The sequence below is a fragment of the Mycobacteroides sp. H003 genome (genome assembly GCF_001440135.1).
Classification (GTDB): Bacteria; Actinomycetota; Actinomycetes; order Mycobacteriales; family Mycobacteriaceae; genus Mycobacterium; species Mycobacterium gwanakae.
In genome coordinates, this window is record NZ_LJYL01000034.1 from 57,672 (window position 1) to 286,756 (window position 229,085).

General features: G+C 64.4%; 222 protein-coding genes, 2 pseudogenes and 1 riboswitch (2 of these 225 cut by a window edge). Of the genes and pseudogenes, 98 read left to right on the forward strand and 126 right to left on the reverse strand.

The window, feature by feature from the left end:
- From AOT87_RS20370 to AOT87_RS20380, 3 genes are all read right to left on the reverse strand, one after another.
- On the reverse strand, window positions 1-184 hold the 5' end (the start) of the coding sequence (locus tag AOT87_RS20370; protein WP_030096948.1) for a TIGR02569 family protein. Its footprint begins 671 nt before the window's first position; 184 of the gene's 855 nt are visible here — the first part of the coding sequence; its start codon is at window positions 182-184; the stop codon falls past the left edge of the window.
- Between the two features lie 110 nt (window positions 185-294).
- The gene (gene moeZ, locus AOT87_RS20375) at window positions 295-1,461 is read right to left on the reverse strand and encodes an adenylyltransferase/sulfurtransferase MoeZ (RefSeq protein ID WP_196325715.1); all 1,167 of its coding nucleotides are present in this window, start codon (window positions 1,459-1,461) and stop codon (window positions 295-297) included.
- Window positions 1,462-1,568: 107 nt separating this feature from the next.
- Entirely contained in the window at window positions 1,569-2,588 is a 1,020-nt protein-coding gene (locus AOT87_RS20380; protein ID WP_044105209.1) for a DUF3152 domain-containing protein, read from the reverse strand.
- A gap of 198 nt (window positions 2,589-2,786) precedes the next feature.
- Here AOT87_RS20380 and AOT87_RS20385 point away from each other — a divergent pair, with 198 nt between their 5' ends.
- Complete coding sequence (locus AOT87_RS20385) at window positions 2,787-3,473, forward strand: TetR/AcrR family transcriptional regulator (protein WP_046255945.1); 687 nt, start codon at window positions 2,787-2,789, stop codon at window positions 3,471-3,473.
- Here AOT87_RS20385 and AOT87_RS20390 read toward each other — a convergent pair.
- Window positions 3,470-3,694, reverse strand: coding sequence for a DUF3107 domain-containing protein (locus AOT87_RS20390; RefSeq protein ID WP_030096944.1), 225 nt, complete (start codon window positions 3,692-3,694; stop codon window positions 3,470-3,472). The genes AOT87_RS20385 and AOT87_RS20390 overlap by 4 nt on opposite strands.
- A 168-nt stretch (window positions 3,695-3,862) precedes the next feature.
- Between AOT87_RS20390 and AOT87_RS20395 the strand changes: the two genes are divergently transcribed.
- A complete protein-coding gene (locus AOT87_RS20395; protein ID WP_030096943.1) occupies window positions 3,863-4,591 on the forward strand; it encodes an MmpS family transport accessory protein in 729 nt (242 codons plus the stop codon).
- Between the two features lie 9 nt (window positions 4,592-4,600).
- Here the strand turns inward: AOT87_RS20395 and AOT87_RS20400 are convergent, their stop codons facing one another.
- The gene (locus tag AOT87_RS20400; RefSeq protein WP_030096942.1) at window positions 4,601-5,251 is read right to left on the reverse strand and encodes a ferritin-like fold-containing protein; all 651 of its coding nucleotides are present in this window, start codon (window positions 5,249-5,251) and stop codon (window positions 4,601-4,603) included.
- A gap of 263 nt (window positions 5,252-5,514) precedes the next feature.
- Here AOT87_RS20400 and AOT87_RS20405 point away from each other — a divergent pair, with 263 nt between their 5' ends.
- Complete coding sequence (locus tag AOT87_RS20405; protein WP_057966893.1) at window positions 5,515-6,984, forward strand: DEAD/DEAH box helicase; 1,470 nt, start codon at window positions 5,515-5,517, stop codon at window positions 6,982-6,984.
- Window positions 6,981-8,201, forward strand: coding sequence for a hypothetical protein (locus tag AOT87_RS20410; protein WP_057966892.1), 1,221 nt, complete (start codon window positions 6,981-6,983; stop codon window positions 8,199-8,201). The genes AOT87_RS20405 and AOT87_RS20410 overlap by 4 nt, the downstream gene beginning before the upstream one ends.
- Window positions 8,202-8,223: 22 nt before the next feature.
- Here AOT87_RS20410 and AOT87_RS20415 read toward each other — a convergent pair whose 3' ends face one another.
- A complete protein-coding gene (locus AOT87_RS20415; protein WP_030096939.1) occupies window positions 8,224-9,021 on the reverse strand; it encodes an AAA family ATPase in 798 nt (265 codons plus the stop codon).
- 61 nt (window positions 9,022-9,082) lie between these two features.
- On the opposite strand from AOT87_RS20415, the gene AOT87_RS20420 reads away from it, so the two are divergent.
- From AOT87_RS20420 to AOT87_RS20430, 3 genes are read left to right on the forward strand one after another with little or no spacing between them, the layout of a single operon-like run.
- Window positions 9,083-9,694: an acid phosphatase gene (locus tag AOT87_RS20420; RefSeq protein WP_046255946.1), complete on the forward strand. Its 612-nt coding sequence runs from the start codon at window positions 9,083-9,085 to the stop codon at window positions 9,692-9,694.
- A 2-nt stretch (window positions 9,695-9,696) separates the two neighbouring features.
- Entirely contained in the window at window positions 9,697-10,806 is a 1,110-nt protein-coding gene (locus AOT87_RS20425; RefSeq protein ID WP_057966890.1) for an isochorismate synthase, read from the forward strand.
- Complete coding sequence (locus AOT87_RS20430; protein WP_057966889.1) at window positions 10,799-11,284, forward strand: GNAT family N-acetyltransferase; 486 nt, start codon at window positions 10,799-10,801, stop codon at window positions 11,282-11,284. The genes AOT87_RS20425 and AOT87_RS20430 overlap by 8 nt, the downstream gene beginning before the upstream one ends.
- Here the strand turns inward: AOT87_RS20430 and AOT87_RS20435 are convergent.
- Window positions 11,281-11,688, reverse strand: coding sequence for a hypothetical protein (locus AOT87_RS20435; protein ID WP_030096935.1), 408 nt, complete (start codon window positions 11,686-11,688; stop codon window positions 11,281-11,283). The two genes, AOT87_RS20430 and AOT87_RS20435, sit on opposite strands and share 4 nt — an antisense overlap.
- A gap of 76 nt (window positions 11,689-11,764) precedes the next feature.
- On the opposite strand from AOT87_RS20435, the gene AOT87_RS20440 reads away from it, so the two are divergent.
- Together AOT87_RS20440 and AOT87_RS20445 are read left to right on the forward strand one after the other, a co-directional pair.
- The gene (locus AOT87_RS20440) at window positions 11,765-12,742 is read left to right on the forward strand and encodes a diacylglycerol kinase family protein (protein ID WP_057966888.1); all 978 of its coding nucleotides are present in this window, start codon (window positions 11,765-11,767) and stop codon (window positions 12,740-12,742) included.
- Window positions 12,743-13,158: 416 nt separating this feature from the next.
- Window positions 13,159-13,413, forward strand: coding sequence for a WhiB family transcriptional regulator (locus AOT87_RS20445; protein WP_005056343.1), 255 nt, complete (start codon window positions 13,159-13,161; stop codon window positions 13,411-13,413).
- A gap of 83 nt (window positions 13,414-13,496) precedes the next feature.
- On the opposite strand, the gene AOT87_RS20450 is transcribed toward AOT87_RS20445, so the two are convergent.
- Together AOT87_RS20450 and AOT87_RS20455 are read right to left on the reverse strand one after the other, a co-directional pair.
- Window positions 13,497-14,987, reverse strand: coding sequence for a sensor histidine kinase (locus AOT87_RS20450; protein ID WP_030096933.1), 1,491 nt, complete (start codon window positions 14,985-14,987; stop codon window positions 13,497-13,499).
- Window positions 14,988-14,998: 11 nt separating this feature from the next.
- Window positions 14,999-15,217 (reverse strand): biotin/lipoyl-binding carrier protein, encoded by a 219-nt coding sequence (locus AOT87_RS20455; protein WP_005056341.1) that lies wholly within the window; start codon window positions 15,215-15,217, stop codon window positions 14,999-15,001.
- Between AOT87_RS20455 and AOT87_RS29620 the strand changes: the two genes are divergently transcribed.
- Window positions 15,200-15,391 (forward strand): hypothetical protein, encoded by a 192-nt coding sequence (locus AOT87_RS29620; protein ID WP_078321276.1) that lies wholly within the window; start codon window positions 15,200-15,202, stop codon window positions 15,389-15,391. The two genes, AOT87_RS20455 and AOT87_RS29620, sit on opposite strands and share 18 nt — an antisense overlap.
- The gene (locus tag AOT87_RS29520; RefSeq protein ID WP_256364553.1) at window positions 15,358-15,483 is read left to right on the forward strand and encodes a hypothetical protein; all 126 of its coding nucleotides are present in this window, start codon (window positions 15,358-15,360) and stop codon (window positions 15,481-15,483) included. Before AOT87_RS29620 ends, AOT87_RS29520 begins: the two co-directional genes overlap by 34 nt.
- A 2-nt stretch (window positions 15,484-15,485) precedes the next feature.
- Here AOT87_RS29520 and rsrA read toward each other — a convergent pair whose 3' ends face one another.
- Window positions 15,486-15,794, reverse strand: coding sequence for a mycothiol system anti-sigma-R factor (rsrA, locus tag AOT87_RS20460; protein WP_030096932.1), 309 nt, complete (start codon window positions 15,792-15,794; stop codon window positions 15,486-15,488).
- Entirely contained in the window at window positions 15,791-16,504 is a 714-nt protein-coding gene (locus tag AOT87_RS20465; protein WP_030096931.1) for a sigma-70 family RNA polymerase sigma factor, read from the reverse strand. Before AOT87_RS20465 ends, rsrA begins: the two co-directional genes overlap by 4 nt.
- A 149-nt stretch (window positions 16,505-16,653) precedes the next feature.
- Here AOT87_RS20465 and AOT87_RS20470 point away from each other — a divergent pair, with 149 nt between their 5' ends.
- On the forward strand, window positions 16,654-17,160 hold the full coding sequence (locus tag AOT87_RS20470) for an aminoacyl-tRNA deacylase (RefSeq protein WP_057966887.1): 507 nt from the start codon (window positions 16,654-16,656) through the stop codon (window positions 17,158-17,160).
- Here the strand turns inward: AOT87_RS20470 and AOT87_RS20475 are convergent.
- A complete protein-coding gene (locus AOT87_RS20475) occupies window positions 17,147-17,932 on the reverse strand; it encodes an SOS response-associated peptidase (protein ID WP_057966909.1) in 786 nt (261 codons plus the stop codon). The two genes, AOT87_RS20470 and AOT87_RS20475, sit on opposite strands and share 14 nt — an antisense overlap.
- A gap of 58 nt (window positions 17,933-17,990) precedes the next feature.
- Here AOT87_RS20475 and aroA point away from each other — a divergent pair, with 58 nt between their 5' ends.
- Window positions 17,991-19,289: a 3-phosphoshikimate 1-carboxyvinyltransferase gene (gene aroA / locus AOT87_RS20480; protein ID WP_057966886.1), complete on the forward strand. Its 1,299-nt coding sequence runs from the start codon at window positions 17,991-17,993 to the stop codon at window positions 19,287-19,289.
- Window positions 19,286-20,266, forward strand: coding sequence for a ribosome small subunit-dependent GTPase A (gene rsgA, locus AOT87_RS20485; protein ID WP_057969881.1), 981 nt, complete (start codon window positions 19,286-19,288; stop codon window positions 20,264-20,266). The genes aroA and rsgA overlap by 4 nt, the downstream gene beginning before the upstream one ends.
- Before the next feature lie 275 nt (window positions 20,267-20,541).
- Here rsgA and AOT87_RS20490 read toward each other — a convergent pair whose 3' ends face one another.
- From AOT87_RS20490 to AOT87_RS20505, 4 genes are all read right to left on the reverse strand, one after another.
- Entirely contained in the window at window positions 20,542-21,771 is a 1,230-nt protein-coding gene (locus tag AOT87_RS20490; RefSeq protein ID WP_057966884.1) for a fatty acid desaturase, read from the reverse strand.
- A gap of 74 nt (window positions 21,772-21,845) precedes the next feature.
- The gene (locus AOT87_RS20495) at window positions 21,846-23,021 is read right to left on the reverse strand and encodes a ferredoxin reductase (RefSeq protein WP_324613200.1); all 1,176 of its coding nucleotides are present in this window, start codon (window positions 23,019-23,021) and stop codon (window positions 21,846-21,848) included.
- Between the two features lie 66 nt (window positions 23,022-23,087).
- Window positions 23,088-23,588, reverse strand: coding sequence for a hypothetical protein (locus AOT87_RS20500; protein ID WP_030096924.1), 501 nt, complete (start codon window positions 23,586-23,588; stop codon window positions 23,088-23,090).
- The gene (locus AOT87_RS20505; protein ID WP_057964507.1) at window positions 23,588-24,997 is read right to left on the reverse strand and encodes a wax ester/triacylglycerol synthase family O-acyltransferase; all 1,410 of its coding nucleotides are present in this window, start codon (window positions 24,995-24,997) and stop codon (window positions 23,588-23,590) included. Before AOT87_RS20505 ends, AOT87_RS20500 begins: the two co-directional genes overlap by 1 nt.
- A gap of 174 nt (window positions 24,998-25,171) precedes the next feature.
- On the opposite strand from AOT87_RS20505, the gene AOT87_RS20510 reads away from it, so the two are divergent.
- On the forward strand, window positions 25,172-25,642 hold the full coding sequence (locus AOT87_RS20510) for an Rv3235 family protein (RefSeq protein ID WP_030096922.1): 471 nt from the start codon (window positions 25,172-25,174) through the stop codon (window positions 25,640-25,642).
- 12 nt (window positions 25,643-25,654) lie between these two features.
- On the opposite strand, the gene secA is transcribed toward AOT87_RS20510, so the two are convergent.
- The 6 genes from secA to AOT87_RS20540 all read right to left on the reverse strand — a co-directional run bounded on the left by secA (window position 25,655) and on the right by AOT87_RS20540 (window position 31,745).
- Window positions 25,655-28,444: a preprotein translocase subunit SecA gene (gene secA / locus AOT87_RS20515; protein WP_057966882.1), complete on the reverse strand. Its 2,790-nt coding sequence runs from the start codon at window positions 28,442-28,444 to the stop codon at window positions 25,655-25,657.
- Window positions 28,445-28,529: 85 nt separating this feature from the next.
- Complete coding sequence (locus tag AOT87_RS20520; RefSeq protein WP_057966881.1) at window positions 28,530-28,889, reverse strand: DUF2834 domain-containing protein; 360 nt, start codon at window positions 28,887-28,889, stop codon at window positions 28,530-28,532.
- An 81-nt stretch (window positions 28,890-28,970) separates the two neighbouring features.
- Window positions 28,971-29,642: a ribosome-associated translation inhibitor RaiA gene (gene raiA, locus AOT87_RS20525; protein WP_030096919.1), complete on the reverse strand. Its 672-nt coding sequence runs from the start codon at window positions 29,640-29,642 to the stop codon at window positions 28,971-28,973.
- 305 nt (window positions 29,643-29,947) lie between these two features.
- On the reverse strand, window positions 29,948-30,571 hold the full coding sequence (locus AOT87_RS20530) for a ComF family protein (protein ID WP_057966880.1): 624 nt from the start codon (window positions 30,569-30,571) through the stop codon (window positions 29,948-29,950).
- A gap of 55 nt (window positions 30,572-30,626) precedes the next feature.
- Window positions 30,627-31,319, reverse strand: coding sequence for a TetR/AcrR family transcriptional regulator (locus tag AOT87_RS20535; RefSeq protein ID WP_057966879.1), 693 nt, complete (start codon window positions 31,317-31,319; stop codon window positions 30,627-30,629).
- Between the two features lie 3 nt (window positions 31,320-31,322).
- Window positions 31,323-31,745, reverse strand: coding sequence for a hypothetical protein (locus AOT87_RS20540; RefSeq protein ID WP_057966878.1), 423 nt, complete (start codon window positions 31,743-31,745; stop codon window positions 31,323-31,325).
- A 126-nt stretch (window positions 31,746-31,871) separates the two neighbouring features.
- Between AOT87_RS20540 and AOT87_RS20545 the strand changes: the two genes are divergently transcribed.
- Window positions 31,872-33,821, forward strand: coding sequence for an acyl-CoA dehydrogenase (locus AOT87_RS20545; protein WP_057966877.1), 1,950 nt, complete (start codon window positions 31,872-31,874; stop codon window positions 33,819-33,821).
- Here AOT87_RS20545 and lpqB read toward each other — a convergent pair.
- The 4 genes from lpqB to AOT87_RS20565 are packed head-to-tail and all read right to left on the reverse strand — an operon-like array spanning window position 33,818 to window position 39,569.
- Window positions 33,818-35,569 (reverse strand): MtrAB system accessory lipoprotein LpqB, encoded by a 1,752-nt coding sequence (gene lpqB, locus AOT87_RS20550; RefSeq protein ID WP_057966876.1) that lies wholly within the window; start codon window positions 35,567-35,569, stop codon window positions 33,818-33,820. The two genes, AOT87_RS20545 and lpqB, sit on opposite strands and share 4 nt — an antisense overlap.
- Window positions 35,569-37,296, reverse strand: a complete 1,728-nt coding sequence (gene mtrB, locus AOT87_RS20555; RefSeq protein WP_030096913.1) for an MtrAB system histidine kinase MtrB — start codon at window positions 37,294-37,296, stop codon at window positions 35,569-35,571. Before mtrB ends, lpqB begins: the two co-directional genes overlap by 1 nt.
- Window positions 37,293-37,979, reverse strand: a complete 687-nt coding sequence (gene mtrA, locus AOT87_RS20560; RefSeq protein WP_014850711.1) for a two-component system response regulator MtrA — start codon at window positions 37,977-37,979, stop codon at window positions 37,293-37,295. The genes mtrB and mtrA overlap by 4 nt, the downstream gene beginning before the upstream one ends.
- 57 nt (window positions 37,980-38,036) lie before the next feature.
- The gene (locus AOT87_RS20565; RefSeq protein ID WP_057966908.1) at window positions 38,037-39,569 is read right to left on the reverse strand and encodes an AMP-binding protein; all 1,533 of its coding nucleotides are present in this window, start codon (window positions 39,567-39,569) and stop codon (window positions 38,037-38,039) included.
- A gap of 286 nt (window positions 39,570-39,855) precedes the next feature.
- On the opposite strand from AOT87_RS20565, the gene AOT87_RS20570 reads away from it, so the two are divergent.
- Entirely contained in the window at window positions 39,856-40,578 is a 723-nt protein-coding gene (locus tag AOT87_RS20570) for an MgtC/SapB family protein (RefSeq protein WP_030096911.1), read from the forward strand.
- Between the two features lie 67 nt (window positions 40,579-40,645).
- Here AOT87_RS20570 and AOT87_RS20575 read toward each other — a convergent pair whose 3' ends face one another.
- The 12 genes from AOT87_RS20575 to AOT87_RS20630 all read right to left on the reverse strand — a co-directional run bounded on the left by AOT87_RS20575 (window position 40,646) and on the right by AOT87_RS20630 (window position 52,097).
- Window positions 40,646-41,284, reverse strand: a complete 639-nt coding sequence (locus AOT87_RS20575; RefSeq protein WP_057966875.1) for a dTMP kinase — start codon at window positions 41,282-41,284, stop codon at window positions 40,646-40,648.
- Window positions 41,285-41,352: 68 nt separating this feature from the next.
- The gene (ahcY, locus tag AOT87_RS20580; RefSeq protein WP_057966907.1) at window positions 41,353-42,813 is read right to left on the reverse strand and encodes an adenosylhomocysteinase; all 1,461 of its coding nucleotides are present in this window, start codon (window positions 42,811-42,813) and stop codon (window positions 41,353-41,355) included.
- A gap of 131 nt (window positions 42,814-42,944) precedes the next feature.
- The gene (locus tag AOT87_RS20585; protein ID WP_057979881.1) at window positions 42,945-43,565 is read right to left on the reverse strand and encodes a TetR family transcriptional regulator; all 621 of its coding nucleotides are present in this window, start codon (window positions 43,563-43,565) and stop codon (window positions 42,945-42,947) included.
- 50 nt (window positions 43,566-43,615) lie between these two features.
- The gene (locus AOT87_RS20590; RefSeq protein WP_030096907.1) at window positions 43,616-43,804 is read right to left on the reverse strand and encodes a rubredoxin; all 189 of its coding nucleotides are present in this window, start codon (window positions 43,802-43,804) and stop codon (window positions 43,616-43,618) included.
- On the reverse strand, window positions 43,801-43,977 hold the full coding sequence (locus tag AOT87_RS20595; protein WP_030096906.1) for a rubredoxin: 177 nt from the start codon (window positions 43,975-43,977) through the stop codon (window positions 43,801-43,803). Before AOT87_RS20595 ends, AOT87_RS20590 begins: the two co-directional genes overlap by 4 nt.
- Before the next feature lies 1 nt (window position 43,978).
- A complete protein-coding gene (locus tag AOT87_RS20600; protein WP_030096905.1) occupies window positions 43,979-45,208 on the reverse strand; it encodes an alkane 1-monooxygenase in 1,230 nt (409 codons plus the stop codon).
- A gap of 159 nt (window positions 45,209-45,367) precedes the next feature.
- Window positions 45,368-46,843, reverse strand: coding sequence for an amino acid permease (locus AOT87_RS20605; protein WP_057966873.1), 1,476 nt, complete (start codon window positions 46,841-46,843; stop codon window positions 45,368-45,370).
- A gap of 53 nt (window positions 46,844-46,896) precedes the next feature.
- Complete coding sequence (locus AOT87_RS20610) at window positions 46,897-47,820, reverse strand: cation diffusion facilitator family transporter (protein ID WP_030096903.1); 924 nt, start codon at window positions 47,818-47,820, stop codon at window positions 46,897-46,899.
- 42 nt (window positions 47,821-47,862) lie between these two features.
- Window positions 47,863-49,080 (reverse strand): mannose-6-phosphate isomerase, class I, encoded by a 1,218-nt coding sequence (manA, locus tag AOT87_RS20615; RefSeq protein WP_057966872.1) that lies wholly within the window; start codon window positions 49,078-49,080, stop codon window positions 47,863-47,865.
- Complete coding sequence (locus AOT87_RS20620) at window positions 49,077-50,144, reverse strand: hypothetical protein (protein ID WP_057966871.1); 1,068 nt, start codon at window positions 50,142-50,144, stop codon at window positions 49,077-49,079. The genes manA and AOT87_RS20620 overlap by 4 nt, the downstream gene beginning before the upstream one ends.
- Window positions 50,144-51,544 (reverse strand): phosphomannomutase/phosphoglucomutase, encoded by a 1,401-nt coding sequence (locus AOT87_RS20625; RefSeq protein WP_057964440.1) that lies wholly within the window; start codon window positions 51,542-51,544, stop codon window positions 50,144-50,146. The genes AOT87_RS20620 and AOT87_RS20625 overlap by 1 nt, the downstream gene beginning before the upstream one ends.
- A gap of 142 nt (window positions 51,545-51,686) precedes the next feature.
- Complete coding sequence (locus tag AOT87_RS20630; RefSeq protein ID WP_075908115.1) at window positions 51,687-52,097, reverse strand: DUF3499 domain-containing protein; 411 nt, start codon at window positions 52,095-52,097, stop codon at window positions 51,687-51,689.
- A 152-nt stretch (window positions 52,098-52,249) separates the two neighbouring features.
- Between AOT87_RS20630 and AOT87_RS20635 the strand changes: the two genes are divergently transcribed.
- Window positions 52,250-52,750 (forward strand): metallopeptidase family protein, encoded by a 501-nt coding sequence (locus AOT87_RS20635; protein ID WP_064409395.1) that lies wholly within the window; start codon window positions 52,250-52,252, stop codon window positions 52,748-52,750.
- A gap of 20 nt (window positions 52,751-52,770) precedes the next feature.
- Here the strand turns inward: AOT87_RS20635 and AOT87_RS20640 are convergent, their stop codons facing one another.
- The gene (locus AOT87_RS20640) at window positions 52,771-53,025 is read right to left on the reverse strand and encodes a WhiB family transcriptional regulator (RefSeq protein WP_030096897.1); all 255 of its coding nucleotides are present in this window, start codon (window positions 53,023-53,025) and stop codon (window positions 52,771-52,773) included.
- Between the two features lie 378 nt (window positions 53,026-53,403).
- Between AOT87_RS20640 and cofD the strand changes: the two genes are divergently transcribed.
- The 4 genes from cofD to AOT87_RS20660 all read left to right on the forward strand — a co-directional run bounded on the left by cofD (window position 53,404) and on the right by AOT87_RS20660 (window position 57,737).
- Entirely contained in the window at window positions 53,404-54,372 is a 969-nt protein-coding gene (gene cofD / locus AOT87_RS20645) for a 2-phospho-L-lactate transferase (protein WP_057966906.1), read from the forward strand.
- Window positions 54,369-55,745, forward strand: a complete 1,377-nt coding sequence (locus AOT87_RS20650; RefSeq protein ID WP_057966870.1) for a coenzyme F420-0:L-glutamate ligase — start codon at window positions 54,369-54,371, stop codon at window positions 55,743-55,745. The genes cofD and AOT87_RS20650 overlap by 4 nt, the downstream gene beginning before the upstream one ends.
- The gene (locus AOT87_RS20655; protein WP_057966869.1) at window positions 55,745-56,296 is read left to right on the forward strand and encodes an NUDIX hydrolase; all 552 of its coding nucleotides are present in this window, start codon (window positions 55,745-55,747) and stop codon (window positions 56,294-56,296) included. Before AOT87_RS20650 ends, AOT87_RS20655 begins: the two co-directional genes overlap by 1 nt.
- Window positions 56,297-56,381: 85 nt before the next feature.
- Complete coding sequence (locus AOT87_RS20660) at window positions 56,382-57,737, forward strand: hypothetical protein (RefSeq protein ID WP_057966868.1); 1,356 nt, start codon at window positions 56,382-56,384, stop codon at window positions 57,735-57,737.
- Here the strand turns inward: AOT87_RS20660 and AOT87_RS20665 are convergent.
- From AOT87_RS20665 to rfbD, 3 genes are all read right to left on the reverse strand, one after another.
- On the reverse strand, window positions 57,734-58,813 hold the full coding sequence (locus AOT87_RS20665; protein ID WP_057966867.1) for an NDP-sugar synthase: 1,080 nt from the start codon (window positions 58,811-58,813) through the stop codon (window positions 57,734-57,736). The two genes, AOT87_RS20660 and AOT87_RS20665, sit on opposite strands and share 4 nt — an antisense overlap.
- A gap of 1 nt (window position 58,814) precedes the next feature.
- Entirely contained in the window at window positions 58,815-59,678 is an 864-nt protein-coding gene (locus AOT87_RS20670; RefSeq protein WP_057966905.1) for a glycosyltransferase family 2 protein, read from the reverse strand.
- Window positions 59,679-59,747: 69 nt separating this feature from the next.
- Window positions 59,748-60,602, reverse strand: a complete 855-nt coding sequence (gene rfbD, locus AOT87_RS20675; protein ID WP_057966866.1) for a dTDP-4-dehydrorhamnose reductase — start codon at window positions 60,600-60,602, stop codon at window positions 59,748-59,750.
- Between the two features lie 120 nt (window positions 60,603-60,722).
- Here rfbD and AOT87_RS20680 point away from each other — a divergent pair, with 120 nt between their 5' ends.
- Complete coding sequence (locus AOT87_RS20680) at window positions 60,723-62,231, forward strand: LCP family protein (RefSeq protein WP_057966865.1); 1,509 nt, start codon at window positions 60,723-60,725, stop codon at window positions 62,229-62,231.
- Window positions 62,228-62,914 (forward strand): TIGR03089 family protein, encoded by a 687-nt coding sequence (locus tag AOT87_RS20685; RefSeq protein ID WP_109398798.1) that lies wholly within the window; start codon window positions 62,228-62,230, stop codon window positions 62,912-62,914. Before AOT87_RS20680 ends, AOT87_RS20685 begins: the two co-directional genes overlap by 4 nt.
- 6 nt (window positions 62,915-62,920) lie before the next feature.
- Here AOT87_RS20685 and AOT87_RS20690 read toward each other — a convergent pair whose 3' ends face one another.
- From AOT87_RS20690 to AOT87_RS20700, 3 genes are all read right to left on the reverse strand, one after another.
- Window positions 62,921-64,084: an acyl-CoA dehydrogenase gene (locus AOT87_RS20690; protein WP_030096887.1), complete on the reverse strand. Its 1,164-nt coding sequence runs from the start codon at window positions 64,082-64,084 to the stop codon at window positions 62,921-62,923.
- Window positions 64,085-64,138: 54 nt separating this feature from the next.
- Window positions 64,139-64,639 carry a 5-(carboxyamino)imidazole ribonucleotide mutase gene (purE, locus tag AOT87_RS20695; RefSeq protein ID WP_030096886.1) on the reverse strand — a complete coding sequence of 167 codons (501 nt, stop codon included), beginning with the start codon at window positions 64,637-64,639 and terminating at the stop codon, window positions 64,139-64,141.
- A 97-nt stretch (window positions 64,640-64,736) separates the two neighbouring features.
- Window positions 64,737-65,945, reverse strand: a complete 1,209-nt coding sequence (locus tag AOT87_RS20700) for a 5-(carboxyamino)imidazole ribonucleotide synthase (protein WP_109398797.1) — start codon at window positions 65,943-65,945, stop codon at window positions 64,737-64,739.
- 158 nt (window positions 65,946-66,103) lie between these two features.
- On the opposite strand from AOT87_RS20700, the gene AOT87_RS20705 reads away from it, so the two are divergent.
- Window positions 66,104-66,841 carry a GtrA family protein gene (locus AOT87_RS20705; RefSeq protein ID WP_030096884.1) on the forward strand — a complete coding sequence of 246 codons (738 nt, stop codon included), beginning with the start codon at window positions 66,104-66,106 and terminating at the stop codon, window positions 66,839-66,841.
- Here the strand turns inward: AOT87_RS20705 and AOT87_RS20710 are convergent.
- The 5 genes and pseudogenes from AOT87_RS20710 to AOT87_RS20730 all read right to left on the reverse strand — a co-directional run.
- Entirely contained in the window at window positions 66,757-67,314 is a 558-nt protein-coding gene (locus tag AOT87_RS20710; protein ID WP_057964444.1) for a PH domain-containing protein, read from the reverse strand. The two genes, AOT87_RS20705 and AOT87_RS20710, sit on opposite strands and share 85 nt — an antisense overlap.
- Window positions 67,315-67,325: 11 nt before the next feature.
- Window positions 67,326-68,120, reverse strand: coding sequence for a biotin--[acetyl-CoA-carboxylase] ligase (locus AOT87_RS20715; RefSeq protein WP_030096881.1), 795 nt, complete (start codon window positions 68,118-68,120; stop codon window positions 67,326-67,328).
- 18 nt (window positions 68,121-68,138) lie between these two features.
- On the reverse strand, window positions 68,139-69,278 hold the full coding sequence (locus AOT87_RS20720; protein ID WP_057966862.1) for a Rieske 2Fe-2S domain-containing protein: 1,140 nt from the start codon (window positions 69,276-69,278) through the stop codon (window positions 68,139-68,141).
- A gap of 41 nt (window positions 69,279-69,319) precedes the next feature.
- The gene (locus tag AOT87_RS20725) at window positions 69,320-70,987 is read right to left on the reverse strand and encodes an AMP-binding protein (RefSeq protein WP_057966861.1); all 1,668 of its coding nucleotides are present in this window, start codon (window positions 70,985-70,987) and stop codon (window positions 69,320-69,322) included.
- Window position 70,988: 1 nt separating this feature from the next.
- A pseudogene (locus AOT87_RS20730) lies at window positions 70,989-71,213 on the reverse strand (PucR family transcriptional regulator); the annotation flags it as partial.
- A gap of 107 nt (window positions 71,214-71,320) precedes the next feature.
- Between AOT87_RS20730 and AOT87_RS20735 the strand changes: the two are divergent.
- From AOT87_RS20735 to AOT87_RS20745, 3 genes are read left to right on the forward strand one after another with little or no spacing between them, the layout of a single operon-like run.
- On the forward strand, window positions 71,321-72,931 hold the full coding sequence (locus AOT87_RS20735; protein WP_057966860.1) for an acyl-CoA carboxylase subunit beta: 1,611 nt from the start codon (window positions 71,321-71,323) through the stop codon (window positions 72,929-72,931).
- Window positions 72,928-73,230 carry an acyl-CoA carboxylase epsilon subunit gene (locus tag AOT87_RS20740; protein WP_030096876.1) on the forward strand — a complete coding sequence of 101 codons (303 nt, stop codon included), beginning with the start codon at window positions 72,928-72,930 and terminating at the stop codon, window positions 73,228-73,230. Before AOT87_RS20735 ends, AOT87_RS20740 begins: the two co-directional genes overlap by 4 nt.
- 18 nt (window positions 73,231-73,248) lie before the next feature.
- Window positions 73,249-74,946, forward strand: coding sequence for a nucleoside triphosphate pyrophosphatase (locus AOT87_RS20745; protein WP_057966859.1), 1,698 nt, complete (start codon window positions 73,249-73,251; stop codon window positions 74,944-74,946).
- A gap of 2 nt (window positions 74,947-74,948) precedes the next feature.
- Here the strand turns inward: AOT87_RS20745 and AOT87_RS20750 are convergent, their stop codons facing one another.
- Window positions 74,949-75,608, reverse strand: a complete 660-nt coding sequence (locus tag AOT87_RS20750; protein ID WP_057966858.1) for a TetR/AcrR family transcriptional regulator — start codon at window positions 75,606-75,608, stop codon at window positions 74,949-74,951.
- Window positions 75,609-75,682: 74 nt separating this feature from the next.
- Between AOT87_RS20750 and AOT87_RS20755 the strand changes: the two genes are divergently transcribed.
- Both AOT87_RS20755 and AOT87_RS20760 read left to right on the forward strand, forming a co-directional pair.
- Window positions 75,683-76,393 carry a dienelactone hydrolase family protein gene (locus tag AOT87_RS20755; protein WP_057966857.1) on the forward strand — a complete coding sequence of 237 codons (711 nt, stop codon included), beginning with the start codon at window positions 75,683-75,685 and terminating at the stop codon, window positions 76,391-76,393.
- Window positions 76,390-77,142, forward strand: coding sequence for a class I SAM-dependent methyltransferase (locus AOT87_RS20760; RefSeq protein WP_057966856.1), 753 nt, complete (start codon window positions 76,390-76,392; stop codon window positions 77,140-77,142). Before AOT87_RS20755 ends, AOT87_RS20760 begins: the two co-directional genes overlap by 4 nt.
- A gap of 5 nt (window positions 77,143-77,147) precedes the next feature.
- Here the strand turns inward: AOT87_RS20760 and AOT87_RS20765 are convergent, their stop codons facing one another.
- The 5 genes from AOT87_RS20765 to AOT87_RS20785 are packed head-to-tail and all read right to left on the reverse strand — an operon-like array spanning window position 77,148 to window position 81,556.
- The gene (locus tag AOT87_RS20765; protein WP_057966855.1) at window positions 77,148-78,536 is read right to left on the reverse strand and encodes a gluconate:H+ symporter; all 1,389 of its coding nucleotides are present in this window, start codon (window positions 78,534-78,536) and stop codon (window positions 77,148-77,150) included.
- Window positions 78,533-79,045: a gluconokinase gene (locus AOT87_RS20770; protein ID WP_057966854.1), complete on the reverse strand. Its 513-nt coding sequence runs from the start codon at window positions 79,043-79,045 to the stop codon at window positions 78,533-78,535. Before AOT87_RS20770 ends, AOT87_RS20765 begins: the two co-directional genes overlap by 4 nt.
- Window positions 79,045-80,307: an acyl-CoA dehydrogenase family protein gene (locus AOT87_RS20775; protein WP_057966853.1), complete on the reverse strand. Its 1,263-nt coding sequence runs from the start codon at window positions 80,305-80,307 to the stop codon at window positions 79,045-79,047. The genes AOT87_RS20770 and AOT87_RS20775 overlap by 1 nt, the downstream gene beginning before the upstream one ends.
- The gene (locus AOT87_RS20780; RefSeq protein ID WP_057966852.1) at window positions 80,307-81,305 is read right to left on the reverse strand and encodes a phosphotransferase family protein; all 999 of its coding nucleotides are present in this window, start codon (window positions 81,303-81,305) and stop codon (window positions 80,307-80,309) included. The genes AOT87_RS20775 and AOT87_RS20780 overlap by 1 nt, the downstream gene beginning before the upstream one ends.
- Window positions 81,302-81,556 carry a hypothetical protein gene (locus AOT87_RS20785; RefSeq protein ID WP_057966904.1) on the reverse strand — a complete coding sequence of 85 codons (255 nt, stop codon included), beginning with the start codon at window positions 81,554-81,556 and terminating at the stop codon, window positions 81,302-81,304. Before AOT87_RS20785 ends, AOT87_RS20780 begins: the two co-directional genes overlap by 4 nt.
- A 71-nt stretch (window positions 81,557-81,627) precedes the next feature.
- Between AOT87_RS20785 and AOT87_RS20790 the strand changes: the two genes are divergently transcribed.
- Window positions 81,628-82,626, forward strand: a complete 999-nt coding sequence (locus AOT87_RS20790) for an LLM class flavin-dependent oxidoreductase (RefSeq protein ID WP_057966851.1) — start codon at window positions 81,628-81,630, stop codon at window positions 82,624-82,626.
- 77 nt (window positions 82,627-82,703) lie between these two features.
- On the opposite strand, the gene AOT87_RS28045 is transcribed toward AOT87_RS20790, so the two are convergent.
- Window positions 82,704-83,057 (reverse strand): PAS domain-containing protein, encoded by a 354-nt coding sequence (locus AOT87_RS28045; protein ID WP_131727326.1) that lies wholly within the window; start codon window positions 83,055-83,057, stop codon window positions 82,704-82,706.
- 533 nt (window positions 83,058-83,590) lie between these two features.
- A pseudogene (locus tag AOT87_RS29430) lies at window positions 83,591-83,780 on the reverse strand (FAD-dependent oxidoreductase); the annotation flags it as partial.
- Window positions 83,781-84,246: 466 nt separating this feature from the next.
- Here AOT87_RS29430 and AOT87_RS20795 point away from each other — a divergent pair.
- Window positions 84,247-85,077 (forward strand): SDR family oxidoreductase, encoded by an 831-nt coding sequence (locus tag AOT87_RS20795; RefSeq protein ID WP_057969880.1) that lies wholly within the window; start codon window positions 84,247-84,249, stop codon window positions 85,075-85,077.
- A 4-nt stretch (window positions 85,078-85,081) separates the two neighbouring features.
- Here the strand turns inward: AOT87_RS20795 and AOT87_RS20800 are convergent, their stop codons facing one another.
- Window positions 85,082-86,110: an AraC family transcriptional regulator gene (locus AOT87_RS20800; protein ID WP_057969879.1), complete on the reverse strand. Its 1,029-nt coding sequence runs from the start codon at window positions 86,108-86,110 to the stop codon at window positions 85,082-85,084.
- A 201-nt stretch (window positions 86,111-86,311) separates the two neighbouring features.
- Between AOT87_RS20800 and AOT87_RS20805 the strand changes: the two genes are divergently transcribed.
- From AOT87_RS20805 to AOT87_RS20885, 16 genes are all read left to right on the forward strand, one after another.
- Window positions 86,312-87,187, forward strand: coding sequence for a MaoC/PaaZ C-terminal domain-containing protein (locus tag AOT87_RS20805; RefSeq protein WP_057969878.1), 876 nt, complete (start codon window positions 86,312-86,314; stop codon window positions 87,185-87,187).
- A 60-nt stretch (window positions 87,188-87,247) separates the two neighbouring features.
- The gene (locus tag AOT87_RS20810) at window positions 87,248-88,462 is read left to right on the forward strand and encodes a lipid-transfer protein (RefSeq protein WP_057969877.1); all 1,215 of its coding nucleotides are present in this window, start codon (window positions 87,248-87,250) and stop codon (window positions 88,460-88,462) included.
- 40 nt (window positions 88,463-88,502) lie between these two features.
- Window positions 88,503-88,934 carry an SRPBCC family protein gene (locus tag AOT87_RS20815; protein ID WP_057969876.1) on the forward strand — a complete coding sequence of 144 codons (432 nt, stop codon included), beginning with the start codon at window positions 88,503-88,505 and terminating at the stop codon, window positions 88,932-88,934.
- A 160-nt stretch (window positions 88,935-89,094) separates the two neighbouring features.
- Window positions 89,095-89,973, forward strand: a complete 879-nt coding sequence (locus AOT87_RS20820; RefSeq protein WP_081343352.1) for an alpha/beta hydrolase — start codon at window positions 89,095-89,097, stop codon at window positions 89,971-89,973.
- Between the two features lie 55 nt (window positions 89,974-90,028).
- Window positions 90,029-92,251 (forward strand): acyl-CoA dehydrogenase, encoded by a 2,223-nt coding sequence (locus AOT87_RS20825; protein ID WP_057969874.1) that lies wholly within the window; start codon window positions 90,029-90,031, stop codon window positions 92,249-92,251.
- 483 nt (window positions 92,252-92,734) lie between these two features.
- Window positions 92,735-93,832 (forward strand): CaiB/BaiF CoA-transferase family protein, encoded by a 1,098-nt coding sequence (locus AOT87_RS20830; protein ID WP_081343350.1) that lies wholly within the window; start codon window positions 92,735-92,737, stop codon window positions 93,830-93,832.
- 59 nt (window positions 93,833-93,891) lie between these two features.
- Entirely contained in the window at window positions 93,892-95,130 is a 1,239-nt protein-coding gene (locus AOT87_RS20835) for an AarF/UbiB family protein (RefSeq protein ID WP_157859027.1), read from the forward strand.
- A 107-nt stretch (window positions 95,131-95,237) separates the two neighbouring features.
- On the forward strand, window positions 95,238-96,143 hold the full coding sequence (locus AOT87_RS20840) for an SDR family NAD(P)-dependent oxidoreductase (RefSeq protein WP_157859028.1): 906 nt from the start codon (window positions 95,238-95,240) through the stop codon (window positions 96,141-96,143).
- The gene (locus AOT87_RS20845; RefSeq protein ID WP_157859029.1) at window positions 96,143-97,570 is read left to right on the forward strand and encodes an aldehyde dehydrogenase family protein; all 1,428 of its coding nucleotides are present in this window, start codon (window positions 96,143-96,145) and stop codon (window positions 97,568-97,570) included. The genes AOT87_RS20840 and AOT87_RS20845 overlap by 1 nt, the downstream gene beginning before the upstream one ends.
- Before the next feature lie 19 nt (window positions 97,571-97,589).
- The gene (locus tag AOT87_RS28055; protein WP_256379948.1) at window positions 97,590-99,962 is read left to right on the forward strand and encodes an SDR family NAD(P)-dependent oxidoreductase; all 2,373 of its coding nucleotides are present in this window, start codon (window positions 97,590-97,592) and stop codon (window positions 99,960-99,962) included.
- 210 nt (window positions 99,963-100,172) lie between these two features.
- Window positions 100,173-101,072, forward strand: a complete 900-nt coding sequence (locus tag AOT87_RS20855) for a metal-dependent hydrolase (protein WP_057969885.1) — start codon at window positions 100,173-100,175, stop codon at window positions 101,070-101,072.
- A gap of 745 nt (window positions 101,073-101,817) precedes the next feature.
- A complete protein-coding gene (locus AOT87_RS20865; RefSeq protein ID WP_030096863.1) occupies window positions 101,818-102,714 on the forward strand; it encodes a sulfurtransferase in 897 nt (298 codons plus the stop codon).
- The gene (locus AOT87_RS20870; RefSeq protein ID WP_057968609.1) at window positions 102,711-103,121 is read left to right on the forward strand and encodes a SufE family protein; all 411 of its coding nucleotides are present in this window, start codon (window positions 102,711-102,713) and stop codon (window positions 103,119-103,121) included. Before AOT87_RS20865 ends, AOT87_RS20870 begins: the two co-directional genes overlap by 4 nt.
- Window positions 103,122-103,288: 167 nt before the next feature.
- Window positions 103,289-105,088: an acetyl/propionyl/methylcrotonyl-CoA carboxylase subunit alpha gene (locus AOT87_RS20875; RefSeq protein WP_057964461.1), complete on the forward strand. Its 1,800-nt coding sequence runs from the start codon at window positions 103,289-103,291 to the stop codon at window positions 105,086-105,088.
- Between the two features lie 84 nt (window positions 105,089-105,172).
- Window positions 105,173-105,499 carry a hypothetical protein gene (locus AOT87_RS20880; protein WP_057964462.1) on the forward strand — a complete coding sequence of 109 codons (327 nt, stop codon included), beginning with the start codon at window positions 105,173-105,175 and terminating at the stop codon, window positions 105,497-105,499.
- Window positions 105,500-105,550: 51 nt separating this feature from the next.
- Window positions 105,551-106,141: an NAD(P)H-dependent oxidoreductase gene (locus tag AOT87_RS20885; protein ID WP_057964463.1), complete on the forward strand. Its 591-nt coding sequence runs from the start codon at window positions 105,551-105,553 to the stop codon at window positions 106,139-106,141.
- A gap of 1 nt (window position 106,142) precedes the next feature.
- Here the strand turns inward: AOT87_RS20885 and lat are convergent, their stop codons facing one another.
- Window positions 106,143-107,447 carry an L-lysine 6-transaminase gene (gene lat, locus AOT87_RS20890; protein WP_234795826.1) on the reverse strand — a complete coding sequence of 435 codons (1,305 nt, stop codon included), beginning with the start codon at window positions 107,445-107,447 and terminating at the stop codon, window positions 106,143-106,145.
- Window positions 107,448-107,572: 125 nt separating this feature from the next.
- Window positions 107,573-108,049 (reverse strand): Lrp/AsnC family transcriptional regulator, encoded by a 477-nt coding sequence (locus tag AOT87_RS20895; protein ID WP_057968607.1) that lies wholly within the window; start codon window positions 108,047-108,049, stop codon window positions 107,573-107,575.
- 90 nt (window positions 108,050-108,139) lie between these two features.
- Between AOT87_RS20895 and AOT87_RS20900 the strand changes: the two genes are divergently transcribed.
- Window positions 108,140-109,447 (forward strand): VOC family protein, encoded by a 1,308-nt coding sequence (locus tag AOT87_RS20900; protein ID WP_057968606.1) that lies wholly within the window; start codon window positions 108,140-108,142, stop codon window positions 109,445-109,447.
- Entirely contained in the window at window positions 109,444-111,003 is a 1,560-nt protein-coding gene (locus tag AOT87_RS20905) for an aldehyde dehydrogenase family protein (RefSeq protein ID WP_057968605.1), read from the forward strand. The genes AOT87_RS20900 and AOT87_RS20905 overlap by 4 nt, the downstream gene beginning before the upstream one ends.
- A 35-nt stretch (window positions 111,004-111,038) precedes the next feature.
- Here the strand turns inward: AOT87_RS20905 and AOT87_RS20910 are convergent, their stop codons facing one another.
- Window positions 111,039-112,430 (reverse strand): SDR family oxidoreductase, encoded by a 1,392-nt coding sequence (locus AOT87_RS20910; RefSeq protein ID WP_057968604.1) that lies wholly within the window; start codon window positions 112,428-112,430, stop codon window positions 111,039-111,041.
- A 151-nt stretch (window positions 112,431-112,581) separates the two neighbouring features.
- On the opposite strand from AOT87_RS20910, the gene AOT87_RS20915 reads away from it, so the two are divergent.
- The 5 genes from AOT87_RS20915 (at window position 112,582) to AOT87_RS20935 (ending at window position 119,567) form a co-directional block, all read left to right on the forward strand.
- On the forward strand, window positions 112,582-113,262 hold the full coding sequence (locus AOT87_RS20915; RefSeq protein WP_030096853.1) for a TetR/AcrR family transcriptional regulator: 681 nt from the start codon (window positions 112,582-112,584) through the stop codon (window positions 113,260-113,262).
- Window positions 113,263-113,352: 90 nt separating this feature from the next.
- On the forward strand, window positions 113,353-117,900 hold the full coding sequence (locus tag AOT87_RS20920) for an ATP-dependent helicase (RefSeq protein WP_057968603.1): 4,548 nt from the start codon (window positions 113,353-113,355) through the stop codon (window positions 117,898-117,900).
- 10 nt (window positions 117,901-117,910) lie between these two features.
- Complete coding sequence (locus tag AOT87_RS20925; protein WP_030096851.1) at window positions 117,911-118,300, forward strand: VOC family protein; 390 nt, start codon at window positions 117,911-117,913, stop codon at window positions 118,298-118,300.
- Window positions 118,297-118,899: a pyridoxamine 5'-phosphate oxidase family protein gene (locus AOT87_RS20930; protein WP_057968602.1), complete on the forward strand. Its 603-nt coding sequence runs from the start codon at window positions 118,297-118,299 to the stop codon at window positions 118,897-118,899. The genes AOT87_RS20925 and AOT87_RS20930 overlap by 4 nt, the downstream gene beginning before the upstream one ends.
- Window positions 118,896-119,567 carry a hypothetical protein gene (locus AOT87_RS20935; RefSeq protein WP_057968601.1) on the forward strand — a complete coding sequence of 224 codons (672 nt, stop codon included), beginning with the start codon at window positions 118,896-118,898 and terminating at the stop codon, window positions 119,565-119,567. The genes AOT87_RS20930 and AOT87_RS20935 overlap by 4 nt, the downstream gene beginning before the upstream one ends.
- Here AOT87_RS20935 and AOT87_RS20940 read toward each other — a convergent pair.
- From AOT87_RS20940 to AOT87_RS20950, 3 genes are all read right to left on the reverse strand, one after another.
- Entirely contained in the window at window positions 119,556-120,410 is an 855-nt protein-coding gene (locus tag AOT87_RS20940; protein ID WP_193601904.1) for a pseudouridine synthase, read from the reverse strand. The genes AOT87_RS20935 and AOT87_RS20940 overlap by 12 nt on opposite strands.
- 60 nt (window positions 120,411-120,470) lie before the next feature.
- Window positions 120,471-122,237 (reverse strand): glycerol-3-phosphate dehydrogenase/oxidase, encoded by a 1,767-nt coding sequence (locus AOT87_RS20945; protein ID WP_030096847.1) that lies wholly within the window; start codon window positions 122,235-122,237, stop codon window positions 120,471-120,473.
- A 115-nt stretch (window positions 122,238-122,352) separates the two neighbouring features.
- Complete coding sequence (locus tag AOT87_RS20950; protein ID WP_044105177.1) at window positions 122,353-123,768, reverse strand: NAD(P)H-quinone dehydrogenase; 1,416 nt, start codon at window positions 123,766-123,768, stop codon at window positions 122,353-122,355.
- Window positions 123,769-123,871: 103 nt separating this feature from the next.
- Between AOT87_RS20950 and AOT87_RS20955 the strand changes: the two genes are divergently transcribed.
- Entirely contained in the window at window positions 123,872-124,348 is a 477-nt protein-coding gene (locus tag AOT87_RS20955; RefSeq protein WP_057964475.1) for a gamma-glutamylcyclotransferase, read from the forward strand.
- On the opposite strand, the gene AOT87_RS20960 is transcribed toward AOT87_RS20955, so the two are convergent.
- Window positions 124,345-125,529: a M20 family metallopeptidase gene (locus AOT87_RS20960; protein ID WP_030096844.1), complete on the reverse strand. Its 1,185-nt coding sequence runs from the start codon at window positions 125,527-125,529 to the stop codon at window positions 124,345-124,347. The two genes, AOT87_RS20955 and AOT87_RS20960, sit on opposite strands and share 4 nt — an antisense overlap.
- Window positions 125,526-126,731 (reverse strand): M20 family metallopeptidase, encoded by a 1,206-nt coding sequence (locus AOT87_RS20965; RefSeq protein WP_030096843.1) that lies wholly within the window; start codon window positions 126,729-126,731, stop codon window positions 125,526-125,528. The genes AOT87_RS20960 and AOT87_RS20965 overlap by 4 nt, the downstream gene beginning before the upstream one ends.
- 3 nt (window positions 126,732-126,734) lie before the next feature.
- On the opposite strand from AOT87_RS20965, the gene AOT87_RS20970 reads away from it, so the two are divergent.
- Complete coding sequence (locus AOT87_RS20970; protein ID WP_081346467.1) at window positions 126,735-127,607, forward strand: purine-nucleoside phosphorylase; 873 nt, start codon at window positions 126,735-126,737, stop codon at window positions 127,605-127,607.
- A complete protein-coding gene (locus AOT87_RS20975; RefSeq protein WP_057968598.1) occupies window positions 127,604-129,217 on the forward strand; it encodes a phospho-sugar mutase in 1,614 nt (537 codons plus the stop codon). The genes AOT87_RS20970 and AOT87_RS20975 overlap by 4 nt, the downstream gene beginning before the upstream one ends.
- Window positions 129,218-129,228: 11 nt before the next feature.
- On the opposite strand, the gene upp is transcribed toward AOT87_RS20975, so the two are convergent.
- A complete protein-coding gene (gene upp / locus AOT87_RS20980) occupies window positions 129,229-129,870 on the reverse strand; it encodes a uracil phosphoribosyltransferase (RefSeq protein WP_030096840.1) in 642 nt (213 codons plus the stop codon).
- A 292-nt stretch (window positions 129,871-130,162) separates the two neighbouring features.
- Here upp and AOT87_RS20985 point away from each other — a divergent pair, with 292 nt between their 5' ends.
- Genes AOT87_RS20985 through AOT87_RS21000 form a run of 4 tightly spaced genes read left to right on the forward strand, consistent with a single transcriptional unit; the run spans window position 130,163 to window position 132,507 of the window.
- Window positions 130,163-130,489, forward strand: a complete 327-nt coding sequence (locus AOT87_RS20985; protein ID WP_030096839.1) for a hypothetical protein — start codon at window positions 130,163-130,165, stop codon at window positions 130,487-130,489.
- Between the two features lie 2 nt (window positions 130,490-130,491).
- Window positions 130,492-131,838: a C40 family peptidase gene (locus AOT87_RS20990; RefSeq protein WP_030096838.1), complete on the forward strand. Its 1,347-nt coding sequence runs from the start codon at window positions 130,492-130,494 to the stop codon at window positions 131,836-131,838.
- Window positions 131,813-132,166: a hypothetical protein gene (locus AOT87_RS20995; RefSeq protein ID WP_193606327.1), complete on the forward strand. Its 354-nt coding sequence runs from the start codon at window positions 131,813-131,815 to the stop codon at window positions 132,164-132,166. The genes AOT87_RS20990 and AOT87_RS20995 overlap by 26 nt, the downstream gene beginning before the upstream one ends.
- Complete coding sequence (locus AOT87_RS21000; protein ID WP_030096836.1) at window positions 132,166-132,507, forward strand: YbaB/EbfC family nucleoid-associated protein; 342 nt, start codon at window positions 132,166-132,168, stop codon at window positions 132,505-132,507. Before AOT87_RS20995 ends, AOT87_RS21000 begins: the two co-directional genes overlap by 1 nt.
- Before the next feature lie 11 nt (window positions 132,508-132,518).
- On the opposite strand, the gene AOT87_RS21005 is transcribed toward AOT87_RS21000, so the two are convergent.
- On the reverse strand, window positions 132,519-133,262 hold the full coding sequence (locus tag AOT87_RS21005) for an FkbM family methyltransferase (RefSeq protein ID WP_057968597.1): 744 nt from the start codon (window positions 133,260-133,262) through the stop codon (window positions 132,519-132,521).
- Between the two features lie 367 nt (window positions 133,263-133,629).
- On the opposite strand from AOT87_RS21005, the gene AOT87_RS21010 reads away from it, so the two are divergent.
- From AOT87_RS21010 to AOT87_RS21020, 3 genes are all read left to right on the forward strand, one after another.
- Window positions 133,630-134,604 carry a GAF domain-containing protein gene (locus AOT87_RS21010; protein WP_030096834.1) on the forward strand — a complete coding sequence of 325 codons (975 nt, stop codon included), beginning with the start codon at window positions 133,630-133,632 and terminating at the stop codon, window positions 134,602-134,604.
- A gap of 53 nt (window positions 134,605-134,657) precedes the next feature.
- Complete coding sequence (locus tag AOT87_RS21015; protein ID WP_057968596.1) at window positions 134,658-135,656, forward strand: GAF domain-containing protein; 999 nt, start codon at window positions 134,658-134,660, stop codon at window positions 135,654-135,656.
- Window positions 135,657-135,751: 95 nt separating this feature from the next.
- Window positions 135,752-137,080, forward strand: coding sequence for a hypothetical protein (locus tag AOT87_RS21020; protein WP_057968595.1), 1,329 nt, complete (start codon window positions 135,752-135,754; stop codon window positions 137,078-137,080).
- Between the two features lie 16 nt (window positions 137,081-137,096).
- On the opposite strand, the gene AOT87_RS21025 is transcribed toward AOT87_RS21020, so the two are convergent.
- From AOT87_RS21025 to AOT87_RS21035, 3 genes are read right to left on the reverse strand one after another with little or no spacing between them, the layout of a single operon-like run.
- Complete coding sequence (locus AOT87_RS21025) at window positions 137,097-138,185, reverse strand: adenosine deaminase (protein WP_030096831.1); 1,089 nt, start codon at window positions 138,183-138,185, stop codon at window positions 137,097-137,099.
- A complete protein-coding gene (locus tag AOT87_RS21030) occupies window positions 138,182-139,471 on the reverse strand; it encodes a thymidine phosphorylase (RefSeq protein ID WP_030096830.1) in 1,290 nt (429 codons plus the stop codon). Before AOT87_RS21030 ends, AOT87_RS21025 begins: the two co-directional genes overlap by 4 nt.
- A complete protein-coding gene (locus tag AOT87_RS21035; RefSeq protein WP_057968594.1) occupies window positions 139,471-139,869 on the reverse strand; it encodes a cytidine deaminase in 399 nt (132 codons plus the stop codon). The genes AOT87_RS21030 and AOT87_RS21035 overlap by 1 nt, the downstream gene beginning before the upstream one ends.
- 259 nt (window positions 139,870-140,128) lie before the next feature.
- On the opposite strand from AOT87_RS21035, the gene sdhC reads away from it, so the two are divergent.
- The 5 genes from sdhC to AOT87_RS21060 all read left to right on the forward strand — a co-directional run bounded on the left by sdhC (window position 140,129) and on the right by AOT87_RS21060 (window position 144,305).
- Window positions 140,129-140,551, forward strand: a complete 423-nt coding sequence (gene sdhC / locus AOT87_RS21040; RefSeq protein WP_075874154.1) for a succinate dehydrogenase, cytochrome b556 subunit — start codon at window positions 140,129-140,131, stop codon at window positions 140,549-140,551.
- Window positions 140,548-141,030 (forward strand): succinate dehydrogenase hydrophobic membrane anchor subunit, encoded by a 483-nt coding sequence (locus AOT87_RS21045; RefSeq protein WP_044105172.1) that lies wholly within the window; start codon window positions 140,548-140,550, stop codon window positions 141,028-141,030. The genes sdhC and AOT87_RS21045 overlap by 4 nt, the downstream gene beginning before the upstream one ends.
- 14 nt (window positions 141,031-141,044) lie before the next feature.
- On the forward strand, window positions 141,045-142,799 hold the full coding sequence (gene sdhA, locus AOT87_RS21050) for a succinate dehydrogenase flavoprotein subunit (protein ID WP_030096826.1): 1,755 nt from the start codon (window positions 141,045-141,047) through the stop codon (window positions 142,797-142,799).
- A 1-nt stretch (window position 142,800) separates the two neighbouring features.
- Window positions 142,801-143,583, forward strand: a complete 783-nt coding sequence (locus tag AOT87_RS21055) for a succinate dehydrogenase iron-sulfur subunit (RefSeq protein WP_030096825.1) — start codon at window positions 142,801-142,803, stop codon at window positions 143,581-143,583.
- Between the two features lie 113 nt (window positions 143,584-143,696).
- The gene (locus tag AOT87_RS21060; protein WP_057968593.1) at window positions 143,697-144,305 is read left to right on the forward strand and encodes a carboxymuconolactone decarboxylase family protein; all 609 of its coding nucleotides are present in this window, start codon (window positions 143,697-143,699) and stop codon (window positions 144,303-144,305) included.
- On the opposite strand, the gene AOT87_RS21065 is transcribed toward AOT87_RS21060, so the two are convergent.
- Window positions 144,302-145,210, reverse strand: coding sequence for a sigma-70 family RNA polymerase sigma factor (locus tag AOT87_RS21065; RefSeq protein ID WP_030096823.1), 909 nt, complete (start codon window positions 145,208-145,210; stop codon window positions 144,302-144,304). The genes AOT87_RS21060 and AOT87_RS21065 overlap by 4 nt on opposite strands.
- A 33-nt stretch (window positions 145,211-145,243) precedes the next feature.
- Between AOT87_RS21065 and AOT87_RS21070 the strand changes: the two genes are divergently transcribed.
- Window positions 145,244-146,254, forward strand: a complete 1,011-nt coding sequence (locus AOT87_RS21070) for an SMP-30/gluconolactonase/LRE family protein (RefSeq protein ID WP_030096822.1) — start codon at window positions 145,244-145,246, stop codon at window positions 146,252-146,254.
- A gap of 76 nt (window positions 146,255-146,330) precedes the next feature.
- Window positions 146,331-147,617 carry a D-alanyl-D-alanine carboxypeptidase family protein gene (locus AOT87_RS21075; RefSeq protein ID WP_057968611.1) on the forward strand — a complete coding sequence of 429 codons (1,287 nt, stop codon included), beginning with the start codon at window positions 146,331-146,333 and terminating at the stop codon, window positions 147,615-147,617.
- A 4-nt stretch (window positions 147,618-147,621) separates the two neighbouring features.
- Here AOT87_RS21075 and yhjD read toward each other — a convergent pair whose 3' ends face one another.
- The 3 genes from yhjD to AOT87_RS21090 all read right to left on the reverse strand — a co-directional run bounded on the left by yhjD (window position 147,622) and on the right by AOT87_RS21090 (window position 150,594).
- A complete protein-coding gene (gene yhjD / locus AOT87_RS21080; RefSeq protein WP_030096820.1) occupies window positions 147,622-148,650 on the reverse strand; it encodes an inner membrane protein YhjD in 1,029 nt (342 codons plus the stop codon).
- A 19-nt stretch (window positions 148,651-148,669) separates the two neighbouring features.
- Complete coding sequence (gene trpS, locus AOT87_RS21085) at window positions 148,670-149,704, reverse strand: tryptophan--tRNA ligase (RefSeq protein WP_030096819.1); 1,035 nt, start codon at window positions 149,702-149,704, stop codon at window positions 148,670-148,672.
- A gap of 62 nt (window positions 149,705-149,766) precedes the next feature.
- Window positions 149,767-150,594, reverse strand: a complete 828-nt coding sequence (locus tag AOT87_RS21090) for an exodeoxyribonuclease III (RefSeq protein ID WP_057968592.1) — start codon at window positions 150,592-150,594, stop codon at window positions 149,767-149,769.
- A 145-nt stretch (window positions 150,595-150,739) separates the two neighbouring features.
- On the opposite strand from AOT87_RS21090, the gene AOT87_RS21095 reads away from it, so the two are divergent.
- Window positions 150,740-151,618 carry an alpha/beta hydrolase gene (locus AOT87_RS21095; RefSeq protein ID WP_030096817.1) on the forward strand — a complete coding sequence of 293 codons (879 nt, stop codon included), beginning with the start codon at window positions 150,740-150,742 and terminating at the stop codon, window positions 151,616-151,618.
- A gap of 75 nt (window positions 151,619-151,693) precedes the next feature.
- Here AOT87_RS21095 and AOT87_RS21100 read toward each other — a convergent pair whose 3' ends face one another.
- On the reverse strand, window positions 151,694-153,931 hold the full coding sequence (locus AOT87_RS21100) for an NADP-dependent isocitrate dehydrogenase (protein ID WP_030096816.1): 2,238 nt from the start codon (window positions 153,929-153,931) through the stop codon (window positions 151,694-151,696).
- A 215-nt stretch (window positions 153,932-154,146) separates the two neighbouring features.
- Window positions 154,147-154,283: riboswitch (SAM riboswitch) on the forward strand.
- Window positions 154,284-154,424: 141 nt separating this feature from the next.
- Between AOT87_RS21100 and AOT87_RS21105 the strand changes: the two genes are divergently transcribed.
- The 4 genes from AOT87_RS21105 to AOT87_RS21120 all read left to right on the forward strand — a co-directional run bounded on the left by AOT87_RS21105 (window position 154,425) and on the right by AOT87_RS21120 (window position 158,433).
- On the forward strand, window positions 154,425-155,753 hold the full coding sequence (locus AOT87_RS21105) for a bifunctional o-acetylhomoserine/o-acetylserine sulfhydrylase (RefSeq protein WP_057968591.1): 1,329 nt from the start codon (window positions 154,425-154,427) through the stop codon (window positions 155,751-155,753).
- A complete protein-coding gene (locus AOT87_RS21110) occupies window positions 155,750-156,934 on the forward strand; it encodes a homoserine O-acetyltransferase (RefSeq protein WP_109398791.1) in 1,185 nt (394 codons plus the stop codon). The genes AOT87_RS21105 and AOT87_RS21110 overlap by 4 nt, the downstream gene beginning before the upstream one ends.
- A 20-nt stretch (window positions 156,935-156,954) precedes the next feature.
- Window positions 156,955-157,689 carry a class I SAM-dependent methyltransferase gene (locus tag AOT87_RS21115; protein ID WP_057968590.1) on the forward strand — a complete coding sequence of 245 codons (735 nt, stop codon included), beginning with the start codon at window positions 156,955-156,957 and terminating at the stop codon, window positions 157,687-157,689.
- 66 nt (window positions 157,690-157,755) lie between these two features.
- A complete protein-coding gene (locus AOT87_RS21120; RefSeq protein ID WP_030096812.1) occupies window positions 157,756-158,433 on the forward strand; it encodes a hypothetical protein in 678 nt (225 codons plus the stop codon).
- Window positions 158,434-158,435: 2 nt separating this feature from the next.
- On the opposite strand, the gene AOT87_RS21125 is transcribed toward AOT87_RS21120, so the two are convergent.
- Genes AOT87_RS21125 through AOT87_RS21135 form a run of 3 tightly spaced genes read right to left on the reverse strand, consistent with a single transcriptional unit; the run spans window position 158,436 to window position 160,265 of the window.
- On the reverse strand, window positions 158,436-158,735 hold the full coding sequence (locus AOT87_RS21125; RefSeq protein ID WP_030096811.1) for a DUF3017 domain-containing protein: 300 nt from the start codon (window positions 158,733-158,735) through the stop codon (window positions 158,436-158,438).
- 14 nt (window positions 158,736-158,749) lie between these two features.
- Entirely contained in the window at window positions 158,750-159,595 is an 846-nt protein-coding gene (locus AOT87_RS21130) for a bifunctional methylenetetrahydrofolate dehydrogenase/methenyltetrahydrofolate cyclohydrolase (RefSeq protein ID WP_030096810.1), read from the reverse strand.
- 19 nt (window positions 159,596-159,614) lie between these two features.
- A complete protein-coding gene (locus AOT87_RS21135; protein ID WP_057968589.1) occupies window positions 159,615-160,265 on the reverse strand; it encodes a nitroreductase family protein in 651 nt (216 codons plus the stop codon).
- A gap of 89 nt (window positions 160,266-160,354) precedes the next feature.
- Between AOT87_RS21135 and AOT87_RS21140 the strand changes: the two genes are divergently transcribed.
- Both AOT87_RS21140 and AOT87_RS21145 read left to right on the forward strand, forming a co-directional pair.
- The gene (locus AOT87_RS21140; protein ID WP_030096808.1) at window positions 160,355-161,533 is read left to right on the forward strand and encodes an NADH:flavin oxidoreductase; all 1,179 of its coding nucleotides are present in this window, start codon (window positions 160,355-160,357) and stop codon (window positions 161,531-161,533) included.
- Window positions 161,534-161,543: 10 nt separating this feature from the next.
- Entirely contained in the window at window positions 161,544-161,861 is a 318-nt protein-coding gene (locus AOT87_RS21145; protein ID WP_057968588.1) for a hypothetical protein, read from the forward strand.
- Window positions 161,862-161,918: 57 nt separating this feature from the next.
- Here the strand turns inward: AOT87_RS21145 and AOT87_RS21150 are convergent, their stop codons facing one another.
- The gene (locus tag AOT87_RS21150) at window positions 161,919-162,326 is read right to left on the reverse strand and encodes a helix-turn-helix domain-containing protein (protein WP_057970197.1); all 408 of its coding nucleotides are present in this window, start codon (window positions 162,324-162,326) and stop codon (window positions 161,919-161,921) included.
- Window positions 162,327-162,413: 87 nt separating this feature from the next.
- Between AOT87_RS21150 and AOT87_RS21155 the strand changes: the two genes are divergently transcribed.
- Together AOT87_RS21155 and AOT87_RS21160 are read left to right on the forward strand one after the other, a co-directional pair.
- Window positions 162,414-163,007, forward strand: coding sequence for an NAD(P)H-binding protein (locus AOT87_RS21155; RefSeq protein WP_057970196.1), 594 nt, complete (start codon window positions 162,414-162,416; stop codon window positions 163,005-163,007).
- Between the two features lie 128 nt (window positions 163,008-163,135).
- Window positions 163,136-165,682: an ATP-binding cassette domain-containing protein gene (locus AOT87_RS21160; protein ID WP_057980222.1), complete on the forward strand. Its 2,547-nt coding sequence runs from the start codon at window positions 163,136-163,138 to the stop codon at window positions 165,680-165,682.
- Between the two features lie 25 nt (window positions 165,683-165,707).
- Here AOT87_RS21160 and AOT87_RS21165 read toward each other — a convergent pair whose 3' ends face one another.
- The 3 genes from AOT87_RS21165 to AOT87_RS21175 form a co-directional block, all read right to left on the reverse strand.
- A complete protein-coding gene (locus tag AOT87_RS21165) occupies window positions 165,708-166,262 on the reverse strand; it encodes a pentapeptide repeat-containing protein (protein WP_057967285.1) in 555 nt (184 codons plus the stop codon).
- Window positions 166,263-166,339: 77 nt separating this feature from the next.
- The gene (locus AOT87_RS21170; RefSeq protein ID WP_198528410.1) at window positions 166,340-167,323 is read right to left on the reverse strand and encodes a zinc-binding alcohol dehydrogenase family protein; all 984 of its coding nucleotides are present in this window, start codon (window positions 167,321-167,323) and stop codon (window positions 166,340-166,342) included.
- Entirely contained in the window at window positions 167,320-167,775 is a 456-nt protein-coding gene (locus AOT87_RS21175; protein ID WP_057969769.1) for a MarR family winged helix-turn-helix transcriptional regulator, read from the reverse strand. The genes AOT87_RS21170 and AOT87_RS21175 overlap by 4 nt, the downstream gene beginning before the upstream one ends.
- A gap of 109 nt (window positions 167,776-167,884) precedes the next feature.
- Here AOT87_RS21175 and AOT87_RS21180 point away from each other — a divergent pair, with 109 nt between their 5' ends.
- The 3 genes from AOT87_RS21180 to AOT87_RS28745 all read left to right on the forward strand — a co-directional run bounded on the left by AOT87_RS21180 (window position 167,885) and on the right by AOT87_RS28745 (window position 169,129).
- Window positions 167,885-168,265 carry an SgcJ/EcaC family oxidoreductase gene (locus AOT87_RS21180; protein ID WP_057969770.1) on the forward strand — a complete coding sequence of 127 codons (381 nt, stop codon included), beginning with the start codon at window positions 167,885-167,887 and terminating at the stop codon, window positions 168,263-168,265.
- A gap of 130 nt (window positions 168,266-168,395) precedes the next feature.
- Window positions 168,396-168,632: a hypothetical protein gene (locus AOT87_RS21185; RefSeq protein WP_057968685.1), complete on the forward strand. Its 237-nt coding sequence runs from the start codon at window positions 168,396-168,398 to the stop codon at window positions 168,630-168,632.
- 110 nt (window positions 168,633-168,742) lie between these two features.
- Entirely contained in the window at window positions 168,743-169,129 is a 387-nt protein-coding gene (locus AOT87_RS28745) for a hypothetical protein (RefSeq protein ID WP_070922907.1), read from the forward strand.
- Here the strand turns inward: AOT87_RS28745 and AOT87_RS21190 are convergent.
- From AOT87_RS21190 to AOT87_RS21200, 3 genes are read right to left on the reverse strand one after another with little or no spacing between them, the layout of a single operon-like run.
- Complete coding sequence (locus AOT87_RS21190) at window positions 169,126-169,599, reverse strand: GNAT family N-acetyltransferase (protein ID WP_057967701.1); 474 nt, start codon at window positions 169,597-169,599, stop codon at window positions 169,126-169,128. The two genes, AOT87_RS28745 and AOT87_RS21190, sit on opposite strands and share 4 nt — an antisense overlap.
- A 43-nt stretch (window positions 169,600-169,642) precedes the next feature.
- A complete protein-coding gene (locus tag AOT87_RS21195) occupies window positions 169,643-169,993 on the reverse strand; it encodes a VOC family protein (protein ID WP_057969771.1) in 351 nt (116 codons plus the stop codon).
- 24 nt (window positions 169,994-170,017) lie between these two features.
- Complete coding sequence (locus tag AOT87_RS21200; RefSeq protein WP_057969772.1) at window positions 170,018-170,938, reverse strand: helix-turn-helix domain-containing protein; 921 nt, start codon at window positions 170,936-170,938, stop codon at window positions 170,018-170,020.
- A 51-nt stretch (window positions 170,939-170,989) separates the two neighbouring features.
- Between AOT87_RS21200 and AOT87_RS21205 the strand changes: the two genes are divergently transcribed.
- Window positions 170,990-171,451: a tRNA (cytidine(34)-2'-O)-methyltransferase gene (locus AOT87_RS21205; RefSeq protein ID WP_057969773.1), complete on the forward strand. Its 462-nt coding sequence runs from the start codon at window positions 170,990-170,992 to the stop codon at window positions 171,449-171,451.
- On the opposite strand, the gene AOT87_RS21210 is transcribed toward AOT87_RS21205, so the two are convergent.
- Window positions 171,448-174,729, reverse strand: coding sequence for an error-prone DNA polymerase (locus AOT87_RS21210; protein WP_057969287.1), 3,282 nt, complete (start codon window positions 174,727-174,729; stop codon window positions 171,448-171,450). The two genes, AOT87_RS21205 and AOT87_RS21210, sit on opposite strands and share 4 nt — an antisense overlap.
- A 151-nt stretch (window positions 174,730-174,880) precedes the next feature.
- Here AOT87_RS21210 and AOT87_RS21215 point away from each other — a divergent pair, with 151 nt between their 5' ends.
- The 3 genes from AOT87_RS21215 (at window position 174,881) to AOT87_RS21225 (ending at window position 177,689) form a co-directional block, all read left to right on the forward strand.
- On the forward strand, window positions 174,881-175,858 hold the full coding sequence (locus AOT87_RS21215; RefSeq protein ID WP_030096798.1) for a CocE/NonD family hydrolase: 978 nt from the start codon (window positions 174,881-174,883) through the stop codon (window positions 175,856-175,858).
- A 93-nt stretch (window positions 175,859-175,951) separates the two neighbouring features.
- Window positions 175,952-176,521, forward strand: coding sequence for a TetR family transcriptional regulator (locus AOT87_RS21220; RefSeq protein WP_057969774.1), 570 nt, complete (start codon window positions 175,952-175,954; stop codon window positions 176,519-176,521).
- A 190-nt stretch (window positions 176,522-176,711) separates the two neighbouring features.
- Complete coding sequence (locus AOT87_RS21225) at window positions 176,712-177,689, forward strand: CocE/NonD family hydrolase (RefSeq protein ID WP_057969775.1); 978 nt, start codon at window positions 176,712-176,714, stop codon at window positions 177,687-177,689.
- Window positions 177,690-177,789: 100 nt separating this feature from the next.
- On the opposite strand, the gene AOT87_RS29525 is transcribed toward AOT87_RS21225, so the two are convergent.
- From AOT87_RS29525 to AOT87_RS21235, 3 genes are read right to left on the reverse strand one after another with little or no spacing between them, the layout of a single operon-like run.
- On the reverse strand, window positions 177,790-177,915 hold the full coding sequence (locus tag AOT87_RS29525) for a hypothetical protein (RefSeq protein ID WP_256364540.1): 126 nt from the start codon (window positions 177,913-177,915) through the stop codon (window positions 177,790-177,792).
- A 12-nt stretch (window positions 177,916-177,927) separates the two neighbouring features.
- Window positions 177,928-178,419 carry a PH domain-containing protein gene (locus AOT87_RS21230; RefSeq protein ID WP_057967998.1) on the reverse strand — a complete coding sequence of 164 codons (492 nt, stop codon included), beginning with the start codon at window positions 178,417-178,419 and terminating at the stop codon, window positions 177,928-177,930.
- A 32-nt stretch (window positions 178,420-178,451) separates the two neighbouring features.
- Window positions 178,452-178,907 (reverse strand): hypothetical protein, encoded by a 456-nt coding sequence (locus AOT87_RS21235; protein WP_057967999.1) that lies wholly within the window; start codon window positions 178,905-178,907, stop codon window positions 178,452-178,454.
- 129 nt (window positions 178,908-179,036) lie between these two features.
- Here AOT87_RS21235 and AOT87_RS21240 point away from each other — a divergent pair, with 129 nt between their 5' ends.
- Window positions 179,037-181,049 (forward strand): SDR family oxidoreductase, encoded by a 2,013-nt coding sequence (locus AOT87_RS21240; RefSeq protein ID WP_057968000.1) that lies wholly within the window; start codon window positions 179,037-179,039, stop codon window positions 181,047-181,049.
- On the opposite strand, the gene AOT87_RS21245 is transcribed toward AOT87_RS21240, so the two are convergent.
- Window positions 181,027-182,364 (reverse strand): FAD-dependent oxidoreductase, encoded by a 1,338-nt coding sequence (locus tag AOT87_RS21245; RefSeq protein WP_324615853.1) that lies wholly within the window; start codon window positions 182,362-182,364, stop codon window positions 181,027-181,029. The two genes, AOT87_RS21240 and AOT87_RS21245, sit on opposite strands and share 23 nt — an antisense overlap.
- Before the next feature lie 124 nt (window positions 182,365-182,488).
- On the opposite strand from AOT87_RS21245, the gene AOT87_RS21250 reads away from it, so the two are divergent.
- Window positions 182,489-183,520 carry a nucleoside hydrolase gene (locus AOT87_RS21250; RefSeq protein WP_057968002.1) on the forward strand — a complete coding sequence of 344 codons (1,032 nt, stop codon included), beginning with the start codon at window positions 182,489-182,491 and terminating at the stop codon, window positions 183,518-183,520.
- Window positions 183,521-183,534: 14 nt separating this feature from the next.
- On the opposite strand, the gene AOT87_RS21255 is transcribed toward AOT87_RS21250, so the two are convergent.
- The 4 genes from AOT87_RS21255 to AOT87_RS21270 form a co-directional block, all read right to left on the reverse strand.
- On the reverse strand, window positions 183,535-185,103 hold the full coding sequence (locus tag AOT87_RS21255) for a DNA polymerase Y family protein (protein WP_198528411.1): 1,569 nt from the start codon (window positions 185,101-185,103) through the stop codon (window positions 183,535-183,537).
- 22 nt (window positions 185,104-185,125) lie between these two features.
- Window positions 185,126-185,860, reverse strand: a complete 735-nt coding sequence (locus AOT87_RS21260) for a hypothetical protein (protein WP_057968010.1) — start codon at window positions 185,858-185,860, stop codon at window positions 185,126-185,128.
- Between the two features lie 173 nt (window positions 185,861-186,033).
- Window positions 186,034-186,672, reverse strand: a complete 639-nt coding sequence (locus AOT87_RS21265; RefSeq protein WP_191985278.1) for a response regulator transcription factor — start codon at window positions 186,670-186,672, stop codon at window positions 186,034-186,036.
- Window positions 186,673-186,674: 2 nt separating this feature from the next.
- The gene (locus AOT87_RS21270; RefSeq protein ID WP_225421949.1) at window positions 186,675-187,946 is read right to left on the reverse strand and encodes an ATP-binding protein; all 1,272 of its coding nucleotides are present in this window, start codon (window positions 187,944-187,946) and stop codon (window positions 186,675-186,677) included.
- Window positions 187,947-188,038: 92 nt separating this feature from the next.
- On the opposite strand from AOT87_RS21270, the gene AOT87_RS21275 reads away from it, so the two are divergent.
- Together AOT87_RS21275 and AOT87_RS21280 are read left to right on the forward strand one after the other, a co-directional pair.
- Window positions 188,039-189,181, forward strand: a complete 1,143-nt coding sequence (locus tag AOT87_RS21275; protein ID WP_046254591.1) for a PspC domain-containing protein — start codon at window positions 188,039-188,041, stop codon at window positions 189,179-189,181.
- The gene (locus tag AOT87_RS21280) at window positions 189,174-189,458 is read left to right on the forward strand and encodes a hypothetical protein (protein ID WP_057968003.1); all 285 of its coding nucleotides are present in this window, start codon (window positions 189,174-189,176) and stop codon (window positions 189,456-189,458) included. Before AOT87_RS21275 ends, AOT87_RS21280 begins: the two co-directional genes overlap by 8 nt.
- Window positions 189,459-189,463: 5 nt before the next feature.
- Here the strand turns inward: AOT87_RS21280 and guaA are convergent, their stop codons facing one another.
- From guaA to guaB, 4 genes are all read right to left on the reverse strand, one after another.
- Entirely contained in the window at window positions 189,464-191,032 is a 1,569-nt protein-coding gene (guaA, locus tag AOT87_RS21285; protein ID WP_057968004.1) for a glutamine-hydrolyzing GMP synthase, read from the reverse strand.
- A gap of 45 nt (window positions 191,033-191,077) precedes the next feature.
- Entirely contained in the window at window positions 191,078-192,835 is a 1,758-nt protein-coding gene (locus AOT87_RS21290) for a GMC family oxidoreductase (RefSeq protein WP_057968005.1), read from the reverse strand.
- 92 nt (window positions 192,836-192,927) lie between these two features.
- Window positions 192,928-194,064 carry a GuaB3 family IMP dehydrogenase-related protein gene (locus AOT87_RS21295; protein WP_057968006.1) on the reverse strand — a complete coding sequence of 379 codons (1,137 nt, stop codon included), beginning with the start codon at window positions 194,062-194,064 and terminating at the stop codon, window positions 192,928-192,930.
- A gap of 26 nt (window positions 194,065-194,090) precedes the next feature.
- Window positions 194,091-195,626 (reverse strand): IMP dehydrogenase, encoded by a 1,536-nt coding sequence (gene guaB / locus AOT87_RS21300; protein ID WP_057968007.1) that lies wholly within the window; start codon window positions 195,624-195,626, stop codon window positions 194,091-194,093.
- A 163-nt stretch (window positions 195,627-195,789) separates the two neighbouring features.
- On the opposite strand from guaB, the gene AOT87_RS21305 reads away from it, so the two are divergent.
- Window positions 195,790-196,194 carry a DUF5319 domain-containing protein gene (locus AOT87_RS21305; RefSeq protein WP_005056069.1) on the forward strand — a complete coding sequence of 135 codons (405 nt, stop codon included), beginning with the start codon at window positions 195,790-195,792 and terminating at the stop codon, window positions 196,192-196,194.
- Window positions 196,195-196,210: 16 nt separating this feature from the next.
- Here AOT87_RS21305 and AOT87_RS21310 read toward each other — a convergent pair whose 3' ends face one another.
- The 3 genes from AOT87_RS21310 to AOT87_RS21320 all read right to left on the reverse strand — a co-directional run bounded on the left by AOT87_RS21310 (window position 196,211) and on the right by AOT87_RS21320 (window position 199,135).
- The gene (locus AOT87_RS21310) at window positions 196,211-197,644 is read right to left on the reverse strand and encodes an anti-sigma-D factor RsdA (RefSeq protein ID WP_057968011.1); all 1,434 of its coding nucleotides are present in this window, start codon (window positions 197,642-197,644) and stop codon (window positions 196,211-196,213) included.
- The gene (locus tag AOT87_RS21315) at window positions 197,637-198,218 is read right to left on the reverse strand and encodes a sigma-70 family RNA polymerase sigma factor (protein WP_046254595.1); all 582 of its coding nucleotides are present in this window, start codon (window positions 198,216-198,218) and stop codon (window positions 197,637-197,639) included. Before AOT87_RS21315 ends, AOT87_RS21310 begins: the two co-directional genes overlap by 8 nt.
- An 89-nt stretch (window positions 198,219-198,307) precedes the next feature.
- Window positions 198,308-199,135 (reverse strand): hypothetical protein, encoded by an 828-nt coding sequence (locus AOT87_RS21320; protein WP_057968012.1) that lies wholly within the window; start codon window positions 199,133-199,135, stop codon window positions 198,308-198,310.
- A 361-nt stretch (window positions 199,136-199,496) separates the two neighbouring features.
- On the opposite strand from AOT87_RS21320, the gene AOT87_RS21325 reads away from it, so the two are divergent.
- A complete protein-coding gene (locus tag AOT87_RS21325) occupies window positions 199,497-199,787 on the forward strand; it encodes a WhiB family transcriptional regulator (protein ID WP_030096777.1) in 291 nt (96 codons plus the stop codon).
- 69 nt (window positions 199,788-199,856) lie between these two features.
- Here the strand turns inward: AOT87_RS21325 and AOT87_RS21330 are convergent, their stop codons facing one another.
- Window positions 199,857-200,186, reverse strand: a complete 330-nt coding sequence (locus tag AOT87_RS21330) for a DUF4333 domain-containing protein (protein ID WP_057968008.1) — start codon at window positions 200,184-200,186, stop codon at window positions 199,857-199,859.
- Between the two features lie 343 nt (window positions 200,187-200,529).
- On the opposite strand from AOT87_RS21330, the gene AOT87_RS21335 reads away from it, so the two are divergent.
- A complete protein-coding gene (locus AOT87_RS21335) occupies window positions 200,530-202,692 on the forward strand; it encodes a PE-PPE domain-containing protein (RefSeq protein ID WP_234796478.1) in 2,163 nt (720 codons plus the stop codon).
- 67 nt (window positions 202,693-202,759) lie between these two features.
- Here the strand turns inward: AOT87_RS21335 and groL are convergent, their stop codons facing one another.
- The 12 genes from groL to glmS form a co-directional block, all read right to left on the reverse strand.
- Window positions 202,760-204,379 (reverse strand): chaperonin GroEL, encoded by a 1,620-nt coding sequence (groL, locus tag AOT87_RS21340; RefSeq protein ID WP_057967504.1) that lies wholly within the window; start codon window positions 204,377-204,379, stop codon window positions 202,760-202,762.
- A gap of 106 nt (window positions 204,380-204,485) precedes the next feature.
- Window positions 204,486-204,785 carry a co-chaperone GroES gene (gene groES / locus AOT87_RS21345; RefSeq protein ID WP_005056050.1) on the reverse strand — a complete coding sequence of 100 codons (300 nt, stop codon included), beginning with the start codon at window positions 204,783-204,785 and terminating at the stop codon, window positions 204,486-204,488.
- 182 nt (window positions 204,786-204,967) lie between these two features.
- Window positions 204,968-205,438 (reverse strand): nuclear transport factor 2 family protein, encoded by a 471-nt coding sequence (locus AOT87_RS21350; RefSeq protein ID WP_081346470.1) that lies wholly within the window; start codon window positions 205,436-205,438, stop codon window positions 204,968-204,970.
- Window positions 205,435-206,469, reverse strand: a complete 1,035-nt coding sequence (gene tsaD, locus AOT87_RS21355; RefSeq protein ID WP_057967503.1) for a tRNA (adenosine(37)-N6)-threonylcarbamoyltransferase complex transferase subunit TsaD — start codon at window positions 206,467-206,469, stop codon at window positions 205,435-205,437. The genes AOT87_RS21350 and tsaD overlap by 4 nt, the downstream gene beginning before the upstream one ends.
- A gap of 12 nt (window positions 206,470-206,481) precedes the next feature.
- Window positions 206,482-206,949, reverse strand: coding sequence for a ribosomal protein S18-alanine N-acetyltransferase (rimI, locus tag AOT87_RS21360; RefSeq protein ID WP_057967502.1), 468 nt, complete (start codon window positions 206,947-206,949; stop codon window positions 206,482-206,484).
- Window positions 206,946-207,569, reverse strand: coding sequence for a tRNA (adenosine(37)-N6)-threonylcarbamoyltransferase complex dimerization subunit type 1 TsaB (tsaB, locus tag AOT87_RS21365; protein WP_057967501.1), 624 nt, complete (start codon window positions 207,567-207,569; stop codon window positions 206,946-206,948). The genes rimI and tsaB overlap by 4 nt, the downstream gene beginning before the upstream one ends.
- A complete protein-coding gene (gene tsaE, locus AOT87_RS21370) occupies window positions 207,566-208,033 on the reverse strand; it encodes a tRNA (adenosine(37)-N6)-threonylcarbamoyltransferase complex ATPase subunit type 1 TsaE (protein WP_057967500.1) in 468 nt (155 codons plus the stop codon). Before tsaE ends, tsaB begins: the two co-directional genes overlap by 4 nt.
- Window positions 208,030-209,121, reverse strand: coding sequence for an alpha/beta hydrolase (locus tag AOT87_RS21375; protein ID WP_046254613.1), 1,092 nt, complete (start codon window positions 209,119-209,121; stop codon window positions 208,030-208,032). Before AOT87_RS21375 ends, tsaE begins: the two co-directional genes overlap by 4 nt.
- Window positions 209,111-210,304 (reverse strand): alanine racemase, encoded by a 1,194-nt coding sequence (gene alr / locus AOT87_RS21380; RefSeq protein ID WP_081346471.1) that lies wholly within the window; start codon window positions 210,302-210,304, stop codon window positions 209,111-209,113. The genes AOT87_RS21375 and alr overlap by 11 nt, the downstream gene beginning before the upstream one ends.
- Before the next feature lie 49 nt (window positions 210,305-210,353).
- Window positions 210,354-211,772, reverse strand: a complete 1,419-nt coding sequence (locus tag AOT87_RS21385) for a glutamate decarboxylase (RefSeq protein WP_057967498.1) — start codon at window positions 211,770-211,772, stop codon at window positions 210,354-210,356.
- Window positions 211,773-211,782: 10 nt separating this feature from the next.
- Window positions 211,783-213,216, reverse strand: coding sequence for a bifunctional ADP-dependent NAD(P)H-hydrate dehydratase/NAD(P)H-hydrate epimerase (locus AOT87_RS21390; RefSeq protein ID WP_057967497.1), 1,434 nt, complete (start codon window positions 213,214-213,216; stop codon window positions 211,783-211,785).
- Window positions 213,217-213,334: 118 nt separating this feature from the next.
- A complete protein-coding gene (gene glmS, locus AOT87_RS21395) occupies window positions 213,335-215,200 on the reverse strand; it encodes a glutamine--fructose-6-phosphate transaminase (isomerizing) (protein WP_057967496.1) in 1,866 nt (621 codons plus the stop codon).
- Between the two features lie 65 nt (window positions 215,201-215,265).
- Between glmS and AOT87_RS21400 the strand changes: the two genes are divergently transcribed.
- Window positions 215,266-216,132 carry an alpha/beta hydrolase gene (locus tag AOT87_RS21400; protein ID WP_057967495.1) on the forward strand — a complete coding sequence of 289 codons (867 nt, stop codon included), beginning with the start codon at window positions 215,266-215,268 and terminating at the stop codon, window positions 216,130-216,132.
- On the opposite strand, the gene AOT87_RS21405 is transcribed toward AOT87_RS21400, so the two are convergent.
- From AOT87_RS21405 to AOT87_RS21415, 3 genes are read right to left on the reverse strand one after another with little or no spacing between them, the layout of a single operon-like run.
- Window positions 216,133-216,345 carry a hypothetical protein gene (locus AOT87_RS21405; RefSeq protein ID WP_057967494.1) on the reverse strand — a complete coding sequence of 71 codons (213 nt, stop codon included), beginning with the start codon at window positions 216,343-216,345 and terminating at the stop codon, window positions 216,133-216,135.
- Window positions 216,342-217,970, reverse strand: a complete 1,629-nt coding sequence (locus AOT87_RS21410; protein WP_057967493.1) for a hypothetical protein — start codon at window positions 217,968-217,970, stop codon at window positions 216,342-216,344. Before AOT87_RS21410 ends, AOT87_RS21405 begins: the two co-directional genes overlap by 4 nt.
- Window positions 217,960-218,268, reverse strand: a complete 309-nt coding sequence (locus AOT87_RS21415; protein WP_057967526.1) for a type VII secretion target — start codon at window positions 218,266-218,268, stop codon at window positions 217,960-217,962. Before AOT87_RS21415 ends, AOT87_RS21410 begins: the two co-directional genes overlap by 11 nt.
- A 103-nt stretch (window positions 218,269-218,371) precedes the next feature.
- Here AOT87_RS21415 and AOT87_RS21420 point away from each other — a divergent pair, with 103 nt between their 5' ends.
- On the forward strand, window positions 218,372-219,409 hold the full coding sequence (locus AOT87_RS21420) for an LLM class F420-dependent oxidoreductase (protein ID WP_030096760.1): 1,038 nt from the start codon (window positions 218,372-218,374) through the stop codon (window positions 219,407-219,409).
- Between the two features lie 60 nt (window positions 219,410-219,469).
- Window positions 219,470-220,984: an alkaline phosphatase D family protein gene (locus tag AOT87_RS21425; RefSeq protein ID WP_057967492.1), complete on the forward strand. Its 1,515-nt coding sequence runs from the start codon at window positions 219,470-219,472 to the stop codon at window positions 220,982-220,984.
- Here the strand turns inward: AOT87_RS21425 and glmM are convergent.
- From glmM to eccCa, 7 genes are all read right to left on the reverse strand, one after another.
- Complete coding sequence (gene glmM, locus AOT87_RS21430) at window positions 220,981-222,300, reverse strand: phosphoglucosamine mutase (protein ID WP_030096758.1); 1,320 nt, start codon at window positions 222,298-222,300, stop codon at window positions 220,981-220,983. The two genes, AOT87_RS21425 and glmM, sit on opposite strands and share 4 nt — an antisense overlap.
- A 103-nt stretch (window positions 222,301-222,403) precedes the next feature.
- On the reverse strand, window positions 222,404-222,937 hold the full coding sequence (rpsI, locus tag AOT87_RS21435) for a 30S ribosomal protein S9 (protein ID WP_030096757.1): 534 nt from the start codon (window positions 222,935-222,937) through the stop codon (window positions 222,404-222,406).
- Complete coding sequence (gene rplM / locus AOT87_RS21440; protein ID WP_030096756.1) at window positions 222,934-223,377, reverse strand: 50S ribosomal protein L13; 444 nt, start codon at window positions 223,375-223,377, stop codon at window positions 222,934-222,936. The genes rpsI and rplM overlap by 4 nt, the downstream gene beginning before the upstream one ends.
- 288 nt (window positions 223,378-223,665) lie before the next feature.
- Entirely contained in the window at window positions 223,666-223,953 is a 288-nt protein-coding gene (locus AOT87_RS21445; RefSeq protein ID WP_030096755.1) for a WXG100 family type VII secretion target, read from the reverse strand.
- A gap of 48 nt (window positions 223,954-224,001) precedes the next feature.
- A complete protein-coding gene (locus tag AOT87_RS21450; protein WP_030096754.1) occupies window positions 224,002-224,280 on the reverse strand; it encodes a WXG100 family type VII secretion target in 279 nt (92 codons plus the stop codon).
- A gap of 142 nt (window positions 224,281-224,422) precedes the next feature.
- Entirely contained in the window at window positions 224,423-225,802 is a 1,380-nt protein-coding gene (locus AOT87_RS21455) for a type VII secretion-associated protein (protein ID WP_057967491.1), read from the reverse strand.
- On the reverse strand, window positions 225,799-229,085 hold the 3' portion of the coding sequence (gene eccCa, locus AOT87_RS21460; protein WP_057967490.1) for a type VII secretion protein EccCa. The gene runs 700 nt beyond the window's last position; 3,287 of the gene's 3,987 nt are visible here — the last part of the coding sequence; its start codon lies off the right edge, out of view; the stop codon is at window positions 225,799-225,801. The genes AOT87_RS21455 and eccCa overlap by 4 nt, the downstream gene beginning before the upstream one ends.

The window sequence follows — 229,085 nt, forward strand, 5'->3', positions numbered from 1 at the left end:
CGTCGATGAACAGGGTGTCGCGCACCTTGGCGGACCATGCGGCACGCGCATGATCCGCTACCAGTGACAACACCACTTCACCGCAGCGCCAGCCACCCTCCCATGTCGGGCCTAGCTGGACTGGTTTGACGCCGCTGAGCCCGTAAGTCGCGAGCACGTGCTCGGGTGGGCGGTCCACAGTCACGCGGGATACGTTACCGCCTGCGATGAACTGGATTGTGTTCGCTCGGAGTTCGTGTCGGCAGTCACAGATGGGAAGTCCCGCAATACGTGGCTGTTGCTGGTTTCCATCGATCAGTACATGACCATGTCGGGGTCCACCTGTTTGGCCCAGGCCGCAATGCCGCCCTGGAGGTGTACCGCGTCCGCGAAACCCGCCTTCTTGACGGCCACAAGCGCCTCTGCCGACCGAATCCCCGTCTTGCAGTACAGCACCGCCTGACGGTCCTGCGGCAGCTTGGCAAGGCCGGCACCGGACTCCAGGGTCGACTTGGGCACCAGTTCGGCACCGTCGATGTGGACGATGTCCCACTCGACCGGCTCGCGCACGTCGATCAGCGCCACCTTCTTGTCAGCGTCGAGCAATTCGCGCAGTTCACGGGGGGTAATTGTGGAATCTGCCACCGCAGCCGAGGCCTCGTCGCTGATCACGCCGCAGAACGCGTCATAGTCGATGAGCTCGGTGATCTTCGGCGTGGCCGGATCCTTACGGATCTTGATGGTGCGGTAAGTCATGTCGAGCGCGTCGTACACCATGAGCCGGCCGAGCAAGGAGTCACCGATCCCGGTGATCAGCTTGATGGCCTCGGTACCCATCACCGAGGCGATGGATGCGCACAGGATGCCCAGCACGCCGCCCTCCGCGCAGGACGGCACCATGCCCGGAGGCGGCGGCTCGGGGTACAAGTCGCGATAGTTCAAGCCGAGCCCGTCGGGCGCGTCCTCCCAGAAGACCGATACCTGCCCCTCGAAACGGTAGATCGAGCCCCACACGTAGGGCTTGTGTGCGAGCACCGCGGCGTCGTTCACCAGGTAGCGCGTCGCGAAGTTGTCGGTGCCATCCAGGATCAGGTCGTACTGCGAGAACAGGTTCACCGCGTTATCGGGTTCCAGACGCAGCTCATGCAACCGCACCTCGACCAGCGGATTGATCTCCAGCACCGAGTCACGCGCACTCTGCGCCTTGGACCGGCCGATATCGGACTGGCCGTGGATGATTTGGCGCTGCAGGTTGGACTCGTCGACAACGTCGAACTCGACGATGCCGATGGTGCCGACACCCGCGGCGGCCAGGTACAAGAGTGTCGGAGATCCGAGGCCGCCCGCACCGATGACGAGCACCTTGGCATTCTTGAGTCGCTTCTGCCCATCGACGCCCAGGTCAGGGATGATCAGATGCCGGCTGTACCGCGCGACTTCCTCGCGGGTCAGATCGGCGGCGGGACTTACCAACGGCGGCAATGTGGGCACCGTGACTCCTGTAACTCGAATTCCTCAGGGCTGTCTGAAAGGGCTACAGCTGCATCAACAGTATCGGGATGCCAACCCTTCCCGAGCCGGGACTGCCGCTACGGAATCGGATACGGCCAGGGATTCGTGCGGCAGCTCTTACCGTCGGGCTTGATCGAATCCGCGTCGAACTTCGCCGCGTCATTGTTGTTGGTGCTGAATGTCTGCTGCATCATCACCGGCGCCAGCTGCTGGTCCTGCTCGCACGGTTCGTGAACCCGATAACCGATGGCATGTCCGACTTCGTGGTTGATGACGTACTGGCGGTACGAGGTGATGTCGCCCTGGAACGGCACCGCACCGCGTACCCACCGCGCTTCGTTGATGAACACGCGCCGGTCACCGTTTTCGCCGTATCGCGGGTTGTAGCACGACGCCTCGAGCTGGATCTCATAGCCGCAGCCCTCGCGCACCGTCGCCGGCGAGGTCAGTGAGATCCGGAAATCAGGTGTGCCGGAGTCGATCCGGACGAACCCGAACTGCGGGTTATGCGTCCAGCTCTTCTGGCTGGCCAGTGTCTCGGTCACCATCCGCGCGAAGAGATCGTCACCACCGAATCCCATGGTGTCGATGCCGTCTTCGACCTCGATGGTGTACGCGAACACCTTCGCCGCACCCGTCCCGATCTGGGGTGTCGTACCCGGTACGACGTGCCAGGACTTGGCGCCGGCCTCGGTGAACGACTCCCCCTCCGGCAGCACGCCGGTGGGCAGGGTCGCGTCGAACTGGGTGAGGCCCTTGGGCGGAGCGCCAATGATCGCGTCACCCAGCGCGCCAATGGATGGCGGATCGGCGACGGGCTCGTTGGGGCCGGTACCCGCATGTGAGGGTTCACGCTGCGTGACGGTTTGGTAGCCGACGAAGACGGTCAACCCGACCAGCAACGGGATGGCGTACGCGCGCCACCCATAGGTGGAGATGAAACGACCGAGCCAGGTCTGCTTGCGCCAGCGGTCGCGATCGCGCCGATCGGAACGGATGCGTCCGCTTCCCTCGGCGAGCGGATCGCGCTGGGCGCGCAGTGGCTCGTAGCGTTCGGAGGACTCCTGCACGGGGAGTCGACTCATGGTTTCTGGCATGGACCTACGATTATGCGCCCATTGGTGCCGGTCGTAGGTCACCGGGCAAGGATGGCATAGCGACAGGCCATCCCGCCTCGGGCACGCCGCCGGATGCCAGGAGTACTGTCTGTAGTTCGGGTTCAGGCGGATTGAATAGCCGGCTGAGTGAGGTGGCGTGCGCGACCATCAAGTCGTGTGTGCGCAGAGGATAAGGACATGCGTGATCTTGCGAATCTGGCCGGGCGTCGAGGCACGGTGAACTCGACGGTGGCGACGCAAGATTCGACTCAGGGAAATGCGCGGCGTGGTGGACGGCTGCCACGCGACGAGCGCCGCGGCCAACTGGTGGGCTCTGCCAGCGAGATATTCGTCGACCGCGGTTACCACGCGGCCGGAATGGATGAGATCGCAGAACGCGCGGGCGTAAGCAAACCTGTTCTGTACCAACACTTTCCGAGCAAGCTGGAGCTGTACCTCGAGGTGCTGCACAAGCATGCCGACAATCTGGTTTCCAGTGTGCGACAGGCGTTGCGCACCACCACCGACAACCGCCAGCGGCTGCGCGCCGCCGTGATGGCGTTCTTTGACTTCGTCGAGCACGACAGCCAGGGGTACCGGCTGATCTTCGAAAACGATCTGGTGGGCGTCCCACAGGTCACCGAGCGCGTCGAGGGCGCCATCAGCGCCTGCACCGACGCGGTCTTCGACCTGGTCAGCCACGATTCCGGACTGGACCCCCACCATGCCCGCATGGTGGCCGTGGGCCTGGTCGGGATCAGTCAGGTGAGCGCCCGCTACTGGCTGGACAACGAGAAGCCCATCTCCAAGGACGACGCGGTCAACGCCACCGTCGGGTTTGCCTGGGGCGGGCTCTCACACGTTCCGCTGCAGCCGCTGGACTAGCCGCTGAAGCCGACGCGTCGCGCGTCGGCAACGCCGATTTCCACGTAGGCGATCCGGGCCGCCGAGATCAGGTACTTGCGACCCTTCTGGTCGGTGAGGTTCAGCACATCCGATTCCTTGGCCAGCGCCGCGGATACGACCTTTTCGACGTCAGCCGGGGTCTGATCGCTCGAAATGACCAGCTCGCGCGGGCTATCTGTGACACCGATCTTGATCTCCACGGGGACACCTTTCCAAGTTGTTGAGCCGCCATTGAGCTCGTATCGACGAGGTTAGCCGACGCGCTTCACGCCGACACACCTCGCATGATCGTGCCAGTCCTTAAGTCACAGCAGTAACATCAGCATCAGATTTCACATTTGATATGGGGCTGAGAGGAAGCGCTGATCATGGTCGGTTATCGCGGAGATTCTCGGTACTCGAGCGACTACGAGCCCTACGACGACCCGTACGACTCCCAGACGACCCCGCAGTACCGCGAGTACTCGGGTCTCGATGAGGACTTCGAGTACCGGCCCCCGGGTTCCAACGAGAACTGGAAATGGGTCGCGTCCATCGCCGGAGCCGTGCTGGCAATCGCCGTCATCGCGACGGCGGTCGTGCTCAGTGGCGGCGAGGACAAGCCGCCGGCCGCCGCCATCACCACACCCGTGCCCTCGCTGACTCCGGTGACCACCACCGCGCCCCCACCGCCGCCCTCGGCGACATCGACGCCACCGTCGACGACAACCGTGACGAGCACGCCTGTGCAGGAGACGCCGTCCACCGCGCCGTCCACCGAGGCGCCGCCGCCCGAGCCTCCCCCGTCGAACCCGATGCTTCCGCCGGAAGGCCAGCGGCCGATCACCCCCGCGGCATTCGCGTACTACGTGACGGGTAACCAGACGCCGGGCGATCTGCTCACCATCACCTACACCGACGGCAATGGCACAACACGCACCGTGCTGGGCGCCTCGCTGCCCTGGACGATGATCGTGACCCCGAGCCCCGGTATCACCGGCGGCTCGATCACCGCGACGAGCTTCGCGAGCCAGGTCAACTGCTCGATTACCAATAGCGAGAGTCAGATACTGGCGGTGCAGAGCAGCAACAGCATCATCGCGCGCTGCGCCAAGTAGCTCTCGTCGCTACGCCAGCCCGAGGACGGCCATCCGCTCGGTGTGCGCCTTCTGCAGCCGCTCGAAGAACTCGTTGAGGTTGCCCAAACCGGCATCACCGGACATCACCAGCTCGGCCAGCTCATCGTGCCCAGCCAGCACGTGCTGCGCCTGCGTCACCGCCTCACCCAGCAGCCGCCGCCCCCACAGGGTGAGCCGGTTGCGCTGCTGCGGGTTGTCCTTGACGGCCTCACGCACCTGAGCGATAACGAATTCCGAGTGCCCCGTGGTACCCAGCACCGACTTGAGAACCGCCGCCGATTCACCCGGTAACGAGGCCACGACCTCGCCATAGAAGTCGGCTGCCAGCGAGTCGCCGATGTACGCCTTCACCATGGCCTCCAGCCAGGTCCGCGGCAGCGTCAGCGAGTGGTAGTTCTCCAGGGTCTTGACGTACGGCTCCATGGCCGCCAGCACGTCAACTCCGTTGGCCTCCATCGCATCCCGCAGTACCTCGTAGTGACGCATCTGCGAGGCCGCCATGCTGGCGATGGCGATCTTGCTGGCCAGATCGGGCGCCATCTTGGACTCGTCGGTCAACCGGTAGAACGCCGCGATCTCGCCGTACGCGATCACCGCGAACAGCTGATTGACGCCGGGAGGATCGAGGTCCGTACTCATGCCTGGAACTCTAGTCGGGGGCCCGCGGCAGAACACCGATCTGCGCGGCAAAGCACGGCGAATCGGAAAAACGCAGCTCACCCGCTACCATGGTCGCAGGACGAACGCCCTGACCACGAAGCACCCAGGGATTTCTCCCACAGGAAATGTGCGTGCACGTGCTGCCCTCGCCGATAGACGCGAGCCCGGCCCCTTGGAATCCTAGGAATCCGACCTACCGATCGTGCGCGCTGAGCGAAAACACGAAAGGTACGTACACCCCCATGAGTCACATCGAACACACCTTTGCCCAGCTCGGGGTCCGCGACGAGATTGTTCGCGCCCTACGTGAGGTCGGAATCGAGCATCCGTTCGCCATCCAGGAGCTCACCCTTCCCCTCGCCCTCGGCGGCTCCGACCTCATCGGCCAGGCCCGCACCGGTATGGGCAAGACCTACGCATTCGGCGTCCCGCTGCTGCACCGCATCGCCACCGGCGTCGAGGACCGGCCGCTCAACGGCACCCCGCGCGCCCTGGTCGTGGTGCCGACCCGCGAGCTGTGCATCCAGGTCTACGAAGACCTCATCAAGGCATCCAAGTACCTGTCGGCCGGCGACCGCGACTTCAGCGTCGTTTCCATCTATGGCGGACGCCCGTACGAGGCGCAGATCGAGTCGCTGCGCGCCGGCGCCGATGTCGTTGTCGGGACGCCCGGACGCCTGCTCGACCTGGCACAGCAGGGTCACCTGCAGCTGGGTGGCCTGGCGATGCTGGTGCTCGACGAGGCCGACGAGATGCTGGATCTGGGCTTCCTGCCCGATATCGAGCGCATTCTGGCGCTGGCGCCGTCCGCCGAGTCGGGGCGGCAGTCGATGCTGTTCTCGGCCACCATGCCCGATGCCATCATCACCCTGGCCCGCACGTTCATGAATCGTCCGACCCATATCCGGGCCGAGGCGCCCCACTCGTCGTCGGTGCACGACTCGACCGAGCAGTTCGTGTACCGCGCACACGCGCTGGACAAGATCGAGTTGGTCAGCCGCATCCTGCAGGCCGAGGGCCGCGGCGCCACCATGATCTTCACCCGCACCAAGCGCACCGCCCAGAAGGTCTCCGACGAGCTGGCCGAGCGCGGTTTCGTCGTCGGCGCGGTACATGGTGACCTCGGTCAGATCGCGCGCGAAAAGGCGCTGTCCGCGTTCCGCTCCGGTGAGATCACCGTGCTGGTCGCAACCGACGTGGCCGCCCGCGGCATCGACATCGACGATGTCACCCACGTCATCAACTACCAGTGCCCCGAGGACGACAAGACCTATGTGCACCGCATCGGACGCACCGGTCGTGCCGGGCGCACCGGCATCGCGGTCACCCTCGTCGACTGGGATGACATCGCACGCTGGCAGCTGATCGACAAGGCACTCGGCCTCGGCGTGCCCGACCCCGACGAAACCTATTCCACCTCACCGCATTTGTTCACCGAGCTGAACATCCCCGCCGATGTGACCGGTTCGGTCGGTCCCAAGTTCGCCGGCGGACCGAAGCGCCGTGAGCCCCGGGCCGAGCGCACCGAAGGCGACAAGCCCAAGCGGACCCGCACCCGTCGGCGTACCCGCGCGGGCGAGCCCGCCGACGGTGTGGTGGCCGAAGCGCCCGCGGCAGTGGCTACCGCCGAAGGCGACCAGCCTGCTGCTGCGCGCCGTCGCCGCCGCCGTCGGCGTCCGAACGCGGCCGCTGCCACCACCGCCACGGCGTGATCGCACCGGAGCGGCGCACACGGGCCGACATCATTGCTGCGGCGGTGATCGCCGTGGTGGTCGCCGTTACCGGTGTCACGATCTGGTGGACCAGCGACGCCCGCGCCACCGTCAGCCATCCCGCAGCCGGGGACATCAAACGCCCGATGAGTGCTACCCGGGTTCCCGACTCAGTGCGCGAACTATGGTCCGCCTCCAGTGGAGCCACGAAGGGGCCGGTCATCGCCAGCGGTGCGGTCGTCAGCGCCGACGGACACGAAGTAGTGGCCCATGACCCGGTAACCGGGGCCCAACTGTGGTCTTACGCGCGCCGCAATCTCGATCTGTGCGGCGCGATCGGCTTCATCGACGACGCGGTAGCCGTCTACCGAGACGCACGCGGATGCGGCCAGGTCACGATGATCGACGGACAGACCGGCCGCCGGGGCCCGCTGCGCAGCAGCCCCAATGACCCGAAGGTGTCGTTGTCGACCGACGGCACCTACGTGCTGGCGCTCGGCAGTTCCCGGCTGGAACTGTGGCGTTCGGACATGGTGCGCACCCTGGAGTACGGGCGAGTCGTCGCTCCCCTGAACCCCAATAGCCAGCCCCGCGTGGACTGCACCCTGAAATCGGGTGCCGTCGGGTCCAGCGTGCTCGCGGTGCTGGAAACCTGCCCACAGGACTCCACCCTGCGGCTGACGCTGCAAAAGCCCACACCAAAAGACAACGACAAGCCCGAGGAGCTCTACTCGGCGGCGCTGCCCGGAGTCGAGCGCGGCTCCGCGGCGAAGGTGCTCGCGGTCGCGGACACCCGGTCGGCCGTGTATCTGCCCGGCACGCACAATGAGCTGGTGGTCTTCGACGACCACGGCATGCGCGTCGGCGCGACAGCCCTGCCAGGCGAGGTGGTCCAGTCCAACACCGCCGCCCAGGCCGGCGACGTCGTCACCTGGTGGACGGGCAATCAGGTGCTGGTGCTGGGCGGCTTCGATCTCTCCTACCGGTTCGTCCTGCCCACCACCAAGAAGCCACTGGGGCCAGGTACGGCCATGGCCGGTGAGTTACTGATCCCCGTCGAGGGCGGGATCGACGTCTTCAACATGGCGACCGGAGAATTCCGGAAATCCATTGCCGTACACCGTGATCCGGCCGACGAAAAGGGTCCTGTCATCAGCGCCGTGGTCGGCAACACATTGGTGGAGCAGCGCGGGTCACGCGTCTTCGCGCTGGGATAACCCACCGCGCGGAGTGCCCGACTCAGTCCACCGGCGGGGTGAAGGTCGGCATGGCCTTGCCGCTCTTCCAGTGCTTCACCAGGCTCTGCGCCAGCTCGCGATAGGCCAGCGCGCCCTTGTTCTTGCGGCCCGCGAGCACTGAGGCACCCGAAGCACTCGCCTCGGCGAAGCGCACCGTTCGGGGAATCGGCGGCGCGAGCACCGGCAGCTCGTAACGGTCCGCCACGTCCAACAGCACATCGCGACTGTGCGTGGTCCGCGAGTCGTACAAGGTGGGCAGCGCACCCAACAGCGTCAGCCCCGGGTTGGTGATCTGCTGTACGTCGGTCACCGTCCGCAGGAACTGTCCGACACCTCGATGCGCCAGGGTCTCGCACTGCAGCGGCACCATCACCGAATCGGCCGCCGTCAAACCATTCAGTGTCAGCACCCCCAGGGAGGGCGGGCAGTCGATGATCACCACATCGAAGTCGTCCCCCAGCGATTCGAGCGCCCGCTTCAGCGCGTACTCGCGTCCCGCCCGCATCAGCAGCATCGCCTCGGCGCCGGCCAGGTCAATGTTCGCAGGTAGCAGCGTCAGATCCTCGGCGGTGGTGAGCAGCGCCTCCTTGATATCGGCCTGCCCCAGCAGCACCTCGTGCACCGAGACCCCCAGGCGGTCCGGATCCTGCCCCAACGAGAACGTCAGACAGCCCTGTGGGTCGAGGTCAACCAGCAGCACCTTCTTGCCAGCCTGGGCCAATGCCGCGCCGAGGGACGCGACCGTCGTGGTTTTGGCCACCCCACCCTTTTGATTGGCTACCGCCAGCACCCGAGTCACGTCCACATACTGGCATGCCGAACACGATCACGACGGAAGTCGGTACGGCACAATCAAGTGCGTGTCTGCCCCTCAGAACCGAATGTTGTTGCTACGTCATGGCGAAACGGAGTGGTCAAAGATCGGCAGGCATACCGGTCGCACCGATCTGGATCTCACGGAAATCGGTCGCGCCCAGGCTGTGGCGGCGCGCGAGGTGCTGGCCAATCTCGATCTGAATGATCCGGTTGTGGTCAGCAGTCCGCGCCGACGGGCAATCCAGACCGCCGAACTGGCGGGACTGACGATCGACGCAACCGACGAGGAGCTCGCCGAATGGGACTACGGCGACTACGAGGGCCTGACCACACCGCAGATCCGCGAGAACGACCCGGGTTGGCTGGTATGGACGCACGGCTGCCCCGGCGGCGAGTCTGTGGCACAGGTGCAGGCCCGGGCCGACCGGGTGATCGCCAAGATCGCCGCCGAGCTCACCCGACGCGATGTGCTGTTGGTCGGTCATGGCCACTTCTCGCGCGCTCTCATGACCAGGTGGATCGACCTGCCGCTGGAAGAGGGCACCCGGCTGGGCATGGCCACGGCCTCGATCGCGGTGGGCGGGCATGAGCACGGCCAGCGTCAGGTGGCCGCACTTGGGCTGACCGGGTACAGGCACCCGGTACCGTCTAGCTGACCATGACGGCCACCGACTCGCCCGCGTACCCGCATTTCGTGATGTCGCGGGCGGCCGACGCGTTGTACGCGTATGGCCGCGAGAGGGCCTACGACGATGTCGCGAGTGCCGCCGAAGCCCTGCGCGCAGGGCGGCACCGCATGCTGGTGGGTGCGCTACCTTTTGACACCTCCAGGCCCGCAGCACTGACGGTTCCGGCGACAGTTGAGCGCGGGCAGCCCCACGAGTTCTACGGCACCATGCCGAATATTCATGTGACACAACAAGTACCGGAGCCCTCTGAGCATCTGCGGCGTGTCACCGAGGCCGTCGAGGTGCTGCGTGACACCGCCGGGGGCCTGTCCAAGGTGGTCCTTGCGCGGGTGCTGCAGTTACAGGCCGATGCCCCGGTGGACGCCTTGGTGCTGACCCATCGGCTGATCCGAAACGACCCCGACGCCAACAGTTTCTGCGTGGACCTCTCCCCCGCAGGTGAGCGGTTCCGTGGACACACCATGGTGGGCTGCAGCCCGGAGCTATTGGTAGAGCGCCACGGAGACATGGTGATCTGTCACCCGTTCGCCGGTTCGGCCCCTCGGTCCAGTGATCCATCGCAAGACCGGCGCACGGGCGAAGACCTCGCGGGCTCGCACAAGAACCGCCACGAACACTCCGTGGTGATCGATCAGCTGCGCGAGGATCTGTCCTCGTTGTGCGTGGATGTCCAGGTTCCGCCGGAGCCGACGCTGAGTCGTACCGCAGCACTCTGGCATCTGAGCACCTCCATCAGCGCTCGGTTACGCCAAAGTTCTACCACTGCACTTGATTTGGCAATGGCATTGCACCCCACTCCGGCGGTGTGCGGAACCCCCACCGAGGCGGCGGCCGATCTGATCGCACGCATCGAGGGTGATCGCGGGTTCTATGCGGGCGCGGTCGGCTGGTGCGACAGCAGCGGCGACGGCCGTTGGGCCGTCTCGATTCGCTGCGCCGAGCTGTCGGCGGACGGCACGGCGATCCGCGCCTACGCGGGCGGCGGCCTGGTCGCCGAGTCGGATCCCCAGGACGAACTGTCGGAGACCACCGTCAAATTCCGGACCATATTGGCAGGGTTAGGAGCCCACAGTGAGTAACACCCAGATTCGCCGCGCGACCGAAGCGGATGTCCCGGCCATCGTCGGCCTGATCGAGGATCTGGCGGAGTACGAGAAGGCGCGCGATGAATGCCACATCAGCCCGGAGCAACTTCATAAGGCGCTATTCGGTTCGGCTCCGGCGCTTTTCGCACATGTCGCAGAAGCGGGCGGGGTGGTCTGCGGCACCGCCGTGTGGTTCCTGAACTTCTCCACCTGGACCGGTCAACACGGCATCTATCTGGAGGACCTGTATGTCAAGCCCGAACAGCGCGGCACCGGCCTGGGGAAGGCCCTGCTGTCGGCGCTGGCCGCCGAATGTGTGGCCAACGGCTATACCCGGCTGGATTGGGCTGTGCTGGACTGGAATACACCGTCCATCAAGTTCTACGACTCGATAGGCGCAAATCCGCAATCGGATTGGATCACTTACCGGCTGCAAGGCCCGGCTTTGGCGCAGCTGGCCTCGGACCGCTAGTCGGATTCGTCGGGGCCGGATTCGTCGCCGGTGGCCCATATCTGAGCGGTGGGACTGAACAGCAGCGCCAGCGCCACCACGGCGACGATGGCGATCGGTACGCCCAGCGCAAGCTGATGCGATCCCACAGCCGCGTACCACGCGACGGGCAGGAGCAGCAGCTGCATCATCACCGCGATCCCTCTGCCCCAACGTTTCCCCGTGGCGAGGGCCAGACCCGCCGCAAGGACAGCGGTGCCGAATACCGCGAACCACGCGGCGGTGCCGTACCCGTTCACCAGATGCTGGTCGGCGCCACCGGCCGCCCGCACCACCAGGACCACCGCGATGACCAGCCCCACGGCACCTTCACCGGCAACGATCGTCCCGGCGCGGCGAACGGTATTCGGAACGGCTGTGGTCACCCGACAAGCCTAGGTGGACGCGTCGCCGCGGCGATGGGCAGCTTGCGTGAAGAAGGCCCCGCTAGGCTCATGCCCCGTGCGTGCGGTCCTCATCGTGAATCCCAATGCCACCTCGACAACGGCGGCCGGGCGTGACCTGCTGGCTCACGCGCTCGAGAGTCGAGTGCATCTTCAGGTTCTGCACACAGACCACCGGGGCCACGCCAGCGAGCTGGCCCGGCGCGCAGCCGACGAGGGGGCGGCGGTCATCGTCGTACACGGCGGCGATGGCACGGTCAGCGAGGTGGTGAACGGCCTGCTCGGCCAGCCGGGACATCCCGCGCCCGGGCCGCTGCCCGCCATCGCGGTGGTACCCGGCGGCTCGGCCAATGTGTTCGCCCGAACGCTGGGGATATCGGCCGACCCTGTGCAAGCCACCAATCAGGTGGTCGATCTGCTCGATGCACACCGCCGTGACCAGCGACGGTGGCGCCGGATCGGCCTCGGGCACTGCGGAGAGCGCTGGTTCATCTTCAACGCCGGAATGGGCCTGGACGGCGAGGTGGTCGCCGCCATGGAGGCTCACCGCAACAAGGGCAAGCAGGTCACGGCCGGACGGTATGTGACACGCGCGGTGCTGAGCTTCTTCCGCGCCGCGCGCCACCAACCAACCCTCACCGTCGAGCTGCCCGGCCAGGAGCCGCAGCAGGGCATCCACTTCGCGTTCATCTGCAATTCCAACCCGTGGACGTACGCCAACGAGCGCGCCATCTGGACAAACCCGAGCACCGGTTTCGAGAGCGGTTTGGGCGTATTCGCATCGAAGAGCATGAACGTGATGGCCAACCTTCGCCTGGTCCGTCAGATGGTGGGCGCACCCCGCCCGGACCGTCCCGCGGCCAGCCACCTGCTGCGCGAAGATGACGTCGCATGGGTACGGATACGCGCGTCAGCACCTATCGCCACCCAGGTCGACGGCGATTTCCTCGGCTTCCGCAGCGAGCTGACCTTCACCGCCGAACCCGACGTTCTCGACGTAGTGGCCCCGGCAAAACCCGCAGACGCCCTCTCCTGAGACCGGCCGGGAAGGCAATAGTGTTGGGCGACAGCCCGTTCCGGACACAGCCGACTCACAGCAGCGACGCGGTCTACGTCACACCTGGGGCAGATCGGATGTACTACTTGACGTAGTCGGGCCCCGGCGGGCCGTGATGTTACTCACCGGTAGCACTAAGCCACCTGGGAAAATGGGCGAATCTCGCCAGATTCAAGGCGCAGATCGGATCAGTGTAGTACAAACGAATGTGGAGTCCGCAGACACCACCCCCGAGTGAGATTGACCACGTGTTAACTCACGCTATTGACTTCTGCTGAGCTTGTGAAACGATCGGAAGCAACAGTGCAGAAACATTTGGTACGCACGCGTTAACAGCCGAAAAACATTGATCTCGTGCGCTTGTGGCGCGCGCGATGAAAAAGGAGTGCACAACTATGGATTGGCGCCATAAGGCGGTCTGTCGCGACGAGGATCCGGAACTGTTCTTCCCCGTAGGGAACAGCGGACCGGCCCTTGCCCAGATCGCTGACGCAAAGCTCGTCTGTAACCGCTGTCCGGTGACGACCGAGTGCCTTACCTGGGCGCTGGAGTCGGGCCAGGACGCCGGTGTGTGGGGTGGCCTCAGCGAGGATGAGCGCCGCGCCCTCAAGCGTCGCAACGCCCGCGCTCGCGCCCGCAGCGCCGTCTAACGCCGCAGCATCGCAGAACCCGGCACAATTTGGTGCCGGGTTCTTTGCTGCTCTGGGCCGGATTGATTGCCGCGCAGAAGCTTTCAGGCCATCAGGCGGGCACGTCGGCCCAGTGGCACCCGAAGCACCGCATTTGTCCCACCCTCGGCGTCGCTGCGCATGTCCAGTGAGCCGTCGATCTCGGCCGACACCAACGTCCTGACGATCTGCAATCCCAGCCGGTCGGACGTCTCCACACTGAATCCCTCGGGTAATCCCCGCCCGTCGTCATGCACGACGACATCGAGCCAGCGGGCCGAGCGCTCCGCCCTGATAACCACCTGACCCTGCGCACCCTCCTCGAAGGCGTGCTCAATGGCGTTCTGCACCAGCTCGGTGATCACCATGATCAGTGGTGTCGCGCGGTCGGAGTCAAGCACCCCGAGGGCACCTTCGCGCGAGACTCGCACCTTGGTGTCGACGGTGGCCACATCGGTCATGATCGGCATGATCCGGTCGATCACCTCATCGAGGTTGACTTCCTCGTCCACGGACATCGACAGGGCGTCGTGGACCAGGGCGATGGACGACACCCGGCGTACCGACTCGAAAAGCGCCTCGCGAGCTTCCTCGTTCTGTGTGCGCCGGGCCTGCAGCCGCAGCAGCGCGGCCACGGTCTGCAGATTGTTCTTCACCCGATGGTGGATCTCGCGGATGGTGGCGTCTTTGGACAGCAGTGCCCGGTCGCGGCGCTTGACCTCGGTCACGTCACGGGTCAGCAGCAGCGCCCCCACCGACGCGCCGCGCACGATGAGCGGCAAGGTGCGGATGAGCACCGCGGCACCACGTGCGTCGACCTCCATGCGCATACTCGGCCCCCCGGCCAGCACATCACGGACGTGCGCCGCGAGCTCTTGACCTTCAAAGGGATCCGAGATGAGCGGCTTGGTGACCTCCATGAGGTCATGTCCCTGCAGATCGCTGGCCAAGCCCATGCGGTGATACGCCGACAAGGCATTGGGGCTGGCGTATCGGACCTCACCGGATACGTCGAGCCGGATGAATCCGTCACCCACCCGGGGGCTGGAGCGCGACATCGCCTGGTCGGCCACGTTGGGGAAGGTGCCCTCGGTGAGCATCAGCAGCAGATCGCCCGCGCACTCCAGATACGCGCGCTCCAGCACGCCCTTCTTGAGTCGGGAGGCCAGTGCGGTCTGGTGGGTCAGTACGGCCACGGTCCGGTCCCCACAGCGCACAGGGACCGCCTCCACGTTCAGCTCGGAGGCGTGCTCGGTCAGATCCGAATCACTTTCCCGCTCGATGGTCCCCGAAGCGAACGCCGCCTCCACCAACGGAACATCCGCGATCTTCGCGACGGTGCCGACGGCGTCGCTGTCGATGATCGTCGGGGCGGTGTTGGGCCGGCACTGAGCGACGCAGACAAAGGAGTCGTCGTCGCGATGCACCCACATCAGATAGTCGGCGAAAGAGAGGTCAGCCAGCAGCTGCCATTCGGCCACCACGGCATGCAGATGATCAACCGCTTCACCGGGAAGCATGGTGTGCTCGGCAAGCAGATCACCGAGAGTTGACATGCGGTGGCGATCTAGTCGTCGATGACGGCGATCAAGTCGCCGGCCTGGATGACGTCGCCCACCGAAACGCTCACGTCGCCGATGGTTCCCGCCACCTCAGCCAGCACCGGGATCTCCATCTTCATGGATTCCAGGAGGACGATCGTGTCGCCTTCGGCGATCGCGTCACCCTTCTTGACGAGCACTTCCAGCACGCTGGCCACGATCTCGGCGTGTACTTCCTCGGCCACCTGCGCGCCACCTCGCTCTCGTCGACATCCGGTTACCGGTCCTCAGTATCGAACCACACCTACGGGATCCACGCTTTCAACCACCCGCCCCGGCATGAGAGACTGGATACACACACCGGCGCGCACCACGCGCAGCTGGCATGTCAGCCGGGCTCGCACCCGGAACCCATTTGATCGGTAAGGAGATTCCCATGGCCAAGCGTGGTCGCAAGAAGCGCAGCCGTAAGCACAACGCCGCCAACCACGGCAAGCGTCCCAACAGCTAGCGCTAGGAGTTCTCGGCCCGCTGCTCGATGAGCGTGGTCTGAGTGATCTTCAACTTAAGACGCTCACGTAGCCCGTCAGGTGCCTTTTCTCCACCGCACTTGCGGGCTACGAGTGTTTTGATCTGCTCTTCGATGCCGTAGTGCTGCAGGCAGCCCGGGCACTCTTCGAGATGATGCCGCAGTCGCGCACTGTTCTCTGCGCTGCATTCACCGTCGAGGAGCGTCCAGACCTCCGCGATCACCTCGGCGCAACCCGATACCTCGCAGTTGCCACCCTTATCGACACTGTTCTTCAGTTCACCGTCGGTCATGCCCGGCCCTCCGCCAACTCATTGTTGCGCAGGAACCCACGGTCCTTGGCCACTTCGGCCAGCAATTCGCGAAGCTGGCGACGGCCACGGTGCAACCGCGACATCACCGTGCCGATCGGCGTATCCATGATCTCGGCGATCTCCTTGTACGGGAAGCCTTCGACGTCCGCGTAGTACACGGCCATCCGAAATTCTTCCGGCAGCTTATTCAACGCTTCCTTGATTTCGTCATCAGGCAGTCCGTCAAGTGCCTCGATCTCCGCCGACCGCAGCCCCGTAGACGTGTGCTCGGCGTTCGCCGCAAGCTGCCAGTCAGTGATCTCCTCGGTCGGATACTCCGCCGGCTGGCGCTGCTTCTTGCGATAAATATTGATGTAGGTATTCGTGAGAATCCGGTACAGCCAGGCCTTGAGGTTGGTGCCCTCTTTGAAGGTCCCGAACCCGGCGTACGCCTTGACCATCGTCTCCTGCACCAGGTCCTCCGCATCGGCGGGGTTCCGTGTCATCCGCAGCGCAGCACCGTAGAGCTGATCCAGCAGCGGGAGCGCGTCACGCTGAAAGCGTGCGGCCCGCTCGGCCTCAGTTTCCGCCTTGGTATCCACCTGAATCGGCTGATCAACGGGATCTGCAGTGTCTGTCACGGCGGTCCTTTCGGTAGCGACACCGACCATACGGATCGGCACCGACATCGGACGTTCGAGGCACGCCATTGTCACCTGCAATACCCCTTCCGTGTTGAGGACCATAGTCCGCTCTCTGCGGACACACTGCTCAACACCGACGCATGCCGGGGTATTTCCCAAAGTATCTCGACTGTCAACTCCAAATTCACTGGCCCCGGAGCGCTACTGTCCAGATCGTGGGTTCCAAGGCCGCCAAAGCTGCCACTCCGGCCGTCGCCACGTTGATCGCGGCCGGAGTCGACTATGAACTATTGCCGTATGAACACCGGTCCGGAGAAAACGCGTTCGGCGATGAGGCGGTGCGCGCGTTGGCTGGTTCCGGATTGGTTCCCGAACAGATCTTCAAGACACTGCTGATCTCGCTGGATCGCGGGGCGGATCTGGCGGTCGCGGTCATCCCGGTACCCGCGACGCTCTCACTCAAGGCTGCCGCCGCCGCACTCGGCCGGGCCAAGGCCACCATGGCTGATCCGGCGGCGGCCGAACGCAGTTCCGGTTACGTGGTGGGCGGAATCTCTCCGCTCGGGCAGCGCAAACCATTACCCACCGTCATCGATTCGTCCGCCCTGACCTGGGAACGCATTCTGTGTAGCGCGGGCAAGCGCGGGCTGCAGATGGCACTGGCACCCGATGATCTGGTCCGGCTTACCAACGCGGTGACCGCATCCGTCACAGCAGGGTGATCTGCTCCCCCACCCGCTGGGATCCGTCGTCGGGCGCGAGTAATTCCGGACCGTTGTTCGCGACACTGTTGACCAATGGGGAGACCTGCCGGACGTCGATTCCAGTTGCGTCCCCTGTCCCCTGCAGAAGGCTCTGGTCCAGATCGCGGTCGGGGTCCAGCCAGCGATCCCACGATTGAGCACCCAGCATCAACGGCATCCGGTCATGAATTTCCTGGAGCGGACCGACCGCATCGGTGGTGACGATCGTGCAGCTCAGCAGCGGCGCCGCGTCCTGTCCCTGCAGACCGGCGGGCTTCCACACCGACCACAAGCCCGCGGCGAACAACCGCTTTCCGTCGCCGGCATTCATATAGAACGCCGTCTTGGTGCCCTCCTGCTTACGCCACTCGTACCAGCCGTCCATCGGAACGAGACACCGCTTGGATTGCGCGGCCACGCGGAAGGTGGCGGCCGTGGTGAGGGTCTCCGCCCGGGCGTTGATCAGGGGCGCACCCTTGGCCTGCGGCCGACCGTCTTCGCGCGCCTTGGCCCATGTCGGCACCAACCCCCAGCGCATGGCGCGAATACGACGAGTGGGAACGTCGCCGGGTTCGCGATGCCGCGCCACCACCGTGAGCACCGGATCGGTAGGGGCGACGTTGTAGTTCGGGATGACGGGAAGCTGCTGCGCAGATTCCGACGCCTGACTCGCTGTGCTTATCTCGTCGATTGCGTCGATCTCCGCGGCAAGCAGCGCCGGGTCGATCGTTACCGCATACCGTCCGCACATATCGCCATCGTGCCACCCGGGGCAGACACCACAGGTATGCGTCCGGGACAATAGGGCGGTGACAAGCGGACTCTGGCAGGCACCGACGATCGACGGTTCCGTCAACGCGACCATCACCATGCCCGGCTCGAAATCTCAGACCAATCGAGCGTTCGTGCTCGCGGCCCTGGCGGCGCGTGAGGGCGGCACCTCCACCGTGTCCGGCGCGTTGCGCAGCCGCGACACCGATCTGATGATCGGAGCGCTACAAGCCCTCGGGTTTGCCGTCACCGGCGACGGTACCGATCTGACGATCTCCCCCGGGATCGGCGACGGAGACACCTCGAGGGTCGACTGCGGGCTTGCCGGAACAGTCCTTCGGTTCCTGCCACCGCTGGCAGCACTTCGTCACGCCCCCACCATTTTTGACGGCGACGATCAGGCACGCGCCCGTCCCATTGCTCCGCTGCTGGACGCGCTGCGCGCCATCGGAGTCGGCATCGACGGGCAGCACCTGCCGTTCACAGTGGCCGGCGCGGGACAGGTCCGCGGCGGCCAGGTCGGTGTCGATGCCTCCGGATCGTCCCAATTCGTTTCCGGTCTCCTGCTTTCCGGCGCCGCGTTCGCCGAAGGTTTGACAGCGGTGAATACCGCGGACGTGCTGCCGTCGGGTCCACACGTGGTCATGACGGTGACGATGCTGCGTGAGGCGGGTATCGCGGTCGACGATTCCACCCCCGGGCGCTGGCATATCGATCCGCAGCCAATTCCCGCACACCACTGGGTGATCGAGCCTGACCTGTCGAACGCGCTGGCGTTCATCGCGCCGGCGTTGGCCACCGGCGGAAGTGTGCGCATCAGTGGCTGGCCGCGAGAATCCACTCAGCCCGCCCGCCAGATCGAGAATGTGGTGTGCCAGTTCGCCCAGACAGTGTCACTGACGGATTCCCATCTGGAGGTCATCGGCCAGACCGGTTATGGCGGTGTCGATCTGGACCTTGGCGAGGTTGGCGAGCTGACCCCGACGGTGGCGGCACTGGCTGCCCTCGCCGCACCCGGGAGCGTCTCCACACTGCGTGGGATCGCGCATCTGCGCGGGCACGAAACCGACCGGCTCAAGGCGCTTGCCCATGAGATCAACGCTCTGGGTGGGCAATGCGAGGAGACCGAAGACGGGCTGCGGATCGTCGCCACCGATCTGCACGGCGGCATCTGGGGCTCGTACGCCGATCACCGAATGGCTACTGCCGGGGCCCTCGTCGGCCTGAAGGTGCCCAGCGTTTCCGTCGACGACATCGCCACCACCGGCAAGACACTGCCCGACTTCCCCGGAATGTGGGCCGACATGCTGGCCCAATCTGGCGGTCGCGCCTCTTGAGCCCACGCGAGTACGACGAGTCTGACGCCCGCATCCGGCCGGGCCGGCGCTCGCGGCCTCGCACCAAGAATCGTCCCGATCACGCCGACGCGGTGCCCGCGATGGTGGTCACCGTGGACCGCGGCCGCTGGGGGTGCGTGCTCAACAACGACCCCACCGAACAGGTGACCGCGATGCGTGCCCGTGAGCTCGGCCGCACTCCGATCGTGGTGGGCGATACCGTCAGCCTGGTGGGCGACCTGTCCGGCCGACGCGACTCGCTGGCACGCATCGTACGGCTGGAGGAACGGCGAACGGTGTTGCGCCGCACAGCCGATGACACTGATCCGTTTGAACGGGTCTTTGTGGCCAACGCCGATCAGTTGCTCATCGTGGTGGCGGTAGCCGATCCCCCGCCGCGCACCGGACTGGTGGAGCGTGCGCTCATCGCGGCGTACGCGGGGGGCCTCATTCCCATCCTTGCTCTCACCAAAACCGATCTCACAGATCCAGATTCGTTCGCAGCACAGTTCGCAGATCTCGATATTCAGGTCATCGTCGCGGGACGCGACGCGCCCCTGGAGCCCATCATGGATGTGCTGACCGGCCGTCTCACCGCGCTACTCGGCCACTCCGGGGTGGGTAAGTCAACTTTAGTCAATCGGCTTGTGCCCGAAGCCGACCGCGCGACGGGTGAGGTGACCGGCGTCGGCAAGGGCCGGCACACATCCACCCAATCGGTGGCCTTGCCGCTGCATCCGTCGGGCTGGGTCATCGATACCCCGGGCATCAGGTCGTTCGGTTTGGCCCACATCAAGCCCGCAGACGTGTTCGCCGCATTCAGCGACCTGTCCGAGGCCATCGAAGACTGCCCGCGCGGCTGCCAGCATCTTGGCCCACCCGCAGACCCCGAGTGCGTCCTCGACGAGCTCACCGGCGCGTCCGCGAAACGAGTGATCGCGGTGCGACAGCTGCTTTCTGTGTTAACAACGGCCTAACTCTTGGTTGCGGGGGCCTTCTCGGATCGCGCGAACAGCACATGGCGATTAGCGTTTCCATCAGTGGCTGCGACGGAAACAGCCAACTAGGGTCAGGGGTTAAGAGATGACGAGCTACGTTCGTAGAATCGCCAATGTGGCAGCTATTTTCGCCTGCGGCGTCGCCGCCTGGGCCACCATGTGGCTGTCCGTATCCGGCCTGGGGTAGTTCCCTGCCACCACCAACCTAAAAGCCCCCGACGCATTGCGCGTTCGGGGGCTTTTAGGTTTTATCGTCAGGTGTTGGCGCCGCGACGCGCCCTTCTGCGTTCACGTACCGCCGCGAACGCCGACTTCAGACCGCGCCGCTCGCGCGGCTCCAGCTCGTCGAACATCTTGACGCTGCGTGTTTCCGGCGCATTGTCCGCGGTGTACTTCAGGTACTTGTCCGGCAGTGACAGCTTGGCGATGGTGCGCCAGGCCTTGCCGTACTGCAGCAGGAACGGCCCGGAGGTGTACGGCAGGTCGTACTTGTCGCACAGCTCGCGCACTCGTACCGCCACCGCGGAGAGCCGGTTGCTCGGCAGATCCGGGAACAGATGGTGCTCGATCTGGTGGCACAGGTTGCCACTCATGAAGGCCATCGCCGGACCGGCGTCAAAGTTGGCGCTGCCCAACATCTGTCGCAGATACCACTGGCCCTGTGTCTCGTTCTCCAGGTCTTGTTTGGTGAACTTCTCGGCACCGTCCGGGAAGTGGCCGCAGAAGATGACCGCGTTGGACCAGATGTTGCGGATCACGTTGGCCAGCAGGTTGGCGGTCACCGTCTTGCGATAGCTTCCCGCGGGCGAGAGCGCGCTCAGCGCCGGGAAGGCCACGTAGTCCTTGGCGACCTGCTTGCCCATCTTGGCCAGCGCCTCATCACGCTTGGCACGGAACTCCGCCTTGTCGGCGCGCCCCTGGGCTACCTTGCCGAGCTCCAAATGCTGTGTGCCAACACCCCATTCGAAGAGGAGCATCAACAGCGTGTTGTAGACGAGGTTGCCCAGGTTGAACGGTGTCCACTTCTTGTCGCGGGTGATGCGCAGCAGACCGTAGCCCACATCGTCATCCATGCCCAGCACATTGGTGTACTTGTGGTGGATGTAGTTGTGGGTCTGCTTCCAGTGCGAGGCCGGGTCCACCATGTCCCACTCCCAGCTGGAGGAGTGGATCTCGGGATCGTTCATCCAATCCCACTGGCCGTGCATGACGTTGTGGCCGATCTCCATGTTCTCGACGATCTTGGCCACCCCGAGCGTCACCGCTCCAGCCCACCAGGCAGACCGCTTCTTGCTCGCGGCCAGCAGCACACGCCCACTCAGTTCCAGGGCACGCTGGGCGGCGATGGTGCGACGGATATACCGTGCATCGGCGGCTCCGAGCGATTCCTCGACATCCCGACGGATCGCGTCCAGCTCATTGCCGAGGGCCTCGACATCAGCCTCGGTGAGGTGCGCGAATTCCTGGATATCCGAAATCGCCATCCGTGAGCTCCCTTCGCCGGTTCGTGCCTACGATAGCGTAACCTACGGCACCGTAGGTTACTAGACCGTTAACCTCATACGTCGAGCACGCAATCCCCCGAGGCTGCGGAAACGCAGGTCTGAATGCGCGATCCCGGCTCGTGTTCGGCACCATTTCGCAGGTCGCGCGCGTGCCCTTCCAACAGGGACACCACACAGGTCTGACAGATCCCCATGCGGCACCCGAAGGGCATCTGCACCCCGGCTTCCTCCCCGGCCTCCATCAGCGAGGTCGCCGCGTCGGCCGCGCGCTGCTTACCGCTGCGCGCGAAGGTGACCAGACCACCCTGCCCGTGGGGCGCGGCCCGCGACACCGCGAATCGCTCCAGGTGCAGCAGATCGGCAAGATCGGCGTCGGCCCATACCCGCTGCGCGTCGTCGAGCATGCCTTCCGGACCGCACGCCCACGTCTGGCGCTGCGCCCAGTCCGGCACCTCCGAGGCCAGTGTTGAAAGGTCCAGACGTCCCTGTGTTCTCGTCGTCCGCAGGCGGTAGTGGTACGACGGATGCGCCTCGGAGAACGCGGCGAGCTCACCGGCGAACATCACGTCGGCCTCGGTGGGCGCCGAGTGCAGGTGCACTACATCCGGCAGGGGTAACTCAGCCGCCGCCGACCGGCGTACCAACGTACGCAGCATCGACATGATCGGGGTAATGCCGCTGCCCGCGGTGAGGAACAAGATCGCCGGTGGCGCGGGGTCGTCCAGCACGAAGTTCCCCTGAGGGGCCGCCAGACGCACGATCGTGCCGGGCTCGAGGCCGTTGACCAGGTGTGTCGAGAGAAATCCCTCGGGCATCGCCTTGACGGTGATGGTGATGGTGCGCCCCGAACCACCGGCGTGCACGGGCGCCGATGTCAGCGAATACGACCGCCAACGCCACCGTCCGTCGATCAGCACGCCGATCCCGACGTATTGACCCGGGTGATAGTCGAAGTGGAAGCCCCAGCCCGGCTTGATCTCCAGGGTCGCCGAATCGCTCGTCTCCTTGTGCACGCTGACCACGCGGCCGCGCAGTTCCCGGGCTGACCACAGCGGATTGGCCAGACTCAGATAGTCGTCCGGCAGCAGCGGGGTGGTGATGCGAGAAGCCAAGCCACGCAAGACGTTTACCGCGGCATGGCGCGACTTGGGCGCACCCGAGGCGGACGCGTCGAGCCAGGAAGACAATTTCACAGCCAATGACCTTCCGGTGATGAAGGAGATGCCCAGCCAGGCGTAACCTACGCTACCGTAGGTTACTGGCCAGAAACAGGCCAATCGGCCACGTCATGCCGCCTACAGCAGGTCGAGCAGGAACGGTAGTTCTTGAGTCGCGTACCAGGCTAGATCGTGGTCTTGAGCGTCCCCGACCACCAGCTCGGCATCCTCATCGCCCAGATCTGCGGCATCGATCACCTCGGCCGCGCGCACCACATCGGACTCGGCCTGCGCCAGGTCTACGTGCGCGGCCACCACCGCGGACATCGGTACCGCGCCCGCCAGCCGCACCACCGCGTCGTCCAGGTCGGGACGCAGCTTGGCATCGTCGGCGTCGGCCACCAGCACCGCCCGCCGGGCCGGCAATTGATCCTCGCCATCATGGTTGGCCAGCAGCCGCAGCGAGGCCATCGCCGCCTCACGCATCGCCACCTCGGACAGCTCCTCCTCATCACCTGCGGAGTAGGCCTCCCGCAGCGCCGGTGTCACCGCGAAAGCGGTGCCGTTCACCGGCCAGAGCTCGCCATCGGCCACCAGTTCACGCAGCATCGCGAGTGTCACCGGGATATAAACCTGCATTACTGCGCCGCCTCCAGCAGTTCATCGAGCGCCTCGGTGATCAACACCGGGAGCATGTCGGCATCGGGCATCGCGTCGCGATCAGCATTGATCCCGTAGTACACAACGCCGTTGTAAGAAGTCAGCCCGATCGACAACACCTGATTGCGCAACAACGGAGGTACCGGGTAGATCTCCGCCAAGCGCGCACCGCCGAGGTACATCGGCGCTTGCGGCCCAGGAACATTCGTGACCAACAGATTGAACAACCGATTGGGCAGGGTGGTCGCGACGCGGGCCGCCAGTGCATGCAGGGTCGGCGGCACGAATCCCGAGAGCGCGGCCATGTTCGGCACGTCCACCAAACTGAATGCGGCAGAGTGCGATTCGGTGGCATGCGCGATCTGAGACAGCCGCACCACGGCGTTGCCCTCCCCGACCGGGAGATCCACGAGAAATGGCGACACCTCGGTGGTGGCGGCCCCCTCGGCGAGGACATCCAGATCCCCGTCCCGGTACACCGACATCGGCACTATCGCGCGAATCGTGGAGGCGGTGGTGACCGGCTCCCCCCTGCTCATCAGCCAATTACGCAGCGCCCCCGCGATTACCGCCAAGACCACATCGTTGACATCGCAATCGTATTTGGCGCGCACCCGCCGATAGTCGGCCAGTTTGGTAGTCACCACGCTGAACCGTCTGCTGCGCGACACGCGCTGGTTGAGCGGGCCGCGCGGTGCGGTACCGCGAGCCGCGGTGCGCACCACCTTGACCATCCGCTCCCCCAGCTCACCGATCTCGCCCGTCAGTGATGCGGCATCGGCGACCGCGGTGCGCACCGCCTCCAGACGGGCACCGGGACGCGCCAACCATTCCGAAACAGCGCCGGCGATCAGCTCGTTCGTACTCGGTTCATGCCCGGGAACCCAGATGTCCTCCCCGAAGTCCGGCGTGCGGGCCGTCCGGTCGAACATGACCTGTCCGAGTTCCAGTGCGGATTGTCCATCCACCAGGGCCTGATGTGTCTTGGTGTAGATGGCCAGGCGGTTTTTGGACAACCCCTCCACCAGGTACATCTCCCACAATGGCCGCGATCGATCCAGTGGGCGAGATGTCAAGCGCGCCACCAGGTCTTGCAACTGACCATCACTTCCCGGCGACGGTAGTGCCGAGCGCCGGATGTGGTAGGTGACGTCGAAATCGACATCGTCGAGCCAGACCGGCCGAGCCAGCCCGAACCCGATCTCCTTGACCTTCTGCCGATAGCGCGGAACTTGCGGCAATCGGCTCTCCACCAGCGCGAGAAGCTCCTCATACGTGAAGCCGCCGCGGGGCTTGCGGATGATCGCCAACGAGCCAACATGCATCGGGGTAGAGCTGTCCTCGCGGGAGTAGAACGATGCGTCGAGCGCGGACAACCGGGTCACCACAATCCGCGCCGCCTTCCCCTCAAACTCACCACTTGTACCCAACGGCGCCGCTGTGCCGAACGTCTTGCTCACCGTACCCTGGCGCCCTGACCACCGGCTGTGCGATCATGATCGCAACAATCTGCATCTCTCCAGCAGAGCAAATGAGGGGGCTCATTTCACTGGAGGGGGAAAATGTCTCATCGCTATGTCACTCGGGTGGCCGACTACGAACCGGCGCCGGTGCTGGCCAGCCTGCCGCCGGCCTGTCAGACACCACGTCCGGCGAGGTTGCACCAATCACGGACTCGGCCAGCGGGTATCGAGCGTCAAACACATCTGCGCGAACAGTCTCCGCCGCCCCAGGCGATTGCGTTCGCCGATGCCGCAATGCGCCGCGTGCTGGAAGTCATGGACCGGCGCCGTCCGGTCACTCAGCTGCGCCCGCTGCTGGGTGACGGGCCACTGTCCGCGGTGATGGCACGTTCATCGCGGACCCCGGTCACCGCCACTGCCCGGTTGTCGAAGATTCGGGTGCGCCGCTGCGCGGACGACGCCGCAGAGATATTCGGGACATTCGAGCGCGGCGGACGCATCAGGGCGTTCGCCGGCCGCATCCAGTCCGTACGGGGCAGCTGGCTGGTGGTCGCGTTGCAGCTCGGCTGACGCTGACGGCCGCTACCGCTTGCGGCGCGACTTCGCCGGCTTAGAGGTGCGTCCCGCGTTGCGCGCCGCTTCCCTGCGCTCGCGCCGCGTGCCGCCGCCCGAGGCCGAGGCGCCGCCGCCTTCGTGCCGGGACTGCGCCGAGCCGTCTTCTGCCGGACCCGAGTACGTCAGCTCTGGCGTCGACTCATCAAGCCCCTTGGCACGCAACTCCCCTTGCGCTGCTTGCGCTGCGGCGGAAGCGAACTCGGCTAGCCCTTCCGGCGCCGGCTGCGGAGCGACCGTTCCGTCGGCCGGCTGCTGGACCTCGACGTTGATGTTGAACAGGAAGCCAACCGACTCCTCCTTGAGGCCGTCGAGCATGGCGGTGAACATGTCGTAGCCCTCACGCTGGTACTCCACCAGCGGATCACGCTGCGCCATCGCCCGCAGGCCGATGCCCTCCTTGAGGTAATCCATCTCGTAGAGATGCTCACGCCACTTGCGGTCGATCACGCTGAGCAAGATGTTGCGCTCCAGCTGACGCATCGATCCCTCGCCGGCCAGCCCGTCGATCTCGGCTTCCCTTGCCTTGTAAGCCTTTTTGGCGTCATCGAGCAATGCCGCTTTGAGGTCCGCGGGACTCAACTCGTCGGCTTCCCCATACGTATCGGACGCGATGAGTTCTTCGGGCTTGATGCTTACCGGGTACAGCGTCTTGAGCGCGGTCCACAGCGCTTCGAAGTCCCAGTCCTCGTGATAGCCGTCGGCCGTGGCGCCGTCGACGTAGGCGGCGATGGTGTCGGTGATCATCTCCTCGATCTGCGGCTGCAGGTCCTCACCCTCCAGGATGCGGCGACGCTCGGCATAGATGACCTTGCGCTGCTGGTTCATCACCTCGTCGTACTTGAGGACGTTCTTGCGGACCTCGAAGTTCTGTTGCTCGACCTGGGTCTGCGCACTCTTGATGGCGCTGGTCACCATCTTGGCTTCGATCGGCACATCATCGGGAACGTTCATGCGCGTCAGAATCGTTTCCAGCGCAGCACCATTGAAGCGCCGCATCAATTCATCACCCAGCGAGAGGTAGAAGCGGGACTCGCCCGGATCGCCCTGACGTCCGGAACGTCCGCGCAGCTGGTTGTCGATACGCCGTGACTCGTGGCGCTCGGTACCCAGCACGTACAGGCCGCCGGCCTCCTGCACCTCCTTGGCCTCGGTCTCGGCGGCGTCCTTGAACTTCTGCAACGTCGCGTCCCAGGCGTCCTGGTACTCGTCCGGGGTCTCCACCGGGTCCAGGCCCTGTTCGCGAAGATGCGTATCCGCCAAGAAGTCCGGGTTACCACCCAGCACGATGTCGGTGCCGCGACCGGCCATGTTGGTGGCCACCGTGATGGCTCCACGGCGCCCAGCCTCGGCGATAATGCGGGCTTCCTGCTCGTGGTACTTGGCGTTGAGGACGTTGTGCGGAATCCGACGCTTGGTGAACTGCCGTGAAAGGTACTCGGAGCGCTCAACACTCGTGGTACCGATCAGGACGGGCTGGCCGGCCTCGTACCGCTCCACCACGTCGTCGACGACAGCGATGTACTTGGCTTCCTCGGTCTTGTAGATGAGGTCGGACTGGTCCTTGCGGACCATCGGCCGGTTCGTGGGGATCGACACCACACCGAGCTTGTAGATCTCGTGCAGCTCGGCCGCCTCGGTCTGCGCGGTTCCGGTCATGCCGGCGAGCTTGTCGTAGAGGCGGAAGTAGTTCTGCAGGGTGATCGTGGCCAGCGTCTGGTTCTCGGCCTTGATCTCTACCCGCTCCTTGGCCTCGATGGCCTGGTGCATGCCCTCGTTGTAACGCCGGCCCAGCAGCACGCGACCGGTGAACTCGTCGACGATCAGCACCTCGCCGTCGCGGACGATGTAGTCCTTGTCCCGGTTGAACAGTTCCTTGGCCTTGATGGCGTTGTTGAGGTAGCTCACCAACGGCGAGTTGGCGGCCTCATACAGGTTGTCGATGCCCAGCTGGTCCTCGACGAATTCCACACCCAGCTCGTGCACACCGATGGTGCGCTTGCGGATGTCCACTTCGTAGTGGGTGTCCTTGTCCATCAGCGGCACGATCCGCGCGAACTCGGTGTACCAGTTGGAGGCGCCGTCTGCCGGACCCGAGATGATCAGCGGGGTGCGGGCTTCGTCGATGAGGATCGAGTCGACCTCGTCGACGATGGCGAAGGCGTGTCCGCGCTGCACCAGCTCGTCGAGCGAGTGGGTCATATTGTCGCGCAGGTAGTCGAAGCCGAACTCGTTGTTGGTGCCGTAGGTGATGTCGGCGTTGTAGGCCTCGCGGCGTTCCGGCGGCGTCATCTGAGACAGGATCACGCCCACCTCCAGCCCCAGGAAGCGGTGCACGCGGCCCATCCACTCCGAGTCACGTTTGGCCAGGTAGTCGTTGACGGTCACGACGTGCGTGCCCTTACCGGCCAGCGCGTTCAGGTACGCGGGCAGCACACAGGTGAGGGTCTTGCCTTCACCGGTCTTCATCTCGGCGATGTTTCCGGCGTGCAGCGCGGCACCACCCATGACCTGCACATCAAAGTGCCGCTGGCTCAGCACGCGCCAGGACGCCTCGCGCGCGACCGCGAATGCCTCGGGCATCAGGTCGTCGAGGGTCTCGCCCTTTTCCAGGCGAGCCTTGAACTCGCCGGTCTTGGCCTGCAGTTCGGCATCGGAGAGCTTCTCGACGTCGTCGGACAGGGTGTTGACGTAATCGGCCACGCCCTTGAGACGCTTGACCATGCGACCTTCACCAAGGCGCAGCAACTTCGACAGCACGTCAATAACCCCTGTACTCGTTAGGACTAGTCAGACTTCAGCGAGTCCCATCGTAGGCGTCGCCCGCACCAGCTTCCCCGAGCAGTCACTGTTGGGTGCCGGTCGCGCCATCCGCCAGCGCCGCCAGGCGCCGCTCGCGGGCGATGAGGAACAACGGGAACGCGACACTGATCGCGATAAGGAAGCAGAGCGCGATATACACCCAGATGTGTTTGATACCCAACCGTCGGGTCTCGACAACCATAAGGACGAGGGCGGCGATCGTGAGCAGCATCAAGTCGTTGGTCAGTGAGCCAGTGACGTGATTTGCATACGCACTGGTCACGACGTCGACCAGCTTCCCCCCGGATGAGATGTACGCAACGTTGTGCCACCAGGTGGCAACCAAGGCGATCAGTGCTATCAGGCCGTACAAAGCACAGAGATTTCGGCGAGCGGTACTCACCACCGAAGTATGCGACGTAACAGGGCCCCCACACCAGATCTGGGTGCGGAGGCCCTGTGCGCGGGTGCACCGCGCGCCCTACTACTCCCCGAGGCGTATCAGGCCGTAGTCGTACGCGTGCCTGCGGTACACCACCGACGGGCGGCCCGAGGACTCATCGTGGAACAGGAAGAAGTCATGGCCGACCAATTCCATCTCGTAGAGCGCGTCGTCGACCGTCATCGGTTTGGCCGGGTGATCTTTGGTCCGCACAATCTGTCCCGGACCGTGACCGTCATCGACCTCGGCTCCGTTGTGACTGTGTGCGCCATTGAGCTCGGCGGGTGGCGTGAAGGCATCGGCGGGCAGAACCTTGGTGGCCTCGGCAAGCGATACCGGCGTCTTGTCTCCGTAGTGAACCTTGCGGCGGTCACGGCCTCGCCGCAGCCGGCTTTCCAGCTTGGCGGCGGCCGCTTCAAGGGCACTGTGGAACGTGTCGGCACATGCCTCGCCCCGGACGACCGGCCCCCGGCCCCGCGCGGTGATCTCCACGCGCTGACAGCTCTTTTTCTGGCGCCGGTTGCGTTCGTGTTCGAGTTCTACATCAAAGAGGTAAACGGTTTTGTCGTAACGTTCCAGACGGGACAGTTTGTCGTTCACAAAGATTCGAAAGTGATCGGGGATTTCCACGTTTCGGCCCTTGACCACGATATCGGCTTGGGCTGTCCGCTCCCCGTCCTCGAGTGCAACGGATGCCTTTGATGTGCTTGACAACTCATACCTCCGGTACTGAGAGTGCGCTTGCGCTCAACCCTTCCGCTAGGGACTAAAGATGTTGGCGACGCGCATGTTTGATGTTTGAAGTACGCCGGAGTCGCCTGAAACGCTGAGACGGCAGCCCGCCGGCGTTGGGGTTGGTGACCACCTCCTCCGCCAAACCGGACGCAGGCGCCCGTGTCGGTAGGCGGTTCGACCGCCCAAGCGCGGAACGTTCATAGCTTGTTGGCCCCGACGGTAGTCCGTGTTCACTCGCCTTGCCACCGATTCGTCAGAGTCGTTTCGAGATCGTCATACGATCTTTAGGAGTACGTCAGCGTGAGCACGGCGGCGACTCGAAATCCCGCCGATTTCAACACTCTGACCGATTCGGTAGCGGTGGCGCCGGTGGTTACGACATCGTCCACCAGCACCAATTCCGTATCCGGTGTCCGGGCCCGGCGCAGCGCGACGCGTCCGGACACATTGCGCTGCCGGGCCGAAATGGACAGTCCGACCGAATCACGCGCCCCCACCCTCATGCGCAGCAGGGACGCAAGACGCACACCCGGAATCCGGGTAGCGACCGCGGCCACGGCGGTCACCGGATCACCGCCTCGCCCGCGTGCCGACGTCCATCGCGTGGGAGCGGGAACCAATGTCACCGGCTGCTCGACGAGGTGCCAGCACAGCAGCTGCGCCACCCCGCGTGCCAATGCCGCACCCAGCGGAGCGGTGAGATCGCGGCGACCGCGCTCCTTCATCGTCACAATCGCCTGCCGACGAGCGCCCGCGTACCGCCCGAGCGAAAGAACGGGCACACCCGGATCGACCCGCGGCGTGACCACCACGGGCTCGGCGGTGAACGCACACGCACACGCCGAACACCACCGGGTGGCGGGTGCCCCACATCCGCCACAGGTCAGTGGCAGCACCAGATCAAGCATGGGGTCACTGTGCCCGCGGGGTCCGACAGACTGACCGGATAGCATTCACCCCGGCCTAGAGTGCCGCGACCAGCCTCTCGATCTGACGGCGGTCCAGCACGTCGACCGTCCCGTCGGGTAGCCCGAGAATGCGGTCGGTGGCGATGCCGTAGAGCCGCTGACGCTGGACCGCCGCATCGATAGCCTCCGCGCGCGCCTGGGCATCCGGCGCGGCCACGATCCTCTGCACGGTAGAGCCCATGTTGGCCGCGAAGCCCTGAATCATGTCGCCGACGCCCTCGGGATCGAATGTCTGGAACACCCCCTCGGCGACTCCGTGAGTGATCAGCTCGGTAAGCACGGGACGGAACTTGTCCTCCCAGATCGCCGAGATCCGGCGCAGCAGCGGCTGATTCTCTGGGCGGAATATCGACACCATCGCCGCGATGCTCTCCGGTGCACCAAGCGCCATTTTGACCTCGTAGCTAGCGCGCAGTCCGGCGTTCAGCCGCTCCAACGCCCCCATGCCCGGCTCGGTGAACACCGGACTCAGCACCTCGAAGGCCTGGCCGGCGCTACGCTCCGCCAGCGTGGCCACCAGGGCCTCTTTCGAAGAAAAGTAATGGTAGAAAGCACCTTTCGACATGCCAGAGGTGGCGATGAGATCGTTGAGGCTCACCTTCTCGTAGCCGCGTTCCAGGAACAGAGCCATCGCCAGATCGAGCAACTCGGCCCGACGCACCTCCGGATGCTTCACCACACGCGGCATACGTCAGCGCTTCCTGATCCAGCCGACGTAGGTCAGGTACACACCGACGACCGTCAGAAACAGGAAGAAGAAACGGACCGGGCCGACTGCGGGCACCGAGGCGTCGACTCCCTTCTGCATAAGCTGAGGAAACGCCAGCAGAACGAATCCGCGCAGAGCCAGGAACCATCCGAACAGCGAGATGATCACCGGCGCAAGTCCTCGCCAAAACTGATGGAAGGCGATGATCATCAGCCCACAAAACAGCAGCAGGGCACCGAACAGCCACGACCACATCGGCTCTGTGAAGAAGCTGTCGCCCAGGAAGCGCAGATCTGCCGCGCGCACGGCGATGATCGCGGTGACCGTCGCGACAAAGGGGCCGATGACCCGCGCAAATGCGCGGGTACGCAGGGCCGGATCGACCGTGGTGGACGCAGTACTCATGTCCCGATCTCCTTTCACACAGCCTGGATAGACCACTGGTCGGTATGTTAGACCACTGGTCGGTATAAGCAAATGGTTTGCCCTAGAACGCCAAGCCGACGGATCGACCTGACTAGGCTCGGGCATATGGAGACCCGGACAGCACCTGCCGATCCCGAAGTCCTCACCTCGAATCTGCGCGTTGCGCTCGACGGCCGATTCGGCCCGATACGTGATGCCGCTCGTGAGTACCTGAACCGCGCCGATCTGCTACCCGACCCCTCACTGACACTCGAGGAGGCGCGGACGCGATCGCTGCGCATCATGCGCGAGCTAGTTCCACATGGCTTGCCACACGCGGGATTCCGCAAGGAACACGGCGGCACCGGCGACGTCGGAGCCGCGATCGTCGGCATCGAGATGCTCGGCTATGCCGATCTGTCCCTCATGGTCAAGGCCGGCGTGCAATGGGGCCTGTTCGGCGGTGCCATCGAAAACCTCGGCACCGCAACCCATCACAAGCAATACGTGGTCCCGCTGATCAATCTGGACGTACTCGGATGTTTCGGCATGACCGAGACCGGCCATGGTTCCAATGTTCAGGCCCTGCAGACCGTCGCCACCTACGACAGCCAGACCGGCGACTTCGTTCTGAGCTCGGAGGGCTCACTGGCACGTAAGGACTACATTGGCGGCGCTGCGGAGCACGCCACTGTGGCAGCGGTTTTCGCTCAGCTCGTCACCGGCGGGCCCGGCGAGGAGGCATCCGGCCGGGGAGTGCATTGCTTCGTGGTACCCATCCGGGATGAGGCGGGCAATGATCTACCCGGCATCACCACCAGCGACTGCGGATACAAGGGCGGCCTCGCCGGGGTCGACAACGGGCGCATTGTGTTCGACAACGTGCGGGTGCCTCGCGCCAACCTGCTCAACAAATATGCGGACGTCGGCGCCGACGGCTCCTACACCTCGCCCATCGAGAATGAGAACAAGCGATTCTTCACCATGCTGGGCACACTCATCCGCGGACGAGTCAGCGTCGCCGCGACCTCCGGTGCGGCGGCGCGCAAGGCGCTGACCATCGCCTCGCGATATGCCCTGGTACGCAAGCAGTTTGACACGCCGGACAGCGACGACGAGGTGATCATCGCCGACTATCTGGTGCATCAGCGCAAGCTATTGCCCCTGATCGCCCGGTCGTACGCACTGGCGTTCGCGCAGAACGAGCTCACCGAGGAACTGCACGAGGTGCAGACCGCCGACGAGGTGGACGCGGATCGGCAGCGCCAGCTGGAAAGTGCCGCAGCGGGTTTGAAGGCGATGACCAGCTGGCACGCCCAGAACACCATCACCGTGTGCCGCGAGGCGTGCGGTGGGGCCGGCTATCTCGATGCCAACCAGCTCACCATTCTGCGCCGCGATATCGACGTGTTCACCACCTTCGAAGGCGATAACACCGTGCTCACCCAGCTGGTGGCCAAGGAACTCCTATCGGCCTACGCCGAGGATGTGCGTGGTCTCAATGCTGTGGGCTGGACCCGGTTCATCGCAGGAATGGCCCGCGACGTGATCCTGGAACGCTCCGCGGCCCGGCAGGTTATCCAGACCATCCTGGACTCTTCCGACGAGGACGTCGAGGAATCCGATTTGAGCAATAGGGGCACCCAGCTGCGGCTGCTGCGCAATCGCGAAGATCACCTGCTGCGCACCGCGGCCACCCGGATGCAGCGCGCCCAGTCCGATGATGAGGACCCCTTCGAGGTCTTCAACTCCGCACAGGACCACATCCTCAAGGTGGGCTCGGCCCACACCGAACGGGTGGTGCTGGAAGCCTTCATCGAGGCGATCGACAGCTGCGACAGCAAGTCAGCGCAGGAACTGCTGGAGAAGCTGTGCGATCTGTTTGTCTACAGCACACTCGAGGCGGACCTGTCATGGTTCCTGATGCACCGGCATGTCTCGACCGAACGGGCGAAGGCCATCAGGCGCGGTGTCAATCAACTGTGCGAGGAGCTGCGCCCGCATCTGAGCACCCTGGTGGATGCTTTCGGAATTCCCGAGGCGCTGCTCGCCACGGAGATGATCCCCGACAACTAGCCCGTCAGCACCGGAATCGCTTGCGGCAGCATGAGCGGACGTACCTCGATCCATCGCACTTCGGGGGTGCCCAGTCCCGTCAGCTGCAGCACGCCCCGCGCATCGGCGAGGTAGATCGCCGCCGGCGAGGCGGCGATCGTCGAGACCGGTGTCAGGAGATTCTGGTCGTTCAGATCCGAGTTCACTCCGTCGAGGTTCACATTCGCCACCGGATGTGAACCGTCGTTGCGCGCCACCGCAATGTCGTCGCCGGTGCGCCAGGCCAGCGACACCGCGGAGTTCCCGAGTCCGTAGCCCAACCGGCGCGGATGGGCCAGGGCGTAGTCGCCGCTGTCGGTCTGTATCACCGTCGCCAGGATCACCTGGCCATCGATGATCATCGCGGCGCGCGTGCCATCGCGGGATAGGGCCAACTCGCTGATGGGGCCCTTGTACTTCTCCGCCACCGCGGATGATTCGACGGGCAGCACCGCCACCATCGACGTGGTGGCTTCCTGGATTATCCGGACCACTCGGCCGCCGTCGATCACCGTCCACACCGCGTCGTCGAGCGCCCAGGTCGGGCGGGTCAGCGTCTTACCGCCGACCGCCTCGCTGCCGTTGGCGCCATTGGCACCCACCCAGAGCGACATCTGCGGATCATCTCCGCCCTGCACCCGGATAACCGAGGCAATCTGACGCCCACTGCGTGAGAGCGCAGCCGAAACCTGGTTTCCCACTTGGCCAAACGATCCGCGCACGGGCACCGCGGCATCACGGTCGACCGTCACCATGGACCCGTTCAACAATCCGTAGAGACCCACCCCCGCACCCTCCGATGCGCCGGGGTCGGTCGAGGCGACGTTCTGGGTGCTCCAGCCTTCCGCGAACTGCTCGTCGAGGGGAGCACCGTTGACCTGCAAGACGTACGGCCCGGCGATACCGGCCCGCGAGAGCGTCCAAATCACCTGCGCGGCAAGGAACTGGCGGGTCCGCTGATCGGGCGTGAGGTTGCCCTCCAGCTCCACGCGCACGCCGCCGTATCCGCGCCCCACGTCCACCCTGCTGCCGTCGACGCGGGTCAGCGGGCCGCGCAACCGCAGACCGCTCAGGTGGTTGCGCACCGCCCCAACCAGTTCCGGGCGCGGGCCGGACAGCAGCTTGTACACGAGCTCGGTGGCCAGTAGATCGGGATCGTTGACCGCCACATAGCGCGGATCGGGCACGACCGTGCGACCCGCCGGGTCGGCGAAGTACACCGTGTACCGGCGATAGGTGGACTGAAACTGCCCCCAGTCAAGGAACACCCCATTGGGCAACGAATCGATCCGCCATTCGCCATTGGCCTTCACCAGCGTGAACTGGGGATCCTGAACATCACCCTGGTGCATCTCGAAGACCCCGATGTCGGACAGCGTGCCCAACTTGTTGGCGCGCACATTGATCGTCCATCGATCGACGCCGCGCTGGTCGGCGAATGACGGCGACTCGATCAGCACCGCATCGCCGGCGTCATCCCACGTCCGCGAACTGGATTCGGTGAGGAACTGGCGCGCCGCACGGTGCCTGTTCGAGGGGTCCGCGGTCGCCTTCAAGAATTCGCGCAGCACCGTCTCGGGTTCCATCCCCGGGGTGGGTGCCGGCATCCCTGGCGGTAATGGCCGTTGCACCGTGCCGATGGCCTGTGGCGAGGACGAGGTCGGCACTCCGGCACAGCCGGTGATACCGAGTGCCACCGCGGTCAGTACCGCGGCCACCCGGCGGCGCATCAGGACGACTCCCGCACGTGGTCGGCCTTGGCACCCGAGGTACGCATTGGTGTGGTCTCCTGCTCCCCCGGCTGGATTCCCCGTTCCCCTGGCTGAGTTCCCCGCGAAACCGGCCGGCGCGCACCAGCGCTCGGACGGCTGGTCGGATTCAACGGAAGCGGGCTCGTGGTCACTTTATGCCCACGAACCAACGGCACCGTCAATCGGAAAAGCGCCCCGTTGCCCGGTTCTCCCCACGCCTCCAGGCGACCCTGATGCAACCGGGCGTCCTCGACGCTGATCGCCAACCCCAGCCCGGTGCCGCCCGAGTGACGCTTGCGCGATGGGTCGGCACGCCAGAACCGGTTGAACACCAGCTTTTCCTCACCGGGACGCAGTCCAACTCCGCGATCGCGCACGGTGACGGCGACGCTGTCGATATCGGCGGCCATCCGGATGGTGACGGGCTTGTGCTCGCTGTGGTCGATCGCGTTGGCGACAAGGTTGCGCAAAATCCGCTCCACCCGGCGGGGATCCACCTCGGCGATGATCTCGCTGTCGGGCATGTCGAGCTCTACTTCGGTGTCCAGCTCGTCCGCCAGGTGCTTGACCGAAGCCACCACGGTCTTGACGGTGTCGCGCAGATCCACCTGCTCCACGGCGAGCTCGGCCACGCCGGCGTCGTGCCGCGAGATTTCCAGCAGGTCACTCAGCAGCGTCTCGAACCGGTCGAGCTCGTTGACCATCAGTTCGGCGGAACGCTGCAGCGCCGGGTCGAGTTCCTCACGGTTGTCGTAGATGAGATCGGCCGCCATGCGCACTGTGGTCAACGGTGTACGCAGTTCGTGGCTGACGTCAGAGGTGAAGCGGCGCTGCAGGTTTCCGAACTCTTCCAGCTGGGTGATCTCCCGCGAGAGGCTTTCGGCCATGTCGTTGAAAGACACCGCGAGCCGTGCCATGTCGTCGACACCGCGCACCGGCATGCGTTCGGACAGATGTCCTTCGGCGAATCGCTCGGCAATGCGCGAGGCCGACCGCACCGGCAACACCACCTGGCGCGCGACCAGCAGTGCGGCGGCCGCCAGCAGCACCAGCAGCACCACACCGCCGGTGACGATGGTGCCGCGCACCAGCGAAATCGTGCTTTCCTCGTTCGACAGCGGGAAGACCAGGTACAGCTCGAGCGCGGTGACTTTCGACGTGGTCGGCGAGCCGATGACCAGAGCTTTCCCGGAGAAGCTCTCGGTGTGGACTGTCGAATACTGGTAACTGACCTGACCGGCCTTGACGAATTCGCGCAGCGGGCCGGGGATCTGGGTGGCGGGGCCAGCCGACGTCGCCTCGCGGGGACCGTCCCCGGGCACCAGCAGGACAGCGTCAAACGCTCCGGCGCCACCGCCTTCGGATCCCTTGCTGCCGTTCAGCAGCTGGTTACGGGCCAGCTCCAGGCTGCTCTGCAGCGACCTCGTCTCCTCGCCACCGACGTCATCGCTGACGATGACGCGAGCGCGTTCCATCTCTTCGGTCGCGACACGAATCTTCGACTCCAGAATGCGGTCGGTCACCTGGCTGGTGAGCACGAATCCCAGAATCAGGATGACCAGGGAGGACAGCGCCAAATTCGACACCACCACCCGCACCTGCAGGGAACGGCGCCAGGTGAACCCGACCGCTCGACTCAGTGCCTTCAGTCCGCGTACCAGTGGTGCCGATCGCCGCTGAATGCGCCGCTTCGAGCTGAAGATCACGGGGGTCCGGCCTTATATCCCACTCCTCGAACGGTCAACACCACGGTCGGATTCTCGGGATCCTTCTCGACCTTCGCCCGCAGCCGCTGCACGTGGACATTCACCAGCCGGGTATCGGCCGGGTGACGGTAGCCCCACACCTGTTCGAGCAGCACATCACGAGTAAACACCTGGCGCGGTTTGCGTGCCAGCGCCACCAGCAGGTCGAACTCCAGCGGGGTCAGGGAGATCTGCTCGCCCTCGCGCGTCACCTTGTGCGCGGGAACATCGATGTCGATGCCCGCGATGTTCAGCAGCTCGGCGGGTTCGTCGTCGTTGCGCCGCAACCGGGCACGAATACGTGCGACGAGCTCCTTGGGCTTGAACGGCTTCATGATGTAGTCGTCGGCACCCGACTCCAGGCCGAGCACCACATCGACGGTGTCGGTCTTGGCGGTCAGCATGACGATCGGCACACCGGAATCGGAACGCAGCACCCGGCATACGTCGATGCCATTCATCCCGGGCAGCATGAGATCCAACAGAACCAGATCGGGACGCAGCTCGCGGACTGCGGTGAGCGCCTGGGTACCGTCGCTCACCACGGCCGTCTCGAAGCCCTCCCCGCGCAACACGATGGTGAGCATCTCTGCCAATGACGCGTCATCGTCGACAACAAGGATCCTTTGCCTCATAGAGCCCATCGTGTCACTAGATCGTGACAAAACCGGGGTACCAAAGGGGCGAGTTGCGAACTAGTCTCACGCGAGCTGCTGGCGGATCCTGAACTTCTGAATCTTCCCGGTCGCGGTTCTGGGTAAGGAATCGACGAACTCGACGCGTTTGGGGCACTTGTATCCGGCCAGATGCTCCCGGCAGTGCGCGATGAGATCCGGCCCGGTCGGCGGATCCGTCCCCGGATCTGTCACCGAGATCACCACGACAGCGGTAACCACTTCGCCCCACTTGTCATCGGGCACTCCGACGACAGCCGCCTCACGGACCCCGGGATGAGATATCAGCGCGTCTTCCACTTCGATGGACGACACGTTCTCGCCGCCGGTAATGATGATGTCTTTCTTGCGGTCCGAGATGCTCAGGTACCCGTCGGACATCGATCCGCGATCACCGGTATGAAACCAATTGCCCGCCAACGCTTCCGTGGTCGCTTCCGGCTGATCCCAGTAGCCGTCAAGATTCGTGTTCGACTGGGTGAGTACCTCACCGTCCTCGGCGATCGATACCCGCACACCTATCGCCGGGGCTCCCGCGCGGCCCAGCATGCGAGCCTGCTGGTGGTCGTCGAGATCGGCCCACTCGGACCGAAAGCGATTCATCGTGATCAGCGGTGCAGTCTCGGTGAGCCCGTATATCTGGATGAACTCCCAGCCGAGTTCGGCACGCACGCGCTCGATGGTTCGCGTCGGGGGCGGCGCACCCGCGACGATGATCCGGACCCGGTCCCGGCCGGGGATGGGCCCCTGCCAACGGGCCGCCGCGTCCAGCACAGAATCGACGACCGTTGGCGCCGCGCACATCACGGTGACTCCATGCACTGCGATACGCCGCAAGATCTCGTCACCGTCGACCTTGCGCAGCACGATGTGCCGGCCACCCATTCCGGTCGCCGCATACGGCCACCCCCACCCGTTGCAGTGGAACATCGGCAACGTGTGCAGCAGCACATCGTCGTCACGCAGCGTGGCATGCAACCCGAAAACGACTGCGTTGATCCAGATGTTGCGGTGAGTGAGTTGCACACCTTTGGGCCGGCTCGTGGTTCCTGAGGTGTAATTCAAAGTGGCGGTGTCTGATTCGGTGCACGACCAGGGTCTCGGATCGGCGCGCTGCGGTGTACCGATTTCACCGAATATCGCGGCGTCATCCTCTCCCAGCACGAAATTATGAGTGGCGCGCACGGTGTCGAGCAGCCCACGCACCTCCGGGTCCACTATCAGTACCGAAGCCCGTGAGTGCTCGACGATGTACTCGATCTCAGCGGGAGCCAACCGAAAGTTGACGGGCACCAGGATGCGTCCCCACCCGGAAACCCCGAAGAACGAGGTGAGCAGTCGCGCACTGTTCTGCGAGACAATCGCGACCCGCTCCCCCGGTCCGACGCCCAGACCGTCGAGTGCCGCGGCCTGCCCGCGCGCCCGCTCGGCAAGCTGCCGGTAGGTCACCGCTCCCCAGGAGGGCGCCGGTTGCACCGGCTCGTCGACAACCCCCACGCGGTCGGGATACACCAGCTCCGCGCGGTCCAGGAAATCTCGCACACTCAGATCGAAGAACACGCACCAATCCTGCCGTCCCGCCCCCAATGTGGCGTGGATATCCACGAAGCACGCGGACGCCTTGCCGGTCACCGGCAGACGGGTGTTTAATGATGGCGCTTTGTTCAGCAGTGGTTCATGCGCGCTTTGCGCACACGCTTAGGAGGTGACGCGACTATGTCCGATAGTCAACCTCCGAGTATCCACAGCGCCTTCTAACGCACATCAGGGTCGCGCTCGAAGGCGCTCTTGTTGCACCACACCGTTGTGTGCACCTGGAAGCCACTGCAAGAGAACAGGACCCATCATGAGTCATTGGGATGTCATCATCCGCGTAGCCCTGGGATTTGGCCTGGGTTGCGTCATCGGGATCGAACGGCAGTGGCGCGCCAAAAATGCCGGCCTGCGCACCAACGCGCTGGTGTGCCTGGGTGCGACACTCTTCGTCATCATGGGCGGCTACAGCTTCCACGGCCCCGGCGCCGACCCGACTCGCGTTGCAGCACAGATTGTTTCGGGCATCGGTTTCCTCGGCGCCGGCGTGATCATGAAGCAGGGCGCAACCATCACCGGACTGAACACCGCCGCCACCATGTGGGCCACCGCCGCCGTGGGGGCACTGGCCGGCGGCGGGATGTACGACGTCGCGATAGTCGGCACCGCCGCCATCGTGCTGGCCAACGTGCTGTTGCGGCCGCTCGGACATCTGCTGGATCGCCAGCCTGCCATCGGCCGCGAAGCCCGGCCGGCCGCGTACCTGTTCGAGGTCACCACCACCGACGAAACCGAGGCGCACATCCGCGCACTCACCGTGCAGGCCGTCAGCAGGCCCGAATTCGCGCTGCAGTCGGTGCGGTCCTATGACGTCGAAGACGGCAAGCACGTGCGCGTGGTGGCGAAGCTGAGCGCCGAAGAGCGCAACGACTCACTGCTGGAGTCCGCGGTGAGCCGCCTGTCCATGGAACCAGCCGTCTCCTCGGTGCGCTGGCATGTCGACCGCGAGGAAGAGGCCGAAGCCAGTGAATGGTGAGCCTCTACGGTCACACCCGTCGAGTGTGAAGCCACGGCGGTAATTCGGCGAAATACCCGCCGAATCTTCACACTCGGCGCAGGAGCCTCTCGGCCAATGCATCCGGGTCGGCGCCGTCGGTGATCACCCATGGGCCACCCCAATTCCGTTGCGCCAAATCGGCATAGGCCGCGGAGACCCGCGACTGCAGATCCGCATCACGCTCATAGGTATCGCGGGTGCGCGCGCTCTCCTGCTCCTCGCGGTGCCGCGCCCGCTGCTGGGCAAGCTCCGGGGAAACGTTCAAGAACACCTGCCGGTCGGGATGCGGCAGGCCAAAGCGTTGGTACTCAAGCTCATAGACCCAGCGCGCCATGTCGCCGCCGCCGTCCTGATGCAGCCGCGCCGCGCCATAGGCAGCGTTGGACGCAACCCAGCGATCCAGTATCACCAGATCGTTCGCGGCGATCAGCTCGGCTATCTCACCGAGCGCACTGCGGCGGTCGAGGGCGAACAGCAGTCCCATCGCGTACGCGGAGGACACCACATCGCCGTGCCCGCCCTTGAGCGACTCGGCCGCGAGATCGGCGTGCACCGAGCGTCCGTAGCGCGGAAAATCCAGCGTCGCAACGGATAACCCCTGCAATCCGCAGCGCTTCGTCAGCGCGGCGGTAAGCGTGCGCTTGCCCGCGCCGTCGACACCCTCGATCGCAATCAGCTGGCCCACGGCTGGTCAGCCTACGCAAAGGCCCCCGGCACCGGAGTGCCGAGGGCCTTGTACGAGTTTCTAGACAATCAGTAGCGGTAGTGCTCCGGCTTGTACGGGCCTTCCACGTCGACGCCGATGTACTCGGCCTGATCCTTGGTGAGCTTGGTCAGCGTGCCGCCGAGAGCCTCGACGTGAATGCGCGCCACCTTCTCGTCCAGGTGCTTGGCCAGTCGGTAGACCTCGTTGTCGTACTCGTCGTTCTTGGTCCACAGCTCGATCTGCGCGATCACCTGGTTGGAGAAGCTGTTGCTCATCACGAACGACGGGTGTCCGGTGGCGTTACCCAGGTTGAGCAGACGCCCCTCGGACAGCACGATGATCGACTTGCCCGAGTCCCCGAAGGTCCACAGGTCGACCTGAGGCTTGATGTTGAGCCGCGTGGCGCCGGACTTCTCGAGGGCCGCCATGTCGATCTCGTTGTCGAAGTGGCCGATGTTGCCCAGGATCGCCTGGTCCTTCATGGCCTTCATGTGGTCCAGCAGGATGATGTCGTAGTTACCGGTCGCGGTCACCACGATGTCGGCATTGCCGATGGCCTGCTCGACGGTGACGACATCGAACCCGTCCATGAGCGCCTGCAGCGCGTTGATCGGGTCGATCTCGGTGACCTGCACACGAGCGCCCTGCCCCGCGAGGGACTCGGCGCAGCCCTTGCCGACGTCGCCGTAGCCACAGATCAGCACCTTCTTGCCACCGATGAGCACGTCGGTGCCGCGGTTGATGCCGTCGACCAGCGAGTGCCGGGTGCCGTACTTGTTGTCGAACTTGCTCTTGGTCACCGAGTCGTTGACGTTGATGGCCGGGAACGCCAGCTCGCCGGCAGCGGCGAACTGGTACAGGCGCAGCACGCCGGTGGTGGTCTCCTCGGTGACACCCTGGACCGACTCGGCAATCTTGGTCCACTTGTCCTTGTCGGTCTCGAACCGCTCACGCAGCAGGTTCAGGAAGACCTTGTACTCGGCCGAGTCGTTGTCGTCCGCCGGGGGCACCACGCCGGCCTGCTCGAACTGCGCGCCGCGCAGCACCAGCATGGTGGCGTCGCCGCCGTCGTCGAGGATCATGTTGGCCGGCTCGTTCGGCCAGGTGAGCATCTGCTCGGCGGCCCACCAGTACTCCTCCAGCGTCTCGCCCTTCCAGGCGAAGACCGGGGTGCCCTGAGGCTCATCCGGGGTGCCGTGCGGGCCGACGACGATCGCCGCCGCCGCATGGTCCTGGGTGGAGAAGATGTTGCAAGAAGCCCAGCGCACCTCGGCACCCAGGGCCGTCAACGTCTCGATCAGCACCGCAGTCTGGATCGTCATGTGCAGCGAGCCCGAAATGCGAGCGCCCTTGAGCGGCAATACATCCGCGTACTCGCGACGCAGCGCCATGAGGCCGGGCATCTCATGCTCGGCGAGACGGATCTCCTTGCGGCCGAACTCGGCCTCGGAAAGATCGGCCACCTTGTAATCAATGCCGTTGCGTACGTCGGCCACCAGCTCGGTCATCGCCACCTCAATCGCGTCGCTTGAATAATTCCTGCATGTCAATTCAACTGACACACACGGGTCCGTCACCAGGTTAGCGCGTGTAAGCAACGGATAGTTAGATCAGGTAGCGAGATTTATGGATGCGCAGGTCACTGGGGGCCCGTCCCGCTTGCGGGGGCCTTGCCGGTGAGCGCGTTGGCCTCCACGAACGGGGACAGCAGGCGCGCCATGTCGAGCGCCACATCATGATCCGATTCCGGCGGCATCGACACGTAACTCATCGCCAGCCGCACAATCGACCTCGCGAGGATGGCCGCGTCTTCCTCACTGGCGGCCACCCAGCTGTTCGCAAACGACTCGGTGAGCCGCGCCGACGCCGGCAGCACGATCAACGCGCTGTCGACCGTCACGAGGCGCATGAGTTCGGGCTTGGCCTCGCCTGTCAACAACGAGATGACCATGGGATCTGCGGCACTCTCGGCGAAGAAGGCCGCGAATCCCTGGTGCAACGCGCCATGGATATCACCGACGTTGGCGTAGATCGCGTCGTTGACGGAGTCGGCCAGACGCAAGGCCAGCCGCAGGGCGTATCCCTGAGCCAGCCCCTGCCGCGAACCGAATTCGTTGTACAGCGTCTGACGGCTGACTCCTGCCCGGCGGGCGACCGCCGACATGGTCACTGCCGACCAATCCTGATGACGCAGAAGGTCTCCGAGCGCATCAAGCACCGATTCGCGAAGCAGCGCCCGCGCGGCCTCTGCATACGGCACTCGTGACGTCACACCGTGGAGCCTGGCAGGCGCGGTGTACTCGGTCAATGTCATGGCCGCGCGATCTCCACCATCACGAAGTCGGCCTTGGCGGCCCCGCAGTCCGGGCAGCTCCAATCCTCGGGGATGTCATCCCAGCGAGTGCCCGGCTCGATACCGTCCTCCGGCCAGCCCAGCGCCTCGTCGTACTGAAATCCGCACTGCATGCATTCGAACAACTTGTAGTCGTCGTCGCTCATGATTCCGCTCCTTGCAGGGCTTCAAAATCCACCTTCTCGCGCACTCCGCAGTCGGGGCAGCACCAGTCGTCGGGAACCTCCGACCACGCCGTCCCGGCCGGGAACCCCTCGCGAGGGGCGCCCGTGCTCTCGTCGTACACGTACTGACATATGGGGCAACGGTACTGGGACATGTCAGGCCGCCTGTTCGGTTACGCCGTACTTGGCCAGAATCTTGGCGCGCTTACTGGGCTGGATGTTGACCTTGGTGATGTCACCGTCGTAGTGATCCAGCACCCGCTGATCCATCACCTTGCGCCACAGCGGCGGGAAGTAGGCCAGCGTCAGCATCGTGGCGTAGCCACTGGGCAGGTTCGGAGCACCGTCCATGCTGCGCAGAGTCTGGTAGCGCCGGGTGGGGTTGGCGTGGTGATCGCTGTGCCGCTGCAGGTGGTACAGGAAGATGTTGGTCACCAGGTGATCGGAGTTCCAGCTGTGCTTGGGGGTGCAGCGCTCGTACCGCCCGCCGGCGACCTTCTGCCGCAGCAGCCCGTAGTGCTCCAGGTAGTTCACCGTCTCCAGGAAGGTGAAGCCGTAGATGGCCTGAATGATCAGGTACGGGATGACCGCGGTGCCGAAGATGGCGATGGTGACCCCGAACAACACCACCGTCATCAGCCAGGCGTTCACCACATCGTTGCTGGGGTGCAGCACGAAGCGGTTCAGCCGCTTCATGCGGGTGGCCTCAAGATTCCACGAAGACTTCAGGCTGCCCCAGACGCTGCGCGGCCAGAAGCCCCAGAACGTCTCGCCGAATCGCGAGCTGGCCGGATCCTCAGGTGTCGCGACGCGCACATGGTGTCCGCGGTTGTGCTCGATATAGAAGTGGCCGTAGAACGTCTGCGCCAGGGTGATCTTCGAGAGCCAGCGCTCCAGCTCGTCTTTCTTGTGCCCCATCTCGTGGGCCGTGTTGATACCGACTCCGCCGAGCACGCCGATGGATAGCGCGATGCCCAGCTTGGAGATCCAGCTGATGCCGTTATCGAACCCGATCCAACTCAGGTCGGTGGCGGTGAAGTAGTAGGCCCCCAGGAAGAAGCTCGCGTACTGGAACGGAATGAAGATGTAGGTGCAGTACCGGTAGTACTTGTCGTTCTCCAGCGCCTCCATCACCTCATCGGGTGCGTTCTCGCCGTCGGCGCCAAAGCGCAGATCCAGCAGCGGCAGGATCACGTACACCAGCAGTGGGCCGATCCAGAAAAAGAATGGCGAGAACTGCTGCCATCCGAGCTGGTTCATCGCATAGACCAGCGCCGTCGCGATGAAGATCGCGGTGGGCGGGATCATGCCGTACAGCCACATGTGGCGCTTGCGGTCGCGCCACTGGACGGGCAGGTCGTGGGCTGCATCAAGGTTTGACGTCATCGTCACTTCTCCTCGGTCTATATCTGCGTGAGGTACGTCACCGAACAGATTTGACGATAGGACATGATTCGTCGCTTGTCTAGACAAACAACTATGTTTTGTAAAGCGCCTGGTGGTGTGCGTCACCCACAGCGGACCTACGGAGAGATAGGGAGCGCGCTACTTCTCGACGGCTACCCGCAACCCCAGCACCGAGTGCCTGCGGCTATAAGCGAAGTAGACGACCACGCCGATGACCATCCAGGCCAACGCGAACATCCAGGTACGCACGGCGAGATTGAGCATCAACCACCCGCACGCCAGGATCGCGACCACGGGCAGCCACGGCACACCCGGTGTGCGGAAGCTCCGGGGCAAGTCGGGCCGAGAGCGCCGCAGCACGATGACGCCGGCCGACACCAGCACAAAGGCGAACAATGTCCCGACGTTGACGATCTCTTCCAGCCCCTCTATCGGGGTGAGGGACGCCGCTATCGCGACAAGAAAGCCCACGATGAGGGTGATGCGTATGGGTGTGCCATGCGATCCCGTCCGGGCGAGCTCGCGGGGCAGCAGTCCATCACGGCACATCGCGAAGATGACGCGGATCTGCCCGAGCATCAGCACCATCACCACCGTGGTCAGGCCGGCCAGCGCGCCGATGGCGATGACTTTGGCCGCCCAGTCGACACCGTTGAGGTGAAATGCCGTGGACAGATTCGGGTGCGAATCGGCCGCCCGCAGGTCGCTGTACTTGACCATGCCCGAGAGCACCACCGTGACCGCGACGTACAGAACGGTGACGATGACGAGCGAGGCGATGATGCCGCGCGGCACATCCTTTTGCGGGTTCCGCGTTTCCTCCGCGGTGGTGGCGACGACATCGAACCCGATGAACGCGAAGAACACGATCGAGGCGCCCGCCAGCACCCCGAACCAGCCGTACTGGCTTCCGGAGCCGCCGGCGATGAACGAGAACAGGGACTGATCCAAACCGGTCCTGCTGGAACTTCCCGCCTCCGCCGGTGGAACGAACGGTGTGTAGTTGGCCGCCTTGATGAAGAACGCGCCGACGATGATCACCAGCAGCACCACCAGGACCTTGACGGTCGTGATGACGAGGGACACCCGTGAAGACAGCTTGGTGCCGACCGCCAGCAGCACCGTCAACACCGAGACAATGAGCAGCGCGCCCCAGTCGATCTTGAGCGACCCGAGATGCACTGTGCCACTCGATAACCCAAATACCGTGCTCAGATAGCTCGACCAGCCCTTCGCGACGGTGGCCGCACCAACCGAGAACTCCAAGATGAGATCCCATCCCAGGATCCAGGCCGCGAACTCACCGAATGTCGCATAGGAGAACGTATAGGCGCTGCCTGCAACCGGAATGGTCGATGCGAACTCGGCGTAGCACATCGCGGCCAGGCCACACCCGATCGCAGCCATGATGAAGGACAGCGATATCGCCGGACCGGTGACATTGGCGGCCGTCGATGCCGTGACGGTGAAGATACCGGCTCCGATGACCACAGAGACCCCGAAAACGGTGAGATCCCACCACGTTAGGTCCCTACGGAGCTTCGTTTCCGGCTCGTCGGTATCCGCGATCGACTGTTCGACAGACTTGGTTCGCCACAATCCGCTACCTGGCATTACGGCAGTCTTGCACAACCCCCGTGCTCACCACTGTTGATCACACCGGCCGGCTAAGAATTGACGGCCGAACGATCCAGATCGGGCTCGAGATAGATCACCTGCGCGATCGGCACCGCCTCGCGCACCCGCCGCTCTGCGGCATCGATCGTGGCGGCTACCAACGGCAGATCCGCATCGGGCGCGATCGCGATCTTGGCCGCGACCAGAAGCTCCTCGGGACCCAGATACTGGGTACGGCAATGGATTACCCGCTCGACGTGATCGGTGCCGGTCAGCGCATCCAGGATCGCGCGCTCCTGCGTTGCGGTCGCACCTTCACCGATCAGCAGGCTCTTCATCTCGACCATCAAAACGATCGCGATGACGCCCAGCAGCACACCGATCGCCATGGTGCCGATCCCATCCCACACGGGGTCGCCCGTGAGAATCGTCATGCCGACGCCGAACAGCGCGAAGGCCAGCCCCAGCAGAGCACCGGTGTCTTCGAGCAGCACGACGGGAAGCTCCGGGTTACGGGAGTTTCGGATGAACTGCCACCAGCTGGCTTTGCCCTTCAGCGGTTTGGATTCCACGAAGGCGGTGCGGAAGCTGTAGCCCTCCAAACCTATGGCCAACACCAGGATCACAATCGCGACAATGGGCGACTGCAGATGCTCGGGAGCGTGGATCTTGTGATAGCCCTCATAGAGGGCGAAGACCGAGCCGAGCGTGAACAGCACCAGCGCGACCACAAAAGAGTAGAAGAATCGGCTACGTCCATATCCGAACGGGTGCAGTCGATCTGCTTCCTTACTCGCGGCGCGCTGCCCGTAGAGCAGCAACCCCTGATTAGAGGTGTCCGCCACCGAGTGCACGGACTCGGCGAGCATCGACGAACTCCCGGTGATCAGGAATCCGACGAACTTGGCCGCCGCGATACCCGCGTTCGCCGCCAGCGCCGCGATGATCGCCCTCTTACTGCCGCCTGCCGACATCGACTCTCCTTCTGTTCCCGCTCGCACTGTCCTGCCGGACGGTCACGCGTCCGCGTCAACTGTTGCCATGAATACACGGGCATCGGACTGCCCGGTCAGCGTCACATCTCCGCCGTCGGCCGGTATCCACACCGACTGTCCCGCATGAACGTCAAGGTCCGGCCCCCTACCGTCCAACCGCACGCTGCCCCGCGTGCACAGCACTATCCGCGGTCCTTTTACCTCCACCGGAACGCGTTCGCCATCCACCAGATCGAATCGCGATAACGCGAACTCCCTGGCGGGCGTGAGGTACCGAGTCTGTGCACCGTCGGTGACGGTCTCAACATGCAGATGTTTTTCGGCGGCGGGTGAAAAATCCAGCACCCGAAGCAATTCGGGTACATCGACGTGTTTGGGAGTGAGCCCGCCGCGCAGCACGTTGTCGGAATTGGCCATGATCTCGACGGCCAGGCCACGCAGGTACGCATGCAGATTTCCGGCGGGCAGGTAGATCCCCTCCCCCGGTTCCAGCGTGAGCCGATTCAACAACAAGGAGGCAAGTACTCCGGCGTCCGCCGGATACCGCTCACCCAACTCCAGAAGCGTGCGCGCCTCACCAGCGAAACGCTCGTGGCCGGACGACAGATAACGCACGGCACCCTCGAGCACGGCAGGCACCAACAGATCCAGGCTGGGCTGCGGAAGAGTTATCCAGGTGGTGAACAGGGCGCGCAGCCCATCGGCATCGGATTGTCCGGCCAACAGATTCACATAGGGTGTCAGCTCGCCGACATCGAGCGCGCGAAAGAGTTCGACGGTGTCACCGGGGTCGCGAAAACCCGCCAGCGCCTCAAAACGATCCAGCGCCACAACCAGTTCGGGCTTGTGATTGCGATCCCGATAATTGCGCACCGGAGAGTTGAGCGGGACACCCGCCGCCTCTTCCCGCGCGTATCCGTCTGCCGCCTGCTGCGCACTGGGGTGGGCTTGCAGGGACAGCGGCTCGTCCGCCGCCAGCACCTTGAGCAGGAAGGGCAATTGATCGCCGAACTCAGCCACCGACGCCGGACCCAACTGCCCTGCCGGATCTGCGGCCACCACATCGAGTAATGACTCTGCGCCACCACCGGTTTCCAGGTAGGCCGGGTCGGCAGGGTGCGCACCCAGCCACAGTTCGGCTTCCGGATGCGGTGTCGGTGTGGGGCGTCCGGTGAACTCGGCGATCGCCGTCCGCGAGCCCCAGGCGTACGTCCTTATCGCCCCCCTGAGCAGATTCACAGCCCGGATCTCCCCCCGCCGAGCCGGGCGTACACCGAGGCCATTTCGAGTCGTGTCGCGAGCATCATCAGCTGCGCGAGCTCCGACGGTCGGGCCGCCACGTCACCAAGATCGGTGGTGCTGACCAGCTGCGCTTCATCGACACCATCGATCCGCGCCGCAACCGATTGGAAGTCGCTATCGGTGGCAAGGGCAAGTATCCGCGGTGGGCCATCGCCGCGGGGGCCGTCGATGAACTCGTCATGGAACAGTGAGCTCTCACCAGAGCTCCTGCTCGACAACGCATCCCGCATCGCGGCCAACGCTTGCGGAAGGCCGCACGCGGTAGCGGTACGCTGCGTCAGCCGCAGCAGCGTTGTCGCCGCATGTTGCGCGAGCGCCACGGTGACCGATCGATCCCCGCAGAACACCGCGGGTCCACCGGTCAATCGCGTCGCGATCACCTTGGCGGCGTTAGTGAAGATTTCCCGGCCCACGGTGTTCCGGGACACCTCGCCATCCACTTCATCGGCGATCGCCATAACGTCGGGCACGATGGCCCTGTCGAGCACCCCCAGCACTGCCGCCCCAACAGCGAGGTTGTGAGCAAGACTGAATGTGTCGGGCACCCGCAACCGGGGCGCCAGTGAAATCGCCCGGCCAGCACCGGAATCCGCCAAGGGACCCTCATCGGGTGCGGCGATGACCACCCGGGCACCCCGACGGGTACCCATCGACACCGCAGCAGTGAGGGCAGGATCACCGGCATCGTCACCGGCCACCACCATGACATCGAGTGGGCCCACCCACACCGGAGCCCGGGTGGCGGTAACGAACGGAAGACTCGCGGTATCCGACAGCGCCCCAGCCAGAACCGCTCCCGCCGTTGCGGCGGTGCCGCGGCCCGCGACCCACACGAGCGCGCGCGACCGGTCCTCCACGTGAAGCGGGTCCAGGGCACCCTCGGCGATGGCTGTACCAACCGCCCGAACCTGCGAGCCGGCCATCGAAGCGGCCTGCAGCGAACCATCGCGGTCGGCCGCCAACAGCGCCTCGGCGTCGTCCAGATCGATGGTGGCCTTCATCAGGTCGCGGCCTCGGTGCGGTCGACCAACTCGGTGACACGCGCGACCACACCCGCCACATCTTCGTCGGTGCGGGCCTCGACGTTGAGGCGCAGCAGTGGCTCGGTGTTGGACGTGCGCAGGTTGAACCACGTTCCGGTGCCGATGTCGACGGTGACGCCGTCGAGATGGTCGATCGAAACTATCTGTGTGCCAAACGACTTCAACACCTCGTCGATACATGCCTTGGCATTCGAGACGCGGAAGTTGATCTCGCCGGAGGATGCGTACCGCTCGTAATCAGACATGAGATCTGAGAGCGGCCGGTCTTGCTCGCCCAGGGCTGCCAGCACGTGCAGTGCCGCCAGCATTCCGGAGTCGGCACCCCAGAAGTCCCGGAAGTAGTAGTGCGCGGAATGCTCACCGCCGAAGATCGCGCCCGTCTCGGCCATCAATGCCTTGATGAACGAGTGGCCGACGCGAGAGCGCACCGGTGTTCCGCCGTGCTCGACGACAAGCTCGGGGACGGCACGCGAGGTGATCAGATTGTGGATGATGGTGCCGCCGATTTCCCGCTCCAGCTCTCGACGCGCTACCAAAGCGGTTACCGCGGAAGGAGATACGGCCCGTCCGCGCTCATCGACGACGAAGCACCGGTCGGCGTCGCCATCGAAGGCGAGGCCGATGTCAGCACCCTCGGCCACCACGAAGGCCTGCAGATCGCGCAGGTTCTCGGGGTCGAGCGGGTTGGCTTCGTGGTTGGGGAAGTTGCCGTCCAACTCGAAGTACAACGGCGCGAGCGCAATCGATGGAATCGCACCCAGCACCGCCGGTGTCGTGTGTCCGGCCATACCGTTACCCGCATCCACAGCCACCCGAAGGGGACGTGCCCCGCTCAACTGAACCAGTGACCGCAGGAACTCGCCGTACTCGGCGAGAACATCACGTTCGGTGATCGTGCCCGCCGCACCGTCGTGCGCGGGCACCCCGTTGATCAGCTCCTCGCTGATGATGGCCAGGCCGGTGTCCCTACCCACCGGCTTGGCACCGGCGCGGCACAGCTTGATTCCGTTGTACGCGGCCGGGTTGTGGCTGGCGGTGAACATGGCTCCCGGGCAATCCAACAGCCCCGAAGCGAAGTACAGCTGATCAGTGGATGCCAGTCCGATCTGCACGACATCGACGCCCTGAGCCGTGACACCCTCGGTGAACGCCTGAGCCAGCGGAGGCGACGAGTCGCGCATGTCGCGGCCCACCACGATCCGCAATGGCGCGCCGGCGTCGGCCTGCTCTGCCTTGACCAGTCGCGCGAACGAAGAACCCACGTCGAACACGAAGGACTCGTCGATCTGCTCGCCCAGGAGGCCACGAACGTCGTACGCCTTGATGACTGCGTGGACAGCGTCGGCGGACCGGGCCATGACGAGAGCACTCCTATTGATCTGTCGAGCGAGGGACGTTAGGTGTCGCTGGCCAGCCTAGTGGTCGGCGAGTGCCCAACGTGAACGTCCGGCGAGAGGGTACAGAATGTCACCGGGCCAAGCCGAAAGCACCTGATCAGAACTACTCTGCCGGATCCGGCAGAACCCGCAGATGTCCGCGGCGCCGCCCGACGGGAGCCGGATGCACGGGCCGGGGAGCAGCCGAGGTGGCAGGCCCTCCCATATCGAGTGCGGGCTCGCTGAATCCCGCCGCGGCCATCCGCACTCCGGTGGGTTCCCGAACCGCATCGGCCAGGGCAACCAAGTCGTCATCCTCGGGATTCGACGGCAGGGGGCCGTTGTACCGGACCAGCTCCCAGCCACGGGGCGCGGTGATCCGGCTCGCGTGCTGCGCGCACAGATCCCACGAATGCGGCTCGCTGGACGTGGCCAGCGGCCCAACCACGGCCGTCGAGTCCGCATAGACGAACGTCAACGTCGCCACGGCGGAACTCGGGCACCCGGGTCGACAGCAGCGACGGGGGGCTCTCACAAACGTTGAGGCTAGCGTGCGCAAACACGTTCCGACCCGCAGACACGCGCTGTGAACCCACTGAGACCCTCCGGTGATCAGGCAGAGACCCCGGGGTGATCGGCTCGTTGTGATTCGTCAGCCACAGCAGTCACACCGTTACCATTTCCCGTATGGCACGTGACGGACGGCGCGGCGGCTCGGCGAGCGGATCGAGCTCGCAGGGCTCCAGAAGGGGGCGCGATTTTCGTGGCCCGCTCTTGCCGCCGACCGTTCCCGGCTGGCGCTCACGCGCCGAGCGCTTCGATATGGCGGTGCTGGAGGCCTATGAACCCATCGAGCGGGCGTGGCAGTCGCGGCTGGAGGGTCTCGATGTCGCGGTGGACGAGATTCCGCGCATCCAACCCAAGGATCCCGAGTCGGTGCAATGGCCGCCGGAGGTGATCGCCGACGGACCGATCCCGCTGGCAAGGCTTATTCCCGCCGGCGTGGACACCCGGGGTAACACCACCCGGGCGCGAATTGTCCTATTCCGCAAGCCGATCGAATTACGCGCGAAGAAATCTGGGGATTTGTCGGATCTCCTGCACGATCTGCTGGTGGCGCAGGTTGCCACCCACCTGGGGGTGGAACCATCGGTGATCGACCCGACCATCACCGATGAGGGCGACTAACCGCCCGATCGAACGCGGAGTTAGATGATGCCCCGCTTCAGGCGGCGGCGCTCACGCTCGGACAACCCGCCCCAGATACCGAACCGCTCGTCGTTGGCCAGTGCGTATTCAAGGCACTCGTCCTTGACTTCGCAGCCCTGGCAGATGCGCTTGGCCTCGCGAGTCGACCCGCCCTTCTCAGGGAAGAACGCCTCTGGATCGGTCTGTGCGCACAGCGCCTTCTCTTGCCACTGATCATCAGCGACACCAATCAGCGCATCAAAATCGTTCTGCACCAACGTCAGATGCGGACGTGCGGGCGGCAAGCCCGTCGCACCCGTGCCGACGCCGGAACTCAGCTCGTCGTGTGCGCCAAATTCATTGTGCCCGAACAGCATCGTCCCGCCTCCTCACCATTCCCACTTGCAGTCGTCGTGCCCGGTTTCGTGCCACATTGTCGTTTCCCGGCCATTCCATTCGAACATCTGATCGAATCCCGGTCTGCGCCTGCAACTTCCAAACCCAGCCCGAGGAATGACACTGGTGTGATTACACACGTGTTCGCTGCCGGGGTCAAGCGAAGGACGAAAATTCATACCATCTACGACCGACAAAATCGGCGTGGCGCCCTCGTGGCGTGTCGCATCATTGCCGGCGCACTAGTGTCGGTCAGCGTGAAACTCACCGTCCTCGTCGGCGGCGTCGGCGGAGCGCGCTTCCTGCTCGGCGTCCAACGCTTGCTCGGATCGGACTCCAGCAAGCATCAGATAAACGCCATCGTGAACATTGGCGACGACGCCTGGATGCATGGCGTCAGGATCTGCCCTGACCTGGACACCTGCATGTACACCCTGGGCGGAGGGGTGGATCCGGAACGCGGCTGGGGACACCGGGGCGAGACGTGGAACGCCATGGAGGAACTGGCGGCCTACGGCGCCCAGCCCGACTGGTTCTCGCTCGGCGACAGGGACCTGGCCACTCACCTGATACGCAGTCAAATGCTGCGAGCCGGTTACCCGCTATCAGCGGTCACCGAAGCGTTATGCAATCGATGGCGGCCCGGAGTCCGCCTGTTACCCGCCAGCGACGACCGCTGCGAGACCCACGTGGTGATCACCGACCCCGCCGATGGGGAGCAGCGTGCCATCCACTTCCAACAGTGGTGGGTGCAACACCGAGCACAGGTACCGACCCACAGTTTCGCGTTCGTCGGCGCGGACGAAGCAAAGGCCGGCCCAGGCGTTGCCGAAGCCATCGCCGAGGCAGATGCCGTCTTGCTGGCTCCCTCCAATCCGGTGGTGAGCATCGGGGCCGTCCTGGCGGTCGGCGGAGTTCGCGGGGCGCTCCGCACAACCACCGCTCCGGTCATCGGGTACTCGCCAATCGTGTCCGGTAAGCCACTCCGCGGAATGGCCGACGAATGTTTGCGCGTGATCGGTGTCGAGGTGAGCTCGCAAGGTGTCGGGGAACACTTCGGCGCCCGCTCACAGACCGGCATCCTGGACGGCTGGCTGGTCGACGAGGGTGACGCCGCTCACATTGCGGGAGTTCAGGTACGGTCGATTCCGCTGCTCATGACCGACCCGGACGCGACGGCGGCGATGGTGCGTGCGGGACTCGACCTGGCCGGAGTTACCCTATGACCTCATCTGCGGATTCCCCTGCACCGGAACATGGTTCGGCAGCCCCGGTGGAGATTCTACCCATTGCGGACTTGCCGGAATTCCGCCCCGGCGACGATGTCGCCAAGACCATCGCCGAGGCGGCGCCATGGATCCGGGACGGCGATGTGATCGTGATCACCAGCAAGATCATCTCCAAGGCCGAGGGCCGCATCGTCGCGGCGCCTACCGATCCCGAAGCGCGGGACACCTTGCGGCGCAAACTGATCGACTCCGAGTCGGTCCGCGTGCTGGCCCGCAAGGGAAAGACACTGATCACCGAGAACACCATCGGCATCGTGCAGGCCGCCGCCGGAATCGACGCGTCCAATGTCGATACCGCCGAACTCGTACTGCTCCCCACCGACCCCGATGGCAGCGCCGCGGCGGTGCGGGCAGCACTGTCGCGACAGCTGGGCGTGAACGTAGCGGTGGTGATCACCGACACCATGGGACGGGCCTGGCGCAATGGCCAGACCGATGCCGCCATCGGTTCCTCCGGCATCCCTGTCCTGTATGGCTACGCCGGCGCAAAGGACAAGCACGGCAACGAACTTCAGGTGACAGAGGTGGCCATCGTCGACGAGATCGCCGCCGCCGCCGACCTTGTCAAGGGCAAGCTCACCGATGTACCAGTTGCGGTGGTGCGGGGTCTGTCGGTGCCCGACGACGGCAGCGTGGCCCGCGACCTCCAGCGCTCGGGCCCCGACGACTTGTTCTGGCTCGGCACCGCGGAAGCGCTGGAGCAGGGGCGCCGCGATGCGGTGCTGGTGCGCCGCTCTATCCGCCAATTCGCTGATATCGCAGTAGATTCCGATCTATTACGGGAAGCCATCGGCGAGGCGTTGACGGCGCCCGCTCCGCATCACACCCATCCGGTGAGATTCGTATGGGTACGGGATCTGGAGACACGGCGCGCACTGCTGGATGCCATGAAACAGGCATGGGCCGTGGATCTCAGCGGAGACGGACGCACCCCGGAATCCGTCGAGAAACGGGTGGCCCGCGGACAGATCCTCTACGACGCACCCGAAATCGTGATTCCGTTCCTGGTTCCCGACGGTGCCCACGACTACCCGGACGAGCGCCGCAACGCGGCCGAACACACCATGTTCACCGTCGCGGTGGGCGCGGCGGTGCAGGCACTGTTGGTGGCGCTGGCGGCGCGGGGCGTGGGGAGCTGCTGGATCGGGTCCACCATCTTCGCCGCCGATGTCGTCCGCAGGCAGCTCGAGCTGGATGCCTCATGGGAACCGATGGGGGCCATCGCCATCGGATATCCGCACGGATACCCCGAGGAGACACTGGAACCCCGCACTCCCCTTCCTGCCGGCCAGATGCTGGTTGAGCTCTGATGAGCCGCATCTCGGGTCTGCAAGCTTCCGCCGTCGATCTGCTCTCCGCGTGGGAAACGCCCGATACCGAGCAGGACAGCCTGCGGCACTCCGTTCTGGCCTTTCTCGACGCCAATCCGGACGCCTGCCGTCGCCGCAGCGCCGCAGGCCATATCACCGCCTCGGCGCTGGTGGTCAACCACGACGGGTCGCAGGCGCTGCTGACCCTGCACCCGCGCGTGGGTAAATGGCTTCAGCTGGGCGGCCACTGCGAAGAGGAGGACGCCACCATCCGGGCCGCCGCGCTGCGTGAAGCCACCGAGGAATCCGGGATAGCAGACCTCACTCTTGAGCCGAATCTGCTTGGCATACATGTACATCCGATCACATGCTCGCTGGGTGTGCCGACTCGCCATCTCGATCTGCAGTTCCTGGCGCGCGCGCCCGAGGGCGCCCAGATCACCGTCAGCGACGAATCACTGGACCTGCGCTGGTGGCCCATCGACCAGATTCCGGCCGAAGATCCCTCGGTGGTCGTGTTGGCCGAGCGGGCCCGCGCCAGACTGCGCTGAAAGTCGGGTAGTGCATTACCCGTGTCCGGCCTAACGAGCCGTCGTATCGTCCCCTCATCAGCGGCGATTCTGTGAGGGGACGCACATGGACATCAAGATTGAGACCCCCTTCGGTGGCAGCGCGAGAATCACCAAGCCCGACCGCGAGCCGTCCCCCGGTGGTGACGAGCCCCAGCACACGTTCACCGTCGGGGACTTACGACCGCGAGTCCGGGCGCTCTTGGTGTTGTGCATCGCCATCGACGGCACGATCGTGTTGTGGCTGGCCGCCAAGAACGCCACGCTGACCCAGAACGCGTGGGATCTGCTGGGCACCGCGCTGCTCCTTGCCATCGGCATCACCTGCGCGCTGGCGATCGGGGGGATTGTGAAGTACCGGCACAGTTCTGTGCTCACCCCCCTGGCCAGCCAGGTATTCGTCATCTGTCTTGCCGCCTATGTCTGGCTGCTCGACCTGCGTAGTCCCGCAAGCCAGCTAGGGGGCATCACAGGAGTCGCGCTGGCATTGGGCGCCGTCGCCCTGTGCTGGGTGCTGTATCTGAGCCGGTACGCGGCGGGCGCCCTGACCAGAACCGGCATCGCCGTCGTCGCACTGTTTCCCCTCATTGGGTTGGTGCAGTTCTGGATTCAGAACGAGTACATGACGCACAGTTCGCTTCCGCTGATAGACGTGCAGACCGAGTTGACGCCGGTGGGCTCGACCGGCCCCATCATCCACGTCCTGGCCAAGACCACGTACCACAACCGTGGATCGTTTCGCGTCGACGTCCCGGCCACCCTGACCCGCGTCGTCGTCTATCCCAAGGGCACACCCGCAGAACCCCCTACACCCGAGAACGTGGCCGGGCACCTGAACGCACTCGGGAGTCAGTTCGGGGACTATCGCGAAACTCCGGCGATGTCCGCCCAGGCACGACTGATCTATGCCGGCTCGTCCGGCGGTGCCGGCGGGGCGTTCCTGGCTCCCGGATCGACGAACCAGGGCAGCACCATCATCGATATCGATTCCCGGACCGTCCGGTTGGCGGTCATCAAGGTCACCCTGATCGCCGTCACCCACCGATCGGTGAAGGAAACACGCACCTGCTATCCCCCACAGGTCGCGCTCGGCGAGGACGTGATCGGTTTCCTCAGGGAATCAACCCTGGTCCACGATTTCCTGGGGGGTAAGGCGTTGTGTACCGAAACCCAGTTCGCGTCCCGCGGTGTCATCGAGGAACTGGTTTCCGATCACCCCGTGTTGCGGATCTTCACCATGGTGTACGCCTCTGGGGCAACCACGCCGATATTGCTGCCGTTCTTCGGCACCCAGGAATCGCTGGACAATCCGCTCTCGAGCACGAAGGCGTCGACGATCATCGAGAACGCCAACCCCTCAGGCATGTTCGGCTCGTCCGCCGAGTACGCGCCGTCCGACGCCGATGTGCGGCCGAGTCCCTAGACGTCCGAGGAGTACCGGATGCCACCGTCGGGAATGGTGATTCCGGGCCATACCCGGGCGCCGCGCAGCAGCTCGCAGCGCGCACCGATATCGGCGCCGTCCCCGATCACGCCGTCACGCACCAAGGCGCGCGGCCCGATGCGGGCGCCGAACCCGATGATGGAGCGTTCCACCACCGCACCCGCCTCGATGCGGGCACCGTCGAAGATGACCGCGCCGTCAAGCCGTGCGCCCGGCCCGATTTCGGCGCCCCGGCCCACCACGGTGCCACCGATCACCAGCGCGCCCGGTGCCACCGAGGCACCGTCGTGCACCAGCGCCTCGCCCGGATGTTCGGGGATCGCTGGTGAGGGCGCGATACCGCGCACCAGGTCCGCCGAGCCGCGCACGAAGTCCTCGGGAGTGCCCATATCGCGCCAGTAGCTCGTGTCGACGTATCCGCATACCTTGGCGCCACTGCTGAGCAATCCTGGAAAGACTTCTCGCTCAACCGAGACCGGCCGCCCGGAGGGGATCTGTTCGATCAGCTCGCGCCGGAACACGTAACACCCGGCGTTGATCTGGTCGGTGGGCGGATCTTCGGTCTTCTCCAGGAATGCGGTCACGCGGCCCGTGGAATCGGTAGGCACACAACCGAACGCGCGCGGGTCGCCGACCCGTACCAGGTGCAATGTCAGGTCGGCCTGGGTCTGCTCATGCTGCGCGAGAAGGTCTTTCAAGTCCAAGCCGGACAACACATCGCCGTTGAACACCAGGGCGGTGTCGTGGCGCAGATGGTCCAGCACATTCCGGATGGCTCCACCGGTACCCAGCGGTTCCGTTTCGGTGACATAGGTAATCGACAGGCCCAGCTTGGACCCGTCGCCGAACTCCGACTCGAAGACCTCGGCCTTGTACGACGTTCCGAGCACCACATGATCGATCCCGGCCGCGGCGACCCGCGACAACACATGCGTCAGGAAGGGGAAGCCGGCGATCGGCAGCATCGGCTTGGGCGCCGAGAGCGTCAGTGGACGCAGCCGGGTGCCCTGCCCTCCCACCAAGATGACGGCATCGGCTTTCACGTGGTCAGACATATCACCCTCCTTGCTTGTCCCGGCGCCGATTGGCACGGATGGCCGAGCGCACCACGATCGCAGATCGAGCCGCCAGTGCGCCCCGAATGCTCCAACGCAGCGGTGCCTGCCACCAATGTGGATGCCGGTCTGATTGGTAGATGTAGACGCTGTCGTGGTGCGCAGTAAGGCTGCGTGCCGGATCACGCCCGGCGGCATGACCTTTCGCATGCACGACCTCCGAGCTCGGCGCGTACACGTTCTGCCAGCCCGCACGTGCCAGCCGGTCTCCGAGATCAACGTCCTCCATGTACATGAAGTAGCGCGTGTCGAATCCGCCGATGGCATCGAAGGCCTTGCGCCGCAGCAGCAGGCACGATCCCGAGAGCCATCCGACGATGCGCTCGGACGGCTCCATCCGGTCCTGGCGATACGCCGCGGTCCACGGATTGGTGGGCCACACCGATCCCAGCAGCGCGTGAAGCGCACCCCCCGCGAGCGACGGCACCACTCGCGCCGAGGGATACACCGAACCATCGGGCTCACGAATAAGCGGACCCAGCGCGCCCGCGGCGGGCCAGCGCTGCGCGACCTCAAGCAGCGCATCGATGCTTCCCGGCCCCCACTGCACATCGGGGTTCGCGATCACGATCCATTCGGCTTCGGGATCAACCTGCGCCACCCCAAGGTTGGCGGCCCTCCCGTAGCCGACATTGCCCCCGGTGCGCAGCAGCTCGACATCGGGCTCCTCGGCGGCCACTTCGGGCGCTCCGTCGGTGGAACCGTTATCGGCCAGGATCAACCGCAGCGGGCGATCGGTGGCGTGGCGCAGCGTTCTGAGGAAGCGATGGAGATGCTCGCCAGGCGAGTACGTCACCGTCACCACGGCGATCTGCTCGAGCGGCACCGACGAGCCACTCGGGCGATGAGGATCAGGCACGGTGCTTGAGGGTACCTACCCCTGATGTGTGGCCAGCGCCTCAGCCAACGCGTCCCGCCACGGACGCAACGGTGCCAGACCCGCCTCGGCCCACAGATCGCCGTCAAGTGCCGTGTACACCGGCCGGGGCGCTGCGCTCGGAAAATCGACGGACAGGCAGGGCTGCAGACGCGAGGTATCCGCCCCGACCAGCTCGAACACGGCCTTCGCCCAGTCGAACCGGTTCACCGCTCCACCCCCCGCCGCATGCAGCAACGGTTCGCGGACATCGGAGGCCGCGAGGTTCAACAATGCCTCGGCAAGGTCTGCGGCGTAGGTCGGAGAGCCGGTCTGATCGGTGACCACCCGCACCGGGCCGTCCCCGGCGGCCAATCGCCGCATGACGCCGACAAAATCCCCGTTGACGCCGGTGTAGACCCACGCCGTGCGCACCACCTGTGCTGTCGGTAGGGCATCGTGCACGGCCCGTTCTCCGGCGACCTTGGTGCGCGCGTACACACCGGCCGGAGCCGTGGCATCGCCCGGTCGGTACGGGCGTGGGTCGGCATCACCGAACTCACCGCTGAACACGTAATCGGTGGAGATATGGATCAATCTGGCGCCAACCTCGCGACACGCCTGGGCCACCCGGGCAGGACCTTCGGCATTGACCGCGTACGCCCTGGCCTCGTCGCTTTCCGCGGCATCCACGGCGGTGTACGCGGCGCAGTTGATCACGGTGTCCCCTGTAGCAACCGCACCATCGGGCACACCGTCGCGGGTAATATCCCAATCAGCCGAGTTCAGGGCGCGGATAGGGAGGGCGCGAAGCGCGGCACGGGCAATCAGATGGGTGCCGAGCTGACCGCCCGCTCCGGTGATAACAAGCACACCGAGAGTCTGGCACGCCGACCTCGCTTCCGAGGGATGAGAGCCACCCCGACGTAGCCTTGACGAGGCTTGAGACTCGTTGCCCGGCGAACGCCCGGCCCGGAAAAGAAACGGATCACCGTGACCGACCCTCACGCTCCTCGCGCGAGCGGCTCGTCGCAGACGGAGACGCCGCGCCCTCTGTGGCGGGGTATTGCGACGCTCGCCGCCGTCGCCGTCATGGTGGTCACCGGCGCCGCCTGGGGAAAGATCGGCAACATCGATCCGAACATCGCCCGGTTCGATCTGCCTGGTCTGTTCGGCAATGCCGGAAGGCCCGATGACGGCGCGATCGACATTCTGATGGTGGGCGTCGACAGTCGCAGCGACGCACACGGCAATCCGCTCTCGCAGGACGAGCTGTCCATGCTGAGGGCCGGGGACGAGACCGCCACCAATACCGACACCATCATCCTCATCCGCATCCCCAGCAACGGAAAATCCGCAACGGCGATCTCCATCCCCCGCGACTCCTATGTCACCGTCCCGGATGGCAGCAAGGGAAAGATCAACGGCGTCTACGGCGAAGCCAAAGAGAACGACCGTCAGAAACGCGTCGAATCCGGCGAGACACTGGAAGCCGCCGAACGCGAATCCGTCGACGCCGGGCGTTCGGCGCTCACCCAGACCGTGGCCAAGCTGACCGGTGTCACCGTCGATCGCTACGCCGAGGTCAGCATGCTCGGATTCGTGCTGATGACCAACGCGCTCGGTGGTGTCGACGTGTGCCTGAACGAGGCTGTGTACGAACCGATGTCGGGAGCCGACTTTCCCGCCGGTCCGCAGACACTCGATGGCCCCAACGCATTGAGTTTCGTGCGACAACGCCACGATCTGCCGCGCGGTGACCTCGATCGTGTGGTCCGCCAGCAGGTGGTGATGTCGTCACTGGCGCACTCGGCGCTCTCCGGGGGCACACTCACCAACCCCTCCACGCTGGGCAAGCTGCGCGATGCGATCACGCGCACCGTGGTGCTCAGTGAGGGCTGGGACGTCATGGACTTCATCAAGCAGCTACAGATGCTGTCCGGGGGCAACGTGGCATTCGCGACCATTCCCATTCTGCGTGAGGATGGTTGGACCGAGGATGGCACCCAAAGTGTCGTGAAGGTCGATCCCGATCAGGTGCGCAGCTGGGTATCCGGTCTGCTGGACCAGCAGGCCCAGGGCAAGACCGAAGAGGCCACCTATTCCAAGGACCAGACGATCGCCGACGTCGTCAATGAGACCCAGATCAACGGCCTGGCCGCTGCGGTGTCGGAACTGTTGGTGGGCAAGGGATTCACCGCAGGCAAGGTGGGCAACAACGAGGCCGAGCATGCCGGCAACAGCCAGGTTCAGGCCGCGGAGTCGGACGACGTGGGCGCCAAGGCAGTGGCCGAGGCGTTGGGATTGCAGGTAGTGCAGAAACCGGGCCTGGCCGAGCACACCGTGCGCGTGGTGCTGTCCAACGACTACCAAGGCCCGGGATCTGGCCGTGAGACCACACCTGCCGCCTCGGAAACCGGCTCCTCCACCGAAGAAGAGGCGCCGCCCCCGCCCCCGTCGCCGATTTTCACGGCGGCCAACGGCCCGCGTTGCGTCAACTGATGGATCTCACCTCCCTGCTGCTGGGCGATGTGAACAACCCAGCCCCCCGGGTCACCTATTACGACGACGCCTCCGGCGAACGCATCGAACTCTCGACGGTGACGCTGGCCAACTGGGCGGCCAAGACCGCCAACATGTTGCGTGACGAATTCGGTGCCGGACCCGGGTCCACGGTCGCGGTGCGGCTGCCCGCACATTGGCAGACAGCGGGCGTACTGCTTGGAATCTGGTGGGCCGGAGCCGAAGTGGTGCTCGGCGGCGAGGACAATGCCGACGTGGCGTTCTGCACGCTTGGCGACGAACCGGATGCCGAGGAGGTGTGCGTGCTGTCGCTTGACGCGTTCGGGCGCCCCGTACCGGACCTGCCGCTGGGATTGACCGACTATTCGACGGCAGTCCGGGTACACGGCGACCGGTTCTCGCCCGCCGGTGCCGGGCCCGCCATGAACGGCCGCAACGTCGGGGACGTTGCCGCTGCCGCACGGGAAAGTGCCACGGCGCAAGGCATCACGGCCGAGGATCGGGTGCTGAGCACCGGTTCCTGGGACAGCCCGGACAAGCTGATCGAGAATCTGCTGGCAGTGCTCATCGCCGGAGCCTCCCTGGTGCAGGTGGCCAATCCGGATCCGGGCGCGCAAGAACGCCGGGTCACCTCCGAAAAGGTCACCCGTACGCTCTCCTAACGCGAGTTAGGAACCAAGCAGGGCGCGGGTCATCACCACGCGCTGAATCTGGTTGGTGCCCTCGTAGATCTGGGTGATCTTGGCATCGCGCATCATCCGCTCCACCGGGAAGTCGGTGGTGTACCCGGCGCCGCCGAACAGCTGCACGGCATCGGTGGTGACCTCCATGGCCACATCAGAGGCGAAGCACTTCGAGGCCGAGGAGATGAAGCCCAGGCTCTTCTCGCCGCGCTCGGCACGAGCCGCCGCGGTGTACACCAGCAGGCGGGCGGCCTCGACCTTCATCGCCATATCGGCGAGCATGAACTGCACACCCTGGAAGTCGCTGATGGACCGGCCAAACTGCTTGCGGTCCTTGGTGTATGCAATCGCGGCGTCGAGCGCACCCTGCGCGATCCCAAGGGCCTGCGCGCCGATGGTGGGCCGGGTGTGATCGAGCGTCTCCAGCGCGGTCTTGAAACCGGTGCCCGGCTGGCCGATGATCCGGTCGCCCGGAATCCGGCAGTTCTCGAAGTACAGCTCCGCGGTGGGCGAGCCCTTGATGCCCAGCTTGTGCTCCAGCGGGCCGACGGTGAAACCCTCGTCGTCCTTGTGCACCATGAAGGCCGAGATGCCGTGCGCCTTCTTCTCGGGATCGGTCACCGCCATCACGGTGTACCAGGAAGACTTGCCACCGTTGGTGATCCAGCACTTGCTGCCGTTGATGATCCAGTCATCGCCGTCCGCCTTGGCGCGAGTGCGCATGCTGGCCGCGTCGCTGCCGGCCTCGCGCTCGGACAGCGCGTAAGAGGCCATGGCCTCGCCGCTGGCGATGGACGGCAAAACCTGCTTCTTGAGCTCGTCGGAGCCGCTGAGGATCAGCCCCATGGTGCCGAGCTTGTTGACGGCGGGGATCAACGACGATGACGCACAGACCCGGGCCACCTCTTCGATGACGATGCAGGCGGCCACGCTATCGGCGCCCTGACCGTCGTACTCCTCGGGAACGTGCACGGCATTGAAGCCCGAGGCGACCAGCGCATCGAGGGCCTCTTGGGGGAACCGGGCCTTCTCGTCGACATCCTTGGCGTAGGGAGCGATCTCTTTTTCAGCCAGGCCACGGATCGCCGCACGCAACTCGTCATGCTCTTCTGCCAGCTTGAACAGGTCAAACGACGGGTTTCCAGCCATCACAGCCTCCAGGATCGAACAGTTAGTCGCCGTTAACTGTACGTCACGGTCAATTTAGTCGCCTAATAGTCTGCGCCGCAGCGCCTCATCCTTCTCCAAAACGGTTGCTTCCATGCTCGCTTGGAAGGCAACCACCTTGTCCCGCAGCGTCGTGTCGGAGACCCCCAGGATGCGCGCGGCCAGCAGCCCGGCGTTGCGGGCTCCACCGATCGACACCGTCGCGACGGGCACACCCGCGGGCATCTGCACGATGGACAGCAGGGAGTCCAGACCATCCAGCCGCGCCAGTGGCACCGGAACGCCGATGACCGGCAACGGGGTGGCCGAGGCCACCATGCCGGGCAGATGCGCGGCGCCGCCTGCCCCGGCGATGATCACCTGGATGCCCCGGTCGGCGGCCGTCTGTGCGTACTCCAGCATGCGCGCCGGGGTGCGGTGTGCCGAGACAACGCCCACCTCAAACGGAATTGCGAACTCCGCCAAAGCATTCGCGGCATCCGACATCACCGACCAGTCACTGTCGCTGCCCATGATCAGGCCGACCCGTGCACTCACTATTCAGCGTCCTCTCATCGTCGCGCAGCCGCTTATCAGCGCCTTCGCCTCTTCGCGCAAGCTCATCAGTGCCTCCGCTTCTTCGCGCAAGCGCTCATCAGTGTGTCGCTTGCCATCCATCGGTCCATACCGCGTGCGAGAGCCAGTGCGCGGCACGCTCGGCACGCTCACGCACCTCGGCCACATACTGCGGATCGCTCGGCGAACCATCCGCGCGGCCTTGGATATTCACGTGCCCGAGCTTGCGGCCCGCACGCTCGCCCTTGCCGTACAAGTGCACTTTCGCCTCCGGGATGCGGCCCATCAAATGGTGCATCCGTTCATCGAGTGACATCGCGGGAGTCTCAGGTGCACCCAACACGTTGGCCATGACGGTCACGGGAGCCAGTGGTTCGGTGGAGCCGAGCGGGTAGTCGAGCACGGCCCGCAGGTGCTGCTCGAATTGCCCGGTCCGCGCGCCGTCCATGCTCCAATGCCCGGAGTTGTGTGGTCGCATCGCCAGCTCATTGACCAGCAATCGGCCGTCATTGGTTTCAAACAGTTCCACCGCCAGGCATCCGGTCACACCGAGGTCGGTGGCGATCCGCAGCGCCAGCTGCTCGGCCTCCATCGCCCGTCCCTCGGGCAGCTCGGGTGCCGGCGCGATGACCACGGCGCAAATACCATCCCGCTGAACGGTTTCCACCACAGGCCAGGCGGCACCCTGTCCGAACGGTGAGCGCGCCACCATCGCCGACAGCTCACGGCGCATGTCGATACGTTCCTCGGCAAGCAGATCCACACCCGCCGCCAGCTGCTCGGCGGCCACCGCGCGCGCCTCATCCAGATCGTCGGTGATCCACACGCCACGGCCGTCGTATCCGCCCCGCACCGCCTTCAGCACCACCCGGCTGCCCGTCTCCGCGGCAAACCGCTCGACGTCGGCGACGGTCTTGATATCGGCGAATCCGGGCACCGGAGCCCCGATGCTCTTCAATTTGCGTCGCATGAACGTCTTGTCCTGCGCGTAGATGAGCGCCGACGGCGGTGGCTGCACATTGACGCCCTCGCCTTGCAGGGTCTCCAGGAACGCGGTGGGGACGTGTTCGTGGTCGAAGGTGAGCACGGTGGCCCCCTTCGCCGCGCGGCGCAGATCATCAAGATCGGTATGCGAACCGAATACGACATCGGGGGTGACTTGAGCCGCCGGCTCATCGGCGGCATGTGCCAGCACCCGCAGTGTCTGACCCAGCGCGATCGACGCCTGATGGGTCATCCGGGCCAGCTGACCACCACCGATCATGGTGACGACGGGAGTTTCGGGCACAGACATATGTTGTCATGCTGGCCACACGGCCCCGCCGGAACGGTCCGTCTCAGCCGTCGTCAGCAGCCGGGATCAGGTGATCACGTACACGCCCGTACCCACATGAGGTCCGTGGACCGCTTCGCACTGCCATGCCATCTTCCGTACACTCGCCATTTGTGTCTTTCGCCGATGCCACCATCGCCCGGCTGCCCCGGTTCATCCGGCCTGTCGCCGAGCGGCACCACGAGCTGATCAAGTTCGGCATCGTCGGAGCCACCACGTTCATCATCGACTCCGGCATCTTCTACGCGCTCAAGCTGACGATCCTGGAGCCCAAACCACTCACCGCGAAGATCATCTCCGGCATCATCGCCGTCATCGCCTCCTACATCCTCAACAGGGAATGGAGTTTCCGGGACCGCGGCGGCCGGGAACGGCACCACGAGGCGCTGCTGTTCTTCGCGGTCAGCGGCATTGGCGTGCTGATCGCCATGCTTCCGCTGTGGGTGTCGAGTTACATCTTTGAGCTGCGCGTGCCGAACGTCAGCCTGACGGTCGAGAACATCGCCGATTTCATCAGCGCATACCTCATCGGCAACTTGCTGCAGATGGCGTTCCGGTTCTGGGCCTTCCGCCGTTGGGTGTTTCCCGACGAGTTCGGGCGCCACGGCGAGACTCCGGTGGCTTTCGTCGCGGCCGAGGTGGACGACGACGGATCAGGCGCAGACTCGGAAAACGTCACCCCGCTGCACCCGCCCACGGGGCTGCCCAACAGCACCACCGTGCATCACGGCACCGAGGTCGGCCGTGGCTTGTACGGCTCAGCGCATCACGTGGCGGGTGGCCGTTCCCGGCCACGCCCGGTGGAGCGGCTGTCGCCCTCCTCTGAACCGAGGGTGTCAAAGACCTCGTGATACAGCAGCGAGTGGACGTACTCCACTCGCGGTATCTCGTGAAACTCCAACGGATCTTGTGATGCCGACTCGATGATCAGGGTGCCGGTGCGCAGAATCCTGTCCACCAAGCCGTGCCGGAACTCGACGCTGTTGACGCGCGCCAACGGGATATCGATTCCCGAACGGCTCAACAGTCCCTGACGGAACATCACGCGCCGGTCGGTGATCACGAAATGCGTGGTCAGCCAGTTCAAGAATGGCCACACACTCAGCCAGCCGACCAGCACCAGCCAGACAACACCGATCGCGATCATCACCACGTTCTTCGCGGTGGGCTGCCAGTCGGTGTTATCGACCATTGCGGCGACGAAGGCCGCCACGCCGGTGGACAGAATCAGCACCAGGGCCGGGCCGATCAGTCGCTTCCAATGTGGATGGCGGTGCAACACCACCTGCTCGTCGTCGGCGAGTACGTTCTCCGGATACCCCACGTGCAGCGACTTTACTGGTCGCCGAGCGGGCGCAGATGCGTAATGTCGCCCGCCGTCACCGCGGTGACGGTGCCGTCTGCGGCCTCGATACGGAGCTGTCCATCGTTACCGAGCCCGACGGCTACGCCGATCAGTTCACGCTGGCCCGGCAGCTCGGCCCGCACCCGCGCTCCCAGGGTGACGCTGCGGGCGCGGTAATCCTCCAACAGCTGCTCATCGACTCCCCTCGCGGAACGCCAATGCGCGATGCGGCCCGCGAGTTCACGCAGCACCGCGCGCGCCAGCTCGTTGCGGTCCGGATTGGCCCAGCCCAGGATCGCCAGGGACGTCGCATTGGGGTCCGGCAGCTCGTGTTGGGTGAAGGTGGCGTTGAGTCCGAGACCGAGCACAATGGCCGGCTGCGGTGTCGCGACCTCAGCCAGGATCCCGCACAGCTTGCGACCCTCCACCAGCACATCGTTGGGCCACTTGAGCCCGGCCTGAATGCCCGACACCTCAGCGACCGCATCGACGATCGCCACTCCGGCCAGCAGCGGCACCAATCCCCACCGGTCCGGTGGCACCTCACCGACTCCTATGCCCACCGACATCGACAGCTGCGTGCGCGCGGGCGCGCCCCAGTTGCGGCCGTGACGGCCCCGGCCGGCGGTCTGGTGTTCGGCCAGCAGCACAACACCGTCGATGTCCTCCCCCGCCGCGGCGCGTGCCACCAGATCGGCGTTGGTGGATCCGGTTTCCTCGACGATGTCGATGCGGCGCCACTGTCCACCGGGGCTGTCGGTAAGGGTGAGTCTGTCCGAGGTCACACGCTCAGCCTAGGACTCTCAGCGCGACGCCGTGGCGGCCCGCTCGGCAAGATTTTCTTCGACCTCGTGCACCCACACCCCGTGGGCATGCGTGGTGTCCACCTCGATCTCGAAGCGTTCTGTCATGTCCGGCGTGACATCTGCCAGATCCACGTAGAATTGCTCGTACCAGCGCCGGTGTTGATAGACGGCACCGTCCTCCTGAGTGAGTAACGGATTGTCTATGCGCGTCTTGTTCTTCCAGATCTCGACATCCTCCAGGAATCCGTCGCCGAATGATCTGGCCATCGCGGCGGCGAGCTTACGCGCGTTATCCGGTGGCAGATCGGGCATCTCCTGGATGGCCACACCCCACTGCAGCACGAAAGAATCGTGCGTCACCGGATAGTGGCAGTTGACAAGCGCCACTTCGACGGTGAATCCGGGACCGAGGTCGTTGTGAATCCAGTCGATCATGTATGCCGGGCCGAAATATGTGGCCTCCGAGCGCACACCCGTTCCTTCCCAAAGCTTTTCGGGGTTAGGAACAAAGTCGGGCCGCGGTTTGGACTCCATGAACTGGCTGGCGGTCTGCCCCTCGATGACGTTCTTGAAGTACGTCGGATAGGCGTGATGGATATAGAAGAAGTGCGCCATATCCACGTTGTTGTCGACGATCTCGCGGCAATGTGATCCCTCGATATGGATCGAGTTCCATTGCCATGATGACCATTTACCTTCCGCATAGCCGTCGATCGTCGGCGGGCTGAGCTCGGGCGGTGGAGCAGACCCCTCCGGGTCATGCCACACCAGCAGCTGACCGTTCACCTCAAGAGTGGGCCAGCTGCGAGTGCGCGCGAGTTTCGGGGTGCGCTTGGCGTACGGAACCAGCGCGCACTTACCGTCGCCGCCCCAACGCCAGTCATGGAATGGGCACGCGATGTTGTCGCCCTTGATGGTGCCCTGCGACAAATCGCCGCCCATGTGACGGCAGTATCCGTCCAGCACCTTGATCTCGCCGCGCGAGTCGGCGAACACCACCAACTTCGTGCCGAACGCCTCGATACCGTGCGGCTCACCGTCATGGAACGACTCGGCCAGTCCCAGGCAATGCCACCCCCGAGCAAACCGGGTCATCACTGTGCCGCTGTCGATTTCGCGAATCATTTCGTCAGTCATCGGGGGCTGTCCTTTCGCTGACTTGTCGTCAATACTGCGCTCTACAGCAGCCGTTGTCGCCCATATGCCGTGAATTGAGCATCGAGTGCGGTTTTGTCATCCGCACTCATCCGCCGATACACCGGCGCGCCCCTTCCCTCCCAACGGAACACGGATTCATCGGTATGCCAGCGCTGCGCTTGCAGGTCGCGCTTGAGCACCTTGTTGGAGCCCGTCACCGGCAGGTTCGCCGACACCCGCAGGAAACGTGGAATACCCTTGCTACCCAGGCCTTCCTGCCTCGCGAGATACTCGGTGAACCCTTCCACATCGAACGCCTCCGGATTAGCCACCTCGATGGATGCCATCACCTGATCACCGGAACGCGGATCGGGTACCGCATAGGCACCTGCCACGATCACCGCCGGGTGGCGCCGCAGCACCCGCTCGATGGTCAGCGCCGACGTGTTCTCACCGTCTACCCGGATCCAGTCACCGCGACGACCCGCGAAGTAGATGAACCCGGCTGCATCGAGATAGCCGAGGTCACCGGTCCAGTACCACCCGTTACGGATGCGGTCGGCATCCGCGTCGTCGTTCTTGTAGTAGCCCTCGAACCCGCGCCGCCCCTGTTTGTCGACAATCTCACCGACCGCGTCATCGGCATTGAGCACACGTCCATGCTCATCGAAAACTGCTGCAACACAATCTCGTAGCGTCTCCGGGTCGACGATCACCACGCCCTCATGCACCGGGCGCCCCAGCGCGCCGGGCGGCGCGTTGGGATCGAGCACGACGGCTCCCCCACCCTCGCTGGATCCATAACCTTCGAACAGCTCCGCACCGAATCGTCGCCGGAACTCGGCCTGATCCTCCGGCGAGGCCTCGGTGCCGAATCCGCGCACCAGCTGGTTCTCGGCGTCGTCGGGTTGCTCGGCGGTGGCCAACAGATATCCGAGTGCCTTACCGACGTAGGTGAAGAACGTCGCGCCGAAGTACCGGATGTCGGACAGAAAGCGTGACGCCGAAAAGGTGGGAATCAAACAGACCGTAGCGCCATTGGCCAGCGCCGGGGCCCACAGCGCCATCAACGCATTCCCGTGGAACAGCGGCATGCAGCAGTAGTCGACATCGCCGCGGTGATGCCCGAATTTGTCGGTGGCCAGGTGCGCGATCTGCGCCAGGCGACCCTGACTGCATTTCACTGCCTTGGAAGCACCCGTGGTTCCGGACGTGAACAGCAGCAGGAGCAGCGATTGCGCACCTACTCCATGGGAAACCGATGCCGCAGTGCGATTCTCGTCGATCTGCGCCAGGTATTCGGGCGTGTCGATCACCAGAAACCGGTCCACCGTCAGACCCAGCTCGAGATCCCGCAACCGATCGAGATTGCGGGTGTCGGTGACAATCAGCTGACAGTCGGTATGACGAATCTCGGCGGCCATCTCGACAGGCCCTCGGGTGGGATTGATACCCACGATGGTGGCGCCGGCCAGTGCGGCACCGCCCAGCCAGAAGATGAAGTCGGGAACGTTCTCCAGCAGGATCCCGATGTGGAAGGGCCCCTCGGCCCGCAGCTTCCGCGCGAGTTCGCCTCGTGCGGCGGACTCACCGATCACCTCGTCCCATGTCCAGTCGCGGTCGCGGGTACGGAGCCCTAGATGTCTGTCGCCGACACGGTCCAGGAGCATGGCAGCGATATCGGTCCGAGGAGTGGACTCACGAGTCATGGTGCCGCAGCCGGTGCAACAGGAGCTCGTCGGTGGATCGGGCCAGCCCCTCGCGTTCCAGCCATACCGTGGGCTCGGCGTCCTCGGACCAGCGGACACCCACCGGACACTCGGCCAGTTCCGCCGCCGAACGCACCGCGACCTCCGCGTCGGCCCCCTCGAGCTGGTCGAAACGGGACACGATCGTGAACACCAGGTCGGCATCCAGTGCGGGCTGTTTGTCCATCTCCTTCTATGTACCGCTATCGGTGAACATCCATTCGAGAAAATTTCTGAGAACTCTCTAAGGCCCATGCGCGTTCTCCCGGGTGCAGCGCGATAACATCGGGACCCATGACGACCACCGAGCCCGATATCCACACCACCGCGGGCAAGCTCGCCGATCTGCGTCGGCGCAGCGAGGAGACACTGCATCCGGTCGGCGAGGCCGCCGTCGACAAGATCCACGCCAAGGGCAAGCTGACCGCCCGTGAGCGCATCTACGCGCTACTGGACGAGGGCTCGTTCGTGGAGTTGGACGCGTTGGCCAAGCACCGCAGTTCAAACTTCGGACTGGGCGAGAAGCGCCCGCTCGGCGACGGCGTGGTGACCGGTTTCGGCACCATCGACGGCCGTGACGTGTGCATCTTCAGCCAGGACGTCTCGGTGTTCGGCGGCAGCCTCGGCGAGGTGTACGGCGAGAAGATCGTCAAGGTGCAGCAGCTGGCCCTCAAGACCGGCCGCCCGCTCATCGGCATCAACGAGGGTGCCGGCGCCCGCATCCAAGAGGGCGTGGTCTCCCTCGGCCTGTACAGCCAGATCTTCCACAACAACGTCATCGCCTCGGGCGTCATCCCGCAGATCTCGCTCATCATGGGCCCGGCCGCCGGTGGTCACGTCTACTCGCCCGCGCTGACGGACTTCATCGTCATGGTCGACCAGACCAGCCAGATGTTCATCACCGGTCCCGACGTCATCAAGACCGTCACCGGTGAGGACGTCACCATGGAGGAGCTGGGTGGCGCACACACCCACGAGGCCAAGTCCGGCACCACGCACTATGTCGCCTCCGGCGAGCAGGACGCCTTCGACTACGTCCGCGACATCCTGAGCTACCTGCCGTCCAACAACGCCTCCGAGCCGCCGCGTTATCCGGGACCGGAGCCGACCGACGGCGCCGTCGAAGATCACCTCACCGACGAGGACATCGAGCTCGACACGCTGATTCCGGACTCCCCGAACCAGCCGTACGACATGCACGAGGTCATCACCCGCATCCTCGACGACGACGAGTTCCTCGAGGTGCAGGCCGGATACGCCCAGAACATCATCGTCGGCTTCGGCCGTGTCGACGGCCGCAGCGTCGGCATCGTCGCCAACCAGCCCACCCAGTTCGCGGGCTGCTTGGACATCAATGCCTCGGAGAAGGCCGCGCGGTTCATCCGCACCTGCGACTGCTTCGGTGTCCCGATCATCACTCTGGTGGATGTGCCCGGCTTCCTGCCCGGCACCGAGCAGGAGTTCAACGGCATCATCCGGCGTGGCGCCAAGCTGCTGTACGCGTACGGCGAGGCCACCGTTCCGAAGATCACCGTGATCACCCGGAAGGCCTACGGTGGCGCGTACTGCGTCATGGGCTCCAAGGACATGGGCGCTGACGTCAACGTCGCCTGGCCCACCGCACAGATCGCGGTCATGGGTGCCTCCGGTGCGGTCGGATTCGTGTACCGCTCGCAGCTGGCCGAGGCGTCCAAGAACGGTGACGATGTGGACGCCCTGCGCCTGCAGTTGCAGGCCGAGTACGAGGACACCCTGGTGAACCCGTACATGGCTGCCGAGCGCGGATACGTCGACGCGGTCATCCCGCCATCGCACACTCGCGGCTACATCGCCACCTCGCTGCGCTTGCTCGATCGCAAGATCGTGCGGCTCCCACCGAAGAAGCACGGAAACATTCCGCTGTGACGAATGAAGAAGGTGCGTCCGTGACCGACGAGACCAGCGAAACCGTAACCGCTGAAAGCGATTCCGGGAAGGTGAAAGCCGCCGACGTGCAGGTGCTCAGCGGCAACCCGACAGATGAGGAGATCGCGGCCCTGGTCGCGGCGCTCAGCGCGCTGGCCTCGAAGGCGGAGACCGAGAGCCGCAAGCCCCGGAACCTCTGGGCCGAGCCGATCGACATGCTGCGCTACAGCCCGCACAGCTGGCAGCGAGTCACCCTGTTCGAGCGCGCGAAGCTGGCGCGCCCGCAGGGCACGTTCTAGACGGCCGTCACCGGCCCCGTGAGCGCATTTGTCCTGGCCTCGGCCTCTCCCGCGCGCGAACGGATCCTGGAGCAGGCCGGCCTGAACCCGGTCGTCATCGTCTCGCATGTCGACGAGCATCTCGTCATGGCCACCCAACCCTCGGGTACCGCCCCGGAGCGAGCCGTGGAAGTGCTGGCCTGCGCCAAGGCCTTTGACGTCGCAACGACCCTGGCCGGCGAGGTGGCCGCCGACGCGGTAGTGCTGGGCTGCGATTCGATGCTCCTGCTCGACGGCATGTTGCAGGGCAAGCCGGGCACCGTGGAGGAAGCGCGCCGCCGCTGGGGGCTGATGGCCGGGCGGTCCGCTCAGCTGCTGACCGGGCACTGCCTGGTGCGGGTCGTCGAGGGCAAGCCTGTCGCACGTGTCAGTGAAACACGCTCGACCACAGTGCGTTTCGGAAACCCATCGGCAGCAGATCTCGAGGCCTATCTGGCTACCGGCGAGCCCCTGCAGGTGGCGGGCGCCTTCACGCTCGACGGCCTGGGCAGCTGGCTCGTCGAAGGCATCGACGGCGATCCCTCGAATGTGATCGGCGTCAGCGTGCCGCTGCTGGGCCAACTGCTGAATAGGCTCGGGGTGCCCGCCTCCTCACTGTGGATCCGCCACGAAAAGCATCTGCCGCCAAAGCCATTCCATCCGGATACTCCTACCCCGGCCCCACTGCCGCCCCGCATGGTGCCGTTGCTGGACTCACTCGTCATGCTCGGGCCGACTCAACAGCAGGAATTCAAGGATGCCCAGGGCAACCCGATTCCGCACATGCCATCGGTCAACGCCAGCTTTCAGACCGCCTGTCGAGACGATTCCTTCGACCTCGGTGTGCACACCAACCGCGGCGCCTGCCTGTGGACGGGCGACTACCTGAACACCGGTGACGGCATTCAGCTCATTCCCGTCGACCCTGCCAGCCCCTCGGTGGCACTCGGGGGACGTTCCAAACCGCTTGCGCTGCCATCGGATGCACAGGACGGTGCCCGGCTGCTGCCCACCGGATCTGCGGAGCTGGCGCAGCGTTCGCTGTTGTTCGCCTCGTGCATTCCGTCGCCGGGATGCAGCACCTTCGTCTCGGCGGACACCACCGTCTACGACGTGAGCGAGCCGGGCAAACCGTCCTACCAGCCGATCGGTGTCATGGCCGGGATCTCGCAGCCGAGTGGGGTTTCGGCGCCTGGTCGCCGAATGCTGGTGGCGGGAAACATCGGAACCGGGCCCTGGGCGCCGCGGTGTGCGTGGCTCACACCTCCGATCGACGATCCGGCTTTCCTGGACTCGTCGGCGTGGGAGAAGATTGGCCAGATCCGTGGTGGCGGAGACCGCGAGAATCAGTTATTCGCCCTACCCGCAGGTGGTTTCGGCCTGCTCGATTCCAACGGTTCCGGCGACGCGCACATCGGACTCAAGCTGTTCCGCACTCCTCAGGAGTTGGTCAGCGAGCCCATGACGGTGCTGATCCGCAACGATCCGTCCGATCCACGACCGGATGATCCGTTCATCTCCCGTGATCCACACAAGCTGCTGCAGCCGTATGGGCCCCAGGTCGTCAGCATCACCATGAACGCGGATGGCACTCAGACGCTGTACTTCCTGGTGAGCCAATGGGTTACCGATCCCACTCGGGCCTACCGAACAATCCTGTACTCCATCGTGTTGTCGCCCCAGTACCTGAGCATCTAGCCCTACTGCCCGAACAGGTCGGGACGCTCGGCGGCCTGACGCCAGTCCTCCGGCGTGCCCACGAGCGCCACCGCCGCCCGCAGCATCGCGGCGCGCGCCTCCCGGCGATCGCTGCCGGGCGTCGACAAGTAGCGGTAACTGCCCGCCTGCAGGGTTCCGAACAGCATTCGGAAGGCCTCTGAAGATGGTGCAGGGCGACCGGATTCGATGATCCGGCCACGAAGCATCTCGACCATCACCTCCTCGTTCTCCTGGCGCAATCGATGTGCGGAGGAAGCAGGATCGTGGGCCTCGATGTGGAACACCCGCGCCGCATCGCCCATCTCCTCGGTGGTATCGAGGTAAACGTCCACCGCCGCGACGATTTGGGTGATCGGATCGGCCGGCTCCGCGATCACCGCGTAGAGCCTTCCGTTGAGCTGCGACTGGGTGTGGTTGACCAATGCGGTGATGACATCGTCGGTTCCGTCGAAGAACACATAGAACGTCGGCCGGGACAGGTGGGCCTTCTTGACGATGCGCGCCACGGTGGTGCCGCGCTGCCCGTGCTTGGCGTACACGGCACCGGCAGCGGCAAGGATGCGTGCGCGCATCTGCTCGTGCTGCTCGGGCGTGCGCGCGGGGCGCCCCCGGGACCGGCCCGATGGGGTATTGACAGCCATCAGCGCTGGAGCCTACCTTTCCAATTAGCTTAACATCACTGTAAACAATATTTGTGATCGATCACAGGAGCGCTATGGCGGACATCAGTTTCCCCACAAAAAGTGGTGAAGTCACAGGCATCTTGGAGAAGCCTGCGGGCGACGGGCCGTGGCCCTCGATCGTGGTGCTGCACGACATCAACGGGTCCACTCCCGACTTGCGTCGCATCACCAAGAACGTGGCGGCCAACGGCTATGTGGCCCTGGCGCCCGACCTGTACTCCCGTGGACGAATCCGGTGCATCAGCCGAGTCATGACCAATCTCATCACCCGCCGGGGTCGTGCCATCGACGAGATCCTGGCCGCGCGCGATCACCTGTTGTCGCTGCCCTACACCACGGGCGGGGTCGGTGTCGCCGGTTTCTGCATGGGCGGTGGATTCGTACTTATCACTTCCACCAAGGGGTTTGATGCGGCCGCACCTTTCTACGGTGCAATGCCCGGCCCCTACGGCGACCATTTCGAGGGAGCGTGCCCCGTCGTCGCGAGCCTGGCCACTCAGGACCCCTTCGTGATTCGGGGCGAGCCCCGGTTGCGCAAGGCACTGGACGCCCACGGCATCGAACACGACATCAAGAAGTACGACGCGGGGCACAGTTTCGCCAACCAGCTGCCGATGCAACCACTGATGCGGATCGCCGGATTCGGGTACTCCCCCGAGGCGGAGGCCGACGCCTGGGAACGGGTCTACGCCTTTTTCGCTCAGCACCTTCACGACGACGACAGGCTGCAGGAGGCCCAATGACAACCCCGACCGCATTGGATCGCCTCGGCGAGCTCGTCTGGTCCGACGCACTCGACGCGGGTGCGCATTCGTCGGCCGGCTACCTGGATCTGCTTCCGCCGCCCTCTGATCAGCCTCAGCGCGTCGCCCAGCGCGCCATGAACAATCCCCTGGTGGCCGCGGTCTATCAAGGGCCGTGGCGCTGGGGCCAGACCGTGCTCTACACCGGCATCACGCCGTCGGCAGAACGGCGCCGTGCGGCACGGGCCCTGCGACTCGACGCGGCCCATACACTGCTCGATGTCGCCTGCGGGCCAGGAAACTTCACCAAATACCTGGGCGGCCAGTTATCCGCCGACGGTCTGGCAGTCGGGCTCGATTTCTCCGAGCCCATGCTGCGGCGCGCGGTCCGGACCAACATCGCGAACGGGGTTGGATACCTGCGTGCGGATGCCCGCACCCTGCCGTTCGACGACGGAAGCTTTGATGCGGTGTGCTGTTTCGCCGCGCTGTATCTGGTACCCGAGCCCTTCAAGGTTCTCGATGAGATGCTCCGGGTGCTCAGGCCGGGCGGCCGGATCGCGGTGATGACCAGCTGCACCCGCGGCCCCAGGCTCGTTCGGTCGCTCTCCGTGAAAATGGCGGCACGCAACGGTTTACACGGCTTCGACCGCGATGACATCACCTCGGTGCTGTGGAACTCGGGATTTCACGACATTGAGCAAGAGGTGCGGGGACTCTCACAGTTCGTGAGTGCGACAAAGAGTTAGACGAGTCATACAACGGCGCTCAGCAGCAGGACCATCGCAAATCCGACGACCGAAATCACCGTTTCCATCACCGACCATGACTTGAGGGTCTGGCCGACCGTCATCCCGAAATACTCCTTCACCAACCAGAATCCGGCGTCGTTGACGTGGGAGAAGAAGAGCGACCCGGCACCAATCGCGAGCACCAACAGCGCGACGTGCGCGGTAGACATGTCCGCGGCAAGCGGGGAGACGATACCGGCGGCGGTGATGGTCGCCACCGTGGCTGAACCCGTGGCCAATCGGATGAGCACCGCGATGAGCCAGCCCAGCACCAGCGCGGGGATATGCCATTTCTCCGACCAGGTGCTCACGGCATCTCCGACCCCCACATCAATAAGGGTCTGCTTGAATCCGCCTCCGGCACCGACGATGAAGACGATGCCCGCGATGGGCCCGAGCGACTTCTCGATGATTCCCGAGACACCCGCGCGGTCCAGGCCAGATGCCGTGCCCAGCGTCACCATTGCCACCAGTGTCGCCACCAGTAGCGCTACCAGCGGCGTACCGGCGGTGTCGAAAATCCTCTGCACCAACGATTTCGGATTGTCGATCACCACATCGGAGAGCGCCTTCGCCAACATCAGGGCCACCGGAAGCAAGATCGTCGCCAACACCGCGACAACGCTCGGAGCCGACCCCTTTCGATCGGCTTCGGGTGCGGTCGCGGTAGGGATCTCCAGTGGCCCCACCCAGCGCTCTGCCACCCGCGCATAGAGGGGCCCCGCCACTATCAGGGTGGGCACCGCGGCCAGCAGACCAAACGCCAGGGTGACACCCAAGTCCGCCTTCAGCGCGTCCACCGCCACCAATGGACCTGGGTGCGGCGGAACCAGTCCGTGCAATACCGATAGGCCCGCCAGCGCGGGAATTCCCACCCGCAGCAGTGGCACATTTCCCCGGCGTGCCACCAAGAGCACGATCGGAATCAGCAGCACCACACCCACTTCGAAGAACAAGGGCAGCCCGAGCACGGCCGCGATCAGCGCCACCGCCCAGGGCAGCAGGCGTGGACCCGACCGCGCGAGCACGGCATCGGCGACGATGTTGGCGCCACCGGAGTCAGCCAGCAGGCGGCCCAGCATCGCCCCCAACCCGATGAGCAGCCCGACACCGGCGATGGTCGAGCCGAATCCGGTCACAAAGGACCCAAGGAGCTTGTCGAACGGCACACTGGCGACGGCGGCCAGGGTTCCCGATCCGAGCAGCAGCGCCAGGAACGGATGCATCTTGACCCTGGTGATGAGCGCGATGATCACGCCGATGCTCAGCACCACGGCAACAAGTAGCCGAACGTCACTGGTGGTGTGCGGGATCTTGGCCGGCTCGGCCAGCAGAATCAGGTCGGCGTTCATGCGCCGATCTGCCTCAAAGCCTCCGCTACCAGTTCATCCGGCCCGATACCGACATCCAGCACCGCACCCCGCTCGTCGGGTTCCAGCGGTTCGAGAATCTCGAACTGCGAATCCAACAACGATGTCGGCATGAAATGTCCTGAGCGATGCGACATCCGGTCGCCGATGAGCGCCCTGTCTCCGGACAGGTGCACAAAGAACGCATCCGGGTATCCCACGCGGAGAACGTCACGGTAGCGGCGTTTAAGTGCCGAACAGGTGACCACCCCGCCCGTCCCCTCCCGTCCGCGCTCGGCCATCCATTCGGCGATCCGCTGCAGCCATGGCCATCTATCGGTGTCATCCAGCGGGATTCCGGCCGACATCTTGGCAATGTTCGCGTCCGGATGGAAATCATCACCCTCAGCACAGGGTGCACCCAGGAGCTTCGCCAGGGCCTGCGCCACGGTTGATTTGCCAACCCCTGCCACACCCATGACCACCACAACGGGTACCGACGTTTCGCCCACTAGACCCCCTTGGGCGCCTTTTGATTCATGAAGCCGAACATATACCCGGCCACCCGGCGCATCTGAATCTCCTCGGCGCCCTCGGTGATCCGGTACCGGCGGTGATGGCGATAGATGTGCTCGAACGGCATGTGCCGCGAGTACCCCAAGCCGCCATGAACCTGCATGGCCCGGTCTGCGGCCTCGCAACACAACCGGTTTGCGACGTAATTGCACATCGAGACCTGTTCAGAGACCGAGAACGGTCCGTAGGTGTCCATCGACCACGCCGTCTTGTGAATCAGCGCGCGCAGCATCTCGCACTGGGTCTGCAGCTCGACAAGTGGAAATTGGATGGCCTGATTCGATGCCAGCGGCTTCCCAAAAGGCTTGCGCTCCTTGGCATATTCAACAGACCGGTCGATGCAGAACTGCGCCGCCCCAAGGCTGGACGCTGCCTGACGAATCCGATTCTCGTTGAAGAAGTGCTGCACCACACCCAGCCCGCGGCCCTCCCCACCGAAGACCGCCGAATCGGGGACCCGCACGTCGGTCAGCGAGATATGGGCGTGGTCGGTCGGCATGTTGAAGGTCCACAGGTATTCCTCGACCTTGAACCCGGGTGCATCCGCGGACACCAGGAACGCGGTGATACCGCGCCCGTCACCCGGATCGCCCGAGGTGCGGGCGAAAATCAGGTCCGCGTCGGCGATATGCACACCGGTGTTCCAGGTCTTTTCACCATTGATGATCCAGTCCGACCCATCCTTTGTGGCCCGGGTTTCCATATGGGTGGCATCGGAGCCGTGTTCGGGCTCGGTGATACCGAAAGCGAAAAACTTCGTGCCGCTGGCGAGCCCCTCGACCCACTGGGCCTTCTGCTCCGCGGTGCCGTATTCCAGCATGAGAAGCAGCCCCACGTTATTACCGACGATGGCGTGCTCGTTCTGCAGGTCGCAGTGCAGTCCGAGACCGCGCCGCGCCAGGTGCTCACGGATGACCGCCATGCCGAGGTTGGACCCGTCACGTCCGCCGAACTCCGCCGGAAACGGGTACCGAAGGTGACCGGCCGCATCGGCACGCCGACGTGCCTCCCCGAGTAGTTCCTCCCACTCACCATTGGGCAGGCCACCACGATCCCAGTCAGTACGGGAATCTTCGCGCCGGTGATCGAAGAATCGGATGTTGTCATCGGATTGCTCGAGCGGCACGATCTCGCGGTCGATGAACTCGTCGAGCTCGGCCAGATAGTCGACAAGCTCGGGCGGCAGTTCGAAGTTCATCAGCGACCTTCCGGCTTCGTCAACATCAACAGGTCCCACTCGATCTCGGGTATCCGGCGACCGCTTGCGGCCATCACAATGTCCCGCACGCTACCGTCCAGATACGACTTCGCTTGCGCGGCAAGGCCAACACCCCACCACAGCGTCCCCAGCACCTTCCACCACTGGAACCTGTCGGCGTCAAATGTTCCGCCCGCGTCCTCGTACGCACGCACAAACACCTCACGGCCCGCGAAGCCACCGAACTCGCGCTCGTCGACACCAAACCTCCACATCCGCAGCGCGGTCCAGCCGACATCGCGCATGGGATCTCCAAACCGAGTCGTGCCCTCCCAGTCGAGAACCGCACGCAAGCCGTCCTCGCCGACGATGACGTTGCCATTGCGAATGTCGGTGTGCACCAGGCATCGCCGAGCGGGTGGACCGGGCATGCGCTCGGTCAGCCAGGACAGCGTGCGCTGGAACACCGGCCGATCCGGAAGCAGCGCCGCCACCCCCTCACGCATCTGTTCCAGCAGGACGACCGCCGGCTCGGCCTCCGGGTCACCGGGCAGATCCGGCGGCGCCATCGCCGGATCTATCCCATGCAGCCGACCCATCGCCGCACCAAGCTGCTCGGCCACCAGATCCTCAATCCCGGTGGACTGCACCAGCCGCAGCACCTTACGGGGAACCGTCTCGCCCGCGATGCGTTCGGAGATCATGAAGGGCGCACCCACATATGAGGCCTCGGAACACACGCCACGAACCCGCGGCACCGGAACACCGTGGCTGCGTGCCAGCTCACGCACCCCGGCCTCACTACCCACCGGCACCTGCTGCACGACTGCGGGCACAATGGTCGCGACCAGCTTGAGGGTCTCACCCCCGAAAGTGGCATCCACCAGCACATTTCGCCGTCGGGCGCCCGCGGAAACGCCAACCACGCCAGAAACCTGAAACTTTTTGCCGAACTCGTCGTGCAGGTAACGGGTGAGCCCGTCGGCCAGGTCGATCATTCGCCCTCCCAGGCGTCGTACCCGGGCTTGACAACCGCGAGTTCACTACGCACCGCCTCGGCCAGGTCCTCCCATGACGGGTCATCGGCAGGCGGCTGCGCGGGCGTGGTTAGTTCTCGCTGCAGAATCCTGGCGATGTTGGCCCCAACACGGGCGCGATGCACCGAGGATGGGGGCAGCTCGGATTGGAGGTCGTCGAGCAGTTCGGCGAGAGCACCCGCCAGTTCCGCTGCGGTCGGAAGGAAGGGCACCATACGTTTGTACCGTCTATGGTGCGTCCCACGGGGGAATAGCGAAGAAACGCCGCGGGTTGCTCCAATTCATGGCGAGACCTTTGTCGATTCTGGATCTGGCGCGGGTGGCGCCGCACGAGACCGTGGCCGAGAGCTTCGCCGCCAGCGTCGAGATCGCGCGGCACGCCGAAGCGCTGGGATTTCACCGCGTCTGGTACGCCGAACACCACAACATGCGGTCCATTGCCTCGTCGGCGACCAGTGTCCTGATCGGACATGTGGCCACCCAGACGTCGACCATCAGACTGGGCGCGGGCGGCATCATGTTGCCCAACCATTCCCCGCTGCAGATCGCCGAGCAGTTCGGCACCCTCGAAACCCTGCACCCTGGACGCATCGATCTCGGTCTCGGCCGCGCCCCGGGGACGGATCAGGTGACGCTGCGCGCGTTGCGGCACTCCCCCGCCGATGCCGAGCACTTTCCGCAGGATGTGATCGAGCTGCAGGCATATCTGAGCGAACAGAGCCGGGTCCCGGGGGTCACCGCGACACCGGGGCACGGGACACACGTACCGCTCTACATCCTTGGGTCGTCGTTGTTCGGCGCACAGCTGGCGGCGGTGCTGGGCCTGCCCTACGGTTTCGCCTCCCACTTCGCGCCTCCCGCGCTGCGGGATGCGGTGGCGCTGTATCGGCGGGAGTTCCAGCCCTCCGAGCAGCTGCCGGAGCCGTACGTGATCGCCGGGGTCAACGTCATCGCCGCCGACGACGAAGACACCGCCCGGGAGCAGTACCGGTCGGCGCTGATCGAACGTGCCAAGCTTTTCCTGCATCGCGGCGGAGGTCCGCGCCTCACCGATGACGAGGCCCTTTCCGCACTGGAATCCCCTGCCGGGCAACAGATCAAGGCGATGACAAAGTACTTCGCGGTCGGCACTCCAGATCAGGTGAGCGCATACTTGGACGACTTTGCGCAGCTGGCCGAGGCCGATGAGCTCATCGTGGTGCCCAATGCGCCCGACCGGAAGCTGCAGCTGCGGTCACTGGAGATCGTGGCCGAGGTCAGCGGGCTGGCTCCACGCGACTGAACGCAGGTGTCGGCGACTGATCGGGCAAGGCTGTGAGGTACGTTCTCGATAGACCGAGGCCGACCACGTGTACCAGATCAACGAGACTCCGCAGCAGGAGGGTTGTCGAAGTTGGCGCCATGAGGAATCAGTGTTATATCCATTGAGATACAAAGGATTTCGGTGATATGGCTATCGATTCCTCTAACCGGTGCCAGTTCGTTCGCCCATTGTCGGGTTGTTCCGTCCGGTTCGACACTTAGTCCAAGAAACCGCGCTGCGATCCCGCTCGCCGCGCTATTGAGCGCGTACCGTCCGCTGTCGCGCACCACGGACGGCAGGATCTCCAACCACGGCATGCCAAGTTGGGTGTCCAGCGGGGAAATACCTAAAGCGGCACGTCCCGCTGCATTGATGTGCATCAGCGCACCGTCAGGGCGCAGGATCTTCACACAGTTGACCCCGGTTGCGCGTTGAGGCTCAGGCGTGATCGTTGTCGATCGTGTCCCGTAACGGTCGGAAATCGCACGCCGAATATCACTATCCACATGGGCCACTTGCCCCTCTGATGCGTGCTGATAAGCATCGACCGCAGACCGTAGTCGGTGAATGTCCTTGCGGTCGAAGACGTACGGTCCGATTTCAACTCCCCATCCGGCATCGGCTTACACCACCAGATGAACGGGCATCGAAACCCAGTAGTCGGCTTCGGCTAGATACGGTTCAACGTAACCAAAGCAGCCCCAGCAGGCACCTGACGGCATACCGGTCAATATCGGAAAATCTGTAGCCCGCCCGGAACAATCACATCTATGTTCTTCGTTCACCGAACACCCCGAGCTGCGATACAGATATCGGTCCGTTCTAATTTCATGGTTCCTCGATCAGGTAAAGCCCAGCCAGCAAATCTCCAAGCGTACGCTGTCCAGGCATAAAGCCGATTCGGCGAGTGCACACATCCCGCGGCTTTAACGATTGCGACAGGTCATCGCTTCCTACACAGGCGGTCGAGCGCCGCCGCCGCAGCGTTTGGTCTACACATACCGTGAGTAGCCGGGCCGAGTGGCGGCTGAACAGCTATACATGTCCGTGGCTCCGATGCTGGACAGCGACAGCGTCATTCGAGGGCCGAATACCAGCTGACGGACATCCTCCAATCCGGTGTTGATGTCTCCTCTCCACTAGGATCAACGGTCCTGGCTCCGCCGACGTCCATAACACCGGCCAGCATCGCGCACTGCGTGCGAGAGCGGGGGGTTGGTGACGTTTCTGTGACTGGGCTGTGATCGACGGGTGTCTTGTTAGGCGGTAGCGGCTTGTTGACGCCGCCGCTGCCATGGTCAGTCAATTATGTTGCAGCCCAATGCAAATACTATCTTGACACTGCGTTGGCGGGTGGCCATGCTGGGGCAACCAGTCGACAACGATCGGTTCCGCCTAGAGATCGCTCTCAAGCTAGGCCATGGTCTCGCCTTGAAAACTGGCTCAGGCTCACAGCGACATTCTTGTCAATCAGTAAGGTCAAGGCATTGCGCGTTTCTGTCATATCTTCTTGTGCAAAGTAATCCGTAGCATCGCACCCACTTAGTGATTTCGCATGAGCCACCGCTCTGTGCATCGACCCGGACTGGAGACTTCGTCATGGCCAAAACTGACCTCCGTGGAAAAATCGTCGCGATAACCGGCGGTGCACGAGGCATCGGTCGGGCCATTGCGGCCGAGTTCGTTAAGCACGGCGCGCACGTGGTGATAGGTGACCTGGATAAGAAGCTCTGCGAACAAACGGCTGAGCAGCTTGGCGGCAACACTGTTGGGCTGCCTTTGGATGTTACGAATTACGAGAGCTTCGAATCCTTCATCGCGACGACGATGCATACCCATGGACGGCTCGACGTTATGGTCAATAACGCTGGGATAATGCCGATTTCCCCGTTCGGTGCTGAGTCCTTGGAGTCGATACAGCGGCAGCTCGACATCAATGTCCGGGGGGTGATGTGGGGCTGTCAGCTCGCCCTTCGGGTGATGGCGAGCGGTGGGACGCTCGTCAATATCGCTTCGGCGGCGGGCAAGTTCGGATCTCCGGGATTGGCCACCTACTGCGCCACAAAGTATGCGGTTGTGGGGCTGTCCGAGTCGTTGAACCTGGAGCTTCAGCCCGATGACATCGGGGTCGTGTGTGTCATGCCGGGCTTAGTCAACACTGAGCTAATTTCGGGCGTGGCAGATCACTGGCTCCTGAAAACTGTCCAGCCTGAAGACATTGCGTCGGCAACAGTGCGCGCAGTCGGCCGTAGGCGGTTTCCGGTCTTTGTCCCCAAGCGCCTGACTCCAATCACCAAGGTATTAGCGGTGATGCCGCGCTCTGTGATAGCACCTGCCATGAAGTTGGTGGGCGTCAATCACCATATGCTTGACGCTTACGACAGTCAGACGCGCGCAGACTATGAGTCTCGAATCACTAGTTCGGACTAGTTGGTTACAAGGCGTTATCGGGACAGTATGACCGCGGTGCGCTGCCCGTCCACCTTCGGAAGGCACGGGTGAAAGCACTGGCTTCCGAAAACCCCAAACGTTTAGAGAGCTCCGCGATGGTCTCGTCACCGCAGGCGAGGCTCGCCACGGCCGCATCGCGCAGAACCTCGTCACGAATGCGTCGTACCGAAGTCTGCTCCTCATGAAGCTTTCGTCTGACCGCCGGGGCGCTGAGTCCGAGTCGGTGTGACATATCGACCATTGTGGGCCACTGCCCGCCGATCCCTTGTTCGGTGAGCCGACGAACACGTTCAGTCATCGAAAGGCCGTCGCGACGCGGCCTAAACAGCAAATCCGAGGGTGCCCGTCGTATGAATTCGTCGAAATCGGATTCATTGCGCATGATCGACGCCGACAGTATCGATTGATCAATCACCAATGCAGGTGCCCGCGCGCCGAATTTCACTGGCGCGCCGAAGATCTGATCATAGTCATCGAGACCGGCCACTCTTTCATGTGGAACCTCAACGCACGTCAGGTCTATACGCCGCCCCACCGACCATTCCAGGAGCCGGTGCGAACCGGCGAGCAATGCGTCCACCAACAACGGAATGGGCTGCCGTACTGCACTGATGTCGAGAATGAGTGCGATATCAGTGCCACGGTATTCAAGCGACGCAGACGGAATGCTGGGCAGTACGTGATGCATCTCCATAAAGCGGGTGGCGGCGGCCCTAACATCTGCCGCCGCGTAGAACATCGCGCATCCCAGAAGTCGAAATGTGCCGCGTGGCATCGGTGCAGGCCCTAGGCCGAACATCTCGTCGTCCGTGTGCGCCCATAGCTCTTGGACCACGATGATGAGCTGACTGCGTGTAATCCGCGAACGGCCATCGACCAGCAATGCCGGCGACACTCCGGCTTTGCGCAGCAGATCGTCAACCTCCCAGCCCTTCCGGACCGCCAGAGCCAACATGGCCTCCAGGCGATGGATCGGGATCGTGGGCTCGATGTATCTGAGCTCGTCGGGCATATCACCTCAAGATATCTGTCGCGGATGCAGGAGCACGGCGGGGACACTGCTGAACCGGGTCACGCGGATGAAGTCCCAACGTCCCCATTTGATCGGCCAGCTGCACATTGTGTCAAGCAGCTCGAGCTGTTATGTCACTGTGCCCTCACGACTCCACTTATAACGTAGGCAACCAATCGAGTGACATCCAGAGGAGAAGAGATGACCGTCGCCAGCAGAGAGGGCTATAACCTAGAGCGCCTTGATGTTTGGGGTGAGGAGCAACGCTTCGAGGTTACGGCGGACCGAACTGTCGCGTACGCAAAGGCGACTAATGACCCCATCGAAAGCCATCTACGGGGGGTTGTCGCGCCACCGGTGTTCGCTGTCGTGCCAGCGATGAACTTGATGGCTGAAGCCACCATATCGATGGTTCCAGACCCTTTAGTGTTCCGAATCTTGCATGGCGAGCATGATTTCCGACTCCACCGCCCGATAAGGCCCGGGGAGACGCTCAGTGTGCGCGCCAAACCGATTGGGATCGAGGGAAAATCTTCTGGGGTCGTGGTCACGACACTCATGGAAACCCGAAGCACCACTCACGACGACCTGGTGAACGAGCAGTATTTCATCGGCTTCTTCCGGGGAGGAGAGTTTGACGGATCGGTGGGCACGGTAAGCCCCGACCATACCTTTGACGAGTCGTTGCGCACGCGGGACGCTCACTATGAATTTGTCCAACAGTTCGATGAGGACCAGACCTATCGCTACGCGGAGCCTGCGGGTGATCCCATGCCCATCCATTTGGATGACGCGTTCGCAAAGCAAATGGGCCTGAACGGAATTATCATCCACGGGCTGTGCACGATTGCCTTTGTATCCCACGCGCTGATAGGCGCCGTTTCTCCGGGCGATTCGTCAACCTTGAAGCGCCTCGCAGTGCGACTCTCCAAGCCTGCCATTCCCGGGGAGATTATCACCACCCGTGCGTGGCAGACCCAGTCGAAAGAGCGGCATGTGCTGAGCTTCGAGACAGCAGGAAATGAGAAACCGGGAAAGTTCGTGATTACCGACGGTATCGCCGAATTTTCCTCGTAGCCAACGCGACGACGCTGCCATTTCTTGCATTCAGAACAGATAGAAATCTAGGAGATCTACATGTCCAATCGGGTCTTTGTCATCGGCGTCGGAATGACAAAATTTGAGAAACCAGGCCGCCGAAAGAATGACGACGGCAGCGATTGGGACTACCCTCACATGACGCTTGAATCGGGCACCAAGGCACTTGAGGATGCCCGTATCGCATTCGATGAGATCCAGCAGGCATATGCGGGGTATTGCTACGGGGAATCCTGCAGCGGCCATCGCGCGGTCTACGGGCTGGGACTGACGGGCATACCTGTTTTCAATGTGAACAGTAATTGCTCGACTGGGTCCAGCGCACTCTTTCTCGCTGCTCAATCGATACGAGGCGGGGTAACAGATTGCACCCTTGCCATAGGCTTCGAGAAAATGCAGCCAGGGGCTCTCGGATCAACGTATGATGATCGCGAGCAGCCCATGCAACGCCACTTGCTGGCCATGGCGGAATTACAGGAGATATCATTTCCACCGGCACCATGGATGTTCGGAGCCGCAGGGCTGGAACATAACCGGAAATATGGATCTTCTCCTGATCATTTTGTGAAAATCGCGGTGAAGAATCATCGGCACTCCCAGAACAATCCCTATTCACAATTCCAAGACGAGTACACCGAAGAACAGATCAAGAACGACAAGTTGATCTATGCCGCGGCAGGGATCACTCGGTCGATGTGCTCGCCTACTTCGGATGGTTCCGCCGCGGCCGTTCTTGCCAGTGAGCGTTTTGTGGACAGCCACGGGCTCGGAGACCGGGCGGTCGAAATTGTTGGGCAAGCTCTGTCTACCGATACACCCGGCACCTTCGATTCGGGCAGTTTGTCCACCCTTGTCGGCGCCGACATGAGCAGAGTGGCCGCCCAGCAGGTGTATGCGCAGGCCGGGATCGGCCCCGATGACGTAGATGTCATCGAACTACACGATTGCTTCGCACCCAATGAACTTCTCACCTACGAGGCCTTGGGGCTTTGCGAAGAAGGGGGCGCGCACCATCTGGTCAACAACGCCGACACCACATACGGCGGCCGATGGGTTGTGAACCCATCAGGCGGGCTGATCTCGAAGGGGCATCCCCTGGGCGCCACCGGCCTTGCGCAGTGCGCCGAACTCACCTGGCAGCTTCGTGGAACAGCCGACAAACGGCAAGTCCAGAACGCGAAAGTGGCGCTACAGCACAACATCGGCCTGGGCGGCTCCGCCGTCATCACTGCCTACCGTCCAGCAAATCGCTGAAGCGGACCGTCGTCAACACCCGAAATTGAAAGGAATCACAATGGCAAGTATCACCATCGAACGCGAAATGAACGCTCCGGCAGAGAAGGTCTGGGCGCTAGCCAACGACTACTCCCGTTGGGGCGAATGGAACACCATGTTCACCAAGTGGGTGAGCGAACCCCCCGCCGAAGTGAGCGATGGCACACAACTGACGGCAGTGCTCACCGTCATGGGCATGGCTAACACTCTGACCCTGACGGTCTCCGACTACAACCCGCCGAAGAACGTCGCGCTCAGCGGCACCGGAATGGCGGGCGCCGAGATCACCATGACGTTGCGCGTGGAGCCCAAGGGTGATCAGTCGGTTATGGCGATGCAGGCCGATTTCATCAGCCAGATGATGGTCGGCGCAATCGGTTCTGCGATCGAGCGCACGGCCGCAAAAGAGCTCGATTCTTCCCTCATCAAACTTTCCGAACTGGTGAGCTAAGTCGCTTCGCGCAGAAGCCAGTGCAATCACTGAGAGGTAGATATGGGTTTATTGCTTCAAGGTTGGACGATCACACACACGGTGGAACAAGAAGGGCCGTGGGACACATCAAGGTTGCCCGAGCAGATCGGCGCCTGGGTCTAAGTCGTGTGCGCCATCCATGAATGAGTCGGTGATCAGCCGGCGCTATGCCACCTACGGCGGATACGGCACCTGTGAACTAGTCGTAGCTGGCAGCGGCCCGACCGTATTGCTGCTGCATGGTTTCGGCCACTCTGCAGAATGTTGGCGGCCGGTCCTCGAACGGTGCGCAAGGCGGGGTGTACACGCTGTCGCAGTCGACTTGCCGGGCTTTGGCTCGGCAAGTCGGCTGCGCAGTGGGCCGAAACTCGACCAACTCCTGCAGTTCACGCGAGGGTTGATTCGGACTTATTCCGCGAGAGGACCAGTGGTGCTGGCGGGCAACTCCTTGGGCGGACTACTGTCAATTCTTGTTGCTGGAGAATCGAATCCCGTCCACGAAGTGGGCTATCTTGTCGCGGTCGATCCCGCGGGGGTCGGTTGGACATATCCCGTGCAGGTCATGTCGTTGGGTGCCAACTCGCCGCTAAAGATTCTGGCGCTCGCATGGCCGGCTATCCCGCTGTTGCCCCGGTCGCTGCTCAGCTGGAGTACTGCATATCTCTGCTACGGGCGCAAAGACCGGGTAGATCCCGCCATGATCGCGAAACTCACAGAGCATTTTGATAGCCGGAGCCAGGCCAGGCGATTGACGAAGCTAGCCGTTCAGTTTAAGGCCGAGGTCGACAGAGTTCGGTTACCCGACCGTATCACTATGCCGATGACCATGATTCACGGCGGGCGAGATCGCCTGGTGCCGGTCTCGGGGGCGCGTAGGCTCGTCCGCCGCATTCACGGCGGACGGCTGGTGGTGTTGCCACATGCCGGACATTGCCCCCACCTCGACGAACCGGATCGGGTCGCCGACGTCATCATCGAATACGCACAGCGCAGGCCCGCCCTGAACGCACTCGCATAATGCGGCGCGCCGTCGACGCGTCACGCTCCTATTAAATCTGACTAGAGGAACCCCCATGGAAACCAGCACATCAAGCCGGTCCAGCATAGCTATCACGCGTGATCAGTTGGACCTCGCGGACTCAGTCCACGCATTCGCTCGCCGCTACTTAACTGCCGACGCGATACGTGCGACCGTGGGTTGCATCGACTCTGGCGACATTGAGCCGTTGCCCACGTTCTGGCACGAGCTGGCGGCTCAGGGGCTGCTCGGTCTCCACGTAGCCGAGGAGCTCGGCGGGTCGGGCGCCGGACTGGTAGAAGCTACGGTTGCACTGGAAGCAATGGGGCGTCATCTGATTCCATCAGGTTATGCGCCAACAGTTTTAGCGGCGGCAGTACTCGACGCCGCTCCCGGGCTAGCGCGAACTGAGCTGCTGCCCCAGATGGTCAGCGGTGCAGCACCAGCCGCTGTGGCACTTGACCGCCCATTGAGCGGCGTCACCTTGCACACCGGAGCATTGTCGGTGACTGGCGAGTCCGCGGTCTATGGCGGCGCGCACGCGACCGTCGTGATCCTCCCTATCGATACTGAGACAGGCGTGAAGTGGGCCGCCGTTGATACCGAATCGCTCACCACACATGCTGCCTTGGGCATCGACCTGAATCGCTCTACGGTGATTCTGTCTGCTCAGCAGGTGGTGATTCCCGCCGATCGTATTCTCGATATCGACCGTAAAACGGTGGTTTCGCTGGCCTCGGTGATCTACGGAGCCGAAGCCGTAGGAGTCGGCGCTTGGTGTGTCGACACGGCGACCGAATACGCAAGGATCCGTGTCCAATTCGGTAAGCCAATCGGCCAGTTCCAAGGGGTGAAGCACCGTTGCGCCCGCGCGGCTGTCGCGGTGGAACAGGCCCGAGCGGCTGTGTGGGATGCAGCGCGCGCACTCGACAGCGACGATGAAACAGCCAACTACGCCGCCACCGTTGCCCAACTCCTCGCCCCGGACGCCGCAGTGTCGGCTTCACGCGACGCCATGCAGGTTCTCGGTGGTATCGGCTACACCTGGGAACATGATGCACACCTGCACTACCGCAGGGCGATTGCGCTTCGCGGCGTGCTCGGGAGGAGCAGGGACATCGCTACATCAGTGGCGCAATACGCGTTGAACGGCAGCTTTCGCGCGGTAGAACCGGAGCTCCCCCCGGAGGCCGAGGCATACCGGCACCAAGTTCGTGCCGAACTCGCAGAAATCGCCGGCCTGGGAGAACGAGACCTCTTGCGGCGGCTAGGTGATAACGGTTGGGTCATGCCGTTCCTCGACCCACCCCTGGGACGAGGTGCTGGACCGGTCGAGCAGGTGGTGATTGCACAGGAACAGGAACGTGCCGGCATCGTCAGTCCGCAGCTTGGACTCGCGGCGTGGCTCATGCCGTCCGTGGCCGTACACGGTACGGAAGAGCAAAAACACGAACTGGTCCGCCCCACACTCCGTAGCGAAATATTATGGTGCCAACTATTTTCCGAGCCAGAAGCTGGCTCAGACTTGGCGTCGCTGCGCACCGAGGCCAAGAAGGTCCACGGCGGCTGGATTGTCAACGGCCAAAAGGTTTGGACTTCATTGGGTTTTATGGCCGAGTGGGGTGTACTCCTTGCCCGGACCAATCCCGATGTCCCTAAACATCAGGGTATTTCATACTTTCTGGTGGACATGCGCACACCAGGAGTCAAAGCGAAGGCACTTCGCGAAGCCTCTGGCGGAACCCTCTTTTCCGAAGTTTTCTTCGACGACGTCTTTGTTCCCGATTCGGGACTAGTTGGTGAGGTCGACGGCGGTTGGGAAGTGGCGCGTGGCACCTTGGGCAATGAACGAGTGGCCCTCGGCAAGGGCATGCCTACCGACGCGACAATCGAGGACCTCCTGGATTTTGTCCGTCGGACCAGTTCGACGTCCGCGCCGCTGGAGACGGTCGGACGCATGGTGGCGGACGCTCAGACCGTCGCGCTGCTTCAAGGCCGAACATTACTCAAACAGCTCCTCGGGCTGGACTTGGGAGCTTCAGCAAGTGTCGCGAAACTCCTTGGCCAACAACTAGGTCAGCAGATCGCCGACTTCTGTCACGCTGAGCTGGGGCTAGCCGGCGTGTGCGATGGCACGGATAAGGCGGCAAGGGGCTGGATGGAGAAAACCCTGTCTGCACGCCCCATGACCGTGTACGGCGGGACGACAGAAGTACAGCTCAACGTCATAGGCGAACGGATCCTCGGGCTCCCCCGAGATTCCGAGCCGGTTCGATAGCGACGGGTGAAAGTCCTTATGGTGCCGTACCTTTCCGGTATTTTTAGATCAGCACTGCTCTTGCGTATCCGTGACACGGCCATCAGCGTCCGAGTGCTTTATCGCAGGGGATTCCTCCGACCCTCTGGACTGGCCGGTGGAGTGCACGCGTTCAGGATCGCCCGATCGCAGGGTCCGCTGGTAGGCGCATTTGCGCCATCGTTACGACAGAAGCCCAACGCCTCAGCGATCGTGGACGTGAGGGCCAATCTTGCCCGGTACAAGGTCCCACGCACGGTGAGATTTGTAGCGGAATTTCCCCGCAATTCGACGGGCAAGCTCTTGCGGAGCGAACTGGTCAGGATGGCTGGCGAGCCCGAAAATTCAAGTCAAGTCCGGTGAGAAGTTAGGTCATAGAACCGATTTCGTTTGGTATCTAATCTTTTCCGCAGGACCCAGGTGGCGGCGACGCTCCCGAAACCGCGTCAAGGAGGATCTGGACTTGTGGGACCGCTAGAAGGAATCAAGGTTGTCGAAATGGCGGGTCTGGCGCCCGCACCATTCTGCGGAATGATCTTGGCGGATATGGGCGCTCAGGTCTTGCGAGTCGACCGAAAGGGGCCTGCCGACAGAGGGATAGCACCGCCCGAAGGACCATTGGATCGCAGCAAGTATGTCATTGAACTGGACGTGAAGCGTGAAGAAGACCTTGCTGAACTCCTCAATATTGTCGAGCAGGCGGATGTGTTCATCGAGGGCTTTCGCCCGGGCGTCGCCGAACGTCTAGGGTTGGGTCCGCAAGAACTGATCGATCAGAACTCCCGCCTGGTCTACGGCCGCCTTACGGGTTGGGGCCAGGACGGTCCGCTTGCGCCGAGAGCTGGCCACGACCTCAACTACATCGCGTTATCTGGAGCGCTCGCGGTGTCCGGCCGCGGGGCCGGTCGCGCCTACCCTGCCGCCAACATGCTCGGAGATTTCGCGGGAGGGGGGATGCTCCTGGCGCTCGGCATCGCGGCGGCCCTCGTGGAGCGCGGCCGGTCAGGCCGGGGACAGGTCGTTGATGCGGCGATGATCGACGGATCGGGACTGTTCACGGCGTTTCTGCACGGCATGCGCGGCGCGGGTTTATGGAATGAGGAGCCCGGACAGAACGTTCTTGAGGGCGCGGCGGCGCCCTTCTACAACGTCTACGAATGTGCCGATGGTAAGCATCTCGCGGTGGGGTGCGTCGAATTGCAGTTCTATGCGGAGCTACTGGCGGTGCTCGGGATCGACGACCCTGAGTTGCCATTCCAGTTGGATCGACGTGGCTGGCCTCAGCTCGTTGAATTGATCTCGGGCAAACTCAAAGAGAAGTCCCGAGATGAATGGGCTGAGATCTTCGCAGATTCGGACGCGTGTGTAACACCCGTTCTTGAACTGGATGAGGTCGAGAATCATCCACACAACAAGGCGCGCAAGGGATTTCTGAGTGTCGACGGCGTCACTCACCCTGCGCCCGCACCTCGCTTCTCACGCACCAGTCTGGCGGATCCTGTGGGGATCACTCGGGATAGTGCAGAGGTTCGGCAAATCCTTTCGTCTTGGGGCGTCCGGTAAACACCATGCTCGTGTCAATTGCCAGAACCGGATCTCGGGTTGCGAGTACTGCGTGGCACATGAGCATCGGGTCGGCCCATGTGCTCTTCTCGAAACGGGTTCGTGGAAGAATCTCCCAACCTGCCGCTGCGCAAGTGCGAAAGCGATTCGAGGCATTAGGTCCCACCTACGTCAAACTGGGCCAACTAGTGGCCTCTTCACCCGGCGTGTTTCCCAAGGTGCTGGCCAACGAGCTTCAGTTGCTCCTCGATCGCGCCACTCCCGCCGACTCCGTCGAGGTGCGCAAGACGCTGTATAGGGAGTTGGGTGAGCCTGTCGCGAACATCTTCTCTCATTTCGACTTTCACCCCTTGGCATCTGCGTCGATAGCGCAGGTTCATGCGGCCACTCTGATCACAGGCGAACGGGTGGTGGTCAAGATTCAGCGCCCCGCCATCCGTGAACGCATCGTGTCGGACACCCGCATCCTGTCGGTAGCGGCAAGGATGCTGGAGCTATTTCCTTCCGGGCGAATGCTCGCCGCTAGAGATATTGTGGAAGACTTCACAGATAATCTGTTCAGCGAGTTGGATTTTCGCAATGAAGCCGCTGCGATGACGGCATGGGCGGAGTTTGTCGGGCAGTCACGATTCGCCGACCATGCCCGGGTGCCCGTGGTCTTCGGCCAGTTCACCACAGCGAACCTACTTGTCATGGAGCATATCGACGGTGTGCGTGTCGACGACGTCAATGCGGTCGAGGAACGTTTCGGCGGAGACAGTTCGAGAGCCATCCGGACATTGCTGCTCGTGCTGTTGGACTCAATCTTCAAGGCTGGGGTGTTCCACGGCGATCTGCATGCGGGAAACGTCCTTGTCGACAGGTCAGGCGCTTTGGTCTTCCTGGACTGGGGGATAGTCGGTCGGTTCGATGCCGACCGAGCTTCACTCTTACGCAAACTGATCGTCGATCTCGTGATCAACAACGACCTGCGCGCCGCCGGTGGACATCTGGTGGCTTTAGGCGCGGTCAAACGTTCAACTTTCACGGGCCAAGTAGTGACCGATCTACGGTCGGTCACCGAGCCGCTCTCGGGAGCGGAGCTGGGCAATGTGTCCTACCAGGAATTAGGCAAGAAGATCCTCGAGCTCGGACAGACCTACGGGCTCCGTCTTCCTCGGGACCTCGTTCTCGTCGCCAAACAACTGTTGTACGTGGAGCGGTACATGAAGCTACTTGCGCCGAAGTGGAAGCCTGTCAAGGACTCGGAAGTCGTTCAATACCTGGCCGAGTTCGTACTCGAAGAAGTGGGCGAATGATGTCTAGCGCGCAAGAGTTGGTGTTACCGACGTCCTGGTCGGCAAGTGCGGAGGACAAACACTCCACACGGTGGATGCGTTTCCTAGGACGAATCACCTCGCCCAGGATGCTTCGTAATCCAGCTTTGCTGGAGCAGGCGCTGCGGGGACAAGTGGTGGTGATCACCGGAGCATCTTCCGGTCTAGGCGCAAGCCTTGCAGGCCACTGCGCGGCAGCCGGTGCATACGTGGTGATCTGCGCGCGCAGCACACAATTGCTCGAGCAAGTCGCCGAGAAGATACGCCAGGCCGGCGGCCACATTGACATCCACACCATGGACCTGGCAGACGACGCTCAAATCATGAGCTTTGCATCCAAAGTATTGGCGAAGTACGGACGTGTCGACGTCCTGGTACATAACGCGGGTAAATCACTCAATCGAGCAATCCACCTGTCCTACCGGCGACCGAAGGACCTCCACGCGAGCGTCGCCGCCAATTACATCGGACCGGTAAGGCTGACTATGGCGCTCCTGCCATACATGCGGGCACGTGGGTCGGGGCACATAGTCAACATATCGACCAGTGGTGTGCTGGGTCCCCCCAATCCGAAGTGGGGCTTCTATCTTGCTTCGAAGAGCGCGCTGGATTGGTTTCTTCGCGCCGCGGCTCCGGAAGCGATACAGGACGGCGTAGTCATCACGCAGTACTACCTTGGGAGCGTGCGCACCAAGATGAGCGCACCGGGGAATTTGCAACGGCGGTTCCCCAGTCAGTCGGCCGATGAGGCCGCTTGGGGTGTCGCGCACGCGCTGGTTCGTCGGCCACAGGCACATGCGTGGCGTCTGATGTACGCCATCAATGTTCTAGCAGTGGCGTTTCGGTTTCCTATTGAAAAGGCTCTCCGAAGGAGCGCTCACGCCATTCCGGAGACCAAGGCGAGCCTGGATCGCGCTGTCCCACAGGAGGATTTTGTATGTGGCGATCCAAATACACTGGCTAACAGCACGTTTACTACGCCTAAGGACCTATGATGGACAACATCGCCTTGAATGCCGGGGATCTGCTTACGTTGCAGCGAGCTTCTTTTGCCCGTGAGGGGTTCCCCGGCTTGGCTGTGCGCAAGGACCGACTCAGCCGGTTCGGCTCGATGCTCTATCGGAACATTGGACATCTAGCCGACGCGGCAACGGAAGATTTCGGATACCGATCACGCGAGTTCAGCGGGTTGTTTGCCTTGGCACCGATTATCGATATGGCCTACCACCGCGTAAAGCTCCGCAGTTGGATGAAGGTCCGACGATCATCGCTACTACTCAGTGCGTTGGGGATTGACCAAACCACCAGAAGCGAGCCAAAAGGCGTCGTTGGAGTGATGGGCCCGTGGAACTTTCCATCCGAACTTACACTCGGCCCGGCGGCGTCCGCATTGGCCGCGGGCAATCGGGTGATGCTCTGGCAATCACCACAAGCACCCGCCACCGCGGAAGTTGTCAGCGAGATCGTGCGACAGTATTTTGCTCCTGAGGAGCTTGCGGTGTTCAGCGAAACAAATGGATCTGGCGAGGAGTTTAGCCAACTACGTTTTGACCATCTCTTATTTACGGGGTCGCGTCGCGTCGGCGCGTTGGTCGCAAGTGCGGCGGGCAAGAACCTTGTGCCGGTCACTCTTGAACTCGGCGGAAAGAACCCCGCAGTCATCGCACATCAAGGGAACATCACACGCGCCGCGAAAGTATTGTCCGCCCTGCGGCTGGTCAACGGCGGGCAAGCTTGTATCTGTCCCGATTATGTTTTCGTCCCCGAGGACGGCGTGGAGGAGTTCATCCACAGCTTCCTCGCCGAGTCTGAACGCCGATATCCTCTGCCCGCAGGACAATCCGGCTATACATCAATCATCGATGACAAGAATTACCGTCGAGTCCTCTCGCTCATCGAGGGTGCCGAACGCACCGGCGCCAAGAGGTGGGAATCCGCAACAAAAGACAGCACGGTGATGGCCGCCGAGCGCAAGATTGCCCCGACCATCCTGACCGGTGTAACTCCTGAGATGGAGGTGTCACGGGAGGAGATCTTCGGACCTGTGCTCTGCGTGTATCCCTACAAGCACATCGATGACGTTGTCGGTTATGTGGGACAAAATGATTCACCTCTCACCATGTACTGGTTCGGGCCGAAGAACAGAGACTATCGAACGCTGGCAGACTCATCCCGATCTGGCTCAGTGAACATCGGCGACGGCCTGCTGAGCCTCGCGAGTCCCCTCGTACCGTTTGGCGGCATAGGCCACAGCGGCACGGGCGCGTACCACGGCAAGTACGGATTCGACACGTTCAGTTACGTACGTCCTGTCGTGCGTTCACGACTGCCGTTTTCCGTTGCCTCAGTGGCGGTCCCACCTTATCCGCGCATCGTGAAGAGTGTTCTTGAGAGGATTCTTGGCGATGCCCAATCTCAGTGAAAGCACACCGATCAGCCCCATGGACAGGGCGTACAACGCACTCCTGGAAGCCGATCTCGCACGTCAGTTCCGTCGAGGGCGGCGACTGATCGCCGGACGCACCTTTTCGGATGAACTACGTTCGGCAGTGTCAGGCAAACGCATCCTGGTCACGGGCGCTTCGTCCGGTATCGGGCGCGGCACCGCGCTGAGGCTCATGCAGGCCGGCGCCCATGTGTTGCTGGTTGCCAGGCGTGTCCAGCTGCTCGAGGAACTTGCCCAGGAATCACGCAGCACCGACGGTCATGCGTCATATTTCCAATGCGACCTCAGCGACCAGCTGCAAGTCGCCGCACTGGTTTCTCAGGTGTTGGACGAGCATGGCGGAGTGGACGTGCTGATAAACAATGCCGGCCGATCAATCCGGAGAACCGTGCGTGAATCCGTCGATCGAATGCACGACTACGAGCGCGTCATGCAACTCAACTTCTTCGGAGTCACTTGGCTCACCATCCCGCTGGTGGAACGCATGCGCCAGGACGGTGGTGGCCAAGTCATCAATGTGTCGACGGCAGGCACTCAATTCGCTGGCACGCCGAGATTCGCCGCCTACATGGCATCCAAGGGGGCGCTGGACCAGTTTGCACTTTCGGCCGCGCCTGAGATGCTCGCTGACGGAATCCGTTGGACCACAGTGAATTTACCGCTGACCCAGACAGACATGATTGCGCCGGCGCAAGATGCGTGGAATCGGTACCCGAAGTTGTCCACGGACAAGGGCGTGTCGATGGTTCTCGACGCAGTGGTGAGAGCCCCCGTTCGCGTGACACACCCGACAAGCAACGCCATTGAGGTCATCGACCGAGTTGCGACCCGAATCGTGCAGAGGCAGAAAGCACGCGAGTTTCGGAAAACCCCCGCGGCAGGACTACCCAAGGTGGCGATCATTGGCGCCGGCATGTCCGGGCTGGCGATGGCGATGAAACTCCAAGCCGCCGGTAGCGACAACTTTGTGATCTTCGAGAAGACGCAGAATGTCGGTGGCACTTGGCGAGAAAATGCCTATCCAGGGCTGACATGTGACGTCCCCGCACATTACTACTGTTACCGAGACGAACTATCCGCTGACTGGACGCATCTATTCGCCCCCGGCAGTCAAATCCAGAGATACTTCGAGAATGTCACGGCCAAAAAAGATCTCACCCGCTTCATCCAGTTCGGGACGGAGATGATCCGAGCAGAGTTTACGGGAGGCCAGTGGGTTCTCACTGACGCTGACGGATGCGAACACTCAGCGGATGTGCTGGTGTGCGCCACCGGAGTGCTCCATCACCCACGCACTCCCAGCATTGAGGGGCTGGAAACTTTCGGGGGAAAGATCTTTCACAGCGCGCGTTGGGAGCATGACGCGGAGATCGTCGATGCCCGCGTCGGTATAGTTGGAACTGGTTCAACGGGGGTGCAGATAACCACAGCATTGTCGGAGATCGCCGCGAAGGTGACACTGTTCCAGCGGACTCCACAGTGGGTCATTGCTGTCCCTAATCCGCCGATACCTCAATGGTTCCGTTTCCTACTAGCGCACTCGCCGGTTCTGAATCAGGCGATGTATCGGATGGCGAACGTGACCTTTAACGTCGCGGCCCGGGCTCCGATTGCGCAAGGGTGGGAGCGGCGCCTTTTCGGATATTTGGCGCGCAAAAGTCTAGCGACAGTGCAGGATCCCGAACTGCGAGCGCGAATGACGCCGGACTATGAACCGCTGTGTAAGCGGTTGATAAATTCAGCCGACTTTTACCGCGCCATCCAACGGCCCAGTGTGGCGGTGGTGTCCGAGGCAATCAATCGCGTGTGTCCGGACGGAATAGTGACATCCGACGGCCACCTCCATAAACTCGATACCCTAGTATTGGCAACTGGTTTCGAGGCTCACACATATATGCGACCTATGCAAATCATCGGCCCTACCGGCTTGTCCCTCGAGCAGGCATGGAGCGAGGGGCCGCGAGCGCATAACACCACGATGATCCCAGGGCTTCCAAACTTGTTCACCCTGATGGGCCCTAATAGCCCGATCGGAAACGCATCGCTGGTGCCTATCGCCGAAACTCAGGCCGATTACGTGGTCAACTGGCTCAAACACATGAAGAGATATCGTGTAGTGGAAATCGAGCCCACTTCGGTAGCAACGGATCGCTTCTATCGAGAGTTGACTGCTGCGCTCGGAGGCACCGTGTGGTCCTCCGGGTGTGATAGTTGGTACCTCGGCTCAAACGGTGTACCCGTCCTATGGCCATGGCCATTCGATGAACTACGTAAGCGCTTGGCGAACCCAAATAGCGACGACTTCATTCGTCGCCATACCCATTCTGTTCCACCAGAGCCGGCTGCATCAGGTTTGGCGGTCCGTTGATCGCACTGACCGTCCTCATGGCGGTCGCGCTGGTGTTGACGTGGCTGATGTACGCCACGCTGCGGCCGTGACGCCGCGGGCGGCACCGCGCACTACGAGTCCAGCAGGCTAGATGAAGCAAGGACACCGCCGGCGTTGACTATTACAGATAGTAACGTTACGGTTTTGTCCGTAACGGTTGTGTCGATGATGACGATCAGGGAGCGAACGATGGTTTTGGCCGAACAGGCGTACCCCCGCGTGCGGCGAATGGACTTTGGATTCGATGCTTCTCCTCCGGAAAGCAAGTACTTCGCGGATAACAGCATCATGTTTAGTCACACGATCGCCTTCCTATCGGCGATATTTCCTCCCGGCGAAGATATTTTCGTGCGATCTGTGCGCCGCTACATGGACAAGATCACCGACCCTGAGCTAAAGAAGCGCGTCATGGGCTTCATTGGCCAGGAAAAGGTGCATGGCAATCAGCATCGCGAACTCAACGAGAAGCTAACTGCAATGGGCTATCCCACGGCGTGGTTCGAGTACATATTGGAAAGTACTGAGCGCATGGAAAAGTTTCTCGACAAACAATACCCAGACCCTGACAGACTCCCACGGTACCGCCACTTCTTCCTGGGTTTCACCGTCGCCGCCGAGCATTTCACCGCGACCTGGGCCGAGAATATTCTAAAAAGCCCCGAATTACAGGCTATGGCCCATGACCCCGGGGTCAAGAAGCTCCTTAATTGGCACGCCCTAGAGGAGCTGGAACATAAATCTGTTGCCTTTGATGTGTACAGATACTTACAGGTACCAGAATCCACACGCATTCGGTGGATGTACTTCGCCGGGAATTTCGGAATCCCTATAGTCGTCCTGTTTTCATGGTTGTCCATTGTGGCCGCCGACCCCGAGGGACGGCGCCAGCCGTTTAGGGTGTTGAAAGAGACAGTTCAAATGTTGCGAAACCCCATGTGGAAGGGCTTCCACCGAGACATGAGACCCTTCTTCAAGCGCGACTTTCATCCCGATCAGATCGACACCACCAACCTCCTCGAACATTGGCAAAAGGAACTTTTTGGCGAGCAGGGACAACTTGTCGGTAATCTCAGGCAACCCGGTCGATGAAATCGATCGACCTCAGCCCTGAGAATATCCAAGACATATCAACAAGGTGAATGCACTGAGACGCAAATATATCGACAGTTCCAGGACGCTCTCCACGGAGCGTTAACGCGGGGCGAAGTGTCAAGAGAGACTATTCTCACCTGAGTGTGGAAACTTTGGCGGCAGTTACATTCATAGCCGCGGTATATCCGGATGCGACGCCCCGCCATATTGGACTCAATTCTCATGTGGACCGCCGAAACCGGACTACGCAAGCTGTCTATGGGCGATGTAGCAAAGCGCGCACGCATCGTCCGAGCAACGCTCTACAAGCACTTTCCTCGCCGCGAGCTGCTAATCGACGCGTTTGTACAATCCGAGCTGGCAAAGTTCTTCGACCAAGTCGAGTCCGTCGTGGAACAGCACGACACGCCGGAGGACCGACTCGTCTACGGTTTCGCTCACGCCTACCGTCTCCTCAGGTCACACCCAGCGGTCAAGACGGTGCTGGTTGTCAACCCCGAGCTCATCGTCCCCTACACGATCACCAGAGTGAGCTATGCAAACGTGATCGTTACATGTGTCCTGTCGGCATACAGCGCCCGGTGCGTTCACCGAGAACGGATGACGCGATCGGGCTCTGCGGGTGGTACGTCCAGTCCGGAGTTGGCGAATTCTCGCACCGCGACCAGCAACGCACCGGGTATCTGAACTCGGTATCCAACTCGATGAGCCGACCGCCCTCGAACGCGACTAGGCTCACAACGTGACCCTCCCGGCCGACCCCAGCCCCGAATTTGCCGCCTATGCCCACCCCGAACGCTTAGTCTCCGCGGACTGGCTCTCGGGACACCTGGGCACTCCCGGACTGTCCATCGTGGAGTCCGACGAGGACGTCTTGCTCTACGACATTGGGCACGTCCCCGGTGCGGTGAAGATCGACTGGCACGTCGACCTCAACGACAGCACGGTCCGCGATTACATCGACGGCGCGCAGTTCGCAGAGCTGATGAATCGCAAGGGGATCCGCCGCGAGGACACGGTCGTCATCTACGGCGACAAGTCCAACTGGTGGGCTGCCTACGCGCTGTGGGTATTCACGCTGTTCGGCCACCCGGACGTCCGGCTCCTCGACGGTGGACGCGATCTGTGGATCTCCGAGGGTCGCGACACCACCCTCGACGTTCCGTCCAAGCACACCGAGGGCTACCCCGTGGTGGATCGCAACGACGCCCCGATCCGCGCCTACGCCGACGATGTGTTGGCCCACCTCGGGCACGGACCGCTCGTCGACGTGCGCTCCCCCGCCGAATACACCGGCGAACGCACCCACATGCCCGATTACCCGGAGGAAGGCGCGCTGCGCGGCGGACACATCCCGACCGCCGTCTCGATCCCCTGGGCCAAGGCCGCCGCAGAAGACAGCAGGTTCCGTCGCCGTCGCGAGCTGGACGAGATCTACGGCGACGTCATCGCCGCCGAGGGGGACATCGTCGCCTACTGCCGCATCGGTGAGCGTTCCAGCCACACTTGGTTCGTGCTCACCCACCTGCTGGGTGTCGAGGGTGTGCGCAACTACGACGGCTCGTGGACCGAATGGGGCAACCGGGTCCGCACGCCGATCGTCAAGGGCGACAAACCAGGCGCGCCCCCTGCAGCATGAGCCTCCCCGCCGAACTCGCCGAGATCGTCGCCGATTTCAAGGCCGTCGACGGGCAGGACAAGCTGCGCTTGTTACTGGAATTCTCGGGCGAATTGCCTGATTTGCCATCGCATTTGGAGCAGGCGGCGATGGAACCGGTGCCGGAGTGCCAGTCGCCGCTGTTCCTGGACGTCGACGCCAGCGACCGTTCCGGCATCCGGCTGTACTTCAGCGCGCCCGCCGAGGCCCCGACGACGCGCGGGTTCGCCTCGATCCTGCATCAGGGTCTGGACGGCCAGTCAGCAGAGGCAATCTTGGCGGTACCCGACGACTTCTACGCCGAACTCGGATTGGCAGAGCTGATCAGCCCACTGCGGCTGCGCGGAATGTCGGCGATGCTGGCGCGCATCAAACGAAGATTGTCCTAAACCTACTCATCAGTAGGTAAAAACAGGGGCGGCACACCCCATCCCGGATGTGTGTTTGATGCCATGGATGCATAAACTCACTGCCGAGACTCTAAGAAAGCGGTAAAACTCAGGAAGTAGGAGTCCCGATGAGCCGCTTGCGCGAAGAACCAACAACAGGAGGCCCGGTGCCCAATCACGCCAGCTCGAAGATCAGCAAGGTACTCGTCGCCAACCGCGGCGAGATTGCCGTTCGGGTGATCCGCGCGGCGAAGGACGCCGGCCTGGGCAGCGTCGCGATCTACGCCGAGCCCGACGCCGACGCGCCCCACGTTCACCTCGCCGACGAGGCCTTCGGCATCGGCGGTAACACCGCCGCCGAGTCCTACCTGGATTTCGGCAAGATCCTGGAGGCCGCCGAGAAGTCCGGCGCCAACGCTGTCCACCCCGGCTACGGTTTCCTCTCCGAGAATGCCGACTTCGCCCAGGCCGTCATCGACGCCGGGTTGATCTGGATCGGGCCCAGCCCGCAGTCCATCCGCGACCTCGGTGACAAGGTCACCGCCCGCCACATCGCCGCACGGGCCCAGGCCCCGCTGGTGCCCGGTACCCCGGACCCGGTGAAGGATGCCGACGAGGTCGTCGCCTTCGCCAAGGAGCACGGTCTGCCGATCGCCATCAAGGCGGCCTTCGGTGGTGGTGGCCGCGGCATGAAGGTGGCCCGCACCCTGGAAGAGGTTCCCGAGCTGTTCGAGTCCGCCACCCGCGAGGCCGTCGCAGCCTTCGGTCGTGGCGAGTGCTTCGTGGAGCGCTACCTGGACAAGCCGCGCCACGTCGAGGCGCAGGTCATCGCCGATCAGCACGGCAATGTCATCGTCGCCGGTACCCGCGACTGCTCACTGCAGCGCCGCTTCCAGAAGCTTGTCGAGGAGGCGCCCGCGCCGTTCCTGACCGACGCTCAGCGCAAGGAGATCCACGAGTCCGCCAAGCGCATCTGCAAGGAAGCCGGCTACTACGGTGCCGGCACCGTCGAGTACCTGGTCGGCCAGGACGGCTTGATCTCATTCCTCGAGGTCAACACCCGTCTGCAGGTGGAACACCCGGTCACCGAGGAGACCGCAGGCGTCGACCTGGTGCTGGAGCAGTTCAAGATCGCCAATGGCGAGGCCCTCGAGTTCACCGAGGACCCGACGCCGCGCGGCCACTCGATCGAGTTCCGCATCAACGGCGAGGACGCCGGCCGTAACTTCCTGCCCGCCCCCGGCCCGGTCAAGGTCTACGACACCCCCACCGGCCCCGGTGTGCGCCTGGACTCGGGTGTGCAGGCCGGTTCGGTGATCGGTGGACAGTTCGACTCGATGCTGGCCAAGCTGATCGTCACCGGCCGCGACCGCAACGAGGCGCTGGCCCGCTCGCGGCGTGCCCTGGCCGAGTTCAACGTCGAGGGTCTGGCCACCGTCATCCCGTTCCACCGCGCAGTGGTCTCCGATCCCGCCTTCATCGGCGACGAGGACGGCTTCACCGTGCACACCCGCTGGATCGAGACCGAGTGGGACAACACCGTCGAGCCCTTCACCGCCGACGCCGCAGAAGGCGAAGAGGACGAGGCTCTGCCCCGCCAGAAGCTGGTCGTCGAGGTCGGCGGCCGTCGTCTCGAGGTGTCGCTGCCCGGTGACATCTCGCTCGGTGGCGGAGGCGGTGGCGCCGCGAACGGTGTCATCCGCAAGAAGCCCAAGGCGCGCAAGCGCGGCGGCCACGGTGGCGGCGGCGCCACCGGCGACTCGGTGACCGCTCCGATGCAGGGCACCGTCGTCAAGGTCGCGGTCGAAGAGGGCCAGGAGGTCGAGGCCGGCGAGCTGATCGTGGTGCTGGAGGCCATGAAGATGGAGAACCCGGTCACCGCGCACAAGGCCGGCACCATCACCGGGCTCAGCGTCGAGGCAGGTGCCGCCATCACCCAGGGCACCGTGATCGCCGAGATCAAGTAAGACTGTTGTCGCCGAGCGTGAAGCTGTGGCGGGATTCTCACCGAATTGCCGCCATGGTTTCACGCTCGACGCGTTTCTAGACTCATGGAAACCATCGAGATCAATGCGGGCGCATGGTACTTGCGCGCCCTGCGGGCCGACGAACGCATGGACGATCGCCCGGCACTGACCTCACTCGGTGTCGACGATGCCGACTATGTATCCGCGCGCGCAGCCGATTGGGACTCCGATCGCCTCTACAGCTGGGCCGTCTGCGAACCGACCACCGCGGAGATGGTCGCCGAGGTACGGCTCGACCCCGCCACCGGGGGCATCGAATCGCGGGCCCGCGACGACTACCCGGGCTCGACGAGTGCCGAGCAGGAAGCCGTCGCCGCCGTGCGCCGCTTCGCCGACGCCATGCTGGCGTGACGGAAAGAAACCACTTGACCTCGAGTGCACTTTAGGTACGACGATGGGCGAGTGAACACGTCAACCACCCCGCTGCGCCTTGCCGTGATCTGCGCCAGTACGCGCGACGGTCGGTTCGGCCCCACTGTCGCGAACTGGATCGCAGAAAAGGCCCGGCATCATCCGTCGTTCCATGCCGGCTACATCGACCTCGCGGAATACCCACTTCCCCTTCACCTTTCCCGCAGACCGGGGGCCGACGACACCGCCCATCTGGCCAAGATGACGGCACGGCTGCGCATTGCCGACGCATTTCTCGTGGTCACTCCGGAGTACAACCACAGTTTCCCCGCCCCGTTGAAGAACCTGATCGACTGGCATCACAGCGAGTGGCAGGCCAAGCCGGTCGGATTCACGTCCTACGGCGGCATGTCGGGAGGGTTGCGCGCCATCGAGCAGCTGCGCCTGGTTTTCGCCGAACTGCATGCCGTGACCACCCGTGACGTGGTCAGTTTCCACGGCGTGTGGAGCCAATTCGATGACGCCGGCCAGCTCGTCGACAGCCGCGACGCGGAAACCGCCGCCAAGACGATGCTCGATGAGCTGGCATGGTGGGGTTCCGCGTTACGGACGGCGCGGGAGCACTCCCCCTACGCCTGGTGAGCTATGCCTGGGGAGACTGCGCCAGCACCCGTGATACCGCGGCCACCGCAGCGTCGATCTCCTCGGCACTGACGATCAGCGGCGGACGGAACCGGACACTGTTCTTGCCGCTGGGCAACAGGATCACGTGCTCCTGCGACCACAGGCGCTCCACCAGATGATCACGCTCCTGCGTGGTCGGCAGACTGAACGCGCACATCAGCCCGCGGCCCCGCACGTCGCCAATCTCGCCGTGCCGCAGCGCCAGGGTCTGCAGACGGTCCAGTAGGTACTCGCCCATCCGAGCCGCATTGCCGAAAAGCCGCTGCGACTCAATCACTTCCAGGATGCGGCGAGAGCGCACCATATCGACCAGGTTTCCGCCCCAGGTGGAGTTGATGCGTGAGCTGACGGCGAAGACGTTGTCGGCGACCTCATCGACACGACCGCCCGCCATGACCCCGCACACCTGCGTCTTCTTGCCAAACGCCACGATGTCGGGAGTCACGCCCAGCTGTTGGAATGCCCACGCCGTACCGGTGAGGCCACACCCGGTCTGCACCTCGTCGAAGACGAACAGGGCGTCATTCTCGTGACACAGCGCGCGCATGGCGTGGAAGAACTCGGGGCGGAAATGATGATCTCCACCCTCACCCTGAATTGGCTCGGCGATGAAACATGCTATGTCGTGCGGATTTTCGGCGAACACACGGCGGGCCTGTGCCAGTGCGGCAGCCTCCAGCTCTTCGACATCGGCGTCGGGGCGCAGGTACGGCGCATCGATGCGCGGCCAGTCGAACTTGGGGAACCGCGCCACCTTGTTGGGATCGGTGTTCGTCAGCGACATGGTGTAGCCACTTCGGCCGTGGAAGGCCTCGCGCAGGTGTAATACCTTGGTGCCCAAGGCTGGATCGATTCCGTGCGCCTCGTTCCAGCGGCTCTTCCAATCAAATGCCACCTTTAGTGCGTTTTCTACCGCCAGCGCTCCGCCGTCTACGAAGAACAGGTGCGGTAGCGCCGGGTCACCGAGCACTCGCGCGAAAGTGTCGACGAACCTGGCCATCTCGACGGTGTAGATATCCGAATTGCTCGGCTTGTTGATGGCAGCCCGGGTCAGTTCGGCACGGAACTCACCGTCCTCGGCGAGCATCGGGTGGTTCATCCCCAGCGCCGACGACGCGAAGAAGGTGAACATATCGAGATAGGTGGTCCCGTCGCGCGCATCCACCAGATGCGCCCCACGCGAACGCTCCAGGTCGAGCACGAGGTCCATTCCGTCGGCCAGAATGCTGCGCCGCAGCACCTCATGCACCCGATCCGGTGTCACCGGGTCCGGACGCGTTGCCTCGTCATCGGTCGTGGAGCCTACGTGGGCCCCCGGGAACATGAGTGCGGTCATAAGACCCACACTAACGGAGTATTTACGACTTCTCTACATCAAGACAAGAATATTTACGGCACCAGCTGGCGGCCATCGTAAAAAGTTTGTAAGATGATGGTGCTTCGCGTGCGAACATTGGCTGTGGTGCGGATCAGCTGCAGCAGCTCCTCGAGCGCACGCGGCGAGGGCACTCGCACTAGGAGGACGTAGCTTTCCTCGCCCGCCACCGAGTGGCACGACTCGATGGCGTCAATGTGCTCAAGCCGTGCCGGAGCATCATCGGGTTGCGAAGGATCGAGAGGGGTGATTGCCACGAACGCCGAGAGCAGTTGGCCCACCGACTCCGGATTGACCCTGGCCGCATATCCGGTGAGAACACCACGAGATTCCAGCCGCCGCACACGAGTTTGCACCGCAGAGATCGACAGCCCGGCCTTTGCCGCCAGATGCGCCAGGGTCGCCCGGCCATCGCGAGCCAACTCGCGCACCAGAATCCGGTCGACGTCATCAAGCGGACGCTCGGGCGTTCTCTCGGAATCCGCAGTCACGGAGGCAGAGTACCGCGACCACGGACCACAAGGAACGAACTTGCGTAGGCCAATCACGTCAACTGTGAGACTAACTACAGGACGAATTCGATGACCGATCTCATCCCCTGCTGGGAACTACGCGCAGGTTTCGCGGCGGCACTGTCCCAGATGTATGGGACGGAAGTTCCCGCGTACAACACGCTGGTCGACGTCAGCACCGAAGTGAACCAGACTTATGCCACAACGCATCCGGATGCCGAGCGGCTCGGCTCGATCGATCGCGTGACCGCCGAGCGCCACGGCGCGATCCGGGTGGGCAGCCCGGGAGAACTCGCCGCCGTCGCCGACCTGTTCGAAGCGTTCGGGATGTATCCCGTCGACTTCTACGACTTGCGTGACGCCACGTCGCCAGTGCCCGTGGTCTCGACGGCATTTCGGCCCATCGATGAAAAAGAGTTGGCACTCAACCCCTTCCGAGTGTTCACCTCCATGCTTGCGACTGCCGACCGCCGGTTCTTCGATACGGAACTTCGCACGCGCGTGGAGAACTTCGTACGGCGGCGAGAGCTGTTCGATCCGGCCCTGCTGGCCCACGCTCGGCTGATCAGCGCTGCGGGCGGAGCCACCCCGGCGCAGGCCGAGGACTTCATTCGCGAAGCGGTGAAGTCGTTCGCACTGTCCACCGCCCCCATCGATCGGGCCTGGTACGACGAGCTTTCCGCGGTCTCACCGGTCGCCGCGGACATCGCCGGCGTGGGCGGCACACACATCAACCATCTGACACCGCGCGTGCTCGATATCGACGACCTGTACCGGCAGATGACGGCACGCGGCATCACCATGATCGACGCGATCCAGGGGCCACCACGCTGGCATGGACCCGATGTTCTCCTGCGGCAGACCTCATTCCGGGCACTGGCCGAGCCACGCCGTTTCCTCATGCCCGACGGCACCGTGACCAGCGACACGCTGCGGGTCCGGTTCGGCGAAGTCGAGGCACGGGGCATAGCCCTCACCCCCATCGGCCGCACTCGCTACGACGCCGCGATGATCGCCATCGAGACCGCACAGGCAGATCCCGAACGGGCCGCGTCTATTTGGGCCGATCACTTTCCCGATACCGAGGCCGGTCTGGCCGAGCAGGAACTCGCATACTTCCGCACGGACGTCGGCGCCGACGGCGAGATCGTGCGCCGCCCCATCGTGTACGAGGATTTCCTGCCGCGTTCGGCCGCCGGGATATTCCGGTCCAATCTCGATGACGACGGCGCATACGGGGATGGTGCCGACGATTACGCCGCCGACTACTCGAAGGATTGGATGTCGGGCGCCATAGGGCGGGACATCCACGATCCATACACGCTCTACGCCGCCATCGCCGCACAATCTGACCTCACGATAGGAGCCGATCGATGACCACCACACTGCCTACCGCATCCCCCGAGGTGCTGCCAACCGCCGACGAGTTGCGCACGCGCGCCCAGAACGCGCTGCGGTGGATCGGCGCGGACGTAGAACTGAGCACGAGAGCGGGAGAAGGTGGCGGCGTCACGGTGCGTACCCCTATCACCGGCGACACGCTGTTCACGCTCGCGGCCAGCTCGACGGAGGATGTCGATGGCGCCATCACCGAAGCCGCCCAGGCATTTTCACAATGGCGCACCACCCCGGCGCCCGTGCGCGGTGCATTGGTGGCCCGTCTCGGCGAGCTGCTGACGGAGCACAAGAAGGATCTGGCCGAATTGGTGACCATCGAGGCCGGAAAGATTGTCTCGGAGGCACTCGGCGAGGTCCAGGAGATGATCGACATCTGCCAATTCGCGGTCGGACTGTCCCGGCAGCTCTATGGCAAGACGATGGCCTCCGAGCGTGCCGGGCATCGACTCATGGAGTCCTGGCATCCACTGGGCGTGGTCGGAGTCATTTCCGCGTTCAACTTCCCGGTGGCCGTGTGGTCATGGAACACCGCGATCGCCCTTGTCTGCGGTGACACCGTGGTGTGGAAGCCATCCGAGTTGACACCACTGACTGCCGTTGCCTGCCAGGCACTCTTGGACCGCGCCGCCGCCGACGTGGGGGCGCCGCCGGAGGTGAGCCGACTGATCCAGGGCGGCCGTGAGGTCGGCGAACAACTCGTCGACGATCCACGCGTCGCGTTGGTGAGTGCGACAGGGTCGGTGCGGATGGGCCAACAGGTGGGCCCGCGGGTGGCTGCCCGCTTCGGCCGGTCGCTGCTCGAGTTGGGCGGTAACAACGCGGCCATCGTGACGCCCTCAGCGGATCTGGATCTTGCGGTGCGCGGAATCGTGTTCTCAGCCGCGGGCACCGCGGGCCAGCGCTGTACCACCCTGCGGCGGTTGATCGTTCACCACTCTGTCGCTGATGCGCTGGTCGAACGCATCGTCAACGCCTACGGCCAGCTTCCGGTAGGCGATCCATTCAGCGACCAGACCCTGATAGGCCCACTGATCAACGAGAAGTCGTTCCGCGATATGCAGGACGCACTGGAAACCGCCCGCGCGCAGGGCGGAACGGTCATCGGCGGCGAACGTCGCGATCTGGGTGACGGCGCTTACTACGTCACCCCCGCCGTGGTGCGGATGCCCGAACAGGGTGACGTCGTACACCGGGAGACCTTCGCCCCGATTCTGTACGTGCTCGGCTACGACACCCTCGACGAGGCGATCGCACTGAACAACGCAGTGCCCCAGGGCCTTTCCTCGGCGATCTTCACCCTGGACATGCGCGAGGCCGAGCGTTTCCTGGCCGCCGACGGATCCGACTGTGGAATCGCTAACGTCAACATCGGCACCTCGGGCGCCGAGATCGGCGGAGCGTTCGGCGGAGAGAAGGAGACGGGCGGTGGCCGCGAGTCCGGCTCCGACTCATGGAAGGCATACATGCGGCGTGCCACGAACACCGTCAACTACTCCACCGAGCTGCCGTTGGCTCAGGGCGTGCACTTCGGCTAGTCGGACGGGCTAGTCGGACGGGCTAATCGGATGGGCTACCAGGGGTGCGGCTGGAAGTCCTTCAGGAAGCAGCCGTAGAGATCGACGCCGCGCTCGCCCTGCACGATGGGGTCGTAAACCCGGGCCGCACCGTCCACCAGATCCAGCGGCGCGCGAAACCCTTCTTGCGCCAGACGCATCTTGCTGGTGTGTGGACGCTCATCGGTGATCCAGCCGGTGTCGACCGCAGTCATCAGGATGCCCTCGGAAAACAGTTCACCCGCACTGGTCCTGGTCAGCATGTTCAACGCGGCCTTGGCCATGTTCGTGTGCGGATGCCCCGGCCCCTTGTAACCCCGCGAGAAGTTGCCCTCCATCGCGGATACGTTCACCACGTACTTGCGCCGGGCCGTCGAGGCACGCATTGCGGGCCGCAGCCGCGACAACAGAATGAACGGCGCCACGCTGTTACACAGTTGCACCTCAAGCAGTTCCAGCGGGTCAATCTGGTCGACCGTCTGCACCCAGCTGTTGGTGTCGACGAGGTCGGGCAACAGCCCACCGGCGTCGACGGCGGTGCCGTCGACAATCCGGTCCGGGGTGGCCGAACCTGCCGTCAAGGCCAACGACACCAGCGAGTGTGCGGCGGCTTCGGAACCCTCTCCCAGCGCCAGAGTATGGGGATGCAACTCGCTGGAATCTCCCATCGCCGTAATCGGAACACGTGCAGCGGCGCCGCTGAGAGGCGCCTGTTCTGCGTCAACCAAGGACGTGTAGGAGCCCGGGCTGCGGCGGACCGTCTGGGCGGCATTGTTGATCAGAATGTCCAACGGTCCCTGCGCGGCAACTTCATCGGCGAAACGAGCCACCTGGGCGGGGTCACGCAGGTCGATGCCCACAATGCTCAGCCGGTCGAGCCAACTCGCGGCATCGGGCAGCTGGGCGAATCTGCGCGCCGCGTCCCGCGGGAATCGGGTAGTGATCGTGAGGCTGGCACCGTCGCGCAACAACATCAGGGCGATGTACATCCCGATCTTGGCACGGCCACCGGTCAGCACGGCCCGTCGCCCGGTCAGGTCCGTGCGCTGATCACGCCGGGACCTGTTGGCAGGCGCACAATCCGGACACAGCTGGTGGTGGAACGCATCGATCTCTGTGTATCTGACCTTGCAGATGTAGCAATGCTGGGGGCGCCGCAGCGTCCCGACCGCGTCCCCACCACGCAGCGGCAGGCCGGCCGTCTCGTCATCGATCCGATCGGCCGATCCGGTCGCGGTGGCCCCGATCACCGCACGGTCGGCTTCCAGCTCCGCCTGGCGCGCCTGGCGGCGGCGCTGCCTCTTGAGAATTTTGAACAGCTTCGCGACGCCGCGTTGCACGGCAATCGAATCGGGATGATCGGGTGCAAGCGCGGCGGCCTGATCCAGGACACGCCCAAAGATGGCCATGTCCTCGGGGTCAATGTGCTTAGCCACCGACGCAGTGTAGTTAGAGGGCCAGCAGTTCTCGTAATAGCAGATCTGATGAAGCCCGTCCGCCCCTCGTCCGTGCGCACCGATCGGGCCAACCACGACCCTGCTGCCTAGTAAAATCTGCTGGATGACCGACGACTCCGATGCAGTTCGCCCGAGCGGCTCATCGCCCCGTCGGCGGCTCACCCCTGAGGACCGGCGTGCCGAGCTACTGGAGTTCGGTACACAACTATTCGGCGAACGTCACTATGACGACGTCCGCATGGACGAGGTAGCTGAGCAGGCGGGTGTGTCACGAGCGCTGCTGTACCGCTACTTTCCCGACAAGCGCTCCTTCTACACCGCGGTGATGCAGGCTGAGTACGACAGGCTCTACGACGCCACCATCTCGCTGGATATGGATCCGACTCTTTCCGGTTTCGAGCGGCTCCGGCGGACTCTTCTGGTGTACCTGCACTACCAGGAGGAGCATCCCTACGCGCCGGTGACCGTGTTCCGCATGATCGATTCTGCCGATCCCACCGTCGCAGCGATAGAGCAGCAGGAATACGACAAGCAGACCGATCGCATCATGGCCGTCGTCGAGCATGTCGCCGGCGACGAATTAACCCCGGATCTCGTCACCGCCCTGCGCGTGGTCATCCGGGCCTGGCTGACCTTCAACCAGGAACTAGCACGTCAACGGGCCATCAATCCTGATCTGGACGTCGACTGGCTGGCCGATACCTCCGCGCACGCCATGATCGACGCCGTCCGGCGGGTACCGAACATCCCGAAAGCAGTGGTGGACCTCATGGGTGCCGATTAGATCCCCAAAGTCGGCCCCCGCAAGCGGGAGGTACCCCCATCGCTCCCGCCCGCCGGAAAAATTGTCGGCCCCTGTTGGCACGATGGTCCGATGAGCAGCGAGTCCGGTCCACTCGCCCGGTTCTCGGCACCTACCCGGGAATGGTTCGCCGAATCATTCCCGGCTCCCACCCAGGCGCAGTCCGGTGCGTGGCAGTCCATCGCCAAGGGCGACAACACCCTCGTCATCGCCCCTACCGGGTCCGGCAAAACCCTCGCGGCGTTTCTGTGGGCCATCGACACCCTGGCCGGCGCCAACCCCGAGCTGAATATCGCCGCCGGTGCGGCTCCGGCTCGGCGCGGAACCCGGGTCCTGTACATCTCACCGCTCAAGGCGCTCGCCGTCGATGTCGAGCGGAACCTGCGTGCCCCCCTTGCCGGGATTGCCCGCACCGCACAGCGGATGGGCCTGGCCGAGCCATCCATCACTATCGGGGTGCGCTCGGGCGACACCCCCGCGCAACGCCGCCGCGCGCTGATCTCCTCTCCCCCGGACATCCTCATCACCACCCCGGAGTCACTGTTCCTGATGCTGACCTCCGCCGCACGCGAGACATTGGAAACGGTCACCACCGTCATCGTGGACGAGGTCCACGCGGTGGCCGGAACCAAACGCGGTGCGCACCTTGCGCTCTCGCTTGAACGGCTGGACAATCGTCTTTCCCGGCCAGCACAGCGAATTGGCCTGTCGGCGACGGTGAAACCCGCGGCTGAGGTCGCCCGCTTCCTGTCCGGTCGCGCCCAGGCCAACGTCGTCGCCCCCGCCAGCCCGAAGACCTTCGACCTGTCGGTGGTGGTGCCCGTTTCGGATATGAGCGCCCCAGACACCTACCCCGACGCCGAGGCCTCCAACGCGGGCACCAACACGATTTGGCCACATGTCGAGCAGCGCATCGTCGACCTCATCGAGGCGCACCGCTCGAGCATCGTCTTTGCCAACTCGCGTCGCCTCGCCGAGCGGCTCACCGCCCGGTTCAACGAGATTCACGCTGAGCGCCTGGGGGTGGATCTCACCCCGGTGGCCAATCCCGGCGTACCAGGAGGGCCCCCGGCGCACATCATGGGCAGCGGGCAGACCTACGGTGCCGCACCCTTGCTGGCCCGGGCTCATCATGGCTCGGTCAGCAAGGAGCAGCGCGCGAACATCGAAGAGGACCTCAAGACCGGCCGGCTCAGATGCGTAGTGGCCACCAGCAGCCTCGAACTCGGAATCGATATGGGCGCCGTGGATCTGGTAGTTCAGGTGGAGGCGCCACCGTCGGTGGCCAGCGGACTGCAACGCATCGGCAGGGCCGGACACCAAGTCGGCGAGATCTCCAGAGGTGTTCTTTTCCCGAAGCACCGCACCGATCTGCTGGGCTGCGCGGTCACGGTGCGGCGCATGCTCGACGGTGATATCGAAACCCTGCAGGTACCCGCCAATCCGCTGGACATCCTGGCGCAACACACTGTGGCCGCATGTGCACTGGATCCGCTGGACGTCGAGACCTGGTTCGACGTGGTCAGACGCAGCGCCTCCTTCACCTCCCTGCCGCGCAGTGCGTTTGACGCCGTGCTCGATTTACTCAGCGGCAAGTACCCGTCCACCGATTTCGCCGAGTTGCGTCCGCGCGTCGTCTACGACAGAGACGCGGGAACGCTCACCGGACGGCCCGGCGCGCAACGGCTGGCAGTCACGTCCGGGGGCGCCATTCCCGATCGCGGCCTGTTCACGGTGTACATGTATGCCGGCGCCGAGGGCGAGAAGCCATCACGGGTAGGCGAACTCGACGAGGAAATGGTGTACGAGTCACGCCCGGGGGACGTCATCTCCTTAGGGGCCACCAGCTGGCGCATCACCGAGATCACCCACGAACGGGTGATCGTGGTCCCGGCCTTCGGCCAACCGGGCAGGTTGCCGTTCTGGCGCGGCGACGCGGTAGGGCGGGCCGCCGAGCTGGGCATGGCACTGGGACACCTGACCGGCGAGCTGGCCGCAGCCGATGACGCCGAATTCGATAAACGTTGTGCCGATATGGGATTCGATGACTTTGCGATCGGCAATCTTCGAAAGCTGCTCACCGACCAGCTGCAGTCCACCGGCGCCGTCCCCACTGACACCACACTGATCGTCGAGAGATTCCGCGATGAACTCGGCGACTGGCGCATCGTGCTGCACTCGCCGTACGGACTGCGGGTCAACGGCCCATTGGCGCTGGCCGTCGCCGATCGGCTCCAACAGCGCTACGGGGTCAGCGAGTCACCCACAGCCACCGACGACGGGATCGTGGTCCGACTGCCCGATACCGATGACAGTCCACCCGGGGCAAGCCTTTTCGTCTTCGACGCCGCCGAGATCGAGGCGATCGTGACGCGAGAGGTCGGCGGTTCGGCACTCTTCGCGGCCCGGTTCCGCGAATGCGCCGCGCGCGCTCTGCTCCTTCCACGCCGAACTCCCGGGCGCCGATCACCACTGTGGCAGCAACGCCAGCGCGCCGCGCAACTGCTCGATGTCGCACGCAAGCACTCCGATTTCCCGATGGTGCTTGAGGCGTTACGCGAATGCCTGCAGGACGTTTACGACATCGGAACCCTGGTGCGGTTGATGTCGAGTATCGAACAGCGCCGGATCCGGATCGTCGAGGTACAGACCGAGGTACCTTCTCCCTTCGCGGCGGCACAACTGTTCAGCTACATCGGCGGATTCATGTACGACGAGGACCGCCCCCTGGCCGAGCGACGTGCCGCTGCTCTCTCGCTGGACACTGGTCTGCTCGCCGAGCTCATGGGACGGGTGGAACTGCGCGAGCTGCTCGACCCGGCAGTCATCGAGACGACCGAGAAACAACTGCAGCACCTCGCCGAGGAACGCAAGGCCCGCGACGCCGAGGGCCTCGCCGATCTGTTCCGCCTCTTGGGCCCCATCACCACCGAAGAGGTCAGCGCCCGCTGCTCCGGCGCGGGGGCCGATTGGCTGCGCGAGCTCGTCGCCGCGCACCGGGTGATCGAGACCCACTACGGGCAGCGTGCCTGGTGGGCGGCCGTCGAGGATGCGGCACGGCTGCGTGACGCGCTCGGGGTGCCGGTACCGCCGGGTGTGCCTGCGGCCTTCACCGACGCGACGGCCGATCCGCTCGGGGAGCTGCTGGGCCGATACGCCAGGACACACGGCCCATTCACCACCGGGCAGGCCGCCGAACGCTTTGGTATTGGTATTCGTGTTGCCGCCGATGCCTTGGCGGCACTGGCCGCACGCGGCCAGTTGGTACGTGGCGAATTCACCTCCGAAGCAACAGATTCTGAACAGTGGTGCGATGCCGAGGTCCTGCGGATCCTGCGCCGACGGTCCCTGGCTGCGCTGCGCGCGCAGGTGGAGCCCGTTAGCACATCGGCATTCGCACGGTTTCTGCCCGATTGGCAGTACCTCGATTCCAGCCTGCGCGGCGTCGACGGAGTCGCCACCGTCATCGACCAGCTGGCCGGGGTGCCGATACCCGCATCCGCATGGGAGCCACTGATTCTGGCGCGCCGGGTCCGCGATTACTCGCCCCAGATGCTCGATGAGCTGCTTGCCTCCGGAGAGGCGGTGTGGTCTGGACACGGCTCGATCACCGCGCAGGACGGCTGGATCGCCTTGCATCCGAGCGAGGTCGCACCGGCCACACTGGCCGCACCGGATTCGGTGGTTCTGGACGAGTCACACCGCGCGATTCTCGATGGCCTCGCCGCCGGCGGTGGATTCTTTTTCCGCCAGTTCGGCGACGGGGCGACACGCGCGGCGTTATGGGATCTGGTGTGGGCGGGACGGGTGACGGGTGACACCTTTGCGCCGCTGCGAGCGCTCCTGGGCACCGCCGCCACATCGCGTACGACGCACCGAAACCGGCGAGCTCCGAGGCTGCGCGCCTACACACCAATCCCCACCGCAGCACCGGTCGATCCCGCGGTCGCCGGCCGGTGGTCGTTGCTCCCGGAGAGGCTTGCCGACGGGACTGAACGTTCGCACACACAGGCCGAGTTGCTGCTCGGGCGGTACGGCGTGGTGACCAAGGGCAGCGTCGTCGCCGAGGGAGTCGCGGGCGGTTTCGCCTGGCTGTACAAGGTGTTGTCGACGTTCGAGGACAACGGGCGCTGTCGCCGGGGCTATTTCGTCGAATCACTGGGGGGTGCGCAATTCGCTTCTCCCTCGACCGTCGACAGGCTGCGCGAATACCTCGACACGGTCGACGACGAACGCACGCCGCAGCGGGCGACGGTGCTGGCGGCAACCGACCCCGCCAATCCGTATGGCGCAGCCCTGGTGTGGCCACGGGCCGCGTCCGATTCCGGTCATCGACCGGGCCGCAAGGCCGGGGCGCTCGTGGCGCTCGTCGATGGCCATCTGGTGCTGTACATCGAAAGGGGCGGCAAGTCGCTGCTCAGTTTCGTGACCGATCCCACGATGCTGCACGCCGCGGCGTTGGGCACGATGGATTTGGTACGCGCCGGTGGGCTCGATGGTCTAGTAGTCGAAAAAATCGATGGCAGATCGGTTTTCGACATCGGAGAGTCCGCGGTGAGCACGGCCTTACTGGAGGCCGGTTTCGCGCGGACACCGAAGGGACTGAGAGTACGCCGATGAGGAGACAGCAATGAAGGTGACACGGTTTGACCACGTGGTGATCAACTGCACCGACGTGGACACCACTGCGGCCTGGTATCAGCGCGTCCTCGGCATGACTCGGGAGACTTTCGGCCCCGCCGGCCGCACGGCTCTGACATTCGGCGCTCAGAAGATCAACCTGCGGCCAGTCACGGCAACCCAGGAGGAGTGGTTCACCGGCCTGGCCGCGGCGGCCGGCTCCGATGATCTGTGCTTCATCACCGACGTTTCCCCCGACGAGGTTCGCGAGCATCTCACGTCATGTGGGATAGATATCGAGCAGGGGCCGGTGACCAAGATCGGTGCGCTGGGCGCGATGACATCGCACTACTGCAGGGACCCCGACGGAAACCTCATCGAGATCGCGGTATACCCATGAGCAACAACCACTATCACTACATCGCCTTTGGCACGGATGCGATCGAGCGCCAGCGAGTCAACGGCAGCTACGTCGCCTACGGCACACACCTGGAGCGCCCGGATGACGGCCCCGACGATCTGGGATCACGGGAGTTACGGATGATCGCCGAGGCGACCCAATTCTGTCTGGGCACCGTGACCCCGACGGGGTGGCCCTATCTGCAATACCGCAGCGGCCCGGCGGGATTCGTGCGTCATCTCGGCGGGAACACCGTGCGGTTCGTCGATCTTCCGGGCAACAACCAATTCGTGACCCTCGGAAACCTCGCCGCCGACAATCGGCTGGCGATGTTCTTCGTCGACTACCCGCGCAAGCAGCGCCTCAAGGTTTTTGGCCGCGGCACCGTGCACGACGACACCCGCCGCGAGATCGAAGTGACCGTGGAGGCATTCGACTGGAACTGTTCGCGCAGCATCATTCCCCGCTATGACCAGCAGTACCTGTCCGATCTCGGCAAGGCCTATCAAGAGAAGGCCGCCGCCAGGGAGGCCGAGCTCACCGCCGAAATCGAGCGACTACGCGCACGGGTAACCGACCTTGAAGCCACACCCCAGTGACCCCTCTCGCCGCTGATCGGGTGCTGCGGACCCACGCGACACGGTTCAAGCATTGGCTACAGGAGTATCCCGGCAACGAGATCGGATATCCACACTGGAAGCACGTCGAAGCCCATTTCTCCGAGCTACTCGTCACCGGCGGTGTCGGCCGGCTCAACCAGGACGAGCTGACGGCCCTGCTTTACCTCATCGCTCGGGGCTGGGACGTCGGCCGGATGATCGCGTGGCTGTCGAACACACCCACCTTGTCCAACCTCGGCGACCTTGAGCGAGAAGACTTCCTGATACTCGCCCGGCTGGCCGCAACCATCGAGGGCACCGAATACGACGACGCGCGATACCAATTCGCGGCTTCCATCCGAAAGTTGAGGCCGCTCAACGCAGATACCGAATCCGTTCTGCTGGCCTTCTACGACAGCACCGATGAGTACACCAAACGCCTAGCGCTCATCTCCCTGGCACAGGGTGGATATCCCGGCATCCGGGCGCTGATCGAAAAATCCTGGCGCACGATCGAGGAAGAACATCACAAGATCGGCTGCTTGGAATGTCTGAGTGAGTACGTCGGTGACGAGACGCTACTGCGCGAGTACCTGGACAAGGCCAGAGATCTACCGGGCCGCTATCTGCGGGACTACGCCGAACATCTCCGCACGTCACTGCCCTAGAGTCCTCGTCGACTCGTACCGGACGTCCTTGCCCGTCAACGGGTCACGAAACGCCAAAGAGCGCGCCAGGAGTTGCAACGGATGCGCGAAATCGTCCGACGCCACCTCGCGCACCTGCGGATACAGCGGATCGTTGACGATCGGGATGCCCAGGCTGTTCAGATGGACCCGCAGCTGATGGGTCTGGCCGGTGCTCGGAGTCAGGCGATATCTGCCTGTCGGACCATCGTGATCGACCAGCTCGATATGGGTCTCGGCGTTCGCCGGCCCCGGCTCCTCGACCGCCTGAAGGATGCTGCGCCGCTTGATGATCCTGCTCCGCAACGTGACCGGCAGAGCCACTCCGGGATCGACGGGCGCCAAGGCCTCATAGATCTTGGCGACCTGCCGCTGCGCGAAGAGCGATTGATACGCGGATCGGACCTCGCGGCGCACCGTGAACAGGAGCACCCCCGCGGTGAGCCGGTCCAGGCGATGCGCGGGTGCCAGTTCCGGCAGGTCCAGCGTCCTGCGCAGACGTACCAGCGCTGTCTCGGCGACATGCCGCCCGCGCGGCATCGTTGACAGGAAATGCGGCTTGTCGACCACCAGAACGTTTTCGTCCCAGTGCAATATGTCGACGGCGAAGGGTACGGGAACCTCCACGGCCACGTCGCGATACGTGTACACCACCGATCCCGAGCGCAGGCGCGTATCCGTGGTGATCGGCGCACCCGCGGCGTCGACAACCTCGCCACGGCTCACCTTGCCGGCGGCGTCCGAACCGAATCGGGATACCAGCTCGTCAACCACTCGCCCATCTTCTCGCAAGCGGATTCGCACCGGCCCCAAGCCGTCTCGCACCGGTAGAGGCGGCTCAGGAGCCCTTCTTCTGGGGCTCACCAGCGCAACCTATATCGCGTCTTACTTGGACGGCGACAATACGTCGGTCACCGGCTCGACGATGAACGACCGCGCCTCGGGTGCGGCCACCCGCAATGCATCCGCCGACGCATCGTCGGGCTGACGTTGCGAACGTACCTCCGCGTCGACCCGCGCACGGTAGGTATCTACCTCGCGCACAATGTCTTCCGCGGACCAGCCAAGCACCGGAGCCACCAGCTCGGCGACCTCCTGGGCGCAGTCGACACCACGATGCGGGTATTCGATGGCAATGCGCATGCGCCGGGCGAGGATGTCCTCCAGGTGCAGGGCACCCTCGGCCGCCACCGCGTAGAGCGCCTCGACCTTCAAGTACATCGGCGCCTTCGCGATCGGCTGCAACAGGCTGTGATCCGATCCCGCACAAGCCAGGACCTCGCCGATCAGCGAACCGTATCGGTCCAACAGGTGCCGTACCCGGTAGGGATGCAGACCGTAGGTCTCCCCGACGTGTTCTGTCTGATTGATCAGCGCGAAGTATCCGTCGGCGCCCAGCAGCGGCACCTTCTCGGTAATCGAGGGCGCCACCCGCGCCGGCACGAATTCGCTTGCCATGTCAATGGCATCGGAGGCCATCACGCGATACGTCGTGTATTTGCCACCGGCGATGGCCACCAGCCCCGGAGCGGCGACCGCCACGGCGTGCTCGCGGGAGAGTTTCGACGTGTCGTCATCCTCCCCGGCCAGCAGCGGCCGCAATCCCGCGTAGACGCCATCGATATCGTTGTGCGTCAACGGTGTTGCCAACACCGTGTTCACCTTGTCCAGGATGTAGTCGATATCGACTTTGGTGGCTGCCGGGTGCGCCAGGTCGAGATTCCATTCGGTGTCGGTGGTCCCGATGATCCAGTGGTTACCCCACGGGATGACGAACAGCACCGACTTTTCGGTCCGCAGGATGATCGCCACCTCGCTGACGATTCTGTCCCGTGGCACCACGATGTGCACACCCTTGGACGCGGTCACCCGGAACCGGCCACGGGTGCGCGACAGCGCCTGAATCTCGTCGGTCCACACCCCGGTCGCATTGACGACGACATGCCCGCGAACCTCGGTTTCGGCGCCGTTCTCGGTGTCCCGCACCACCACACCGGTGACGCGATCACCCTCACGCAGCAGCGAGACCACCTGAGTGGATGTCCTGACCACGGCCCCGTAGTGCGCCGCCGTCCGGGCCACATTCATGGTGTGCCGAGCATCGTCGACCACGGTGTCGTAGTAGCGGATACCGCCGATGAGCGAGTTGCGCTTCAGTCCGGGCGCCAGCCTCAGCGCGCCAGCGCGGGTGAGATGTTTCTGGGCGGGAACAGATTTCGCGCCACCCATCTGGTCATACAAGAAAATCCCGGCGGCAATGTAGGGACGTTCCCACCACCGATTGGTCAACGGGAACAAGAACGGCAGCGGCTTGACTAGATGAGGCGCCAATGTCGAGAGCGATAACTCTCGCTCACGCAATGCCTCCTGAACCAACCCGAATTCGAGCTGCTCAAGGTAGCGCAGGCCGCCGTGGAACATCTTCGAGGAGCGGCTCGATGTCCCGGCGGCGAAGTCACGCGCCTCGACCAACGCCACCTTCAGCCCGCGAGTGGCGGCATCCAGAGCCGATCCGGCGCCAACCACACCGCCGCCGATCACGATGACATCGAACTGCTCGGATCCCAGGCGCTCCCAGTTCAGCGAACGGGCCTGTGGTCCAAGGAACGTGTATGTGGGTCCACCCGCCGATGGGCTGGTTGCGTCACTCACGACTGCTCCCTTCCACGCCCATTACCGGGCCCCGGAGTCCTTCCAGAAACCCACGTTACCGGCCGGTAGCGCTCTCGTCTGTGATGTGTGCCGCTGTGGCGCATGTCGTCCGAGGTCAGTCCAGGTCATCGTGGGCGATGAGCTGGCGCGCCGCCTCCGTTACCGAACCGGACAGCGACGGGTACACCGACAAGGTCTGCGCCAGGTCGTTCACCGACAGCAGGTTCTGCACCGCGATCGCGATGGGCAGGATCAGCTCGGAGGCATTCGAGGCCACCACGACACCGCCGATCACCACACCGGTGGCCGGACGGCAGAAGATCTTCACGAAACCGCGCTTGAGGCCCGACATCTTGGCCCGGGGGTTGGTGTTCAAGGGCAGCGTGACCGTCCGCGCCGGAATCTCACCATTGTCGATGGCTGCCTGGGACACCCCCACCGCAGCGATCTCCGGGCGGGTAAACACCGCAGCAGCAACGGTTTTCAACCTGATGGGCTGTACCGCATCGCCAAGGGCGTGATACATGGCAATGCGGCCCTGCATGGCAGCCACCGAGGCCAGCGGAAGCAGACCCGTGCAGTCGCCCGCGGCGTAAATGCCTGCCACCGAGGTGCGCGACACCCGGTCCACGGTCAGATAGCCGCCGGAGCCGAGGCTGATCCCGACGCGCTCGAGGCCCAGGCCCGCGGTGTTGGGAATCGACCCCACGGTCATGAGCACATGGCTGCCGTCGACCGCCCTGCCGTCGGCCATCGCCACGCGGACACCTGTCTCGGTCCGGGTCACCGCATCGGCGCGGGCATTCTTGATGAGCGTCACACCGCGCTCGGCCAGCGTGTCCTCCAGGACCAGGGCGGCTTCCTCGTCCTCGTGCGGCAGCACACGGTCCCGGCTGGCCACCACCGTCACCTGAACTCCCAGCTCGGTGTAGGCGTGGACAAACTCCGCACCCGTGACACCCGATCCGACCACGATCAGGTGTTCGGGCAATTCCTCCAGGTCGTAGAGCTGACGCCAGGTGAGGATCCGTTCACCGTCGGGACGCGCATGGGACAACACCCGCGGGCTGGCGCCGGTGGCGATGAGCACCACATCGGCCTCCAGAATGGTGCTGCTTCCGTCCGCGGCGGTGGCCTTGACCCGGTGATATGCCATTCCGACCACGTGATCGACCAGCTCGGCACGTCCAGAGATCAGCCGTACCCCGGCGTTGCGCAGCCGCGCGGCGATATCGGCCGACTGCTCGGCGGCAAGGCGCTTCACACGGTTGTGGATCTGCGGGAGCGAGATCTTGGCGTGCTCCACGTCGATGTCAAAGCCCAGGTTGGGGGCGCGCCGCAGGTCGGTACGCACACCCGTGGACGCGATGAACGTCTTGGACGGCACGCAATCGAAGAGCACGCAGGCGCCACCGATGCCGTCCGAGTCGATCACCGTGACCTCGGTGGTGCTTCGCTCATGGGCCGCGGCCACGAGCGCCGCTTCGTATCCCGCTGGTCCTCCACCAATGATCACGATGCGCGTCGCCACGGCATCAAACCTACAAGGACCGAACCGACCCGGCTTGCCACGATGGGGAACTTGCCACCATCCCTGCCGTCATCTACAACACAGGACCACTAGGCTTGCCCCCGTGCCGCTCTACGCCGCCTACGGCTCCAACATGCATCCCGAGCAGATGTTGCAGCGCGCGCCGCACTCCCCCATGGCGGGCACCGGCTGGCTGCACGGCTGGCGGCTGACCTTCGGCGGCGAGGACATCGGCTGGGAGGGCGCGCTGGCCACCGTCGTGCAAGACCCCCACTCGAAGGTCTTCGTTGTGCTCTACGACATGACCGGGGCCGACGAGAAGAACCTTGATCGCTGGGAAGGTTCCGAACTCGGCATCCATACCAAGATTCGCTGCCGGATCGACCGCGAGTCTTCCGACACGACCATCGACCCGGTATTGGCCTGGCTCTACGTCGTCAATGCCTACGAGGGCGGACTACCGTCGGCCCGATACCTGGGCGTGATGGCCGACGCGGCGGAAATCGCAGGCGCGCCAGAGGATTACGTGCACGGTCTACGCACCCGCGCGTCACGCAATATCGGCCCCGGAACGAGCTAGACGGAACCCTGCGCGGCACTCTGTTCGACGAGGTTCACCAGCGTCCGCACACCGACGCCCAGAGCCCGTTCATCGATATCGAAGTTCGGTTGGTGGATATCGAGCTGCGGGCCCGATCCTGACCACACCCCCAGCCGCGCCATCGCACCGGGCACCTCCTCCAAGTACCAGGAGAAGTCCTCGCCACCGCCGGACTGCGTGGTCTCCGCGAGTGCATCCAGCCCGATGTCCTCGATGGCCCGCACGAAGATATGCGTCGAGTCGGACTCGTTGATGACGGGTGGAACACCACGCCGGTAGTTGAGGGTGTAGTCGATACGCAGCGGGGCCAGCAGTCCCTCGATCACGTCGCGGACGGTGTCCTCCAGGGTGATCCACACATCCCGGCTACCGGTACGCACCGTGCCCGCCAGCGAGCCGATCTGCGGAATGGCGTTGGCCGCCTGCCCTGCGTTGACGGCTCCCCACACCATGACGGTGCCGGCGCGCGGATCGATCCGGCGACTCAACATGCCCGGCAATCCGGTGATGACGGTGCCGAGCCCATACACCAGGTCGGCCGTCAGATGCGGCCGCGAAGTATGCCCTCCCGGAGAATGCAGCGTGACCTCGACGGTGTCCGCGGCCGAGGTGATGGCCCCCGCGCGGATTGCCACCTTGCCCACCTCCAGGCGCGGATCACAGTGCAGCGCAAAAATTCTCGTCACACCGGCCATCGCCCCGGTGGCCACCACGTCGATGGCGCCGCCCGGCATGACCTCTTCGGCGGGCTGGAAGATGAGCCGCACGCCCGAGGGCAGCGAGGGAGCCGAATTCAAGGCCATGGCCGCACCCAGCAGGATGGCGGTGTGTGCGTCATGCCCGCAGGCATGCGCGACATTGGGCACCGTCGAGGAGTAGGGCGCGCCGGTGCGTTCCTGCATCGGCAGGGCATCCATATCCGCGCGCAATGCCACCCGCGGACCGTCCTCGGGCCCGAAGTCGCAGGTGATTCCCGTCCCGCCGGGCAGCACCTTCGGGTTGAGTCCGGCCTCGGCCAGCCGCGCGGCCACGTACTCGGTGGTGGCGTGCTCCTGGCGCGCCAGTTCGGGATGCGCGTGAATGTGGCGCCGCCACCGGATCAGCGTCTCGGAATTCTCCGCGAGCCAACGCTCCGCGACGGCGGACAGGGATTCGCTCACACCGTCACCGTCCTGCGCGCCAGCCGATCCAGCACCCTGGATCGCTCTGTCTCATTCTCAGCAAGCCGTATCACGGTGCGCGCCAACATCTTCGCTCCTTCAACCACAGCCCGGTCGGCGCCCGGTTCCCGGGCCGCCTTTTCGAAATCGGGCTGATGAATGACCGCTCCGCCCGAATCGATGCCGATGACCGGGTGGATACCGGGCAGCACTTGCGTCACGTTGCCCATATCGGTGCTGCCCAGGGGCACCGCTGCCTCGAACTCGGCGGGCACCGGCGTGCGGCCGAAGGACTCCATCTCCTCGCGGAACACTCCGACCAGCCAGGGATCGGGCGTCAGCTCCAGGTATGGCGGCGACGACTCGACCAGTTCATGGCTGCATCCGGTGGCCACCGCACCAGCGGCGAAGCAGGCGTACACCTTCTCCTCCAGTTCACGCAGGGACGACGATTCGACGGCGCGCATCGTGTACTGCATCGCCGCACGAGCCGGAATGATGTTGGCCGCTTCTCCCCCCTCCGTGACGATGCCGTGGATCAGCTGTCCGGGTGACAGATGCTGACGCAACAGACCGATCGAGACCTGAGCCACCGTCACCGCATCGGCGGCGTTGATTCCCAGGTGCGGCGCGACCGCCGCGTGTGATTCCTTGCCGTGATAGGTGACCATCACGTCGGTCAGCGCGAGTGACCGCGCTCCGGCGATATCGATCGGCCCGGGGTGCAACATCACCGCGGCCGCGATGTCGTCGAAAGCACCCGCCTTGAGCAGAAGTGCCTTGCCGCCCCCGTATTCCTCCGCTGGAGTGCCGATAACCACCACGGTGAGTCCGAGTGCGTCGGCAACTTCGGCGAGCGCCAGCCCGGTGCCCACCGCGGAGGCGGCGATGATGTTGTGCCCGCACGCATGTCCGATGCCGGGCAGCGCGTCGTACTCGGCGCAAACACCGATGACCAGCGGACCGTCCCCGAAGGTGGCACGGAATGCGGTGTCCAAACCGCCTTGACCGGTCACGATCTCGAATCCGCGCTCGGCTAGCAGCCGCTGGGTTTTCACAGCACTGCGAACCTCGTGGAAGGCCAACTCAGGTTCGCCGTGAATATCGTGCGATAACGCCACCAGATCCGTTGCCGCGGCGTCCACGACCGTGCAAGCGGCCTGGGCATGCGCGGCGGACGACGCTCCGGTGCTCAAGGGCATTAGATGAGTATCCCATCATGGTTAGGCTGCGTAGCTGTGACCGATGAGCCACTTGGGCGAAGAGGCAACAGCACCGACGAGACTCCGGCCGACGAGGCAGCGCGTGCCGCGGCGGAGATCGCCGCGCGCACCGGCGTCGCGTCCCACCCCGTCGCGGTGGTTCTCGGGTCCGGCTGGGCTCCGGCGGCCGCGGCGCTCGGCACCCCCGCCACCACGATCCCGATGGCAGACCTGCCCGGATTCAGCCCGCCGAGCGCTGCCGGACACGGCGGATCGGTGCTGTCGGTACCCATTGGCGACAGCGGCGAGCGGATGCTGGTCCTGCTGGGCCGGATCCACGCGTATGAGGGTCACGACCTGCGCCACGTCGTGCACCCGGTGCGCACCGCCTGCGCCGCCGGTGCGCGCACCATCGTGCTCACCAACGCCGCCGGAGGATTGCGCGACGAGTACACGGTGGGTCAGCCGGTGCTGATCAGCGACCACCTCAACCTCACGGCCCGCTCACCGTTGGTGGGTGCGCAGTTCGTCGACCTCGTCGATGCGTACACACCGCGATTACGGGCACTCGCACGGGAAATCGATGACAGCCTCGCCGAGGGGGTGTACGCGGGCCTTCCCGGTCCGCACTATGAGACCCCCGCGGAGATCCGGATGCTGCGCACGTTGGGGGCAGACCTGGTGGGCATGTCGACGGTGCACGAGACGATCGCGGCCCGCGCGGCCGGTGCCGAGGTGCTGGGGGTGTCACTGGTGACCAACCTTGCGGCCGGCATGACGGGAGAGTCTCTCAACCATGACGAGGTACTGGCCGCCGGGCGCGCGTCGGCCACTCGCATGGGCCAACTTCTCAGCTCGGTGATTGGCCGGTTATGACCGTCGCGGCGCAGACGATCCAGGACTGGATCGACCATGACCCCGACCCCGAGACGGCAGCCGAGCTACGCGCCTGCTCCGAGGAGGAGCTCGCGCAACGATTCTCGGAGCCATTGGTGTTCGGCACGGCGGGCCTGCGCGGCGCCGTCCGGGGCGGCCCGAACGGCATGAACCTGGCGGTGGTGTTGCGCACCACCTACGCACTGGCCAAGGTCCTCAAGGATCGGTGCCTCGGCGGCTCGACCGTGGTGGTGGGTCGCGATGCGCGACACGGATCCGAGCAGTTCGCACAGGGCGCGGCGGAAGTCCTTGCTGCCGAGGGGTTCAAGGTCGTATTGCTCCCCCGCCCGCTGCCCACGCCGGTGCTGGCATTCGCGGTACGTCATCTGGATGCGGCGGCAGGCATTCAGATCACCGCATCCCACAACCCTCCCGCCGACAATGGCTACAAGGTGTACTGGTCGGGAGGAGCTCAGATCATCTCCCCAACCGATCGTGATATCGAATCAACAACAAAGGCAGCCCCTTTCGCTGATCAGATTCCCCGCACCCCCGTCACCCCCGCCGATGACACCTTGGTGGATGCCTACGTCCAGCGTGCCGCCACGGTGCGGCGGGGCTCCGGCGGTGTCCGCATCGCCCTCACCGCATTGCATGGAGTCGGCGGCGCCACCGCCGTGGCCGTGCTGAATGCCGCGGGTATTACCGATATTCATGTGGTGGACGAGCAGTTCCAGCCGGATCCGGACTTTCCGACGGTCGCTTTTCCGAATCCCGAAGAGCCGGGAGCCGCGGACGCGGTACTGACCCGGGCCGCCGAGATCGATGCGGATCTGGCCATCGCGCTGGACCCGGACGCCGACCGCTGTGCCATCGGAATTCCCACCACGACCGGCTGGCGCATGCTGTCCGGCGATGAAACCGGTTGGCTGCTTGGTGATTACATCCTCTCAACGCAGCCACCATCGCCCACTCCGCCGGTGGTAGCCAGCACGGTGGTCTCCTCCCGCATGCTCGCGCGCATCGCGGCATCCCTCGGCGCACGGCATGTGGAAACCCTCACCGGCTTCAAATGGCTTGTCCGAGCGGCAGATTTTGACCTGGTCTACGCGTACGAGGAAGCCATTGGGCATTGCGTCGATCCGGCCGCCGTGCGGGACAAGGACGGTATCTCCGCGGCGGTGCTCGCATGCGACCTCGTGACACATCTGCGTGAGCTCGGATCGAGTGTGGAGGAAAAGCTCGAGAACCTGGCGATCAGGCACGGTATCCATGTCACCTCGCAGGTCTCGTTGCGCATGGACTCTCTCGCCGACATCACGGCGATGATGACGCGCCTGCGGGCGAACCTGCCCACTGCGCTGTCCGGGTTCCCGATCACCGTCGAAGACCTACTGGAACGACGGGGTCAGCAGCGCACCGACGCGGTGATACTGTCCGGCGAAATCGGGGGATCGTCCATCCGGCTGGTGATCCGCCCCTCGGGAACCGAACCAAAGGTCAAGTGCTACATCGAGGTCCGCGAGCCGGTCATCACCGATGCGACCGTCGCGCGGATCTGGGCGGGCGTGGTGGTCTCCGAGCTGGAGGCGTACGCCCGCAACATCTGACTCGGCCCGACTTATCTGGGACCGAACTGACGATCGCCGGCATCGCCCAGGCCCGGCACGATGTATGCGGCGTCGTTCAGACCCTCGTCGATGGTGGCGGTGAACAACCGCGCGGATGTCGACGGACCGTAGCGCGCAACGCCCTCCTGGACCGCCTCGACCCCCTGCGGCGCCGCGACCACACACAACATCGTGATGTCGGAGGCACCGCGGGAATGCAACAGATCGAGCGTATGGACCATCGAACCACCGGTGGCCAGCATCGGATCCAGGACGAACACCGGTTGTGTCGACAAGTCGGCCGGAAGAGATTCCAGATACGGGGTGGGCTGCCATGTCTGCTCGTCGCGCGCCATGCCGACGAACCCGACGCGCGCCTCGGGAATGAGGGCATGTGCCTGATCCACCATCCCCAACCCCGCCCGCAGGACCGGGACCAGCAACGGCGGATTGGCCAAACGGAACCCCGTCGTCACCGCCACCGGTGTGTGCACCGCGGAGGACTCCACCGGTGCCGAGCGGGTCGCCTCATAGACCAGCATCAGGGTGAGATCCCGCAGCGCAGCGCGGAAGGCCGCGTTGTCCGTGCCGGCATCGCGAAGAGTGGTCAACCGGGCCGCGGCAAGCGGATGCTCGACTACGTGCACATGCATGCTCCAGACCCTAGAACAGCAAGCTTCGATCCAGCCGATCCCAGGGGCGGGAGGCATGTGATGGGCGTCACTTTCGGCACAGTACGGCTCTGCGCCTCTTTATCGTTCCTGGCAAAGCCAAGCCAGCTATGCTGAGCAGGTAATACAACGGGGTGGCCACGTTGCCAAAAAATCTTTCAAAAAGTTTGAGAAAGATGGAACCGAATCGCGACCACCCCCGTCGTATCCAAGTACAAGGCGAAAACTGCCCGAAAATAGGCGGTAGCCGAACCACCGGAGAGATGGAGGGGACATGGCAGACGGATTAGCAGCCGACACAGACATTCTGCGTGGCGTTGGCGGAGCTCAGCTGGGTATGGGCGGAACGCTCGCGGCGGTAGGCACCGCAGTCAGCATTTTCCCGGTCGCCGCACTGGCGCCGATTTTCGGTCCGATTGGCGCGCACTACCTGGGCGCATTCGCCGCAACCTCCGCAAAGCAAGGGCTGGACGTCGGTCAGCTCGCCATGAGCGTCACCGAGTCCGGTGTCACCACCAATGTGGCGAGCAAGGGCTACGACGACGATGACGACAACATCGGCCAGAACATCAGCGCCACCGTCGAAGGAATCGAGGCGTAACCATGGTTGAGACAAGTCCAATCTCGCCCAGCCGTCTGTCCGAGGCCGTCAACACGAACTACCCGAGCTTCGAGAACAACCCCTTCTCCGCGGGGCTGATCGGGCCGGCCATGGACATGGCGGGCACCGTCGGTAACGGCCAGTTCAAGGAGGGCCAGGACCCCAGCAAGATGCTGGAGGGCGGCATGCAGGTCATGCAACAGGTCATGCAACAGGGCATGCAGGCAGGAAGCCAGCTCATCGGCACCTTCGCCGGTGCGGCGGCCCAGGCTCTGGGGCAGTTCGCTGGCATGGCCGGTCAGGCGCTCAGCAGCATGGCCACCCGCAGCGGCGCCATGGGCGCCAATGTCGGACAGGCATCAGAATCCACCGGCCGGGCCAGCGCCCTGATCGGTGAAGCCCTCCAGGAGTTCCAACACACCTCCGAGGCATTGACACCATTGCTCTGGGTTCCTGGGGTTGCCGCGGAGTTGGCAGAAGCCGCCAGCCGATGCACAGCGCGAGTCGCCGAGCACACCGCACAGCTTGAAGGAGAGCTGGCCGGACAGGCCGGCGAACTCACGGGGATGGCGGGTGCCGATATGGGCAACCCCTCCACCCCCGCGTCCGGGAGCGTCCAGCCCGCGATGTCGGCCATGCAGGGCGGCCTCCAAGCGGGCACGCAGGCGATGTCGGGCGTCGCGAGCGGCGTCACCCAGACCATGAGCTCCATGGGTCAGGGCCTTGGTCAGATTCCGCAGGCCCTCACCGGCATGCTCAGCGGTGGTGGCGCCAGTGGCGCAAGTAGCGCCCTGGGCGGCGCCAACATGAGCGGTATTGCCGCCGGTGCGCTGGCCAACCCATTCGGTGCCGGTGGCGGCCACGCCTCTTCCACCGCGGGCGGGACCAGCAGCGGACTGGGCAGCTCCAACGCAAGTGCGGCCAAGATGCTGCTTGACCCGCGCAGCATGGGCAAGGGCGCGCAGCTGTTCCTGCCCGATGGCAGCACCAGCCAGGCCCCGAACGCGGCCGCGGCGGAAGCCGTGCGCAAAGCGCTCAGCCAGGTCGGTGTGCCCTACGAGTGGGGTGGCACCAAGCCGGGCGTCGGTCTGGACTGCAGTGGCCTGACCCAGTGGGCCTACGGCGAGTCCGGCGTCGACATCCCCCGCCTTGCTCAGGAGCAGGGTGTGGGTGTCCGGGTGGATCAGGGATCTGTCATGCCGGGCGACCTGGCGGTGTGGGATGGCCACGTCGCCATGGTGATCGGCAACGGCATGATGGTCGAGGCCGGTGATCCGGTGCAGATCTCCCCGATCCGCACCACCAACGCCGGGCAGGGATTCCATGGATTCTACCGACCCACTTCCTAGTTCAGGGGTGCCGCGGCCCGAACCGCGTGCGAGCATTGATATGACAAATCGTGCTCGCACGCTGCGGGTCAAGGTCTCAGAATTCGGGTTGCCGCTTGAGGTTCACATCGAACCCGACATGCTTAGTCGTGGTGCGTCGGCACTGGCACAGGAGATCAAGAACCTGTGCGAGCTCGGTGCGGCGCGCTGCGGTGCGGCACGGCGCGAGGAGCTTGCCGAAAGCGGCATCCCCGAATACCTCCTCGACAAGATCGGTCTCGCGACGCCCGCTCAAGTCGCCGACATCGAGCTGCGGCAGTCCGAAGAGCAGCTGGAAAGGAGATCCTGATGACCGAGCCTGACCTCACCTTCTTCCGGGCACTCGAACAGCAGTATCAGGAGACCATGACGCGGGCCCGTGCCGGGGGCCACATTCTGAACAGCGCCGTCGAGGAATTGAAAGGCCTTCGCGGATGGGCACGTTCGGCGCAGGGGCATGTCGAGGCGGAAGCCAACGGCAATGGTGCGCTGACCAACCTGCGACTCGACGACTCTGTCACCAAACTGTCGCCCAAGATCGTCGGACAGATCGTGGTGGCCACCGCGGCCGCCGCCGCGGGCCAGGCCTTCGATCACCGCGAACGCGTGCTAGCGCAACTCTTGGCGGATCTCAAGAATCCGCAGCCGTAACGGTTTTCGAGCTACAAATCCCCGCGGTCTCGGTGCGAATCGGTCAGGAAGACCGTATTTTTGGTGTCCCGCCAGTGTTGGCTGAGCCGTCCGTCTCGATAGGCGTACGGCCTCAGCCCGGCTGGCTGCAGCAGGGACACCACTTCATCCGACGGCGTCTCGATGATCATCACCGGACGTGATGCGGCGATCGTGGCTAGCCCACCACGAATGACCGCGGCCTCCAGACCCTGTACATCGATCTTGATCACCTGAGGGTCCAGGCCAAAGTCGTCAAGCCGCCGAACCTGTACGGGATGGCGCTCGATCGTCAGTTTGGATGCGTCGAACCCCGCCAGGGTGTCCGGGTTGAGCCAGCCGCGCGCCTCGTTCTCATCGAGGGAGGCCAGACCGTCGTAAACGAAGTTCCGGTATCGGGGAACGAACAGATCGAAGGTACCGTCCGCGTCGGAGAGTCCGCAGGCATGCACGTGTACGGTCTTGCTTTCATATCGACGTCTAAGCCGCTGAGCCAGAACCGCATTGGGCTCGAAGCTAACGATCCGCTCCGGCGCCGCCGTGCGCTGCAGGGCACAGATGCTCTGACCCCAGTTGCCGCCGATGTCCACCGCCTCCGAGATGGGCCCCAAGCGGCCCAGGAGGCGGAATTCGGGATCGATGCGCCACCCGAATAGCCGAGTGCCCATGTTGTACGCGCCGAACTTGAGCGGCCGCAGAAACGGCAGATAGGTTTGCGCCATTCTCAGCGCCGGCATGCTCACGTGGGCACATTAGCGGAAAAGACGAAGGCGGATCTGCGCCAAGGAATCACACGTCACCCGACCCGATGAGGCGCCGGGGGTCACCGTCACACCTACCGACCCCTCATATGTGCACCGGTAGGTGCTCGCGGCGACCAAAATGCACGCGTGTGATCGGCCGAACGGCCACCACACAGAGCGCATCCACGCTGCGGGCGCGGCCCGAAGAGACAGGGTCCGCACTTAGCCCGCCGATCGCGGGAGCCAGCAGAAAATATCGCGTCTGACCTGCCCAGCGCAACCTTTTCGGAATACTCGCGGCCCTGCTCAACACCGAGCGCTGATCGATCGCCGGCATGTGCTCCGCTGATAACATCCGAAGGTGGCACGCGAGTGGCTTCTGCTGGAGACACTTGGCGACGAGCCCACCGTCATCGCCTCCGGCAGTCAGCCGCGGAACATGATTCCGCTCAGCGCGTTCCTGCGCCGTAATCGAAATCTCGGTCTGATTCGCCGAGTCATCACTGCGGCGACAAAGGCAAACAAGGCCGCGAGCATCGGGCCACCCGATTCGGATTCGGTGATCGACATCCGGCCGATCGCCATGCCCGACGGTCGCGTGCACGGGGTCTGGCTGTGGACGGGCGCAGCACGCCCCTCCGCCGATCCCCCGCGCGAGGGCGGTGCGGTGGTGCTCAACGCCGATACCGGCGCCCTACACATCAGTGACGGTGCCGCCCTGGCCATGGGAATGGCTCCCACCGAGCCGCATGCCCACATCAGCATGCCCGAGCTGTATCGCTACCTGGCGCCTAATCCGGGCGAAACAGATGTCCTGGGGCTCATCGTGACGGCGACCGAAGGCATGACCTACAGCGCCACCTGGCCCGGTGTGGACAGCGAGGGCAATCCCACGCTGTGCCATTTCGCCAGCCGACTGGTTCTGGAACCCAACCAGCAGGGCGTCCCCGAGCGTTTGGGGCGCGCGATCAACCTGCGAGTCGGCCAGCCGGCGCCGCCGGTCCCGCTGCTGGAGCAGCAGATCCTCGAGGCCACCGCCGAACCCGGCATGTATCGCGCGTTAGTCATGATCGCTTCGCGGAAATTGATCAAGTGGATCGATCCTCCTGCCCCGGAATGGCATTGGGAATTCGACCCGCTGGGTCGCCCCAAGATTCACCCGGACGACCAGGCGAACCTGAACTTCATGATCGATAACGCCGTGTTTGGTGCGACCGAGGCGGTAATCCGGTTCCGCTGCCACGACGACAGCTGGGAACCGCTGCACTGCTCTACCCAACTCGTTCGGCTCAATGAGGATGCGACCGTCGCTCTCATCACTCATCGGCGCCGGTAGCGGTGCCGGACGCACCCACCGGATCTTCACTCAAAAATTGCTAACATCCCGGCATGGCCGGCGATTGGATGCTGCTAGAGACCCTGAGTGACGTGCCCACGGTCATAGCTATCGGATCGCAGGCCCGCAACATGACTCCGCTCGAATCGGTGCTGGGCCGCAACCGGCACCGCCCATTGATCGAGGCGGCGATCGCCGACTGCCGTCGCACGGGTGATCCCGCAGAGGCCCTCACGCCGGCACGGGATCGCATCGTGCGCGTGCATCCGATAGCGATGGGACAGGTGCATGTTCACGGCGTCCAGGTGTGGTTTGGACCGGCAGACCTCGAGCCGCCGCCGCGTCCCGTTGCGGGGGCGTGCCTGGGCGATCTGGACACCTCGGTCACAACGCTCACCGAGGGGTACTTCGACGTGATGGGTTTCGACCCACAGAACAGATCCGAGAAACAAGCCATTGCCGAAGGCCTTGCCCCCGTCTTGCCGAGTCCACACAACATCGAGTTGATGGCCAACGCCGTCAACCCCGAACTCGAGTCGACGTTCTGCGGAACATGCCTGGCCGCCGACCACCAGGGAAACACCCTTCAAGTCCACTACGCCGGGCGGGCGTCCAAGGAAACCGATGCGACAGGGACCGTGGCGCGCATCAACAGGATCGTGTGCACACGGGTGCAGAACAGTCCCGCTGAACCTCGGGTGGGACTGGCGCAGCAGATCCTGGATGCGGTCGCGATCCCTGGAGCACATCGGGTGCTGATCAACGTCGACACCTTCGCCGTCCTCAAATGGATCGACACGCCCTACCCCGACTTGGCATGGCGCTACGACCCCGATCGGCCCGAGAGCATCCATCCCGAGGACGCCGCGGTGGCGAGGAACATGCGCGAAGAGCTGCGGACAGGGTCGACCACCGGGGTGCTCCGGGTGCGCGCTGTCTCCGGCGGGTGGCTGCAACTGCACGCCTCGGCCACAAGATTCGCGTTGCGTGACAATGCTTTTGCGGCTCTTGTCACCCTGACGGCCGCGCCGCGGCCGAATGCCCAGTCGTAGACCACCGGGGTCCGGGCAGCTCTGTTCGCCGCGCGTGTGCCGGCTCTCGCGGTGGGTCTTTCGCTCAACTCAGCCGTTCTGGCTAGGCTTGCCGCATGGCTGCTGACATCGTTCCCATCGAACTCGGGCTCACAGAGGGTGACGTGGTCACTCTGTGGGCCCCGCGGTGGCGCGACGCCGGAGACGAGTGGGAGGCGTTTCTCGGCAAGGACGACGATCTGTACGTGTTCGAGTCGGTGGCCGATCTGGTGGCCTTCGTACGGACCGACAACGACAACGATCTGGTCGATCATCCCGCGTGGTCAACGCTGGGTGCACTGTCGGCCGACGAACTCGAGCCCGACGACGACAATCGCTTCGATCTGATCGGGGTGCCGGAGCTGGTTGCCGACAAGCCGAGCGAGGACGCCGTCGACACGCTGCGCGCCACGTTGGCGATCGTGGCCTCCATCGGCGCGGTCTGCGAGTTGGCACCCATCAACAAGCTCATCAACGGCAACCCCGTGTTGGGCACGCTGTCGGGCGGGGCCGAAAGCTTCACGGGTAAAGACGGATTGAAGCGGTGGAACCAGATCGGTGCCATCGTGGGCAAGTCCTGGGACTCGGTGGTCGATGCCATCGACGAGATCGCCGCCACCCCGGATGTCGATGAGGAGCTCTCCGCCGCCGCCGATGCCGAGCTGCTTGCTGCCGCGGAAAATGCCGTCGACAACGAGCACGACCTCGAGGATGACGACGAGCTGGAACTGCTCGACGAGGAATCCGACTCGAACGCCGAGAGCTCCGACGACGACGCTGACGACGAGTCCGGCGACGAAGACGAAGACACCGAGGACGACGACACCGAAGACGAGGACGCCCCGGTTCTGGGCGGCGACGAGGACTTCTGGCTGGAAGTCGGTATCGACCCGATCCAGATGATCACCAACTCGGGGACGTTCTACACACTGCGCTGCTACCTCAACGACGAGCCGATCTTCCTGGGACGCAACGGAAGAATCAGTGTGTTCGGTTCCGAGCGGGCACTGGCCCGGTATCTGGCCGACGAGCACGATCACGACCTGTCCGACCTGAGCACCTATGACGACATCCGTACCGCCGCCACCGACGGCTCGCTGCGGATCGACATCACCGACGACAACATCTACGTGTTCACGGGCCTGGCCGATGACCTGGAAGACGGCATCGACGAGGTGGACCGCGATCAGCTCGAGCTGGCGGTGGAGCTGCTGACCGATGTCGCCGAATACTCCGAGGATGACAGCGTCGACGCCGAGCTGGATGGTGACACCGCGCTGGGCAAGCTGGTCGGGCATCTGCTCGAACCGGATAAGCACGACGAGCCGAAGGGCCCCTTCGCCGATGCGGCCGAGAGCTGGCGGACGCTGGAGCGCGCCATGGAAGCGCGGCTGCGCCGCGAGTAGTGCGCGGCTAGCCGGTTTAACCGATCAGGACCGCGTATCCGGGTTTGATCACGTCATCGATGATCGCCAGCCGTTCATCGAACGGGATGAAGGCTGATTTCATCGCGTTGATGGTGAACCGCTGAAGATCACTCCAGCCGTACCCGAACGTCTCGACGAGCCGCAGCATCTCGCGGCTCATCGAGGTATCGCTCATCAGCCGGTTGTCGGTATTCACGGTCACCCGGAATCGCAACCGTGCCAGCAGGTCAAAGGGATGATCGGCGATGCTGGCGACCGCTCCCGTCTGCACATTCGAGCTGGGGCACAGCTCCAACGGCACGCGGGTGTCACGCAGCAGCGATGACAGCCGGCCAAGATGCGCCGTACCGTCCGGATCGATGTCGATATCGTCGACGATGCGCACACCGTGGCCCAGCCGGTCGGCACCACAGAAGGCGATCGCCTCGTGGATCGAGGGCAATCCAAACCCCTCACCGGCGTGGATGGTGAACCGGGCGTTGGCATTACGCATGTACTCGAAGGCATCGAGGTGGCGGCTCGGCGGATAGCCCGCCTCGGCTCCGGCGATGTCGAACCCGACGGCACCCCGATCGCGGAACTTCACAGCCAGCTCGGCGATCTCCCGCGACCGTGCCGCATGCCGCATCGCGGTGACCAGGGTGCGGACCTTGATGCGCTTGCCGGCCGCGCTCGCCTGCCGTTCCCCGTCGGCGAAACCGGCCAGCACGGCGTCCATGACGTCGTCGAGGGTCAGGCCGGCATCGATGTGCAGCTCGGGGGCGAAGCGCACCTCGGCGTACACCACGCCATCGGCCGCGAGGTCCTCCACGCACTCGGCGGCCACGCGGTGCAGCGCCGCCGCCGTCTGCATCACACCCACGGTGTGCGCGAAGGTCTCCAGGTATTGCTCCAGAGAGCCACTGTCCGCAGCGGTACGGAACCACGAAGCCAGGGCACTCTCGTCCTCGGCAGGCAGGCTCTCGTACCCAGATTCCCGGGCCAGATCCAGGACGGTGCCGGGCCGCAGCCCCCCGTCGAGATGGTCATGCAGAAGCGCCTTGGGAGCCTGGGTGATTGACACCAAATCAAGTTCGGCCGTCACACCGAAAGTCTATCGATGATGAGTGCGGCAGCGGGCGGCGCCGCACCGATACCCCATCCACCTTCCAGCGCGTCGAGCGCTGCGGGCATCCGTTCGGGGGTATCGGTGTACAGCGTGAACAGCGGTTCGCCGGCGACCACCGGCTCACCCGGGCGCCGGTGAATACGCACGCCCGCGCCATGTTGTACCGACTCTCCGGGACGGCTGCGCCCGGCCCCGAGCCGCCACGCGGCGACCCCAACCGGCATCGCATCGATGTGATGCACCACACCACTGGACGGAGCGAGCACAGTCTCCTGGCACTGGCCGACCGGCAACGGCACCAAAAGATCCCCGCCTTGCGCACTGATCATCGCCCGGAACACGTCCATCGCGGTGCCGTCGGTCAACGTCGCAGCCGGGTCCTTGCCGTCGATACCGGCAGCGGCGAGCATCTCGCGGGCCAGAGCCACCGTGAGGGCGACAACGTCATCGGGCCCTCCCCCCGCCAGCACGTCAAGCGATTCCTGCACCTCGACCGCGTTTCCCGCGGTGGCCCCGAGCGGGGTATCCATCGCGGTCAGCAGCGCACTGGTGGCAACTCCGTGTGCGGTGCCCAGATCGACCATCGCCGAGGCTAATTCGCGCGCCTGCTGCTCGGACTTCATGAATGCCCCGGCGCCCACCTTGACGTCGAGGACCAGCGCGGCGGTGCCCTCGGCCAGCTTCTTACTCATGATCGACCCGGCGATGAGCGGAATCGATTCCACGGTGCCGGTGATATCCCGCAACGCGTACAGCTTTCGATCGGCAGGCGCCAATGAGGCCCCGGCCGCACAGATCACCGCCCCGACATCGGAAAGCTGGTGACGTATCTCCTCGTTGGTGAGGTCGACCCGGATGCCCGCGATGGACTCAAGCTTGTCCAGCGTGCCGCCGGTGTGCCCGAGACCGCGGCCGGACAGCTGCGGCACCGCCGCCCCGCAGGCGGCCACGACCGCGACCAACGGCAGGCTGATCTTGTCCCCCACGCCACCGGTGGAGTGTTTATCCACGGTCGGGCGAGACAGACCGGACAGATTCAGCCGCTCCCCCGAGGCCAGTATCGCCGCGGTCCATGCCGTCGTCTCGGCGGAGTTCATCCCGCGCAGATAGATCGCCATCAGCAGCGCCGCGACCTGCTCCTCACCGATGGCGCCACGGGTGTATTCGCCGATCAGCCAGTCGATGGCTCCCGGACTCAGTTCTCCGCCGTCACGCTTGGCAGCGATGATCGACGGCATATCGAACGTGTACATGTTTGCCATCAGATCCGGCCTCGTTCCAGGTCATCGGGGCCAAAAGCCTCCGGGAGCAGCTCCGCGAGTCTTCGTGGCGCATCCGAGTGATCGATCAGCAGGTCAGGGCCGCCGTGTTCGAGAAGTAGCTGGCGGCACCGGCCACAGGGCATCAGGGCCTCACCGCGCGAATCGACACAGGAGAGCGCAACCAGCCGCCCTCCACCGGTGGAGAACAGGGCGCACACCACAGAACACTCCGCACAGAGACCTAGCCCATATGAGACATTCTCCACATTGCAGCCGACGATGACCCGACCATCGTCGACGAGCGCGGCCGCACCCACCGGATACTTCGAATAGGGCGCATATGCATGCTTGGTTATCGCATATGCTTTGTCCCGCAATTCATTCCAGTCGATCAACATGATCGGGAATCCTCCCTGTCGACCCCATGAGAGTCGCGTCGGCTCATCATTTGCTCGTGCAAGGTTTACCTAACTTACTTTGGAGTACGGTGCATTTCGGCGCTTTTTCGCGCTCACGCGATTTCGGCGCCACCTCGGAATGGGTTTAGAGTTCGGATGACGGTTCGCCGACCACCGTTGGGCCATCGGTTGCGCGTCATGGACGCCCCCATTTACCGCGCCGTTTGGCCCCAGTCCACCATTGGTGTTGGAGGCCCACGTGACGACTGCGACGCCCGATACGGCCACATCTGGCCGTGAAGGTAATCGCCTCAAGCGATCGCTATACCGTGGTGATCCAGGAATGTGGTCCTGGGTCCTGCATCGCATTACCGGTGCCACGATTTTCTTCTTCCTTTTTGTCCACGTCTTGGATACCGCACTCGTACGGGTGAGCCCCGAGTCGTACAACTCGGTGATCGAGACCTATAAGACCCCGATCGTCGGGTTGATGGAACTCGGCCTGGTCGCGGCGGTGCTGTACCACGCACTCAACGGCGTCCGGGTAATCCTCGTCGATTTCTGGTCCAAGGGCCCGCGTTATCAGCGGCTCATGCTGTGGATCATCGGCGGCGTCTGGTTTGTGGTGATGGTTCCCGCGGTAACCCGGATTCTCATGCACATGGCGGAGCGTTTCCTATGACAACACCTCAGACCGGTCCGAACGCGAGTGCGCGCGCCAGTGGCCGCCTCGCTCCCGTCATGGAGCGCAACTACGACCGCCCTGCCGCACTGGACAATCCACGCGCACCCCGGCGGGCATCGGGTATGCCCAACTTCGAGAAGTACGCGTGGATCTTCATGCGTCTGTCGGGCATCGTCCTGATCTTCCTGGCCCTGGGCCACCTGTTCATCATGCTGATGTGGGACAACGGCGTGTACCGCCTCGACTTCAACTTCGTGGCGCAACGCTGGGCGAGCCCGTTCTGGCAGACCTGGGATCTGACGATGCTGTGGCTGGCTCAGCTGCACGGCGGCAACGGCATGCGCACGATCATCGCCGACTACACCCGTAAGGATTCGACCCGGTTCTGGCTCAATTGCCTGCTGGCACTGTCGATCATCTTCACGGTTGTGCTCGGCACGTACGTCCTGCTGACCTTCAACCCGAACATCGGTTAGGGGCGATTTCCACAATGATTCAGGAACATCGGTACGACGTCGTCATCGTCGGCGCGGGCGGCGCGGGTATGCGTGCCGCGGTGGAGGCCGGACCTCGCGTTCGTACGGCGGTACTGACCAAGCTGTACCCGACACGCAGTCACACCGGCGCCGCCCAGGGCGGCATGTGCGCCGCGCTGGCCAACGTCGAGGAAGACAACTGGGAGTGGCACACCTTCGACACCGTCAAGGGCGGCGACTATCTCGCCGACCAGGACGCCGTGGAGATCATGTGCAAGGAGGCCATCGACGCCGTCCTCGACCTCGAGAAGATGGGTATGCCGTTCAACCGGACACCCCAGGGTCGAATCGACCAGCGCCGCTTCGGTGGCCACACTCGCGACCACGGTAAGGCGCCGGTGCGCCGCGCCTGCTACGCCGCCGACCGCACCGGGCACATGATCCTGCAGACGCTGTACCAAAACTGCGTCAAGCACGACGTGGAGTTCTTCAACGAGTTCTACGCACTGGATGTCGTACTCACCGAGACGCCCAACGGCCCGGTGGCCACCGGCGTGGTCGCCTACGAGCTCGCGACCGGCGATATCCATGTGTTCCACGCCAAGGCAATCGTTTTCGCCACCGGCGGTTCGGGCCGTATGTACAAGACGACCTCCAACGCACACACCCTGACCGGCGACGGCCTGGGCATTGTGTTCCGCAAGGGACTTCCGTTGGAGGACATGGAGTTCCACCAGTTCCACCCGACAGGCCTTGCCGGTCTGGGTATCTTGATCTCCGAAGCCGTGCGCGGCGAGGGTGGTCGTCTGCTCAACGCCGACGGCGAACGGTTCATGGAGCGCTACGCCCCCACCATCGTCGACCTGGCACCTCGCGACATCGTCGCGCGCTCAATGGTTCTCGAGGTGCTGGAGGGCCGCGGCGCGGGCCCCAACAAGGACTACGTCTACATCGACGTGCGCCACCTCGGTGCCGACGTGCTGGAAGCCAAGCTGCCGGATATCACCGAATTCGCCCGTACCTACCTGGGTGTCGACCCGGTCACCGAGCTGGTTCCGGTATACCCCACCTGCCACTATGTGATGGGCGGCATCCCGACCAACATCAAGGGACAGGTGCTGCGCGACAACGACAACGTGGTTCCCGGGCTGTACGCTGCGGGCGAGTGCGCCTGTGTCTCGGTGCACGGCGCCAACCGGCTGGGCACCAACTCGCTGCTGGACATCAACGTGTTCGGCCGCCGGGCGGGTATCGCCGCAGCCGAGTACGCCGACTCCCACGACTTCGTCGAACTGCCGGAGAACCCGGCCACGATGGTCACCCAGTGGGTGGCGGACGTGCTTTCCGAGCACGGTGACGAGCGCGTGGCCGACATCCGCACCGAGCTGCAGCAGTCGATGGACAACAACGCCGCGGTGTTCCGCACCGAAGAGACGCTCAAGCAAGCGCTGCAGGACATCCACCGGCTCAAGGAGCGGTACAGCCGGATCACGGTGCACGACAAGGGCAAGCGCTACAACAGCGACCTGCTCGAGGCCATCGAGCTGGGCTTCCTGCTCGAACTCGCCGAGGTGACCGTGGTCGGTGCGCTCAACCGCAAGGAATCCCGCGGCGGCCACGCCCGCGAGGACTACCCGAACCGGGACGACACCAACTACATGCGACACACCATGGCGTACAAGCAGGGTGCCGAGCTGCTGTCCGATATCCGGCTGGACTACAAGCCCGTTGTCCAGACCCGGTACGAGCCGATGGAACGGAAGTACTGAGATGACTGCGGTTATCGAGAAAGCCGAAGCCGGCGACCCGCCGCTGCCGCCGGTCCCCGAGGGCGCGGTCATGGTGGAGCTCAAGATTCAGCGCTTCAACCCCGAAGATCCGGACGCCGCCGGCTGGCAGAGCTTCCGCGTGCCGTGCCTGCCGACGGACCGGCTGCTGAATCTGCTGCTGTACGTGAAGGGCTACCTGGACGGCACGCTGACCTTCCGCCGCTCCTGCGCGCACGGCGTGTGCGGCTCGGATGCCATGCGCATCAACGGTGTCAACCGGCTGGCCTGCAAGGTCCTGATGCGGGATCTGCTGCCCAAGAAGCCCAAGAAGACGCTCACCATCACCATCGAGCCGATCCGCGGGCTGCCGGTGGAAAAGGACCTCGTGGTCAACATGGAACCCTTCTTCGACGCATTCCGCGCCGTGAAGCCGTACATGATCACCAGCGGCAACCAGCCGACACGTGAGCACATCCAGAGCCAGACCGACCGCGCGCGCTTCGATGACACCACCAAGTGCATCCTGTGCGCCTGCTGCACCACCAGCTGCCCGGTGTTCTGGAGCGATGGAAGCTACTTCGGTCCCGCGGCGATCGTGAACGCACACCGGTTCATCTTCGACAGCCGCGACGAGGCCGCCGCCGAGCGCCTGGACATCCTCAACGACGTGGACGGGGTGTGGCGCTGCCGCACCACGTTCAACTGCACCGACGCCTGCCCGCGCGGTATCGAGGTCACCAAGGCGATCCAGGAGGTCAAGCGCGCACTGATGTTCGCGCGCTAACCGATCGATCCGTCTGCACCGCCGGGTGTGAGCGCCAATGCTCACGCCCGGCGGTTTTTTCTATGCCGAGGCGCGCCCTGTCACACATCCGAGGGCTGCCTCGTCATACGGATATGACCGCACAATCACGCAGAACAACCCGTATCAATCCCGTCCCCCCGCAACAAGCCTCCTTGCTCACACGCATCATGTACCGGGTCGCCAAGCGGCGATACGGCCAAGTGCCCGAACCGTTTACGGTGCTCGCCCACCACCGCAAGCTGATGGTGGCCGCCGCGATGCACGAGCAGATGCTGGGCAGCGCATCCAAGGTTCTGCCGGCCAGCGTGCGAGAACTCGCGGTGTTCTGGACCGCCCGCACGGTGGGCTGCTCATGGTGCGTCGACTTCGGCTCCATGCTGCAGCGGCTCGACGGCTTGGACGTCGAGCGCCTCAAGGCCATCGACGACTATGCGACCTCGCCGCTGTACACCGACGACGAGCGGGCAGCCATCGCCTATGCCGATGCGATGACCGGCAATCCGCATGACATCACCGACGAGCAGGTCGAGGATCTACGCCGGCGGTTCGGTGACGCCGGGGTGATTGAGCTGACCTACCAGGTCGGCGTCGAGAACATGCGCGCCCGGACCTACGCCGCCCTCGGAATCACCGAGCAGGGCTTCAATTCCGGCGATGCCTGCCGGGTTCCATGGGCTATCGAGGACACAGCGGACGCCTAGCCCCTGCGCAACGGCGTGCCGCTGAACTTGTCGGGATTGCTCACATCCCAGACCGCCAGCACTTTGCCGTCGCGCACGGTGTATCCACTGACCCGGGGCAGCACCGGCCTGAAATCCGGGTCGGTGTCTGTCTCGGTCAGATACATGCCGAACTGTCCGTTCACCAACGCCGGATTGATGGCCTGAATCATCTGCGGGCCGTAACGGTCCAGCAATCCGAGCAGGAAGCGCGCCACCTTGTCGGGGCCGCGGATGACCCGCACCGCGGTGGGTGCCTTGCCATCGGAATCCCCCGTCATCGTCACATCCGGATGCAACAGTCGGACAACGGCTTCCACACTGCCGGACATGAGGGCCTCGAGCAGCTGGCCGACCACCTCATTATGCTCGGCATCACCCACCGGCTGCGGCGTCGCACTCACCGTCCGACGCGCACGCGTGGCGAGTTGACGCGCGGCCGCGTCGTTGATGCCGAGGATCTCGGCAATCTGCTTGAAGGGCACGGAGAATCCGTCGTGCAGGACGAAGGCCACGCGCTGATCGGGTGCCAGACGGTCCAGCACCACCATCGCCGCAAAGCGCGCGTCCTCACTGGCCACCAGCACGGCCAGCGGATCATTGCCGTCCAAACCGGTGACCACCGGCTCCGGAAGCCACTCCCCCACATAGGTTTCCCTGCGATAGACGGCCGACCGCAGCCGATCCAGGCCCAGCCGGGATACCACGGTGGTCAGCCACGCCGCGAGGTCCTCGATCTCGACGGTCGTAGAGTGCAGGCGCAACCACGCGTCCTGGACGATGTCCTCGGCGTCGGCGACGCTGCCGGTGAGGCGGTAGGCCACCGCCTGCAACCGAGGGCGCAGCGCCTCGAACTCGTCGGTGCGATCGCGAACCGGAACTGCCACCTCTTGAGCCTAGGCCTGCAATAAGGTGAGCCCATGGCTAAGCCGTCGATTGACCCCGTCCGCTGGCAGCCGCCCGGAGTGCGGGCACTATCCCTGAACCCACGGCCCCTACCCCCGCTCACGGTGGTGCCGCTCCCGGGTCATGGACCCGAGGATGTCGTGGCCGATGCCGCGGGAAACATCTGGACCGGTGTGGTGGACGGAAAGATGCTCCGTATCTCCCCCGACGGCGCCGAGGTCACACACATCGCGACCACCGAGCACCCACCCCTGGGCCTGCATGTCGCGCGCGATGGACGCGTGCTGATCTGCAGCCGCGACAAGCTGCTGGCCCTCGATCCGGCCTCCGGAGATATCGAGCCACTTGTCACCAAGGTCGATGGCTCTCCACTCATCTTCTGCTCGAATGTGACCGAAGCATCCGATGGGACAATCTATTTCAGCGAGTCAACGGCACGTTTCCCCTTCGAGGAGTATCGGGCTGCCGCCATCGAGGGCCGCGGCACCGGCAGGGTATTCCGCCGCGATGTCGACGGCACCGTCACCACCATCGCCGACGGGTTGTACTTCACCAACGGCGTCACCCTGACCGCCGACGAGTCTCGCTTGGTGTACGCCGAAACCATTGGCCGGCGCCTGAGCACGATCGCGCTGTCGGGTTCTGCGCAGGGACAGACCTCCAGGCTCGTCGAGGAATTGCCGTGCATGCCGGACAACATCAGCACCGGCTCCGATGGCCGGATCTGGGTCGCGATGGCGGGGCCGCGCAATGCCGCGCTGGAAACACTCGTGCCGCGCGCTCCGCTGCTACGCAAACTCCTCTGGCGGCTTCCGGAATCGATTCAGCCCGCCGTCGCGGCCGACGCCTGGGTTGTCGCGTTCAATCCGGACACCGGGGCCGCGGTGGTGAACATCCGCGGGCGCGACCCACTGCTACAGACCACGACCGGCGTCGTGGAGTCCGGCGGGCGTCTCTGGCTGGGCTGCATTGGATCGTCGGCCGTCGGCCATATCAACCTGGCCGATATCGCGCCGTCGGAGTAGTCGACCCAGAAGTCACATCCGACACAGGCGTAACATCCCCCAGTTCAGGGTGGTGGTCACTTACTGTGGCAAGGCGATGACCACCTGGATTCCTGCGCCCGATCGCCGCCCGTCGCTGCGAGCAGCCGCGACGCGCTTCGCCGCGGCCACCGCCGCCGGGCTGATCGTCGCCGCCCTCCCCATGAGCACACCGTTGGCTACTGCCGAGCCCGGGTTCACGCCGCCGGATACCAGCGGGTGCCCCTACAAGGTCGTCACGCCACCGGCAGTCGACACCTCCGAGGTTCCCAAGGCCGGTGGCGATCCGCCCGCGCCACTCCCGGTGCCCGCCAAGCCCATCGGCGGCGAGATGCTCGGAAGCTGCGATGTGATCACTCCTAACGGGGCGGGGCCCGTCCCCAATGACGTCTCTGCGGAATCCTGGCTCATCGCCGACCTGAACACGGGAAATGTGGTGGCGGCCAAGGACCCCCACGCCCGGCACCGACCCGCCAGTGTCATCAAGGTGCTGGTCGCCATGGAGGCCATCAACAACCTGAACCTCAACCAGGCGGTGGTGGGTACCCAAGAAGACGCGAACAGCGAGGGCACCAGAGTCGGTGTCGACGTCGGCGGCACCTACACCGTCCGGCAGCTGCTCACCGGTCTGCTCATGAACTCGGGCAACGACGCCGCACACGCGCTGGCCGTCCAGCTCGGAGGCATGTCGGAGACCGTCGCCAAGATCAATGACATGGCGCAGAAACTCGGCGCGCGGGATACGCGGGTTGCCACCCCCTCCGGTCTCGACGGCCCCGGCATGAGCACCTCGGCCTACGACCTGGGTTTGTTCTACAAGTACGCATTCGCAGACCCCACCTTCGCCGATCTGGTGTCGGCTCCGAAGGCGACCTTCCCCGGCCATCCCGCCAAACCGGGTGAGCCCGACGATCATCCGGCCTACGAGATGACGAACGACAACCGGCTGCTCTACAACTACCCCGGCGCGCTCGGCGGAAAGACCGGATACACCGACGACGCGCAACAGACCTTTGTCGGCGCCGCCGAGCGTGACGGCCGCCGGTTGGTGGTCACCATGCTGCGGGGTACGCGTCTTCCGATAGCTCCGTGGGAGCAGGCCGCCCACCTACTCGACTACGGGTTCTCGACGCCACGCGACGCCTCGATCGGCAAGCTCGTCGATCCCGACCCTGCGCTGCTGACCAAGCCGCATGCCGACAACGCGGCCACGCCCCAAGCCGCCGGTCTCACCACTGATGCGGTCAACAGCGTCCCGGTCCGGGTGGGTGTGACGATCATCGGCGCGATGATCGTCTTCGGTCTCATCCTGGCGGCGCGATCACTCAACCGCCGCCAGGCCTAAACCGCTAGTCGCCGCCGCGGCCTAGCCACGAAATACCCAGAGCACCAAGAGCTCCAGCGCCGAAGGCGGCGAGGACACCCAGCTTGGTGGGCCGCTCGACGGTCTCGATCCGCGTAGTGATGACCACCGGCTCGGGCGGCGGCACATAGACAAAGGGCCGGTTCTCATCGGAGGTGGCCGCCCACGCGGTGGCATACAACAGCAGACGCGCAGTGATGTAGGCGAACACCATGATGCCCAGCACCGGACCGAACGTGGAGCCCGCGGGACCATGCATGATCACGCTCAGATAGATCGACGCGACCTGTTTGAACAGCTCGAAGCCGATCGCCGCGATGAGCCCGGCCCGCACCGCACTGGAGAACGGCAGCCGCTCTCTGGGCAGCCGCGAGATCATCCAGGTGAACAGCGCCCACGACAACACGGTCGCTATGGCGATGGTGACGACCTTGAGCAGCACTGCCGGTATCGAGACGTCATGCAGCCCGAACCAGCCGAGTATGCGCAGGATCGTTTTCTCATTACCGACAACGGTGACCGCGATGGTGAGAGCCAGCGCCACGAACGTCGACCCCAATGCCACCAGATCTGAGAGCTTGCCCCGTACGAACCCGTCGGAGTCGTTGGGCTGCTCCCACATGGCGCTCAGTGCCGCCCGCACGTTGGCCATCCACCCCAGCCCGGCCCAGGCCGCCGTCGCAAGGCCCGCGATGCCCAGGCTGGTACGCGAGGCAATCGCGGTATCCATCAGATTGATTAGCTGATTGCCCACTTCGCCGGAGATCGCCCCGCTGATTCGGCCCCGTAACTCCGCAATCGTGTCCGGCCGCCTGGACAAGACGAAGCCCATGACCGCGAATCCGACCATCATCAGCGGAAACAGCGCAAAGACGGTGAAATACGTAATTCCGGCGGCGTAGAAGTTGCCGTTGACCTTCTGGTAGCGCTCCTGCATGCGCATGATGTGGTCGAACCAGGGAAACCTTGCGCGATAGCGGTCGAGAATCCCAGGCTTATCGTCTTCGGCCACCACTCACCGCCTCTACTGTTCGCTACCTCGCGGGCCGGACAAACCCTATCCGGTCATAGACCTCGGTGAGAGTCTTCTCTGCCAGCTCCCTGGCGCGCGCCGCACCTGCCGCCAGGATGTCGTCGAGCGCCGCGGTGTCAGTGAGCAGCTCGTTTGTCCGGTCGCGCACCGGCGTGACGAACTCGACAAGCGCCTCGGCGGTGTCCTTCTTCAGGTCGCCGTAACCCCGCCCGGCATAGCCGTCGACGAGTGTGTCGATATCGGCGCCGGTGAGCGCGGACTGGATGCTCAGCAGGTTCGAAACACCTGGCTTGGCTTCCCTGTCGAAAAGAATCTCCCGGTCACTGTCGGTCTGCGCCGACTTGATCTTCTTGGCCGAGACCGCTGGATCGTCGAGCAAGTTGATCAACCCGGCGGGCGTCGAGGCGGACTTGCTCATCTTCACCGTCGGGTCCTGCAGGTCGTAGATCCGCGCCGCATTCTTCGGCACGAATGTCTCCGGCAGCACGAAGGTCTCGCCATAGCGGCCGTTGAACCGCTGCGCCACATCGCGTGTCAGCTCGAGATGCTGACGCTGATCATCGCCCACCGGCACCACATTCGTCTGATACAGCAGGATGTCGGCGGCCATCAGCACCGGATAGGTGAACAGACCGACGGTGGTGGCGTCATTCCCCTGCTTGGCGGACTTGTCCTTGAACTGCGTCATCCGCGACGCCTCGCCATAGCCGGTCAAACATCCCAGTACCCAAGCTAATTCGGTATGCGCCGGGACATGGCTTTGCACGAAGATCGCACTCTCGGCCGGGTCGACACCCAGCGCCACGTATTGGGCAACTACTGCGCGCGTGCGTCGGCGTAGCTCCTCGGGGTCCTGCGCGACCGTGATGGCATGCAGGTCGACAACACAGAACAGCGCCTCGTATTCGTGCTGCAACCGCACCCACTGCTGCACCGCGCCCAACACATTTCCGAGGTGGAGAGAATCGGCGGTGGGTTGAATCCCAGAGAACAGGCGTCCCCGGGCGGCGGTTTCAGCGGTCCTGTCGGCAGTCATAGTGCATCCATCCTGGCATGACCGGTCAAAACCATTTACCCGAGCACAGGACGCTCAATCGGCTAGTGCAGCCGGTACTCAACCGTCACCGGCGCATGGTCGGACCAGCGAAGCGCGTAGGCGTCGGCGCGCTCGACCCGCGCCGCGTGTGCGCGCTGCCCCAGATCGGCGGTCGCCAGGTGGTAGTCGATGCGCCAGCCCGCGTCATTGTCGAAGGCCTTACCCCGCCACGACCACCAGCTGTACGGTCCGTCAACATCGGGGTGCAGCAGCCGGAAGGTATCGACCCATCCGGCCTCGAGCAATGAGCCGACCCAGGCCCGCTCCTCCGGCAGGAACCCGGCCTTCTTCTGGTTCGCCTTCCAGGCCTTGATGTCTCGCTCGGTATGCCCGATGTTCCAATCACCGCAGATCACCGTGTCGCGCCCGCTCGCAACCAGTTTGGCCATCCTGGCGCCCACCGCCGCCATGAATCGTTCCTTCTCGTCCTGGCGCGCCGTGCCCGCTTCCCCGGTGGGCAGATAGATGCTCGCCACCGTGAGATCGCCGACCTGGGCCTCCAGATACCGCCCGGCTTCGTCGAACTCGCCGCCATCGGCGTCGAGCGTGACCTTGGTCGAGGTGGCCGGGACGCGGCTGAGAATCCCCACGCCATTACGTCCCTTCACGCTCGACGAGGCGTTCACCACGTGCCACCCCGCGGCCAGCGCCGGTGCCAGCGCCTCCTGGAGTTGCTCGTTCTCCGCGCGCACCTCTTGCAGACACACGATGTCGGCGGTCGTCTGCTCCAACCAGGGCAGCAACCCCCGGTTCTCCGCGGACCGCTCTTTCACCGCGGCACGAATGCCGTTGACGTTGATGGTGGTGACGGTGATCTTCTCGGTGCTCATCGATCGCCGACGATAGTCGAGAGGTCTGACAGTGATGAGCCGCTGAGGCGAAGAACAGCCGACAGTGATGGGCACCACGGGGCACGGTAAGTTGACGCAACAGACAGTAATGTCAACGCTGATGTTGGCGCACTAGGAGGACCGCATGCTGGAAGCCATTTTGTCGAAGTCGTCGAGCAAGCGGGCGCCCATCGAGATGGGTGAGGGCGAGCCGGTCTTGCTGCTGCATCCGTTCATGCTGTCGCAGTCGGTGTGGGAGACCGTGGCCGAGCAGCTCGCCGACGCCGGATACGAGGTGTTCGCACCCACCTACCCCGGACACAACGGCGGCGGACCGTTGCCCGCGCTGCCTCCGTTGTCGCAGCGCTCGGTCGATACCTACCTGGACCAGGTCGAAGAGATCATGGATGAGAAGGGCTGGGAGACCGCCCATCTGGTGGGTAACTCACTGGGCGGCTGGATCGCGCTGGGACTGGCGCTACGCGGCCGGGCTCGCAGTGTCACCGCCATCGCGCCCGCCGGCGGCTGGACCAAGTACTCGCCGCTGAAGGCGGAGATCGTGGTGAAGTTCGCGGCCATGCTCCCCTGGCTGGCGTTCTCCCGGCTGTTGGGCCGCCGTGCGGCGGGCCTGCCGTTCGTCAAGTTCGCCACCGCCCGCGCCCTCTGCGGCGAGACAGAGGCGCTGAGCCTGCCGGACTTCCACAGCATTTTCGAGGACATCACGCACTGCCCGGCCTATTTGCCGTCGCTGTCGTCGATTCTGCCGGCACCGGGCCTGCAGAACCTGAACACCATCTCGGTGCCGGCACAGCTGGTGCTGTGTGAGAAGGACGAGATCGTGCCCCCGGGTCGTTTCGGGAAGCTCATCAGCCAGGGCCTGCCTGCCGATGCACGGCGGATCACCCTGGCGGGCATGGGGCACGTGCCGATGCTGGAAGCGCCCGGTCAGGTCACCGAGGTCATCACCGACCTGATCGACCCGCTGGTCGCCGCCAAGCGCGCCGCGGCCTCCGACGTCGGCTAGAGATCACGTCGAGTGTGAACCTGTGGCGGAGTTTCGACTGATTCGCCGCCCAGGTTTCACACTCGACGCAGTGAGCTATACCTGGACGGAGGCCAGAACGGCGTTGAAGGTCTGGCTCGGCCGCATCACCGCGGCGGTCTTGTCGGGGTCCGGCGCGTAATAGCCGCCGATATCGACCGGGCTGCCCTGGACGGCGGCAAGCTCGGCGACGATTTCGTCCTCGTTCTCGACCAGCTGCTTGGCCAGCGGCGCGAACAGCTCGGCGAGCTCGGTGTCCTCAGTCTGCGCGGCAAGTTCGGCCGCCCAGTACAGGGCCAGGTAGAACTGGCTGCCGCGGTTGTCGAGCTCACCGGTCTTGCGCGACGGGCTTTTGTCGTTCTCCAGCAGCTTCCCGGTCGCCGCATCCAGCGTGGTAGCCAAAATCTTGGCCCGCGGGTTACCGGTCTTGATGCCCAGGTCCTCCAGGCTGACGGCCAGCGCCAGGAACTCACCCAGCGAGTCCCACCGCAGGTGGTTCTCTTCGACCAGCTGACTGACGTGCTTGGGTGCCGAGCCGCCGGCGCCGGTCTCGTACAGTCCGCCACCTGCCATCAGCGGCACGATGGACAGCATCTTGGCACTGGTACCCAGCTCCAGGATCGGGAACAGGTCGGTCAGATAGTCGCGCAGGATGTTGCCGGTCGCGGCGATGGTGTCCTTGCCGCGAATCAGCCGTTCCAGGGTGTAGCGCATGGCCCAGACCTGGGGCACAACCTGGATCTTGAGACCCTCGGTGTCGTGGTCCTGCAGGTACTCCTTGACCTTCTTGCGTAGTTCGACCTCGTGCGGACGCTCGGTGTCCAGCCAGAACACCACATTCATCCCGGACTCGCGGCCCCGCGTGACGGCCAGCTTGACCCAATCCTGGATGGCGGCATCGGTGACGACCGGCATACGCCAGATGTCGCCAGTCTCGACGTTCTGCGACATCAACACCTCACCGGTCTCGACGTCGACGATGTCGGCAACGCCGGGCTCGGCGATCTCGAACGTCTTGTCGTGGCTGCCGTACTCCTCGGCCTTCTGTGCCATGAGACCGACGTTGGGAACGGTGCCCATGGTGGTCGGATCGAACTGGCCGTGGGTCTTACAGAAGTTGATCATCTCCTGGTAAATCCGGGAAAACGTCGACTCCGGGTTGACGGCCTTGGTGTCTTTGAGCTTGCCGTCGGCGCCATACATCTTGCCGCCGGCCCGGATCATCGCGGGCATCGAGGCGTCGACGATCACGTCGCTGGGCGAGTGGAAGTTCGAGATGCCCTTGGCCGAATCCACCATGGCCAGCTCGGGCCGATGCTCGTGGCAGGCGTGCAGGTCGCGGATGATCTCCTCATGCTGCGAGGCGGGTAGCGACTCGATCTTGCTGTAGAGATCCGAGAGTCCGTTGTTTACGTTGACGCCCAACTCGTCGAACAGCTTCTGGTGCTTTTCGAAGGCGTCCTTGTAGAAGATCTTGACCGCATGCCCGAAGACGATGGGGTGGCTGACGCGCATCATGGTCGCCTTGACATGCAGGGACAACATCACGCCCGTCTTGTAGGCATCCTCGATTTGCTCCTCGTAGAAGTCGCAGAGCGCCTTCTTGCTCATGAACATGCTGTCGATGATGTCGCCCTTGGCCAGCTTGACCTCAGGCTTGAGCACGATGGTCTCGCCACTCGTGGTGGTCAGGACCATCTTGACCTTGCGGTCGCGGTCCAGCGTCATCGACTTCTCACCGTGGTAGAAATCGCCCTCCTTCATGGTCGCGACGTGGGTGCGCGATGCCTGCGACCACTCGCCCATGCTGTGCGGGTGCTTGCGCGCGTACTCCTTCACCGCGCGGGGTGCACGGCGGTCCGAGTTACCTTCGCGTAGAACGGGGTTCACGGCGCTGCCCAGACACTTGGTGTAGCGCGTCTTGATGGCTTCCTCTTCCTCATTCTTCGGATCGCCGGGGTACTCGGGCAGCTTGTAACCCTTGCCCTGCAGTTCCTTGATGGCAGCGAGGAGCTGCGGCACCGACGCGCTGATGTTCGGCAGCTTGATGATGTTCGTCTCAGGCAGCTGCGTCAGGCGGCCCAGCTCGGCCAGGTTGTCCGGAACGCGCTGATCCTCGGGGAGGTACTCGGCGAACTCGGACAGGATGCGTGCGGCAACGGAGATATCGCTGGTTTGGACGTCGATACCGGCGGGGCCCGCGAAGGCCCGGATGATCGGCAAGAAGGAGTACGTCGCAAGCAGCGGCGCCTCGTCTGTCAGCGTGTAGATGATGGTCGGCTGCTGCGCACTCATGGTCACTCCCGGCATCGTTGATCGGACTTGTTGGTCGGTCAAATCTCAGGCATCCCGTGGGTCACACGGATGACCTATTCAGTATCACGTCGCTTCCGAGCCTAGGCGGGCGGACGGGCTGTGATCGCGCTCCCATCGTGGCCCGCAGACACCGCCGAGCCGCGCCTTGCATACCTGGTGGCAACCATTCGGTGCATTGCGATACGCTTTTAAGCGGTCATGAGTACCAGCGTCAAGCCCCGGCTCGCTGGTCGGCAACCCTCCAACCGCGGTGGGGTGCCCCGGGTGATGACCAGGTTGAGTAGCCGACTGGGTTATGAAAGGACAGTCGGCCACACGGCAAGCGCGGGTCCGATGACGGGCCCCGAGAAGACAGGTTGGCCCAATGAAGCGTTCGTCACCCGGGGGTGAGTCCCTGCATTCCTGTTGTCGGTGTTGTCGCTGTCGCATGCCCTAAACCGCCAGCCCCGCACCGACCACCCAGGAGGTTCCCATGACCGATATCGATCCCACCGCCCACTGGGCGTTTGAGACCAAGCAGATCCACGCGGGCCAGACCGCCGACCCGGCGACCAATGCACGGGCCCTGCCGATCTACCAGACCACGTCCTACGTCTTCAACGACACCGCGCACGCGGCAGCGCTGTTCGGGCTGTCCGAAGAGGGCAACATCTACACCCGTATCGGCAACCCGACCCAGAATGTCGTCGAGGAGCGCATCGCTGCCCTCGAAGGCGGCGTGGCGGCGCTGCTGCTGGCTTCCGGGCAGGCGGCAGCGACATTGGCCATCATCAACATCGCGCAGGCCGGCGACAACATCGTGTCGAGCCCGCGTCTGTACGGCGGCACATACAACCTGTTGCACTACACGTTGCCGCGCCTGGGAATCTCAACCACCTTCGTCGAGGATCCCGACGACCTCGACTCCTGGCGCCGCGCCATCACGCCACAGACCAAGGCACTCTTCGCCGAATCGATCTCCAACCCCAAGAACGACATTCTCGACATTCCGGGCATCTCGAAGATCGCGCACGAAGCGGGCGTCCCCCTCATCGTCGACAACACTGTCGCCACTCCCTATCTGATCCAGCCGCTGGCCCACGGCGCCGACATCGTGGTGCACTCGGCCACCAAATACCTTGGTGGACACGGCAATGCGATCGGTGGCGTGATCATCGACGGCGGCACCTTCGATTGGACCCAGGGCCGCCACCCCGGATTCACCACGCCGGACCCGAGCTACCACGGTGTGGTGTTCGCCGATCTGGGCGCACCGGCCTACGCACTCAAGGCGCGTGTTCAGCTGTTGCGTGACCTCGGGCCCGCCATCTCCCCGTTCAATGCCTTCCTCATCGCGCAGGGACTTGAGACGTTGAGCCTGCGAGTACAACGCCACGTCGAAAATGCACAGCGGGTGGCCGAGTACCTCGCCGCCCAGCCGGAGGTCACCGGCGTCAACTACGCCGGGCTACCCACCTCCCCCTGGCACGAACGCGCGAAATCATTGGCCCCCAAGGGTGCCGGTGCGGTACTCGCATTCGAATTGGACGGAGGAGCCGAGGCGGCGACCACCTTCATCGATTCCCTGACACTGCACAGTCAGGTGGCCAACATCGGCGATGTGCGATCGCTGGTCATACACCCCGCCACGACGACACACGCACAGCTCGCGCCCGCCGAACAGGTGGCCTCCGGCGTCACACCCGGCCTGGTGCGGTTGGCCGTCGGTATTGAGGGTATCGACGACATCCTGGCCGATCTGGACACCGGATTCGCCGCCGTGCGGCGACTCAAACAGCCCGCAGCGGTGGCATCATCATGACCTTGACCGACGATCTTCGCGCAAACGGCTCCGCCGACCACCAGCTTCCGGCGCCGAACATCGCCCTTCCACAAGGCGATGAGATCGCCTATGTGTCAATAGGTTCGATCACACTCGAAAGCGGTGCCGTCATCGACGACGCGACCGTCGCGGTACAGACCTGGGGAAAGCTCTCGCCCCGCCGTGACAACGTGGTGTTCGTCTGCCATGCGCTGACCGCCGACTCACACGTGATCGGACCCGCCGGCCCCGACCACATCACCGGCGGGTGGTGGCAAGGAATCATCGGCCCCGGCGCGGCGATCGATACCGACCAGTGGTGCGCCATCGCCACCAACGTGTTGGGTGGCTGCCGGGGTAGCACCGGCCCGACTTCCCTTGCCGCCGATGGAAAGCCCTGGGGCTCACGATTCCCCGAGGTGTCGGTACGTGACCAGGTGAACGCCGACATCGCCGCACTCGCACAACTCGGCATCACCGAGATCGCCGCCGTCGTCGGCGGTTCGATGGGCGGTGCACGCGCGCTGGAATGGGCCGTCATGCAGCCGGATTCGGTGCGTGCGGCGCTGGTGCTGGCGGTTGGTGCACGCGCCACCGGCGACCAGATCGGCACCCAGAGCACGCAGATCGCCGCCATCCGGTCCGATCCAAACTGGCATGGCGGCGACTACCACGGCAGCGGACGCAGCCCCGAGAAGGGTTTGAACCTCGCCCGGCGCATCGCACACCTGACCTACCGCGGAGAGGTCGAGCTGGACACCCGGTTCGGCAATGATCCCCAGGTCGGCCCGGACGGGCCCGAGGATCCGTGGGCCGACGGCCGATACGCGGTACAGAGCTACCTGGAGCATCAGGGCGACAAGTTCGTTCGGCGCTTCGACGCCGGAAGCTACGTCATCCTGACCGAGGCACTCAACCGCCACGACGTCGGCCGGAACCGTGGCGGTGTCGAGAAGGCGCTGCGCGGCTGCCCCGTCCCCGTCGTCGTCGGCGGTATCACGTCCGATCGGCTGTACCCGCTGCGCCTGCAGGAGGAATTAGCCGACCTGCTCCCCGGTTGTACCGGCTTGCGGGTGGTCGAATCGTTGCATGGCCACGACGCGTTCCTCATCGAGTTCGACGCGGTGAGCGAGCTGGTTCGGGAGACACTCGCCCTGGCCAAGTCAACACAGGCTTCGTAAACGGAACCCGAGGAGCGCGAATGCCGGACGCACACGCAGAGCCCTCGCTTTCGTTCGGTTCACAGGCGGCCGCCTACGAACGGGGCCGACCGTCTTACCCGCCCGAGGCCATCGACTGGCTGCTGCCCGACGGAGCGCACGACGTCCTGGATCTGGGCGCCGGTACCGGGAAACTCACCACCCGCCTGGTGGAACGCGGGCTCAACGTGATCGCGGTGGATCCGCTCGCCGAAATGCTTGAAGTACTGAGCAATTCGCTTCCCGAAACCCCCGCACTACTGGGCACCGCCGAGGAGATTCCGTTACCCGACAACAGCGTGGATGCGGTGCTCGTGGCGCAGGCCTGGCACTGGGTGGATCCCGAACGCGCCATTCCCGAAGTCGCTCGCGTGCTGCGCCCGGGTGGGCGGCTGGGGCTGGTGTGGAACACGCGCGATGAGCGCCTGGGCTGGGTGGCCGACCTCGGCAGGATCATCGGCAGTGAGGACGATCCGTTCAACCACACGGTCAGCCTGCCCGCGCCGTTCACCGGGCAGCAACGACACCAGGTCGAATGGACGAGTTACCTTACCCCTCAGGCACTTCTGGACATGGTGGCCTCACGCAGCTACTGCATCACCGCCCCCGAAGCCGCCCGGAAGAAGACCCTGCAGCAGGTTCGGGAACTGCTGTCCACCCATCCTGCGCTTGCCCAGTCGACGGGACTGGCGCTGCCGTACGTCACCGTGAGTATCCGGGCGACACTCAACCAGTAGAAGATCTGTGAATCGGGTGCCCCAATTCACAGAGACGAATAGGCCGCGTGCCGCTACGGTGTACCCGTGCGTACGGATCGCCGCCTGCTGGCAGCCCTCTTTGTCACCACCACATTCCTGACCCCGGCACTCGCCGGCTGTGGATCGGCGGGGTCACCTTCGGACACCAAGAACCAGTCCGAATCCAGCGCCAGCAGCGCGCCCACCGAACGGCACACTCGGCAGTTCATCCCCGAACTGGGCATCTACGTCACCCTCCCGCATGACTGGGTGGCCTTCGCCGACGGAGTGCACGACAACAAGGGGCAGGTGACCTTTCAAGTCCGGCCCAAGTGGGAGTCAACGGAATTCGCGCAGTACGTGCGCATCCGCAAGTTGACGGCTTCCGACGAGAACACGGCCGCACCCGAGGTAAAGGGCTGGCTCGAATCGTCGAATGCCGATGCGGTGAGCGACTTCGTCAAGAGCCGTAAGTCGAAAGTCACTGCGGATAAACGAGACTCATGGGACGGCCCCAACTTGCCCGGAGCCTCGGCAAGCCTGGAGCTGGAGAAGCCTCCGGTCGCGGAGGGCAAGCCGCCGTCCGCCGTCACACCCAAGATCTACGTGGCGTTTGTCGGGCAGGGCGATCAACGTTGGCAGATCGCCACCAGCAATACCGGCAGCCCCAGCGGAGAACCGTCGGAGCAGTTCTTCGGCGAGCAAGCCGATGCCATCGCACGCTCGGCGCAACTGCTCAAGTAGGTCTATCCGGTGCCCAGCGGGTCGATCGTCAACGCCAGGTAGACCATCACCGCAGCGACGGCACTGAGAGCACCGACGTCAAAGGTCTTGCTGCGCACCGCCAACAGGCCCGCGGTGTCATCGGCCAGCACCAACCGCAGCGCCGCGGCCACTCCCACAGCGATCCCCACGACCAGCGCACCGCGGCGCCACCGATCCGCGATCACCAATCCCAGCGCCACCAGAAAGACCGCCGATACCACCAGAATCGGCCACTGCTCACGGGCGAAGCGGCGGACGGCATCAAGAGCCGCCCCGTACATGTCCCGGGTAGTCGTCACGAACGTTCCGCTCGCTCGATCACGTTGCTAAGCAAGAACGCTCGGGTCAAGGGTCCGACTCCGCCCGGGTTGGGCGAGACGTACCCGGCGACATCCCAGACGTCCTCGGCCACGTCGCCGGTCAGCTTGTCGTCGACCCGGCTCACGCCCACGTCGATCACCGCGGCACCCGGCTTGACCATGTCCGCCGTCACCATGTGCGGCACGCCGGCAGCAGCGACGATGATGTCGGCCTGCCGGGTCAAGGCAGCCAGGTCACGGGTTCCGGTGTGGCACAGGGTGACTGTCGCGTTCTCCGAGCGGCGGGTGAGCAGCAGCCCGAGGGGACGGCCCACCGTGACGCCACGACCGATCACCACCACGTGCGCGCCGTCGAGCTTGACGTCATAGCGACGCAGCAGATAGACGATGCCCCTCGGCGTGCACGGAAGCGGGGCTTCCTTGCCCAGCACCAGCCGGCCCAAGTTCGTGGGGTGCAGCCCGTCGGCGTCCTTATCGGGGTCGATGCGTTCCAGCGCCTCGTTCTCGTCGAGGTGCTTGGGCAGCGGCAGCTGCACGATGTAGCCGGTGCAGTCCGGGTTGGCGTTCAGCTCGTCGATGGTGGCGCACAGTGTGGCTTGATCGATATCTGCGGGCAGATCGCGGCGGATCGAGTTGATGCCCACCTTGGCGCAGTCGGCGTGCTTACCGCGAACATAGGCGTGCGAACCCGGGTCGTCCCCCACCAGGATGGTTCCCAGGCCTGGGGTCTTGCCCGCCGCGGTCAGCGCCGCGGCGCGAGTGGCCAGCTCCACAAAGATCTCGTCGCGGGTGGTCTTGCCATCAAGTCGAGTCGCCGTCACACGGCCAGTATTCCAGCTCTCACCAAGTGTCCCAGTGCAGGACGTCGGCGACGGGCTGGCGCTTGGCAGGCCGGAAGTCCGTGCCGACGGTGTACGCGATGGGGAACAGCCCGCCCTGGGTGATCTTGTCGAACGGGATGCCCAGGATGTCGGCGGTGCGCTTCTCACCGTCGTCCATCAGGTGCAATGTCGTCCAGGCCGATCCCAAACCGCGGTTACGGGCGGCGAGCATGAAGCTCCACACCGCAGGAAGCAACGATCCCCACGACGACGCCGCGCCGACCACCGGCAGATTGTCGAGTCGTCCCTCGATGCAGGGAATGAGGAACAGTGGCGCCCGCTCGAAGTTCTCGGCGAGGTAGCCGGCCGAGTCCACAACCTTTTCCTTACGCTCGGCCCGGGTGTCGCCTTCGGCGTAGGTGGCGCCTGCGCCCTTGGCGTACTTGTTCCAGCCTTCGCGGTAGATGTCGGCGATCGCCTTCTTCTTGTCGGCGTCCTCCACGATCACCCAGTGCCAGCCCTGATGGTTCGAGCCGGTCGGTGCCTGCAGCGCGATGTTCAGACATTCCTCGACAACCGCGCGCTCGACGGGCTTGTCGAAATCAAGGCGCTTGCGCACCGAACGGGTGGTGGTCAGAACTTCGTCGGCTGACAGATCCAGAGAGGTCATACGACGAACGTACATCCACCGGGCTTACCGAAAATTAGGAGTCCGCATCCAGAATTCGCCGTCCGTGGTCGCGGCGTAATCTCCCGCTCATGGGCAATGACGCCGCTGGAGTTCCCGACGTGTTGGCGCCCGCGCGACTCGGCCCCATCACATTGCGCAACCGGACAATCAAGGCCGCCACATTCGAGGCCGCCTCACCGGACGCTTTCGTCACCGACGATCTCATCGAGTATCACCGCAGACCCGCACTCGGCGGGGTCGGCATGACAACGGTTGCCTATTGCGCCGTCGCCCCCGAGGGACGCACCGAATACGGCCAGGTCTGGATGCGTGAAGAGGCCCTGCCCGGGCTGCGGCGCCTCACCGGCGCCATCCACGACACCGGCGCCGCCGTCTCGGCGCAGATCGGCCATGCCGGTCCGGTGGCCAATGCGCGATCGAACGGGTCACGTGCCCTGTCCCCGATCCGGTTCTTCAACCCGTTGGGCATGAAATTCGCCCGCCGGGCCAGCACTTCCGATATCGAGGGCGTGATTGCCGCGCACGCGAACGCGGCCCGGCTTGCCATCGAGGCCGGTTTCGACGCCGTCGAAATCCACTTGGGCCATGGCTATTTCGTGAGTTCCTTCCTGAGCCCACTGTTCAACAGGCGCAGCGATGAGTACGGCGGATCGCTGGCCAACCGCGCCAAGGTGGCGCGCGCGGTGGTGCAAGCAGTGCGGAAGGTGGCCGGCGATCGGCTGGCGGTGACCGCGAAACTCACCATGACCGACGGCATCCGCGGCGGCATCCCGATCGAGGAGTCTTTGCAAACCGCGAAATGGCTGCAAGAAGACGGCGGACTTGATGCCCTGGAACTGACTGCGGGATCCTCTCTGGTCAACCCCATGTACTTGTTCCGCGGCGACGTGCCGATCCGTGAGCTCGCCAGCGGCTTCCCCAAACCCATGGGTTGGGGCGTGCGGCTCACCGGAAAGAAGTTCTTCCGGTCCTATCCCTACCGCGACGCCTTCCTACTGGACGATGCCCGCCGGTTTCGCGCCGAACTGGACATGCCCCTGATCCTCTTGGGCGGAATCGCCGGCGGCGACACCATGGACCTGGCGATGGCGGAGGGCTTCGATTTCGTGGCCATGGGACGTGCGCTGCTGGCCGATCCGGATCTGGTGAATCGGGTGGCGGCCGACCGGGCCGCCCATTCCCGATGCACCCACTGCAATCAGTGCATGGCCACGATTTTCAGCAGAACCCACTGCGTGCTCACATAGCATCGCTGCCATGACGGCGGCGCCCGAACACCAGAGACCGGGAACCGCCGAGTCCGTCGTCAGCTGGCTGCTGTGGGTGCTGGTGACCGCGGCGGCAGGCGTCGTCGCGTTCGCCTCGATCTTCCCGCTCGCCTTCAGCGGCGCCGCACCCGATCAGGCCGACGCGGCAGCCGGGGTGTTCGTCTGGTCGCTGCTGACCCTGTTCACGTGCATGGCCGCACCCATCGCCATGGGCATCGGGCACTGGCGGCATTGGCACATTTGGTACTGGCCGGCGCTGTGCGTGTCCGTCCTCGTCAGAACGCTGTTTCTGCTGCACAACCTGTGAGCGTCCGGCGCGACCAGGTCACCACCGGTGAGCGACACAGTCGTTGGTGTCGTGCACTCACCTGACCGCGTCGGTTGATGACAAGTCCCCATCATGGGCTTCCCGGTTGCGCACGATTTGCGCCACATTGCGCTCTGCCCACACCCGCAATTGGTCGATGGGCTCGCGAAGCGAAACGCCCAACTCGGTCAGCTGGTACTCCACTTTCGGCGGGACCGTGGCATAAGCCATTCGCTTCACCAGCCCGTCGCGGAGCATCGAGCGCAGCGTGGACGTGAGCACTTTGCTGGTAATGCCGCCGACGCGATCGCGCAGGACAGTAAACCGCAAGGGTCCGTCGGCAAGGGCCGCGACCACCAGGACTGTCCACTTATCCCCGACTCTGTCCAACACGATCCGGGTGGGGCATTCCGTGTCGAACAGGTTTCCCAACCAGTCATCCACGGGCTGTGACGAGGCAGACATCAAAAACTCCATTAGTTACTTTGAGGTACCAAGTTACCACTGGATACCTTTGGGGCGTTCACACGGATTGAAGAAGGGACTCGCCCCATGAAAATCGCGATATTCGGCGCAACCGGAATGGTCGGCTCGCGGATCGCCGCCGAGCTACGCGGACGCGGACACGAGGTGACCGGTTACAGCCGCCGAGGTAGTGACACCGCCGGTGCCGGAACACTCTCCGACAGCACTCTCGTGGCAACAGTCGCTGCCGGGCATGACGCTGTGGTCTCCGCGATCGGACCAAGCCGCGCCGGTGAACCACACAGCGAATTCATCGACGCGATCAGCACAGCCGCCGCGAACCTCCACGGCACGCGGCTGTTCGTCGTCGGCGGTGCGGGAACGCTCCGTGTCAACGGAATACGCCTGGTCGACTCCCCAGAGTTCCCGGAGGCGTACCGCGCCGAGGCACTGACTCAGGCTGCCGCGCTGGAGATACTCGAGCGGACCGGACAAGACGTGGACTGGGTGTACCTCTCCCCGGCGCCGCTCATCGAGCCGGGAGAGCGCACAGGTTCCTACCGCGTCGCAGGTGACTCCCCAGCGGGCCAGCGCATCTCGGCCGAAGATTTCGCGGTCGCGGTAGCCGACGAACTTGAACACCCGGCACACCGGCACGAGCGATTTACGGTCGCCAATTGACCGCCGACTGACACAGTGCCCGGCTGCCGGATCGGGCGCAGCTCACGGGTGCGAGTCTTCCCGCGCCCGTGCACAGCTCCGGCGCGGGAAGACTGACCACTCGCTGTGAACCGATACAGTCGATAGCGATGACTGGTCGGGAAGCACCCACTCTCACGGTGGTATTCGACGGTGACGAGCGAAAGTTCGCGCCCGGGCACGATATTCATATCGGCCGCGATATCCACGCCGATGTACGCATCACGCACCCGTTGGTGTCGCGTATTCACCTGATAATCAGGTTCGTCGACGGTAAATGGATCGCCGAGGACCAGCGCAGCCTCAACGGCATCTTCGTCAACGGCCGTCAGGTCGGTTGGGTCGAGGTGCGGGATGACACCGTGGTCAACCTCGGCGACCCGGGCGGACCGCGGCTGACGTTCGCCCTGGGCGGTCTCGGCAGCGAAACGCAGCTGGGAATCGCTCCCCCCACCATGCGTGGTCCGGCCTCGGGTCTGCAGCCAGCCCCCTATACCGGCACTCAGGAGCACTACCCCACCGGCGGTTACCAATCCGCTCCGCAGACCTACGGGCAGCCGCCGAGCCAGCAGCACCCCTACGGCGCACCGCCCTCGGGGCCCCAAACCTATGGAACGTCCGGGCCCACCCGCCCGCGCCAGCAGTATCCGTCGGAACCCACCCCAGTGCCCCCCGCCGCCTACGCCCACGAGCCGGTCGAGCCATTCGGCACCCGTGCGATGCGCGCGCTCGGCATCGGCGGCGCACCCAAACCGTCACCCGGTGCCATCACCGTCGGTCGCGCCCCCGACAACACGATCGTCGTCAACGACGTGTTGGCCTCGCGGCACCACGCCTTGTTGCTTCCGTCGGCCGGTGGCCTGGAAATCCAGGACCTGCACACCATCAACGGCACCTTCGTCAACGGTGTCCAGGTTGAACAGGCAACGGTGCGCGAGGGTGACACCGTCACGATCGGTAATGTCGATCTCGTCGTTCAAGACGGCACGCTGGTCAAACCGACGACAGCCGCCCGCGTCGGCGGGCTTGAGGTGCAGGGCATCGACTTCACCGTCGAGGGCGGCAAGAAGCTGCTCGACAACATCAGCTTCTCCGCAGGCCCCGGATCGCTCACCGCGGTGATCGGCCCCTCCGGTGCCGGCAAGTCCACGCTGGCCCGGCTGATCGTCGGCAACACCCAACCGTCGGCGGGCAAGGTGTCCTTCGAAGGTCACGGGGTCCACGCCGAGTACGCCGTGATGCGAAACCGCATCGGCATGGTGCCGCAAGACGATGTGGTGCACCCGCAGCTGACGGTGAGCCAGGCACTGCATTACGCCGCCGAGCTGCGGTTGCCCCCGGATACCACCAAAGAAGACCGCGAACAGGTCGTGTCCCGGGTTCTTGAGGAACTCGAGATGACCAAGCACGCGGAGACGCGCGTCGACAAGCTCTCCGGCGGGCAGCGTAAGCGCGCCTCGGTGGCCATGGAGCTGTTGACCGGTCCGTCTCTGCTGATCCTGGACGAGCCCACCTCGGGCCTGGATCCGGCACTGGACCGTCAGGTGATGAGCCTGATGCGCCAGCTCGCCGACGCCGGCCGCGTAGTGGTGGTGGTGACGCACTCGCTGACCTATCTGAGCTACTGCGACCAGGTGCTGCTGCTGGCCCCCGGTGGCAAGACCGCGTACTGCGGACCTCCACGCAGCATCAACCAGGAGATGGGCACGACCGACTGGGCCGACATCTTCGCCAATGCCGCGGCCGACCCGGACGGCGTGCACCAGGCCTATCTGGCCCGGCATCCCGCTGCGAACAAACCCGTCACCGCCCCGGTACAGCCCGGCGACCTCGGCAAGCCCCCGAAGACAAGTCTGCTGCGGCAGGTCTCCACGGTGGCACGCCGTCAGGGACGGCTGATCCTGGCCGACCGCGGCTACTTCATCTTCCTGGCGCTGCTGCCGTTCGTCCTTGCCGGATTGGTGTTGTCGGTACCCGGTAGTGCCGGTTTCAATGTGGCGTTGCCCGACAACCCGAACGAACCTGGACTGCTGCTGGCGCTGACGAACCTCGGTGCCAGCTTCCTCGGTCTGGCGCTGACCATCCGCGACCTGATCGGTGAACGCGTGATCTTCCGCCGTGAGCAGGCGGTGGGCCTGTCGGCCACCGCATATCTGCTCGCCAAGATCATCACCTATTGCGGAGCCGCCATCGTGCAGTCCGCGATCATGACGGCCGTCATCGTGATCGTCCGCGGTGGACCGACGCAGGGCGCGGTGCTGCTCGGAAACGCGAACTTCGAGCTGTGGGTCGCCGTTGCCGCCACCGCATGCGCGGCCACCGTGCTGGGCCTGGTGCTGTCCTCACTAGCCACCTCCGCCGAGCAGGTGATGCCGATGCTGGTGATCGCCACCATGACGCAGATCGTCTTCAGCGGCGGACTCATTCCGGTGACGGGACGTGCGGGGCTGGAACAGTTCTCGTTCCTGTTCCCCTCGCGATGGGGCTTCGCAGCCACCGCCGCGACCACCGACCTGCGCAAGCTGGTGCCGGTGGGGCCGCAGGACGAGCTGTGGAATCACGATGCGGGAACCTGGCTGTTCGACATGGGCATCTTGGCGCTACTCGCGCTGGTGATGGCCGGATTCGTGCGCTGGCGCATCCGCCTCAAGGGCTGAGTTCTTTCGAAGAGACGGGCCCGCCTTAGCCGCCGTGCACGTCCAGTCCGTGCCCTCCGGCATACGCGACGGCTTGGGGCAGATCGACTTTCGCGGCCATCAGGGTTGCGGTGGTCCACAACGTCGGGTCAATGCGGGCACCCCGCAGGTCCGCACCGTCGAGTTTGAGATTCTGCGTGCGGGCACCGGTGAAGTCGGCGCCGTGCAGATTGGCCTTGCGCATATCGGTGCCGACCAGGTTCGCCTCCCGGAAACGGCAGTCCGACAGGTCCATCTCACGCAGATCGAGCCCGCCGAGCGAGGACAGCGTGAAGTCGGTCTCGGTGAACTTCGAAGGGCGCACCCGGCAGTCGGTGAGCGTGGAGCCCAGCAAGCTGCACTGGCGGAACTCCGAATGCCATAGCGATGTGCGGCGGAAGGTGCAGTTCCGGAAGGCGGAGCCGACATGCAGCGACTCGGTGAGATTGGCGCCGCTGAAGTCGCACTCGGTGAAAACCACGCGCTCGGTGCGCAGTTCACGAAAGTCCTCGTCGTAGAAGGTCTCTCCGGTGATCTCACGGTCAGTCCAGTGCTCGGCCATGCCTGACATCATGCCGGGCGGGTCCGACGGGTGACCATGCGATCTCGGCCTTGGTCCGCGGGTCCGGCGTCACACGGTCACGTGGTTGTCACAACGAGTTTCCCACTCGCACGGCCCGCTTCCATTGCCGTGTGCGCCTCGACTATCTCGTCGAAGGCGTAGACACGATCGATAGGAACAGCAATGTTGCCGGAGGCGACACCGTCGAGATACTCCTGTAGGACATGTGCGGGTAGGTCGGCGGCGCCTCCTCCGTACGAGGTGAGGCGGACGCCCCGTGGGATGTACTCAATGGGATAGAACTCATCCACTGTCCACTGGTTGGACAACATTCCGGTGAAACACACCACCCCATGCACGCGCGTGGCACGCAGAGTGTCGGGCAGTGTTGGGGTACCGACAAGTTCCAGTGCGGTATCGACGCCGCCGGGGAGGAGATCACGGACTTGGCGTGCTATCTGGCCGTCGTCGACAAGGACGTGGTCAACGCCAATCCTGGCTAGCGCACTGGCTTTTCCGGGGTTCCGCGTGGTGGAAAACACAGTCATATTGCGCTGTTTGGCCAAGATCGCAGTGGCCATGCCGATCGAGGATGTGCCGCCCCGGATAAGGAGCGACTGACCGTTCGCGGCATCCAGTCCTACCGTCAAGGATCCATATGACGTTTGCAGCATCTCCGGTACCGCGCCAATCGTGGCCCAGTCCAGGTCGCTGGAAAATGCGGTCACTTGCGTAACAGGCACACAGGTGTATTCGGCGTATCCGCCATCGAATTCCCGGCCCATGCCACCCATGATGGCCATCACCTGCTGCCCCACCGCGAACTCACCGCCAGGGCACGCTGCCACCACACCGGTCGCTTCGATCCCGAGCACCCTCGGAAAGGTGACTCCTTCCGCTAGGCCCAGGCGGGTGTGCAGTTCAGATCTGTTCAGGCCAAACGCTTTCACCGCAATAAGCACCCAGCCTTCGGCCGGTTCTGGGACCGGTAATTGCCGGATCTTCAGAGCTTCCGGAGGCCCGGGGGCGTCCAGCACGATGGCCCGCATGGTCGTGGTCACAACACTCCCCTATTCTTCGCACTGCTGTTTTGTTCCGCTGCGCGGACTTTGGTCAAGATGGTCGCGAACTGCTGTAGCTCGCCAGCGGATAGCACCTTCCCCAAACGGGTGGAAAGTTCTTCCTCCAGAGCCAATTTCGCCCGGGCTAGCAGACGCTTGCCTGATGGCGTCAATTCGATGACCGAGGAGCGCCCGTCCTCGGGATTGGGCCGACGCCGACAATGCCCGGAGGCTTCGATGCGGTCGACGAGCTTGCTGGTACCGCCTACCGTGATGAGCAAGTCGGTGGCGATGTCGTTTACCCGACACAAGCCGTGCTGCTCGATGACCCGCATCGGCTCATAGCGACTCAGCGGCAGATCAAAGTCGGTACGCAGTCGCACATCCACGGCGTTCCACAGCCCGATCTCCCACCTGACCAGCTCTCTGAACATCAGCTCTAAATCTGCCATGACACATCCACCCGTCCTGCCGAGCATTACCTTCCATGGAATATACCATCGGCGTTTCCTGTACTGTATTCCATGGAATGCAAATTCTCGGAAAGACGACAGGAATCAGATGACCAACGAACACGACGTCAAGACGCTGCTCTACACGTATGAGCAAGCGCTGAACAACAGCGACGCAGCCTTGGCCGCCTCTTGCTACACCGCCGGCGGAGTCTTCATGCCGACTGCTCAGCCCACCGCGACAGGGGATGGATTGCGTGAAGCATATGAACAAATCTTCAGTGCCATCCGCCTCAACGTGACGTTCACCATCGATGAACTCGTCATAGCGAGTGACGACATCGCGTATGCCCTAACTCGCAGCAAAGGCACTCAGACCGTGCTGGCCGACGGCACCCGAAGCACCGAGTCCAACCGCGAGGTGTTTGTCCTCCACAAAGAAGACGGTGCGTGGAAAATAGCCCGATACATGTTCAACAAGTCCGAATAACCTGCACACAGTCTGGCCGGCCTGCAGGGGTGATGCCCTGGGCCGTCGCACCATGTTCCACGAGCCGAACATCGCTTACCGCTGAACAGGATCGGCCACTCTGAATGTGGCCCACATAGAGTGTGAAGCGATGAGAGCGCCGGACCCCGACTTCTACGTCGCATTGATGGCGGCCGTCAGCGGAGGCATCTGCGTACTCGCGGAACCGCGCGAAAGTACCCTCCAGAAATGGCTTTACTGGGCCGTCGCTCCGGCGGTCGCCATCGCATGCATATCGCTGGCCCTTGAGAGCGTGCTCGCGGGATTCGGGCTTGGCGTCTTCGTAGTCTTGTTTCTTGCCCTGATGTACCTCCGATACAAGCTCTGACACCCCTGAGGTTGCCCACCACGCCGCCGATCCTCCCCGTGGATTGAACGAAGACCCCGAGGCTCTTCGGCGTACAGTGCGCTCATCGGGTTGGACTTGAGGAGGGAATCATGAAGGCTATCTTGGTTGCGCTGGCAGCGTTAATAAGCTGTGCCCCAGTCAGTTATGCCGATCCCATCAAGTTCTCCGACAACACCGACCTCGGCACATGGTTGGCATCAAACGGATTCAGCTGTGTGCCTGCACTCGATTTTCTGTTGTGCTCGTATCAGGAAAGGGCACATTCGTGGCAGTTTCAGGTAGTCAATGGCGATACCACAGCTAAGCGAAAGGCAAGCTGTGACGCTGGTACAGCAGTGAGTCAAAGCCATCTGCAAGGCGACACATGGGCTCTCTTCTCCGGCAAGGGAGATGGGGCACTATCCGGCATGCTCGAAACGATGAACACCAAGGGCTTGGCGGACGGGAAGATCGTTACCTCATGCCCTTACAACTAGGCCGACCATTGGATGGCTAGCGTCATGAAGGTGCTGTTGGCGTCTTCGATGTAGGAGTCGAAGGGGCCACACTCAATAAACCCGTGTTTACGGTAGAGCGCCCGGGCCGGAGCGAAGAAGTCCATACTGCCGGTCTCCAACGAAACCCTGTTCACACCACGATTCCTGGCGTCATTAAGGACATACAGAAGCATCATTGAGGCGATGCCTTGACCCCGTCGGTTCGGGTCGGTCCGCATGCTCTTGAGTTCCTCGTGTTGTGCAGAGATCTGGGCCAGCGCAACAGTTCCGACCAGATCGTGCCCGTCCCGGGCAACCCACAGTCTGACTCCGGAATCCTGCAGGCCCACCGCATCTAGAGCGTGCTGACTCTCCGTTGGCGCGGTCGGCGCGACATCGTCCAGGTGGGCCTGCAAGAATGCCAGAAGCGCACTGTCCTGGAAATCTGCCACTGTGATCGAGAGCGCCACGATCTGTTCTCCCGGTGCTAGCGGACTGTCGGATACCAGTCCATCATGCAGTGTGGCGGGCAGGCTGATGCAGGCCGAACCGTTCGCCCTGGTCGTCCCTGCAGAATGCGAACCTGCCGAAATCAGGCTCCTCAGGTCCGGGATCTTCGGCTTCACCGCCGAGTTTGCGGACGGATGAGACTGCGGCCTCAATATCCGGGACCCCGAAGAATACGTCGATCCGGCGGTCCTCATCATCGTTGTGCAGCCCGCCTCGCACGCCCCCCGTTTCAAGCCAAGCCTGCCCAGTCTCACCCATTGCGTGCGGTGTCCAGCCGAAGAGCTGCAGGTAGAACTTCTGAGCGCGTACCGCATCGGGCACACCAATCTCGAAGTACGTCGGTTCACCAGTCATCGTCGGGGTTCCTCCTCGTATGGATTATCTGATAGCACCGACGCTAGGCCCGCCATCCGCCCCCGTCTTGTACAAATGTTCGCCGGCCATGGGGATCCCGCATCCCAGCAAGTCGTCGTGCCGTAATCCGGCCCATTCCCGCGGTGAACACCCAGCGAGCATCCGGAAGTCTCTGTTGAAATGCGCCTGGTCAAAGTAACTGCAAGCCAATGCGATCGAGGAGAGCGATCGGTGGCCCGGTGCAGACAACGTCATTGCGCGACGGAAACGAAGCACGCGTGCGGCCGCCTTGGGTGTCAGTCCGACTTGGCTGCGGAAACGTCTCGCCAATCGAGCACGACTCCAACCGATCTCGGCGAGTATCTCCCCGATGATCGCGGTCCCACCGGTGCGATTCAGCCAATCCCAGGCAAATTCGACCTCGACGTCAGGCTCGGGTCCATCAGCCACGGCGCGCATGAACATCGAATCGAGCAGGTCGAAACGGCGTGTCCAATCAGGCTCAGCAGCAAGGCGTTCGGGTAGATATCGGCCGTTCTGCCCGAACAGGTCTTCAAGACTGACCACGCGATTGCTCACTTCGTCCATCGCCACGCCGGACATTCGATACAACCCGAGCGGCGTCAGCCGCACCTCAACGCAGTGCTGCGTACCCGAATGCAACGTGGAGGTTGGCCCCTGGCTGATACCCGCACCGAATGCTTGCCACATCCGTGGGGACGCATGATCCGCTACATCGGCAACAAGCAGCGGGTCATCAAGTTCGATGATGAGCACCGGCTCGACACTGGCAACCTCGCTGCGCTCGACGGGCCGGTAGGACCACTCGCGAAGTTCGGTATATCCGTGCGCGATACCGGCGAGCGTGGCGTCAGCAGATGTAGTCACTGCCCGCCAGGCGGCTTCGTCTGTAGTCCCACGCTCATAACTTGCCGGACTGCGCATAGTCCCATCCTGCGCCATGTCGCGCCGCGAGGAGCAGGGATACTGTCACCCGTGTTCCGCATCATGTTCCACGAGCCCCGGATCGCCCCCAACACCGGGAACGCGATCCGGATGGTGGCGGGCACCGGGTGCGAGCTGCATCTGGTGCAGCCGCTATTCGACCTGTCGGAGGCCAAGGTGCGCCGCGCCGGCCTGGATTATCACGACATGGCGTCGGTGACGGTCCACGAAAGCCTTTCCGCTGCTTGGGAATCGATGCATCCACAACGGGTGTACGCCTTCACCGCTCATGCGACTGTCAGCTACACCGATATCGCCTATCAGCCGGGTGATGTGCTGCTGTTCGGTCCCGAGCCCACGGGGCTGGACCCCGAGGTGCTCGCCGATCCACACATCACCGAGAAGGTACGCATCCCGCTGCTACCAGGGCGCAGATCACTCAACCTGTCCAATGCCGCAGCCATCGCCGCATACGAGGCCTGGCGTCAGCATGGTTTCGAAGGCAGCGTCTAACGGAAGTCCCGCGAGGCGGATCTGATACGCAGGTCCAGTGGTCGCAGCTGATCGGCCACCACGGTGATGGCTCCGCTGGCATTCTGCACCTGGCCACGAATGATCAGCGCCTGCGCGGTCACCGCCAGCTTGCGGTACCGCGCCCACAGCCCCACCGAGCACACCACATTCACCATTCCCGTCTCGTCCTCAAGATTGATGAACGTGACCCCGGCTGCGGTGGCAGGCCGCTGACGATGGGTGACCGCCCCCGCCACCAACACCCGCGACCCGTCCGACACATCGAAGAGCCCCCTGGCCGGAACGACACCCAGCTCGTCGAGCTGTTTCCGCAGGAATTGGGTGGGATACGCGTCGGGGGTGACTCCGGTGGCCCACACATCGGCAGCAGCCTGAGTCACCTCCCCCATCGGCGGCAGCACCGGGACCCGGGAGGACACCCCGACTCCGGGTAACCGGTCGGGGCGTTGCGCAGCGGCCGCACCCGCAACCCACAGCGCCTCACGCCGGGACATGCCGAAACAACCCAGCGCCCCTCCAGTGGCCAGCGCCTCGACCTGTGCCGTAGTCAATTGGATGCGACCGGTCAGATCGAGCAGAGAAGCGAACGGGCCATGCGTTTTTCGTTCCTCGACGATGGCGTGAGCCAGGTCGCTTCCGATGTGGCGGACGGCGCCCAGACCGATCCGCACTTCCAGGCCGGCATTCTCCAACGTCGCATAGGACAGGCTGGCATTTACATCGGGACCATGCACGGTGACACCGTGGCGACGAGCATCGGCCACCAAGGACTGCGGCGAATAGAAACCCATGGGCTGTGCACGCAATAGTGCCGCGCAGAATGCGGCCGGATGATGCAGCTTGAACCAAGACGAATAGAACACCAACGAAGCGAAGCTCTGCGCGTGGCTTTCCGGAAAGCCGAAATTGGCGAAGGCATAGAGCTTTTCGTAGATGCGGTCGGCTAGCTCTCCGGTGATGCCATGAAGGTTCCGCATGCCCTCATAGAATCTGCTGCGCAGCCTTTCCATCCGTTCCGGCGACCGCTTGGACCCCATGGCCCGGCGCAGCTGATCGGATTCGGCGGGGCTGAACCCCGCGACATCGACGGCGAGTTGCATCAGCTGTTCCTGAAACAGCGGCACTCCCAGAGTTTTATCCAACGCAGCCGCCATCGAGGGATGGTCATGCTCCCAGTCTTTGTCGATCTTGTTGTATCGCCGGATATATGGGTGTACCGAGCCACCCTGGATGGGTCCCGGCCGGATCAGGGCCACCTCCACCACCAAGTCGTAGAAACACGTGGGCTTCAGGCGGGGCAGCGTGGCCATCTGGGCGCGCGACTCCACCTGGAAGACCCCCACCGAATCGGCGCGGGCCAGCATCTCGTAGACCGCCGCCTCGGAGAGGTCGATATGGGCCAGGTCCACCTCAATGCTCTTGTGTTCGCGGACCAGGTCGATGCAATAGTGCAGCGCAGAGAGCATGCCAAGGCCGAGGAGGTCGAACTTCACCAAACCCACTGCCGCACAATCATCTTTATCCCATTGCAGCACGCTACGGTTCTCCATGCGCGCCCATTCGACGGGCACCACATCGGCCAGCGGGCGATCGCAGATGACCATGCCGCCGGAGTGAATGCCCATGTGCCGGGGAAAATTCTTGATCTGTTGAGCCAGGTCGATCACCTGCGACGGAATGCCGTCAACCTCCGCCGCGTCGGCCAAGCCGCCCCAGTGCCCGAGTTGCTTGCTCCAGGCGTCCTGCTGGCCCTGCGCGAATCCCAGAGCCTTGGCCATGTCCCGCACAGCCATTCGCCCACGATAGGTGATCACATTGGCCACCTGCGCCGCATACTCGCGGCCGTACTTGTTGTAGACGTACTGGATGGCCTGTTCCCGTTCGTCCGATTCGATATCGATGTCGATATCCGGTGGGCCGTCGCGAGCAGGCGACAGGAACCGTTCAAATAACAGACCATTGGCCACCGGGTCGACATTGGTGACCCCGAGCGCGTAGCAGACCGCCGAGTTGGCGGCAGAGCCGCGCCCCTGACACAGGATGTCGCTGCGACGGCAGAACTGGGTGATGTCATGCACCACCAGGAAGTAGCCCGGAAAATTTAGTTGGGCAATGATTTCCAGCTCGCGCTCAATTTGAGCGTAAGCCTTCTGTGCCCCCGCCCGGGGGCCGTATCGACGCGCGGCACCTTCGAGGGCCAGATGCCGCAACCAGCTGTCCTCGGTGTGGCCGGACGGGACGTCGAACGGCGGCAATTGCGGGGCAATGAGTCGCAGATCGAAAGCACACGCCTCCCCCAACTCGGCGGCCGCCGTCACCACCTCCGGGCAATGCGAGAACAGCCGCGCCATCTCATCTCCCGAACGCAGATGCGCACCCCCCACCGGCTCCAACCATCCCGCCGCATCATCGAGGCTCTTACGCGCGCGCACCGCCGCCATCGCCATGGCCAGGCGCCCACTCTCGGGTGTGGCGAAATGCGCTGCGGTGGTGGCGATGACACCGACACCGAATCGCGGAGCCAATGCGGAAAGCTCCGCGTTGTGGTCATCCTCATCCGGGTGGCCATGCCTGCTGATCTCGATGCTGACACGGTCGGCACCGAACCGGCCGACCAGATCGGCCAGTGCCGCCTCAGCCGCAACCGAGCCACCGGAGGCAAGCGCCCGTCGCACATGCCCCTTACGGCACCCGGTCAGGATGTGCCAATGTCCGCCCGCCGCCTCGGTAAGCGCATCAAGATCATAGCGCGGCTTACCCTTTCGGTCTTTTGGCGTTCCTCCCGACAGGTGCGCGGTGGCCATTTGCCGCGACAACCGCCGATACCCCTCCTGGCCGCGCGCCAGCACCAGCAGGTGTACTGAGTCCTCCGTATTGCCCTGCCCGCCAAGAGATAGTTCCGCACCGAACACGGTGGGCAGGCCGAGTTCCTTGGCCGCTTCCGCGAAACGGACAACTCCGTAGAAACCATCGTGGTCGGTGATGGCTAGCGCCTTGAGGCCAAGCCGCGCGGCCTCCTGTGCCATCTCCTCGGGCAGACTGGCACCGTCCAGAAAGCTGAACGCCGAATGCGCGTGCAACTCCGCGTACGACACCGCCGACCGCCCACGCTCACGAGTGGGCGGCTCATACGGCGGGCGCTTTCGGCTCCACGCCGGACCGTCCCCGCCATCCCCCGGAGGCGCATGGCGGTTGGGACGCCCATCAAGCACCCGCTCCATTTCGGCCCACGTCGGGGGACCTTGCGACCAGCCCATTCGAACAGTTTATCGAACATATGTTCTATGGTTCAATCGCTCGCTCGGGTTCCTATTGGCAAAGTAACTAACTAGATATATACATGTATGCTGACAAGGCCCCCGCACCTGGCGCGGCGGGTAAGCACCTAGCGAGAATCTGGAGAAGCGAATGCCACACCACGGCAACTACACGCCCGAGAAGGTCACCTTCCCCTCGCATGGCGAGGACATCGTCGGTGTCGTCCACCGCCCTTCCGGTGACGGCCCCTTCCCTGCGGTGGTCCTGCTGGGCCCGTACTCGTTCGAGAAGGAGCAGGCCCCGATTCACTACGCCACCCGTCTGGCCGACGAGGGCTTCCTGGCGCTGGCTTTCGACCCGCGCACCGTGGGCGAGAGCGGCGGCACCCCGCGCCGCCTCGAGAATCCGAAGATGAAGAACGAGGACGCGGTAGCGGCCATCGACTACCTGCTCACGCGCGATGACGTCGACGCATCGCGCATCTTCGGGGCCGGCGTCTGCCAAGGCGGACCCGAAATGCTCGACATCGCCTCATACGACGACCGGATCAAGGCCGTTGCCTCGGTGACCGGTTACTACCGCGATCGCGAGACCGATCTGTTCATGATCGCCGCGGGTGTCAGCGAGAACCCCTTCGATCCGGCTACCGCACCCACCACCGAACAACTGGAAGCGCTACTGGATGCCCGGCTCGAGCGGGCACGCGATGCCAAGACCCGGTACGAGCAGACCGGCGAAGTCATCTACGCGCCCCTGGTCTCTCCTGATCTGGGCGACCCCGTCGCCGGGTCTGATGCCGGGCTGCCCGGCCCACTGGTGTGGAGCTGGTACGGATCGTGGACGCTCAAGGGCTGGGAGAACCGTTACGCCATCATGAGCGACCTCGACCACTTCGACTACAGCACCGTGCCCGGTGCCGCCAAGCTCGACAAACCCGCATTGGTGATCCACTCCGATACCTGCATGAACCCGGCGGCGGCCCGGCGGCACTTCGAGTCGATCCCCTCCGACGACAAGAAGCTTATCTGGGAGAACGGCACCAACCACTTCCAGTACTACGACCAGCCCGACATCGTCGACCGCACCGTCGGCCACATCGCCGACTGGTTCAACAGCCACCTGGCCTGACGGGGGGCGCACCGGCTGGGTTGGCGGGCATAACCGCTGCCCCAGCCGGTGCGCTGCCGAAATCACGCGGCGGCATGCCTCTAGGCTCTTGGGATGCCGCCCGACGCCTCTGCCACCAAGAAGCGGCTGCTCGATGCCGCGTACGCAGAGTTCGCCGAGCACGGACTGGCCGGTGCCCGTGTCGACCGGATCGGCGCCGCGGCCGGTGCCAACAAACGGCTGCTCTACGTCTACTACACCAACAAGGAAACGCTGTTCGACACCGTCGTCGCGCATTCCATCCAGCGGATGTCCGATGCCGTTCCGTTCACTCCAGAGGACCTACCGGGATACGCGGGCGCATTGTTCGATCACCTCATCAAGCATCCCGAGCATCTGAGACTTGCCACCTGGGCGCAGCTGGAACGGCCTGTCGCCGGCCCAGCCGAAACCGCGGCCTACGCCGCCAAAATCAAAGCAATCGCTGAAACACGCTCTCTTTCAGGGCGTGTACAGCCTGCCGACATCTTGGCCCTCATCCTTGGACTCACGACGGCGTGGTTCGGTGCGTCGCCCGCCCTGCGCGGTCTCGCGGATTCTGAACCATTCTCTCCCCAGCGTCTGACCACCCACCGTGCCGTACTCATCGCGACCGTCGAGGCCCTCATCGACATCGCGGGGTAATGACTGACGCGCGATACGAACGCGGCTTGCTAGCCCTTCGACCGTCCTGCCGACCACGATTCACCTCACCCCGGCTACCAAATCACTTGATGCCGACTACCAGATCGCGCGTAGGTAACTAACTAGATAGTATCAGGAAGCGGGCGATTGCTCGTATCGATCGAGCAAGAGAATTTGGAGGAATGCCACAGTGGCTCAGCACGGCAACTACACAGTAGAAAAGGTCACCTTTCCCTCTCACGGGGAAACCCTGGTGGGCGATTTGTACCGCCCCAAGGGCGACGGCCCGTTTCCCGTAGTGGTGACGCTCGGACCGTACTCGTTCGAGAAGGAGCAAGCCCCCACGCAGTATTCGACCCGGCTAGCCGACGAGGGTTTCGTTTCGCTCGCTTTCGACCCACGTACGGTCGGCGAGTCGGGCGGCGAGCCACGTAGGCTCGAGAACCCGGTGATGAAGAACGAGGACGTGGTCTCGGCTCTCGACTACCTGGTGAACAGATCCGATGTAGACGCATCGCGCGTTTTCGCACTGGGTATTTGCCAGGGCGGTCCCGAACTGCTCGATGTGGCCTCCTACGACGACAGAATCACAGCGGTCGCCTGCGTGACCGGCTACTTCCGTGACGCGGACGCCGACCTGTTTCCCGTCACCGCCGGGATCGCAGCCAACCCGTTCGACGAGGCTTCCCTACCACCACGGGAGCAGCTGGAGACGCTGCTATCGGAGCGTCTACAACGGGCACGTGAAGCCAAGGAGCTCTACGAAACAACCGGGGAAGTCATCTACCAGCCGCTGGTCTCCCCTGATCTCGCCGATCCCACGGTGGGTTCCCGGGCGGGACTGCCTGGCCCGGCAGTGTGGGCGTGGTATGGGCCGTGGACGCTGAAGGGCTTTGAAAACCGCTACGCCATCATGAGCGACCTGGACCACTTCGGATATTCCACCGTTCCCGGCGTCGCGAAGCTCCAGAAGCCCGCGATTGTCTTCCACGGCGACTACTGCTTGAGCCCGATTTCCGCCAAGCGGCACTTTGAGTCGATTGCTACCGCAGACAAGAAGTTGGTCTGGGATAACGACGTGTTCCACTCGGACTACTACGACACACCCGATGTCGTCGACCGCACAGCGGGCGTCGCTGCCGACTGGTTCCGCGACCACGGAGCCTGAATAGTGCTGGACTCCGAATGGAGCCACCGCGAGTCTGAATTTGCAGGGCCGCAAACGAATTCAGGCGTTCCGGCTGCGCGGCAGAAGGCGGGGCGGGCCACTAAGCCCGTCCCGCTCCCCCAGCTCCGATGTCCTGCACCACGAAGGCCCCGTATCCGTTTACCACCACCGACCGCTCACTCTGGATGAATTCCGGCAACGGTTCCTTCAGGCCAGCGATGACCATGCGCTGTCGGACTCATTGGTAGACCGAAGCCTCGTCCACCAGCCCAAACAGCTTCTCGACAACATCATGTGCGGTCGCCGCATCCAGCCCCACGATCCGCAGCTCGCCCTGATCTGCGCGCACCACCACCATCGCCAACCCCAACACACGCGACAGCGGATCTTGCCGCAGTTCCACCGTTCGCACCAGTGCGAACGGGATGACCCAGAAAGACCTGAGCCACAACGTCTTCGATGCGATATACAGCAGATCGTCATCCAGGACACCCCACCGATATGCGCGATAACGCTGCAGTGGGCGAAGCACCACCCACGCCAGCGCACAGCAGATGCACAGCAGCCCCAACACGCCCGCGACATGCTCCAGCAGCGTGCTGGCGTGGGCCGGCGGCGCCGTCACCGACCACACCGCCGCCACGACGACAACCAGCGGACTGCATGCCAATGCGTACTGGATGGCCCAGAGGACGGGAGCCGACCTGCTGGCAACAACTCCCACCGGCATCACGGAAGTCGTAGGGGTCGTGTCGATCACCGCTACTCCCCCACTACCGGAGCGAACCGGCGCATCCATATCTGCCGTATCGCAATGGCCGCAAGCACGAACACCAGCACCGCGGTCGGCGACCAGGCGATCGTAGGATCGAGCCCCCCGAACGCATAGGTGATCAGGCACAACGAAAGGAAGGGTACGACCACCGACACCACGGCCGTCCACCTCCGAACGACGGCCAATTCGGCGATGGCCGCGACCACCACGACACCAAAGGCGATCCATACGACCACGCCCACCAGCTGCACGGCAGCTGGATTGAACGGCACATAGTCGGCGTAGCGGCGTGGCATGCCGTCGGTGAGCGGGGTATAGGCAGTCCACCCGTAATCCCAGCCCCGCAGGTTCAACCCCCTGTTCACCAAGGCGGCTACCACGAACGTCCACCAGGCAGCATTGCCGGTGGTGCGCGCAGCATGGAACACCCGAACGCGTGACATTCCTGGAGTATCCCCCATGGCTAACTCCCCAATGACGAACTTGTCACACATCGTTGACGAAACACCCCGAAACGGCAACGATGACTCCAAACGGGCCGATAAGCGGCCTAACAGTCTCAGGGGTAGCACGTGAAATACATCGTCACCGGCGGCACCGGATTCATTGGACGGCGGATTGTGACCCGAATCCTGGAGACCCAGCGCAATGCGGAAGTCGCCGTTTTGGTGCGGCGCGAGTCCCTGTCACGGTTCGAAAAGCTCGCCGAACAATGGGATGACCGCGTACAGCCGCTGGTGGGTGACCTCACCCAGCCCGATCTCGGCCTGCCCACCGAGGGAGATCCGGTCACCGCCGATCACATCGTGCACTGTGCCGCGATCTATGACATCACCGTGGACGACAAGGCACAGCGCGCCGCGAACGTCGAGGGCACACGGTCGGTCATCGGACTGGCCAAACGCACCGGCGCCACCCTGCACCACATCTCCTCCATCGCGGTCGCGGGAAGTTACCAGGGCGAGTTCACCGAAGAAGACTTCGACGTCAACCAGGACCTGCCGACGCCGTATCACCAGACCAAGTTCGAGGCCGAACTGCTCGTGCGCTCGGAACCCGGTCTGCGCTACCGGATCTACCGGCCCGCCGTCGTTGTCGGCGATTCCAAGACCGGCGAGATGGACAAGATCGACGGTCCGTACTACTTCTTCGGAATTCTGGCCAAGCTCGCGCGCCTGCCCCGGTTCACCCCGATGATGCTGCCCAAGGCGGGACGCTCCAACATCGTTCCGGTCGACTACGTCGTCAATGCGACCGTCGAGCTGATGCACCAGGAGGGCCGCGACGGGCAGGCCTTCCACCTGACCAACCCCGAGGTGACCTACCTGCGGGACATCTACTCCGGCATTGCCCCTGCCGCGGGCCTGCCGCCCGTGCGCGGGTCGCTTCCCCACGCCATCGCCACCCCGTTCCTGAATGCGCGCGGCACGCTCAAGGTCTGGCGCAACATGGTGGTCACCCAACTCGGTATCCCGCCCGAGGTCATCGACATCACCGAGATCATGCCCACCTTCGTCTCCGAATCCACACAGCAAGCCCTGCGCCCCAGTGGAATTACGGTTCCCTCATTCGGCAGCTACGCCGGCAAGCTCTACCAGTACTGGCGCAAGAACCTCGATCCCGAGCGATACCGCCGCGACGATCCCGCCGGGCCATTGGTGGGCCGGCACGTCATCATCACCGGGGCATCCAGCGGTATCGGACGGGCCGCGGCCATCGCCGTCGCCCAGCGCGGCGGCACCGTTTTCGCGGTGGCGCGTGATGCCGAGGCGCTCGACAGCCTGGTCGCGGAGATCCGTGAGGACGGCGGGCAGGCGTATTCGTTCCGCTGCGATCTGACCGACTACTCGGCCGTAGACGACACGGTGAAGAGCATCCTCGGCCAGTTCGGGCATGTGGACTACTTGGTGAACAACGCCGGTCGCTCCATTCGCCGCTCGGCGATAAACACGGTCGATCGGTTCCATGACTACGAGCGGGTCATGGCGATCAACTACTTTGGCGCTGTGCGGCTGGTGCTGGCGCTTCTCCCCCATTGGCGGGAAAGGAAATTCGGCCACGTCGTCAACGTCTCGACGGCCGGTGTGCAGACCCGCAATCCCAAGTACGCGTCGTACATCCCCACCAAGGCGGCACTGGATGCCTTCTCCGATGTGGTCGCGACCGAGACGGTGTCGGATCACATCACTTTCACCAATATCCATATGCCATTGGTGAAGACGCCGATGATTCAGCCTTCTCACAAACTGAATGTGGTGCCGGGACTCACCCCAGAACACGCCGCTGCCATGGTGATTCGCGGTCTCGTCGAAAAGCCGACCCGCATCGATCATCCGATGGGCACCTATGCCGACATCGGCAGGTACATGACACCGAAGTTGACCCGCCGGATCATGCACCAGATGTATCTGGCATATCCCGATTCTCGGGCCGCTCGTGGCCTTGAGCCGGTCGACGAACGCCAGGATGTGTCGACCTCGCGCCGCCGCCCCAGGGCCGCCAAACGTGTTGCGGCCGTGTCAAAGCTGCGCGTTCCAGGCCCCGTGATGAGGGCAGTACGCCTCATTCCCGGAGTGCATTGGTGACCTCCCGGGCCGCCCGGGTGCCCGCCTCGATGGCGCCATCCAGGTAGCCCGGGTGGTCGTGCGCCGTTTCGGTACCCGCCCAATGGATATCGCCCAGGGGCGCCGACGGGAGCGGCAACTGTTCGGTGAAACCGATATCGGGCAAGGCCATGTATCCGCCTCCGGCATGTTCGTCGAGGTGCCAGGACTTCTCGTGCCAGCCTGCCGGTTCGAGAACCTCCGGACCGACGTGCTCGGAGAGTGAGCCGAGCACCGCGCGGCGACGGCCGGCGGTGTCGAGCCCATCAAGTTCACGCGCCTCGGGACCGGCGACAAGCACGCACAGGTGGCCCGGACCGCCCGGAGCGGTGGTATCGAAGACTGCCCGGCCCGGGCCGTCGAGAACCATGAACTCGCCGCCGGATCGCTCTCGCCAGAAAGGCTTCTCGTACACGGCGATCGCCTTGTACACCGACCCCATGTACATGTTCTGCTGCATCTGGACACGCTCGGCCGGAAGCTGCGGGCTGAAGGTGATGCGGGCCGCCGTGGGCGGCGGCGCGGTGACAATGACCTTCGTGGCGTGCACCTGACCCGAGGCTGTGTCGAGGGTGACTCCGTGTTCATTCCGGCTGACCGAAGTAACGCGGTGTCCCAGCTTCACTCGGGGCCCCAGTTCGGCGGCCAGACTTTCCACGAGCGCACCCGCCCCTTCGACGAGTAGGGAGTCCTGCGCGCCGCCCTTGGTCGACAACATGGTCCGCAGACCACCTTGATGCCGGATCATCGAGATCATCGCGGGGATGGGCATCCGGTCCAGGTCCGCCGTCCAGGAGATCAAAGCGATGACCTCAAGTAGCCGCCGGGTGGTGCGGCCGGGCACCTTGCGCAGCCATTCGGCCGCGCTGGTCGCGTGCCAGCGCTTCGGCGTCCTGAGACGCGAGAACACCTCCAGGCCAGTGAGGATGAGCACGCTCGGCAGTAGGGACGGGATCTTCACGCGGCGGGGTCCGTCGATCACCGCGGGCAACGGACCCGTGTGCATGGGGAACTGCGTAAGGCCGAGTTCGGCGGCAAGCCCCATGACGCGGTGGTGATCATGGCCAATCCACTGGCCGCCCAAGTCCAGCCGTGAGCCCAGCACCGTGGTCTCTCCCATGACCCGCCCACCGATACGCTCCGCCGCCTCCAGCACGATTACGTCGACGCCCTGCCGGTGCAGTGCGCGGGCAGCCGTCAGACCCGACAGCCCGGCACCCACGACCGCCACAGTGGTCGTCTGCGGTAACTCGTCCTGATGCATCCCACACTCCTTCCTGACCGACCGCCCGGCAATAGACCGGACGCCCTGAAAGCAATACTAGCCGCAGATTCAGTCAGTCGTATGACTTTGATGATTACCGGTGCTCTACCGCTTGTCGCATCCGTACACGGAGCTAACTGACGGTAGGTTGACGTCCATGGTTCCCGTTTTTGCCGACGTTGATACCGGAGTCGATGACGCACTGGGATTGATCTTTCTCCTCGCTAGCGAGGATGTAGAGATTGTCGGCATCGCCTCTACTGCGGGCAATGTCTCGGTGGACCATGTTTGCGCGAACAACCTGGGCCTGCTGGAGCTATGCAAGGCCCCGCAGATCCCGGTGTCCAGGGGTGTCGCCGAGCCGTTGAGCGCGGCACTGCGCACCGCCGAAGACACCCACGGACCCACCGGCCTTGGGTATGCCGCACTGCCGGATTCCACCCGCACACTCACCGATTACGACGCGGCCGAGGCCTGGGTGCGGGCGGCACGCGCACACCCCGGTGAGCTGGTGGGCCTGGCGACCGGCCCGCTCACCAACCTGGCGCTGGCCCTGCGCACCGAACCCGAGTTGCCCAAACTCCTCAAACGACTCGTGATCATGGGCGGCTCCTTCGACTACCCGGGCAACACCACACCGGTGGCGGAATGGAATGTCGTAGTCGACCCGGGTGCGACGGCAGAGGTGTACGCCGCCTGGGGAGCAGCTGGCGTACAAGAACTTCCGATCGTGTGCGGCCTGAATCTCACCGAGACCATCGTCATGACACCGGAACATCTGATCAGACTGGCCGAGGCCGCGGGCGCCACCACCACCCCCCTGTCGGTGCTCGATCTTCCATCCAGCCGTTCGTCGGCGAACAACTCGCTGCTGCGGTTCATCGAAGATGCCGTGCGTTTCTATTTCGAGTTCCACATGAAGCAAGACGAAGGCTTCTTGGCGCACATGCACGATCCGTTCGCCGCCGCAGTCGCGCTGGAGCCATCGCTGGTCCAAACCCGCTCCGCTACTGTCGATGTCGAGCTGACCGGTGATCTGACCCGCGCCATGACCATCGCGGACTGGAAGGGGCAGTGGGGCCAGAAACCCAACGCGCAGATCGCGGTGGAAACCAATCCCGAGGTGTTCTTCGAGCGATTCATCGAACGAGTCAGCGTCTTCGCGCGAAGGTTTGACGGCGCGCGCTAATTCCGGCGAGGCCGTCATTCATAAACGCCCTCCACATACCACCGCTGCCGCCGAAAATGCAGGAGCAGCGCCTGACCACCGCCCTTGCCTTCCAGCAGCACTTGGGCCCGAGCGGCCACCGATGCCCGGGTAGGAGTCGGTTCCCGTTCCTCCCACCATCGCTCATCGATCGGCCATGGCCCTGCCCACCAACTCAACTCCCAACGGCCATCACCCCGCCGGACCCTGGCCGGTTCCCCCGAGAACATTCCCCGCCCGGTCACCGTCACCGGTGCTCCATCGACATCCAACAGCTCCACCGGTTCGCCATCCTCACCGAGCAGCACCGCAGGAGCCGGATCGGGCAGCCTCCCGGGCCACGGCGCATCAGGATCGGCCCGCGGGCGCAACTCATCCCCTAAGGGCACCAAAGTAATTCGTTCGGCTGGGCCCCGCCCACCGCTGACCACTCCCACCTGTACCGACTCCTCTCCCAACAGATCCTGAACTCGTGTCAATGCGCGGCGGGCCCGCTGGCGCTCCTCGGCGCCCACCGCTCCCCACAACGTCAACTGCAGCGCTTCGGCGGCCACCACTTCGACCGGCTCCAACCGCAACATCGCCACCGGCCCGTCCAGAGACCGGCGCCGGGCAAGCCAGCCGTCAAGCTGCCAGCGGACCCGGTCGGCCGTCGCCTCCTCGGTGAGCGGCTCGGCACACCGCCACACCCGCGACAGCTCCTGGCCGTCCACCGTCACCGCGTGAATGGCCAACCGGGAGCAGGCAACTCCTGCCGAGGACAGCACCTCGTGCAGGCTCATCGCCAGCGTGCGTCCCGCAAAAGCCGCCGCATCCACCCGGTCGATCGGCGGATCGCATGGCAGCGCGACTCCCAGCTCCGCCGGGACCGCATGCCCCGAGGGAGGGCGCTGCGGTTCGGCTCGCGCATGGCGGTGCGCCTGTACCGCGTCATCGTCGAACCGTGAGGCGACATCGGACCGCGCTAGTTCCGCGAAGGCACCCATGGTGCGTATTCCCATGCGCCACAGCAGATCAACCAAGTCTTCACGCTGCGGATGGCACAGGCTGGGTTCGGCGGCCATCTCTTTGATCGACAAGGACGCCAGGAACTCCGCATCCCCACCGGGCGGTACCAGTGCCGCATGCCGCGCGGCGTACACCGCCGTGGACATCTGATCGGCGATGCCCACCTGACATTCGGCCCCGGCCACCGACACCGCATCGGCCAGCCGCTCGGCCGCGGTCTGCTCGCTGCCGAAGTACCGGGCCGCACCGGCCACCGGAAGCGCCATCAGCCCCGGGCGCAAAATCTCGGCCCCCGGCACCAGGTCATCCACCGCGGCGATCATCGGCTCGAAAAACCGCGCATCGCGATCGACATCGGCCACCGCGATATGCAGCTGTGGACAACGGGCCTGGGACTCGCGGCGGCGCATACCCCGGCGGACTCCCAGCGCCCGCGCGGCGGCCGTGCACGCGGTGACCCTGTTGGCCAGGGTCACCGCCACGGGCCGGGTGGCAGGAAGGTCGGCCATCGCCGCGGCGGCCACCGCCGGCCAATCCGGGCACCAAATCGCCAGCACCCGTGGAGCTTTACGCTGTCGTTTAGGCGGACCTGATCGAGCCACGGCTGCCACACACCTCCCCGGCAGCTCTTGAGCTGGACGTCGCCGCCCCGGCGGCTCTGGGCGCCCTGCGCCCTGTTGCCCGGACCGTCGTCCGCACGCCACGAATTCGGCCCAGGCCACAGGCGGACACCCCGTCATAGCCGGTCACCCGGGCCTGCAACCGCACCGCGGCGCCCTCCCAGTCCCCATCGGCAACCAACAGCGTGCATCCGTTGCTGTGCGCCCGGGCCACCATCGCGCGCGCCGACGTCGAGGTCACCTTTCGTCCCCCCAGACCCAGCACCACCAGATCCATCCCGTCCATAAGCACCGAGGCCACCTCCACCGCACTCAGACCCGGGCGAGGAATCAACGCCAGACGGCTCAGGTCCGCTCCCTTTTCCACCGCCGCCAGCACACTCACCTCCGGCATACCCACAATCGCGGCGTACCCGCCCGCCGCGGTCACCGAAGCCACCACATCCAAGGGCAACGACCGGGCCCCGCTGGCCACCGCGACCGTGCCGCGCCGCAACACGTGCCCTATCGAGCTGGCCAGCGCATCGGATACCGGCAGCAAAGATTGAGCATCCGGTAACGCCTCGTGAAACCGCCCCGCCGATGACCTGTCTCCGCCAACCTTTCCCGATATCGCAGCCATCTGCTGCCGGAGCTTTTGTAGCTGGTCAGCACGGTTCACCAGCATCTCGTCGGCGGCCGTCACTGCCGTCACAACCGCACCTCCAGACACACTCGACTAGAACACATGTTCGATGACTGGAGTAAACACCTCGCCACCGACAACCGTCAAGGCAGGAGGTAGGAACTGGGCCGCTCTGCCGACACGCCGTGTCGTGGCGGATTCGTATCGCACATACCCGCCATGAGGCGCGGTGTCGACGAGACCTAGTCGAGCTGGCGGGTGTGCGCCCAGCGGGTCAACGCGTTGCGATTGGACTGCTGGGTCTTACGCAGCACATTAGAGGCGTGCGTCTCCACCGTCTTGACCGAGATCACCAGATCCTCGGCAATCTCCCGGTAGGTGTATCCGCGGGCAAGGAGCCGCAGCACCTCAAGCTCGCGTGGGGTCAACGAATCCAGCTCCGGATCCAGTGCCGGCTCCGGGGTATTCGACCGCCCGGTGAACGAATCGAGCACGAATCCGGCAAGCCGCGGGCTGAACACCGCATCCCCACCGGCCACCCGGCGCACAGCCTCGGCGAGTTCACTTCCCGAAATCGTCTTGGTGACATAGCCTCTGGCTCCCGCACGAATCACCGCGATGACATCCTCAGCGGCATCCGACACACTGAGCGCAAGAAAGACCGGTCCCGAGCCGCCGACTCCGTTGATGACGGCGACCCCTCCACCGGAGGGCATGTGCACATCGAGCAACACCACATCCGGTGCACTGGATCGTATTCCGGCGACCGCCTCGACAACCGAACCGGCCTCGCCCACGATCTCGATATCCGATTCACCGGCCAGCTCCGCCCGCACCCCGGACCGGAACACCCCGTGATCGTCGACCAGGAATACCCGCAGCATCACTCTTCTTTCTCGTCGACGTCGTAGAGCTTGTACGGCATGGTAATTCGCACCTCGGTGCCCTTGCCGATCTCCGACTTGATCTGCACCTGCCCACCCCGGCGCATCACCCTGGCTTTGATGGAGCGCACGATGCCCTGCCGATCCTGTGGCACCGCCTCCAGATCAAACCCCTTGCCCCGATCCCTGACGAACACACTGATCTGGCCGGGTTCCACCTCGGCATACAGGTTGATATCCGATTGCCCGGAATGTTTGGCAGCATTGACGAGTGCCTCGCGGGTTGCCCCGATCAGCGCTCGTCTGGTCTCGGGTTCCAGAGATAGGTCGGCATCACCGACGATCACCGAATTGACCACCACGGTATGCGCATCCTCCACCTCTCCGGCCACGGTACGTAGCTCCTGCGCCAGAGACGAGTCCGAGGACACCCCCGCGGAGAACAACCAGCTGCGCAGTTCGCGTTCCTGGCTGCGAGCCAGCCGTAGCACCTCGCTGGGGTTATCTGTCCGCTTCTGGATCAGCGCCAGCGTCTGCAGCACCGAATCGTGGAGATGCGAGGCGATCTCTTCACGCTCTTCGGTACGGATGCGCGCGGCACGCTCGGCACCGAGGGCACGCCACAACCGCAACCACAAGGGCACCGTCAGCAGCATTGCGCCCACCAGGGTGGCCGCGATCGCCACCAACGAGTCACGCAGCGAGGACAGATCCACATTGCGCAAGACCACCACGGCGATCCCGCCGAAGACCAGTGCGGCACCGGCAATCACCCGGACCAAGGTCAGTAGCGACGATTTGCCCGACTCCCCCAGCACGGCCGAACTCGGCCCCTGCGAATCGAATTCGCGCCACACCACGGCGAGCCCGACCAGTGCCAGCACGATGGGGAAAACCAGTGCCGCCGTCGAACCACTGACCGTCGACATCAAGATGATCAGCGCGGCAAGACTCAACAGCAATAGCCCCGTCGCCCGCCTGCGGTCCGTTGCGCTGACAGCGGCAACGTCGTCGCCCGGCGGCATCAGCAGCCACAGCAGCCCGTACGCCGCGATGCCCATTCCGCTGGCCGCGCCAAGCACTGCGAAGGCCAACCGCACCCGAAACACCGGAACGTCGAGATGATCGGCGAGCCCCCCGGCGACCCCGGCGATTACCCGGCCACCGGTACGCCGACGCAAGGGCGGGGCGGCAGTCAGCCGATTCCCGCTGGCGAAGGCATTCCGAAACGTGGGACTCACCTCTGCGATACTGCCATGGCAAAGCTCCATAGGGCATCGGGCTTATCCCTGAACCCCCGCCTTGCAAAGATCAGGGTGAATCCTGATGGCGGACATGCCCGCGACTGGGCAACATAGCTGTCATGGACACGGATACCACCACCAAACGGACGCCGTCCTCCACGCTCGGAGACATGTGGCGCACCCGGCCGTTGCGGCTGCCCGGGCACGGCAAGCTGGCGGGTGTTGCCGCGGGAATCGGCTACCGGTACAACGTGGACCCGCTGCTGGTGCGCGTAATCTTCGTGGTCACAACAATTTTCGGCGGGGCAGGCGCCATCATGTATGTGGCGTGCTGGCTGCTGATGCCCACCGCCCGCTACACCACTCCGTACCACGAGTCCAAGGTGAAGATGGTCTTCTGGATCATCGTCCTGCTGCTTGTCGGGGGACCCTTCATCGACCCCGACCGCGATCCCTGGGGATTCGTCAGTGCCGTTGTCCTGCTCGGGGGCTGGTATCTGCTCTATCAGCGCCAGACCGAAACCCCACCACCTCCGGCGAGTTCGACGACGCAGCCCGGCCCGGCCGAAGATGGCGAACCGAACAGCCATACCGCGGCCACCAGCCCTCTCTTACCGCCTCCCCCACCCAACTGGGATCCACTGCGGGCGGCCCCTTTCGCCTGGGATCTACCCGATCCGGCTCCCCTGCCGGCGCCTCCGGCCAAGCCCAAGTCGCCCGTACCCAAGGTAACCATCGGCGCGGCACTCATCGTCAGTGCTCTGCTCGTGGCCATCGGACTGCTGGGCGCCAACTGGGTGACACCCGTCGTGGTCGCGGCAGCGGCACTGGTCGTCCTCGGGGTCGGCTTACTGGTGGGCGCATGGCTTCGCAGCGGCTACTCACTGCTCTTTCTGGCGATACCGCTGGCCGGGTTCGTCGTCGTAGCATCCTCGATCGGTCCGCTCGAGGTGTCACTCAACGTCGGCGACCAAAATTACCGTGTTACAGAGGCTTCCGATATCGAGGAGTACTACGAGGTCGGCGTCGGCACGATCACCCTTGACCTCACGCAGGTCACGCTCACCAACGATAAAACGGTCTACCTCGACGTCGGGATGGGCGATATCCAGGTGCTCGTTCCCCCTTCGATGAATGTACGCACCTCGTGCGAGGTGGGCATGGGCAGCTTCGATTGCCTGCCCTCACCCAAGGGTGTCGGCCCCGTCCTGACAATCAACGCAACGGCAAATGTAGGAAGCATTGAGGTGCAACGTGTCTGAGAACATCGACGAACCAACGACCGGCACCGACAATGAGCTCACCGCGGAAAATCCCGTGGAGCCGACACCGGAGGCCGACACCGACGAGAAGGGCAGACCATCCATCTTGCTAGCACTGTCCGGGCTGGTCGCCCTGCTCGTCGGAGGCTGGGCTTTGACCGGCCAAGACTTCGGAGCGCTAGTGCACAGCAATCTGCTCGGCTGGATCGCGATTGCCGTGGCGATCGCCATCGGCGTTGCGCTGGTGGCGGTTCCAACCCGCCGTAACCGAACCTAGGTAGCTCACTCCCATTCAATGGTGCCGGGCGGCTTGCTGGTGATATCCAGCACTACCCGGTTCACCTCGGGAACCTCGTTGGTGATTCGCGTCGAGATCCGTTCCAGCACCTCATAAGGCAGGCGGGTCCAGTCAGCGGTCATCGCGTCCTCACTGGACACCGGCCGCAATACGATCGGGTGCCCATAGGTGCGTCCGTCGCCCTGCACCCCAACCGAGCGCACATCGGCCAACAGCACCACCGGGCACTGCCAGATGTTGCGGTCCTGACCGGCGGCGGTAAGTTCCTCGCGCGCAATGGCATCGGCACGGCGCAGGGTATCCAACCGATCGGAGGTAACCTCACCGACGATCCTGATGGCCAGCCCCGGCCCCGGGAATGGTTGGCGGCCAACGATTTCCTCGGGCAGACCCAGTTCACGGCCTACCGCGCGGACCTCGTCCTTGAACAGCAGCCGCAGCGGCTCCACCAGGGTGAAGGTCAGATCTTCGGGGAGCCCGCCCACATTGTGGTGGCTCTTGATGTTGGCAGTGCCACTGCCGCCCCCGGATTCGACGACATCGGGGTACAGCGTGCCCTGCACCAGGAACTCGATGCCATCCTCCGAGTTACCGATCGCATCGGAGACGGCGCCCTCGAACGCCCGGATGAATTCACGGCCGATGATCTTGCGCTTGGTCTCCGGGTCACTGACACCGGCAAGCTCACCCAGGAACTTTTCCGCGACATCGACAGTCACCAGCTTGGCGCCCGTAGCCGCCACGAAGTCGTGCTCCACCTGCGCCCGCTCACCGCTGCGCAGCAGCCCATGGTCAACGAACACACAGGTCAGGCGGTCGCCGATGGCGCGTTGCACCAGAGCCGCCGCCACCGCTGAGTCCACCCCGCCGGACAGCCCGCACAGCGCACGCCCGTCTCCGATCTGCGCGCGCACCTGCTCGACCAGCGATTCGGCGATATTGGCTGCCGTCCATGCCGATTCGATGCCCGCGAACTCATGCAGAAAGCGGCTGAGCACCTGCTGTCCGTGCGGCGAATGCAGCACCTCTGGGTGGTACTGCACCCCGGCCAGACGCCGTGCCCGATCCTCGAACGCCGCCACGGGAGCACCTTCGCTGCTGGCGACCACGGTAAAACCTTGGGGTGCTTCGGTTACCGCATCGCCGTGGCTCATCCACACGGGCTGAAGGCCGGGCAGGCCCTCATGCAGGTCTCCGCCCACGACCTTCAGCTCGGTGCGGCCGTACTCGCTGGTGCCGGTGTGTGCGACGGTTCCGCCGAGCACCTGCGCCATGGCCTGAAAGCCGTAGCAGATACCGAAAACCGGAACATCCAAGTCGAATACGGCGGGGTCGAGTTGAGGTGCACCCTCTTCGTAGACGCTCGATGGACCACCGGACAGCACGATGGCCCGAGGGTTGCGTTCCTTGATCTCATCGATGCTCGCCGAGTGCGGGATCACCTCGGAGAACACCCGCGCCTCACGCACGCGCCGCGCGATCAGCTGCGCGTACTGTGCCCCGAAGTCAATGACCAGAACCGGTCGGTCGCCATGCTGCTCCGTTTGCGCCACCGGCTTAGCTTAGTGGCGCTGGGGCTACTTCCCGCTTGCGGGGGACTAGCTGACCGACCGCACCGGTTCGATCGGCAGACTCCGCAATGCACCGGGCGCACCTGCCGGGACGACGGGGTGCGACGGGGGAACCGCCGCCATCCGCTGATACGGCAGACCCTGCTCCGGCCGCAGATCCGTCTCGCCCTTATTGGGCCACAACGACGCCGCTCTCTCGGCCTGTGCGGTGATGCTCAGCGATGGGTTGACGCCCAGGTTGGCCGAGATGGCCGCACCGTCCACGACGTACATGGTCGGGTAGCCGTACACGCGGTGATACGGATCGATGACACCGTCCTCCGGGCTCGTTCCGATCACGGCCCCGCCCAGGAAGTGCGCGGTCAGCGGAATGTTGAACAGCTCGCCCCAGGTGCCACCGGCCACACCGTCGATCTTGGCAGCCAGTCGCCTGGTGGCCTCGTTGCCCGCGGGAATCCAGGTGGGGTTGGGCTCGCCGTGGCCCTGCTTGCTGTCAAGCCGCCGCCAGAACAGCGTCTTCTTGGTGAAGGTGGTGATCGAGTTGTCCAGGTGCTGCATGACGAGGGCGATCACGGTGCGCTCGCTCCACTGCGTCACGTTGAGCATGCGCAAGGTGCCCCTCGGATCGGCACGGGCGGCCTCGATGAGCTGACGCCACCGCGATTTCTCCCCGTCTCCGTCGGTCATCAGGGTCTGCAATAGACCCATCGCGTTGGAACCCTTGCCGTAGCGCACCGGCTCGATATGCGTGTCGCTGGTCGGATGGAACGAGGACGTGATGGCCACTCCGTGGGTGAGGTCCAAATCGTCCTTGTACTCCAATCGGCCTGCACCGACGATGGATTCGGAGTTGGTCCGGGTCAGCACGCCCAGGCGCTGTGACAGCCGGGGCAGCAGACCCTTGTCCTTCATCTTGAACAGCAGGTTCTGGGTGCCCCAGGTACCGGCCGCCAGCACCACGTACTTGGCCGTGTAGGTCTTGCGCCGCTTGCGCACCCAGCGACCGGTGGTCTTGGTGGCGACTCGCCATATCCCGTCGGCGCCCTCCTCGACAGCCGTGACGGTGGTAAGCGGAATGACCTGGGCACCAGAAGATTCGGCCAGTCCCAGATAGTTCTTGACGAGGGTGTTCTTGGCGCCGACCCGGCAACCGGTCATGCAGGAACCGCACTCGGTGCAGCCCACGCGGTCGGGTCCGGCGCCGCCGAAGTAGGGATCGGCCACCTTGATTCCGGGCGCCTTGGCGCCCTCGGGCCCGAAGTACACACCCACCGGGGTGGCGACGAAGGTGTCGCCGGCGCCCATGTCGTCGGCGACTTCCTTGATGAGCCGGTCCGCGTCGGTGAAGGTGGGGTTCTTCACCACCCCGAGCATCCGCTGCGCCTGCTCGTAGTGCGGCGAGAGTTCGGAACGCCAGTCGGTGATGCCCCGCCACTGCGGATCGTTGAAGAACGGCTCCGGCGGCACATACAGGGTGTTGGCGTAGTTCAGCGAACCACCGCCCACCCCGGCACCCGCCAGGATCATGCAGTTGCTCAGCAGGTGAATCCGCTGAATCCCGAAGCACTTGAACATCGGCGCCCACAGGAACTTGCGCAGATTCCACGACGTCTCGGCGAACTCCTCGTCCGCGAACCGGCGGCCGGCCTCCAGGACGCCCACGCGGTAACCCTTTTCGGTCAATCGCATGGCGGTGACGCTCCCGCCGAATCCGGATCCGACAATGAGGACGTCAAAGTCGGTATCTGCTTCAGCTTTCACAGGGACTGCTGCCGGTGATGACATCGTTGGCTACCTCCGCATGGTCACGTTACTGCCCAGTATGGAATACAACGAGGGGGGTAATGTAAATTAGGTCACCCTAAGTAGACACATGTCTAAGAGTTGACGGTCAGCCCGACCTTCTGAAATTCCTTCAGATCGCAGTATCCAGACTTCGCCATCGAACGACGGAGCCCACCAACAAGATTCAACGTGCCAAACGGGTCATCGGAAGGTCCGACGAGCACCTCGCTCAGCGGCGGCCGCTCCCCCACCGCCACCTGCAGCAGCGCGCCACGAGGCAACGAGGGATGCGCGGCAGCATTCGGCCAGAACCACCCGTCACCGGCGGCCTCCTGCGCGGCGGCCAGCGGCGTCCCCAGCACGACGGCATCGGCACCGCAGGCGATGGACTTCGCGAGGTCACCCGAGGTGTGGATATCGCCGTCGGCCAGCACATGCACGTACCGGCCACCGGTCTCGTCGAGATACTCGCGGCGTGCGGCAGCGGCGTCCGCGATGGCCGTGGCCATCGCGACACTGATACCCAGCACCTCGCCGCTGGTCGTCGCGCCCGCGGTCTGCCCGTACCCGACGATGACACCGGCAGCACCCGTACGCATCAGATGCAGCGCCGTGCGGTGATCGATGACGCCACCGGCGACGACGGGGATATCCAGCTCGGAGATAAAGGTTTTCAGGTTGAGCGGCTCGCCGTCACGGGCCACCCGCTCGGCCGAGACGATGGTGCCGTGGATGACCAGCAGGTCGATACCGGCAGAGATCAAGTGCGGGGTGAGTAGCTGCGCATTCTGCGGGCTCACCCGCACGGCGGTGGTCACTCCGGCACTGCGAACTTCTGCGATGGCCGTCGCCAGCAGCTCGGGATCGATTGGCGCCGAATGCAACTGCTGCAGCAGGCGAATCGCGGCGGAAGGCTCGGGCTCCTTCTGGGCGACCTCGACCACCTCGGCGATGCGGGCCTCGACATCGGCGTGCCGGCCCCACAATCCCTCGCCGTTGATGACGCCTAGCCCGCCGGCCCGCCCGAGCTCTATGGCGAACTGCGGCGAAACCAGCGCGTCGGTCGGGTGCGCCACCACCGGAATCTCGAAGCGGTAGGCATCAAGCTGCCACGCCGTCGACACGTCCTGCGAGGAACGCGTGCGGCGCGACGGGACAATGTTCACGTCATCGAGTTCATAGGTACGACGAGCTGTTCTGCCCATGCCGATTTCGACGAGGTCACGCATGTTGACTTCCTTTGCGGTGCCGACTGTTAACGCACGTAGTAGTTCGGCGCTTCGGCCGTCATGGTGATGTCATGCGGATGGCTCTCCTTGAGCCCGGCCGCGGTGATCTGTACGAACTGAGCGCGCTGCAGCTCTTCGATGCTCGATGCCCCGGTGTACCCCATGGCGGCACGCAGGCCACCCGTCAATTGATGCATGACCGTCGACAACGGACCGCGGAACGGAACCCGGCCCTCGATGCCCTCGGGCACCAGCTTGTCTTCGGACAACACGTCGTCCTGGAAGTAGCGGTCCTTCGAGTAGCTCCGCCCGGTGTTCCCGGCAGCACCCCGTCCCTGCATGGCGCCCATGGACCCCATGCCGCGGTAGCTCTTGAACTGCTTGCCGTTGACGAAGATCAATTCACCGGGCGACTCGGCGGTGCCCGCCAGTAGAGAGCCGAGCATCGTCGTGGACGCGCCGGCGGCAAGCGCCTTGGCGATATCGCCCGAATACTGCATGCCGCCGTCGGCGATCACCGGAACACCAGCCAGGTGGCAGACCGCCGAGGCCTCCAGAATCGCGGTGATCTGCGGTGCACCAACGCCGGCCACCACACGGGTGGTGCAGATGGAGCCCGGGCCCACGCCGACCTTCACCGCGTCGGCGCCCGCCTCGATGAGCGCCGCGGCACCCGACCGGGTGGCGATATTCCCGCCGACCACGTCGACGCGCTCACCCACCTCGGCCTTGAGCTTGCCGACCATGTCCAGCACCTTGCGGTTGTGCGCATGCGCCGTGTCCACGATCAGCACATCGACGCCCGCGTCAACGAGCGCCATGGCCCGCGTCCAGGCGTCATCGCCCACACCGACCGCCGCGCCGACCAGAAGCCGTCCGTCGCTGTCCTTGGTGGCATTGGGATGCTGCTCGGTCTTCGCGAAATCCTTGACCGTGATGAGGCCCGTCAGACGGCCATCACCGTCGACGATGGGAAGCTTCTCGATCTTGTTGCGCCGCAACAGCCCCAGCGCAGCGTCGGCAGTCACGCCCTGGCGCGCGGTGATCAGCGGCGGCTTGGTCATCACCTCGGCGACCGGCTTGGACAGATCGGCCTCGAACCGCATGTCCCGGTTGGTGATGATCCCCACGAGCGCGCCCTGAGGATTCACCACCGGTAGACCCGAAATACGGAATCGCGCACACAGCGCGTCGACCTCGGCCAGGGTGTTCTCGGGCGAGCAGGTCACCGGGTTGGTCACCATGCCGGCCTCGGACCGCTTGACCGTCTCGACCTGGCCGGCTTGATCCTCCAGCGACAGGTTGCGGTGCAGCACGCCCATCCCGCCGGCACGCGCCATCGCGATCGCCATCCGGGCCTCGGTCACGGTGTCCATCGCCGAGCTGACCAGCGGCACATTGAGCCTGATCCGCTTGGTCAGCTGAGACGAGGTGTCCGCACCGTTCGGCAACACATCCGATGCCGCGGGCAGCAACAGCACATCATCGAAGGTCAGACCGAGCATGGCGACCTTGTGCGGATCGTCGCCGCCGGTGTGGACGGACCCTGCCGCAATGGTCATTCAAGCCTCCATGCCAGATAGCCGTCGTATACATCCCCAGTGCGCTATGGATGCGCAATAGAGCGGATTATGTCCATCCTATCGGCTCGCCTCGTTCTCGATATCCCCGGACATGCCCCAGGTGAGCTGGCGCGCGAACCCGCGAATTGCGTACTCTAAGAGTGTGCGCGACCACTTTCCGCCGGGATTGCCACCTGACCCCTTCGCCGACGATCCCCATGATCCGTCGGCCGCGCTCGATGCGATCGAGCCGGGCCAGCCGCTCGACCCGCAGGAGCGGATCGCGGTCGAGGAAGATCTCGCGGATCTCGCGGTCTACGAGGCGCTACTCGCCCACAAGGGGATTCGCGGGCTGGTCGTTTGCTGTGACGAATGCCAGCAGGACCACTATCACGACTGGGACATGCTCCGCGCGAACCTGCTGCAGCTGCTCGTTGACGGAACCGTCCGTCCGCACGAACCGGCCTTCGATCCCGAGCCTGAAGCCTATGTGACCTGGGATTACTGCCGCGGATACGCGGATGCCTCACTCAACGAGGCAGCGACCGACCGCGACGGATTCCGCTGATTTAGCCGCTTTCGGCTTACTCGCCGGCGCTCGCGCCCGAGCCGCTGCCGTGGCTGGACGACCCACCCCCGGGATTGGCCGGCGCCACCGGCACCGAAGTCATTGGCGGGGCGTGCCGCGACGGACCGTCTATCCCCGAACCCGCGCTTCCGCCACCGCCGGGGAATCCGTTGATGCTCCCCGAGCCCGGGTTGTTCACGGAACCAGGGCTGTTGATCGAGCCGGGGCTGTTGATGGAACCGGGGTTGTTCACGGGTGCCTGGAAGATCGGTACCGGGTTGTCGGGGGTCCGAGTGATCGGTGACGGCGCCTGAATCGTCGTCGGCGCGGTGATCACCGGAGCGTCAGCAGCTCCGTGCGGGGTGGTGACGATGGTCACTCCGGCGGGAGTCGTCGGGGCGGTCACGATCGATGCCGTAGACGGCACCACGGTGCTGACCGTCACGCTCGGCACCGACGTCGTCACCCCCGGGACGGACGTGGATGTCACGGGCGCCGAGGGTGCCGTCGTCGTCTCCGTCACGATGGACGGGGTCGACGTAGCCGTTGACGTCGATATGGACGGTGTCGAGGTCGCCGGCACCGTGGTCGACGGCGACGTGGAGCCGGCTGAGCCGGAAGTGCTCGTCGATGTCGAACCGGACGAACTGGGGGTCTCCGTCGGCGCCGAGGTGGTGGCGGTCGTCTCCGACGTGGATATGGACGGCGTCGTGGAGGTCGTATCCGACGCCGAGGTTGATATCGACGTCGTGGAAGTCGTCGAGGTCGTGGTGGCCGCAATCACCGGAGGCGACAACATGATTCGCGGCGTCGCGGTCGCCATCTCCGGCGGCACGGTCGCCACGGGGTCCTTGGCATCGATCCTGACCTCCGCCTGCTGCACCCGGCTGGCCAGTTCGGCCTTCTGCTGGGCGTCGCCGACCTCATTCACGCGCGCGGCGGCAACCCCAAGCTGCTGCTGCGCCCCTTCCCAATCACCTTGGGAAATAAGCTTTTCCACCTCGGCGAGTTCGGTCTGCGCCGAGAGCACCACGGGGTCGGTGCGCACCGCCGGGCCCGCGCCGAACAACGAGGTACGCAGCCCATACAACGCGTCACCGGGGTGCGATTGGTACACCGCCGCGCCGAATCCGCCGAAGAGCAAAGTGACAGCAGCGGCCGAACCCACCGTCGTGGCCAGCAGCCGGGAACGGCCACCGCGCTCACGCAGCGCGTTACGCGCCTGCCCGAGAGTGGGTTTGGCCGGCATCGGTTCGCGTCCAACATCCTCGCGCCACGCCGCCAGCATCATCGCCACGGCGTACTCGTCGGAATCGGAAGTCGCCACTGGCAGATCCGCCGCGATGGCATCGATCATCCGATTGGTGCGCCGCAATGCCGCCAGGTCCTCGGGACCCTCGTTCTCCTGCCCGCCCTGGCCGCCGGGGAACCATCCGCGTCCATCAGCCACGGTGATCACCGCCCGCCCGCGTCATCTCTGCCTTCAGTCTCTGCAGTGCCCGGTGCTGCGCCACCCGCACCGCGCCCGCACTACTACCCACCGCATCGGCGGTCTCTTCCGCCGACAGGCCCACGACGACCCGAAGGATCAGGATCTCGCGCTGCTTCTCGGGCAGCACCTCCAGCAGTGCCTGCATCCGCCGCGCCGACTCGGAGTTCAGCGCCTCCTGCTCGGGTCCCGCATGGCGGTCGAACTGCTCCGGAAGGCTCTCAGCCGGATCGGACTTGTCTCGAGCCATCGCACGATGCGCATCGGCCACCTTGTGCGCGGCGATGCCGTACACAAACGCCAGGAACGGGCGTCCCTGATCCTGATAGCGAGGCAGCGCTGCGATCACCGCGAGACACACCTCCTGCGCAACATCGTCTGCGGAGAGACCACTTCTTTCCGCCGTGCCGACCCGCGCGCGGCAATATCGCACCACGACGGGCCGGATGGCACTAAGTACCTCGGAGAGCGCGTCGCGATCGCCTTTGACGGCAGCAGCAACGACGTCGTCGAGCCCGCTCTCCGTACTTGTCATCGACTGCGCATTCCCCAGCGTTACGTGTGATGCACCGTGGTGGTGCTGTTACCTAGGACAATAGCGTTGGCTGCAGACGGGGAACGCATTTAGTCCACCGCCTCAAGACGCCAGCGGCCGCCCGCATGGGCTATCCAGGCGGCACAGTCGCGGCGAACAGCAACAAGGTCTTCGCGGCCCTGCCCCACCTCTCCGGAGGCCGGCAGACTCGCCAACATCGCCGCCAGCGCCCAGCGCAGCGGCACCAGTGCGTTCACCGTCGCAGCCTGCAATCCGCGGGCGGCGACGACCGCGGACTCATCGAAATCACCGGCGCTGCTGAGCGCCGCCGCGAGTACCATCGCTGTCTTGACCTGGTGTCTTACCGAAGGCACGTCACGCGCGAGACGTTCGGCGGTGCAGGCGTACCGCAGCGACCGCGCACCGTCTCCGGACACCATCGCCAGCTCGGCGCGCACCCAGGCCAGCCGCAAAGGCAGGCGCCACGGCCAACGAACATCACCGTGCGCAGACAACGACTCGGCCTGATCCAGTAAAGCGTGAGCAAGTGGGAACCGCGCCAGTCCCAGCGCATCTGCCGCCAGCCCGACAAACGCATCGGACCGAGCCTCGGCATCGCCATCGGCCAGTGCCAACGCGCGGCCGTCCAACCCGCGCGCCTGTGCATGCCAGCCAAGCTGACGCACCAGGGATGCGCGTGTGCTCAGCGCCCGCGAGGCCAACGCGCCGGGCCGCGACACCGCGATGGCATCCAGCTCTGCATGCGCGGCGGCATAGCGTCCGGATCCCCCCAGAGCCACGGCACGCAGCCAGACATCCTCGGGCGTGACGGCGACGGGAAGCGGCCAGATTGCTGGGAGCGGCCCGAAGGCGGCGTCGGTAAGCACCGCTGCTGCGGACGATCGGAAAGTCACCATGGGCGCGGTCACGGTACCAATTCCCCAAGAAATGGAGTTAACAGTTGATGCAGCGGATGTTAAATCCACGTCAACGGACGGCGTAAACAGTTGCCGAACGCCGCATTAAGGAAACGGAAAACCCACGGCCAAAACGGGCTGACCACGCAGGTGAGCGAGCGTTACGTACCAACGAAGAGCAAAGACGATGAACGTGATGTTAATTCTGGACCTAATGGCGTGATGTTGCCATGATCATCGCCTATTGACTGGATTTCGACCGCGCACCTACTTTGTGTACACCGCTTGTCATCGGCGACACGTCTGGTGCTACTTCACTCACGCGCAGGTCGACTGCGCGCGCAGCGAGAGGGTTAACCACATGCCGCAGCCACAGCAATTGCCTGGGCCCAACGCAGATATTTGGGATTGGCAGATGAAGGGCCTTTGCCGAGGGGTCGATTCGTCAGTGTTCTTCCATCCCGACGGTGAACGCGGCCGTGCCCGCGCTCAACGCGAGATGAAGGCCAAAGAGATGTGCCGGGCGTGCCCGGTGCTGGTGCAGTGCCGCGCACATGCGCTGGCCGTTGCCGAGCCCTACGGAATCTGGGGTGGACTTTCGGAGTCCGAGCGCGAACTGATCCTGCGCCGCGGGATACGTCGCTCCGCGTAATACGTACAGCATGCGTTGGGCCCCCGCGACCAGATGGTGGCGGGGGCCTAACGTTTGCGGAGACGCGACCTAGGCGGCGGAGCCCGCCGGCCGGTCATCGACCTTCCAGTTGAAAGCGATCTGCGACCCCTGGACGTCGGTCGCCATGACCGTGACATCGATCGTCTTTCCCTCCGCATCGACGACCGCGCACCGCTGCGTTGCGCCCTTCTCACCCTTCAACGGTCCCTCACACGTGGCGCCAGTGAGCGTGACCCCGGTCTTGTCCCGGATTCCGTCCTTGAGCCCCTGCTCCAGCTTCGCCTTGGCGAGTTCAGGTGACGATGCCCCCAAGCCGAAGTTCGCCTCGCAGCCCGAGAGCAACAGCCCGGCCAGGACAAGCGCCGTCAGTCGTGACATCCGAGTGGCCATCCGTTCAGTAAACCTCGGCAACTCCGAACACCAAAGGCGACGCCTGTCGGCCGGTCCCACCCCCCATAAGGGATTGGGGTGGGACCCCAAACACGGACGCTATTTATTGGTCTCCAAAAGTTACTCATCAGTACGAAATGAATGTTAACTTTTCGGCGCCGGGCCGGGTGTGACCTGCATTACTCATCGCCATCTCGGCGCATGTATTAGGTCATTTATCTCGCACAACGACGGGAACGGGGCATAGATGGACATTCTCAGATGTAGAGAATCAAAATTCACTTATAGCGACCATTGGAGCAAGAGTTCCGAGGTCACATTCGCAAAGAGCGTGAGGAAACTGAGCCAGAGCATTGGCGCCAGCGGTGCTGCCGTGGCGCTGATACTCGCGGGAACATCTCCCGGAGCGCCCGCGGTGCATTCGGCGCTGAGGCCGGCCTATACGGCCGAAGTCCGGTTGACCGGAACCACCATTGGCGTGGGCGGCTCGTTTGAAGGGTTCGGGTTGACCATCCCCGCGTACTTCTACGGCAAGATCGTCCCGGAGGGAGACACGTACCACTCGGTTCCCTATCCGGGCAGTATCAACCTGAATTACCCGATCCTGTCCGACCTCCCCGGCCTGTCCGATCTCCCCTACTGGCCGCAGTCGATGACCAAATCCACCGACAAGGGCGCGTCGTTTGTGCTCACCGACCTGAAAAAAGTGCCGGCGGGCGAGAAGGTCACGCTGGCCGGACTGTCGCAGGGGGCGCAGGTGCTCGAAGTGGTGCGAGCCGCCATGGCCAACGACCCCGCCTACGTCGCGAACGCCCAGAACTACAACTTCACTCTGCTGGGCAACCCATCGCGCCCGGTGGGCGGCATGCTGACGCGCTTAGGGTTCCTCAGCCAGGTACCGGTCTTGAACGACCTCTTCCCCTTCGGCCGGCCAGGCCCGGTCGACAGCCCATTCAAGACTGTCGACTACCAGAATCAGTACGACGGCTTTGCCGACTTCCCCGCCTACTTCAACCCGCTGGCGATCACGAACTCCCTTGTCGGAATCGCTTTCGAACATATCTTTCCCGGATATGCCCTCGACAACCCGAACAACCCGAATGCGGTATCAACTACGGTGGGGAACACGACGTACGTGACCATCCCCCAGCTGCTACCCATCCTGTACCCGTTCCATGTCGCGGCAGCGACGATCGGTGCGCAGCGATTCGTGGACTTCCTCGACCCCGTGCTCCGGGTTTTCGTGGAAGTCGGGTATGACCGCACCGCCGACCCCAGCAGGGTACAACAGCTCAGCCTCTTCACACCGATGAGCAAGATCGTGCAAGCCATTGGCCAACTGCCGGCCGCGATCGCCGAAAGCATGGCGATTCTGGGCGGAAAGCCCTACAACCCGACGGTGCCCGCGCCGATCGTGCCAGGGCAGGCAGTCGATCCGACCGCCACCACAACGGGAACAGCCGAAGCAGTCGGCGCCGAGACAGCGACCGCTCTCTCGCCGACCGGCGTGACCGGGCCGGCAACCCCGGTCAAGGCCGGTCCCACAGGGTTGATCGGCCTGCAGTCGGTGCCGGTGATCGGCCCGATCATCAAAGCCATCACGGCGACGCTGCCCAAGGCACTCGGCAACCTGCTGGCCACAATTGCCAGTAACCCCAACACCGTGCTTGGCCGTATCGTCACGGCACTGGCAGGTACGCCCAACAATGCTCCACCGGCCACCGTTACAGCTCAGTCGCCGGAAAAGCCCGCAGCTGACACGAACCCGCACACGGTGGCGGCAGTACCCGCTTCCCAGGAAGTGGACTCTGCCAAGGCGACCCCGGCTCAGCTGACCGCCAAGTCCGCTCCGCACAGTGCAACTGCTGCGCCGGAGACGAATTCGAGTGCCGCCCACACGCCGCCGCCCGCCGCCGCGACGGGAACCGGCGCACAGGTGCACGAGACAGTGGCTACGCAGACGCCGCAAGCCGAGGAATCCAAGGCCGCCGCCGCTACCGCGCCAGAGAACCAGGAGCCTGCCGGTAAGGCCGCGACGCCTCCGACAAGCTCGCCAGAAGCGACAGCCACCTCACCCAAGAGCACCACACTCACGTCGCCGAAGAACGGCACGGCCAAACCCATTGCCCATGAGGGGGTTTCCTCGTCGGCGGTGAGCGCGCCGGACGTCACGGCCACCTCACCCAAGAGCACGACGCTTACGTCTCCGAAAAATGGAGCGGCCACGGCAGAGGCCACGAGCGGCCGCAAAGAGGCCGCCACGTCAACGTCTGGTTCTGGCCGACCTGAGCATGCGTCCGCAGCATCGGACAACAGCCCACAGGCCAAATCCGCCTCCCCGGTGACGGATAAGAGCAACGGTTCAGCGCAGCCGTCGTCGTCGGGGCCAGACAGTGAGCATCAATCGTCGACGGCAGGGGCCGGTGGGCCGTCCTCGCACTCGACTGGTTCACATGCGGGTTCGGCGGCGAAGGCTTCCAAGGCCGCCGCGTAGCAGTCCTCGACGGGCATAGGAAAACACCCCCGGTCCTGTTGGGCCGGGGGTGTTTTCGCGTGTATGCCTAGTGAGCATGGCCGTGATGGCCGTGCCCGTGATCTGCTTCCTCGGCCGGCTTATCGACGATGCTGGTCTCGGTGGTCAGGATCATCCGTGCGGCGGATGCCGCGTTGATGACGGCCGAACGTGTCACCTTCACCGGATCGATGACGCCATCGGCGATCAGGTCGCCGTACTCGAGCGTGGCCGCATTGAAGCCATGCCCCGCGTCCAGCTCGGCTACCTTGCTGACCACAACGGCTCCGTCCAGCCCCGCATTGGCGGCGATCCAGAACAGTGGCGCGGACAACGCGGACTCGAACACGTCGACACCCTTGGCCTCGTCACCCTTGAGCTCGACACGCAAACCGTCCAGCGCCGAACGAGCCTGCACCAGGGCGCTGCCGCCACCGGCGACGATGCCCTCCTCCACGGCGGCCTTGGCCGCCGAGACGGCGTCCTCGACACGGTGCTTACGCTCCTTGAGTGCGGTGTCGGTGGCAGCGCCCACCTTGATCACCGCGACACCGCCGGCCAGCTTGGCCAGGCGCTCCTGCAGCTTCTCGCGGTCCCAGTCAGAGTCGGTGGTCTCGATCTCCGCCTTCAGCTGAGCGACACGCGCCTTGATGGCATCCTCGGTGCCGCCGCCCTCGACGATGACCGTCTCGTCCTTGCTCACCACGATGCGGCGTGCGGTGCCGAGCACCTCGATGCCCGCCTCGCGCAGCGACAGACCCACATCGGGGTTGACCACCTGGGCGTTGGTGACGATCGCCAGGTCCTCCAGGAACGCCTTGCGGCGGTCGCCGAAGAACGGCGCCTTCACCGCGACGGCCTTGAGGGTCTTACGGATCGCGTTGACGACCAGAGTGGACAGCGGCTCACCCTCCACGTCCTCGGCCACGATCAGCAGCGGCTTACCCTCCTTGGCCACCAGCTCCAGCAGCGGCAGCAGATCGGGCAGCGAGCTGATTTTGTCGCGATGCAGCAGCACCAGCGCGTCTTCCAGGATCGCCTTCTGCTCATCGAAGTCGGTCACGAAGTACTGCGACAGGTAGCCCTTGTCGAACTGCACACCGTCGGTGATGACCAGCTCGGTGTTGATGGTCGACGATTCCTCGACGCTGACCACACCGTCGCCGCCAACCTTGGTCATGGCCTCGCCGACCAGCTCGCCGATCTCCGGATCGCGCGAGGAGACCGTGGCCACCTGGGCGATGGCGTGCTCACCGGACACCGGTGCGGCCACCGTCAGCAGACGCTCGGACACCGCGTCCGCGGCGCGGGCGATACCGGCGCCGAGCGCAATCGGGTTGGCACCAGCGGCCACATTGCGCAGACCGGCCTTGACCAGTGCCTGCGCCAGCACCGTGGCGGTGGTGGTGCCGTCACCAGCGACGTCGTTGGTCTTGGTCGCCACCGACTTGACCAGCTGGGCACCCAGGTTTTCGAAGGGGTCTTCCAGGTCGATGTCGCGGGCGATGGTGACGCCGTCGTTGGTCACGGCGGGACCGCCGAATGCCTTGGCCAGCACCACGTGCCGACCACGGGGACCGAGCGTGACCTTGACCGCGTCGGCCAGCTTGTTGACCCCGGCTTCCAGGGCGCGGCGCGCGGTCTCGTTGAATTCGATCAGCTTGCTCATGTGTTCTCTCTATTCGGCTGATTCAGCACCGACAGGAATGGGTAAAACGCGTGCCGCCCCGGAAAACGCCTGCAACGCAGGTGGTTTCCGGGGCGGTCACACGGTGTTACTTGCTAACGACAGCCAGCACGTCGCGAGCCGACAGGATCAAGTACTCCTCGCCGTTGTACTTGATCTCGGTGCCGCCGTACTTGCTGTAGATGACGACGTCACCCTCGGACACGTCCAGGGGGATCCGCTTTTCGCCATCCTCATCCCAGCGGCCGGGGCCAACTGCGACGACGGTGCCTTCTTGCGGCTTCTCCTTGGCGGTGTCCGGGATGACCAGACCGGAAGCGGTCGTGGTCTCGGCCTCATTGGCCTGTACGAGGATCTTGTCCTCGAGTGGCTTGATGTTCACGGCCACAGTGATCCCTTTCCCTCTCAGGGTGGCTCGGTGGGCCTGATGCCCATGAGCCTGGATTGTCAACAGATGCTTCGGCGGCCGGATGAGTGCCGCGCCGTCGTCGCGGGTGCCGACACGACGTCAACCGATCGCCATCTAGCACTCTATACATGAGAGTGCTAGCGCTCAAGGCTGGGTTGTCGTTACCCGCTCAGGGTCCCGGGATCCATGAGCAGGTGGGCCGACACATCACCGACCATCTCCACATCCACCCGGCGCGAGCTGAAGTACCACCCGTGCTCGTCACGGCCGAACGTATCCCGGTATCGACCCACGACGATCGGCTGCAGCGGCAGCTGCTCGGTGGCCTGCACCACGCAAAACGTCGACCGCGCCGAGGCCGTGCGGTCGCCCTCGACCTCCACGATCGGGTTGAGCACCAGATGCCTGGTGCGCGGGGTGCCGCCGGTCTCGCGGTAGCGACGGGTGGTGGTGAAGAAGAGCTTGGTAATGGCCGAGGCGCCCGACACACTGCCCTGCTCGCCGCCGAAGGAGCCGCGGCCGAGGAGCTCCCCGACTCCGTCGAAATCCCCCGCGTCCATCAGCTCGGCGTATCGATACAACAGATCGGTGATGGCAAGGCGGTCGGCCACGCTGTCGCTGGGGCCCGTCACCGCACCTGCCCCTTCACCACCGGTAGCCCAGGATCCGCCGCGGCCTGCAGCGAGGAGGGCTCGGCGCCCGCAGCCACCAGATGCGCCGCGAAGGAAGCGATCATGGCGCCGTTGTCGGTGCACAACCGCAGCGGTGGCACGCGAAGCGTCAGACCGGCCTCGGCACACCGCTGCTCGGCAAGTACGCGTACCCGCGAGTTGGCGGCCACACCACCGGCGATCAGCAGCGTCGAGACCCCCAGGTCCGCCGCCGCGCGCACCGCCTTCATGGTCAACACATCGGCGACCGCCTCCTGAAAGCCCGCAGCCACATTGGCGGCAGAGAAATCCGAGTCTTCGCGGTGTTTTTCCATGTAGCGGGCAACGGCCGTCTTAAGCCCCGAGAAACTGAAGCTGTGTCTGTCGTCGCGCGGCCCCGTCATGCCTCGCGGAAACGGGACAGCCGATGAATCTCCTTGTTGCGCAAGCTCGTCGAGTACCCTGCCGCCCGGGTACCCCAGACCGAGTAACCGCGCGACCTTGTCATAGGCCTCACCGGCGGCATCATCCACTGTGGCACCGAGTTCCTCGATGGGCTCGGCCAGCGAGCGCACATGCAGCAGACTGGTGTGCCCGCCCGAGACCAGCAGCGCCACGCATTCGGGCAGCGGCCCGTTCTCGTAGACATCGGCGGCAATGTGCCCGCCCAGATGGTTCACCCCATAGAAGGGCACACCCCAGGCCAATGCCAGCCCCTTGGCGGCCGATACCCCGACCAGGAGCGCACCCGCAAGACCCGGACCGATGGTCGCGGCGACCACGTCGGGCTTCTGCACGCCTGCGATGTCCAGCGCGCGCCGCGCGGTGACGCCGAGTGCCTCCAGATGCGCGCGGGACGCGATCTCCGGCACCACCCCACCGAAACGTGCATGCTCGTCGACGCTGGAGGCCACCTCATCGGCCAACAACACCACCGACCCGTCGGGGGTCAGCTCGGCGATACCCACTCCGGTTTCGTCGCAGGAGCTTTCGATGGCGAGGATGACTGTCATGGCCGCACCAGCCTATTTCACGATGCCCTGCGCAGGGCGTTTCATGGTGAACGCATCGGCTCCGCTGCCCGGGTAGTACCGCTTGCGCACGCCGACGGTCTCGAATCCGGTGCCGTGGTAGAGCGTGATCGCCGCCGCATTGTCGGTGCGAACCTCCAGGAACACCGGCCCCGGATCCCGATCCGCATGCGCAAGCAGCTCGTCCAGCAGACGCCGTCCGATGCCCTGTTTCTGGTAGGCGGGATCCACGCCGATGGTGTGGATCTCGTACTCCGGTTCGTGATGCCCCAACCGGGAGATGCCGCCGTATCCCACCAGCGTGTGCCCGTCCCTGGCCGCCAGATAGTGGATGTGAGCGGACGCGAGCTCCGCGCGGAAGGCCGACTCCGGCCACGGGTCATCACCTGCGAACAGAATGGCCTCAAGTTCGGCGCACCGACGGGCGTCGCGCCGGCGAAGAGGCTTCAGCTCGACCGTCATCGACGCGGTTCTTTGGCGTCGGGGCGACGCAGATACAGCGGCGTCAGTGCACCCGGAGGCTGGCCCCAGTCAACCACCTGCACCAGCCGCGACGGAGACGGGAACTGACGGTCAAGCACCGGGAGATCGAAAAGCGCTGTGTGATCCGGCGATCCAGCCACCAGGGCGTAGCCCTGCACCGAGACGTCCGCGGGCGCGTCGACGGCCGGGCCGCCGATACGTGTTCCGTCGCGGTAGCCGGCCCAGTACACCTCACGCCGGCGCGCGTCGGTGACGACGAGCACGCTGCCGGTGGTGTCATGGCCGATCGCGTCGAGTGTGCACACCGGGTATACCGGGATATCCAGCGCCAGGCCCATCGCCGCAGCGGTCGCCATCCCGACGCGCAGTCCGGTGAACGGACCCGGACCGCAACCCACCACAATCGCGTCGAGTTCACCGACGACGACCCCGGCATCGGCACACGCCGCCCCGATATTCGGGGTAAGTGCCTCGGCATGCCCCTTGGCACCCATGGTGATTCGTTCGGACAAGGCCTGCACCGATCCATCCGGTGCCCGTCTCACAAGCCCCGCTGTGATGGCGGGCGTGGCAGTGTCCAGGGCAAGTATCACGCTCACGGCTTACGACTCCAATGCCAGGTTGCGGTGCGTTCATCGGAGTCGGGTGCACGTTGCAGCCGGATGTCCAGATGGTGTTCCGACAACCGTTCTGCCAGCCCCTCGCCCCACTCCACGACGACCACCGAATCGTCCAGATCCGTATCGAGATCCAGTGAGTCGAGCTCGCCGAGCAGGTCGGCCCCGTGATGTTCCAGCAGCCGGTAGACATCCACATGCACCAGTGCCGGTGCACCCGGGCGCCGCGCCTCGTGGACGCGGGCCAGCACGTACGACGGCGAGGTGATGGGGCCGTCGACATCCATGCCCACCGCGATTCCCTTGGTCAATGCGGTCTTTCCCGCCCCCAGCGGACCATCGAGCACGACGACGTCGCCCGCAGCGAGGTCACGCCCGATCCGCGCCCCGAAATCCAGTGTGTCCTGCAGTGTGGGCAACGCGATGCATCCCGACTCATCGATCACAGTCCGGTCCGATCACGCAGACGCTGTTTGATGGCAGCGAAAAGTGTTGGGGTCGAGCGCCTGACAAGACGATCGATGCCGTCGTTGACGATTCCGGGATGTTCCAGTTGCACCAGATGCCCCGATTCGCGCACCAGGATCAACTCGTTGTGTCCGCTCGACCCCAATTGCGCTGCCATGGACTCCGATTGAACCAGCGGGGTGAGCATGTCGGTATCACCGCATACCACCAGGCTCGGCAGCGGCGCGATGGTCGGCAATGCCGCCGTCTCGTCGTGCTCCTCGAGTGCCCGCAGAAAATCCACGATGGTCGTGACGGGTGTCTGATGAATCATGCGCTCACTGAACCTCACTAGGGTCGGGCTCACCCGCTGACCTCCGTATGAGGCGGCCTGCAGCACCGGACCGACGAGCGACTTGACCGCGCCGCGGCCGTGGTGAGCGGGACGCGGCGCGTAGTGCACGGCCGTGCGCAGCACCCGCAGCGCCGGATTGCGCAACCCCTCACCGATAGCGGTATGCGAAAGACCTTCGGCCGCACTGGCGATCAACCCGACCCCGACAATCCTGCGGCCGTACTGCTCGGGATGACGTCCGGCGTGGGCAAGGATGGTCATGCCGCCCATCGAATGCCCCACCAGGACGGCATTACCGCGAGGTACCAACACCCTCAGCACCGACTCGAGATCGTCGCCGAGCTGGCGGATGGTGCACGACTTGGGAGCCGGCAGGCCCGAACGCCCGTGTCCGCGCTGGTCATAGAAGACCATGCGGACGTTGTCTCCCCAGCGGCTCGCGAGCTCGCGGCGCTGAAAATGAAACGACGCCATCTGCAGACAGAAGCCGTGTACGAACACGACGGTCAGCGGCGCGTTCGACGGACCCACCTCCCGAACCGCCAGCGGCACACCGTCGTCGGTCATCACGATGCTGCCGCGATCGGTCTCCAAGAGATCGAAATCCTCATCGCGGTAGGGATCATCGAACCTGCGTCTACCGATCGAGCGCGCGGTGCCGACACCGGCCACCGTCACCACCGCACCGAGCCCCGCCACGCCGGCCAGCCAGGCGTTCGACTTACTGCTCAACGGTCCTGGAATCCCGGTACGTTCGCACCACCCTGCCGCGTGGGCAGGTCACCACCTCATAGGCGATGGTGTCGAGCAGCTCCGCCCATTCCTGCGCGGTGGGTTCCCCCGCCGCACCCGAACCGAAAAGCGTTGCGACATCGCCGGCCCGCACCCCGGCCTCGTTGTCTCCCACGTCAACCACGAACTGGTCCATGCAGACACGGCCGATGTTCGGGTAGCGGCGCCCTCCGATGGCCACCTCGAAGCGGTTACCCAGTCCACGGACCACGCCATCGGCGTAACCGATCCCGATGAGGGCCGCGTTGGTATCGCGCGGGGCCGTCCATACGTGTCCGTAGGACACTCCTTCACCGGCCCGCACCGGCTTCACCGACGACACCGCGCACGTGAGCGACATCGCCGGAATCAGGCCGGTCTGTAACTCACCCGGCATCGGGTTGACGCCGTACAGCGCAATACCCGCGCGCACCATGTCATATCGGACATCGGGACGAGTCAGCGTGGCCGCCGAATTCGACAGGTGTGCCACCTCGTAACGCAGCCCCAGATCACGTGCCAGCTCGAGCGCCTCGTCGAACCGGCCTTTCTGCATGTCGATGGTGGGATTACCGAGCTGATCGGCATACGCAAAATGAGACATGATGCCGCGCACCCGGATTGACTGCTCGGCCTGCGCCTTCGCCAACGCCTCGAAAAGGTCGCGGGTGTACTCGGCCGGTACCCCGTTGCGATTGAGCCCGGTATCCACCTTGACGGTCGTGACCGCCTGACGCCCGGTGGACTGCGCCGCGTCAAGCAACTCGCTGAGCTGATCGAGCGAGGACACCGCGACCTGGACATCGGCCTTCAGCGCGGCGGCGTAGTCGGCGCCCGGGGCATGCAGCCAGGCGAGCAGCGGCGCGTCGATCCCACCCGCGCGGACCTGCAGCGCCTCACTGATGGTGGCGACACCGAGTTCGTCGGCCCCGGCCGCGAGCGCGGCACGTGCCACCGGCAAGGCTCCGTGCCCGTAGCCGTCGGCCTTGACGACCACCATGAGCCGGGCCTCGCCGGCGTACTCACGCAGCAACTGGACGTTGTGCGCAATGGCACCCAGGTCGACGACCGCCTGCGCGGTCGTCGCACCCGTGTTCGGCGGGAGGCCGTCCGTTGTCGTCGAAGTTGTCGTCACCGGCTCTATTGTCCCATCCGCGTCAGATGCCCGAGTCGCTGCGCTCCCGCCCGCCGTATCAGTGCGCGAACGGCTGCACCGCGTCGAAGTGCCCGTTCGGTTTCAGCTCGTCAAGCCCCTTCAACACGGTGATGAGGTCATCGCGGAGCGCGCGGGCAAGATCACCTGAGAAGCCTTCGCGCACCACCACCCGCAGCACCGCGACATCGGTGACGTCCTCGGGCATCGTGTAAGCCGGCACCTGCCAGCCAAAGGCCCGCAACGAATGCGAGATGTCGAACTCCGTGTATGGGCGGTCGCCCTTGAGCCGGAACGACACCACCGGAATCGCCGAGCCGTCGGTGATCACCTCGAAGTGCTCGCTCTTGTTCAGCTCGTCGCCGAACCAGCGGGCGGTCTCCGACAGACAGCGCATCACCTGCGCGTAACCGGCCCGCCCCAATCGCAGGAAGTTGTAGTACTGCCCGACCACCTGATTACCCGGGCGGGAGAAGTTGAGGGTGAACGTCGGCATATCTCCGCCGAGGTAGTTGACCCGGAACACCAGGTCTTCGGGTAGGTGTTCCTTGCTGCGCCACACCACGAAGCCGATTCCCGGATAGGTCAGGCCGTACTTGTGCCCACTGACGTTGATCGACACCACCCGGGGCAGCCGGAAATCCCAGTGCAGTTCTGGGTGCAGGAACGGCACCACGAATCCGCCGCTGGCGGCGTCCACGTGTACCGGGACATCCGGCTTGCCGGGCGTGGCCGCCAAAGTGTCCAGTGCCGCGCAGATCTCGGCAATCGGCTCCAGCTCACCGGTGAAGGTGGTGCCCAGAATGCCCACGACCCCGATGGTGTCCTCGTCCACCGCGTCGAGCACCTGCTCGGGAGTGATGACGTACCGATCCTTCGCCATCGGCAGATACCGCGGCTCAACGTCGAAGTACCGGCAGAACTTCTCCCACACCACCTGCACGTTGGACCCCATCACCAGGTTCGGTGTGCGGCCCTTCCAGCCGTCACCGATCTTGGCGCGCCAGCGCCACTTGAGGGCCAGCCCGGCGAGCATCACCGCCTCACTGGATCCGATGGTCGATACCCCGATCGCCGCTGACGGGTCCTCGGCAGATAGATCATCGGCGTGGAACAGATCGGCCACCATGGCCACGCACCGCGACTCGATCGCGGCGGTCGCCGGGTATTCGTCCTTGTCGATCATGTTCTTGTCGAACGTCTCGGCCATCAGCTTCTCGGCCTCGGGATCCATCCAGGTCGTGACGAAGGTGGCCAGGTTGAGCCGCGAACTGCCGTCGAGCATCAGTTCGTCGTGAATGAACCGGTAAGCGGCCTGCGGATCCATCGGCTCGTCGGGGAGGCGTAGGGCCGGGATGGGCGCGGTCGACAACCGGCCGGTGTATGCGGGGCTGAAGGACGAGGCGTTGATCTTTCCGGCATGCGCCGAAAGACTGAACTGATCGCGGGGATTCGACATAAGCCGATTCTCACCCTATTTCGGCGACCGCCCAACGTAGATGCCCAAGAAGACGGGAAGCCGAAATGGGAGCTTTACCCGGACCGGGATCTGCCGCGGCGGCAGACGCCGCGCGGGCGTGCACGTAAGCCCCCATCGCCGCGGCCTTGTCGGCGGGAACTCCGGCGGCCAGCAGCGCACCGATCACACCCGAGAGCACATCGCCCGAGCCCGCCGTCGCCGCCCATGACCCGTGTGCCTTGTTTACGTACGCGGTTCCGTCCGGCTGTGCGATGACGGTGACGTTGCCCTTGAGGAGCACCGTGGCGCCCAGCCGCAGCGCCAACGACCGCGCGGCGCCAACCCGATCGGGGCCCGGAGGTTCACCTGCGAGCCTGCGGTACTCACCGGCATGCGGGGTCAGGAGCGTGGGGGCGTCGCGTGCTGCCACGAGATCAGCCAGCTCGGGGTGCTCGGCGAGGATCGTCAGGGCATCGGCATCGACGAGTACCGGCAGCCCGCCCGAAAGCACCCGCCGCAGGGTTCGCGTCTGGCGCTCGCCGGTTCCGTATCCGGGACCGATCACCCAGGCCTGTACCCGGCCCGCGGCCTCTTCCGTCTGAGTGGCAATCACTTCCGGCCAATGCGAAACCACCTCGGCAGCAGCCGATCCGGCGTATCGAACCATCCCGGCCGTGGCAGCCACGGCCGCACCCGCACACAAGATGGCGGCCCCCGGATAGGTATGCGATCCCGCCAGCACACCCGTCACGCCTTGCGTGTACTTGTCATCGGCAGGTCCGGGAATAGGCCAGGCGAGGGCCACATCGCGGGCGTCGAGTTCCCGGATTGTCGTGGCGGGCAGATCAAGCCCGATGTCGACCAACCGGACCTCGCCGCAATCACCAAGAGCATGAACGGGTTTGTAGCCACCGAACGTCACCGTGACGGCGGCCCGGAAGGCCGCTCCGTCCACTGTGCCGGTGTGCACATCTACGCCACTGGGGATGTCCACCGCGATCACCGGAATGCCCTCGGCATTGATCTGTTCGGCGATCTCGGCGGCTCCCGGCCGCAGCGGGCCGGTCCCCGAAATTCCTACGACGCCATCCAGAACCAGATCGGTATCGCCGGGCGCCGCGGACACCACCCGGCCGCCGGCCTTACGGAAAGCGGCAAGACCCGCACGGTGGGCCCGCTCGGGGTTCAGCAGCACCGCGCTGGTTGATACTCCACGCCGGCGCAGGAAGGTCAACGCCCACAAGGCGTCTCCCCCGTTGTCTCCGGAACCGACGATCGCGCACACACGCCGCCCGACCACCACGCCAGCCCGTCGCGACAACTCGTCAGCGACGATCGTGGCCAATCCGTATGCCGCACGCCGCATCAGGGCCCCCTCGGGCAGGGCGGCCAGCAGCGGTGCCTCGGCATCCCGAATCTGCTCGGCGCTGTAGTAGTACTTCATGAATCGTGGGCTCCCCTCGCTCCCTCTTCGCCGTCGAGGAACTGGTGGGCGTGCGATGCAGACGGTACGCCGCGGGGTCGACGACGCAGGGTTGGCGCGCCACAGGATGCAGACGCCGCTATTCGACGGTTACCGACTTGGCCAGGTTCCGCGGTTTGTCCACGTCGTATCCCCGGGCCTGCGCCACCGCCGCGGCGAACACCTGCATCGGAATCGTGGAGAGCAACGGCTGGTACAACGTCGACACCGCCGGAATCTCGATGAGGTGGTCCGCGTACGGCCGGATCGTCTCATCGCCCTCTTCGGCGATCACGATCGTCCGCGCCCCGCGAGCCTGAATCTCACGAATGTTGCTGAGCAGCTTCGAATGCAGCAACCCCATGCCCTTGGGTGACGGCATCACCACGATGACCGGCAGCCCCTCTTCGATCAGCGCGATCGGCCCGTGCTTAAGCTCGCCGGCCGCGAATCCCTCGGCGTGCATGTACGCCAGCTCCTTGAGCTTGAGCGCACCCTCCAGCGCCACCGGGTATCCGACATGGCGCCCCAGGAACAAGATGCTGGAGGACTGCGCGTACTGCCGCGCGAGCTCGGCGACCGGATCCATGGCGGCGATGACGCGCTCGATCAACTCCGGCATGGCCTCCAGCTCGTGGTACTCACGAGCCACTTCGTCGGGGTATTTGGTCCCGCGAGCCTGCGCCAAGGCCAGGCCCACAATGTAATTGGCGGTCACCTGGGCCAGGAATGTCTTCGTCGCGGCGACACCGATCTCCGGCCCGGCCCGCGTGTAAAGCACCGCATCGCATTCACGGGGAATCTGCGAACCGTTGGTATTGCAGACGGCCAGCACCTTGGCCTTCTGCTCCTTGGCGTGCCGCACCGCTTCCAGGGTGTCCGCGGTCTCACCCGATTGCGAAATGGCGACGACGAGCGTGCTGCGATCCAAAACCGGGTCGCGGTAGCGGAATTCGCTCGCGAGCTCGATCTCCACGGGCAGCCGTGTCCAATGCTCGATGGCGTACTTGGCCAGCAGGCCCGAATGGAATGCCGTACCGCAGGCCACCACGAACACCTTGTCGATATCGCGCAGTTCCTGATCGGAGAGCCGCTGCTCATCGAGAATTATCCGGCCAAGGTCGAAGTGCCCCAACAAGGTGTCGGACACCGCCGCCGGCTGTTCGGCGATCTCCTTGAGCATGAAGTATTCGTAGCCGCCCTTTTCCGCGGCCGACAGGTCCCAGTCGATCGTGAAGACCCGCGCATTGTCGGCGTCATCGTTACCCGCGAAGTCGGTGATGCGATAGCCGTCCGCGGTGATCACCACAACCTGGTCCTGCCCCAGTTCGACGGCTTCCCTGGTGTATTCGATGAACGCGGCAACGTCGGACCCGAGGAACATCTCGCCGTCGCCGATACCCACGACCAGCGGGGTGGACCGGCGTGCGGCCACGATCGTGCCCGGGTCGTCGGCGTGGGAGAAGACGAGAGTGAAGTGCCCCTCCAGCCGTCGCACCACAGCCTGCACCGACGCCACGAAGTCGCCGGCGGTGTCTCCGGATTCGTACTGGCGCGCCACCAGATGCACGGCCACCTCGGAGTCGGTGTCGCTGGCGAACTCGACGCCCGCGGCCTCCAGCTCGGCACGCAATGCGGGGAAGTTCTCGATGATCCCGTTATGGACCACCGCGACCTTGCCGGTCGCATCCCGATGCGGGTGAGCGTTGCGGTCGGTGGGGGCACCGTGGGTGGCCCAGCGGGTGTGCCCCATGCCGGTGGTAGCGCCGAAGGATTCTCCCGATTCCGCGATCGCGGATTCCAGGTTGGCCAGCCGGCCCGCCTTGCGCTGCACCAGCAGCCCGCCGCTGCCGTCGGCCAGCGCAACCCCCGCCGAGTCATAGCCCCGGTACTCGAGTCGCCGCAGCGCCTCGAGGACGACACCAAGGGCGTCCCGGTGGCCGACGTACCCGACGATTCCGCACATAGCCCACCAGGGTAGTTCAGTTCCCGCTGCGGTCCGCAACGACAACGATCAGCTACGGTCATGCCATGGCGAGTACCCGCACGCTATTCAAAGCTCTGACCCGTCGTGGTCCGCACAAGGTTCTGCGTGGCGACCTGGCCTTCGCCGGGGTGAGCGGCGTCGTCTACACACCGGATTCCGGCTTCAATCTGCCTGCGGTGGCGTTCGGACACGACTGGCTGACCGGTACGAACAAGTACCGAGCGACTCTGGAACATCTCGCATCCTGGGGAATCGTCGCGGCAGCCCCGGACACCGAGAAGGGGTTGATCCCGTCACACCTGAATCTGGCTGCCGACTTGGCCACAACACTCGAGATCGTGACCCGGGTGCGCCTCGGCGACGGCAAGATCAGCGTGCATCCGACCAAACTCGCGCTGGCCGGTCATGGGTTGGGGGCCTCGGCGGCGGTGTTCGCGGCCGCGCGGTCCTCAGCGCTGGTGGACAAGAAGAACCGGCCGACGGGCCCCAAGGCCGTCGTCGCGCTGTTTCCCAGCGCGACGCAGCCGCCCGTCGAGAACAGTGCCGCCACGTTGACCATCCCCGGCCTCGTTGTCACGAGCACCGACGACGCCCAATCGCTGCGATCGAATGCCCTGGCGCTCTCGCAGGCGTGGCCCGGTGCCGAGTTGCGGAACGTCGCGAAGGCGAAGTCCAGCGGGCTACCGGAACACAGCTGGCTGCGCAGGTTTGTCGGACTCGGCGGATCGAACCGGGCAACCCAGCGCAACACTCGTGCCCTGTTGACCGGATACCTGCTGTTCCAGCTTGCCGGAGACAAGCGCTACCGCGACTTCGCGGACCCGGCAGCTGAACTACCGAATACCTCGCTGCCCGACGCCGCTGCGCTGGAGATCAGCCAGATCGATCGCGTGCAATCGCTGCTGAGGTAGTCAGCGCCGCCACCGCTGCCAGCGGTAGATGTCGTCCTCGTCGAAGTCGGACTCGGTCATATGGATCTGCAGGGGCATCTGAAGTTCCGTGACCTCGGCGGACTCATCGAGCATCATGTCGCCGCGTGCTGCGTCGGCGTCATCCCGCAGCTGATCCAGGGTGCTCTCGAAATCCGAGACGATGCCTGCGAGGGCGTCGGTGATGTCGATCATCGCCCAGCCTTAGGCAGTTCATCGGCGGCGATTTCACACGGCGTCTCCCCGGCATCCGTCCCCGCGGCCTGAGGCTGAGCCTGCCGGCCGCTGGGCCCCACCGAGGGCACGGGTGAGGGCTGCTGCGCAGGCTCGGGATGCTGGGCCGCGTTCGGCTGCTGTGTGTGGACCGGCGGTGGGTTTACCGGCGACATCGATCCGGCGGGCTGTGCGGCAGACAGGCCACCGGTAGACGGCGGAACCGCACCCCCCGGCGGCGTCGTGGTCCCGAGTGGCGCACCCGGGGTGGTCTGACCCGCAGGGGTCGGAGTGGCTTCCACGCCACCTGCTCCTGCCAGCTGAACGCCCGGGCCCTGCATCGGCTTGCCATCTGTGGCGAACGTCGCGCCCGCATCCGAGCGGGCCTCCTGGATCGCCGCATCCTTGGCCGCCGCCATCTTGGTGTCCGGGTCATTCTTGTCGGCAGCCTCGTCGGCCTCCCCCTCGATCTTGTCCTCGGGCTTCTCGTCGCCGGCATCGCCGCCCTGTCCCAACTGGTCGAACGGGATGCTGGAGAGGCCCTCCGTGATGGCGCTGACAATGCCACTGGCCGCCTGGCCGATGGATCCGAGCGCACCCGTCATGGCCCCGGTCAACCCGCTGACAATCTGGCTCGGGTCCATCCCCTGCTGCCCTTGCCCCTGGCCGGCACCCTGCTGCCCACCGCCAGCCATCTGCCCGCCCTGATTACCCATCGCGGAGGCCGGGGTCGCCGTGCCCTGCATCCCGCCGCCCGCGCCGCCGCCGGCGGACCCGTTGGCGGCGCTGCTCTGGCCACCCCCGGCAGCATCTGACTCCTGCTTGCCGCCCTTGTTTTTGTCCCTGTCCCTGTCCGTGGAGTTCTGCGGGGACTCGGTGTCCGAGTCGTACTCCGGTCCGAGCTGGCCGGGCGGGTTCTTGAACTCCGCGGGCAGCTCCTGCTTCAGCGCACTGGTGAACGTGTCGTACGCCTCGCCACCCTTGCCCCATGCCGCCTTCATGGCAGGAAGCCATTTGCCCTCGATGTTCTGCTGGACGTGCGGACCGATCTTCGTGGCGTTGGTCTCGTCGGCCACCGACCTGTCGCCGGTACCGGTCTTGTAGGTGGCGACGGCACTGTCAAAGGACGCACGATCGGTCACCAACCCATCGACCATGGTCGATGCCTGCTTCTTGAGATCGACGATGGTCCAGAGCGTTTCGCGTAACCCGTCCAGACCGGTGGATACCTGCCCGAATTCCTTGGTCACCGCATCGGCGGTGGAGTTGTGCGTTCGCAGGAACTGATTCGCAGCCTCCGAGCCTTTGCCTTCCCACATGCCCATGAGCTGCTGCAGCTGTCCGTGCTGACGTTCGGCGGCGGACTTCATGGTGGTCACCGCGCTCTTGAACAGCTCAAGATCCGCACCGAGCTTGTTCAGGTCCATGCCGGCGTCCATGTCGTACCAATCGAACAGCTGGCGCTCGTTGGCGGTGAGATCCGGGTTGGTGATCGTGACCGGCGACTTACCGTTTCCCCGGATCGCGGTGGTCGTGTAGTTCTGCGAGTTCGCGATCGCCTGGATGCCCTCGCTGCGCAGCGACTCGATGTCGTACTTACCGGCCATTGGCTGCAGCCACCCTTGCCTTGTTCTTGGCATCCCGATCCGCATAACGCTGCGCGGTCGCACGGAGTTGTTCGGCGATCGCGGTGTTGGTGCGCTGCCAGTCCTCGAGGTGAGTGACCACCTCGCGCAGCCCATCCCTGACCGCGTCGCCCTTGGCCGTGTGCCACCGTCCGGCCGATGCCCCACCGAAAGACAACCCACGCAGCTGCTGAATGGCTTTTTGCAGCTCTTCTGCCACGCTGTCGAACTCCCCAGCGACCCCCCGGACACCAGCGACGTTGATCGAGGTTTCTCCCATATTGACTACGACGGGTGCATGCCACTTCCGGTTCCATCTTTTTTCACCGATCTGTGGATCATGCGTCTTCCCGTTCAACCGCTTGGTCGGGTAGGGTCGCCGCATGCGCATTGGAACCACGCTGAGCTATGCCGGCGGATTCACCGAAGTCGTTGACGAGCTCGCTGAGCTGGAGAAAGTCGGGTTGGACATCGCGTTCGTCGCCGAGGCCTACTCGTATGACGCCGCGAGCCAGCTCGGGTTTCTCGCTGCCAAGACATCCACCGTAAAGCTCGCGTCGGGGATCTTCCAGCTGTACACCCGAACCCCCACCTTGCTGGCCATGACGGCGGCCGGTCTGGATTATGTCTCCAACGGCCGGTTCGTCCTGGGCATCGGCGCCTCGGGCCCGCAGGTCATCGAGGGATTCCACGGCGTGAAGTACGACGCTCCCCTGGGCCGCACTCGTGAAACCGTCGAGATCTGCCGCAAGGTGTGGCGTCGGGAACGCCTGGAATTCGAAGGCAAGTACTTCACCGTGCCACTGCCTCCCGAACAGGGCACCGGCTTGGGCAAGGCGCTGAAGCTGATCAATCACCCAGTGCGCGACCGCATTCCGGTACTCATCGCCGCTCTTGGCCCCAAGAACGTGGCACTGACCGCCGAGATCGCCGAGGGCTGGCAGCCCATCTTCTTCCTTCCCGAGAAGGCCAATGACGTGTGGGGGGCCGCCCTGGCCGAAGGCAAGGCCAAGCGCGACCCTTCACTCGGCGAGCTCGAGGTCTACGCCGGGCCCGCACTCGCGATCGGTGACGACGTCGAAGCGCTGTACGGATTCGTCAAGCCGAGCCTGGCGCTCTACATCGGCGGCATGGGCGCCAAGGGCAAGAACTTCTACCACAACCTCGCGACCGCATACGGTTTCGGCAAGGAAGCCGACACGATCCAGGAGCTTTACCTGGCGGGCAAGAAGGCCGAGGCGACCGACGCAGTGCCTGACGAGCTGGTCAGGAACATCTCGCTCATCGGGCCCAAGAGCTTTGTCGCCGAACGGGTTGCGGCCTTCAAGGAGGCAGGTGTGACGACTCTCAATGTCGCCCCGCTCGCCGCCGATGCGGCAGGCCGGATCAAGCATGTCGAGGCTCTGCGCGAGCTGCTGTGATTCGTACGCCGTTCGCGTAGCGTTCGGCGTACGTTTGCCTGCCACCCCGAAGGTGGTGGGATGACAGCCATTCCGCGCCGCACGGTCCTGCGTGCCGCCCTGCTTGGGCTCGTTGTTGCTCCGGCGGCGGCATGCGGGCCGGCGTTGGTGACGACTCGTCCGAGACTGACGCATGGAGTCGCAAGCGGATTCCCCCGCTCTGACGGGGCGTTGGTCTGGGCCCGCTCGGATCGCCCGGCCACCATGCTCGTCGAAACAGCTGCCACCGAAAGCTTCTCGGACGTGCGACGTTTCACCGGCCCGACGCTCACGCCGGAGTCTGACGGGACAGGCCGGCTGCGCCTGACCGGCCTGCCCGCGGACAGCGAGGTGCACTACCGGGTGACACTGGACTCCGATGGAGCCCTGAGTGAGCCTGTTACCGGCGTCTTCCGGACAGCACCGGCCGACGCACGAAACGTGCGACTGATCTGGTCCGGCGATGTGGCGGGACAAGGATTCGGCATCAATCCAGACGTCGGCGGGATGAGGATCTTCCGCACCATGGCGGACCGGAATCCGCAGTTCTTCCTGCACAGCGGGGACACGGTGTACGCGGATGTTCCGATCCAGGAAACATTGACCCTGCCCGACGGACGGCTATGGCGCAACGAGGTATCCGAGGCGAAAAGCGCTGTGGCACAGACACTCGACCAGTATCGCGGCCAACACGCGTACAACCTCACCGATGCAAACTACCGCTACTTCAACGCGCACGTTCCGCAACTAGTGCAGTGGGATGACCACGAAGTGCTCAACAACTGGTATCCGGGCGAGATTCTGGAGAACGACAAGTACACCGAAAAGCGAGTCGATGTGCTCGCACAACACGGGCACCGGGCATTCCATGAATGGCAACCAACCGAACGCCGCGAAGCCGTTGACGGCCTTGTGTACCAACGAGTCTCATACGGTCCGCTATTGGACGTGTTCATCCTCGACATGCGCAGCTACAAGGATCCCAACTCCACCAACCGGCAGCAGCACGGCGCCATCTTCGGCGCCCGCCAAACCGAATGGCTGATCAACGCCATGGCATCATCCAAGGCAGTATGGAAGATCGTCGCCAATGACCTGCCGCTGGCGCTGGTGGTACCCGACGGCAAGACGAACTTCGAGGCCGTCGCCAATGGCGATAACGGCCCCCCTCTGGGGCGAGAAACCGAACTGGCACACATCCTCTCGCAACTAAAAGCGCGACAGGTCCGCAATGTGGTGTGGCTGACCGCCGATGTGCACTACACCGCGGCGCATGAATACTCGCCTGCGCGTGCCGCCTTCACAGACTTCGACCCGTTCTGGGAGTTTGTGTCGGGTCCACTGCATGCCGGCGCCGGCCAGGAGAAGCCACTCGACGGAACCTTCGGGCCGCGAGCGGATTACGTCCACGCGGCACCGCCGGATCAGCAGTCACCGCTGGACGGCTACCAGCATTTCGGGCAGGTCGATATCGACGGCACAAGCGGCGATCTCACCGTCACCCTGTGCGACGCTGCGGGTTCCGCGCTGTACACCCGCAGCCTGGCGCGCGCCTAGACCGCGCCGACCACCTCGGCCACCCGCTCGGCGAGGCGCTGTGCGGTCGACTGCTCGTCGGCCTCCACCATGACACGAACGAGTTGCTCAGTTCCGGAAGGACGCAACAGGATTCGGCCATTGCCCGCAAGCTCAGACTCCACAGCGGCGACGGCCGCAAGCACCTCGGGTGCCTTCGCCACCGTGTGCTTATCCGAGACCGGCACGTTGATCAGCGTCTGCGGCAGGCTACGCATCGCGGACGCAAGATCAGCCAATGACTTACCTGTTTGAGCCATCCGGGACATGAGACGCAGGCCAGTGACGATCCCGTCTCCGGTAGTGGCCAGTGAGGGCAACACGATATGACCGGATTGCTCGCCCCCCAAGGCGAATTGGCCCGCGCGCAACTCCTCCAGCACATAGCGGTCACCGACACCGGTCACCTTGACGTCGATGCCCGCCGAACGCATGGCGATATGCAATCCCTGATTGCTCATCACCGTGGTGACCAGCGTGTTATCGGTAAGTTCACCGGCTTCCGCCATCGCCGCGGCGAGCACGACCATGATGGCGTCGCCATCGATGACGTTCCCATCCGCATCTACCGCAAGGCATCTGTCAGCGTCGCCGTCATGCGCAAGCCCGAGGTGAGCATCGTGGGCCTTCACGGCGGCCTGCAGTGGACCGAGATGCGTTGACCCACAACCGTCGTTGATATTGAGCCCGTCTGGGTCGGCATTGATGTCTATCACGTGAGCACCCGCGGCGCGGTAGGCCAAGGGCGCCGCGTCGGAGGCCGCACCGTGCGCACAGTCGACCACCACGGTGACTCCGCTCAGCGGATGGGTGGCGGCATTGTGAACATGATGCAGATACCGGTCGAGGGCGTCGACGGCGTCGCGCACACGCCCGATGCCCGCCCCGGTCGGACGTGCCGCAGGAGTATCCAGCTGCGCCTCGATGGCATCCTCGGCGGAGTCATCAAGCTTGTGACCGCCGGCGCCGAAGATCTTGATGCCGTTGTCCGGCATGGGGTTATGCGAGGCCGAGATCATGACGCCGAAGGCCGCTCCGTAGGCACCCGTCAGGTATGCCACCGCCGGGGTGGGCAGCACACCGACTCGCAGCACGTCGACGCCTTCTGCCGCGATACCCGCGACAACCGCAGCCTCCAACATCTCACCGCTGGCGCGCGGATCTCGGCCCACGACCGCGATGGCGTGACCACTGGCCAACGACCGCGCCGCGGCCGAGCCCAGCGCGACCGCAAGCTCGGCTGTCAGCTCGGCATTCGCGACACCACGCACACCGTCAGTGCCGAATAGTGAGCCCATGCAGTAAACCTTCCATAACCAGTCATACCAAACTGGCCCAATAACGCGATTGCGCCGACACACAGGTTGTGTGCCGGCGCAATACGCGGACGAACAGAGTCGATCAGCGCTTCGAGTACTGAGGCGCCTTACGGGCCTTCTTGAGACCGTACTTCTTACGCTCGATCGCACGCGGGTCACGAGTGAGGAAGCCGGCCTTCTTCAGCACCGGACGGTCCTCGGGCTCCACGATGATGAGCGCACGGGCGATGGCCAGACGCAGCGCGCCCGCCTGACCCGAAGGGCCGCCACCGGACAGGTGAGCGTAGATGTCCACGCTGTCCACACGGTTGACGGAAACCAGCGGCGCCTTGATGAGCTGCTGGTGCACCTTGTTCGGGAAGTACTCCTCCAGAGTGCGGCCATCCAGGTGGAACTTGCCGGTGCCGGGGACGAGGCGCACGCGGACGACGGCCTCCTTACGGCGGCCAACGGTCTGGATGGGCTTGTCGATGACGACGGGCCCACGAGGAGCGGCCTTGACGGCAGTCTCTTCGGCGGAATCCTCAACAACGACCTCGACGACCGCTTGGTCGCCGCCGTCCACTGCGATGTCCGCGTTCTCTTCGGGGGTCTGCTCTTCGGCGATATCGGTCACTGAGCCACCTGCTTAATCTCGAACGGGATCGGCTGCTGCGCGGCGTGGGGGTGCTCGGGACCTGCGTACACCTTCAGCTTGCGCTCGATCTGGCGGCCAAGCTTGTTCTTGGGCAGCATGCCGATGATTGCCTTCTCCACCGTGCGAGTGGGGAACTTCTCCAGCTGCTCGCCGATGCTGCGCTTACGCAGACCGCCCGGGAAGCCCGAGTGACGGTAGGCGAACTTGTCGGTGAGCTTCTTGCCGCTGAGGGCAATCTTCTCTGCGTTGATGATGACGACGAAATCGCCACCATCAGCATGCGGGGCGTAGGTCGGCTTGTGCTTGCCGCGCAGCAGGGTGGCTGCTTGAACGGCAAGACGGCCGAGCACTACATCCGTGGCGTCGATGACATACCAGCTTGTGGTGATGTCACCCGCCTTCGGCGTGTAGGTAGGCACAGTCTTTCCTTGTCTACTCGGGTGGATCCCCGGACGGCTGTTGCCGTTCGGAGCGCTGGTCATGGCGGACGGTGGAGGTTGATCTCGGCGACCAGTGGTGACCCGAGCCTCGTGTGCGATGACATACCGCACGCCAACGGAGGAGCTTACCGGGCGACGTCACCGCAGGTCAAAACGCGGTCGAGCCCGCCCTGTGAGCACCCCGGACACTTCACACAAAAAACTGTGGGGCCTTGGTGGCTCTCCCCCACCAAGGCCCCACAGGGTCTTGAACAAACCGTCGGCGATTTAGCCGTGCCAGGCGCCCGCAGCGCTCTGGTCGGTGTGCTGCGCATCCTGGTTACCCTGGTCAACCTTGGAGTTGAGCTGGGTCAGGATCTGGTTGAGGTCCTCAGCGGACTGGTGCCAAGCCTTCTGGTACTCCTGGTAAGCAGTCGCTTCCTGGCCCTCAGCCTGCTGGACCAGGGGCTGGATGTCGTGCTGCAGCTCCTCCAGGCCGGCCTGGAACTTGTTGATGATGCCCTTGACATCGGCAACCAGCGCGTCGATCTCGCCGTGGTTGTAAGTAATCTGCATGGTCAATCCCCTTTGCTAGTGATGTCTTTGATGACTATTACGAGACGCTTAGAAGGTCTGGCCCTCGTCCATCTCCTGGATGCGACGCTTGTTCGACTCCATGGTGTCGTGAATCCCGATCAGCACCTTCTGGATGTCGCCCATCTCCTGATCGAAACGAGCCATCGCCTCGTCGAAGGCATGCCGCGCCTGTCCCTGCCAGGTGCTGGTGCCCACCGCTACGCGGTCCCGCAACTGGGACTGCATCGCAGTGAACTCCTGGTACTTGCCGTCAATCTTCTTGGCAGTGGAATCGAGCAACGCCAGGTCATTCTGAAAAACAGCCACTTCAGTTCCTCCCTTGTCCCCAGGCCCGGCCAGTCACGGGTGTGACTTCCGGTTTCTGGCCGGTTTTGTCCTTACAACTACATACGATGGCCTGACCGTCAGATCGGTTCCATCTTTTTCAAAGTTTTTTTCAGCAATCTTGCTAGTTACCCGACTTTACCGCATGTGCAGTTCGGATCGCCAGATCACAAGCCTGCTCGACATCAACATAGCTATCCTTCTTGAACTGGCAGCCAACTCCTATTCTCAGGTCATCATCCAGAAGCACCGTCCATGCGATGTCATGGCCCTCGCGCACCTCGGTGTAGGTAACAGCTGGCCGGTCCGCCTTGTGGTCGTCGGCCTTGAAATCGGTGAATACCCCCGGCGGCTCCTTCGTCATGGCAGCTCGCAGCGTCTCGGCTGTTGAGGCCAAGGTTTCTGTCGACTTCACCCGCACCTGGGTCACATGCACGACCGCCTCGGGGTCCGCGGGTGAGATCACCTCGACCCTCGCTGAGCCGGCACCGCCCGCAGGGATACGCCGTACCGCCCACTCGGCCGGAACCATGAACTGCACATGCCCCTCTACCAGCAGCGATGTCGCCACCACGGGAGCCGTCGGCGACGCTCGCCGCTCCCGCGCGGAGGCCACGGTCACGACAACACCAGTGACGACCACTGCGGCGGCCAGACCAATCGCGGCAAGCGGCCACCACGCGGGAAGCCGCGGCGCGGATCTCGCGGGCGATGCGGGTGTCCATTCGGGCCTTCTGGCCACAACGGGCTCTTCGGCCGGCTCATCGACAAACGCCGGCCCCCGCGGAGCTTGACCGACATCGCGAAATACCGAATCCTCGGCGACCTGCGATACCCCAGGAGTCAAGCCGATCCGATCGACCGCGTCGACGATCGCCTCACCCATCTCACTATCGGCCGAGTCGACGAGGATCGCGGCGACTCCCGTCGGTTCGCTGCGGACCACATCCTCGACGGCACGTGCCACGGCGCGCGCAACGTCTGCGGCGTTCTTGGCCTCCCAGGACCGTTCTTCGAGATGACGAACCGTCGCCTCCGGCTCACCGGCGGAGCCGTGCGCCACGACGATGACGGCGACCTCACCGGGCGACACCTCGACCACCACCAGGGAGCGCCCCGACAAATCGGTGCGCACACCGCGCTCGGCCAGAGCGATGGCGCGCGAACGCACGGTCAGTCTCGCGGCCATCATCCGCGCGGCATTCGACAGCGTGGTGCGTCGTCCAGGACTCCACGCCGTGGGATGGATCAGCTGCATGGAATCGAGGCGGACCGGGGCATTCTGGTCAGTGAGCAACGACTCGAACAGGGCTGCCCAGAGTGCGCGGGACGGAACCACGCGCCCCGGTAACAGGGCCATCTCGTCATCGAGCGCGGCGACCGCCGACCGAACATCGGAATGTCCGGCCTCACGGATGCCGGCGTCGGTTCGCGCTCGGACTGCGGTCTCGGTCACTTCGATCGCGACCCGCGTCCCTATCTGCGGGTCGCGATCCAGAATCACTGCGGATCGCTCCAGGCGACTTGGATCAGTTGTTGACCGCCCGAGCGCATGACCAGGGTGCCGCGCCCCGCAGGCTGCTCACTCGGTCTGACCGTCCCCAGCAGCACACCCTCATCTTTGTTGCCACTCATCTGTAAACCGATGCAGGACAAGTCCTTCATGCGGGCCATCATCGGCTCGAACATCGCCCGCGAGGCACCGCTGGTGCGGCGCGCGATCACAACATGCAGGCCGATGTCCTTCGAGTGCGGTAGGTACTCCGCCAGTGGCAGCAGCGGGTTTCCACTTGCCAGCGCCACCAGGTCGTAGTCGTCGACCAGGATGTAGATCTCCGGGCCGGACCACCAGGACCTGTCCCGCAATTCCTGTTGAGTCACATCGGGTCCCGGCATGCGCGACTTGAGGAGCTCGATCAACGCAGGCACCTCATCGACCAGGGTATTGCTCGACATTGCGTACTTGGCCAGATGCCCGGTCTCGACGACACCGAGCAAGGTGCGCCGATAGTCCACGATGAACAGCTGCACCTGTTCCGGGGTGGTGGTGCGGACGATCTCACGGCACATCGTGCGCAACAAGCCGGTCTTGCCGCACTCGCTGTCGCCGAAGATCATCATGTGCGGCTGCTCGCCGAACTCCAGGAACGTCGGGGCCAGCTCGGTTTCGTTGATACCGACGAGGATGCGCAGGTTCGGCTGATCGTTTTGGGGTGCCTGCGGAACCAGTGCGGCGTAATCGATCTTGTGCGGCAGCATGCGAACCTTCGGCGCTTCCGCCGTACTGCGCTGGCGCATGCTCGCCGCGGCCGCACTGATCGCCTCACCAAGGTCCTGATTCGACGAGACACTGTCGACGCGTGGCAATCCGATGAGCATGTGCCGACGGTCGCGGGTGATACCCCGGCCCGGCCTGCCATCGGGCACGAGCTGTGCCAGCTTGCGATCGAAGTCCGAGTCCAGTGGATCACCGAGACGAAGCTCGACGCGTGTGCCGATCTGGTCCTTCAGGGCCGGACGGATCTCGGCCCAGCGCGACGCCGTGACCACGGTGTGCACACCGAAACCAAGCCCCTGCGCCGCAAGCGCGGTTACCTGTGGCTCGAGAGCCTCGAACTCCTGCCGTACGGTGGACCAGCCATCGATGATGAAGAACACGTCACCGAATGGATCATTCGCAAGCTGTGGGTCACCTGCACCCTTGCGCCGCCGGTACTCGGCCATCGAGTCAATTCCATAGGCGCGGAAGGCATTCTCACGCGATCTGACGATCGTCAGCATTTCGGCGAAAGTCCGCCGGATCAGATCTGATTCCAGGCGGCTGGCCACCGAACCGACATGCGGTAGCTGCGCCAACGACGTGAGCGTGCCACCACCGAAGTCCAGGCAGTAGAACTGCACCTGCGAGGGACTGTGTGTCACCGCGAGCGAGGTCACCAGGGTGCGGACAGCCATCGACTTCCCGGACTGGGGTGCGCCGACAATGGCGACGTTGCCCGCCGCAGCGGAGAGGTCGACGATGTACGGGTCGCGCCGCTGCTCGTACGGCCTGTCCACGATTCCGATCGGAACGGTCAGGCTGCCCACCGCGTCGAAACCAGCACGACCGTGACGAGGAATCAGGTCGCCCAGCGTGGGCGAATCGTCCAATGGCGGAAGCCACACCTCGTGAGCCGGATTGCCATGCCCCTCAACGCGATCGAGGATCGTGTCGATGACCGACCTTCCTGGTGCCCCTTCGGACGCGGCCGGAGTGTCATCTTCGACCACTTCCACCGGACGCATCTGCAGCGCCACCGGCGCAGCGGTAAAGAGGCGCGGCGCTGCACCTCCGCCTCCCGAGGAGACGGCCCGACGCGCCGGTCCGTACGGCACATATGGACCTGAGACGTAGGAGGTTTGGAATCGCGTCAGCTCCCCCGAGTCGTCCTTGAGGTAGCAGGAACCGGGAGTGTTGGGCAGATGATAGGCGTCCGGCACGCCGATCGCGGCACGGGATTCGTTGGCAGAGAACGTCTTCAAGCAGAGCCGATAAGACAGGTGCGATTCCAGCCCGCGCAGACGACCCTCATCCAGACGCTGCGAAGCGAGCAATAGATGCACATGTAGCGACCGGCCCAGACGGCCGATAGCGACGAACAACTCCGCAAAATCCGGATGCTGACTCAGCAATTCGGAGAACTCGTCGACGATGATGAACAGTGCCGGCAATGGGGCGAGGGACGCACCAGCAGCGCGCGCACGCTCGTACTCAGTGACATTGGCGAAGTTGCCCGCGGCGCGCAATAGCTCCTGGCGCCGGTTCATCTCGCCGGCAAGAGCGTCCTTCATGCGGGACACCAGGTTCGCCTCTTCGGCGAGGTTGGTGATGATCGCCGCGACGTGCTGTGCCCGATCCAGACCCAGGAACGTCGCTCCACCCTTGAAGTCGACGAGCACGAGGTTGAGCGCATCCGGCGAATGGGTCGCGATCATGCCGAGTGTCAACGTGCGCAGAAACTCCGACTTACCCGAACCGGTCGCACCGATGCAGAGCCCGTGTGGACCCATGCCGTTCTCGGCGGCTTCCTTGATATCCAGCTCCATTGGAGTGCCGTCGACCGCGATACCGATCGGAACCCGAAGCCTGTCACGGCCAACCCTGTTGCGCCACACTACTTCCGGGTTGAGTAGTCCGGGATCACCGATACCCACGATGTCGGACCAGCGCGTGCTGACTTCGGTCTGGATCTGAACCTCGTCGCCGCTGCCCGTCAGCACCCGATAGGGCGCCAAGCGGCGCGCACACGCCATCGCCTCGGTGACGGTGAGGTGATCCGGGTGGGCGAAGACCTCGGACCCGACGTTGCCCTTGGCACCCAGCCCGCGTTCGGTCAGCTCCAGTTGCATACCGCGACGGGCCGCGAGCGGATCCACCCTGGTGCCGATCTCCACGAGGGTCACCGAATCGATGCCGTGGTCGACGATGAGGCGTTCGGACCCGATCAGCGTGCCGCTGTCGACGATGATGAGAATCTGCGGCCGGTCGGGGGACGGCTGCGCGGTCCGCGAGAACCGTTCCCGCTCGGTGATCAGCGACGCCAACGATTCCTCGACCTCACCCAGCGAGTGGTAGACCAGACGAGATGAGCCGACGCCGTCGAAGGCGCTCGGATGCTGCGAGTGCGGAAGCCATTTGAGCCAGTCCCAGTGTGGGGCGGCATGCCGATTGACCACCGCCGCCACCAAGAACTGGTCGGGCCCGTGGAACATCGCGAGCTGGCAGATCATGGCGCGCAACATGCCTC

What these genes read in the sequence shown, in the direction of transcription:
- AOT87_RS20380 (WP_044105209.1), bottom strand. Translation starts at nt 2,588, where the DNA reads ATGCCAGAAACCATGAGTCGACTCCCCGTGCAGGAGTCCTCCGAACGC.
- AOT87_RS20385 (WP_046255945.1), top strand. Translation starts at nt 2,787, where the DNA reads ATGCGTGATCTTGCGAATCTGGCCGGGCGTCGAGGCACGGTGAACTCG.
- AOT87_RS20395 (WP_030096943.1), top strand. Translation starts at nt 3,863, where the DNA reads ATGGTCGGTTATCGCGGAGATTCTCGGTACTCGAGCGACTACGAGCCC.
- AOT87_RS20400 (WP_030096942.1), bottom strand. Translation starts at nt 5,251, where the DNA reads ATGAGTACGGACCTCGATCCTCCCGGCGTCAATCAGCTGTTCGCGGTG.
- AOT87_RS20405 (WP_057966893.1), top strand. Translation starts at nt 5,515, where the DNA reads ATGAGTCACATCGAACACACCTTTGCCCAGCTCGGGGTCCGCGACGAG.
- AOT87_RS20425 (WP_057966890.1), top strand. Translation starts at nt 9,697, where the DNA reads ATGACGGCCACCGACTCGCCCGCGTACCCGCATTTCGTGATGTCGCGG.
- AOT87_RS20445 (WP_005056343.1), top strand. Translation starts at nt 13,159, where the DNA reads ATGGATTGGCGCCATAAGGCGGTCTGTCGCGACGAGGATCCGGAACTG.
- AOT87_RS20450 (WP_030096933.1), bottom strand. Translation starts at nt 14,987, where the DNA reads ATGTCAACTCTCGGTGATCTGCTTGCCGAGCACACCATGCTTCCCGGT.
- AOT87_RS29520 (WP_256364553.1), top strand. Translation starts at nt 15,358, where the DNA reads ATGTCAGCCGGGCTCGCACCCGGAACCCATTTGATCGGTAAGGAGATT.
- rsrA (WP_030096932.1), bottom strand. Translation starts at nt 15,794, where the DNA reads ATGACCGACGGTGAACTGAAGAACAGTGTCGATAAGGGTGGCAACTGC.
- AOT87_RS20465 (WP_030096931.1), bottom strand. Translation starts at nt 16,504, where the DNA reads ATGGCGTGCCTCGAACGTCCGATGTCGGTGCCGATCCGTATGGTCGGT.
- AOT87_RS20475 (WP_057966909.1), bottom strand. Translation starts at nt 17,932, where the DNA reads ATGTGCGGACGGTATGCGGTAACGATCGACCCGGCGCTGCTTGCCGCG.
- AOT87_RS20490 (WP_057966884.1), bottom strand. Translation starts at nt 21,771, where the DNA reads ATGGCGATTTCGGATATCCAGGAATTCGCGCACCTCACCGAGGCTGAT.
- AOT87_RS20500 (WP_030096924.1), bottom strand. Translation starts at nt 23,588, where the DNA reads ATGCAGGTTTATATCCCGGTGACACTCGCGATGCTGCGTGAACTGGTG.
- AOT87_RS20510 (WP_030096922.1), top strand. Translation starts at nt 25,172, where the DNA reads ATGTCTCATCGCTATGTCACTCGGGTGGCCGACTACGAACCGGCGCCG.
- AOT87_RS20530 (WP_057966880.1), bottom strand. Translation starts at nt 30,571, where the DNA reads ATGCTTGATCTGGTGCTGCCACTGACCTGTGGCGGATGTGGGGCACCC.
- AOT87_RS20535 (WP_057966879.1), bottom strand. Translation starts at nt 31,319, where the DNA reads ATGCCGCGTGTGGTGAAGCATCCGGAGGTGCGTCGGGCCGAGTTGCTC.
- AOT87_RS20540 (WP_057966878.1), bottom strand. Translation starts at nt 31,745, where the DNA reads ATGAGTACTGCGTCCACCACGGTCGATCCGGCCCTGCGTACCCGCGCA.
- AOT87_RS20545 (WP_057966877.1), top strand. Translation starts at nt 31,872, where the DNA reads ATGGAGACCCGGACAGCACCTGCCGATCCCGAAGTCCTCACCTCGAAT.
- lpqB (WP_057966876.1), bottom strand. Translation starts at nt 35,569, where the DNA reads ATGCGCCGCCGGGTGGCCGCGGTACTGACCGCGGTGGCACTCGGTATC.
- mtrA (WP_014850711.1), bottom strand. Translation starts at nt 37,979, where the DNA reads ATGGGCTCTATGAGGCAAAGGATCCTTGTTGTCGACGATGACGCGTCA.
- AOT87_RS20570 (WP_030096911.1), top strand. Translation starts at nt 39,856, where the DNA reads ATGAGTCATTGGGATGTCATCATCCGCGTAGCCCTGGGATTTGGCCTG.
- ahcY (WP_057966907.1), bottom strand. Translation starts at nt 42,813, where the DNA reads ATGACCGAGCTGGTGGCCGACGTACGCAACGGCATTGATTACAAGGTG.
- AOT87_RS20590 (WP_030096907.1), bottom strand. Translation starts at nt 43,804, where the DNA reads ATGAGCGACGACGACTACAAGTTGTTCGAATGCATGCAGTGCGGATTT.
- AOT87_RS20595 (WP_030096906.1), bottom strand. Translation starts at nt 43,977, where the DNA reads ATGTCCCAGTACCGTTGCCCCATATGTCAGTACGTGTACGACGAGAGC.
- AOT87_RS20600 (WP_030096905.1), bottom strand. Translation starts at nt 45,208, where the DNA reads ATGACGTCAAACCTTGATGCAGCCCACGACCTGCCCGTCCAGTGGCGC.
- AOT87_RS20605 (WP_057966873.1), bottom strand. Translation starts at nt 46,843, where the DNA reads ATGCCAGGTAGCGGATTGTGGCGAACCAAGTCTGTCGAACAGTCGATC.
- AOT87_RS20610 (WP_030096903.1), bottom strand. Translation starts at nt 47,820, where the DNA reads ATGTCGGCAGGCGGCAGTAAGAGGGCGATCATCGCGGCGCTGGCGGCG.
- AOT87_RS20620 (WP_057966871.1), bottom strand. Translation starts at nt 50,144, where the DNA reads ATGAAGGCCACCATCGATCTGGACGACGCCGAGGCGCTGTTGGCGGCC.
- AOT87_RS20625 (WP_057964440.1), bottom strand. Translation starts at nt 51,544, where the DNA reads ATGGCCCGGTCCGCCGACGCTGTCCACGCAGTCATCAAGGCGTACGAC.
- AOT87_RS20635 (WP_064409395.1), top strand. Translation starts at nt 52,250, where the DNA reads ATGGCACGTGACGGACGGCGCGGCGGCTCGGCGAGCGGATCGAGCTCG.
- AOT87_RS20650 (WP_057966870.1), top strand. Translation starts at nt 54,369, where the DNA reads ATGACCTCATCTGCGGATTCCCCTGCACCGGAACATGGTTCGGCAGCC.
- AOT87_RS20655 (WP_057966869.1), top strand. Translation starts at nt 55,745, where the DNA reads ATGAGCCGCATCTCGGGTCTGCAAGCTTCCGCCGTCGATCTGCTCTCC.
- AOT87_RS20660 (WP_057966868.1), top strand. Translation starts at nt 56,382, where the DNA reads ATGGACATCAAGATTGAGACCCCCTTCGGTGGCAGCGCGAGAATCACC.
- AOT87_RS20665 (WP_057966867.1), bottom strand. Translation starts at nt 58,813, where the DNA reads ATGTCTGACCACGTGAAAGCCGATGCCGTCATCTTGGTGGGAGGGCAG.
- AOT87_RS20690 (WP_030096887.1), bottom strand. Translation starts at nt 64,084, where the DNA reads ATGGCTGGAAACCCGTCGTTTGACCTGTTCAAGCTGGCAGAAGAGCAT.
- AOT87_RS20720 (WP_057966862.1), bottom strand. Translation starts at nt 69,278, where the DNA reads ATGACTGACGAAATGATTCGCGAAATCGACAGCGGCACAGTGATGACC.
- AOT87_RS20725 (WP_057966861.1), bottom strand. Translation starts at nt 70,987, where the DNA reads ATGACTCGTGAGTCCACTCCTCGGACCGATATCGCTGCCATGCTCCTG.
- AOT87_RS20735 (WP_057966860.1), top strand. Translation starts at nt 71,321, where the DNA reads ATGACGACCACCGAGCCCGATATCCACACCACCGCGGGCAAGCTCGCC.
- AOT87_RS20750 (WP_057966858.1), bottom strand. Translation starts at nt 75,608, where the DNA reads ATGGCTGTCAATACCCCATCGGGCCGGTCCCGGGGGCGCCCCGCGCGC.
- AOT87_RS20755 (WP_057966857.1), top strand. Translation starts at nt 75,683, where the DNA reads ATGGCGGACATCAGTTTCCCCACAAAAAGTGGTGAAGTCACAGGCATC.
- AOT87_RS20760 (WP_057966856.1), top strand. Translation starts at nt 76,390, where the DNA reads ATGACAACCCCGACCGCATTGGATCGCCTCGGCGAGCTCGTCTGGTCC.
- AOT87_RS20765 (WP_057966855.1), bottom strand. Translation starts at nt 78,536, where the DNA reads ATGAACGCCGACCTGATTCTGCTGGCCGAGCCGGCCAAGATCCCGCAC.
- AOT87_RS20775 (WP_057966853.1), bottom strand. Translation starts at nt 80,307, where the DNA reads ATGAACTTCGAACTGCCGCCCGAGCTTGTCGACTATCTGGCCGAGCTC.
- AOT87_RS20780 (WP_057966852.1), bottom strand. Translation starts at nt 81,305, where the DNA reads ATGATCGACCTGGCCGACGGGCTCACCCGTTACCTGCACGACGAGTTC.
- AOT87_RS20790 (WP_057966851.1), top strand. Translation starts at nt 81,628, where the DNA reads ATGGCGAGACCTTTGTCGATTCTGGATCTGGCGCGGGTGGCGCCGCAC.
- AOT87_RS20795 (WP_057969880.1), top strand. Translation starts at nt 84,247, where the DNA reads ATGGCCAAAACTGACCTCCGTGGAAAAATCGTCGCGATAACCGGCGGT.
- AOT87_RS20800 (WP_057969879.1), bottom strand. Translation starts at nt 86,110, where the DNA reads ATGCCCGACGAGCTCAGATACATCGAGCCCACGATCCCGATCCATCGC.
- AOT87_RS20805 (WP_057969878.1), top strand. Translation starts at nt 86,312, where the DNA reads ATGACCGTCGCCAGCAGAGAGGGCTATAACCTAGAGCGCCTTGATGTT.
- AOT87_RS20810 (WP_057969877.1), top strand. Translation starts at nt 87,248, where the DNA reads ATGTCCAATCGGGTCTTTGTCATCGGCGTCGGAATGACAAAATTTGAG.
- AOT87_RS20815 (WP_057969876.1), top strand. Translation starts at nt 88,503, where the DNA reads ATGGCAAGTATCACCATCGAACGCGAAATGAACGCTCCGGCAGAGAAG.
- AOT87_RS20820 (WP_081343352.1), top strand. Translation starts at nt 89,095, where the DNA reads ATGAATGAGTCGGTGATCAGCCGGCGCTATGCCACCTACGGCGGATAC.
- AOT87_RS20825 (WP_057969874.1), top strand. Translation starts at nt 90,029, where the DNA reads ATGGAAACCAGCACATCAAGCCGGTCCAGCATAGCTATCACGCGTGAT.
- AOT87_RS20835 (WP_157859027.1), top strand. Translation starts at nt 93,892, where the DNA reads ATGAGCATCGGGTCGGCCCATGTGCTCTTCTCGAAACGGGTTCGTGGA.
- AOT87_RS20840 (WP_157859028.1), top strand. Translation starts at nt 95,238, where the DNA reads ATGCTTCGTAATCCAGCTTTGCTGGAGCAGGCGCTGCGGGGACAAGTG.
- AOT87_RS20845 (WP_157859029.1), top strand. Translation starts at nt 96,143, where the DNA reads ATGGACAACATCGCCTTGAATGCCGGGGATCTGCTTACGTTGCAGCGA.
- AOT87_RS28055 (WP_256379948.1), top strand. Translation starts at nt 97,590, where the DNA reads ATGGACAGGGCGTACAACGCACTCCTGGAAGCCGATCTCGCACGTCAG.
- AOT87_RS20855 (WP_057969885.1), top strand. Translation starts at nt 100,173, where the DNA reads ATGGTTTTGGCCGAACAGGCGTACCCCCGCGTGCGGCGAATGGACTTT.
- AOT87_RS20870 (WP_057968609.1), top strand. Translation starts at nt 102,711, where the DNA reads ATGAGCCTCCCCGCCGAACTCGCCGAGATCGTCGCCGATTTCAAGGCC.
- AOT87_RS20880 (WP_057964462.1), top strand. Translation starts at nt 105,173, where the DNA reads ATGGAAACCATCGAGATCAATGCGGGCGCATGGTACTTGCGCGCCCTG.
- AOT87_RS20900 (WP_057968606.1), top strand. Translation starts at nt 108,140, where the DNA reads ATGACCGATCTCATCCCCTGCTGGGAACTACGCGCAGGTTTCGCGGCG.
- AOT87_RS20905 (WP_057968605.1), top strand. Translation starts at nt 109,444, where the DNA reads ATGACCACCACACTGCCTACCGCATCCCCCGAGGTGCTGCCAACCGCC.
- AOT87_RS20910 (WP_057968604.1), bottom strand. Translation starts at nt 112,430, where the DNA reads ATGGCCATCTTTGGGCGTGTCCTGGATCAGGCCGCCGCGCTTGCACCC.
- AOT87_RS20915 (WP_030096853.1), top strand. Translation starts at nt 112,582, where the DNA reads ATGACCGACGACTCCGATGCAGTTCGCCCGAGCGGCTCATCGCCCCGT.
- AOT87_RS20920 (WP_057968603.1), top strand. Translation starts at nt 113,353, where the DNA reads ATGAGCAGCGAGTCCGGTCCACTCGCCCGGTTCTCGGCACCTACCCGG.
- AOT87_RS20925 (WP_030096851.1), top strand. Translation starts at nt 117,911, where the DNA reads ATGAAGGTGACACGGTTTGACCACGTGGTGATCAACTGCACCGACGTG.
- AOT87_RS20930 (WP_057968602.1), top strand. Translation starts at nt 118,297, where the DNA reads ATGAGCAACAACCACTATCACTACATCGCCTTTGGCACGGATGCGATC.
- AOT87_RS20965 (WP_030096843.1), bottom strand. Translation starts at nt 126,731, where the DNA reads ATGCCCTTGAGCACCGGAGCGTCGTCCGCCGCGCATGCCCAGGCCGCT.
- AOT87_RS20970 (WP_081346467.1), top strand. Translation starts at nt 126,735, where the DNA reads ATGAGTATCCCATCATGGTTAGGCTGCGTAGCTGTGACCGATGAGCCA.
- AOT87_RS20975 (WP_057968598.1), top strand. Translation starts at nt 127,604, where the DNA reads ATGACCGTCGCGGCGCAGACGATCCAGGACTGGATCGACCATGACCCC.
- upp (WP_030096840.1), bottom strand. Translation starts at nt 129,870, where the DNA reads ATGCATGTGCACGTAGTCGAGCATCCGCTTGCCGCGGCCCGGTTGACC.
- AOT87_RS20985 (WP_030096839.1), top strand. Translation starts at nt 130,163, where the DNA reads ATGGCAGACGGATTAGCAGCCGACACAGACATTCTGCGTGGCGTTGGC.
- AOT87_RS20990 (WP_030096838.1), top strand. Translation starts at nt 130,492, where the DNA reads ATGGTTGAGACAAGTCCAATCTCGCCCAGCCGTCTGTCCGAGGCCGTC.
- AOT87_RS20995 (WP_193606327.1), top strand. Translation starts at nt 131,813, where the DNA reads ATGGATTCTACCGACCCACTTCCTAGTTCAGGGGTGCCGCGGCCCGAA.
- AOT87_RS21000 (WP_030096836.1), top strand. Translation starts at nt 132,166, where the DNA reads ATGACCGAGCCTGACCTCACCTTCTTCCGGGCACTCGAACAGCAGTAT.
- AOT87_RS21005 (WP_057968597.1), bottom strand. Translation starts at nt 133,262, where the DNA reads ATGCCGGCGCTGAGAATGGCGCAAACCTATCTGCCGTTTCTGCGGCCG.
- AOT87_RS21015 (WP_057968596.1), top strand. Translation starts at nt 134,658, where the DNA reads ATGGCCGGCGATTGGATGCTGCTAGAGACCCTGAGTGACGTGCCCACG.
- AOT87_RS21020 (WP_057968595.1), top strand. Translation starts at nt 135,752, where the DNA reads ATGGCTGCTGACATCGTTCCCATCGAACTCGGGCTCACAGAGGGTGAC.
- AOT87_RS21030 (WP_030096830.1), bottom strand. Translation starts at nt 139,471, where the DNA reads ATGGCAAACATGTACACGTTCGATATGCCGTCGATCATCGCTGCCAAG.
- AOT87_RS21035 (WP_057968594.1), bottom strand. Translation starts at nt 139,869, where the DNA reads ATGTTGATCGACTGGAATGAATTGCGGGACAAAGCATATGCGATAACC.
- AOT87_RS21045 (WP_044105172.1), top strand. Translation starts at nt 140,548, where the DNA reads ATGACAACACCTCAGACCGGTCCGAACGCGAGTGCGCGCGCCAGTGGC.
- sdhA (WP_030096826.1), top strand. Translation starts at nt 141,045, where the DNA reads ATGATTCAGGAACATCGGTACGACGTCGTCATCGTCGGCGCGGGCGGC.
- AOT87_RS21055 (WP_030096825.1), top strand. Translation starts at nt 142,801, where the DNA reads ATGACTGCGGTTATCGAGAAAGCCGAAGCCGGCGACCCGCCGCTGCCG.
- AOT87_RS21060 (WP_057968593.1), top strand. Translation starts at nt 143,697, where the DNA reads ATGACCGCACAATCACGCAGAACAACCCGTATCAATCCCGTCCCCCCG.
- AOT87_RS21070 (WP_030096822.1), top strand. Translation starts at nt 145,244, where the DNA reads ATGGCTAAGCCGTCGATTGACCCCGTCCGCTGGCAGCCGCCCGGAGTG.
- AOT87_RS21075 (WP_057968611.1), top strand. Translation starts at nt 146,331, where the DNA reads ATGACCACCTGGATTCCTGCGCCCGATCGCCGCCCGTCGCTGCGAGCA.
- trpS (WP_030096819.1), bottom strand. Translation starts at nt 149,704, where the DNA reads ATGACTGCCGACAGGACCGCTGAAACCGCCGCCCGGGGACGCCTGTTC.
- AOT87_RS21090 (WP_057968592.1), bottom strand. Translation starts at nt 150,594, where the DNA reads ATGAGCACCGAGAAGATCACCGTCACCACCATCAACGTCAACGGCATT.
- AOT87_RS21095 (WP_030096817.1), top strand. Translation starts at nt 150,740, where the DNA reads ATGCTGGAAGCCATTTTGTCGAAGTCGTCGAGCAAGCGGGCGCCCATC.
- AOT87_RS21100 (WP_030096816.1), bottom strand. Translation starts at nt 153,931, where the DNA reads ATGAGTGCGCAGCAGCCGACCATCATCTACACGCTGACAGACGAGGCG.
- AOT87_RS21105 (WP_057968591.1), top strand. Translation starts at nt 154,425, where the DNA reads ATGACCGATATCGATCCCACCGCCCACTGGGCGTTTGAGACCAAGCAG.
- AOT87_RS21110 (WP_109398791.1), top strand. Translation starts at nt 155,750, where the DNA reads ATGACCTTGACCGACGATCTTCGCGCAAACGGCTCCGCCGACCACCAG.
- AOT87_RS21115 (WP_057968590.1), top strand. Translation starts at nt 156,955, where the DNA reads ATGCCGGACGCACACGCAGAGCCCTCGCTTTCGTTCGGTTCACAGGCG.
- AOT87_RS21125 (WP_030096811.1), bottom strand. Translation starts at nt 158,735, where the DNA reads ATGTACGGGGCGGCTCTTGATGCCGTCCGCCGCTTCGCCCGTGAGCAG.
- AOT87_RS21135 (WP_057968589.1), bottom strand. Translation starts at nt 160,265, where the DNA reads ATGACCTCTCTGGATCTGTCAGCCGACGAAGTTCTGACCACCACCCGT.
- AOT87_RS21140 (WP_030096808.1), top strand. Translation starts at nt 160,355, where the DNA reads ATGGGCAATGACGCCGCTGGAGTTCCCGACGTGTTGGCGCCCGCGCGA.
- AOT87_RS21145 (WP_057968588.1), top strand. Translation starts at nt 161,544, where the DNA reads ATGACGGCGGCGCCCGAACACCAGAGACCGGGAACCGCCGAGTCCGTC.
- AOT87_RS21150 (WP_057970197.1), bottom strand. Translation starts at nt 162,326, where the DNA reads ATGTCTGCCTCGTCACAGCCCGTGGATGACTGGTTGGGAAACCTGTTC.
- AOT87_RS21155 (WP_057970196.1), top strand. Translation starts at nt 162,414, where the DNA reads ATGAAAATCGCGATATTCGGCGCAACCGGAATGGTCGGCTCGCGGATC.
- AOT87_RS21160 (WP_057980222.1), top strand. Translation starts at nt 163,136, where the DNA reads ATGACTGGTCGGGAAGCACCCACTCTCACGGTGGTATTCGACGGTGAC.
- AOT87_RS21165 (WP_057967285.1), bottom strand. Translation starts at nt 166,262, where the DNA reads ATGGCCGAGCACTGGACTGACCGTGAGATCACCGGAGAGACCTTCTAC.
- AOT87_RS21175 (WP_057969769.1), bottom strand. Translation starts at nt 167,775, where the DNA reads ATGGCAGATTTAGAGCTGATGTTCAGAGAGCTGGTCAGGTGGGAGATC.
- AOT87_RS21180 (WP_057969770.1), top strand. Translation starts at nt 167,885, where the DNA reads ATGACCAACGAACACGACGTCAAGACGCTGCTCTACACGTATGAGCAA.
- AOT87_RS21185 (WP_057968685.1), top strand. Translation starts at nt 168,396, where the DNA reads ATGAGAGCGCCGGACCCCGACTTCTACGTCGCATTGATGGCGGCCGTC.
- AOT87_RS28745 (WP_070922907.1), top strand. Translation starts at nt 168,743, where the DNA reads ATGAAGGCTATCTTGGTTGCGCTGGCAGCGTTAATAAGCTGTGCCCCA.
- AOT87_RS21195 (WP_057969771.1), bottom strand. Translation starts at nt 169,993, where the DNA reads ATGACTGGTGAACCGACGTACTTCGAGATTGGTGTGCCCGATGCGGTA.
- AOT87_RS21200 (WP_057969772.1), bottom strand. Translation starts at nt 170,938, where the DNA reads ATGCGCAGTCCGGCAAGTTATGAGCGTGGGACTACAGACGAAGCCGCC.
- AOT87_RS21210 (WP_057969287.1), bottom strand. Translation starts at nt 174,729, where the DNA reads ATGGGCTGGTCGCAAGGTCCCCCGACGTGGGCCGAAATGGAGCGGGTG.
- AOT87_RS21215 (WP_030096798.1), top strand. Translation starts at nt 174,881, where the DNA reads ATGCCACACCACGGCAACTACACGCCCGAGAAGGTCACCTTCCCCTCG.
- AOT87_RS21220 (WP_057969774.1), top strand. Translation starts at nt 175,952, where the DNA reads ATGCCGCCCGACGCCTCTGCCACCAAGAAGCGGCTGCTCGATGCCGCG.
- AOT87_RS29525 (WP_256364540.1), bottom strand. Translation starts at nt 177,915, where the DNA reads ATGGTCATCGCTGGCCTGAAGGAACCGTTGCCGGAATTCATCCAGAGT.
- AOT87_RS21230 (WP_057967998.1), bottom strand. Translation starts at nt 178,419, where the DNA reads ATGCCGGTGGGAGTTGTTGCCAGCAGGTCGGCTCCCGTCCTCTGGGCC.
- AOT87_RS21235 (WP_057967999.1), bottom strand. Translation starts at nt 178,907, where the DNA reads ATGTCACGCGTTCGGGTGTTCCATGCTGCGCGCACCACCGGCAATGCT.
- AOT87_RS21250 (WP_057968002.1), top strand. Translation starts at nt 182,489, where the DNA reads ATGGTTCCCGTTTTTGCCGACGTTGATACCGGAGTCGATGACGCACTG.
- AOT87_RS21270 (WP_225421949.1), bottom strand. Translation starts at nt 187,946, where the DNA reads ATGGAGCTTTGCCATGGCAGTATCGCAGAGGTGAGTCCCACGTTTCGG.
- AOT87_RS21275 (WP_046254591.1), top strand. Translation starts at nt 188,039, where the DNA reads ATGGACACGGATACCACCACCAAACGGACGCCGTCCTCCACGCTCGGA.
- AOT87_RS21290 (WP_057968005.1), bottom strand. Translation starts at nt 192,835, where the DNA reads ATGTCATCACCGGCAGCAGTCCCTGTGAAAGCTGAAGCAGATACCGAC.
- AOT87_RS21295 (WP_057968006.1), bottom strand. Translation starts at nt 194,064, where the DNA reads ATGCGTGACCTCGTCGAAATCGGCATGGGCAGAACAGCTCGTCGTACC.
- guaB (WP_057968007.1), bottom strand. Translation starts at nt 195,626, where the DNA reads ATGACCATTGCGGCAGGGTCCGTCCACACCGGCGGCGACGATCCGCAC.
- AOT87_RS21315 (WP_046254595.1), bottom strand. Translation starts at nt 198,218, where the DNA reads ATGACAAGTACGGAGAGCGGGCTCGACGACGTCGTTGCTGCTGCCGTC.
- AOT87_RS21320 (WP_057968012.1), bottom strand. Translation starts at nt 199,135, where the DNA reads ATGGTGACTTTCCGATCGTCCGCAGCAGCGGTGCTTACCGACGCCGCC.
- AOT87_RS21325 (WP_030096777.1), top strand. Translation starts at nt 199,497, where the DNA reads ATGCCGCAGCCACAGCAATTGCCTGGGCCCAACGCAGATATTTGGGAT.
- AOT87_RS21330 (WP_057968008.1), bottom strand. Translation starts at nt 200,186, where the DNA reads ATGTCACGACTGACGGCGCTTGTCCTGGCCGGGCTGTTGCTCTCGGGC.
- groL (WP_057967504.1), bottom strand. Translation starts at nt 204,379, where the DNA reads ATGAGCAAGCTGATCGAATTCAACGAGACCGCGCGCCGCGCCCTGGAA.
- tsaD (WP_057967503.1), bottom strand. Translation starts at nt 206,469, where the DNA reads ATGACAGTCATCCTCGCCATCGAAAGCTCCTGCGACGAAACCGGAGTG.
- rimI (WP_057967502.1), bottom strand. Translation starts at nt 206,949, where the DNA reads ATGACGGTCGAGCTGAAGCCTCTTCGCCGGCGCGACGCCCGTCGGTGC.
- AOT87_RS21385 (WP_057967498.1), bottom strand. Translation starts at nt 211,772, where the DNA reads ATGTCGAATCCCCGCGATCAGTTCAGTCTTTCGGCGCATGCCGGAAAG.
- AOT87_RS21390 (WP_057967497.1), bottom strand. Translation starts at nt 213,216, where the DNA reads ATGAAGTACTACTACAGCGCCGAGCAGATTCGGGATGCCGAGGCACCG.
- glmS (WP_057967496.1), bottom strand. Translation starts at nt 215,200, where the DNA reads ATGTGCGGAATCGTCGGGTACGTCGGCCACCGGGACGCCCTTGGTGTC.
- AOT87_RS21400 (WP_057967495.1), top strand. Translation starts at nt 215,266, where the DNA reads ATGGCGAGTACCCGCACGCTATTCAAAGCTCTGACCCGTCGTGGTCCG.
- AOT87_RS21405 (WP_057967494.1), bottom strand. Translation starts at nt 216,345, where the DNA reads ATGATCGACATCACCGACGCCCTCGCAGGCATCGTCTCGGATTTCGAG.
- AOT87_RS21410 (WP_057967493.1), bottom strand. Translation starts at nt 217,970, where the DNA reads ATGGCCGGTAAGTACGACATCGAGTCGCTGCGCAGCGAGGGCATCCAG.
- AOT87_RS21415 (WP_057967526.1), bottom strand. Translation starts at nt 218,268, where the DNA reads ATGGGAGAAACCTCGATCAACGTCGCTGGTGTCCGGGGGGTCGCTGGG.
- AOT87_RS21420 (WP_030096760.1), top strand. Translation starts at nt 218,372, where the DNA reads ATGCGCATTGGAACCACGCTGAGCTATGCCGGCGGATTCACCGAAGTC.
- AOT87_RS21425 (WP_057967492.1), top strand. Translation starts at nt 219,470, where the DNA reads ATGACAGCCATTCCGCGCCGCACGGTCCTGCGTGCCGCCCTGCTTGGG.
- glmM (WP_030096758.1), bottom strand. Translation starts at nt 222,300, where the DNA reads ATGGGCTCACTATTCGGCACTGACGGTGTGCGTGGTGTCGCGAATGCC.
- AOT87_RS21445 (WP_030096755.1), bottom strand. Translation starts at nt 223,953, where the DNA reads ATGCAGATTACTTACAACCACGGCGAGATCGACGCGCTGGTTGCCGAT.